The 163,629-nt window shown below is 69.5% G+C and carries 158 protein-coding genes, 1 tRNA gene and 3 pseudogenes (1 of these 162 cut by a window edge); 80 read left to right on the forward strand and 82 right to left on the reverse strand.

The genetic code is table 11. The annotated features are described in order from the left end of the window. Positions 1 to 82: the 5' end (the start) of an ABC transporter ATP-binding protein gene (locus tag ABGB18_RS12880; RefSeq protein ID WP_347695680.1), read on the reverse strand. Its footprint begins 707 nt before the window's first position; 82 of the gene's 789 nt are visible here — the first part of the coding sequence; its start codon is at positions 80 to 82; its stop codon lies beyond the left edge, outside the window. Positions 83 to 150: 68 nt separating this feature from the next. Between ABGB18_RS12880 and ABGB18_RS12885 the strand changes: the two genes are divergently transcribed. Further along, positions 151 to 870, forward strand: coding sequence for a hypothetical protein (locus ABGB18_RS12885; RefSeq protein WP_347695681.1), 720 nt, complete (start codon positions 151 to 153; stop codon positions 868 to 870). Between the two features lie 5 nt (positions 871 to 875). On the opposite strand, the gene ABGB18_RS12890 is transcribed toward ABGB18_RS12885, so the two are convergent. Next, positions 876 to 1,490, reverse strand: a complete 615-nt coding sequence (locus ABGB18_RS12890) for a response regulator transcription factor (RefSeq protein ID WP_347695682.1) — start codon at positions 1,488 to 1,490, stop codon at positions 876 to 878. Beyond that, a complete protein-coding gene (locus ABGB18_RS12895) occupies positions 1,487 to 2,602 on the reverse strand; it encodes a GAF domain-containing sensor histidine kinase (RefSeq protein ID WP_347695683.1) in 1,116 nt (371 codons plus the stop codon). The genes ABGB18_RS12890 and ABGB18_RS12895 overlap by 4 nt, the downstream gene beginning before the upstream one ends. A gap of 123 nt (positions 2,603 to 2,725) precedes the next feature. On the opposite strand from ABGB18_RS12895, the gene ABGB18_RS12900 reads away from it, so the two are divergent. The 3 genes from ABGB18_RS12900 to serB all read left to right on the forward strand — a co-directional run bounded on the left by ABGB18_RS12900 (position 2,726) and on the right by serB (position 5,758). Next, on the forward strand, positions 2,726 to 3,382 hold the full coding sequence (locus ABGB18_RS12900) for an SDR family NAD(P)-dependent oxidoreductase (RefSeq protein WP_347695684.1): 657 nt from the start codon (positions 2,726 to 2,728) through the stop codon (positions 3,380 to 3,382). Then, positions 3,379 to 4,389, forward strand: coding sequence for an S-adenosylmethionine:tRNA ribosyltransferase-isomerase (locus tag ABGB18_RS12905; protein WP_347695685.1), 1,011 nt, complete (start codon positions 3,379 to 3,381; stop codon positions 4,387 to 4,389). Before ABGB18_RS12900 ends, ABGB18_RS12905 begins: the two co-directional genes overlap by 4 nt. A gap of 148 nt (positions 4,390 to 4,537) precedes the next feature. Beyond that, positions 4,538 to 5,758, forward strand: coding sequence for a phosphoserine phosphatase SerB (gene serB, locus ABGB18_RS12910; protein ID WP_347695686.1), 1,221 nt, complete (start codon positions 4,538 to 4,540; stop codon positions 5,756 to 5,758). A 92-nt stretch (positions 5,759 to 5,850) separates the two neighbouring features. On the opposite strand, the gene ABGB18_RS12915 is transcribed toward serB, so the two are convergent. The 4 genes from ABGB18_RS12915 to ABGB18_RS12930 all read right to left on the reverse strand — a co-directional run bounded on the left by ABGB18_RS12915 (position 5,851) and on the right by ABGB18_RS12930 (position 10,858). After that, entirely contained in the window at positions 5,851 to 6,318 is a 468-nt protein-coding gene (locus tag ABGB18_RS12915) for a histidine phosphatase family protein (protein WP_347695687.1), read from the reverse strand. Between the two features lie 336 nt (positions 6,319 to 6,654). After that, entirely contained in the window at positions 6,655 to 8,976 is a 2,322-nt protein-coding gene (locus tag ABGB18_RS12920; RefSeq protein WP_347695688.1) for a sodium-translocating pyrophosphatase, read from the reverse strand. A gap of 1,110 nt (positions 8,977 to 10,086) precedes the next feature. Then, positions 10,087 to 10,506 (reverse strand): ATP-binding protein, encoded by a 420-nt coding sequence (locus ABGB18_RS12925; protein WP_347695689.1) that lies wholly within the window; start codon positions 10,504 to 10,506, stop codon positions 10,087 to 10,089. A 1-nt stretch (position 10,507) separates the two neighbouring features. Then, positions 10,508 to 10,858 (reverse strand): STAS domain-containing protein, encoded by a 351-nt coding sequence (locus ABGB18_RS12930; protein WP_020542579.1) that lies wholly within the window; start codon positions 10,856 to 10,858, stop codon positions 10,508 to 10,510. 409 nt (positions 10,859 to 11,267) lie between these two features. Between ABGB18_RS12930 and ABGB18_RS12935 the strand changes: the two genes are divergently transcribed. Further along, positions 11,268 to 13,703 carry a DEAD/DEAH box helicase gene (locus ABGB18_RS12935; RefSeq protein ID WP_347695690.1) on the forward strand — a complete coding sequence of 812 codons (2,436 nt, stop codon included), beginning with the start codon at positions 11,268 to 11,270 and terminating at the stop codon, positions 13,701 to 13,703. Between the two features lie 409 nt (positions 13,704 to 14,112). Here the strand turns inward: ABGB18_RS12935 and ABGB18_RS12940 are convergent, their stop codons facing one another. From ABGB18_RS12940 to ABGB18_RS12965, 6 genes and pseudogenes are all read right to left on the reverse strand, one after another. Continuing rightward, entirely contained in the window at positions 14,113 to 16,122 is a 2,010-nt protein-coding gene (locus tag ABGB18_RS12940; protein ID WP_347695691.1) for a hypothetical protein, read from the reverse strand. A gap of 367 nt (positions 16,123 to 16,489) precedes the next feature. Next, complete coding sequence (locus ABGB18_RS12945; RefSeq protein WP_347695838.1) at positions 16,490 to 16,936, reverse strand: Rv3654c family TadE-like protein; 447 nt, start codon at positions 16,934 to 16,936, stop codon at positions 16,490 to 16,492. Beyond that, complete coding sequence (locus tag ABGB18_RS12950; RefSeq protein WP_347695692.1) at positions 16,908 to 17,537, reverse strand: TadE family type IV pilus minor pilin; 630 nt, start codon at positions 17,535 to 17,537, stop codon at positions 16,908 to 16,910. Before ABGB18_RS12950 ends, ABGB18_RS12945 begins: the two co-directional genes overlap by 29 nt. Further along, positions 17,534 to 17,953 (reverse strand): DUF4244 domain-containing protein, encoded by a 420-nt coding sequence (locus ABGB18_RS12955; RefSeq protein ID WP_347695693.1) that lies wholly within the window; start codon positions 17,951 to 17,953, stop codon positions 17,534 to 17,536. Before ABGB18_RS12955 ends, ABGB18_RS12950 begins: the two co-directional genes overlap by 4 nt. 368 nt (positions 17,954 to 18,321) lie before the next feature. Continuing rightward, complete coding sequence (locus ABGB18_RS12960) at positions 18,322 to 18,762, reverse strand: helix-turn-helix domain-containing protein (RefSeq protein ID WP_347695694.1); 441 nt, start codon at positions 18,760 to 18,762, stop codon at positions 18,322 to 18,324. 97 nt (positions 18,763 to 18,859) lie between these two features. Continuing rightward, positions 18,860 to 19,294, reverse strand: a pseudogene (locus tag ABGB18_RS12965) (DJ-1/PfpI family protein); the annotation flags it as partial. Here ABGB18_RS12965 and ABGB18_RS12970 point away from each other — a divergent pair. Both ABGB18_RS12970 and ABGB18_RS12975 read left to right on the forward strand, forming a co-directional pair. Continuing rightward, positions 19,220 to 19,414 carry a hypothetical protein gene (locus ABGB18_RS12970; protein ID WP_347695695.1) on the forward strand — a complete coding sequence of 65 codons (195 nt, stop codon included), beginning with the start codon at positions 19,220 to 19,222 and terminating at the stop codon, positions 19,412 to 19,414. The pseudogene ABGB18_RS12965 and the gene ABGB18_RS12970 sit on opposite strands and share 75 nt — an antisense overlap. Next, positions 19,414 to 20,490, forward strand: a complete 1,077-nt coding sequence (locus ABGB18_RS12975; protein WP_347695696.1) for a saccharopine dehydrogenase NADP-binding domain-containing protein — start codon at positions 19,414 to 19,416, stop codon at positions 20,488 to 20,490. The genes ABGB18_RS12970 and ABGB18_RS12975 overlap by 1 nt, the downstream gene beginning before the upstream one ends. Before the next feature lie 199 nt (positions 20,491 to 20,689). Here ABGB18_RS12975 and ABGB18_RS12980 read toward each other — a convergent pair whose 3' ends face one another. The 5 genes and pseudogenes from ABGB18_RS12980 to ABGB18_RS13000 form a co-directional block, all read right to left on the reverse strand. Further along, positions 20,690 to 21,514 (reverse strand): type II secretion system F family protein, encoded by an 825-nt coding sequence (locus ABGB18_RS12980; protein ID WP_347695697.1) that lies wholly within the window; start codon positions 21,512 to 21,514, stop codon positions 20,690 to 20,692. Between the two features lie 165 nt (positions 21,515 to 21,679). Further along, positions 21,680 to 22,387, reverse strand: a complete 708-nt coding sequence (locus tag ABGB18_RS12985; protein ID WP_347695698.1) for a type II secretion system F family protein — start codon at positions 22,385 to 22,387, stop codon at positions 21,680 to 21,682. A 326-nt stretch (positions 22,388 to 22,713) separates the two neighbouring features. Further along, a pseudogene (locus tag ABGB18_RS12990) lies at positions 22,714 to 23,865 on the reverse strand (TadA family conjugal transfer-associated ATPase); the annotation flags it as partial. Next, positions 23,862 to 24,902 carry a septum site-determining protein Ssd gene (gene ssd, locus ABGB18_RS12995; RefSeq protein WP_347695699.1) on the reverse strand — a complete coding sequence of 347 codons (1,041 nt, stop codon included), beginning with the start codon at positions 24,900 to 24,902 and terminating at the stop codon, positions 23,862 to 23,864. The pseudogene ABGB18_RS12990 and the gene ssd, both read right to left, overlap by 4 nt. Positions 24,903 to 26,050: 1,148 nt before the next feature. Then, a complete protein-coding gene (locus ABGB18_RS13000) occupies positions 26,051 to 26,842 on the reverse strand; it encodes an oxidoreductase (RefSeq protein WP_347695700.1) in 792 nt (263 codons plus the stop codon). A 495-nt stretch (positions 26,843 to 27,337) separates the two neighbouring features. On the opposite strand from ABGB18_RS13000, the gene acs reads away from it, so the two are divergent. From acs to ABGB18_RS13020, 4 genes are all read left to right on the forward strand, one after another. Continuing rightward, entirely contained in the window at positions 27,338 to 29,311 is a 1,974-nt protein-coding gene (gene acs / locus ABGB18_RS13005; protein ID WP_347695701.1) for an acetate--CoA ligase, read from the forward strand. A 370-nt stretch (positions 29,312 to 29,681) separates the two neighbouring features. Continuing rightward, a complete protein-coding gene (locus tag ABGB18_RS13010; protein WP_347695702.1) occupies positions 29,682 to 30,122 on the forward strand; it encodes a phage holin family protein in 441 nt (146 codons plus the stop codon). Beyond that, positions 30,112 to 31,032, forward strand: a complete 921-nt coding sequence (locus tag ABGB18_RS13015) for an alpha/beta hydrolase (RefSeq protein ID WP_347695703.1) — start codon at positions 30,112 to 30,114, stop codon at positions 31,030 to 31,032. Before ABGB18_RS13010 ends, ABGB18_RS13015 begins: the two co-directional genes overlap by 11 nt. After that, positions 31,029 to 31,472 carry a DUF309 domain-containing protein gene (locus ABGB18_RS13020; RefSeq protein WP_347695704.1) on the forward strand — a complete coding sequence of 148 codons (444 nt, stop codon included), beginning with the start codon at positions 31,029 to 31,031 and terminating at the stop codon, positions 31,470 to 31,472. Before ABGB18_RS13015 ends, ABGB18_RS13020 begins: the two co-directional genes overlap by 4 nt. Here the strand turns inward: ABGB18_RS13020 and ABGB18_RS13025 are convergent. Then, positions 31,469 to 32,659 (reverse strand): MarP family serine protease, encoded by a 1,191-nt coding sequence (locus tag ABGB18_RS13025; protein WP_347695705.1) that lies wholly within the window; start codon positions 32,657 to 32,659, stop codon positions 31,469 to 31,471. The genes ABGB18_RS13020 and ABGB18_RS13025 overlap by 4 nt on opposite strands. Positions 32,660 to 32,741: 82 nt before the next feature. Here ABGB18_RS13025 and ABGB18_RS13030 point away from each other — a divergent pair, with 82 nt between their 5' ends. Then, positions 32,742 to 33,254, forward strand: a complete 513-nt coding sequence (locus tag ABGB18_RS13030; RefSeq protein WP_347695706.1) for a HEAT repeat domain-containing protein — start codon at positions 32,742 to 32,744, stop codon at positions 33,252 to 33,254. A 67-nt stretch (positions 33,255 to 33,321) separates the two neighbouring features. Here the strand turns inward: ABGB18_RS13030 and ABGB18_RS13035 are convergent, their stop codons facing one another. Continuing rightward, positions 33,322 to 33,969, reverse strand: coding sequence for a CoA pyrophosphatase (locus ABGB18_RS13035; protein WP_347695707.1), 648 nt, complete (start codon positions 33,967 to 33,969; stop codon positions 33,322 to 33,324). 57 nt (positions 33,970 to 34,026) lie between these two features. Further along, entirely contained in the window at positions 34,027 to 34,749 is a 723-nt protein-coding gene (nth, locus tag ABGB18_RS13040; RefSeq protein WP_347695708.1) for an endonuclease III, read from the reverse strand. 85 nt (positions 34,750 to 34,834) lie between these two features. Here nth and ABGB18_RS13045 point away from each other — a divergent pair, with 85 nt between their 5' ends. Both ABGB18_RS13045 and ABGB18_RS13050 read left to right on the forward strand, forming a co-directional pair. Then, the gene (locus tag ABGB18_RS13045; RefSeq protein ID WP_347695709.1) at positions 34,835 to 35,296 is read left to right on the forward strand and encodes a hypothetical protein; all 462 of its coding nucleotides are present in this window, start codon (positions 34,835 to 34,837) and stop codon (positions 35,294 to 35,296) included. 156 nt (positions 35,297 to 35,452) lie between these two features. Further along, positions 35,453 to 36,088: a Crp/Fnr family transcriptional regulator gene (locus ABGB18_RS13050; protein WP_347695839.1), complete on the forward strand. Its 636-nt coding sequence runs from the start codon at positions 35,453 to 35,455 to the stop codon at positions 36,086 to 36,088. Here ABGB18_RS13050 and ABGB18_RS13055 read toward each other — a convergent pair. The 4 genes from ABGB18_RS13055 to ABGB18_RS13070 are packed head-to-tail and all read right to left on the reverse strand — an operon-like array spanning position 36,070 to position 38,313. Further along, a complete protein-coding gene (locus ABGB18_RS13055; protein WP_347695710.1) occupies positions 36,070 to 36,858 on the reverse strand; it encodes an MBL fold metallo-hydrolase in 789 nt (262 codons plus the stop codon). The genes ABGB18_RS13050 and ABGB18_RS13055 overlap by 19 nt on opposite strands. Then, the gene (locus tag ABGB18_RS13060) at positions 36,855 to 37,676 is read right to left on the reverse strand and encodes an NUDIX hydrolase (RefSeq protein ID WP_347695711.1); all 822 of its coding nucleotides are present in this window, start codon (positions 37,674 to 37,676) and stop codon (positions 36,855 to 36,857) included. The genes ABGB18_RS13055 and ABGB18_RS13060 overlap by 4 nt, the downstream gene beginning before the upstream one ends. Before the next feature lie 26 nt (positions 37,677 to 37,702). Beyond that, the gene (locus ABGB18_RS13065) at positions 37,703 to 38,161 is read right to left on the reverse strand and encodes a RidA family protein (protein WP_347695712.1); all 459 of its coding nucleotides are present in this window, start codon (positions 38,159 to 38,161) and stop codon (positions 37,703 to 37,705) included. Further along, positions 38,158 to 38,313, reverse strand: a complete 156-nt coding sequence (locus tag ABGB18_RS13070; protein ID WP_091100512.1) for a DUF4177 domain-containing protein — start codon at positions 38,311 to 38,313, stop codon at positions 38,158 to 38,160. The genes ABGB18_RS13065 and ABGB18_RS13070 overlap by 4 nt, the downstream gene beginning before the upstream one ends. Before the next feature lie 155 nt (positions 38,314 to 38,468). Between ABGB18_RS13070 and ABGB18_RS13075 the strand changes: the two genes are divergently transcribed. Together ABGB18_RS13075 and ABGB18_RS13080 are read left to right on the forward strand one after the other, a co-directional pair. Beyond that, positions 38,469 to 39,440, forward strand: coding sequence for an ArsA-related P-loop ATPase (locus tag ABGB18_RS13075; RefSeq protein WP_347695713.1), 972 nt, complete (start codon positions 38,469 to 38,471; stop codon positions 39,438 to 39,440). Beyond that, positions 39,437 to 40,564, forward strand: coding sequence for an ArsA family ATPase (locus ABGB18_RS13080; RefSeq protein WP_347695714.1), 1,128 nt, complete (start codon positions 39,437 to 39,439; stop codon positions 40,562 to 40,564). Before ABGB18_RS13075 ends, ABGB18_RS13080 begins: the two co-directional genes overlap by 4 nt. Before the next feature lie 54 nt (positions 40,565 to 40,618). On the opposite strand, the gene ABGB18_RS13085 is transcribed toward ABGB18_RS13080, so the two are convergent. After that, complete coding sequence (locus ABGB18_RS13085) at positions 40,619 to 40,915, reverse strand: WhiB family transcriptional regulator (protein WP_347695715.1); 297 nt, start codon at positions 40,913 to 40,915, stop codon at positions 40,619 to 40,621. Between the two features lie 244 nt (positions 40,916 to 41,159). Between ABGB18_RS13085 and ABGB18_RS13090 the strand changes: the two genes are divergently transcribed. Beyond that, entirely contained in the window at positions 41,160 to 43,463 is a 2,304-nt protein-coding gene (locus tag ABGB18_RS13090; protein ID WP_347695716.1) for a transglycosylase domain-containing protein, read from the forward strand. 496 nt (positions 43,464 to 43,959) lie between these two features. Here ABGB18_RS13090 and ABGB18_RS13095 read toward each other — a convergent pair whose 3' ends face one another. Beyond that, the gene (locus ABGB18_RS13095) at positions 43,960 to 44,418 is read right to left on the reverse strand and encodes a GatB/YqeY domain-containing protein (RefSeq protein WP_347695717.1); all 459 of its coding nucleotides are present in this window, start codon (positions 44,416 to 44,418) and stop codon (positions 43,960 to 43,962) included. Between the two features lie 98 nt (positions 44,419 to 44,516). Here ABGB18_RS13095 and ABGB18_RS13100 point away from each other — a divergent pair, with 98 nt between their 5' ends. Continuing rightward, positions 44,517 to 45,380: a metallophosphoesterase gene (locus ABGB18_RS13100; RefSeq protein ID WP_347695840.1), complete on the forward strand. Its 864-nt coding sequence runs from the start codon at positions 44,517 to 44,519 to the stop codon at positions 45,378 to 45,380. 65 nt (positions 45,381 to 45,445) lie between these two features. After that, positions 45,446 to 45,519, forward strand: a tRNA-Pro gene (locus tag ABGB18_RS13105). Positions 45,520 to 45,597: 78 nt separating this feature from the next. Here ABGB18_RS13105 and ABGB18_RS13110 read toward each other — a convergent pair. Beyond that, on the reverse strand, positions 45,598 to 45,987 hold the full coding sequence (locus tag ABGB18_RS13110; protein ID WP_347695844.1) for a hypothetical protein: 390 nt from the start codon (positions 45,985 to 45,987) through the stop codon (positions 45,598 to 45,600). 458 nt (positions 45,988 to 46,445) lie between these two features. On the opposite strand from ABGB18_RS13110, the gene ABGB18_RS13115 reads away from it, so the two are divergent. Further along, positions 46,446 to 46,913 carry a hypothetical protein gene (locus ABGB18_RS13115; RefSeq protein ID WP_347695718.1) on the forward strand — a complete coding sequence of 156 codons (468 nt, stop codon included), beginning with the start codon at positions 46,446 to 46,448 and terminating at the stop codon, positions 46,911 to 46,913. 539 nt (positions 46,914 to 47,452) lie between these two features. Here the strand turns inward: ABGB18_RS13115 and ABGB18_RS13120 are convergent. The 6 genes from ABGB18_RS13120 to ABGB18_RS13145 all read right to left on the reverse strand — a co-directional run bounded on the left by ABGB18_RS13120 (position 47,453) and on the right by ABGB18_RS13145 (position 52,719). Continuing rightward, on the reverse strand, positions 47,453 to 47,821 hold the full coding sequence (locus ABGB18_RS13120; RefSeq protein WP_347695719.1) for a hypothetical protein: 369 nt from the start codon (positions 47,819 to 47,821) through the stop codon (positions 47,453 to 47,455). Between the two features lie 126 nt (positions 47,822 to 47,947). Beyond that, positions 47,948 to 48,376, reverse strand: coding sequence for a spore-associated protein A (locus ABGB18_RS13125; protein ID WP_347695720.1), 429 nt, complete (start codon positions 48,374 to 48,376; stop codon positions 47,948 to 47,950). A gap of 28 nt (positions 48,377 to 48,404) precedes the next feature. Continuing rightward, positions 48,405 to 48,821 carry a hypothetical protein gene (locus ABGB18_RS13130; RefSeq protein ID WP_347695721.1) on the reverse strand — a complete coding sequence of 139 codons (417 nt, stop codon included), beginning with the start codon at positions 48,819 to 48,821 and terminating at the stop codon, positions 48,405 to 48,407. Between the two features lie 639 nt (positions 48,822 to 49,460). Further along, on the reverse strand, positions 49,461 to 51,269 hold the full coding sequence (locus ABGB18_RS13135) for an alpha/beta fold hydrolase (RefSeq protein ID WP_347695722.1): 1,809 nt from the start codon (positions 51,267 to 51,269) through the stop codon (positions 49,461 to 49,463). Positions 51,270 to 51,362: 93 nt separating this feature from the next. After that, positions 51,363 to 51,935, reverse strand: coding sequence for a TetR/AcrR family transcriptional regulator (locus ABGB18_RS13140; protein WP_347695723.1), 573 nt, complete (start codon positions 51,933 to 51,935; stop codon positions 51,363 to 51,365). Positions 51,936 to 52,359: 424 nt separating this feature from the next. Next, on the reverse strand, positions 52,360 to 52,719 hold the full coding sequence (locus ABGB18_RS13145) for a metalloregulator ArsR/SmtB family transcription factor (RefSeq protein WP_347695724.1): 360 nt from the start codon (positions 52,717 to 52,719) through the stop codon (positions 52,360 to 52,362). 82 nt (positions 52,720 to 52,801) lie between these two features. Here ABGB18_RS13145 and ABGB18_RS13150 point away from each other — a divergent pair, with 82 nt between their 5' ends. The 4 genes from ABGB18_RS13150 to ABGB18_RS13165 all read left to right on the forward strand — a co-directional run bounded on the left by ABGB18_RS13150 (position 52,802) and on the right by ABGB18_RS13165 (position 57,213). Then, positions 52,802 to 53,881: an NAD(P)/FAD-dependent oxidoreductase gene (locus ABGB18_RS13150; RefSeq protein ID WP_347695725.1), complete on the forward strand. Its 1,080-nt coding sequence runs from the start codon at positions 52,802 to 52,804 to the stop codon at positions 53,879 to 53,881. Between the two features lie 201 nt (positions 53,882 to 54,082). Further along, positions 54,083 to 55,483, forward strand: coding sequence for an FAD-dependent oxidoreductase (locus ABGB18_RS13155; RefSeq protein ID WP_347695726.1), 1,401 nt, complete (start codon positions 54,083 to 54,085; stop codon positions 55,481 to 55,483). A gap of 96 nt (positions 55,484 to 55,579) precedes the next feature. Next, positions 55,580 to 56,839, forward strand: a complete 1,260-nt coding sequence (locus tag ABGB18_RS13160; RefSeq protein WP_347695727.1) for an MFS transporter — start codon at positions 55,580 to 55,582, stop codon at positions 56,837 to 56,839. Next, positions 56,836 to 57,213, forward strand: coding sequence for a metalloregulator ArsR/SmtB family transcription factor (locus ABGB18_RS13165; RefSeq protein ID WP_347695728.1), 378 nt, complete (start codon positions 56,836 to 56,838; stop codon positions 57,211 to 57,213). Before ABGB18_RS13160 ends, ABGB18_RS13165 begins: the two co-directional genes overlap by 4 nt. A gap of 230 nt (positions 57,214 to 57,443) precedes the next feature. Here ABGB18_RS13165 and ABGB18_RS13170 read toward each other — a convergent pair whose 3' ends face one another. The 4 genes from ABGB18_RS13170 to ABGB18_RS13185 form a co-directional block, all read right to left on the reverse strand. Then, a complete protein-coding gene (locus tag ABGB18_RS13170; RefSeq protein ID WP_347695729.1) occupies positions 57,444 to 57,854 on the reverse strand; it encodes an arsenate reductase ArsC in 411 nt (136 codons plus the stop codon). Continuing rightward, entirely contained in the window at positions 57,847 to 58,959 is a 1,113-nt protein-coding gene (gene arsB / locus ABGB18_RS13175) for an ACR3 family arsenite efflux transporter (RefSeq protein ID WP_347695730.1), read from the reverse strand. Before arsB ends, ABGB18_RS13170 begins: the two co-directional genes overlap by 8 nt. An 8-nt stretch (positions 58,960 to 58,967) precedes the next feature. Continuing rightward, positions 58,968 to 59,309, reverse strand: a complete 342-nt coding sequence (locus ABGB18_RS13180) for a metalloregulator ArsR/SmtB family transcription factor (RefSeq protein WP_347695731.1) — start codon at positions 59,307 to 59,309, stop codon at positions 58,968 to 58,970. Between the two features lie 86 nt (positions 59,310 to 59,395). Then, on the reverse strand, positions 59,396 to 60,049 hold the full coding sequence (locus ABGB18_RS13185; protein ID WP_347695732.1) for an arsenate reductase ArsC: 654 nt from the start codon (positions 60,047 to 60,049) through the stop codon (positions 59,396 to 59,398). A gap of 1,052 nt (positions 60,050 to 61,101) precedes the next feature. On the opposite strand from ABGB18_RS13185, the gene ABGB18_RS13190 reads away from it, so the two are divergent. Continuing rightward, positions 61,102 to 62,109, forward strand: coding sequence for a hypothetical protein (locus ABGB18_RS13190; protein ID WP_347695733.1), 1,008 nt, complete (start codon positions 61,102 to 61,104; stop codon positions 62,107 to 62,109). Positions 62,110 to 62,610: 501 nt separating this feature from the next. Here ABGB18_RS13190 and ABGB18_RS13195 read toward each other — a convergent pair. The 3 genes and pseudogenes from ABGB18_RS13195 to ABGB18_RS13205 form a co-directional block, all read right to left on the reverse strand. After that, positions 62,611 to 62,748: pseudogene (locus ABGB18_RS13195) on the reverse strand (GntR family transcriptional regulator); the annotation flags it as partial. Beyond that, entirely contained in the window at positions 62,732 to 65,008 is a 2,277-nt protein-coding gene (locus tag ABGB18_RS13200; protein ID WP_347695734.1) for a transglycosylase domain-containing protein, read from the reverse strand. The pseudogene ABGB18_RS13195 and the gene ABGB18_RS13200, both read right to left, overlap by 17 nt. Before the next feature lie 229 nt (positions 65,009 to 65,237). After that, positions 65,238 to 65,441 (reverse strand): hypothetical protein, encoded by a 204-nt coding sequence (locus tag ABGB18_RS13205; RefSeq protein WP_347695735.1) that lies wholly within the window; start codon positions 65,439 to 65,441, stop codon positions 65,238 to 65,240. Between the two features lie 230 nt (positions 65,442 to 65,671). On the opposite strand from ABGB18_RS13205, the gene ABGB18_RS13210 reads away from it, so the two are divergent. Together ABGB18_RS13210 and bla are read left to right on the forward strand one after the other, a co-directional pair. Further along, positions 65,672 to 66,502, forward strand: coding sequence for a maleylpyruvate isomerase family mycothiol-dependent enzyme (locus ABGB18_RS13210; RefSeq protein WP_347695736.1), 831 nt, complete (start codon positions 65,672 to 65,674; stop codon positions 66,500 to 66,502). A 250-nt stretch (positions 66,503 to 66,752) separates the two neighbouring features. Next, positions 66,753 to 67,709: a class A beta-lactamase gene (gene bla, locus ABGB18_RS13215; RefSeq protein ID WP_347695737.1), complete on the forward strand. Its 957-nt coding sequence runs from the start codon at positions 66,753 to 66,755 to the stop codon at positions 67,707 to 67,709. Positions 67,710 to 67,885: 176 nt separating this feature from the next. On the opposite strand, the gene ABGB18_RS13220 is transcribed toward bla, so the two are convergent. The 4 genes from ABGB18_RS13220 to ABGB18_RS13235 form a co-directional block, all read right to left on the reverse strand. Next, positions 67,886 to 68,212, reverse strand: coding sequence for a DUF1048 domain-containing protein (locus ABGB18_RS13220; protein ID WP_347695738.1), 327 nt, complete (start codon positions 68,210 to 68,212; stop codon positions 67,886 to 67,888). A gap of 1 nt (position 68,213) precedes the next feature. Then, a complete protein-coding gene (locus tag ABGB18_RS13225) occupies positions 68,214 to 68,570 on the reverse strand; it encodes a DUF1048 domain-containing protein (protein ID WP_347695739.1) in 357 nt (118 codons plus the stop codon). After that, positions 68,567 to 68,893 carry a PadR family transcriptional regulator gene (locus tag ABGB18_RS13230; RefSeq protein WP_347695740.1) on the reverse strand — a complete coding sequence of 109 codons (327 nt, stop codon included), beginning with the start codon at positions 68,891 to 68,893 and terminating at the stop codon, positions 68,567 to 68,569. Before ABGB18_RS13230 ends, ABGB18_RS13225 begins: the two co-directional genes overlap by 4 nt. Positions 68,894 to 69,067: 174 nt before the next feature. Continuing rightward, positions 69,068 to 69,796, reverse strand: coding sequence for an SDR family NAD(P)-dependent oxidoreductase (locus ABGB18_RS13235; protein WP_347695741.1), 729 nt, complete (start codon positions 69,794 to 69,796; stop codon positions 69,068 to 69,070). An 82-nt stretch (positions 69,797 to 69,878) separates the two neighbouring features. Between ABGB18_RS13235 and ABGB18_RS13240 the strand changes: the two genes are divergently transcribed. Further along, the gene (locus ABGB18_RS13240; RefSeq protein ID WP_347695742.1) at positions 69,879 to 70,808 is read left to right on the forward strand and encodes an AraC family transcriptional regulator; all 930 of its coding nucleotides are present in this window, start codon (positions 69,879 to 69,881) and stop codon (positions 70,806 to 70,808) included. A 52-nt stretch (positions 70,809 to 70,860) separates the two neighbouring features. Here the strand turns inward: ABGB18_RS13240 and ABGB18_RS13245 are convergent, their stop codons facing one another. Further along, positions 70,861 to 71,454, reverse strand: coding sequence for a TetR/AcrR family transcriptional regulator (locus tag ABGB18_RS13245; protein ID WP_347695743.1), 594 nt, complete (start codon positions 71,452 to 71,454; stop codon positions 70,861 to 70,863). Between the two features lie 75 nt (positions 71,455 to 71,529). Here ABGB18_RS13245 and ABGB18_RS13250 point away from each other — a divergent pair, with 75 nt between their 5' ends. After that, positions 71,530 to 72,504 carry a DsbA family protein gene (locus ABGB18_RS13250; RefSeq protein ID WP_347695744.1) on the forward strand — a complete coding sequence of 325 codons (975 nt, stop codon included), beginning with the start codon at positions 71,530 to 71,532 and terminating at the stop codon, positions 72,502 to 72,504. Positions 72,505 to 72,771: 267 nt separating this feature from the next. Here ABGB18_RS13250 and ABGB18_RS13255 read toward each other — a convergent pair whose 3' ends face one another. Both ABGB18_RS13255 and ABGB18_RS13260 read right to left on the reverse strand, forming a co-directional pair. Beyond that, positions 72,772 to 72,969: a hypothetical protein gene (locus ABGB18_RS13255; RefSeq protein ID WP_347695745.1), complete on the reverse strand. Its 198-nt coding sequence runs from the start codon at positions 72,967 to 72,969 to the stop codon at positions 72,772 to 72,774. 130 nt (positions 72,970 to 73,099) lie between these two features. Further along, entirely contained in the window at positions 73,100 to 73,876 is a 777-nt protein-coding gene (locus tag ABGB18_RS13260) for a GPR1/FUN34/YaaH family transporter (protein WP_347695746.1), read from the reverse strand. 261 nt (positions 73,877 to 74,137) lie between these two features. On the opposite strand from ABGB18_RS13260, the gene ABGB18_RS13265 reads away from it, so the two are divergent. Beyond that, positions 74,138 to 74,617, forward strand: coding sequence for a lamin tail domain-containing protein (locus ABGB18_RS13265; RefSeq protein WP_347695747.1), 480 nt, complete (start codon positions 74,138 to 74,140; stop codon positions 74,615 to 74,617). 171 nt (positions 74,618 to 74,788) lie between these two features. Then, positions 74,789 to 75,436, forward strand: coding sequence for a sensor domain-containing protein (locus ABGB18_RS13270; protein ID WP_347695748.1), 648 nt, complete (start codon positions 74,789 to 74,791; stop codon positions 75,434 to 75,436). A 57-nt stretch (positions 75,437 to 75,493) separates the two neighbouring features. Here ABGB18_RS13270 and ABGB18_RS13275 read toward each other — a convergent pair whose 3' ends face one another. Continuing rightward, complete coding sequence (locus tag ABGB18_RS13275) at positions 75,494 to 75,589, reverse strand: hypothetical protein (protein WP_347695749.1); 96 nt, start codon at positions 75,587 to 75,589, stop codon at positions 75,494 to 75,496. A 44-nt stretch (positions 75,590 to 75,633) separates the two neighbouring features. Between ABGB18_RS13275 and ABGB18_RS13280 the strand changes: the two genes are divergently transcribed. The 4 genes from ABGB18_RS13280 to ABGB18_RS13295 all read left to right on the forward strand — a co-directional run bounded on the left by ABGB18_RS13280 (position 75,634) and on the right by ABGB18_RS13295 (position 80,183). Beyond that, entirely contained in the window at positions 75,634 to 75,876 is a 243-nt protein-coding gene (locus ABGB18_RS13280) for a hypothetical protein (protein ID WP_347695750.1), read from the forward strand. Between the two features lie 217 nt (positions 75,877 to 76,093). Further along, positions 76,094 to 77,422, forward strand: coding sequence for a cytosine permease (locus ABGB18_RS13285; protein WP_347695751.1), 1,329 nt, complete (start codon positions 76,094 to 76,096; stop codon positions 77,420 to 77,422). A 62-nt stretch (positions 77,423 to 77,484) separates the two neighbouring features. Beyond that, a complete protein-coding gene (locus tag ABGB18_RS13290; RefSeq protein ID WP_347695841.1) occupies positions 77,485 to 79,065 on the forward strand; it encodes a hydantoinase/oxoprolinase family protein in 1,581 nt (526 codons plus the stop codon). Next, entirely contained in the window at positions 79,050 to 80,183 is a 1,134-nt protein-coding gene (locus ABGB18_RS13295; protein WP_347695752.1) for a DUF917 domain-containing protein, read from the forward strand. Before ABGB18_RS13290 ends, ABGB18_RS13295 begins: the two co-directional genes overlap by 16 nt. 68 nt (positions 80,184 to 80,251) lie before the next feature. Here ABGB18_RS13295 and ABGB18_RS13300 read toward each other — a convergent pair whose 3' ends face one another. Beyond that, entirely contained in the window at positions 80,252 to 81,175 is a 924-nt protein-coding gene (locus tag ABGB18_RS13300; protein WP_347695753.1) for a zinc metalloprotease, read from the reverse strand. Positions 81,176 to 81,280: 105 nt separating this feature from the next. Further along, entirely contained in the window at positions 81,281 to 82,372 is a 1,092-nt protein-coding gene (locus tag ABGB18_RS13305) for an ROK family transcriptional regulator (protein WP_347695754.1), read from the reverse strand. Positions 82,373 to 82,485: 113 nt separating this feature from the next. Here ABGB18_RS13305 and xylA (ABGB18_RS13310) point away from each other — a divergent pair, with 113 nt between their 5' ends. From xylA (ABGB18_RS13310) to ABGB18_RS13340, 7 genes are all read left to right on the forward strand, one after another. Continuing rightward, the gene (xylA, locus tag ABGB18_RS13310) at positions 82,486 to 83,637 is read left to right on the forward strand and encodes a xylose isomerase (RefSeq protein WP_347695755.1); all 1,152 of its coding nucleotides are present in this window, start codon (positions 82,486 to 82,488) and stop codon (positions 83,635 to 83,637) included. Beyond that, positions 83,634 to 84,377, forward strand: coding sequence for a sugar phosphate isomerase/epimerase (locus ABGB18_RS13315; protein ID WP_347695756.1), 744 nt, complete (start codon positions 83,634 to 83,636; stop codon positions 84,375 to 84,377). Before xylA (ABGB18_RS13310) ends, ABGB18_RS13315 begins: the two co-directional genes overlap by 4 nt. After that, complete coding sequence (locus ABGB18_RS13320) at positions 84,374 to 85,480, forward strand: Gfo/Idh/MocA family oxidoreductase (protein WP_347695757.1); 1,107 nt, start codon at positions 84,374 to 84,376, stop codon at positions 85,478 to 85,480. The genes ABGB18_RS13315 and ABGB18_RS13320 overlap by 4 nt, the downstream gene beginning before the upstream one ends. 177 nt (positions 85,481 to 85,657) lie before the next feature. After that, on the forward strand, positions 85,658 to 87,259 hold the full coding sequence (lysS, locus tag ABGB18_RS13325; RefSeq protein ID WP_347695758.1) for a lysine--tRNA ligase: 1,602 nt from the start codon (positions 85,658 to 85,660) through the stop codon (positions 87,257 to 87,259). After that, positions 87,256 to 87,774: a phosphotransferase gene (locus tag ABGB18_RS13330; RefSeq protein ID WP_347695759.1), complete on the forward strand. Its 519-nt coding sequence runs from the start codon at positions 87,256 to 87,258 to the stop codon at positions 87,772 to 87,774. Before lysS ends, ABGB18_RS13330 begins: the two co-directional genes overlap by 4 nt. Positions 87,775 to 87,873: 99 nt before the next feature. Then, the gene (locus tag ABGB18_RS13335; protein WP_347695760.1) at positions 87,874 to 88,602 is read left to right on the forward strand and encodes a glycosyltransferase family 2 protein; all 729 of its coding nucleotides are present in this window, start codon (positions 87,874 to 87,876) and stop codon (positions 88,600 to 88,602) included. A 12-nt stretch (positions 88,603 to 88,614) separates the two neighbouring features. Beyond that, positions 88,615 to 89,586, forward strand: a complete 972-nt coding sequence (locus ABGB18_RS13340) for a 2-dehydropantoate 2-reductase (RefSeq protein WP_347695761.1) — start codon at positions 88,615 to 88,617, stop codon at positions 89,584 to 89,586. Here the strand turns inward: ABGB18_RS13340 and ABGB18_RS13345 are convergent. Beyond that, positions 89,552 to 90,079 (reverse strand): DUF6886 family protein, encoded by a 528-nt coding sequence (locus tag ABGB18_RS13345; protein WP_347695762.1) that lies wholly within the window; start codon positions 90,077 to 90,079, stop codon positions 89,552 to 89,554. The genes ABGB18_RS13340 and ABGB18_RS13345 overlap by 35 nt on opposite strands. A 73-nt stretch (positions 90,080 to 90,152) precedes the next feature. Here ABGB18_RS13345 and ABGB18_RS13350 point away from each other — a divergent pair, with 73 nt between their 5' ends. Next, entirely contained in the window at positions 90,153 to 90,521 is a 369-nt protein-coding gene (locus ABGB18_RS13350; RefSeq protein ID WP_347695763.1) for a hypothetical protein, read from the forward strand. A 1-nt stretch (position 90,522) separates the two neighbouring features. Here ABGB18_RS13350 and ABGB18_RS13355 read toward each other — a convergent pair whose 3' ends face one another. Further along, positions 90,523 to 90,948 carry a hypothetical protein gene (locus ABGB18_RS13355; protein ID WP_347695764.1) on the reverse strand — a complete coding sequence of 142 codons (426 nt, stop codon included), beginning with the start codon at positions 90,946 to 90,948 and terminating at the stop codon, positions 90,523 to 90,525. A 62-nt stretch (positions 90,949 to 91,010) separates the two neighbouring features. Here ABGB18_RS13355 and ABGB18_RS13360 point away from each other — a divergent pair, with 62 nt between their 5' ends. Further along, positions 91,011 to 92,915, forward strand: a complete 1,905-nt coding sequence (locus tag ABGB18_RS13360; protein WP_347695765.1) for a nitrate- and nitrite sensing domain-containing protein — start codon at positions 91,011 to 91,013, stop codon at positions 92,913 to 92,915. 53 nt (positions 92,916 to 92,968) lie between these two features. Here ABGB18_RS13360 and ABGB18_RS13365 read toward each other — a convergent pair whose 3' ends face one another. Genes ABGB18_RS13365 through ABGB18_RS13375 form a run of 3 tightly spaced genes read right to left on the reverse strand, consistent with a single transcriptional unit; the run spans position 92,969 to position 94,755 of the window. After that, positions 92,969 to 93,838, reverse strand: coding sequence for a hypothetical protein (locus tag ABGB18_RS13365; protein WP_347695766.1), 870 nt, complete (start codon positions 93,836 to 93,838; stop codon positions 92,969 to 92,971). A gap of 23 nt (positions 93,839 to 93,861) precedes the next feature. After that, positions 93,862 to 94,602, reverse strand: coding sequence for an MBL fold metallo-hydrolase (locus ABGB18_RS13370; RefSeq protein ID WP_347695767.1), 741 nt, complete (start codon positions 94,600 to 94,602; stop codon positions 93,862 to 93,864). Positions 94,603 to 94,611: 9 nt separating this feature from the next. After that, positions 94,612 to 94,755: a hypothetical protein gene (locus ABGB18_RS13375; protein ID WP_171074111.1), complete on the reverse strand. Its 144-nt coding sequence runs from the start codon at positions 94,753 to 94,755 to the stop codon at positions 94,612 to 94,614. A gap of 397 nt (positions 94,756 to 95,152) precedes the next feature. Between ABGB18_RS13375 and rho the strand changes: the two genes are divergently transcribed. The 3 genes from rho (at position 95,153) to ABGB18_RS13390 (ending at position 99,307) form a co-directional block, all read left to right on the forward strand. Then, positions 95,153 to 96,259 carry a transcription termination factor Rho gene (gene rho, locus ABGB18_RS13380; protein WP_347695768.1) on the forward strand — a complete coding sequence of 369 codons (1,107 nt, stop codon included), beginning with the start codon at positions 95,153 to 95,155 and terminating at the stop codon, positions 96,257 to 96,259. Between the two features lie 98 nt (positions 96,260 to 96,357). Beyond that, complete coding sequence (locus ABGB18_RS13385; protein ID WP_347695769.1) at positions 96,358 to 97,398, forward strand: putative RNA methyltransferase; 1,041 nt, start codon at positions 96,358 to 96,360, stop codon at positions 97,396 to 97,398. A 142-nt stretch (positions 97,399 to 97,540) separates the two neighbouring features. Further along, the gene (locus ABGB18_RS13390; protein ID WP_347695770.1) at positions 97,541 to 99,307 is read left to right on the forward strand and encodes a prolyl oligopeptidase family serine peptidase; all 1,767 of its coding nucleotides are present in this window, start codon (positions 97,541 to 97,543) and stop codon (positions 99,305 to 99,307) included. Positions 99,308 to 99,429: 122 nt separating this feature from the next. Here the strand turns inward: ABGB18_RS13390 and ABGB18_RS13395 are convergent, their stop codons facing one another. Then, the gene (locus ABGB18_RS13395; RefSeq protein ID WP_347695771.1) at positions 99,430 to 100,905 is read right to left on the reverse strand and encodes a GAF domain-containing SpoIIE family protein phosphatase; all 1,476 of its coding nucleotides are present in this window, start codon (positions 100,903 to 100,905) and stop codon (positions 99,430 to 99,432) included. Positions 100,906 to 101,094: 189 nt separating this feature from the next. On the opposite strand from ABGB18_RS13395, the gene ABGB18_RS13400 reads away from it, so the two are divergent. Both ABGB18_RS13400 and ABGB18_RS13405 read left to right on the forward strand, forming a co-directional pair. Continuing rightward, complete coding sequence (locus ABGB18_RS13400) at positions 101,095 to 105,270, forward strand: HAMP domain-containing protein (protein ID WP_347695772.1); 4,176 nt, start codon at positions 101,095 to 101,097, stop codon at positions 105,268 to 105,270. A gap of 3 nt (positions 105,271 to 105,273) precedes the next feature. After that, positions 105,274 to 105,903, forward strand: a complete 630-nt coding sequence (locus tag ABGB18_RS13405) for a response regulator (RefSeq protein ID WP_347695773.1) — start codon at positions 105,274 to 105,276, stop codon at positions 105,901 to 105,903. A 143-nt stretch (positions 105,904 to 106,046) separates the two neighbouring features. On the opposite strand, the gene ABGB18_RS13410 is transcribed toward ABGB18_RS13405, so the two are convergent. Continuing rightward, the gene (locus ABGB18_RS13410; protein ID WP_347695774.1) at positions 106,047 to 107,279 is read right to left on the reverse strand and encodes an NYN domain-containing protein; all 1,233 of its coding nucleotides are present in this window, start codon (positions 107,277 to 107,279) and stop codon (positions 106,047 to 106,049) included. A gap of 187 nt (positions 107,280 to 107,466) precedes the next feature. After that, positions 107,467 to 109,800 carry a sigma-70 family RNA polymerase sigma factor gene (locus ABGB18_RS13415; RefSeq protein WP_347695775.1) on the reverse strand — a complete coding sequence of 778 codons (2,334 nt, stop codon included), beginning with the start codon at positions 109,798 to 109,800 and terminating at the stop codon, positions 107,467 to 107,469. A 219-nt stretch (positions 109,801 to 110,019) separates the two neighbouring features. On the opposite strand from ABGB18_RS13415, the gene pyrE reads away from it, so the two are divergent. Beyond that, positions 110,020 to 110,553: an orotate phosphoribosyltransferase gene (gene pyrE, locus ABGB18_RS13420; RefSeq protein ID WP_347695776.1), complete on the forward strand. Its 534-nt coding sequence runs from the start codon at positions 110,020 to 110,022 to the stop codon at positions 110,551 to 110,553. Positions 110,554 to 110,598: 45 nt separating this feature from the next. Here the strand turns inward: pyrE and ABGB18_RS13425 are convergent, their stop codons facing one another. Beyond that, a complete protein-coding gene (locus ABGB18_RS13425; protein WP_347695777.1) occupies positions 110,599 to 111,021 on the reverse strand; it encodes a RodZ domain-containing protein in 423 nt (140 codons plus the stop codon). A 208-nt stretch (positions 111,022 to 111,229) separates the two neighbouring features. Further along, positions 111,230 to 111,949, reverse strand: coding sequence for a DedA family protein (locus ABGB18_RS13430; RefSeq protein ID WP_347695778.1), 720 nt, complete (start codon positions 111,947 to 111,949; stop codon positions 111,230 to 111,232). 121 nt (positions 111,950 to 112,070) lie between these two features. Here ABGB18_RS13430 and fbaA point away from each other — a divergent pair, with 121 nt between their 5' ends. The 3 genes from fbaA (at position 112,071) to ABGB18_RS13445 (ending at position 114,928) form a co-directional block, all read left to right on the forward strand. Then, the gene (fbaA, locus tag ABGB18_RS13435; protein WP_347695779.1) at positions 112,071 to 113,099 is read left to right on the forward strand and encodes a class II fructose-bisphosphate aldolase; all 1,029 of its coding nucleotides are present in this window, start codon (positions 112,071 to 112,073) and stop codon (positions 113,097 to 113,099) included. A gap of 33 nt (positions 113,100 to 113,132) precedes the next feature. Then, positions 113,133 to 113,543 (forward strand): DUF3151 domain-containing protein, encoded by a 411-nt coding sequence (locus ABGB18_RS13440; protein WP_347695780.1) that lies wholly within the window; start codon positions 113,133 to 113,135, stop codon positions 113,541 to 113,543. Positions 113,544 to 113,644: 101 nt separating this feature from the next. Next, positions 113,645 to 114,928 (forward strand): adenylosuccinate synthase, encoded by a 1,284-nt coding sequence (locus ABGB18_RS13445; RefSeq protein ID WP_347695781.1) that lies wholly within the window; start codon positions 113,645 to 113,647, stop codon positions 114,926 to 114,928. A 4-nt stretch (positions 114,929 to 114,932) separates the two neighbouring features. Here ABGB18_RS13445 and ABGB18_RS13450 read toward each other — a convergent pair whose 3' ends face one another. After that, entirely contained in the window at positions 114,933 to 115,469 is a 537-nt protein-coding gene (locus tag ABGB18_RS13450; RefSeq protein WP_347695842.1) for a GNAT family N-acetyltransferase, read from the reverse strand. 267 nt (positions 115,470 to 115,736) lie between these two features. Between ABGB18_RS13450 and ABGB18_RS13455 the strand changes: the two genes are divergently transcribed. Then, positions 115,737 to 116,642 (forward strand): glycerophosphodiester phosphodiesterase family protein, encoded by a 906-nt coding sequence (locus ABGB18_RS13455; RefSeq protein WP_347695782.1) that lies wholly within the window; start codon positions 115,737 to 115,739, stop codon positions 116,640 to 116,642. Positions 116,643 to 116,645: 3 nt separating this feature from the next. Here the strand turns inward: ABGB18_RS13455 and corA are convergent, their stop codons facing one another. Further along, positions 116,646 to 117,653, reverse strand: a complete 1,008-nt coding sequence (gene corA, locus ABGB18_RS13460) for a magnesium/cobalt transporter CorA (protein ID WP_347695783.1) — start codon at positions 117,651 to 117,653, stop codon at positions 116,646 to 116,648. Positions 117,654 to 118,116: 463 nt separating this feature from the next. Between corA and purD the strand changes: the two genes are divergently transcribed. From purD to ABGB18_RS13480, 4 genes are all read left to right on the forward strand, one after another. Continuing rightward, positions 118,117 to 119,331 (forward strand): phosphoribosylamine--glycine ligase, encoded by a 1,215-nt coding sequence (gene purD / locus ABGB18_RS13465; protein WP_347695784.1) that lies wholly within the window; start codon positions 118,117 to 118,119, stop codon positions 119,329 to 119,331. After that, positions 119,328 to 120,164, forward strand: a complete 837-nt coding sequence (locus tag ABGB18_RS13470) for a phosphoribosylaminoimidazolesuccinocarboxamide synthase (protein WP_347695785.1) — start codon at positions 119,328 to 119,330, stop codon at positions 120,162 to 120,164. Before purD ends, ABGB18_RS13470 begins: the two co-directional genes overlap by 4 nt. A gap of 76 nt (positions 120,165 to 120,240) precedes the next feature. Next, a complete protein-coding gene (murA, locus tag ABGB18_RS13475) occupies positions 120,241 to 121,506 on the forward strand; it encodes a UDP-N-acetylglucosamine 1-carboxyvinyltransferase (protein ID WP_347695786.1) in 1,266 nt (421 codons plus the stop codon). A gap of 201 nt (positions 121,507 to 121,707) precedes the next feature. Beyond that, positions 121,708 to 122,997 carry a GTP cyclohydrolase IIa gene (locus ABGB18_RS13480; protein WP_347695787.1) on the forward strand — a complete coding sequence of 430 codons (1,290 nt, stop codon included), beginning with the start codon at positions 121,708 to 121,710 and terminating at the stop codon, positions 122,995 to 122,997. Between the two features lie 1,180 nt (positions 122,998 to 124,177). Here the strand turns inward: ABGB18_RS13480 and ABGB18_RS13485 are convergent. Then, on the reverse strand, positions 124,178 to 124,693 hold the full coding sequence (locus ABGB18_RS13485; RefSeq protein ID WP_347695788.1) for a rhodanese-like domain-containing protein: 516 nt from the start codon (positions 124,691 to 124,693) through the stop codon (positions 124,178 to 124,180). Positions 124,694 to 124,879: 186 nt separating this feature from the next. Here ABGB18_RS13485 and ABGB18_RS13490 point away from each other — a divergent pair, with 186 nt between their 5' ends. Next, on the forward strand, positions 124,880 to 125,818 hold the full coding sequence (locus tag ABGB18_RS13490; protein WP_347695789.1) for an EamA family transporter: 939 nt from the start codon (positions 124,880 to 124,882) through the stop codon (positions 125,816 to 125,818). Between the two features lie 47 nt (positions 125,819 to 125,865). On the opposite strand, the gene hisC is transcribed toward ABGB18_RS13490, so the two are convergent. From hisC to ABGB18_RS13520, 6 genes are all read right to left on the reverse strand, one after another. Continuing rightward, a complete protein-coding gene (gene hisC, locus ABGB18_RS13495; RefSeq protein WP_347695790.1) occupies positions 125,866 to 126,927 on the reverse strand; it encodes a histidinol-phosphate transaminase in 1,062 nt (353 codons plus the stop codon). A 291-nt stretch (positions 126,928 to 127,218) separates the two neighbouring features. Continuing rightward, on the reverse strand, positions 127,219 to 127,923 hold the full coding sequence (locus ABGB18_RS13500; protein ID WP_347695791.1) for an NUDIX domain-containing protein: 705 nt from the start codon (positions 127,921 to 127,923) through the stop codon (positions 127,219 to 127,221). A 47-nt stretch (positions 127,924 to 127,970) separates the two neighbouring features. Next, entirely contained in the window at positions 127,971 to 129,767 is a 1,797-nt protein-coding gene (locus ABGB18_RS13505; RefSeq protein WP_347695792.1) for a DUF4434 domain-containing protein, read from the reverse strand. 28 nt (positions 129,768 to 129,795) lie between these two features. After that, positions 129,796 to 130,884, reverse strand: a complete 1,089-nt coding sequence (locus ABGB18_RS13510) for a glycosyltransferase (protein WP_347695793.1) — start codon at positions 130,882 to 130,884, stop codon at positions 129,796 to 129,798. A gap of 19 nt (positions 130,885 to 130,903) precedes the next feature. Then, positions 130,904 to 132,166 (reverse strand): nucleotide sugar dehydrogenase, encoded by a 1,263-nt coding sequence (locus ABGB18_RS13515; protein ID WP_347695794.1) that lies wholly within the window; start codon positions 132,164 to 132,166, stop codon positions 130,904 to 130,906. Positions 132,167 to 132,287: 121 nt separating this feature from the next. Continuing rightward, entirely contained in the window at positions 132,288 to 133,967 is a 1,680-nt protein-coding gene (locus tag ABGB18_RS13520; RefSeq protein WP_347695795.1) for a glycosyltransferase family 4 protein, read from the reverse strand. 56 nt (positions 133,968 to 134,023) lie between these two features. Here ABGB18_RS13520 and wecB point away from each other — a divergent pair, with 56 nt between their 5' ends. Both wecB and ABGB18_RS13530 read left to right on the forward strand, forming a co-directional pair. Beyond that, positions 134,024 to 135,154, forward strand: a complete 1,131-nt coding sequence (wecB, locus tag ABGB18_RS13525; protein ID WP_347695796.1) for a UDP-N-acetylglucosamine 2-epimerase (non-hydrolyzing) — start codon at positions 134,024 to 134,026, stop codon at positions 135,152 to 135,154. A 136-nt stretch (positions 135,155 to 135,290) separates the two neighbouring features. Continuing rightward, positions 135,291 to 137,327, forward strand: coding sequence for a glycosyltransferase (locus ABGB18_RS13530; protein WP_347695797.1), 2,037 nt, complete (start codon positions 135,291 to 135,293; stop codon positions 137,325 to 137,327). Here ABGB18_RS13530 and ABGB18_RS13535 read toward each other — a convergent pair. From ABGB18_RS13535 to ABGB18_RS13545, 3 genes are all read right to left on the reverse strand, one after another. Next, positions 137,320 to 138,006, reverse strand: coding sequence for a hypothetical protein (locus ABGB18_RS13535; protein ID WP_347695798.1), 687 nt, complete (start codon positions 138,004 to 138,006; stop codon positions 137,320 to 137,322). The two genes, ABGB18_RS13530 and ABGB18_RS13535, sit on opposite strands and share 8 nt — an antisense overlap. Before the next feature lie 74 nt (positions 138,007 to 138,080). Next, positions 138,081 to 138,743 (reverse strand): flotillin domain-containing protein, encoded by a 663-nt coding sequence (locus ABGB18_RS13540; protein WP_347695799.1) that lies wholly within the window; start codon positions 138,741 to 138,743, stop codon positions 138,081 to 138,083. Positions 138,744 to 138,753: 10 nt separating this feature from the next. After that, positions 138,754 to 138,954, reverse strand: a complete 201-nt coding sequence (locus ABGB18_RS13545; protein ID WP_347695800.1) for a hypothetical protein — start codon at positions 138,952 to 138,954, stop codon at positions 138,754 to 138,756. A 131-nt stretch (positions 138,955 to 139,085) separates the two neighbouring features. On the opposite strand from ABGB18_RS13545, the gene ABGB18_RS13550 reads away from it, so the two are divergent. The 5 genes from ABGB18_RS13550 (at position 139,086) to ABGB18_RS13570 (ending at position 143,588) form a co-directional block, all read left to right on the forward strand. Next, a complete protein-coding gene (locus tag ABGB18_RS13550) occupies positions 139,086 to 139,943 on the forward strand; it encodes a PrsW family glutamic-type intramembrane protease (RefSeq protein ID WP_347695801.1) in 858 nt (285 codons plus the stop codon). Between the two features lie 224 nt (positions 139,944 to 140,167). Next, the gene (locus tag ABGB18_RS13555) at positions 140,168 to 142,252 is read left to right on the forward strand and encodes a nitrate- and nitrite sensing domain-containing protein (RefSeq protein WP_347695802.1); all 2,085 of its coding nucleotides are present in this window, start codon (positions 140,168 to 140,170) and stop codon (positions 142,250 to 142,252) included. A gap of 13 nt (positions 142,253 to 142,265) precedes the next feature. Beyond that, positions 142,266 to 142,673, forward strand: a complete 408-nt coding sequence (locus tag ABGB18_RS13560; protein ID WP_347695803.1) for a roadblock/LC7 domain-containing protein — start codon at positions 142,266 to 142,268, stop codon at positions 142,671 to 142,673. Then, positions 142,670 to 143,035 carry a DUF742 domain-containing protein gene (locus tag ABGB18_RS13565; RefSeq protein WP_347695804.1) on the forward strand — a complete coding sequence of 122 codons (366 nt, stop codon included), beginning with the start codon at positions 142,670 to 142,672 and terminating at the stop codon, positions 143,033 to 143,035. The genes ABGB18_RS13560 and ABGB18_RS13565 overlap by 4 nt, the downstream gene beginning before the upstream one ends. Then, positions 143,016 to 143,588, forward strand: a complete 573-nt coding sequence (locus ABGB18_RS13570) for an ATP/GTP-binding protein (RefSeq protein ID WP_347695805.1) — start codon at positions 143,016 to 143,018, stop codon at positions 143,586 to 143,588. Before ABGB18_RS13565 ends, ABGB18_RS13570 begins: the two co-directional genes overlap by 20 nt. 43 nt (positions 143,589 to 143,631) lie before the next feature. On the opposite strand, the gene ABGB18_RS13575 is transcribed toward ABGB18_RS13570, so the two are convergent. The 6 genes from ABGB18_RS13575 to ABGB18_RS13600 form a co-directional block, all read right to left on the reverse strand. Further along, positions 143,632 to 144,009: a DUF742 domain-containing protein gene (locus ABGB18_RS13575; RefSeq protein ID WP_347695806.1), complete on the reverse strand. Its 378-nt coding sequence runs from the start codon at positions 144,007 to 144,009 to the stop codon at positions 143,632 to 143,634. Further along, positions 144,006 to 146,279, reverse strand: coding sequence for a nitrate- and nitrite sensing domain-containing protein (locus tag ABGB18_RS13580; RefSeq protein ID WP_347695807.1), 2,274 nt, complete (start codon positions 146,277 to 146,279; stop codon positions 144,006 to 144,008). The genes ABGB18_RS13575 and ABGB18_RS13580 overlap by 4 nt, the downstream gene beginning before the upstream one ends. A 56-nt stretch (positions 146,280 to 146,335) precedes the next feature. Then, positions 146,336 to 146,992, reverse strand: coding sequence for a DUF998 domain-containing protein (locus tag ABGB18_RS13585; RefSeq protein ID WP_347695808.1), 657 nt, complete (start codon positions 146,990 to 146,992; stop codon positions 146,336 to 146,338). Positions 146,993 to 147,150: 158 nt separating this feature from the next. Further along, positions 147,151 to 148,620: an FGGY family carbohydrate kinase gene (locus ABGB18_RS13590; RefSeq protein WP_347695809.1), complete on the reverse strand. Its 1,470-nt coding sequence runs from the start codon at positions 148,618 to 148,620 to the stop codon at positions 147,151 to 147,153. Then, positions 148,617 to 149,762, reverse strand: a complete 1,146-nt coding sequence (xylA, locus tag ABGB18_RS13595) for a xylose isomerase (protein WP_347695810.1) — start codon at positions 149,760 to 149,762, stop codon at positions 148,617 to 148,619. The genes ABGB18_RS13590 and xylA (ABGB18_RS13595) overlap by 4 nt, the downstream gene beginning before the upstream one ends. Positions 149,763 to 149,791: 29 nt before the next feature. Beyond that, positions 149,792 to 149,980, reverse strand: a complete 189-nt coding sequence (locus ABGB18_RS13600; RefSeq protein ID WP_347695811.1) for a hypothetical protein — start codon at positions 149,978 to 149,980, stop codon at positions 149,792 to 149,794. 193 nt (positions 149,981 to 150,173) lie between these two features. Between ABGB18_RS13600 and ABGB18_RS13605 the strand changes: the two genes are divergently transcribed. Together ABGB18_RS13605 and ABGB18_RS13610 are read left to right on the forward strand one after the other, a co-directional pair. Beyond that, positions 150,174 to 150,683: a VOC family protein gene (locus ABGB18_RS13605; protein ID WP_347695812.1), complete on the forward strand. Its 510-nt coding sequence runs from the start codon at positions 150,174 to 150,176 to the stop codon at positions 150,681 to 150,683. Between the two features lie 112 nt (positions 150,684 to 150,795). Then, the gene (locus ABGB18_RS13610; protein ID WP_347695813.1) at positions 150,796 to 151,053 is read left to right on the forward strand and encodes a hypothetical protein; all 258 of its coding nucleotides are present in this window, start codon (positions 150,796 to 150,798) and stop codon (positions 151,051 to 151,053) included. A gap of 169 nt (positions 151,054 to 151,222) precedes the next feature. Here the strand turns inward: ABGB18_RS13610 and ABGB18_RS13615 are convergent, their stop codons facing one another. Next, on the reverse strand, positions 151,223 to 151,795 hold the full coding sequence (locus tag ABGB18_RS13615) for an NAD(P)H-dependent oxidoreductase (RefSeq protein WP_347695814.1): 573 nt from the start codon (positions 151,793 to 151,795) through the stop codon (positions 151,223 to 151,225). 85 nt (positions 151,796 to 151,880) lie between these two features. Between ABGB18_RS13615 and ABGB18_RS13620 the strand changes: the two genes are divergently transcribed. From ABGB18_RS13620 to ABGB18_RS13630, 3 genes are all read left to right on the forward strand, one after another. Continuing rightward, on the forward strand, positions 151,881 to 152,213 hold the full coding sequence (locus tag ABGB18_RS13620; protein ID WP_347695815.1) for a helix-turn-helix domain-containing protein: 333 nt from the start codon (positions 151,881 to 151,883) through the stop codon (positions 152,211 to 152,213). Positions 152,214 to 152,231: 18 nt separating this feature from the next. After that, complete coding sequence (locus ABGB18_RS13625) at positions 152,232 to 152,687, forward strand: MarR family winged helix-turn-helix transcriptional regulator (protein ID WP_347695816.1); 456 nt, start codon at positions 152,232 to 152,234, stop codon at positions 152,685 to 152,687. Positions 152,688 to 152,803: 116 nt separating this feature from the next. Then, positions 152,804 to 153,979 carry an MFS transporter gene (locus ABGB18_RS13630; protein ID WP_347695817.1) on the forward strand — a complete coding sequence of 392 codons (1,176 nt, stop codon included), beginning with the start codon at positions 152,804 to 152,806 and terminating at the stop codon, positions 153,977 to 153,979. Here the strand turns inward: ABGB18_RS13630 and ABGB18_RS13635 are convergent. Continuing rightward, entirely contained in the window at positions 153,973 to 154,392 is a 420-nt protein-coding gene (locus ABGB18_RS13635) for a hypothetical protein (RefSeq protein ID WP_347695818.1), read from the reverse strand. The two genes, ABGB18_RS13630 and ABGB18_RS13635, sit on opposite strands and share 7 nt — an antisense overlap. Positions 154,393 to 154,596: 204 nt before the next feature. Between ABGB18_RS13635 and ABGB18_RS13640 the strand changes: the two genes are divergently transcribed. The 8 genes from ABGB18_RS13640 to ABGB18_RS13675 all read left to right on the forward strand — a co-directional run bounded on the left by ABGB18_RS13640 (position 154,597) and on the right by ABGB18_RS13675 (position 160,159). Beyond that, positions 154,597 to 155,718 (forward strand): S1 family peptidase, encoded by a 1,122-nt coding sequence (locus ABGB18_RS13640; protein ID WP_347695819.1) that lies wholly within the window; start codon positions 154,597 to 154,599, stop codon positions 155,716 to 155,718. Between the two features lie 186 nt (positions 155,719 to 155,904). Then, the gene (locus ABGB18_RS13645) at positions 155,905 to 156,282 is read left to right on the forward strand and encodes a VOC family protein (protein WP_347695820.1); all 378 of its coding nucleotides are present in this window, start codon (positions 155,905 to 155,907) and stop codon (positions 156,280 to 156,282) included. 16 nt (positions 156,283 to 156,298) lie between these two features. Further along, complete coding sequence (locus ABGB18_RS13650; RefSeq protein WP_347695821.1) at positions 156,299 to 156,670, forward strand: VOC family protein; 372 nt, start codon at positions 156,299 to 156,301, stop codon at positions 156,668 to 156,670. Between the two features lie 234 nt (positions 156,671 to 156,904). Continuing rightward, positions 156,905 to 157,084, forward strand: coding sequence for a hypothetical protein (locus tag ABGB18_RS13655; protein WP_347695822.1), 180 nt, complete (start codon positions 156,905 to 156,907; stop codon positions 157,082 to 157,084). A gap of 172 nt (positions 157,085 to 157,256) precedes the next feature. Then, the gene (locus ABGB18_RS13660) at positions 157,257 to 157,724 is read left to right on the forward strand and encodes a hypothetical protein (RefSeq protein WP_347695823.1); all 468 of its coding nucleotides are present in this window, start codon (positions 157,257 to 157,259) and stop codon (positions 157,722 to 157,724) included. A gap of 516 nt (positions 157,725 to 158,240) precedes the next feature. Next, positions 158,241 to 158,756 (forward strand): hypothetical protein, encoded by a 516-nt coding sequence (locus tag ABGB18_RS13665; RefSeq protein ID WP_347695824.1) that lies wholly within the window; start codon positions 158,241 to 158,243, stop codon positions 158,754 to 158,756. A 13-nt stretch (positions 158,757 to 158,769) separates the two neighbouring features. Next, the gene (locus tag ABGB18_RS13670; RefSeq protein WP_347695825.1) at positions 158,770 to 159,213 is read left to right on the forward strand and encodes a peptidase inhibitor family I36 protein; all 444 of its coding nucleotides are present in this window, start codon (positions 158,770 to 158,772) and stop codon (positions 159,211 to 159,213) included. A gap of 58 nt (positions 159,214 to 159,271) precedes the next feature. Next, the gene (locus tag ABGB18_RS13675; protein ID WP_347695826.1) at positions 159,272 to 160,159 is read left to right on the forward strand and encodes a hypothetical protein; all 888 of its coding nucleotides are present in this window, start codon (positions 159,272 to 159,274) and stop codon (positions 160,157 to 160,159) included. A 362-nt stretch (positions 160,160 to 160,521) separates the two neighbouring features. On the opposite strand, the gene ABGB18_RS13680 is transcribed toward ABGB18_RS13675, so the two are convergent. Next, positions 160,522 to 160,986, reverse strand: a complete 465-nt coding sequence (locus ABGB18_RS13680; protein ID WP_347695827.1) for a hypothetical protein — start codon at positions 160,984 to 160,986, stop codon at positions 160,522 to 160,524. A gap of 269 nt (positions 160,987 to 161,255) precedes the next feature. Here ABGB18_RS13680 and ABGB18_RS13685 point away from each other — a divergent pair, with 269 nt between their 5' ends. Then, positions 161,256 to 162,266 carry a CehA/McbA family metallohydrolase gene (locus tag ABGB18_RS13685; RefSeq protein WP_347695828.1) on the forward strand — a complete coding sequence of 337 codons (1,011 nt, stop codon included), beginning with the start codon at positions 161,256 to 161,258 and terminating at the stop codon, positions 162,264 to 162,266. Positions 162,267 to 163,629: the final 1,363 nt, after the last annotated feature.

Genomic DNA, 163,629 nt, shown 5'->3' on the forward strand with positions numbered 1-163,629 from the left:
CCGTCCAGTCGATGCCGCGCAGCAGGGCCGCTCCGTCGCGCCTGACCGCAACGTCCTGGAGCCGCAGCACCTGACCACCCATCCCCGAACCTCCTTTAGGAGCCACCCTCGGGACAAACCTATTGCAGGGCGAGCGCTTATCGTGGATCGGTGCGCCCTGAATCGCCTGTCTGTCCGTCCCTGGTCGCCTGGGGCAACGCGTGGCTCGCCGGTCACATCGGTCTCGACGAGGCGGCTGACCACGTGGAAGCCGTCGGCGGGCCCGCCGTCGCGGGCGACGTTCCGTTGCGTAAATACCTGGCAAACCTGCGGTCCGACGGCTTGCACGAGTTCCGGCTCGCGCTCCCCGCGCCCGGCGACCCGCTGGGGTTGTCCGGGCCCGCGCCGTTCAACTCGGCGGCGGTCGACGTGGGCCAGGCCGCCATAGCCGTGCTCGCCGAGCGAAACCTCGGGCTGGTGCCCGCGCCGGACCTGCGCGGCTCGTCCTACGTCGGAGTGCGCCTGGAGGTGCACGACGCCGGGCCAGTACGCCAGGATCTGCCGTCGCTGTCCGAGGCCGAGCGCGAGCTGTCGGAAGCCATGCGCTCCGCCACCGAGGCGCTGGCCTCCGTGGACGGCCCCGCGCAGACCCGCCCCGATCGGCTGGGACATCAGGGCGGCGAGCTGGCGCCCGGCTATCCCGCCCGGGCGCATCGGGTCTCCACGCTGGCCGCCCGGCTGGTCACGGTGCTGCGCATGGCCGACGAGCGCGGGCTCACCTCGGGCCAGATCGCCGCCCGCGGGACCGCCCTGCGCGAGCTCGACCGAGCCGCACGCCGCGCGCTCGTCGCCGCCCACCACGCGATCTTCGAACCGCTCCGGAGCCCGTAGCCCGGTCAGCCCAGACCGTGCCGGACGGCGTAGAGGGCGGCCTGGGTGCGGTCCTGGACGCCGAGCTTCATCAGCACGTTGGAGACATGAGTCTTGACCGTCTTCTCCGCGACGGCCAGGCACCTGGCGATCTCCCTGTTGGACCGGCCGGCCGCGATCAGCGCGAGCACCTCCCGCTCCCGCTCGGTCAGCGGCACCGGGGCGGGCACGCCGGCCGCCCCGCCCAGCATCGCCTCCGCCGCCTCGGGAGCCAGCAGCACCTGCCCGCCGTGCACCGCCCGTACGGCCTGGACCAGCGCGGGCGGATCGACGTCCTTGTAGAGGAACCCCGACGCGCCCGCCCGCATCGCGGACCCCACGTCCGACCGGTCGCTCACCGACGTGAGCACGACCACCCTGGTCGCCGAGCCGGACAGCCGCTCCAGCGTACCCAGCCCGTCCAGCACCGGCATCTTCAGGTCCAGCAGCAGCACGTCGGGGTCCAGCTCCCCGACCAGCGCGACGGCCTGCTCACCGTCGCCCGCCTCGCCGACGACCGTGATGTCGTCCTGAAGGTCGAGGAACGTCCGCAGGCCCTGGCGTACCACTGGATGATCGTCGGCGATCAGGACCCGGATCAAACGCCCACCTCCATGCGTACGGTCGTGCCCCTGCCGCGGCCCGACTCGACGGTCATGACGCCGCCCACGGACTCGGCCCGGTCGCGCATCGACGCCAGGCCCAGACCACGCGACTCCTCCTGCTCGAACCCGGCGCCGTCGTCGCGGACGGTCAGGGCCAGCCGGTCGCCCTCCAGGGCCAGGCACACCGAGACCAGGCGGGCCTCCGAGTGCCGCAGCGCGTTGTGCAGAGCCTCCTGGGCCACCCGCAGCACCGCCACCTCGACCGCCGAGTCGAGCGGGGGCAGCTCGTCGCACTCGAACGTGACCGAGGACGCGTGCAGCCGGTCGAACATGCGCACCTGCTTGCGCAGCGTCTCGGCCAGGCCGTGCCGGTCGAGCTCGGCCGGGCGCAGCTCGACGATCACCGCGCGCAGCTCGGACAGGGCCTCGCCGGCCAGCCGCTGGACGCGCTCGAGCTCCGCGGCGGCCTGATCCGGCGCCTTCGCCAGCATGGCGGCCGCGGCCTGGGCGGTGAGCCGGAGCGAGAACAGCTTCTGCGTCACGGCGTCGTGCAGCTCCCTGGCCACCCGGTTGCGCTCCTCCAGCATGGCCAGCTCCCGGCCGCGCTCGTAGAGCCTGGCGTTGGCCAGCGCGATGGCGGCGTGCGCGGCGAACAGCGTGAGCAGGTCCTGGTCCCCCCGCGTGAAGCCGCCGGACGTGCGCTTGTTGGCCAGGAAGATGATGCCGAGGACCTGCTCGCCGTCGCGGATGGGCACGCCGAGGAAGTCCTTCATCACCGGGTGGGCCTTGGGCCACCACTCGAACCTCGGGTCCTTGCGCAGGTCGGGCAGTCTGGCGGGGGTGCCGTCGCGGAGCATCGCGCCGAGCATGCCATGCTGCCTGGGGAGCGGGCCGATCGCGTCCCACTGCTTGTCGGTCAGCCCCTCGGCGACGAACTCGCCGAACGACCCGTCGTCATCGGGCACGCCGAGCGCGGCGTAGCGGGCGTCGAGCAGGCGCTGCGCCGAGCGTACGATGACCTGCAGCACCTCGCGGACCGACAGGTGGCGGGTGACCGCGAGCACCGCGGAGCTCACCGCCTGCAGGACCTCGTCTCGGTCGGCCGTCACGGCACCCACTCTAAGGCGGGCCGCCTCCGGCGAACCGCGGCCTTGGTCCTAGGACGATGTGCCCAGGACGGGCGGGCCGTCGGCCCGATGTGCGGCCGGGTGCCGCGTTCCTACCGTCGAAGCATGACGAACACCGCACTCATCACCGGAGCTTCCCGCGGACTCGGCCTCGCACTGGCGCGGTCACTGGCCGGCGCGGACTGGAACCTCGTGCTCACCGCCCGCGGTGCGGGCGACCTGGAGCGGGTCGCGGCCGAGCTGGGCGCCACCGCCATCGCGGGGGACGTACGGGATCCCGCGCACGTCGAACGCCTCGCCCGTGCCGCACCCGAGCTGGACCTGCTGGTCAACAACGCCAGCGACCTGGGCGTCACCCCGCTGCCGCGCCTGGCGGACTATCCGCTGGGGGCCTTCGCGACCCTGCTGGAGACGAACGTGACGGCGCCGCTCGCTCTCATCCAGGCCACGCTGCCCGCCCTGCGAGCCGCCCGCGGCGCGGTCGTGAACGTCACCTCGGACGCCGCCACGGGCGCGTACGAGGGCTGGGGCGGCTACGGGGCCACCAAGGCGGCCCTGGAGCAGCTCTCCAACGTGCTGTCGGCGGAGGAGCCCGACCTGCGGGTCTGGTGGGTCGATCCGGGCGAGATGAACACCCGCATGCTGGCCGACGCCGTGGGCGCCGAGGAGGCCGCGGCCGCCGCCGACCCGGCCAAGGTGGCCGCCGCCCTGTACGACCTGATCGCCGCCCGGCCGGCCGGCGGCAGAGTGAGCCTGCAATGACCGCGACGCTGGACTTCCCCCTGCCGCCCGACCTGTCGGCCCACGAACCGCCCGAGGCCAGGGGGTTGTCCCGGGACTCCGTTCGGCTGATGGTCTCGCGGGGCGCGCTCGATCCCTCGCATCACCACTTCAGCGACCTGCCCGAGCTGCTCGCGCCCGGGGACCTGATCGTGGTGAACAACTCGGCCACGCTGCCCGCGGCCGTCCGGCTGGACCGGCTGGCCGTGCACTTCTCGACCTCGGGGCAGGACGGCACGTGGCTGGTCGAGCTGCGCCGCCGTACGCCGCGGGCGTCCGAGCCGTACGGCGGGGGCGAGCCGGGCGAGTGGCTGCCGCTGCCGGGCGGGGCGACGTTGCGGCTGGTCGGGCGGGAGACGCCCCGGTTGTGGCGGGCGACGCTCGACCGGGAGGTGGAGCCCTATCTGCGGGCGCACGGGGTGCCGATCCGGTACTCGTACGTGGAGCGGGACTGGCCGATCGAGACCTATCAGACCGTGTTCGCGACCGTGCCGGGCAGTGCGGAGATGCCGAGCGCGGCCCGGCCGTTCACCGCCGACCTGGTGACGGCGCTGGTGGCCCGCGGGATCGGGATCGCGCCGATCACCCTGCACACGGGGGTCGCCTCGCCGGAGAAGAACGAGCCGCCCTACGCGGAGCGGTACGAGGTGCCTGCTTCCACCGCGCGACTGGTCAATTCCGCCAAGGAGGGCGGAAATCGGGTGGTTGCGGCGGGCACGACCGTCGTACGGGCCCTGGAGACGGCTGTGGGCGCCAACGGGCGGGTGAGCGCGGCGGCGGGCTGGACCCGGCACGTCGTCACCCCGGAGCGCGACGTACGGGCCGTCACAGGGCTGATCACCGGCCTGCACGAGCCGCGCTCCAGCCACCTGCTGATGCTGACCGCCGTCGCGGGCCGGACGGCGCTGGCGAAGGCGTACGAGGCGGCGCTGCGGGAGGAGTATCTGTGGCATGAGTTCGGCGACACGCACCTGATCCTGCGGAACTAGGCTTTACCGAGATTTTGCGATGTGGGGCCGTCGGGGGCACACATCGCGCGTTCGGGGCCGCGACGCACCTCTGGACCCCACTGTGCCCGTGTCCGAATGCCGAACCTGCTTCGCGAGCACCGGACCGGGCGCAGTACCGTGGCTGGATGTGGACCAGCGCACCCTCCTGATCACACTGACCGGCCCTGACCGCCCCGGTGTTACTTCGCGGCTTTTTTCGATTTTGTCCCGTTTTCCGGTAACTGTCGCGGACATCGAACAGGTCGTCATCCGAGGCCGGCTCACGCTGGGCGTGCTCGTCGCCTACGCGGGCGGCCCCCCGAGCGGGACCGGCACCACCCTCGGAGCCATGTGGACCGCCGTCGAGCAGGTGGCCGAGGACCTCGGCATGGAGGTGGAGCTCTCCACCGGATCCCAGGCCAAGGAGCAGCGCCGTCGCGGCCGCCTGTCGGTCAGCGTGCTCGGCGCCACGCTGCAGCCCGCCGCCATCGCGGGCATCGCCGGGCGCATCGCCGCCGCCGGAGCCAACATCGACCGCATCGAGCGCCTCGCCCAGTGGCCGGTCACCTGCATCGAGCTGTCCGTCTCCGGTGCCGACCCGACCTACCTGCGCGTCGAGCTGGCCGCCGAGGCCGTCGCCCAAGAGGTGGACGTGGCCGTGCAGCGCACCGGCCTGTCGCGGCGGGCCAAGCGGCTGATCGTCATGGACGTCGACTCGACGCTCATCCAGGGCGAGGTCATCGAGCTGCTCGCCGGGCACGCGGACTGCCAGGAGGAGGTCACCAGGGTCACCGAGGAGGCCATGCGCGGCGAGCTGGACTTCGCCGAGTCGCTGCGGCGCCGGGTGGCGCTGCTGGAGGGGCTGCCCGCCGACGTCTTCGAGAAGGTGCGCAAGCAGGTCGTGCTCACGCCCGGCGCCCGTACGCTGGTGCGCACGCTCAAGCGCCTCGACTACCGCTTCGCGATCGTCAGCGGGGGGTTCACGCAGATCACTGACGGGCTGGTGGAGGAGCTCGGGATCGACTACTCCGCGGCCAACGTCCTGGAGGTCATCGACGGGCGGCTGACCGGGCGGGTGGTGGGCGAGATCGTCGACCGGCCGGGGAAGGCGCGGGCGCTGGAGAGGTTCGCCAAGGAGGCCCACCTGCCGATCTCGCAGACGGTGGCCATCGGAGACGGGGCCAACGACCTGGACATGATCGCGGCAGCCGGGCTGGGGATCGCGTTCAACGCCAAGCCGGTCGTACGGCAGGCGGCGGACACGGCGGTCAACACGCCTTACCTCGACTCCATCCTTTACCTGCTGGGGATCTCCAGGGACGAGGTGGAGGCGGCGGACGCGGAGGACGGCGTCCTCACCGCGGGCTGACCCGCCCCGCCCTGGGCTGCTTTCGTGGACGGACCTGGGCTGTCTCCGTGGACGGACCTGGGCTGTCTCCGCGGGCGGAACGAACCCGTGCCTCAGTGCTCCTTGGGGTCCCAGCGGCTCACCAGGCGGCCCCCGCCTGGTGAGAGCTCCTCCCAGCCGCACTCCACCTCGATCACCGCGAAGGTGCCCGGGCGGAACGAGTAGTCACCGCCGGTCAGGCCCAGGGCCAGCTCGTGCACGCCCGGATTGTGCCCGCACAGCACGACGGTGCCCAGCTCGGGGTCGGACCGGCGTACCAGCTCCAGCAGCTCATCCGGATAGGCCTGGTAGATGTCGCGCTCGTAGCTGATCTCCGCGTCCGGGAAGGCGATCTCGGCGGTGCGCTTGGTCCTGACCGCCGGCGAACAGAGCACCACGTCGGGGGCCAGCCCGGCCGCCCTGATCTCGTCGCCCGCCCGCCTGGCGTCCCGTTCGCCCCGCCCGGTCAGCGGCCGCTCCCGGTCTTCCAAACCGGGAACCTGGGCGGCTTTCGCATGCCGCAGCACAATCAAGGTCCGCACCGGATCATCCCGTCCCAGAGGCCCAGACGGCCAGCCCGACGATCGCGGCCAGGATGACCACCATGGCCAGCAGGATCAAGCCCAGGGTCTTGCCGCCGTTGGGCTGCTTGCTCTCGTTCACCCGCCCAGTTTCCCACCGAGGGGGGCCGGTTCCACGCCCACCCTCACGGCCGCCTCACGCGCATGCGTGACCCACCTCCGGGGAGCCTTCGCCCGCGCATCGAGCCCTGCGGCACGACTCTGACGCTGCGCCCTGCCCGAGCAAGGAGAGACGCCCGCCCCCACGTAGGGGAGCGGGCGTCTCAGAACCGCAGGGGAGTCACACCACACCTGGTGTTACGACGCCACCGGCTCGTGCTCACGATGGTTGTTGTTGTCGCTGGCCGGCTCACTGGTCGCCGACCGCCGCTTGGACACGACGATGGCCGCGACCACCACGCCTACCGCCACCACCGTGATGCCGATGCGGATGGCCGGGTTGCCCGCGTACAGCACCACCGCGGGAGCCACCAGCAGAGCCACCAGGTTCATCACCTTGATCAGCGGGTTGATGGCAGGGCCGGCCGTGTCCTTGAACGGGTCGCCGACCGTGTCGCCGATGACCGTGGCCGCGTGCGCGTCGGAGCCCTTGCCGCCGTGGTGCCCGTCCTCGACCAGCTTCTTGGCGTTGTCCCAGGCACCGCCGGAGTTCGCCAGGAACACCGCCATCAGGGTGCCGCAGGCGATGGCCCCGGCCAGGAAGGCGCCCAGCGGCGCGTAGCCCAGCGCGAAACCGACAGCGATCGGGGTCATGACCGCCAGCAGGCCGGGCGTGGCCAGCTCGCGGAGGGAGTCACGGGTGCAGATGTCCACGACCCGGCCGTACTCGGGCGTCTCCGAGCCGTCCATGATGCCGGGCTTGTTGCGGAACTGGTCACGTACCTCGAAGACCACCCGCATCGCGGCCCGCCCGACCGCCATGATCGCCAACCCCGAGAAGAGGAACACGACCGCGGCCCCGATCATCAGCCCCACCAGGACGTTCGGCTGGTCGATGCTGAGGCTGAAGGAGGAGAACGCGCCGAGCGCGTCCTTGACCGCCGTCGTCGCGGTGGCCAGCTCTCCCTCCACGGCAGTACGGAAGGCGCCGAACAACGCCGTGGCCGCCAGTACGGCCGTGGCGATGGCGATGCCCTTGGTGATGGCCTTCGTGGTGTTGCCGACGGCGTCGAGGCTGGTGAGCACCCGGGCGCCCTCGCCCTCGACGTCGCCCGACATCTCGGCGATGCCCTGGGCGTTGTCGGAGACCGGACCGAAGGTGTCCATCGACACGATGACGCCGACCGTGGTCAGCAGGCCGGTGCCCGCCAGGGCGACCGCGAACAGCGCGATCGTCACGTTCCCGAACCCGAGCAGGAACGCGCCGTAGACCGCGCCGCCGATGATCAGGGCGGAGTAGACGGCCGACTCCAGGCCGACGCTGATGCCGGCCAGGATGACGGTGGCCGGGCCGGTGGCCGAGCTCTCGCCGATCTCCCGTACGGGGCGCCGGTTCGTCTCGGTGAAGTAGCCGGTCAGCAGCTGGATGGCGCTGGCCAGCACCAGGCCGATGAGCACCGCGCCGATCGCGATGAGCCGCGGGTCCGCGTCGGACTGCACGGCCGCGTTGGTCAGGCCGCCGAAGCTGTCGGGCAGGTAGAGGTACGCGGCGCCCGCCACCAGCACCGCGGAGATCGCGGCCGAGATGAAGAAGCTGCGGTTGATGGCCGCCATACCGCTGCGGTCCCGGTCGCGCATCCCGGTGACGAAGATGCCGATGATCGCCGTGATCACGCCGATCATGGGCACGATCAGCGGGAAGACCAGGCCCTGCTCACCAAAGGCGACCTTGCCCAGGATGAGGCTGGCGACCAGCATGACCGCGTACGACTCGAACAGGTCGGCCGCCATGCCCGCGCAGTCACCGACGTTGTCGCCCACGTTGTCGGCGATGGTGGCGGCGTTGCGCGGGTCGTCCTCGGGAATGCCCTGCTCGACCTTGCCGACCAGGTCGGCGCCGACGTCGGCGGCCTTGGTGAAGATACCGCCGCCGACTCGCATGAACATCGCCAGCAGCGCCGCGCCGAACCCGAAGCCCTCCAGCACGCCGGGCGCGTTGCCCTGGTAGATGAAGACGACCACGGCCGCGCCGAGCAGGCCGAGGCCCACGGTGAACATCCCGGCCACGCCGCCGGTACGGAAGGCGATGCGCATGGCGCGCTTCTCGCCGGAGTCGTTGGCCGCGGCGGCGACGCGCACGTTACCGCGCACCGCCAGCCACATGCCCATGAAGCCGGTCAGCGCGGAGAACACCGCCCCGACCACGAAGAAGAGCGAACGCCCTATGCGTACGTCGGTTTCTCCAGGTAGCAACAGCAACAGGAAGGGAATCACGACGACGAAGATCGCCAACGTGCGGAACTGGCGCGTGAGATAGGCCGCCGCGCCTTCTTGTACGGCACGGGCGATGTTCTGCATGCGCTCCGTGCCTTGGCCGGCCGCCAGCACTTCACGCACCAGGCCGCCGGCGACGGCTAGCGCGATCAGTGCGACCGCGGCGACCACGATCACGATAGTGAGATTGTTTCCGCTCAGGGCCAGATTGGACGCTGGCTCCGCTGCCAGCAAGTGCCTGCTCATCGTTCTCCTCGGCAAGACCGGTCGTCCTGCCCGGGCGGTGCTGCAGTTTTCCTCGGCGGGTGTTGCGGCACCATCCGGGTTGTGGGTGCCGCTTCCGGTTGAATCCGCGTTCCGCCGGATCACCTTGGCCGGTGCCGGGAGTCTACGCAGGCACTCAACGGATATGAAGGCTCTGGAGGCGGCTAATTGTGCGTGCGTCTGGCAATCCCCTGCCAGCGACCCGGTTTGGGTTCTGACAAGTAGATTATCCCTTGGTTTAAGGTCATGACAGGAGTGTATAACGGTCGGTCCGAAACCCCGATTTCCGGGCAGAGGCGCGGTGACAGGGAAGGCGTAGCGCGAGGAACGGCCCAGACCGAAGCATCTTGCGCCCCAGGCCCGTTTCACGGGAAGCCACGGACCCGGCACGCCGACGATTATCCCGATCGACGATTGGCGATGCTTGTCCGTGGGTAGGGCTGTTCGGTCCGGAAAGTCTAAAGAGATGAACAAGGGATGGCCGGGTTTTCCGGCGATTGTTCAACTTTAGGCGAAGAAGGACTCGCGCCCGCCCCGGGCGTGTCGCCCAGGATCCACAGCCAAGGAATCAAACACGCAACCACAACCCAACCAGCACCAAACCCAAAGCCAACCTCCGCCCGCCCGAGGCCGAAAGTCACGTCCTGCCCCATCCGACGCCTGACGCCCTGCCCCACTTGGCGCCCGAGTCCCTGAGATCGCTGAAAGGGACGCGACAGGGGCGTGCGGAACCAAGCGCCCTCACCCCTCAGCCGATGCGGCACGCGTGCCCTGGAGCCAGCGCAACCAAGCCACGCGAGGCGAGCGACCCTCCCGCTGGATACGCGTCCACGCTCCCCCTGGATACGCCGTCCACGCGTTCGACCATGCGTCACCGCCGGCCAGCGGGAAACGGAAGCCATGGTGCCCGTGCGCCGTTACGGCGGCCCGCCCCGTGCGGGTCAGCGAGCGTCCTCCTGGAGGCCCCCGGCACGGGCGGCGGGTGGCGGCCCAGTTGGCTCCGCCGTACAGGATGTGGGTGTGGTTGAGGGGACCGACAAGGGCGGGCGGGCAACCACCACCGCGCCGACACGACGCCAGCGCGCCGCCGGCTCAGGCTCCGTTGGCGGCGGGCCAGGACATGCGGATGTTGGTCCCCTTGGGACTGGGGAAGACCTCGACATCATCGGCCAGTCCTTCGATGACCGCGATGCCGAAATTCGACATGAACGAGTCAGAGAGCATCCCGAGATCAAGCGGCTGCTCTTGCTTGATCTCGTCGCTTGGGGCCTGATCGCTGACTGTGACCTGAAAGCGTCCCGAATCGTCACGTAGCTCGATGCGGATGGGCTCACCCGGACAGTGCACGCGATGCGCCTCCACTGCCCGGGAACACGCCTCACCCACGGCGAGCCTGACCTCGTCCAGCAGCGACTCCTCGACGCCGATGCGACGGGCGATCGCCGTCGCCACCAGCCGGGCGGTCCGCACATGCGCGGGGAGAGCGCTGAACGTCAGCTCGACGGTAGCCATGCTACTTGTCTTTGCCGTGAGCTTCCTTGGCCTCGTCGACCGAAGCGTAGATCCCGAAGACCTTGGTCAGGCCGGTGATCCGGAAGATCTTGAGGATGCGCTCCTGCGTGCAGACCAGCTCCAGCGAGCCATCGTGCGCCCGAACCCGCTTGAGCCCTCCGACCAGGACGCCAAGGCCCGTGGAGTCGAGGAAGTCGACCTTCTCCATGTTGACCAGCAGGTGGAAATTGCCCTTGTTCACCAGGTCGATGAGGAGCTCACGCAATCTCGGCGCAGTGTAGACGTCGATCTCACCCTCAACCTCGACGATGGTGAGTCGGTCCTCGTTGTGGTGATCCAACTTCAGATCCACAGATCCTCCAGCGCCTCGCCTGCGAAAGTACTCTTGCGGGCCTGGCAATCTGGAGCGTGGCCCCAGATCGTCCGACCCTGACGCGCGGCATTCAACCACGCGCCTGGCTTGTGTCTATACGAAATCACGATTCCCGGCGACTTTGCCCACCGATGCAAGACTGGAAACAGTGACTTCCTACGCATCCTCCCCACATCAAGCAGCTCCACTCCTCCACCACCTGCTTGGAGTTCCCGCACGTCACGAGCGTGTCACTCATGTGGAGCATGTTCCAGCACGTCAGGCGGGTGAGGTCAGCTGGCCCAGATGGGCTCCAGAACTCCTTGTTACGCGCTTGGCGAACCGCGGGGTGACAGGACTCTGGCCTCACCAATACGAAGCCGCCGACCTGGCATTCCGTGGCCGAAACGTGATCATTTCCACAGGAACGGCGTCCGGGAAGTCTCTGGCGTACCTCGCCCCGGCGATCGCCTCCTGCCTCGACGGCGGCACGATCCTCTACCTAACGCCGACCAAGGCCCTGGCCGCCGACCAACTGCGCGGCCTGCGTGAGCTGCGCATCACGCAGGTGCGTGCCGCCACCTTCGACGGCGACACGCCGTTCGAGGAACGCGCCTGGGTCCGCCGGCACGCCAACTACGTCCTGACGAACCCGGACATGCTGCACCGCGGCATCCTTCCCCGCCACTCCCAGTGGTCGTCGTTCTTCCGCCGGTTGCGCATGATCGTCGTCGACGAATGCCACGGATACCGCGGCGTCTTCGGCTCCCACGTCGCCCAGATCCTGCGCCGCCTGCGCCGCGTCTGCTCCCGGTACGGCTCGCGCCCCACCTTCCTGCTCGCCTCCGCCACGGCCAGCGAGCCGGGTACGTTCGCCATGAGGCTGACGGGGCTTGAGATGGACGAGGTGACCGTGGACGAGTCACCCAAGGGTTCCACCACCATCGCGCTGTGGGAGCCGCCCCTGACGGAGCTCCGGGGCGAGGGCGGGGCTCCGGTACGGCGCACGGCCACGGCGGAGGCGGCGGACCTGCTCGCCGACCTCGTCCTGGCCGACGTCCGCACCCTCGCCTTCGTCCGCTCGCGCCGCGGAGCCGAAACGGTCGCCCTCACGGCCCGCGCCAAACTCGCCGACGTCGCCTTCTCCCTCTCCACCTCCCCCCGCATCCCGCCCCACCACCTCCCAGCAACACCCACCAGCACCGACACCAGCACTGCCGCAGACCCCCATTCCCGCCCCAGCACTGCGTCGCCCTCAGAATTCGCCCACGGCCCCGATACCCACCCCGACCCCGACCTCGACACCGGCCCCCACCCCGACACCGACACCGACACCGCGACGACGCTAGGCCCGCGTGCCGCAGCGCATGGCCCTGACCGCCCAAGCGCCGTGCGCGAATTCGCTGACTCGCCTGACGAACCGCACGACGAAGACACCCCCACCCCCGCCACGAGCAACCCCCTGACCTGGGCCATCCCAGACCCTTCTGACGGCTCCGCCCCCTCAGACTGGGCCGACCTCCCCAACAAGATCGCCGCGTACCGAGCCGGCTATCTCGCGGAAGACCGCAGGCTCCTGGAGAAGGCCCTCCGCGCAGGCACTCTCATGGGTCTGGCTAGTACAAACGCCCTCGAACTGGGCGTAGACGTCTCCGGCCTGGACGCCGTGCTGATCGCGGGCTGGCCGGGCACCCGCGCTTCCCTCTGGCAGCAGGCAGGCAGGGCAGGCCGCGACGGCCGGGACGCGCTCGCCGTACTGATCGCCAGGGACGACCCCCTGGACACATACCTCGTACACCACCCTCAGGCCCTGTTCGGCCAGCCCGTGGAGACCATCGTCCTGGACCCGGACAACCCGTACGTCCTGGGCCCCCACCTCTGCGCCGCGGCCGCCGAGATCCCGCTGACCGAGGACGACCTGCCCATTTTCGGCACCACCACCTCAAACCTGCTGGACGACCTGGTCACCCAGGGCATGCTCAGAAGGCGCTCCGCGGGCTGGTTCTGGACCAAGCGTGAGCGCGCCACCGACCTGGCCGACATCAGAGGCGGCGGAGGCTCCCCCATCCAGGTCGTGGAGTCGTCCACCGGCCGCCTCCTGGGCAGCGTGGACGAGCCCTCCGCCCACACCACGGTGCACACGGGCGCGGTCTACCTCCATCAGGGCGAGACCTTCCTCGTGGAGCTCCTGGATTTGGAGGCCGGGGTGGCACTCGTCACCGCCGCGAACCCGGACTACAGCACCTTCGCCCGGGACATCACGGACATCTCCATCCTCGGTACACAACGTTCCCACCCTCTGGGACCCGGCACCCTCCACTTCGGCGAGGTGGAGGTGACCCGGCAAGTGGTCTCCTACCTCATGAGACGCCTCCAATCAGGCGAAATGCTCGGCGACGAACCCCTCGACCTCCCCCCTCGCACCCTCCGCACCCGCGCGGTCTGGTGGACCCTGCCCGCTTCGGCCGTGGCACCCCTGGCCGAAGCGGGCATCGACCTCGGCGGAGCCGCCCACGCCGCCGAACACGCCTCCATCGGCCTTCTCCCCCTCTTCGCCACGTGCGACCGCTGGGACATCGGCGGCGTCTCCACCGAACTCCACGCCGACACGGGACTGCTCACGGTCTTCGTGTACGACGGCCATGAGGGCGGCGCCGGCTTCGCGGAACGCGGCTACGCCCGTGCGACGGACTGGCTGACGGCAACCCGCGAGGCCATCGCCTCCTGCGAATGCGAACGCGGCTGCCCTTCCTGCATCCAGTCCCCGAAATGCGGAAACGGCAACGAACCGCTGGACAAACGCGGCGCCATCCGCCTCCTGAACACTTTGCTGACGCCCCAATAAACGACGACCTCCGCCGCGATACGCCAAGGCACCAACAACAACCCACCGCGACACACCCAGACACCAACAACAACCCACCGCGATACGCCGGGGCATCGCAAATTCGCCCCGTCCCACACGTAGCTGACCCGAGCACACAAAGCAGCCACAGCCGCCCAAAGGGGGGCGTTCAACGCTCACACGCGGCCGAGTGCTTGCCCTCCTACGCGGACTGGCCGCGCGGGATGTCCGGCGATTCAGTTGATCGCCTCCGACGCCCACCGCGCGCTCTCCAAGGCATCGCGCACCACACCGGCAAACCGCAACCCAACCCTTGCTACCTACCGCAAGATCCCCCGAACACCGCCAAACCCGCAGACAATCAACCCAAGAATCTCCGGCCGCTCCGGCCGCACATAGCACCTGCCAACTAACTGTCACCGTTCAAGTGCCGCCGACCAGCAAACGCACGTTCGTTGCCGTCAGTGTCGTTACCGTCGTCTTCATCATCGACCGCCCAGAAATCAGCGGACCCCGGTTGCGGACGTTCCCAAAACCCACTGTCCTCCATTGACCTGGGCGACGGCGGGAGATAATCGTCCCAGCGATCCTCGATCGGCACGGCAGCGCGCGGGCTGACAGAAGGCGAAGACGCGGGAACATCGGTCACCGCCGAACTGGGCAAAGCTATGCGAACAGCCCCCTGCCGACCATCCCGCCCCACCCGCTCTAGTTCTTCCCCTTCGCCCCGCGGCTGCCCTTTCCCGTTGTTGTACGCCAGCCCTTCCCCTTCGCCACGCGCGTGCCCTTGCGAAAAGCCGTTCGTCCGCACGTGCGTACCCTCACGCGTGTCGGCCTCCAGGAAGGTGCGTACCTCGACCTCCCGAAGATCGCGCAGTCGGACCTCCGCCGCGGGACCCAGCTCGGACTCCCCTGCACCTGAAAGCCCAGCCTCGCGTCCAACCGCCTCCGGGTCTTCAACGCCGCCCTCCACGGCACGGACATCACCCGTGCCGAGATACAGCGCTTGCGCCGACGGCACCTCCTTGCGCGTGTCCTCGGGTGCGGACGACTGCGCTGGTTCGCGCGCAGCGGCCCGCTGATGATCGCCGGCTGACGAGGGTGCCTGTGCGCGGGCCTGGTCGGGGACGCGGGTCTTGGCGACCGCAAGGATCACAGCAGGCCGCCGAGACGTGGGCCTCGTGGGTGGTGTGCCTTCGTCCGCCCTCAGGGCCTGTGCGCCACCGGTGGAAGGTCCACCAGCACCAGCCGTGGTGGTAGCCGCGGACGTGGTGCCACCCGCGGCGGCCGCCAGCGCGCGCCTTCGGGCCCAGGCCCCTCCATGAGCGCCGAGAAGCAACAGCAGGAGCCCACCCGCGACGTAGAAGCCGTACTGGCTGATGTTCCCGATCGGTGACTCGTTTGACTGGGCCTTCACGTCACTCGTCTGAACGGGAGCGGAATCCGTGCCGTCCCCGGTGCCCGCCGGCGCCAGGCCATCCGTCCCACCCTGGTCATCGGTAGTCGGGATGGGCAGATTGCCGTTCTCGTCGGTGTTGGGCATGTCCGGCAGCTTGGAGGTCTGCTTGGGAGTGGCCGGTTGGCTCGTGGGCACGGTCCGGGGCCCAGAGGGGAGGGTGGGCAGCGGGTCGACGTTCTTGGCGTCGTTGGTCTTCGGCGTTCGCCGGCTGGTGGTCGTCTTCTTCGGCTGGGCCGTGGGCTTGGCGGGAAAGGAGACGTAGGCGGCGGGCGAATTGCCTGATTCGATCGAGCCTCCGTCACCATCCGCCCTGAATGCCCGGACGGTGAATCCCACCTTCTGTCCCGCCGCGTTCGCCGGGACCGCGAGCGCCGCCTCGCACGACGAGCCCCCGCACGCGCTGTCGGCGGACAGCCTTCCCACGACGCCGGAGCTGGTGCTGGAGATCTCGTACGACTGCAGGTCGGGCTCGGATCCCTTGCTCCAGGTCACGAGCACTTTGCTGGTGCTCTGCAGGCTCGCGTTCACACCGCCCGGCGCCTCTGGCGGCCGCCGCAGTTTGAAGGTGCTGGTCGCGTACGTGGACTGGGTGAGCTCGCCCTTGAGGGTCACGGTGAAGGTGCCGTTGGGGGCGTTTCCGGCATCGAACGTTCCGGAGATCGTCTGGTTCGCGCCCCCTCCGGCGACCTTCTGGCTGGACGTGGCGGGCCCCTCGACGTACAGGCCCATGTTCAACTGAATCATCCCGGTACGCGCCGCAACGGTGACCGACGAGTCGGAGATCACTTGACCGTCGGAGGGCGACGTGATCTGGTCGGCGGAATCGGACTGCCGCATCATCACGGCCGCTTGAGCAGAGTCGGACTGCCGCATCATCATGGCCGCTTGAGCGGACCCGCCGAAAACGATAAATCCGGCCACGATCATCCCTGCGGCCAGGACTCTGCCGACTACCGTCACGACGCTTCCCTCCATCGAGAGCCTCGCGCCGCCCGACCGCCCTGGGGGCGTTCACGCGACGACCGGAAGTGCAGTCCGTCCGGTCGATGCGGCCACCGACCGCCCCTGGACCCGCACATTAGCGACTTCGTCCCGGCTCTCCCAGGCTTTCCGTCGCAGACGGCATGGACCGAGGGTAACCGGAACCTTACGGGAGATATCCAACTCTTGGACACCATGTCTAAGTAGTCGTGACTCGATTGCGACATAGCCTCGCAAACCCCAATGACCACACGAGTCAAGCCATTGGAGCTGCTGGGATGGGAGTACTCGGCAGGAGTCGATGGGTCGGCGTCGCGCGCCGCCAAGGTTGCGAGCGCGCCGGGCTCTACCAGAGGTCTTCGTCGGCCGTCGTAGAGGACATCGCGTCGGCTGGGCCCGCGCGAGATCTGCCCGTGAGGGTCCGGGTGCCCACGATCGGGAGCGAAATCGGTAATTCGGTCCGAATATCGGCTATCTCGTCGGTGATTTCGCACTGGGTTAGCTGGACGCCATTCTGGGTGGCGAGGGTGGAGGCTTTCTGGCAAGCCCCCTCGGGGTCGATCAACGCGTACTTGGCCGCTGCCAAGGCGCTCAGGTCGGCGGCGCTGTTGACGCGGTGGCGAGCCACGCGCACAGATCCCGCAGTGGCGAACGCCGTGGCGAGTGCCATGAGCATTGCCATGAGGGCCAAGCCCCACAGAGTGGCTGAGCCTCGTTCTCTGGGGTTGATCGCTGCCTCCCCGACTTTGAACGGCTTGAGGTTTTCATGGCGGGTTGCTCTGGGAGCTGGAATTTATGTCGTCCGCCAAGTTCGGGTTCGTTGTGACTTCTGTGTATGGGTTGGTGATGTCTTCCGGGCTTGGGTCTGTAGCGCCTTCCGGGCTTGGGCTCGTGCCTACTTCTGGGTATGGGTCCGTGGCATCTTCTGGGCCTGAGTTCGGGCCGCCTTCGGGGCTCGGGTTCAGGTCGCCTTCGGGGCTCGGGTTCAGGTCGCCTTCGGGGCTTGAGGTCGTAGATGGCTCTGTGGCTGCGCTGGCTGTGGCGGAGACGCGGACGGCGGGCAACGACTGGCCCCAGGCTGGGCGTACTTCTACCGTGATCTGCACCTTTGTGGTTGCCGTGTTGCGGGTGACGTCTATCTGCGCGTCGGGTCGCGTGGCTGAGCGGGCGAGGTCGCGGACCTGGTCCAGGGGTTCGCCTCTGGCTGCGGCTCGTGCGGCTGCGCGGGCAGCGTCCACGCATTCGAGCTGGGCGCCGACGGCCTGGATGGCCCACAGGGCAGCCGCCAGCACGACCATGAGGGCGGGCAGCATCGCGGCGGTCTCGGCCGTCACCGAGCCCCGCGATGCCGACCCCTTCTTGCCCTGGGAAGTCCGCTCGCGGCGGAAGGTCATTCGCTGTTGGTCTTGAGTGCTCGGTCGATGAGGGCTGTCAACATTTCCTGCACCTCCGGGCTGCTGACCACCTTGAAGAGGAGCGCGGCGAAGGCGCAGGCCGCGATCGTTCCCACGGCGTATTCGGCGGTGGACATGCCACGCTCCCGGTTTACGGCTGCGCAGTGGAGCCACCTGCCGGTGTTGCGTCGGGCTCTGGCGATCAGTCGGCTGCCGATCGACGTCGGTGATGTTGCTTTCTGCGAGGCTTCGCTGCGGTTTGTGGCTATTGCCTCGAGAAGTGTCCGCGCACGGGATGTGATGAGGGTGGGGGTGGAGTCTGAGGCGATCTTGTGTGTTGTGTCGGTGGGTGGTTCGGTGTCGGTGAGGTTTGGGGCGGCTTTGATGTCGTCTGGCTTGGTGGCGGGACTCAGCATCGGGCCTCCAGGTTGTTGGAGCCGGGGTTGGCCCGGCGGGAGTCCTAGGTTCGTCGAAAGGGAGCGGGAGGCAGCGGACCGAGCGGCGTTCTGTGGATTGTGGAGCCGGCCTGAGGGGTTCCTGTGGATTGCGGAGGTCGCAGGTTCCTCAGGTCGCATGGGCAGACCGCCCGCTCGCGGCAGCAGGTTCTTCAGATCGCATGGGCAGGCCACCCGCTCGCGGCAGCCGGCTCGCGGCAGGTCGTCTGGTCGCCTGCGCTTGCTGGTGGCCGTCGGGGCGCTGGTGCTGTGGCCAGCAGATCACCAGGACCTACCGTGGTCGCCGGGTCGGCGGGACGCGATTGTGGTCGTGCGGGGCCGTTGTGGAGTTAGCTGGCGATTGATGCGGTGCCGGCTCGCTCGTGGAACGTTCGGCGGTAGATGGTGGGTGGTACGCCGACCATCCTGGCGAAATGGGCCCGGAGGCTGGCTGCTCCGCCGAATCCGCAGGTGGCGGCGATCCATTCGATCGGCCGGTCACTGGTCTCCAGGAACTGCTGGGCCAGGCGTACCCGCTGCTGCAGCAGCCAGCGGAGCGGCGACATCCCAAGGGCCTCGGCGAACCGGCGTTCGACGGTGCGTACGCTGACCTTGGCCTGGGCGGCCAGGTCGGCGTTGGACAGTGGCAGGTGCAGGTGCTCGCCGGCCCAGTCCAGCAGGGTAGCCAGCCAGTCGTCGCGGACCGCTGGTGAGGCCGGGCGGCGGTACTGGGCCTGCCCGCCGTCCCGATGCGGCGGGGTGACCAGGCGGCGGGCCAGCTCGGCGGCCACCGTGGCACCGTGGCACCGTGGCACCGTGGTCGATCCGTACCAGGTGCAGGCAGGCGTCGATGCCGGCCACCGTCCCCGCGGAGGTGATCACGTTCGCGTCCTCCACGTACAGCACGGACGGGTCCACCCGGACGGCGGGATAGCGGCGGCCGAGCTCCTCCGCGTGCAGCCAGTGGGTGGTGGCCCTGCGTCCGTCGAGCACCCCCGCGGCGGCCAGGACGAAGGCGCCGGAACAGATCGACAGGATCCTGATCCCGCGCCGGTACGCCTCCCGAACGACCTCCACCAAATCCCCCGGCGGGTCTTCGTGCACATTCGTGCAGGCCGGGACGACCAGGGTGTCGGTCGACTCCAGATCCCACCCATCGCGAACGGGGGCAAGGGTGAATCCCGGGCTCAGCCGTACCGGCGCGTTCCCGACCGGGACCGCCGAGAACTGGTACCACGGATCGGCCAGGTGCGGCCGGTCGACGCCGAAGACCTGACACGGGACGGCCGCTTCGAAGATCGGCATGTCGTCCGTAACGGCCATGACGACATGATGGGGACGCATGACGCGAATCTAGCGCAGGCTGACGCCGCGGACGGTGGCCGCCGGCAGCACCTCTCACCAGGATGGGACGAGTTCCCCAATGGTGTGGAGGAGACCTGATGACGGAGATCAACGACCGGCCCGACGCCGAACGCGCGAAGCCGGTGGTCGCGGTGTTCGGTGCTTACGGGCACACCGCTCGGTTCGTGACGGCGGAGCTGCTGGAGCGTGGTTGGACGCCGGTGCTGTCCGGGCGGGACCCGGAGAAGCTGGAGGCGGCCGCCGCCGCCCATCCCGGTGTGGAGTGGCGGGTCGCCTCGATCGACACTCCGGACTCGCTCGACCGTGCGATCGCCGGCACGGCCTTGGTGATCAACTGCGCTGGGCCGTTCGGTGACACCGCGCCGCCGCTGATCGAGGCCGCGCTGCGTGCCGGTATCCACTACCTGGACGTCACCGGCGAGACCCTGGTCGCCATCGATACCTTCGACGCTTATCGGGATGACCCGCGGGTGAAGGAGGCGGGCGTCGTGGTGGCGCCGGTGATGGCGTTCTATGGCGCGCTGGGTGATTTGCTGGCCACCGTCGCGATCGGTGACTGGCCGGAGGCCGACGAGATCTCGATCGCCGTGGCTCTGGACAGTTGGCACCCCACCCGGGGAACCCTGCTTGCCAGCGAGCGCCGGGCCGGGCAGCGCGTGATCTTCGCGGATCACCACCTGCAGGTCCTCTCGGGGGACGAGCCGCCGCCGACGGGGACCTGGGCCTTCTCCGCGCCGTTCGGCACGCAGGACGTCGTGGGGCAGTTCTCCACCACCGACGTGATCACCATCTCCAAGCACCTGGACACCCCGCGGATCAACGCCTTCCTGAACACAGCCCCGCTGAAGGATCTCAGCGACCCGGATCCCAAGGGCCCCCAGGCGGCTGACGCCAGCGGCCGGTCAGCGCAGGTCTTCCTGGTCGAGGTCGTCGTACACCGTGGGGACGAGCAGCGGCGGGCGGCGGCGCGCGGCCGCGACATCTACGCCTTCACCGCTCCGATCGTGGTGGAGGCCGCCGAGCGGATCTTGACGGGTCGCAGCCGGGCTGCCGGCGTCGTCACCGCCGGGGAGATGTTCGACGCCGAGGACTTCCTGCGCTCTCTTCCGCTGGACGAGCTGACGGCTGACCTCCCGTCGCCGGGTAACGGCTGACCTGACCTCCGGTCCCGGTCACCGAACCGGTCCTGGGTGTATCCGACAGCGTGCCGGGGTCGCGGCTCGCGGGATGATCGATCAGGGGGCTCGCGACCTTGGGATGGCGATCAGGAGTCGCGGCTCACGGGCGACGATCACGGCCCGCGGGTGACAATTGTGGGGCGGCGCACGGGGTGACGATTGTGGGGGTCGGCGGTCACGGGATGATGATCGTGGAGGCGAGGCCGGCGATCACCGGGATGATGCCGAGCAGCACGAACGCGGGTAGGAAACACAGGCCCAGCGGTGCCACCGCCTTCACGCCGACTCGCCTGGCCGCGGCTAACGAGGCGGTCCTGGCGGTCTCGCGGGCGTCGTCGGCCAGGCGGGTCAGGACGTCTGCCACCGGGGCGCCGCTTTGAGCCGCACGGCTCATGGCTCGGGAGAGCTGGCCCATTGCGGGGCTCCTGGCGAGGGCGGCCCACGTGGGCTCCGGGTCCGCACCCAGACGTAGTTGGTTGCTCACCCACGTCAACCGATGGCCCAGCGGGCCGCCGATGGCGGTGGCGGCTATCTCGGTGGCGGCGCTCACCGGGCGTCCGGCGAGCAGGCAGGCGGCCATCAGGTCGGCGGCGAACGGCAGGTCAGCGGTGATTCGGTGGAGATCGTGCCGGGACTGCTGAGGTTCCTTTCTGCCCAGGTACATGGCAATTGCCGGGGCTGTCAGGAGGCCGGCGACTATTCCGGGCGTGCCTCCGATCAGGAGCGTGATGAGCAGCGCCACGGCCGCCGCTGTGATGATCGTCTTGCGGGTGACCCGTGGTCGTGACTGCTTGTGGGTCGGGCTCGGCCAGGCCGGCTGGTGGAGCTCGCCGGCTTGGGCCTGATCGCGGTGATCCTGGGACCCTTGGTGGAGGGGATCGGCGGGAGAACGGGGCTCGTTCGGCGGGCACAGTCGGGCGAGGCGCTCCTTTGGCGTCTTGGGCGAGAACCACAGCCAGGCGGCCATGCCGGCGCACAACGTCGATAGCAAGTGGAACATCGGTCGGATCCGATCGGGTCTGCGGGGTCGGGCTGGCCGGGTGGCGGAATGCGGGTGGATGTGGCTCTGGGTTCGTTGGCGTCAGTGGGGGCGCAGGGCTCAAGTTCGTTGGCGTGGTAGGGGGTGAGGGGCTCTGTTCATTGGCGTGGAAGCGGGGTGAGGGGCTCAGGATTGGGCTTGGGTTGCCATGCGGTTGGTCCACATCAGGCCGCAGGCGTCGAGGGTGGCTCCTGCTAGCAGGCACATCAGGCCCGGGAGGCTGCCGAACAGGAAGTTCAGGGGGTGCATGTCGAGGGCTGCGGCCATGAGGAGGCCGAGGGCGGGGAGAATGGCGAGCATCTTCGCTGTGGTGCGGGGGCCTGCCAGTTGTGCGGCGACGTCCTGGCGGTGGGCTTGGGCCGTACGTAGTGTGGTCGCCACTCGTTCGACCAGGGCGGCCAGGCCGGCGCCTACGGTGACAGAGACCTCCCAGCAGGCGGCGAGTTGGCGTAGGCCCTCACCTCCCTGGGGTGGGGCCGCTGCGATCAGGGCCGCGGAGACGTCGCCGCCGTCTCTTGCCGCGGCCAGTATCGGGCGCAGGGACTCCGGGTTGGGGAAGTCCACTGCTGCCATGGCTCTGGTCAACGCCTCTCCGGGGGTGCGGCCGGCGGATAGTTCGGCTGACAGGGCCTGGCACAACTCGATGGAGGCCCTGCGCCAGGCGTCGGCGCGGCGGGTGGGGCTCGGGCGGGTGAGCAGCTTGCTCAGGGAGGGCCATTGTGGCTTTTCCTGGGCTGAGGTCAGTTTGTGCAGGCGGGTCGTGGCGCAATCTGGGCCTGTCCACAGCCATATGGCGAGGGCTGTGGACAGCGCTGCGATCAAGGCGTCGGTCATCGCATCGGGTCGGTTGTCGGCATGGCGTGGTGGCGACCGTGAGTCGGATGCTCTTGTCGTGGGTCGGCTGCTGTCCGGTGGGTGGGACTCGCTGCTGTTCGACCTGCTGTTGGACCTGCTGTTGGACCTGCTGTCCGGCTTGCTGATCGGTCTGGTGTTCGGTCTGCTGTTGGGTGGGTGGGGGCGGTTGCTGCCCGGCGGGTGGAGCCGCCTGGTGTCCTGTCGGTGGTGCCTGCCGGCCTGTGCATGAGGGCGGCTGGTGCTCGGTGGGCGGGGGTGCCTGTTCTGTGGGTGAGGGTGCTGTAGCCGGGGCCGGTTCGGGTGTGGCCTGTCGCGTCGAAGGTCAAGGCTGGGAGGGACTCCACCAGGCCGGTTGAGGTCCTGGAGAGGAGGCAGATCTCGGCTATGCGTCGTCGGCCGTCCGGGCGGTCTCGGGTGAGGTGGATGACCGCGTCCAGCGCTGCGGCGAGTTGGCTGTGTACGGCCTCCCTGCTCAGACCGGCTGCGCAGCCGAGGGCCTCAAGGCGGGGTGGTACGTCGGCCGCCGTGTTGGCGTGCAGTGTGCCGCACCCGCCCTCATGGCCGGTGTTCAGGGCGGCCAGCAGGTCAACCACCTCCGAACCCCTGACCTCCCCCACCACCAGGCGGTCCGGGCGCATGCGGAGCGCCTGGCGTACGAGGTCACGCAGGCCCACGCCACCCGCCCCCTCCAGGTTTGCCGGGCGGGTCTCCAGGCGCACGACGTGGGGGTGGAGGGGGCGGAGCTCGGCTGAGTCCTCGACCAGGAGGAGGCGCTCGCCTGGATCCGCCAGGGAGAGGAGGGCCGACAGCAGGGTGGTTTTGCCGGTGCCCGTGCCGCCTGTCACCAGGAACGCCAGCCTGGCGGACACCATGGCGGTCAGGACCGGGATCGCGGACGGCGCGATCGTGCCTGCTGACACCAGGTCTGCCAAGGCGAACGTACGGCGTGGGGGCAGGCGTAGTGAGATGCAGGTGCCGCCGGAGGCCACCGGTGGGAGCACGGCGTGCAGGCGCACTCCACCCGCGAGCCTGGCGTCGACGTACGGGGACGCGTCGTCCAGGCGTCTGCCCGCGGCGGCTGCGAGGCGTTGGGCCAGCCTGCGGACGGCTCCGTCGTCGGTGAAGGTGACCTGGGTGCGGTGTAGGCCGCCGCCGTCGTCTATCCACACCTCGCGGGGGCCGTTGACCAGGACGTCTGTTACGTCGGGCCTGGTCAGGAGGGGCTCCAGTGGGCCGGCGCCTATCAGGTCGGCACAGAGGGCTCTGGCCACGGCGAGGATCTCGGCATCGCCGTATACGGATTTTTCGGCTCTCAGGGCCACTGCCACCTGGGCGGCACTGGGTTCGACGCCTGCTCGGGCCAGGCGTACGCGGACGGCTTCCACCAGCTCCGGGGACACGCCTGGGGCGGTGTCGCCGGTGCTCTGCGGGGTCGGGTGCGGGGGCCTGGGTGTCATGCCGGCAGGAGGTCTCTCAGGAGGGATGCGCACAGCGAGCCGAGGACGGTGCGGGGGCCGAGCTTCGGGAGCTCGCCTCGGTTGAGGGTGGCGGTGAGCCGGGGCTGGTCGGGGAGATGGCCGGCCGACGGGATGCCCAGGGAGGCGGCGGCCATGTCGTCCTCCACAATGCCTGGGCGGAGGACCGCGCGGATGTCGGCTGTATGTTTGCGTGCTTCGCCGAGGACCTGGGAGGTGGACAGGACGCCGCGTACGTCTGCCGTGGTCACCAGCAGAGTGGTCTTCGCCCTGGTGAGGGCCTCTGTCGCGGCCGGGTCCAGGTGGCGGGGGAGGTCTACGACCACCAGGTCGAAGCCTCGCTGACCGGCTTCCAGGACCGAGCGCATGGCCTGGGCCGGGATCGGCGCCACTTCGCCTCTGTGGAAGGACAGGACCGACAGGTCACCGAATGACGGGAGCGCGGCTTGGAGGGCGCTGGAGTTGATCCGGCCCTCCCTGGCCACCAGGTCTCCCCAGCGGGCGCCTGCCGCCTCCTCGTGGCCCAGGAGCGCGTCTATGCCTCCGCCCAGCGGGTCGGCGTCGATCAGGAGTGTACGGAGCTGATCGCCAGAGGCTCGTAGGGCCAGGCAGGCTGACAGCACGCTCGCCCCGGCTCCGCCTCGGCCGCCGATCACGCAGATCACCGGACCTGAGCGGGGATCGGGCTCCATGGCGTCCGCGAGTCGCTCCACGAGGTCGCGTTCGCCGCTGGGGAGGCCGACCACCGCCTGGGCGCCTACTGCGACGCATTTTCGCCAGGTGTCAGGGTCTTCTGGGTCTCGGGTCACCAGGAGGACCTGGTCTCGGGCCGGGGGTGAGGCCGCGGCCACGGCGTCTGCCTGGTCGGTGCCTACGGCTATCAAGGGGGCGAGGTTCCAGTACGGGCGGGCGTGGGCGGGGACGTGGGCGACGTCCAGCTGGGCTCCGGCCGCGGCCGCTATCCGGACCAGGTCGTCCAGCAGGGCGTGGTCCTCGGTGATGACCAGGGGGCGGTGCATCCTTGTGGCCTTCCTGTGGGGGTTGGGAGCTCAACCCTGGCGTAGGGGGCGAGGAGGGCAGGGCACCGAACGGGGTTCTGGGGATTGTGGGTGCTGGTTGAGTGACGGCTGTGGACAACGCCGGCTGATGACGTCTATCGCGTGAATGGCCGTGGCTCGGGCGGAGCGACTCGGGTGGAGCGGCCCTGGAAGATGCGGGGAGGGGCGAGGACGCTGGTCGGCGGCGGTGAGGGAAGCGACGCCGGTGGACGACGCGGGAGAGTGCCGGAGAGGGGGGCGACGCCATCTGGGCGGACATCCGGGGGTGCCGCTGCTTCGCCAGGGCACGGGTGGGCCGGTGGGGGCGATCAAGGCTCGGGGTGCGATGCGGAGGTGGTGGCCTTGGCCGGACCTGGTGGTGTGCGGGGTGCCCAGGGGACGGTGACACCGTGGCGGAGCCGGACACGGTGTTGCGTGCTGGCGCCGGCTCGACCGAGGTCATCGCTCGTGGTGGTGGTGCAAGCGGACCCGGCGGCGGGGAAGGCGGTCCGGCCCAAGGCCGACGGCCGGCTGGGCGGGAAAAGGGGCGACCCCCGCCGGGGGGGAGAGCGGGGGTCGCCTGTTCGGTCCGGCTCCGGGGGGGTAGAGCCGGTCCCGTTTCAGAAGAAAGCTTTCATCACTTGACCGGAGCCTGGCAAGGGACTTGCAAACCTATCCCCCACACAGTCGGCTCCAGTTTCGGGCGATACCACCGTATGCTGCCCGATCGACTCGAGTTTCGTCGAGGAGCAATCTCGCATTTTCGCCAAGTTTTTTCGCAAGCCCATAACGATCACATAAAGGAGATCACAGAGAGTGATCGTCACGGGTTGGTAACCGGGCTCGCGGGAGGCGATGCCGGCAAGCGTCGGACGAGTGGGTCCACGTGTGGGTAAAGGTCTTGGTCCGAGGGGTTCCCATCAGGGTGGATCCGTCGTAGAAAGGTGTCACGGACCACTTGTCCGGGTGCATCAGCCGGGCACCCACGCGCGACCAGCCGCGGGAGGCGCGTCGTGACGGGCTTGACCCGCTCCGACGAATTGAGGTGCACGCTTGGTAACCCGGTGTGATGCACCGGCAGACGGCGTCTCTTGACTGAGACGCCGTCAGCTATGTCAGTCGCGGCTCCCTCAGCCCCTTTGCATGGCCTCACAGACCGCAGTCGCCTCGCGTACGCCGAGGGTAACCGCCGAGGCACATTGTTGTACCCAGCGGCCCACGCCCTCCGATGTTCCCGCCAGGTAAGCCCGCAGACCCTCGACGTACGGCTGGTCCAGGTGCCCCACCTCGACGGCCACCAGGGACTTGGGGTCCAGGCCGTACTCCACCAGGGTCAGGCGCTCGGCCGCGCGGGCCACGATGCCGTCCGCCGTACCGAACGGGCGCAGCACCACCAACTCCGCATGAACGACGGCGGCCAGCACCAGCGCGGGTGCCTTCGTGGGCCGTTCCAGCAGGTCGAGCAGGCTTTCGAGGCGAGCCGAGGCCTCCGCGGCACGCGGCGCGGGGCCCAGGCCGAGGAGGTCGGGGGCCTCGTCGGACGTGCGGGGGCGACCGAGGACAGCCGCCTGAGCCGTCTCATCCGTGAGTCCGGCGGCCGCCACGGAGTGCAGCCGGGCGAGGACCTGCCTGGGTGACTTCCGCCAGGTCGGGCCGAGGCGGCCGAGCTCCGCCGACGCCCGCAACGCCCCCTGGACCAGCGGGTCGTCCACCTCGTCCCGGCGCAGGGCGTCCAGCGGGACGTCCACGCCCTCGATGGCGGCCGAGGCGCGGGCACCGCGCAACGACGACTCCGCGGACACCGCTGGGCCGGCCCGGCGCAGGACGCGATGGCGGTACAGCTTGTCCACGGCCTGACGGGCCTGGTCCACGGCCTCGGCCACACCGGGGAAGCCGGCGATCACGGCCAACGGGTCACTCACGCACCCGACCCTAGCGGCCCGACTCCAATGGCCTGCCCCTGGCGGAGCGGTCACGACCCACCCAGGGTGCCCTCCTGGACGGCGCCCCCACGGTGAGTGTCGACGTATCGGTGGAGTGGTGCCGCCCCAATGGTCGGATGTCGACCGACCTGTCACGGACCTCAAGGGCGAGGAGGTCGATCGTTTGAACGCGGCGAACGACCACGTACAGCAGAAGGACACGGTTTGAGTCGAGGTGATGACAGTGAGTCGAAAGGCACCTCACCACCCATCCGGCCTTATCTCGCCGCCTGACAAGCGCAATTGAAATGTTGTAATCCTGACATCAGGCGAATATAAGCCCGGCCGATTCCCGCTACGCACTCACTTTATGGGCCCCCTGCCCACAGTGGCGCGTACCACGGTACAGACCTGTCTAGACCTCTTGTGTGTGGAGGCCGTGAGCTGGTGAAGTGGGACACGACCTATCCAACCTGGCCATAGAAGGAGTACGCGGTGGCCCCGGAAACCCCTGGTAACGAGACTCAGGCGCTGTCAAACCTGCTACAGGAAAACCGTCGGTTCGCACCTCCGGCCAACCTGGCGGCTGCCGCGAACGTGACCGAAGCCGCGTATGGCGAGGCCGCCGCCGACCGTCTTGCGTTCTGGGAGCGGGCCGCCGAGCGACTGACCTGGGCCAAGCGGTGGGACAAGACGCTCGAGTGGAACGCCCCCTTCGCCAAGTGGTTCGTGGGAGGCGAGCTCAACGTCGCCTACAACTGCGTCGACCGCCACGTCGAGGAGGGCCGCGGCGACAAGGTCGCCTACCACTGGGAGGGCGAGCCCGAGGGCGACACCCGCACCCTCACCTACAACGACCTGAAGGCCGAGGTCGGCAAGGCCGCCAACGCCCTGCGGGAGCTCGGCGTGGGCAAGGGTGACCGGGTGGCGATCTACATGCCGATGATCCCCGAGCTGCCGATCGCCATGCTGGCGTGTGCCCGCATCGGGGCGGTGCACTCGGTGGTGTTCGGCGGGTTCTCGGCGGCGGCGCTGAAGAGCCGGATCGACGACGCCGACGCCAAACTCGTGATCACCGCCGACGGCGGCTACCGCAGGGGCAACCCATCGGCTCTCAAACCGACCGTGGACGAGGCCGTCGCCGAGTGCCCGCAGGTCGAGCACGTCCTCGTCGTACGGCGCACCGGGCAGGACGTCGCCGTCGGCGACAAGGACGTCTGGTGGCACGACCTGGTCGACCGTCAGAGCGACCAGCACACCGCCGAACCCCACGACGCCGAGCACCCCCTGTACATCCTCTACACCAGCGGCACCACCGGCAGGCCCAAGGGCATCCTGCACACCACCGGCGGCTACCTGACCCAGACCGCCTGGACGCACCACTCGGTGTTCGACCTCAAGCCCGAGACCGACATCTACTGGTGCACGGCCGACATCGGCTGGGTGACCGGGCACTCCTACATCGTGTACGGCCCCCTCGCCAACGGCGCCACCAGCGTGATCTACGAGGGCACCCCCGACACCCCGCACCGCGGCCGGTTCTGGGAGATCGTGCAGAAGTACAAGATCACGATCCTCTACACCGCCCCCACCGCGATCAGGACGTTCATGAAGTGGGGAGACGAGATCCCCGCCAAGTTCGACATGTCCAGCCTGCGCGTCCTGGGCTCCGTCGGCGAGCCGATCAACCCCGAGGCGTACGTCTGGTACCGCGAGCACATCGGCGGCGAACGCTGCCCCGTCGTCGACACCTGGTGGCAGACGGAGACCGGCGCCATCATGATCAGCCCGCTGCCCGGCGTGACCGCGGGCAAGCCGGGCGCCGCGATGCGCCCGCTGCCGGGCATCGTCGCCGACGTGGTCGACGACCAGGGCAACAGCGTCCCGGACGGTGGCGGCGGCTTCCTCGTGGTCCGCGAGCCGTGGCCGTCCATGCTGCGCACGATCTGGGGCGACGACCAGCGCTACATCGACACGTACTGGAGCAGGTTCGAGGGGATGTACTTCCCCGGCGACGGCGCCAAGAAGGACGAGGACGGCGACCTGTGGCTGCTCGGCCGGGTGGATGACGTCATGCTCGTCTCCGGCCACAACATCTCCACCACGGAGGTGGAGAGCGCACTGGTCAGCCACCCGAAGGTGGCCGAGGCGGCCGTGGTCGGCGCGACCGACCCGGTGACGGGCCAGGCCATCGTGTCGTTCGTGATCCTGCGCGGCACGGCGGAGGAGAGCGACGACATCGCCGCCGAGCTGCGCAACCACGTGGCCAAGACGCTGGGCCCGATCGCCAAGCCGCGCCAGATCCTGGTGGTGCCCGAGCTGCCCAAGACCCGTTCCGGCAAGATCATGCGCCGCCTCCTGCGCGACGTGGCGGAGAACCGCAGCATCGGCGACGTCACGACCCTGGCCGACAGCACGGTGATGAACCTCATCTCGGAGAAGCTCCCGAGCGCCAAGTCCGAGGACTAGAGGACCAAGGATCCACCTATCCAGCCGCATGTCCCCATAGATCGGGGCATGCGGCTGGGGCATGGTGCGAACGCCGCTGACGTCTCCCCCCGCCGGCCCGCACCGCGACCGCCCACCACCGCCCCCTCCGCGTTGCGCCGAGGCCAGGCGCTATCTTGTCCGATCGGGTAGTTCTGGGAGTGATGGGCGGGACTCGCACCCGGTAAGTTCCTCGGCGTGCTCGGCGCCGCGTGGCCGTAGCCGTCGGCCGGCCCGGCAAGATTGTCCGAGGGCTCCACCGGGTGACGACCGCGTTCACCGGGGTACGCGAGCCGCATCATTGCGCTGGATGATGTTTGACACGGCCACCAGGCCTCGATAGGAGACGTTCATGCCGCAGACTCCCGAGGAAGAATCCCTGGGCTCACTGGTCGCCCAGGCCAGCACCCACATCTCGTCGCTGGTGCGCTCGGAGATCGAGCTGGCCAAGGCCGAGTTCAGGTTCGACGCCAAGCGGGTCGGCATGGCCGGCGGCCTGTTCGCCGCCGCGGCCTTCATGGCACACCTGTGCCTGATCCTGGCCTCGTTCACGATCGCGTACGCCCTGGCCCAGTGGCTGCCCAACTGGCTGGCCTTCCTCATCGTGACCGTGTTCTACCTGCTGGTCGCGGGTCTGCTCGTGTTCATCGGGATCCGCCGGCTCAAGGGCCTGGCCGGCATGAAGCGCACCGCGAGGTCGATCAAGGGTCTCAAGGAGATCGCCACGCCCGACGGCGAGGCGCTCCCGGCGGTGAGCCCGGACCGCGAGCCGGTGACCCGCGATGGCACCTGACGAGTCCGCCGTCGAGATCGAGGGACCGTGGACACACCGCACGGTCCACGCGGGTGGCACCCGTTTCCACGTCGTCGAGGCGGGCGACGGCCCGCTGGTCCTGCTCCTGCACGGGTTCCCGCAGTTCTGGTGGACGTGGCGCCACCAGCTGAGCTCGCTGCCCGCGGCCGGATACCGGGTGGTCGCGGCCGATCTGCGCGGCTACGGCGGCAGTGACAAGCCGCCGCGCGGCTACGACCTGCCCACGCTGGCCGCCGACGCGAGCGGGCTGATCAGGGCGCTGGGCGAGACCGGGGCGATCGTGGTCGGCCACAACTGGGGCGGGCTGCTGGCCTGGACGATGGCCGTGCTCGACCCCAAGTGCGTACGCCGGCTGGTGGCCGTCTCGGCTCCGCATCCCCTCCGGATGCGCAAGGCGGTGCTGACCGACCCGTTCGGCCAGCTCAAGGCCAGCCGCCGGACGGTGGGTTACCAGCTTCCGCTGCTGCCGGAGCACCGGCTGACCCGCCACGACGCCTCCCTGGTGGGCCGGCTGCTCAACGAGTGGTCGCGGCCGGGCTGGCCGTCGGCCGAGGAGGCGCGGACCTATCGCCAGGCGTTCAGGATCCCGGCGGTGGCGCACTGCGCGCTGGAATATCACCGGTGGTTCGGCCGTTCCCAACTACGTCCCGACGGCCGGCGATACGCCCGGGTCATGCGTACCGAGGTCGAGGCGCCCACACTGCACCTGCACGGTGCACTGGACCCGTGCGTCCTGCCGCGCACCGCGCAGGGCTCAGGCCGTTTCGTGGCGGCGCCCTACAGGTGGCGGCTCCTCGAAGGAGCAGGCCACTTCCCCCACGAGGAGATTCCCGACGTGTTCGACACCGAACTGCTCGACTGGCTGGCCGATCCGGAACCCGACCGATGAGAGACCGCGACCCCGAGGGCAGGCCGCGCAACGCCAGGCCGCGCGACGCGTACGGCAGGCCGCTCCCCTACGGCTCCCCCGGTGTGCCCCGGGTCCCCGACGACTACGCGCCCACCACCGAGCAGGCCCTGGCCGACGGCCGCCGCTTCCTGGGCGAGGGCATGCCGTTCAACGCGCACGAGGTGTTCGAGGGCCGCTGGAAGTGCGCGCCCGAGGACGAGCGCGAGCTGTGGCAGGGGCTCGCGCAGATCTGCGTCGGGCTGACGCATCTCCAGCGCGGCAACGGCCGCGGCGCGGTGACCCTCTTCAGCCGCGGCGCCGCCAAGGCGCAGGCGTACGGCGGCGCGTACGACGCGGTCGGCAAGGCGGCCTCAGAGCTGGACGGCGACGGCGACCCCGAGGCGGCCATCGCCCTGATCATGGAAAAGCTGCCCGGTTAGTCGCACTCCTGCGTGCTGGCCGGCGTGGTGTCGTCTCTGCCCTGGGCGGCGTCGGGGGCGACCTCCTCGGCCGTCAGGACGTAGCCGGTCTCCTTCTCGTTGATCGCGGCGGCGAAGATCACACCATAGACGGCGCCGCTCTCCGTGAGCAGGGGACCGCCGGAGTTGCCGGGCAGCACCTCGCCGCGGATCGCGTAGACCTGGCGCCTGACGGTGTTGGCGCGGTAGATGTCGGGTCCCTCGGCGTCGAGCTGGCCGCCGATCCTGGCGGGCACGGCGGTGAACCCCCGGCCCTTGGGGAACCCGGCGATGATCGCGTTGTCGTTACGCTCACCCTCGCCGTCGAAGGCGAGCTGCGGCAGGCCGAGCCCGGGCACGTACAGGATGGCGATGTCGCGCCGCGGGTTGTAGCGCACGACCGTGGCCTCGTGGCGCGTGTTGGTGGAATCGATGATCTGCAGGTCACGGGTGACGCCCGCGACCACGTGGGCGTTGGTCATGATCCGGTCGGGCGCGTAGACGAAGCCGGTGCCCTCGATGTGCTTGTTGCAGCTCTCGGCATTGCCCTGGACCTTGACGATGGCCTCCCGCGCCCGCTTGAGCCTGGGGCCCTGCAGCACGCTCTGGTCGGGCGGCGGCACGTCGATGAACGCCCCCGCGCCGATGTCGTCGAAGACGGGCGGGAAGTCGGAGCGGTCGATGAACTTCTTGAACGGCTGCTGCCAGTTGCGCGCGCCCTGCGGGATGGCGTCGTCGACCGTGGTCAGCAGCGCGGAGTTCTTCACCTGGTCGACGAGCGGGGTGAACGCCGTGGAGACGATCAGCGATCCGATCAGCCAGGCGATGACCAGCACCGACAACGCGCTGGCGAACGTGCCGCCGACCGCGTCGGCCAGCCTGGCCGGCTCCCAGGTGACGTGGCTGCGCACGACGGCGCCGAGCGTCGAGGAGGCGAACTGGCCGAGGGTGGCCGACAGGAAGACGATCACGATGGCGAGCAGCGCCTGGGGCGTGTCGCCGTCCACGACGGCCTTGGAGATGGGCGGTGCGATGAAGACGCCGAGCACGGCCCCCCCGACGAACCCCACGAAGCTCATCGCTCCGATGATGAAGCCCTGCCGGTAACCCGAGACGCCGAAGGCGATCACGAGGCCGATCAATATGAGGTCAAGCAGATCACCGCGCACGCTTCAAAGGTAACCAGCGATACGGTCAAGTGTGCACGTCTTCCGCCAGGACGGCGTCACTCACCTGGCTATCTTGAGCGGTATGCCGCCGGCCGAGGGAACAGTGCGCGATCTCATCGAGGCCGCTCTGGGCGACACCGATCCTGACGGGCCGCTGCGCTGGCACGTGATCTGCCTGCTGCGCCAGCGGGGGGACCTGGAGTCGTTCATCGAGGCGCGGCGGTTGTGCGCCGCCGGCACCGTCGCCGAGCGGCTGCTCGGGGTGGACATCATGGGCATGCTGCGGGCGTTCGTGGACCGTACGCTGCCGGTGCTGCGCTATCTGGCGGCCAGCGAGGACGACGCCATGGTGCTCTACTCGGTGCTGATCGCCTTCGGCCACCTCGCCGACCCGCGCTCGCTCCCGTCGGTGATCGAGCTGGCCGGGCACGAGGACGCCCGGGTCAGGTATGGAGCCGCGTACGCGCTGCAGCACGTGCTCGGCGAGCCGCCGGACCGGGCGGGCCTGGACACGCTGCGGAGGCTGGCGGCCGACAGCGACGCCGACGTGGCCGGCTGGGCCTCACTGGGCGTCGCCCTCCGAGCGGCGCAATAGCCTCAAGCGGCGCCGGCGCGGCCGGCCGGGCCTCGCTGGGCGTCGCCCTCCGAGCGGCGCAGCGGCCTCAGCGGCCGGACGCCAGGTTGATCACCGCGGGCGGCATGTCCTCCACCCGCGAGTCGTCCCACGGCCGCTCGAACTCACCTTCGCGCAGGACCGAGTCCAGCACCATCGCGGTGAACCCCCACACCAGCATCCCGCGCACCTTGAACGCCGGCCCCGCCATCCCGCTGGGGTGCCGCAGCATGATCCGGTTGCCCGGGTCGACCAGCTCGGCGATCGGCACCCGCTCCACGGAGTCGACCTCGTCCGGCGAGGCCGCGTGCACCGCCGAGGGCTCGCGCCACCAGGCGATCACGGGCGTGACCCGGTTGTCGCTGTGGTTGAGGTAGAGCTCCGGCAGCGTGCACAGCACGTGCACCCCCGCCGGGTCGACCCCGGTCTCCTCCTCGGCCTCCCGCAGCGCCGCCTCGACCGGCCCGGCGTCGTCGGGATCCACGCCGCCGCCGGGGAAGGCGGGCTGCCCGGCGTGCCGGCGACCTCGGGTGCTGCGCTGGATCAGCAGCACGTCAGGCCCTAACGCCCCCTCGCCGAACAGCATCAGCACCGCCGCGTCGCGGCCACCGCGGGCGGGTGGCCGCATGTATCGGGGAATCCGGGCCCGCTGGGCCTGCACCGCCAGTCTGTCGAGCCAGTCGGGCACTTGGGTCACGCATGCTGCAACACGCGCCGGCTCCGATCACTTCCCCGGATCAGGCACTTCCCCGGATCAGGAGAACGGGCCGGGCTTGACGAGCTTTTCCGCCTCGGCCTCCGAGGTGGGGCCGGTGCCGTACGAGGGACACAGCGCGGCCAGCGGGCATACGCCGCAGGCCGGGCGGCGGGCATGGCAGATGCGGCGGCCGTGCCAGATCACCCGGTGGGAGAAGATCGACCATTCGCGTTTGGGCAGCAACTCGCCCACGAAGTGCTCGATCTTGACCGGATCGGTCTCGTCGGTCCAGCCGAAGCGGCGCACCAGCCGCTGGAAGTGGGTGTCGACGGTGAGCCCCGGCACGTCGAACGCGTTGCCGAGCACGACGTTGGCCGTCTTGCGGCCCACCCCGGGCAGCGTCACCAGGTCCTTGAGCTTGCCGGGGACCTCGCCGCCGTAGCGCTCGCACACCGCCTGGGCCATGCCGATGATGCTGTTGCTCTTCGCGCGGAAGAAGCCGGTCGAGCGGATGATCTCCTCCAGCTCGGACCCATCCGCGGCGGCGTAGTCGGCCACCGTCGGATATTTCGCGAACAGCGTAGGGGTCACCATGTTGACCCGCTTGTCCGTGCACTGCGCGGAGAGGATGGTCGCGACCAGCAGTTCTAACGGGTTGGCGAAGTCGAGCTCGCAGTGGGCGTCCGGATAGGTCTCCGCGAGGACGCGGTTCATCTTGCGTGCCCGGCGTACCAGTGCGAGCCGGGTCTCCGGCTTGCGCCCCGCCGCGTTCGTGGCCATGCGGCCAAGAGTAGAAGCTTCTCGGAACGGTTGAACCCCGGACCGCCCCGATCGCGTACAACCTGGCGCGGGAAGGGGGCAGGGCATGGGTGATCAGAGTGCGTCGCTGGCGTACTTCGTGCGTCACGAGGGGCCGCTGCGCGGCCGGGCACTGCACCATTTCGCCGTGAGCTGCATGGCGGCGCTGGCCAAGCTGCACGCGCGCGGCACCGCGGGGCTGCGGCTCGGCCGGGACAGCGTGGCGCTCGGCCGCCGGGGCCAGGTGCTCATCGGCTGGCAGACCTCACAGACCGCGTACGAGGACGCGGCGGACGACGTACGGGCCTGGGCCGACCTGGTGGTCTTCGCGGCCACCGGGACGGAGGAGGGCGACCCGCGGATTCTCCCGCCCGCGCTGCGGCTCGCGGTCGAGCAGTGCCGGCGCCCGGATCCCGGCGCCCGCCCGCGTTCCGTGGACGTGCTGCGTGTCCTGCTGGGACAGTCCGTGGCGGCGGCGATGGCCTCAGTCGACGGCCTGCTGTCAGGAGCTCATAGGCGGGTCGGGTAGCTTTCCCCTGGACGTGACTCAGGGGGCAAGCACGGAACACTCGGGCATTTCCCCTAACCTGTGTGTGCCGCCCAGAGTGGGGTGAGTCACAATGGCAGCAGAGGAGGCAGAGTGAACACCGACGATGTGCTGGGCAAGGCCCCCCTGTTCGCCGCGCTGGACCGCGAGAGCGCCGCCGCGCTGCGTACGAGCATCACGGAGGTCCAGCTGTCCAAGGGACAGACGCTCTTCCACGAGAACGAGACCGGCGACCGGCTCTACGTCGTGCTCGAAGGCAAGATCAAGCTCTCCCGGACCTCACCGGACGGACGGGAAAACCTGCTCAGCGTGCTGGGGCCGAGCGAGATGTTCGGCGAGTTGTCGCTGTTCGATCCGCGCCCGCGCACGGCCACGGCGACCGCGCTGACCGACGTGCGGCTGGCCGGGCTGGGCCACGACGACCTGCGGCCCTGGCTGACCGGCCGCCCCGAGGTGGCCCTGCACCTGCTGCGTGCGCTCGCGCAGCGGCTGCGGCGCACCAACGACGTGCTGGCCGACCTGGTCTTCACGGACGTGCCGGGGCGGGTGGCCAAGCAGTTGCTCGACCTGGCCGAGCGGTTCGGCACCAAGACCGACGACGGCCTGCGCGTGCACCACGACCTGACCCAGGAGGAGCTGGCCCAGCTCGTCGGCGCCTCGCGCGAGACCGTCAACAAGGCGCTGGCCGACTTCGCCCAGCGCGGCTGGCTGCGCATCGAGGCCAAGGCCGTGGTCATCCTCGACGTGGACCGCCTTTACAACCGGTCCAGATAGTCGAGCTGGGCGGCCACCGAGATCTCCGCGGCTGCCCAGAGGGAGCGGTCGACGTCGGCGTAGACGACGCGGACGATCTCGCGTGGCGTGCGCGCCCCCTGCTCGCGGGCCGCCCTGATCTGGTCGAGCCGCTCGCGGCGGTGCGCGATATAGCCGTCGAGCGCCCCGATCGGGTCGGGCAGCACCGGCCCGTGGCCGGGCAGCAGCGCCCGCGCCGCCAGGCTCTCCGCCGCCGCCCTGAGCCGGTCGAGGCTGCGGAGATAGTCGGCCAGCCCGCCGTCGCGGGCGATGATCGTGGTGCCCCTGCCGAGCACCGTGTCGCCGGTCAGCATCGCCCCGTCCTGCGGCAGCCAGAAGCAGAGCGAGTCGAACGAGTGGCCGGGCGTGCCGTAGACATGGAGCTCCACGTCGCCCGCGGTCACCACGTCCCCGTCGGCGAGGCCCTCCCCGCCGAGCCGGTGGCGCGGGTCGAGGGCGCGCACGGGGGCGCCGACCATCTCGGCGAACCGCTTGGCGCCGCCGCTGTGGTCGAGGTGCCCGTGGGTGAGCAGGATCTCGGTGACGTGGCGCTCGCCCAGGTGGTCGCGTACGCGCTGGAGATGCGACTCGTCGTCCGGCCCCGGATCCACCACCACGACGTCCTCGCCGCCGATGACCCAGGTGTTGGTGCCGTCGAGCGTCATGAGCGAGGGGTTGGGCGCGAGCAGGTTCTCGGCGTGGTCGGTACGGGAGCCGTCGGGGCCGCCGATCGGGATGTACAACCCGCTCATGTGGTCACCAACCGCATCTCGCCCTCGATCTCCACGGCCTTGGGCATGATGGGCACGATCTTGCGGTGCTCGGCCAGGATGGAGCCGACGTCGTCGTGGACCGCCAGCTCGTCCAGCGTGTGATGGGTGGGCGGCATCAGGAAGATCTCACCCTGGTCCGCCAGTTGGAGGGCCTCGGCGGGACGCTTCCAGGCGACCTGGTCGGCCTCGCCGCCCACATCGCGGGTGCGCTGCCCCTCGGGGAGCACGGCGGCGAAGAACCGCGTGTCGAAGCGCCTGCTCTCGATCTCCGGCGTGATCCAGTGTGCCCAGGGCTTGAGCAGGTCGGAGCGGAGCACCAGGCCGCGCCGGGCGAGGAAGTCGGCGAACGACAGGCTCCGGTCGATCAGCGCCAGCCTGTCGGCCTCCCAGTCGTCGCCTGTCGTGTCGCCGACCACGGTGCCGGGGTCGGGACCGGCCAGCAGCACGCCGGACTCCTCGAACGTCTCGCGCACGGCCGCGCACACCAGCGCACGGGCGACTCCCTCACTGGCGTGGAAGGTCTCCCCCCACTCCGCGGGGGACGGCCCGGCCCAGGCGACCGCCTGGTCGGCGTCGCGGGCGTCCACGGAGCCGCCGGGGAAGACGTACGCACCCGCCGCGAAGGCCATCGTGGACTTCCGCCGGAGCAGGTAGACCTCCGGGCCCTCCCGCAGGATGACCACGGTGGCGGCGTCCCGCGTGGGCACCGGCTCGATCCGTCCGGCGATGATGTCCCGGGCCCGCGCGGCGAGCTCGGCTGGAAGCGGGAATCCGACCCCGGTCACATAGAACACCATTCGGTCATGGTGACATATCCCAGCAATTAGGAAACTTCTGCTATCACTTCCACCTCCACCGGCGAGTCGAGCGGCAGCACGGCGACGCCCACGGCGCTCCGCGCGTGCCGGCCCAGATCACCGAACACCTCGGCGAGCAGATCGCTCGCGCCGTTGCCCACCTTGGGCTGCTCGGTGAACGACACGTCGCTGGCCACGAACACCGTGACCTTCACGATGCGGACGATCCTCGACAGGTCGCCGACCTCGGACTTGAGCGCGGCCAGCGCGTTGAGCGCGCAGATGCGGGCCAGCGCGGCGCCCTCCTCCAGGGTCACTCCCGCGCCCACCTTGCCGGTCTGCGCCAGCTTGCCGTCCACGACCGGCACCTGGCCGGAGGTGTAGACGTAGTCGCCCGAACGTACGGCGGGCAGGTAGGCCCCGGCCGGCGCGGCCACGGCCGGCAGGGTCAGGCCCAGCTCGACGATCTTCTGCTCGGGGGTCACTGCTTCTCCCTCTTGAAGTAGGCGACGAGCTGCTCGGGGGTGGCGCCCTGCACGATCTGGACCAGCTCCCAGCCGTCGGAGCCGAAGTTGTCCAGAATCATCTTGGTGTTGTGGATGAGCACGGGGGCCGTCAGGTACTCCCATTTCTTCATGGCGCCAGCGTAGGGGCTGCGGCAGCGGCCTGTAATGTCCCGCTGAGCGCGGCGCACCACAGTGTGAGCAATCTCAATCGAGACTCATCGGCTTGCCGCAAATGACCGTTCGGTAGCCTCGAATGGTGGAGTCTCCGGACACGGATTGGGCCGACGTGCGACTGCACGTGGTCACCGGCAAGGGCGGCACGGGCAAGACCACGGTCGCCGCCGCCCTGGCCCTCGCCCTGGCCGCCGGCGGCCGCAAGGTGCTGCTGGTCGAGGTGGAGGGCAGGCAGGGCATCGCGCAGATCTTCGATCTGCCGCCGCTGCCGTACGAAGAGCGCAAGATCGCCGTGGCGCCGTCAGGCGGCGACGTCTACGCGCTGGCCGTCGATCCCGAAGAGGCGATGCTCGAGTACATCGAGATGTTCTACGGGATGCGCCGCGCCGGCCGGGCGCTGACGAAGATGGGCATCGTCGACTTCGCCACCACCGTCGCCCCTGGGTTCCGCGACGTGCTGGTCACGGGCAAGACGACCGAGGCCGTACGCAGGCGGGGCAAGAACGGCCGCCGCATCTACGACGCGGTCGTGCTCGACGCGCCGCCCACGGGCCGCATCGCGCGCTTCCTGAACGTCACCCAGGAGGTGGCGGGCCTGGCCAAGGTCGGGCCGATCAAAAACCACTCCGAGCTGGTCAGCGGGGTCGTGAAGTCGCGGGAGACGGCGGTGCATCTCGTCACCCTGCTGGAGGAGATGCCGGTCCAGGAGACGCTCGACGGCATCGCCGAATTGCGCTCGGCCGGCCTGCCAACTGGTTGCATTTTCATCAATATGGTCCGCGAATCTCTGCTCCCGCAGGCCGCTCTTGACACGGCTGTCAAGGGCCGCTTCGACGCCGGGGAGCTCGTACTCGGGCTCAAAGCGGCGGGAGTGGCCGACGGCGCCCAGGCCGTCGCGATGGCCGAGGCGCTCGCCGAGGAGGTCGCCGAGCACGCCCACCGCACGGAGCTGGAGCAGGCCGAACGCGAGTCACTGGCCGGCGCGGGACTCAGGGGCTACGACCTGCCGCTGCTGGCCGACGGCGTCGACCTGGCCGGCCTGTACGAGCTGGCAGAGAGCATCCGCACCCAGGGAGCAGCGTGAAAAAGCCCGCCGGCCTCGACATCGACGCCATCCTCGACGACAGCGGCACCAGGATCGTCGTCTGCTGCGGCGCGGGCGGCGTGGGCAAGACCACGACCGCCGCCGCCCTCGGGCTGAGGGCCGCCGAGCGCGGCCGGTGCGTGGTCGTGCTCACCGTGGACCCGGCCCGCCGCCTGGCCCAGTCGATGGGTCTCACCGAGCTGGACAACACGCCGCGCCTGGTCAGCTCGCCCGAGGGCGGCGGCCAGCTCTTCGCGATGATGCTCGACATGAAGCGCACGTTCGATGAGATCATCGAGGCGCACGCCGATCCCGCGCGGGCCCGCCAGATCCTGTCCAACCCCTTCTACCAGTCGCTCTCCTCCAGCTTCTCGGGCACGCAGGAGTACATGGCCATGGAGAAGCTGGGCCAGCTCCGCCGCTCGGACGAGTGGGACCTGATCATCGTGGACACGCCGCCCTCGCGGTCGGCGCTCGACTTCCTCGACTCCCCCGAGCGCCTCGGGCGCTTTCTCGACGGGCGGGTCATCCGGCTGCTGACGGCCCCGGCCAAGGCCGGAGGGCGCAATGCGTTCCGGCTGCTCAACGCCGGGTTCGGGCTGGTGGCGGGGGCCATGACCAAGCTGCTCGGCGCACAGGTGATCAAGGACCTGCAGACGTTCGTGTCCGCACTCGACGCCGTCTTCGGCGGGTTCAGGCAGCGCGCGGAGATGACGTACAAGCTGCTGCAGGCCCCCGGCACGGCCTTCCTCGTGGTGGCCGCGCCGGAGCGCGACGCGATGCGCGAGGCGTCCTACTTCGTCGAGCGGCTCGCTGAGGAGCGCATGCCGCTCGCCGGACTGGTGGTCAACCGCGTGCACGAATCGCCCGTTCCGAAGCTCTCAGCGGCCCGCAGCGCCGCCGCCGCGGAGGACCTGGAGTCCAGGGGCGAGCATGAGCTGACCGCCGCCGTGCTGCGGCTGCACGCCGGTCGGATGCAGCTCATGACCCGCGAGGGCCGTGAGCAGGAACACTTCGCCTCGGCCCACCCCACGGTGCCCGTGGTGCGGGTTCGCGCCATGTCCGAGGACGTTCACGATCTCACTGGTCTGCGGCAGATCGGTGACTTGCTGGCGAGCGCCTGATGAAAAAAGTACGGCCGGCGGACGGCGCCGGCCGTACTCGCTCGCGGGCTTGGATCAGCCCGCGACCAGCTCATTTGTTCGTTCGTACTCTTCCTTGGCCGACTCGAGCAGGTCGCGCCACGAGTCCACGTCGGGTCGCCGCCGCAGCAGCGCACGCCGTTCGCGTTCGGTCATTCCGCCCCACACCCCGAACTCGATGCGGTTGTCCAGCGCATCGGCGAGGCATTCGGTGCGGACCGGGCATCCCCGGCAGATGAGCTTTGCCCTGTTCTGCGCGGCGCCCTGCACGAACAGGGCATCCGGATCCGCACCCTTACAGGCGGCACGGGAGGTCCAATCCGTGATCCACATTTGTTCGACCCCACTCCCCTTAGGTGGTCAGTCGTCATTTGGGGCCGACGGGCGCGGGCGCCGAGCCTCCGTATTCAGTTGCCGCAGAGGAGAACGTACGCAACTACCCGTTCGGGCCGACAGACCCCAGAGGACCAATTTCTCGGCCGACTCTTGACCGGGAATGACTAGTCACCCCCGCCAGTCAAGGCGAAATGGTGTCGGGCTACCGATAACGTCAGGCTTTCGACGTACTCTTGGTAGCGTGCAAGCGCGTGGCAAAGATCGCTCCAACCCCGTCCTGGGCACCCTGCGTCTGATCATCGCGGGGACCGCCGCCGGGGTGCTCACGGCCGCCGTGGCCCTGCCCGCGGTCGGCGGCGCTGGGATCTCCGCCAGGAGCGCCGTGGAAGGGCTCAACCTCAAGCCGGAAGAGCTCGACGAACCTCCCCTGCCCGAGCGGACGGAGCTCTTCGACGCCAACGGCAAGAGGATCGCCCAGTTCTACTTCGAGAACCGGCAGTCCGTGCGTCTCGACCAGGTCGCTCCGATCATGCAGACGGCCCTGATCGCGATCGAAGACTACCGTTACAAGGAGCACGGGGCGATCGATATCGAGGGAACCGTCCGGGCGCTCGTCAAAAACCTGAGCAACGGCGGCGTGATGCAGGGCGGCTCGTCCATCACCCAGCAGTACGTCAAGCAGGTCCTGGTCAACAAGGCCGAGACGCCGGAGGAGCAGCAGGCCGCGATCGCGCCCACCGTCTCGCGCAAGCTGGCCGAACTGCGCTACGCGCTGGCGATCGAGGAGAAATACACCAAGGACCAGATCCTCGAGAAATATCTCAACATCGCCTACTTCGGCGCCGGCGCCCACGGCATCCAGGCCGCCGCCCGGCGCTTCTTCGACAAGTCCGCCGCCGACCTCAACCTCGTCGAGTCCGCCACCCTGGCCGGCGCCGTGCAAAACCCCGCCAGGACCGACCCCAACGTCGGCCCCGAGTCCCGGGCGCGGCTGCTGGAGCGGCGCAACCTCGTACTCGACCGGATGGCCGAGATCGGCAAGATCACACCGCAACAGGCGGCCCAGGCCAAGGCGGAGAAGCTCGGGTGGAAGGACACGAAGGTCGCCGGTGGCTGCGAGGCCAGCAACTATCCGTACTTCTGCCTCTACGTCCAGTACGAGATCCTCAACAACGAGGAGTTCGGCAAGAACGCGGAGGAGCGCAGGAAGCTGCTCCAGCGGGGTGGTCTGCGGATCAAGACCACGATCGACCCCAAGATGCAGAAGGCCTCAGAAAAGGCGATCAAGGAGTACGTCAGCGCCAAGGACAAGCCCGTGGCCGCACAGGCCATCGTCGTCCCCGGCACCGGCGAGATCAAGGCGATGGCCGCCTCCCGCAAGTTCGGCCGCAGCAAGAAGAACAACGAGATGAGCTACAACATCGTGGCCGACGCGGCGCACGGTGGCGGGCGCGGGTTCCAGCAGGGCTCGACGGCCAAGGTCTACACGCTGGCCGCGGCGCTGGAGGAGGGTCTCAAATACAGCGACGGCTTCCCGAGCCCGGCGGGCTACCAGGCGAGCGGCTACAGCTCGTTCAAGAACTGCAAGGGCGAGAACGTCGGCGACCCGAGCCACACCGTGCGTAACTCCAGCGAGGGCGGGGGCGGTTTCAAGACCCTGGAGACCGGCACGTGGGGGTCGGTGAACACGTTCTTCGTCAAGCTGGAGGAGAAGGTCGGGCTCTGCGACGTCGTCAAGATGGCCAAGAAGCTCGGGGTCAAGCGGGCCGACGGCAACAAGCTGTCGGAGGTCGAGACGTTCACGCTCGGGGTCAACGAGGTCGACCCGGTGACGATCGCCAGCTCGTACGCGGCACTCGCCGCGCGCGGGGAATACTGCAAGCCGCTGGCGATCACCGAGATCGTCGACCGCAACGGCAAGGCCAAGCAGTACAAACCCAAGTGCTCGCAGGTGATCGAGGAGGAGGTCGCCGACGCGGTCAGCGGCATCCTGTCCGGCGTGTTCACCAAGGGCACGATGACCGAGGTGGGCGGCATCGGCCGGGACGCGGCCGGCAAGACGGGCACGACGGACAACTACATGTCGGCCTGGTTCGCCGGTTACACGCCCAACCTGGCCTCGGCGGTCAGCCTGGGCGACCCGCGCGGCGCCGCCGACCACGAGCTGATCGGGGTCACGATCGGGGGGCAGTACTACTCGTACGTGTACGGGGCCTCCATTTCCGGGCGGATCTGGAAAGACTCCATGATGAGCGCCCTGAAGGGGATCGAGCCCGCGAACTTCACGCCCGTTGACCACTCGCGATTCGGCGGGTGCACCGACAACTGCGCGCCCAAGCCTCCCAAGGAGAAGGAGGAGGAGGGCGGGCCCGACGACCCGTTCGACATCTTCAACCCGGACGACGGGGGCGACGGACGCGGTCCCGGCGGGGATGGACGCGGTCCCGGTGGTGACGAACGTGGGCCGGGCGGCTTCGGCAACGGCAACGGGCGCGGCGGCAACGGCATCGCCGGCCCTCCTGGCCCCATCACTCCCGGCCGCTGAGCCCGCCCGCTGACGAACGGGCCCCTGAGAGGGCGGACGACAGGCCCCCTGCGGGCGCTGAGGGCCCCTGTGGAGGGGCTGAGGCCTCCTCCACCGGCTCGGAGAAGCCTGGGGCGAGGGACGGGGGCTGCCGAGCCCGTAGAGGGGCCAGGAGGCCTTCTACCGAGCTCGGCAGAAGGCGGCGAGGAGAGACCGGCTTGGCAGGGGCGGGAGGGGCGGGAGGGGTGCCTGCATCGGCCAGGAGGGGCACCTCCCGAGCAGCCCGCTGGGGGAGCTGGGCCGGCTGAAGCAGCGGATCAGGCCCCCAAGGCCGCTGGGCCGCCGTAAACGCTGCTTGCTCAGCCCAGCCTGCCACCAGGGCGTCGCTCACCCTTCCACCAGGGTGATCGCGCAGCCCGCCACCCGCTCACCTGACCAGCCCGCCACCCCCTGGACGTACCTCCCGCAGGGCCGGCCCGTACCCCCATCTGCCGAGCCCGGCCACCCGCTCGTCTCCTCAGCCCGCCGCCAGCTTGGCGCGGACGGCGGCGGCCACCCGGCCCCCCTCGGCCCTCCCGGCCACCCTCGGGTTGACCACCTTCATGACCTGCCCCATGGCCTGCGGCCCAGAGGCACCGGTCTCGGCCACGGCAGCCTCGACGATCAGCGCCAGCTCCTCATCGGAGAGCTGCGCAGGCAGGTATTCCTCCAGCACCGCCTGCTCGTCCAGCTCGGCCTGCGCCTGCTCGGCCCGCCCCGCGTTGGCGAACGCCTCCGCCGCATCCCGGCGCTTCTTGACCTCCGAAGTGAGAACCTTGATGATCTCGTCGTCGGTCAGCTCCCTGGCCGCCTTCCCGGCCACCTCCGCGACGTTCACCGCGGCCAGTGCCATGCGAACCGTCCGGAGACGTACCTCGTCCCGGCTCTTCAGCGAGGCCGTCAGATCGGCCTTCAGCTTGTCCTTCAATGCGCTCATGCGCTCCATCTTGCCGTCTGCGCGGACCGCCCGGTCGTCACGCGCCGGATCTCGGGCATCATGAAGAGGTGAGGAAAGCCGTCGCAGTGCCACTGTCCATGCTCGGTCTCGGCCTGGCGGGGGTGGGTTACGCCTCCGTGGTGGAGCGCAACTGGTTCCGGCTGCGCCGCTTCGACGTGCCGGTGCTGGCGCGCGGCCAACGTCCCGTACGCGTCCTGCACCTGTCGGACCTGCACCTGACCCCGCGCCGCACGATGCTGATCAACTGGGTCCGCTCCCTGGGAGCCCTCAAGCCCGACCTGGTGGTCAACACCGGCGACTCCATCGCGCACCCGGAGGCCGTCCCCTCCCTCCTGCACGCCCTGGAGCCCCTGCTGTCCCGCCCGGGCCTGTTCGTCTACGGCTCCAACGACCTCTACGCCCCGCAGCCCAAAAACCCGGCCCGCTACCTGTGGCGTACGTCCAGAAACGAGCGCCGCCAGCACATCCCCAACCTGCCGTGGGAGGAGCTGGGCGCGGGCATGGCGGCCGAGGGCTGGCTCGACATGAACAACACCACGGCCCGCATCAAGGTGGCCGACCTGGACGTGGCGGTGGCGGGCATCCACGACTCCCACATCTCCCGCGACCGCTACGACCTCGTGGCCGGCCCCGCCCCGGCCGACGCCGACCTCCGCCTGGGGGTCATGCACTCACCCGAGCCCCGCAACATGACCCGCTTCGCCGCCGACGGCTACCAACTCCTGCTCGCCGGCCACACGCACGGCGGCCAGCTCTGCATCCCGTTCTACGGCGCCCTGGTCACCAACTGCGGCATCGACCGCGCCCGCGTGAAGGGCCTGAGCCGCCACGACTCCGCCTGGCTCCACGTCTCCGCCGGCCTCGGCACCTCCCCGTACGCCCCGGCCCGCTTCGCCTGCTTCCCAGAGGCCACACTTCTCACTCTGGTCCCGCAACGATAAAGGCGGTCACAAGCACCTTGGGAGTCCGCTAGACTTTTTCAAGCACGCGCAGGACCGGCGTGCACCGGGGTGTAGCGCAGCTTGGCAGCGCGCTTCGTTCGGGACGAAGAGGTCGTGGGTTCAAATCCCGCCACCCCGACAGTATTGCCGCAGGTAGAAGGCCGCTTCCGAAGATCGGAAGCGGCCTCTCTTGTCCTCTGAGTGACTAACTGCGTGACTACGCCTTCCGCCTGGCCGTTGATGGCTCGGTCGCATCCATGGCATGGTCCCTCTGTACATGCTCCAAGGCCCTCGGCGGAGTGCCTAGATCGTCTCTGATGTTGTCCAGCAAGGTGTGGTACGCCTGCCCGTACAAGTCCTTCGCCCAATCCTCGGCGGAAAGCGCGGGCTCTCCTAAGAGCATCCCCTTGTAGTCGCTCTCGTAGAAAGACCACACGTCATTGCAGCGAGCCTGTATGAATACTGAGCCGACCAACGGAGAGGCAGCAGTGATCACTGCTGCCTCTCCGTTCAGCTCTCTGATCCTTGCCGACAGGCTGGAAGCCGGCTCGTGATCCACCCGCAGGAGTGTCTCCATCTCGTGGAGGAGTTCCTTCCATTCGCCCATCACCTTGGCGAAGTGCGTGTAGGCGTCCAGCCCCTCTTTCTCCCAGTGCGTCCGGGCCTCATGATCGCGGCCGAGAATCGATAACAGCCAAGTACGAGCTGATCGACGCGGAGAAGGCTGACTACAAGATTATCGACATGTGTCGCTGGTTACAGGTGTCGCGGTCGGGGTTTATGCGGCCGGCTGACCGACCGCGCCGCCCGCGACAACGTTCTCCCGGGTCTCCGGCCGGGTGTTCACCGGGTCCGGCAAACGGATCCAGGTCTCCGGGATCCGCCGGCTCGCCTCCGGGCATTCCCCCGTGCCTGCCGCAGCCACGCCGTCCGGCCGCGCTCATCGACAAGATTGCGCGCTCGGCGCAAACAGCTTTCAGTGGCATTTCATCGTCGTTTCAACGGTCGTTTCTATGCTGACGTGCACAGATTTCTTTCGCGCGCCATCGAGAAAGACGGAACGACATGCGATTCACGAGAAATGGCGTCCTGACAGGTTCCGCAGCGATAGTGATCACCGCCGGCTTCTCGGTCGGACTCGAATCCGCGGCGACCGCCGCGGCTCTCTACGCGAAGACCGGCACACACGTCAGTCACAGCTACGTGTTCTCCAGCGGCAACAGCGGCAACATGCGTTGTTGGGGCCAGACCACCGACATACCCGACGCCGAGATGTGCTACCGAGCCGACCGGAACGCCACCTACGTGCAGAGCACGAAGGCAAACGGTTATTTCAAGCTCGGACAGCACGGATCGGGCGGCAACACCTGGCGTTGCCGGAACAACTACACGAGCAGCGCGGGCACCGGCACCTGGGTGGAATGCAAGTGGAGCACGAAACCAGGGAGCGCGGACTGCTCCACCATCAGGGTCGGACACGGGCAGAGTGATTGGTACGTGCTGAGTAGGGCCTCCAGCCTCATGTGCTTCTAGCCTCATGAGACCGGGCGGAAAGCCGAACTGAGACGCGTCCGCTCGATTGGCTCTGTCAGCGGCCGAGTGCGTTTGCACGGCCACGGACAGGCGCCAGGCGCAGGCGGGCAGGGTGGCCCGCTGACCGGCGGGCCCGAAGCAGTGGTGGAGGGCCAGCTCGCCGGTCGTGCGGTGCTTGCGGATCAGCAGGAAGTGAGCGGGGCCGGCGGTGGCGATCCAGGCCCAGGCGTGGAGGCGTTGGCCTTTGGAGCCGCGACCTTGAGCATGCGCACCGCGGTTCGCGCGGCGGCACTTCGTTCGGCGGCGATCCGAAACTCCGTGCCGCCCGAATCGGCCTCGCTCAACAACGCGCTCCATCCCCTTCGCCCGCGCGGAGGCATCGAGCATCTGGATGCCCGATGCCTCCACTCAGCCCATGTGATCACCTTGCCCCAACCGACATCAGCAACGGCTGCGTCAAGATGCTCGACTCCGTCACGGCCGCTCGTCACTCAGTGGCGGTCGGTGGCAGGTCATGCGGCGCCTTGGGAGATGGCGGTTCAGCAGCCGTTGGTGATCTTGGTGAGTGAGCTGGTAGCCCCGATGTGAAACTTCTTCCTGCCCTTGGTCCCGCCGTTGGTGACCAGGCACTCCGTGTAGTTGCCGGTGGCGGGGTTCCTGATGTGCAGCTTCGCGCCTACCCGATGTGAGCAATGGTTGTTGAAGTAGACCGTGACGGTCAGCTTACCGTCGCCCCACGAATAGTTGGTCTTGGCCTTCTTCGGCTCGAAGCATGCGATGCTGGCCCGTCGGACGGACTGTGCCGAAGTCTCGCTGGCGGTCACCGCCTGGGCGGGACCGCTCGAGAGGGTCGCGAGCGCAGCAGCCGTCACTGCGGCTGCCACCAGCCCGCGCGGATTCCTCATCATCCCGGTCTCATCTCCCCCTGAAAACGTTGGCGGTCACGGGCGCCGTCGGCGCCCCGATCAACACGCTGGGCTGCGTGTCCGGGTCTCCCTGGATGCATGTTCGCCGATCGGTTGCCGCGGCGGTGGTCAGTCGCAGTGGGCTCCGTTCAGTCTCACGTCGCCGTATCCGCCGCTGCCCTTGACGGTCGCCAGCACGGTGATGCACTTGTTCCGGGCTGAGACGTAGACGGGGCCGGCGTAGTACTTGAACTCGCCGTGGTCGGAGTCGGCCCATGAGGAGGCGCCAGTGGTCTTGATCCGCACCGACTTGTAGGCCTTGGCGCCGTAAGTGCTGCCGCGGCCATAGGCCACCGCGCAGTTTCGCCCCTTGCTGGAGTTCCAGCTGATCTCAAGCGTTCCGTACTCCGCTCCTTGGAGCTTGATGTCGTACGTACCCACGAGCTTGTAGCCGTTGCCGCACTTACCCGCCGCGCTCGCTGGAGCAGCGGACCCCACCAGCCAGGCGGAGGCCACAATGACGCCCGCCACGGCCGCGAGCCCCTTACGAAAACCCATCTGCTGTCCTCTCTTCTTGCCCCGGCGGTCAGCCGCAGTGGACGTTCGTCGCGTACCTCACGGCGGTGCCGACTGCGCCCACCAGGTCGATGCACTTGCCCTTGGCGGTGACGTAGACAGGCCCCGCGTAGTACTTGAAGTCGTCCGCCTCGTAGTCGGCCCAGCCATCGCTCGTGGGCAGCGCGATGCCCACGGCCTTATAGGTCGTGGTGCCGTAATTGGCGCCTGAGCCGTAGGCGAGGGCGCAGTTCTTTCCGGAGCCGGAGTTGTAGTAGACCTCCAGAGTGCCCTTCTTCGTCCCGGTCGCCGGGATGTTGTAAACGCCGATCCGGGTGTAGCCGCTCCCACAGGGACCGGCCGCACTCGCCGGGACCGCGGAGGCGACGAGCCAGGTCGAGCCCACCATCACGCCCACCACGGCGGCCAGCTTGCTACGAATACGCATGCGGTTCTTTCTTCGTCATTCAGTCGAATTCGGGGTGAGGCCGTGCCCTCCCCGATCTGGCCCGAGACATGATCACGGTAGCCGCTGAAAATGTGCTGAAACGGCGATGAATCATCCCGGTGGTGCGTGCGTTGCGGGCTTGGACACAAGGGCAGAAGAGATCTTCGCGATGCCCGGACCGGCCCCTGATTCTCGGTGAACGGCCCTGCACTGCGGTTCCGGTTCACGTCGGACACCGCGCCCCGGCGACAAGAGCGCCCTGCGGAGTGCCGCGTACGGCGCCGTGGCGTTGATGGCCGCGGCCGGTGCCGCCGGCAAGCCTCACCAGATCGCCACCTCCGGCAGCCTCGCGCTGGGCTCGGCCACCGGCCTGATCGGGCACCTGCTCGCCGACTACCCTGAGGGCAAGGACCTGACCGGCAAGTCCGTGGCCGAGATCGCCGACCGCGTGCTGCCGGCCCTGGCCCGTGCGCCGGCACAGAGATCCCCTCTGTCGATCTCACGACTCATGTCCGCGCCGGCGTCAGGGCAGAAGTCAGCGTTATCGGCGTATTTCACGATGTCCAGCGCAGAGAGTCGCCGAGATCTCAGCGCAGCATCCACGATCTCGATCGCGATGTTCTCCCCGGTTTTCGGGGATCACCCGGTCGGGACGTTTGTTTTTGCGACGGCGGCCACGTGGGCCGGATGGGTGAGCTGTGGATGGTGGCCGGTTCCGGGGATGACGGTCACCCGGGCGTCGAGGGTGGCGTCGATCAGCGGATCGAATTCGCCGGTGACGAGGTGAACCGGCACTGGGCAAGTGGCGGCCAGTGTCCGTAGCTCGGCGCGTTCGCTGCGCTGTTGTGCTCGGTCGAGCCACAGCGCGGTGCGCCGCGCGACGCCCGGCCGCCGCAACTGCGCGACCGCGTCGTCGAGAGCGCGCTGCGCGGGGGCGTCGGCCGGGTGAGAGCCGAGCAGCGTCCTGCCAAGCCGCTGGGGCGAAGCGGTCCGCAGCAGTGGTCCGGTCAGTGCGGGAGTGCGCAGGTGCCACCGTGGCCGCCGCTGAAGGAAGTAAGGCGAGATTAGGACCAGGCCGGCGATCCGTTCCGGGTGGGCGTGCGCGTAGCGCAGGGCAGGTGCGGTGCTTGCCGAGTGCCCGATAAGGACCGGCCGGGTCCGGAGCCGGGCAAGCAGGTCGGCGAGCCAGTCGGCGGGGTCGGCGGCGGACCGGGCCGATCGCCCGAGTCCTGGCAGGTCGGCCACCAGCGCGGTGTCGTCCAGCTCGGGCAGGACGCCCTGCCATGTTTCGGCGGTAAGGGGCAGGCCATGGAGCAGGACGTAACCCGGGAAGAGGCGATCACCCGCCACGTAGGTCCGGGTTCCGGCGACGCCGTGGAACCCACCGTTCAGCGGCGGCCGGGCGTGGCCGAACCGCTCCGCGACCAGCCGGTCCGCCCAGCGGCGCAGGGCGTCCTTCACCGGCGGGTGACTCAACCCGGCGACCTCGGTCAGCGCATTGGCCGAGGAGGTGTCGTAGCGGTCCTCGGACAGGAAGCTCAGGGTTTCGGGCTCGGTTCTGGTGAGCACGCGGGGCAGCCGTCGTACGAGGCCGGTCGGCAGGACCATGCGCGGCGCGCGCAGGCCGAGGTGCCGCGCGAGGAACGCGATCAGCTCGGGCAGCTCGGGAGTCGCGTCGTCGAGGAGGCAGTGAGCGCTGTAGGAGCCGTGGTCGTGCTCGGGCACGGCCGCCAGGAAACGGGCCAGGTGATCGACGGTGACCACGGGGACGAACGTGTGCCGCGTCCCGGCCAGCGCCGGGAGCCGTCCCGCCCACAGGTTCTCCACCATCTCGGCCAGGCCGATGTACTGCTCGGCCTCGCCGGTGAGCGAGTGCCCGATCACGATGGCCGGATTGACCACGGTCAGCGGGATCCCCTGCGCCGCGGCGAAAGCCCGGATGGCCGCGTCACCCTCGCGTTTGGAGGCCTCATAGGCGCCGTAGCGTCGATAGAGCCTGCTCAGGTGGCCCTCAGAGAGCGAACTGGAGGCCTCCACTCCCCCGACGCGATATCCGGAGATCTGAACCAGGCGCCGCAGGTGCTGTCGTGTACCGGCCCAGCGCGCGACGTTCAGGGCGCCGTCGACATTGGTCCGCCGGGCTTCGTCGCGTCCCAGGCCGAAGCGGTACAGGCCGGCGGTGTTGAAGACGTCTCGTACGGAGCTCAGCTGGGCCTGGTCCTCCGGGGAGAGCCCGAGTCCCGGTTGGGTGATGTCGGCTGAGACGACGGTGAGTGCCTGGTCGCCGACGTCGTGTTCGCGGAGCCACATGCGCAGCGTGTCCCCGCGAGCAGGCCCGCCACGGACGGCCGCGGCGACCGGGCGTCCCTGTGCGAGCAACTCCGCCACCAGCCACCGCCCCTGCAGGCCGGCCGCACCCGTGACCAGGGTGTCAGGGTCTTTGGTCATGAGCATCCCATCATTAATAGACCGATCTACATATTCTCCGCACACGCATATGTGAGGCTTCACCGTCCCGGGCCGGACGGCGCGGGGCGCCTCTCAGGCTTTGAGGAGCAATCCCGCGGACACTCGCACCCGGTCGATGGGGGTCCGGCTCCGCTGGGCGCGGGCCAGCACCAGCGCCCCCTCGATCAGAGCCAACAGGGAGCCGGCCAGACCCTCGGCCTGGTCGGGGGCGTGGCCATCGGCGACGAGGCGGTCGGCCAGCGCCCGCTGCCAGTCGGCGTAGACGTCGGCGCAGATTCGTTGCAGTGGGTCATTGGTGGCCGCGACCTCCAGGGCGACCGTGGCGATCGGGCAGCCCTTGGCGTAGCCGGCCTGCTCCATCCGGTCTGCCAGCGCGTCCAGCACGGCCTCGATCAGCGCTCTGGCATCGGGGGCCTCCTCGGAGAGAGTGCGGATGAGTGTGGCGACCTCCCGACCGGAGGCGGCGAGGGCCGCCGCGATCAGTTCGTCCTTGCCGCGGGGGAAATGGTGGTAAAGCGAGCCCCGGGGGGCCTTGCCGACATCGATCATCTCGTTGAGCCCAGCGCCGAAGTAGCCTCGCTCCTCGATCAGCGTGCGCGCGGCGTTGATCAATCTTGCCCGCGTCTGCTCTCCCTTGACCGCCATGAGGGCAGAGTAGACCGATCTACATATTTTGTCCAAGGGTGGTATGTCACCGGAGGAGATTGGGGGTGGCGGGCGATGAACCGCTGCGCGATCTCGTCCAGTTTCTTGGCGCGCTGGGCGACGTCGATGGCCGAGGCCGCTCTCCAGCGGAGTTTGCGGTGCTCGTAGCCGATTTTGTGGATGATCTCGTCAGCCATGCGGTCGCCGAGTATCGGGCGCGGCAGGCGGCTGTCGAGTGCCCGGCCGCACAGCGTCACCCACAGGGGTTTCCTGCAGCGGGCTCTGGCCCTGGACACACCGCCCACGCTGTTGATCGCGGCAGTTGCCTATGTCCCGAGACACTGCCTGGGGTGCGGCTCAGCGGCCGCGATGATCTCTCCGCTTGGGTGCAGCCGAGGCTCAGCGGGGCGGGCTCGCCCGGTGGTCAGCAGCAGTAGCGCAGGTACTCCTGCAGGTCGGCGAGCGTTTGGACGACGCGCTGCTTGTCGGCCCGATACAGCATGACCTTGCCCTGTTTGCGCGAGGTCAGAATGCCGCCGCGTTTGAGCTCGGCGAGCTGCTCTGAGGCTCGCGGCTGGCTGATCTCGGCCAGCTCGGCGACCTGATTGACCGACAGCTCGGCACCGCGGGTGAACAGCAGCATGATGCGCTGACGCGCTGGGCTGCCCAGAGCCTTGAGGAAGGCGTGAACGGCCGGGCTGAGCTCGACGATCTCCGGCTCCGGACCGGCCGGACAGCACCGCTCGGTCTCGACCGCTGTGCTGGGCGCTACCTGCTGGGTCATCACCCTCCACCTCCTCCTGCCTGATTCCATCATCACATCCTTGCTTTGACATATCTGAAAATAGAGATATATGGTCCGGCCCATGACCAGATCCCCTGATCCCGTCGTCATCGTGGGCGCCGGCCAGTCCGGCCTGGCCGCCGCCCGCGCGGTTCGCAACGCGGGCCTGACACCCCTCGTGCTGGAAGCCGGCCGGCAACCGACCGGCTCCTGGCCCGGCTACTACGACAGCCTCGCCCTGTTCTCCCCGGCTCGCTTCAGCGCCATGCCCGGCCTGGACTTCCCCGGCGACCCCGACCACTACCCGCACCGCGACGAGGTCGCCGACTACCTGCAGCGTTACGCCGCCGGCCTGGACGTGGAGATCCGCACCGGCACCCAGGTGCAGGCTGTGGAGCGAGACGGCCGGGCGTTCGTGGCGCGCACCGCCGACGGGCAGGAGGTGACGGCCGCGGCAGTGGTAGCCGCCAGCGGCTCGTTCTCGCGCCCCGTCCGACCTGAACTGCCGGGCCAAGAGAGCTTCACCGGCAAGGTCGTACACGTGGCCGACTATCGCGACTCCAAGGAACTGGCCGGGCTGCGCGTCGTGGTGGCGGGCGGTGGCAACTCGGCCGTCCAGGTGGCCTACGAACTGACCGAGGTCGCGCAAGTGGACATCGCCTCGCGCAGACCGTTGGCGTTCCTGCCTCAGCGACGTGACGGCCACGACGTGCACCACTGGCTGACCAGCAGCGGCTTTGACAACCTGCCGGCCGAATGGCTGATCCACAGTGTCCACCAGACCCTGGTGATGGACACCGGCGACTACCGCGCCGCGACCGAGTCCGGCCGGCTGCGCCGCAGGGAGATGTTCACCGGCTTCGACGGCGAGACCGTCATCTGGCCCGATGGGGAGCGTGAGCGCGTCGACGTCGTCCTGCTGGCCACCGGCTACCTGCCGAATCTGGAATACCTGCGCCCGCTCGGCGCCCTCACCCCCGACGGGCTGCCGCTGCATCAAGGCGGCATCTCCAGCGTGCTGCCCGGGCTGGTCTATCTCGGGCTGGAGTTCCAGCGATCGTTCGCCTCCAACACGTTGCGCGGCGTCAGCAGGGACGCCGCGTACGTCGTCGGCCCGCTGGCCGCGCACGTGCGGGACGCGCCTGCGCTGGCCGGCCTCTGACCGGAGCTGCTTCGACGCCGCACTAATTTGACAACTCTCTAATCAGTCGCGCATGATGGCCACTGATTAGATGAACTTCAATTTAAGGATGTGCGTGATGTGTGCCCGGCTCACCGGCCGCGCCGCCAGCACCGTCGCGCGCCCGCACCTTCTCCTTGGTCCTTCGGCCAACCACACCCTTCGCGTACCTGGAGAGCAGTCATGAGTGACAGTTGCTGCGGCACCACCGCGATCGAGATCGAGCAGTTCACCACCCCCCGGCACAGTTCCGATCAGAGGCTGCCCGTCGTCGTGATAGGCGCGGGGCCGGTCGGCCTGGCCGCCGCCGCCCACCTGACCGAGCGGGGCATCGACTTCCTCATCCTGGAAGCCGGTGACCGGGTCGCCACATCAGTGGCCCAGTGGGGGCACGTGCGCGTGTTCAGCCCGTGGAAGTACAACATCGATGCCGCCGCCCGCCGCCTCCTGGAAGCCGACGGCTGGAGCGGCCCCGACGGCGACTGGCTGCCCACCGGCGCCGAGCTCATCGACGACTATCTGGCGCCGCTGGCCAAGCTGTTCGGTGAGCGCGTGCGGCCGAGCGCGCACGTGAGCGCGATCAGCCGGCTCGGCTACGACCGCGTCCGCACGCTCGGCCGTGACGGCGCCCCCTTCCTCATCCGCCTGAAGGGCGGCGAGGAACTGCGGGCCCGCGCGGTGATCGACGCCTCCGGCACCTACACCAGTCCCAACGTGCTGGGCGCCAGTGGCCTCCCCGCCCACGGTGAGAGCGAGGTGTTCGTCGACCACGCCCTGCCCGACGTGCTCGGCGCCGACCGCGACCGGTATCAGGGCAAGCACACCCTGGTGGTCGGGGCAGGCCACTCGGCCGCCACCACCCTGCTCGCCCTGGCCGAGCTGGAGGACACACCGATCACCTGGGCGATCCGCAGCGGCAATCCCAGCCGCACCTACGGCGGTGGAGAGGCCGACGCGCTGCCCGCCCGAGGTGCGCTCGGCACCCGTCTGCGCGCCCACGTCGCCTCCGGCCGCATCACCTTGCTGACCGGCTTCTTCACCCACCGCGTACGCGAGACCGAGGCAGGTCTCGAGGTCGTCAGCCGCGACCCGTCCGGCGCCGAGCAGTCGGTCACCGTGGACAAGATCGTCAGCGCCACCGGTTACCGCCCGAACCACTCCATCGCCTCCGAGCTGCGCTTGGACCTTGACCCGATCCTCGGCTCCACCCGACAGCTCGCCCCGCTGATCGACCCCAACCAGCACTCCTGCGGCACCGTCCCGCCGCACGGCGTTGACGAGCTCGCCCACCCCGAGGCCGGCTACTACGCGGTCGGCGTCAAGAGCTACGGCCGGGCCCCCACCTTCCTCATGGCCACCGGCTACGAGCAGGTCCGCTCGGTCGTCGCCGCCCTGGCCGGGGACTGGGAGGCCGCCCGCGACGTGCAGTTGGACCTGCCGGAGACCGGCGTGTGCTCGTCCAGTTTGGCCGAGGCCCAGGAGCAGCGGGTCGGCCTGGCCACCGGGATCAGCGGCGGCCTGCTGGCCACCCCGCTACCGCTGGCCACCGTCGGTGTCTCCGAGGGCGGCGGCTGCTGCGGTTGAGCCGTACCCACCCGAGAAAGGAACGCTTGAGATGTCCGGGGGACACTCCACCGCAGCCCAGCAAGACGGCCGCGCGCTGATCGGCTGCCCACCCGCATGAGCTCCACCACCACCGACAGCGCCGCCCCGGACACCCGGGGCGGCGCTCTGGCGCACGGCTGGCGGATCGTCGCGGCCTTGGCCATCACCCAGACCATCGGTTACGGCGTGCTTTATTACGCCTTCTCCGTCTTCCTCACCCCGATGACCGGCACTCTGAACGCCAGCAGTACCCAGGTCGCCGCCGCGCTCACCCTCGCCGTGCTGACCACCGCTCTCTGCGCGCCCCTGGCAGGCCGCTGGCTGGACGCCCACGGCGGCCGCGCGCTGATGGCGGCGGGCTCGGGGCTCGGCATGCTCGCCGTCCTGGCATGGTCGCGCGTCGAAAGTCTCTCCCAGCTGTACGGGGTGTTCGTCGCGGTCGGCGTCGCCTCGGCGATGGCGTTGTACGAGCCCGCCTTCGCCGTCATCATCAGCTGGTTCGGCGGACACGAGCAGCGGCGGGCCAACGCGCTGCTGGCGCTCACCATCGTGGCCGGGTTCGCCTCCACCATCTTCCTGCCGCTGACCGGCCTGCTGGTCGAGCGGTACGGCTGGCGCCAGGCCCTGGTCGTGCTGGGCATCGGCTACGGGGTGCTGGCGATCCCGCTGCACGCGCTGGTGATCCGCCGCCCCATGATGAGCACGGCGACGGCCCCGCCCGCCCAGCGGGCCGACCTGGTCAAGCGGGCCGTGCGGGCGCGGCCGTTCTGGCTACTTGCCGCCGCCTTCACCGCACAGGGCGGCGCAGTGGCCACGATCTCCGTGCTGCTCATCACCTACCTGATCCACCTGGGGCACACGCCGGTCTTCGCCGCCGCCATCGCGGGACTGCTCGGCATACTCTCGGTGACCGGCCGCCTGGTCACCACAGGTCTACGCCGCCGCTGGGCAGCCGCTCCCGTCGCAGCAGCGATCTTCGCCCTGCAGGGTGCGGGCTCGCTGCTGCTCCCGCTGATCGGCGGCACCGTGCCCGGCGCGATCTCGTGCGTGCTGCTGTTCGGGATCGGCTTCGGCGTGGCCACCATCACCCTGCCCCATCTGCTGGCCGAACGCTACGGCACTACCGTGTACGCCAGCCTGTCCGGCCGGATCGCACTGTTCTCCGTCGCCGACAAGGCCGTGGCTCCGCTCGGCGCGGTCGCGCTGGCCCAGGCCGCCGGGTACGGCTGGGTCATGGCGGCTGTCACGGCGGCGTGCCTGATCGCGGCGTTGGCGTTGGCCGCCTACCATCGCCTATCATTTAGACAAGCGTCGAATCAGGAGGTGCCGTCATGACCACCGCTCCGCAGTGCTGCGCGCCGATCGCCCGCGAGCCGCTGTCGGAGAGCGACGCCGCCGAGCTGGCGAGCCTGCTCAAGGCCGTCGCCGACCCGGTGCGGTTGCGCCTGCTGTCGATGATCGCATCCCACCCGGGCGGCGAGGCGTGCGTGTGCGACCTGACCGGCACCTTCGACCTGACCGCGCCGACGATCTCCCACCACCTGAAGGTGCTGCGCACCGCCGGATTGATCGACGGCGAGCGGCGCGGCACCTGGGTCTATTACCGGATCATTCCCGAGGTGGTGGCCAAGCTGGGCGCGCTGTTCACCCCGCTGGCCGCCCCCACCCCCTCCGGCAGCCCGGTGGACATCGAACTCCTCACCGTATGACCACACCCCCCGCACCTGGCCGATGTCGTCGCCAGCCGCACAAGACGTCCGATCAACAGGCCGGTGAACAACCCGATGACCTCCTGAGCCATCTCCTCTGTCCATCTGGCGGCTTCTAGCCCGGGAGAGGGCGGATCCGGCGCTGTCATGGCGCATCCCTTCGGCGCAGCGGCGCACAGGCTGCGATGCGCCAGGCTTGACACAACTCACCTGACTGCCCGCTCCCATGCTCAGTCCACGGGCAGGATCTCGCTGAGCAGCTTGTCTATCCGGACGCGGATCTCGTCGCGGATCACGCGCACGGCCTCGATGCCCTGGCCGGCCGGGTCGTCAAGCTTCCAGTCCTCGTACCGCTTGCCCGGGAAGATCGGGCAAGCGTCCCCGCAGCCCATGGTGACCACCACGTCAGAAGCCTCGACCGCATCAACGGTGAGAACCTTGGGCTGCTCTGCGGTGATGTCGATGCCGACCTCGCGCATCGCCTCGACCGCGATCGGGTTGACCTGGTCGGCAGGCGCCGAGCCCGCGGAACGTACCTCGACGCGATCCCCCGCCAGGTGGGCCAGCCAACCGGCGGCCATCTGAGAGCGGCCGGCGTTGTGCACGCAGACGAACAGGACACTGGGCTTGCTCTCAGACACGCGAGTACTCCTTGGTTCTGAACAGACGGCGACCGGCCAGGCTGAGATAGACCAGCGCGACCAGGACGGGAACTTCGATGAGCGGGCCGACCACCCCGGCCAGCGCCTGGCCGGAGGTGACGCCGAAGACGCCGACCGCCACGGCGATGGCCAGCTCGAAGTTGTTGCCCGCGGCGGTGAAGGCCAGTGTGGTGGTGCGTTCATACGACAGGCCGATGGCGCGTCCGGCCAGGAACGAGCCGCCCCACATCAGGGCGAAGTAGGCCAGTAGTGGCAGCGCGATGCGGGCCACGTCGCCGGGCTGGGAGGTGATCGTGCCGCCTTGCAGGGCGAAAAGGATCACGATGGTGAACAGCAGCCCGTACAGCGCCAGCGGGCCGACCTTCGGCAGGAACCGGTCCTCGTACCAGGCGCGGCCCTTCGCCTGCTCGCCGAGCCTGCGGGACAGGTAGCCGGCCAGCAGCGGGATGCCGAGGAAGATGAGCACGTACTGGGCGATGTCCCAGGCCGACACCTGCAGCGCGGCCTGGGTCAGGCCGAGCCAGCCGGGCAGGACCTGCAGGTAGAACCAGCCGAGCGCGCCGAACGCGATGACCTGGAAGATCGAGTTGAGCGCGACGAGAACGGCGGCGGCCTCTCGGTCGCCGCAGGCCAGGTCGTTCCAGATGAGCACCATGGCGATGCAGCGGGCCAGCCCGACGATGATCAGCCCGGTGCGGTATTCGGGCAGGTCCGGAAGCAAAATCCAGGCCAGGGCGAACATGATGGCCGGGCCGAGGATCCAGTTCAGCAGCAGCGAGGAGATGAGCAGGCGGCGGTCGCCGGTGACGGTGCCGAGGCGGTCGTAGCGGACCTTGGCCAGCACCGGATACATCATCAGCAACAGGCCGAGCGCGATCGGCAGTGAGATCTCACCGATCTTTACCGCCTCCAAGGCGGTGTTCAGGCCGGGCACGAGCCGGCCGAGCAGCAGGCCGGCCGCCATCGCCGCGATAATCCACACCGGCAGGAAGCGATCAAGAGTGGACAGCGCGGCGATCACGCCAGGGGCGTTGCCGGTCGCCGGCACAGCATCGGCCTGACCGGGCCGAGAGGTGGACGACATCGATCTTCCTAGGCGGTCGCGGGGACGTTCAACAGGGCCGACAGTTCGCCGAGCGCCTCGGGTACCAGCCGGTAGTACACCCAGGACGCCCGCCGTTCGGAGGTGAGCAGGCCGACTTCCTTGAGCACCTTCAGGTGGTGGCTGATGGTCGGCTGGGACAGCTCGAAGGCACCCGTGATGTCGCACACGCACACCTCCCCGCCGGCATGGCTGGCCACGATCGAGACGATCCGCAACCGGACCGGATCGCCCAGCGCCTTGAACACCTGCGACAGCGCGGCGGCCCGCTCTGCGTCCAGGGGTTCCCTCGCCAGCGGCGGACTGCACTCCAAGATCTCCAGCAGCTCCAAAGCCCCTCCTCATATAGACAACTATCGAACTCGACCACTATCTATATTGACATCCCTCTATAAATTCTCGGTACGTGACCTGCGTCTCAGTCGACGGCAACGCCGAGTTCGGCCAGCAGCGCCCGCACCCGGCGCTCGATCTCGTCGCGGATCGGGCGGATCTGCTCCACCGTCTTGCCGTCCGGATCGTCCAGGTCCCAGTCCAGGTACCGCTTGCCCGGGTAGATCGGGCAGGCATCCCCGCAGCCCATGGTGACCACCACGTCAGCAGCCTGGACGATCTCAGCGGTCCACGGCTTGGGGAACTCCCCGGCGATGTCGATGCCACGCTCGCGCATCACTTCGATCGCGGCCGCGTTGATCTGCTCGCCCGGCTCCGAGCCGCCCGACCAGCCGAGAGCGCGTTCGCCGGCCAGGCGGGTGAAAAAGCCGAGCGCCATCTGCGAGCGGCCCGCGTTGTGCACGCACAAGAACAACACGATCGGGGTTCCGGTGGGGTCTTTGCCCTCGATGCGGGCCAGGGCGCGCAACTGCTGGCGGGCGAACCGTTCGGCCAGCAGCGGCAAGTAGTTGATCACCGTGGCGCGGCCGGCGAACTCCTCATAGCTGGAGTGCAGGAAACGCTCGATGGTTTCTGTGCCGAACGTGCCGGCGAACTCCGCGGCCAGCGTGCGGGCGGCGGTCAGCAACGCGTGCCGCTGATCGACGGTCAGGTCGGCGTGGCGATAGATGCGGTCCATGAGGGCTCCGGCGGCTACTGTCGTATCGACAGCCATATTGATGATTGTCGATTTAGATACTAGTCGATATTGACAGTTATCGATAGCGCGGCGATGAACGAGAGACGAACACCCGGCGCGACCAGAGCCGTCAGAGACCGGTCACGGTGCTGCGGCGCTCGATCAGCAGCACGTCGCGCCAGGTTCCGTGGTGGCGGCCGAGTGCTGGCTACCCGGCTGGCCGCCCGGATTGCGTGTCTCATACGGGTTGCATGCAGTCACGAATCGGATGGGCGCTGCGGCGGGCTCACGCCATCTCAGCCGCCCGGCTGGACAAGCCGGCGCGCCCGCGTCGTCTCCGAGGACGGCCTACTGGAGTACGTGCATCCGGCAGGTGGACAAAAGCTGATGTTCCGTGATTCAGTTTCGGCGCCCCATCAGGGCTCGTTATCTTCGGCGTCCATCCGCGGCGGTGAAGGCGTGCCTGCGCAGCGTCGGCAGCACCGGCCTCCCCCGGCCACGAACACCGAGCACGCACCGACCAGCTCGATAAGGTCATGGCTGCGCTCGATCCGGGGCAGCGCCGGCGTGCCCTTCCCTCAACAACCCGATACAGGGCTCCATCTCCGGCTCCACCCCAGGGTGGAGATCCGCACACTCAACCCATGGGCTGATCCGGTACAGCACCTCTTCTCCCTACGGTCAGACGCGTGAAACCGCTTCGGCTATCTCGCCTCGTCCTTCATTCGCAATCGTGTCAGCCGTCTACCCAGCAGATTCAGAACTGCCCGCCGCCCCCCTGATGGTTCCCGGCATCCGGGCATCTGCCTCATGGAGAAGGTCGCCTTGGCAGGTCGCCGTGGTGCTCGGTGTCTGATGCCTGAGCACCGTAGGTGTGTGCATCGACGGCCCGTTCGTCCGCATCGAGAAGCCGCCCGTATAGCGCTGATCTTGCCTGGCCGCTGCGGGTGTCCTCGAACCGCGGCTCTGCCCGTGTCCTGTCAGTCGCTGACACTGCTCACCCCCGTTTCGCATCTGGTGCCGGCCATTCGGTGCCGCTTCAAAGGAGACCAATGGGTCGATTCGTTCCCGCGGTCGGGTTGTTCTTCCTCGCGCCGCTCGTTGCCGAGTTCCTGCTCGGTGATGTTCCGATCACAGCGCTGTACGCGTTGGTCGGGCTTGCCCCGCTGTATGGCGCCGGCGCGCTGCTGATCCGGGAAGTGTGCCGGCGGGCGGGCTGGGGGTGGCCCGGCATCGTCACCCTGGCCCTGGCGTTCGGCGTACTCGAAGAGGGCATCTGCCTGCAGTCGCTGTTCAACCCCGATTTCGGCGGAGCGCACCTGCACCTGCTTGACCCCGGCTATATCCCCGCACTCGGCATTGGAGTGCCGTACACGTTGTTCGTGCTCACCCTGCACATGGTGTGGAGCATCAGCGTGCCGATCGCGCTCACCGAGGCGGCCGCCAAGCAGCGCCGTACTTCACCGTGGCTCGGCCGTCCTGGCCTGGTCGTGACGGGCGGGATCTACGCCCTGGGTGTGCTGCTGAACGCCCGCCAGGGCCGCGCGCAGAGCGACTTCGCCGCGTCCACGCCACAACTGATCGGCTCCGGGGTGGTCGTCGTCTTGCTGGTCGCGCTCGCGGTGTTCCTCGGTCGCCGGCGACGGCCGGCCCGGCAGTCCAGTGGGCGCACTCCGACGGCGTGGCTGCTCGGTCTGGCGTCTCTGGTCATCACCTCCGCCTTCATCATCGCGTGGTTCGTCGGCAGAAACGTGTTGCCTGCCTGGGGGTTCACCACAGCCGTGCTCGCCGTTCACGTCGGAGGAACGCTGCTCATCAGCCGCTGGTCTCGCCGGCCTGGGTGGACCCAGCTGCATCAGTTGGCGCTGGCGGCGGGCGCGCTGTTCACCTATGCCTGGCACGGATTCCAGACCCCGACGTTCATGCCGGCCACCCCGGCGGTGAAGCTCGCCGGCAACATCGTCTTCGCCGTCGCCGCGTTGGTGCTGGTCGCCGTGACCGCGGTGCGGAACCGCGGCGACAAACCGCAAGCAACACTGCCTCCGACACTGGCGCACTAGACATGCCCAGGTGAGCCTCCGATGGTGAGGCTTCGGCACGGGGGATGCGCGGGTTACTGCCGCGCAGGCGATGGGCCAATCGTGTTGGCAGGCGCTGGATTTGCCGCTGTCCACGCTGGTTGAGAAGGGGCTTGTCCAAGCCGGAGGTCGGCAGCGGACCGACTCCACGCATCGCGCTCGCCCTCGCCGCCGGCTCGACTGGGCGGAGGCCCCTCGGTCAGGCTTCCGCCCTTCCGAGGTAGGCTGCGCCGTTGCCCCAGTTCTGTACGAGTAGGCGCGACGCCTCAGCGAGGTCGGACTCCTGGATGGCGGCCAGGATGCGGCGGTGCTCCTCGACGCTGCGCCGGGCTCGGTCCGGACCGCCGAAATGGACCACCGTAGGGCGAGCGCCTCCAGTTCCCCCGCCAACGGATAGAGCTTGCGGGCCTCGTCGAGGTCGAGGGGCGGAACACGAAATCCGCGCCGCGGCTCGGCGACGAGCAGCCCCCGGTTGGCCAGTTCCACCAGCGCCTCCCGCAGCGGGGTGCGGCTGACGCCCAGCTCAGCCGAGAGGCGGACCTCGTTGACGCGGCCACGGCTGCGCCCGCGAGACTCGGTGGCGGCCACCTCGGCGGTCTGCCGGTCAGTGAGGTTGTCCACCGTCGGTGCCCTCGTCGCCCGGGAGGCCCGCCTCGTCGGGCCGCGTATCGTCGGGCCGCGTATCGTCGGGCCCTGTGTTGTCAGACCTCGTGTCGTCAAGCCCCGTGTCGTTGGACTCCGTGTCGTCCTGGCAGCCCGGGTCGAGCGGATCGCACTCGGTATCGTCGATGGCGGGGTCGTCCACGTCCGGCGCATCCGTGGACGGCTCGGAGGTCGGCGTGCCGGTTGGGACCGGCGTCGCAGATGGGGTTGGCGTGGCCGACGGGGTGGGTTTGGGAGCCAAGTCCTGTGTGTTGCCGATGTCCGCGCGGGGCGGGAACTGCTCCACCGGCTGGTTCTTCGTCGCCTCGGTCATGAAGGTACGCCAGATGGCGGCCGGGTAGGTGGCCCCCTCGAAGGCAGCGCCCAGCGGCACCTCATAGGGCAGCGTGTACGGCTTGTCCGGCGTGTACGTCTTCTCCTTGGCCGGGTCCTTGCCCCGGTACCAGGGGCAGTTCTCGTACCGTGGCCGCACCACCTTGCCGCTCTTGGTCCGGCACTCCTGGCGGAACATCCCCACGGCAGTCGACACCTGCGGGGTGAAGCCGACGAACCAGGCTTCCTTGTTCTCGTTGTTGGTGCCGGTCTTGCCGGCCACCGGCCGGCCGGGCAGCGCGGCGTTGCGGCCGGTCCCCTGCGTGACAACGGCTTGTAGCGCGTAGGTCGCGTCGGCGGCCACCTCGGGCGTGACCGCATGGACGAATGTGGTCTTCTCGGCATAGAACCTCCGCCGGTCCTTCGAGGTCACGTCGATGATGACGTGGTTGTCATAGTGCTTGCCCGCGTTGGCGAAGATCGAGTAGCCGCCTGCCTGTTCGACGGTGGTCACCTGACCGCTGCCGATGGTTATCAGGTAGCGGTGGCGGTCCCGGGCGGACTCGAGGTTGCCTCTGTTGAGCCCGGCCCGTGCGGCGATGTCAATGACGTGATCGAGCCCGACCTTCTCTCCCATCTTGGCGAAGGCGGTGTTGACCGAGTGGGCGGTGGCGCTGATGACGTCAACGGACGTGGCCTTCGACGGATGGTCGTTCGCGATGGGTGTCGTGCCTTCGAGCTTCAGCGGACTGCTCGCGGGCAGGAAACTCCGCAGGCTGTAGCCCTGTGTCAGCCAGGCGGCCAGCACGTACGGCTTGAACGCGGAGGCCGCCTGCTTCTGCGACATGAACGCGTCGTTCCACTGGTCCGTGGTGTAGTCGTCGCCTCCGTAGAACGCGCTGACCCGGCCGTTTCGCGGATCCACGGAGGCGAGAGTAGCGGTGATCTCGTCCGGGACCGTCCGCGTGTGCTGGTTGACCGCGGCCTTGGCGGCCTCCATCAGCCGCTTGTCGAAGGTGGACCTGATGCGGTAGCCGCCCTTCTCGACGTCCTCGAGGTCCAGGCCGGTCTTGGCCTTGAGCTCGTTGAGCACCGCGGTGATCATGTAACCGTTGATGCCCTTGTAATAGTCCTTGCGCCACTTCTTGATGCGCTTGGGCGAGGTGGGCGACTTGCTGGGCAGGCTGCCGTACGCGGCCGGGTCCAGCTTGGCCATCTGCCCGATAACGTAGGCGTAGCGCTCCTCCGTGGCGGTCATCCGGCCGGCCGCCTCCGCCTCGTCGAAGGCGCTCGGGTTCTGGATGCGACCGGCCAGGTAAGCGCCCTGCTCGGGGGTGAGCTTCGAGACGTCCCGCACGTTGAAGAAGACCTCGGCCGCGGCGCCGATACCGTACGCGCCCCGGCCGAAGTAGATCGTGTTGAGGTACTGCTCGAGGATGACGTCCTTGCTCAGGCTCTTGTTCACCTTGATGGCGACGAAGATCTCCTTCAGCTTCCGCTCGACCGAACGCTCCTGCGACAGGCCGTCATAGTAGTTCCGCGCCATCTGCTGGGTGATGGTCGAGCCGCCCTGCACCTGCTGGCCGGAGAGGGTGCTCCACAACGAGCGGGCCAGGCCGGAGAAGGAGATGCCCGAGTCTTCGCGGAAGGAGCTGTTCTCGGCCGCGATCACCGCGTCCTGCACCGGACGCGGGATCTGCGCGTACGTCACCGGCTTGCGCCTGACGCCCAGGACTGCCAGCGTCTTGCCGTTGGCGTAGGTGATGACGCTGGCCCGGTCGTCGACGCCGTCCTGGCTCTGGGCCTGCGCGGGCAGCGGCGTGACGGCGTACCCGACAGTGATCATGCCGAAGACGCCCGCCACCAGAACGGTGGCGCCGAAGATCACGATCTTCCAGTTGGGCACGAAGCGGCGCCCGGCGCTCTCACGGGCGTGAGCGCCTTCACGGGCGTGAGCGCCTTCACGGGCGTGAGCGCCTTCACGGGCGTGAGCGCCTTCACGGGTACGGGTGCCTTCGCGGGCACGGGTACGTGAGCGCCGAGGCGGTCGCATTAGTCCTCCGGTTCGGAAGAGGGTTCGGGGAAGAGAAGGGCGCGCTCCCGGATGTGGCGGCACTGGCCGGGCGGGTTCACGTTCAGGTCCTGGCCCGCCTCGTCCAGGGCAGGTTCCGTGACCGCGTCGTCCGGGTCCTGCCGGTCCAGATGGGACCGGGCGGCGAGGCGCCCTGAACCGAGCCGTCGCAGTGCCCGCCGATGGCGACGCCAGTGAGCCGGTAGCGCTGCGAGCCGCGCGGGTCGCCGATGCCGACCGCCCCGGCCAAGCGGGCGATGCCGGACACGGGCGTAGGAGGACGCGAGCTGGACATGGCGCTCAGGACAACACAACCATCAGCAATATGTCCAAGATTGATATGAGTTTCACATCTATCTGAATGCTGATATCAGGCCAGTTCAACGCCGCCAGCGGCAGCCTGAAGATGCCCGTATCCGGGGAAACCTGATCACGTCGAGCAGGCGATTTGGCCGCCGACCGTGCCGCCGATTTCGCCGGGGCCGATACCGTCGGAGTATGACGATCTTCGGCCCGGTCCTCGACATCCGTCCCCTGTTCCCGCGCGAACGGGAAGCCATGCTCGACCTGCTCGGCGCGCTGGGACCAGCCGACTGGTCGAAACCGACGGTCTGCCCCGGCTGGGACGTCCACGACATCGTGGGCCACGTGCTCAACGACCACCTGCGGCGGCTTTCGGGCAGCCGCGACGGGTACGGCGGCGCCGTGTTCGCCGACGACGAGACGCTGCCCGTCTATCTGGCGCGCGTCAACGAGGAGTTCGTCCGGGCGACACGCCAGCTCAGCCCGCAGGTCATGATCGACCTGCTGGACCACCTGGGCCGTCAGCTCGACGCCGTGTGGGCCGCCCGCGATCTGGAGGCGCCCGCCGACCTCAACGTGTCCTGGGCCGCGACCGACGTCGGCAGCCCGGCGTGGCTGGACATCGCTCGCGAGTACACCGAGTTCTGGGTGCACCAGCAGCAGGTGCGCGACGCCGTCTCCGTCCCGGGAGCCGACGGGCCCGAGCTGATGGGGCCCGTCCTGGACGTCTTCGCCCGGGCGCTGCCGTACGCGCTCAGAGAGCAGGAGCGCCCGGAGGGCACGGCGGTCACGCTGGAGGTGACCGGCCCTGCGGGTGCGCGGTGGTCCGCGGCCAGGCGTGCGGGCCGCTGGGCGATGTCGCCGGCCGACGCGGACCCCGCCGCGCTGGTCACGATGGACCAGGACGCCTTCTGGCGGCTCGCCACCAGGGGCATCACCGTCGAGGAAGCCCGCGATCGCGCGAACGTGGACGGCGACCCTGCGCTCGCCGCGGCGGCGACCACGTTGCTGGCGGTCGTCGCCTAGGTTTCGCCGCAGGCGGGCACGGCGGACGGGTCGCCGCGCTCGCCGAGTAATACCGCCAGGCCGGTCGCGCGGACCGTACCTCCATGCTGCCGACCTGGCGGCGCTTTCGCCCGCCAGTCATCTTCCGGGGAGTTCTACCTGCTCCGATATCCGAATTTAAATGCATAAATGAGCGATATCTATATTTGACACTCGAAGGACGGCCCTGCTTTGCTCGCCTCTCCGACACCGGTCAAGAGCGAGGATATTGATGCGGCACTTTTGTCATTCCCGTCCCGGCACGGCGTTGCGGGTCACCGGGCTGTCCCTGGCCGTCCTGGTGGCCGGCACCGGCAACGCGTCGGCGTCGGTCAGCGTGTCGGCCACCACGTCCGTTGCTGGAGCGCCGGCGCACTCCGCGACCGCTGCCCAGCGCGAGCTGCGCCGCCTGGAGGCCGGTTACCAGGGCCGGATCGGCGTGTACGCCTACGACACGGGCACCGGCCGGACGTTCGCGTACCGATCAAATGAGCGGTTCCCCCTGCTGTCCACGTTCAAGGCCCTGGCCGCCTCGGCGGTGCTGCGCAAGGCCCGCCAGTCCGACCCGAAGCTGCTCACCCGGGTGGTCCACTGGAAAGCGAGCGAGGTCGTGGACGGCTCGCCGATCACCGGCAAGCACCTCAAGGACGGTTTGACGGTCGCCGAGCTGTGCGACGCGGCGCTCAGGTACAGCGACAACACCGCCGGCAACATGCTGCTCAAGCAGATCGGCGGGCCTGCCGGGGTGACCAGGTTCGCCCGGTCGCTCGGCGACCGGGTCACCCGCCTGGACCGCACTGAGACCGACCTCAACTACTGGAACCCCGACGAGAAGCGGGACATCACCACCCCCGCCGATGTGGGCCGCGACCTGACCAAGCTGGCCGTCGGCACGGCCCTGCACGCCAAGGACCGGGCCCGGCTCAACGACTGGCTGCGCCGCAACACCACCGGCGACGACCGAATCCGCGCCGGCCTGCCGAAGACCTGGACCGTCGGCGACAGGACCGGCAGCGGCTTCAATTACGGCACGGCCGACGACATCGCGGTCGCCTGGCCGACGCCGCACGCCAAGCCGCTGGTCATCGCCGTCTACACGAACCGCAAGACGGCCGACGCGACATACGACAACAAGGTCATCGCCGACGCGGCCACGATCGCCGTCAAGGGCCTGGGCAAGCTGTCCTGACCACCTGAAGCGGGCCGGACACAGGGGCCTGAGCGGATGCTGGTCCGCGGAGAGTGCCCCTCCTCGGAGGCGGCCCGGCGCTCGCCGAGAACGGGCAGGAGAAGCCGTACGACTCCCCGGCCGCGAAGGCGGATCCACGGGCGCGGGGGCGTGCCGCCGGCACCGGTCGATGGGTGTTACTTCTCGGCCGTGCCGGGTGTCCCGCTGACGGACTCCTGATAGACGTCCGCGAAGGTACGCGAGTCCTTGATCAGCTCGTCGCAGAAGGCGGCGACATCGTTGCCGATGAGTTCCAGGACTCCCTTGCCGGCCGCGACGCCCTCCTCGAAGAAATCGACGATCCCGGAGAGCAGGGACCCGTCCAACAAGTCGATCGGTCCGACCTTGAAGATGTACCTCTGCATCTCCTTGTAGACGATCTGATAGTCCGGCGGGAGGGCCTTGACCCGCGCCATGTGCGCCCGCCACTGCTTCTTGCCCTCGATGATGTCCTGGATGCCCACATCAGCCTCCCAGCCGGCCCAGTTTCCTTGCGACGTTCCTGTTCAACTGCTCGCGCCACCGGTCTCGATAGCTCCGAGCCCCTTCTCCGCCGGCCAGCGCCGCGCAGAAACCCCCGATGTCGTCACCCAGCACCTCGTGAATGCTCTGCCCATCGGACGCCGTCTCTTCGAGCAGCCCCAGAGCATTGTCGAGAATCGGCATCAGGTTGCGGCCTGTGAAGTCCCCGTAGGGAAAAAGATGGCCCTTGATCTCTTCCCACGCCGCCCGGTAGTCGGCCGGCAATGCCTCGGCCCGGGCTTCGAACGCCTTCCAGTCCCTGGTGAGATCGCTGCCTGTGATGGTCTCCCAGAAGTTCATTCCCCGCCCTCCTTGAGCTTGTCGATCCGTGATGAGACGTACTCCCATTTCGCCCAGAACGTCGCGAGTTCTTCGCGTCCCGCGTCATTGAGCGCATAGAACTTGCGCGGCGGGCCCAGCCCGGACGGTCGTTTCGTGACCTGGACGAGCCCGTTCTTCTCCAGTCGCAGCAGGATGGTGTAAACGGTCCCCTCGACGACGTCAGTGAAGCCGAGTTCGTTCAGCCGACGCGTGATGGCGTACCCGTAGGTCTCCTCGCTGCCGATGATTTCCAGCACGCAGCCCTCAAGCGTGCCCTTCAGCATCTCCGTCAGGTCGTCCATCGTGGGTCCTCTTCGATCTCCCAGTACTCCGTAGCACCGAGTACCACTATACGGTACCACGGAGTAGTGGAGGGCGGACGTCCTTGTCCCGTCTGAGTGGATTGGCGGCCGCGTGGGGCGTGCCGGGCTCCAGCGCTCAGGAGCTCAGGGCGCAGGCGGCGTATCGGTCCGGTGTCATCCGTCCAGGAGGCCGGCGGGGACGACGGTTTCGTGCCGGCTCCGGTCGGCGTGCATGTGCCAGAGGAGGTCGGCGAGTTCGGCGGGGTCGGCGGCGGGCAGGTCGGGCACGGGTTCGCCCTGGGCCAGGCGTCGCTGGTAGTCCGCCTCGAAGGGGGTGCCCAGGATGCGGGCGCCGATGAAGAGCATGCCGACGTAGACGCCCTTGCCGGTGACCTCGGCCGCGAGCGACTGAAGGTAGTTGCGCTGTGCGGCCACGAGCGTGGGCCAGCCGCTCATGTACGGCCTGCCCTGGACGACGGCGGCCCCCTGGGCGCTGAGGATGGCGCCGTCGCCCCGCTCGACCATGGCGGGCAGGAACTCCCGGATCAGGGCCAGGGGCGTGAGCAGCGTGACCGGCAGGTGGTGTTCAAGCACGTCCGGTGTGAGGTCGACGGCGGGAACGAACAGCAGGTCGCCGGCTGCCGGGCCGTAGTACACGGCCGTGGGGTCTCCGACCCGCTCGCGGATCCGCTCGGCGAGCGCCGGGACGGCGGCGGTCTGGCGGAGGTCGGCGGTGATCACATGGGCGGTGACGCCCTCGGTGGACAGATCCCGGGCGAGCAGGTCCAGGGGTTCCCGGCGGCGGGCGACCAGAACGACGTCGTACCCTTCCTTCCCGTACCGGCGGGCGATGGCCTGGCCGACACCTGGGCCGGTGCCGAACACTGCGATGGATTTCGTCATGCCGTCCAGCCAATCCCACCGGCACCGAGATGATCCATGGGCATCCATCTGCGATGCCTTTGCGATCGTCTACGGTGAACGTGTGGACGTGCTGACAGACCTGCTGCACCGAGCCCGTGCGCAGAACGCCCTGGCCCTCCGGCTGATCCAGCGGCCGCCATGGGCGGTGACGCACGCCGACCCGTCACCGCTCACGGTCGCGGCCACGCTGGAGGGCCATGCCTGGATACGGCTCGCCGATTCCCCTCCCACGCGCCTTGCCGCGGGTGACGTCGCCCTCATCACCGCCCCCGGCGGGCACACGATCGCGGACGACCCGGCGACCGCACCCCGGTTCGTGATTCGCGACGGGCACAAATACCTCCCCACCGGTGCCCCGGCGGCTCCCCACCCGATGCGGGTCCCCCGCACATACGGCGACGACCTGTCCGGGGCCACCGTCATGCTCCGCGGCATGTACGACCTGCGCGGCGACGTGGCCTCCCGCCTGCTGGACCTGCTTCCCCCGCTGGCCGTCGTGCCCGCGGGACCACCCACTCGGGCGGCCCTCGACCTGCTCTGGGCCGAGGCCGCCCGCGACGAGCCTGGCCAGGACGCGATCCTCGCCCGGCTCCTGGATCTGGTCCTCGTGATCGCGTTGCGGGCCTGGTGCACCAGGCGGGAGGCGACGCCGCCCGCCTGGTATCGGGCACTGAGCGACCCGGCGATCGGGGACGCGCTGCGCCTCCTGCACGAGGATCCGGCCCACCGGTGGACGGTCGCCTCGCTGGCCGCCAAGGTCGGCATGTCCCGCGCGGCCTTCGCCCAGCGCTTCACCGCCCTGGTCGGCCGGCCGCCGCTCGGCTATCTCACCGACTGGCGCATGACCCTCGCCGCCGACCTGCTTCGCGACACCCGGCAGACCGTCGCCACCGTGGCCCATCAGGTCGGCTACCAGGACGCGTTCGCGTTCAGCGTGGCGTTCAAGCGCGCCCGCGGCCGCACACCCTCAGCCTGGCGCGCCTCCCCCTGACCGCTCAGGCTGGCGCGGCTTCCTCTGCCCGGCCGCACCTGGGCGGCTCGGCTCAGTCCTCCGGGAGGCCCTGGCAGCCGGTGCGGAAGAGGCGCCAGAATGCCAGCGCCGCCTCCTGCCGCGTACGGGCGTGCCCAGGCCCCTCCCGCGCCGACACCCAGTGGGCGACGACGCCGACCAGGGCGCCGGCCAGGTAGGCGGCGTGTATCTCCACCGGTACGTCGTCCCAGCCCCGGGGTCGCTGGCCGGTGGCGAAGCGGTGGGTCAGTTCGGCGGTGAGGCGGTCGCGCATGCGGGTGGCGAAGCGGGCGCTGCCGTGCGGGCCGAGCATGCGCGCGTACATGGTGACGTTGGCGGCCACATGCTCGAACAGGTCCTCCAGCGGGTCGGGGGCGCGGTCCCGGGGAGCGTCGAGGGGGCACAGGGCGGCGGCCCTGGCGACCGCGGCGACGGCGTCCTCCATGGCGTCGGTGACCAGCGAGTCCACGTCCGGATAGTGCAGGTAGACGGTCGCCCGGTTCACCTCGGCGCGCTTGGCCAGCGCGGACACGGTGATGGTGGTGAGCTCCTGCTGCGCTGCCAGGTCGAGCACTGCTGCCTTCAGGCGGGCCCGGGTTCGTTGCGCGCGCGGATCATCCGAGTTCACGAGGCCCACTATACGACAACCATCGACTATGCGACATATGTTGATTAATCGACAGGTGTCGCATATGTTGGTGGCATGCGAATGGAGATCTGGGCGGATGTCGTCTGCGGTTGGGCCCACATCGGCAAGCGGCGACTGGAGAAGGCGCTGGCCTCCTGGGAGGGAGAGCCGGTGGAGGTGGTCTGGCGGCCGTACCAGATCGATCCGTCCGCGCCCGCGCAGGCGGTGCCGATGGCCGAGATGCTGCGCGACCCGATGGCCGACGAGGCGCTGCGTGCCTGCTCGCCCGGCCTGTCCCCGGTGGACAACCGGGCGCGGGTGGCCGAGGTGGCCGCCGCCGAAGGGCTGGGGGCGCAGTGGGGCTCCGGCTGGCGGGTCTCCACGCTGGAGGCGCACCGGCTGATCGCGCTGGCGTACGCGAAGGGCGGCGCCGAGTCGCAGCAGCGGGTGGTGGAGCGGGTGCTGCGGGCCCACTTCGTCGAGGTACGGGACATCAGCGATCCCGCCTTCCTGACAGACCTCGCCACGGAGATGGGCCTGGCCGGGGAGTTCGGCGACGCCGATTCCGGTGCGGAGCTGACCCGGGAGTCGCTGCTCATCGGGAAGGCCAAGGGCGTGCGCACCTCGCCGACGATCGTCGTGGGTGACCTCGCGCTGGAGGGCGCGCAGTCACCGGAGACGATCAGAGAGTTCCTGGAGGACGCGAGCCGGCGCCCGCCCCGCCGGCTGCCCGACGAGGTGCGGCGGCTGCGCTGGGCCGAGTCCCTGCTCGACCAGCGCGACCCCCTCGGGGCCCTGACACTGCTGCGGCCCTTGATGGCGGAGCACGGCGGCGACCGGGGTGTCCGGATGCTGGCGGCGCGGGCGTATTTCACCTCCGCGCAGCTCAACCGGGCCCGTACGGCGCTGGAGTCCCTGGTGGCCGAGTCCCCGGACGACTCCTACGCCCGCCATCTCCTCGGCCGCACGCTCCAGCGCCAGGGCAGGCAGGACGAGGCCGCCTCCCACCTCACTCTGGCGGCCGTCATGACCCCCGACTACGCGGTTTAGGTCTTACTTCGAGTCATGATCCACCAGGCACTCCGCGGTGACCATGCCTGGCCCGCTGCCCGCGGCAAGGGCCTGCGTGCTCGAGTCGGCCTGGACCAGCGAGGTCCACCAGCAACCCGATGAAGGCACCGCGGACGAGATCTTTCTTCATGGGCCCCGACGCCACAAGTCTTTACCCAAGCTTGAACATGCGAGCCGTTATGCCGCGCCAAGGCCCGTGTCCCTCTATGACGCCGCGTACTGGGACGGTCATCCGGCGCGTCCGGGTCAGGTGGCGTGCTCAAGCCGGAGATGCTCACGTAGCGCGGCCATCTCCAGCAGCACCCGATGGCACTGCTGGCACATCCAGACCCCGCTGGGCACGGCGATTCCGTGCGTGGAGGTGTCGTCGCGTGCGCAGGCGAGATGGTAGGCGCGCACCACGCGCGCCCGGATCTGACGAAAGCGATCCGCCGCGAAAGACATCCGGTTCCTTCCATGTACGGGTTCCCATGGCCGGACCAGGCTACGCCGAGGTGGATGTGGCCGATACCGGGGGCGAACGGGTCGCCGGACATGGAAGAGGACCCCCGCGAGGGGGCCCTCCCCGGATTCGTCACTGTCCGATCTTCACCCCAGGCTGGCCGTAGGTGTACTCCAGCGCCCGGCTCGGCCGGCCGGCGATGTTCCGCCCGTGACGTGACCTGCCCATCGGGAGGATCGTCCGGCCGAAGGTGCCCTCGAACATCATCGCCGCGGCGATGTACATGGCCATCAGGGCCGACACCACGAACAGCCACCCGCTGACGCGCACGGGCCACACCGTCCCGGAGAAGAACCCGGCCGCGGTGAAGGCGGCGCCCAGGGCCAGCACGCCCAGTTGGGCGGCCAGCGCCAGGTTCTCGCCGAGCGCGGCGATCGTTCCCAGCGCCGTGATCAGGAACAGGACCACGAACCAGAACGCGAACCCCGGGTTCGCCGCGCCGATCGTCGGCGTGAGTGCGGCGGGGAAGGCGTTCACCGCGGTCAGCAGGAACAGCAGGCCGAACGCGAGCCAGAACGCACCCCAGATCCCGTGCATCCCGGTCGCGAGACCGTCACGCGCTCGGTAGGACCACATGGCGGCCGCGAACTGGGCGAAGCCACCGGCCATGACCGCGAACGGGAAGAGGACCAGCGGCGTGCTGCCGCCGCCGTACCAGCCGGCCAGCCAGGCGCCGACCATCAGAGTCGCGGCGGCGAACCCGAACAGCCCGAGAATGGACGGCGCCGCGATCGGCTGCAGGAACACGCGTGTCCTGCCCTGCCATGCGGCGTGATCCTCCGCGTCCGTCGCAGGGGCGGGAGAACCGACGGGCCCCATGTACGGGTCAGGACCTCTGGGCTCCGTCATGACATCCTCCTCTCTGGGTCGGAATCTTCAAAATTCCCCTAACCGCTATGGATGTGACCACGCTCAGCGATACGTAAGGGTGAGGTCATTTATGGGTTGATCGAAACGGACGAATGCCAGGGCCGGTCAAAGGCCCGCCTCACGAACCGGCCGTGGCGCGGGCCGGATACCAAACCGATATGGGAACGGTCCATCCATCGGTACCGAACACCAGCAAGATGGTCGACTCAGGTCATATTGCCGATCCCCAGGAGCGTCTCTGTGCGTATCCGATCTCGGTTAACGGCCGCCGTGCTGGCCGCCGGTATGGTCGCCGTCGTCATCTCCCAGCCCGCCCAGGCGGCCGCCCCGGCCGTACAGATCACCAAGATCTACTATGACTCGCCGGGCTCGCCGGACTCCGGCGCGAACAGCAGCCTGAACGGCGAGTACGCGCAGCTCAAGAACACCACCAAGAAGGCCGTCAGCCTCAGGGGCTGGACCATGCGCGACAAGACGTCCGCGCCTGACCACGTCTACACGTTCGGCGCGTTCACCCTCAAGGCCGGGAAGACGGTCACGCTGCGGACCGGCCGGGGCAAGGACACCACCACCACCCGCTACTGGAACAGGAGCGGGGGGACCACGTTCGCCTACATCTGGAACCAGAGCGCGGACACCGCCTACCTGCGGAACGCCTCCGGCAAGCTGATCGACTCCTGCTCCTACAACTCGTCCCGGGCCGACTACAAGCTCTGCTGACCTCCACCAGGCGGCCGGACATCTTCCGCGGCGATCGGGGGCGCGCGGATCCAGGGCAGGACCGTCCGCGGCGATCAGGGGCACGCGGATTCAGGGTAGGGCTGTCCCTACCCCCCATTGGACCGTGAGCAGGGTCGTCCGAGGCGGGGGCGGTCCGTAGCGTTCTTTGCCATGACGAACCTCCGGCGCCGCCTCGCCACCGACACCCGCTACACGCTGCTCGGCCTCCCCAATGCCATCGCCCACCTGTCCGTCTCCGCCGCCGGCATCTCGGCCGGGCTGGGCAGCGCGGTCGCGTTCGTCGGCCTGCCCATCCTGTCCGGCACCGCCACCGTGACCAGGAACCTGAGCGACTTCGAGCGCGTCGCCCTCCCCGGCGTGCTCGGCCGCTCCGTCGCCCGCCCCCACTACACTCCCGTCCCCGCGGGGGCGAGCTGGTTCCGCCGCATGATGAACCCGCTGGCCAGCGGCCAGGCGTGGCTGGACATGCTGTACGGCATCGTCGCCTTCCCGATCTCCCTGGCCGCCGCCACCGTGGCCGCCGTGTGGTGGGTCGGCACGATCGCCGGCCTGACCTTCCCCCTCTACGGCTGGATCCTCACCCGCATCCCGGAGTTCTACGGCGGCCTGCCGGCGCTGCTCGGCCTCGGGGACGGCGACCTGATGCTCGTGGGCCTCAACACCGCGATCGGCGTGCTGTTCGCGCTGACCCTGGTGCCGGTCGTCCGCGGCGCCGCCCTGGTCAAGGCGAGCCTCGCCCAGGCCATGCTCACCCGCGCCTCCTTCGCCCCCGCGGAGGTCCCGGCGACGATCATGTAGCCGCGGCCGATCCCGCGGCCCCTCGGCAAGCGGCGCCGCAGCACCACAAACCGTTGGTTACCGCTGCGGCAGCGCGCGTTCGATGCCGTCGAGCACCCAGTTGAGGCCACGCTCGAAGTTGTCGTCCGCGCCGCGCACCCCCTCCTGGATCATCGGCGCGACCCGCGGGAACTCCCCGCTCTCGACCAGCTCCCCTGATGTACGGCTCCCGCCACGAGGACGGCAGCGGCTCGTCGATGAGCACCTCCGCGCCCTTCGGCGTCGCGGTGCTCGCCGTGCTCCTCCAGGTGCTCACCAGAACCGGCGTGCAGCAGCCCTTCCTGTACGACTTCGGCGCCGCCGTCGCCCTGGCGGCCGTCTCGCTGGCGCCGATCGCGCTCATCGGACGGAGCGGATCCCCGGCGGCGCCGGCGCCGCCCGGATCGTGTCCGGCTTCGTGAGGTCTCCCCCCCGGTGAGGAAACTTGAGCGAAAGGCTACGGATCAACGCGGAAGATCTGATTCCGCGATGACGAGCTCGTCCCTCTCCAGGCTCGGGCCTCGTCCCTCTCCAGGCTCGGGCCTCGTCCTTCTCCACAGGACGTTCGCGGAAATTGCCTCTTTTCAGGGTTCTTGTCGGCACTTAACGTCTCCCACAGCACCAGAAGAAGGGATGCCCATGGCCCCGACGGCGTCGCCGCCCAGCGCGGCCGACGAAGGATTAGCCCGCGACGACTACGCCCTGGACCGCGTTCCGACCTCCGCCCGCTACGGCTGGACCACCATCGCCGTACAACGTTTCGGTCTCCTCTCCGCCCTGTCGCAGTTCCTGCTCGGCGCCACCCTCGGCATGGGCATGACCTTCTGGCAGGCCGTCCTCGCCATCACGCTCGGTGCGGCCATCCTGGAGCTGGTCGCCATCGCGCTCGGCATCGCGGGCATGCGCGAAGGCCTGTCCACGTCGTTGCTGGCGCGCTGGGCGGGTTTCGGCCGCCACGGCTCCGGCCTGGTCGGCCTCGTCATCGCGGTGTCGCTGCTGGGCTGGTTCGGCGTCCAGTCCGCCGTGCTCGCCCAGGGCGTCTCCGCTCTGCTGGGCGGCTCGCCCGTGTGGATCTGGGCCGTCGTCGGTGGCCTGGCGATCACCGCGATCGTGGTGCACGGCTTCGCCGGCATGGCGTGGACCGCGTGGATCACCGTCCCGGCGTTCCTCGTTCTGGCCGGCTGGGCCATCGCGGTCGAGCTCACCCAGCGCCCGCTCGGGGAGCTGGTCGCCTCCGCCCCGGCCGGCCCGCCGATGAGCCTGGCCCAGGGCGCGACGCTGGTGGCGGGCGGGTTCATCGTCGGCGCGGTCATCTCCCCCGACATGTGCCGCTTCAACCGCAACGCCGCCGACGTGGTCAAGCAGACCGTACTTGGGATCAGCCTCGGCGAGTACGTGCTCGCCCTGGTCGGCGTGCTGCTCGCGCACGCGTTGCGCACGGGCGACGTGGTCTCGATCGTCACCACCACCTCCGGCGCCGTCGGCGTGCTCGTGCTCGTCTCGGCCACGTTCAAGACCAACGACTGGAATCTCTACGCGGCCTCGCTGGGCGTCACCAACGCCCTGCACACCGCCTTCGGCGCCAGGACCGGCCGTGCCGCCGTCACCGTCGTGCTGGGCGTCGTGGGCACCGCGCTCGCCGCCCTCGGGATCGCCGACCATCTCGTGGACTTCCTGGTGCTGCTCGGCGTCGCCATCCCGCCGATCGCCGGGATCATGGTCGCCGAATACTACGTCGTGCGCACGTGGAGCCCGCTGCTGGCGGAGTCGCGCGCGTCCGGGACGCTGCCCGCCACCGCCCCCGGCTGGGTGCCGGCCGCGCTGGTGATCTGGCTGGCATCCGCCGCGATCGGCAACTATCTCACCTGGGGCATCCCCGCGTTGAACGCGCTGGTGGCCGCCTTCGTCCTGTACGTGGTGGCCGGGAAGCTCGGCTGGACCGGCAAACGTACCTCCCCTCCCGCCTGACGTCCGCCGCCGCGGCGGCCTGCCCACTCACCTTCCGCACAGAACGGAGCCCTCCCTTGCGCGTGGGGATCGACGTCGGCGGCACCCACACCGACGCTGTCCTGATGGCCGGGACCACCGTCCTCGCCTCCGTCAAGACCGCCACCACCCTCGACGTCACCGGCGGCATCGTCACCGCCCTGCGGCGGCTGCTGGCCGCGCCCGGCCTGGATCACCCGGCCGTGGACGGCGTCATGATCGGGACCACCCACTTCACGAACGCGCTGGTCACCGGCCGCCACCTGGCGCCCACGGCGGTCATCCGGCTGGCGCTGCCGGCCACGGCCGCGCTGCCGCCGATGGTGGACTGGCCCGCCCGGCTGGTGACGGCCCTGCGGCCGAGCATCCACCTGTGCCACGGCGGCCACGAGTTCGACGGGCGGCCCATCGCGCCGCTGGATCCCGGCGAGCTCAGGCGCGTCGCCGCGGAGATCGGCCGGCGCGGCATCGGCAGCGTGGCCATCTCCTCGGTGTTCTCCCCCGTCAACGCCGAGATGGAGGAGGCCGCGGCCGAGGTCCTGCTGGACGAGCTGCCTGACCTGCACATCAGCCTGTCGCACCAGATCGGCCGGGTCGGTCTGCTGGAGCGCGAGAACGCCACCATCGTCAACGCCTGCCTGCGCGACCTCGCCGGCGACATCGTCGAGTCCTTCACGGCCGCGTTGCGCGCGGTCGGGGTGACGGCTCCGCTGTACCTCTCGCAGAACGACGGCACGCTGATGGACGCCGAGTTCACCCGCCGCTATCCGGTGCGCACGTTCGCCTCCGGGCCGACCAACAGCATGCGAGGGGCCGCGTTCCTGGCCGACCTGCCCGACTGCGCCGTCGTGGACATCGGCGGCACGACCACGGACGTCGGCGTGCTGGCCGGCGGCTACCCCCGCCAGGCGACCGGCGAGGTGGACATCGGCGGGGTGCGGGTGAACTTCCGCATGCCCGACGTGCTGTCGGTGGGGCTCGGCGGCGGCAGCCGCGTCACCCGCACCCCCGAGCTCGAGGTCGGCCCTGACTCGGTCGGTTATCAGCTCACGCGCGAGGCGCTGGTCTTCGGCGGCCAGGTGCTGACCGCGACCGATCTGGCCGTGGCCGCGGGCCTGGCCGGCATCGGTGACCCGGCCCAGGTGGGCCGCCTGGACCGTGACCTCGTCGAACGCGGCATCGAGTGGATGACGCGGCGGGTCGCCGACCTGGTCGACCGGATGCGGGTGTCGGCCACCCCGCTGCCGGTGGTCCTGGTCGGCGGGGGCAGCGTGCTCATCCCCGCCGAGCTGCCCGGCGTGCCGTCCGTGCACCGTCCGGAACACCACGCCGTGGCCAACGCCATCGGTGCCGCCATCGGCCAGATCGGCGGCGACGTGGACGGGCTGTACACGATCACCTCCTCCCGCACGCGGGCCGACGTGCTGGAGGAGGCCCGCGCCGAGGCGATCGACCGGGCCGTCGCCGCCGGCGCCGCGCCGGGCACCGTGGAGGTCAAGGAAGTCGACGAGGTCCATGTCGCCTACCTGCCGGGGAACGCCGTCCGCGTCCGGGTGAAGGCGGTCGGCGAGCTCGCTCTCGTACCGGGCCGGACCAGGGAGGACAGCCGGTGGGCGACGAACTGACCATGGCGGCGTTGCGTGACCTCGCCGAGGGCGCGGCGGTGCTGGGCACCGGCGGCGGCGGTGACCCGTACGTGGGCCGGCTGCTGGTCGAGCAGCAACTCCGCGCGGGCCGCTCGATCCGCATCGTGCAGGTGGACGAGCTGCCCGACGACGCGCTGGTGCTGCCGTGCGCGTTGATGGGCGCCCCGACCGTCTTCTGGGAGAAGCTGCCGGGCCCGCGGGGCATCGTGAGCGCCATGCGCGCGCTGGAGGCGCATCTGGGCCGCCGGGCCGCGGCCACGATGCCCATCGAGTGCGGCGGGTTCAACTCCATGATCCCGCTGCTGCTCGGCGCGGAGACCGGCCTGCCCGTGGTGGACGCGGACGGGATGGGCCGCGCGTTCCCCGAGCTGCAGATGGAGACGTTCGCGGTGCTGGGCGTGCCGGGGTCGCCCATGTCCATCGCCTCCGATCACGGCGACACGGGCATCATCGACGCGGTGGACAACCGGCGGATGGAGTGGCTGGCGCGGGCGATGACCGTCCAGATGGGCGGCTCGGCCTACATCTGCGACTATCCGATGGACGCCGCGACCGTCCGCCGTACCGCGGTGCCGAACACGCTGACGCTCGCGACCCGGATCGGCGCCACCCTCCGCGTGGCGCGCGAGGAGCATCGCGACCCCTTCGAGGCTCTGACGGAGATGCTCACCGGCACCATCTACAGCCATGGGGTCGTGCTGTTCCGCGGCAAGGTCGCCGACATCGACCGGCGGACCGTCGACGGCTTCGCCCGGGGCGGGGTACGCCTGACCGCGATGGACGACGTCGAGGACACGATGGAGATCGTGTTCCAGAACGAGCACCTCGTCGCCCGCCGCAACGGCGAGCCGGTGGCCATCGTTCCCGACCTGATCTGCACGCTGAACAGCGAGACGGGCGCCCCGGTCACCACGGAGGCGCTCACCTACGGCCAGCGGCTGACCGTCTACGCGATCTCCACGCCCGAGATCATGCGCAGCCCGGAGGCGCTCGCGTGCTTCGGCCCGCCCGGCTTCGGGCTGGACGAGCCGTACGTCCCGGTGGAACGTCTCGCCGCCGGGCCTGACGGCCTTGGAGAACTCTTCCGGCGGAAGTAGCCGCGCGCGCCGTGCCCTCCCCCGCCGCCTGCCCTCGCTGTCCGCCCCCACGTCGTCGCGTCCGCCGGTCAGGCTCGCAGCCGCTCCCTGAGCTGCTGGGGCAGGAAGGTCGAGCGTGGCCCGGCCAGGGCGGCGTCCATGCGCTCCACCTGGCCGAGCGTGAACATGATCAGAGAGGCGTCGTCGCAGTAGTCCATGTAGTTCATGAACATGTCGCCGTCCGGGCCGTTGCCGCAGCTCAACCGGGGGTAGGAGGGGGTGCCGCGGTTGTGGCCGGCCTGGTTGGGGGTGTCGTCGACGAAGTCGGTGCCGGAGCACCCGTCGCCGTCGTCACCCCAGATGTGGCGCAGGTTGAGCCAGTGGCCGATCTCGTGGGTGAGGGTCCGGCCCCCGTCGTATGGAGCCTCCACCGTGCCCGTCGTGCCGAAGGCGTCGTACTTGATCACGACACCGTCGATCTCGGCCGGGCTGCCAGGGAAGGTGGCGTATCCGAGGGCCTGGCGCATCTGGCAGACCCACACGTTCAGGTAGCGGTCGGCGGGCCAGGCGTCCGAGCCGCCCTGGTCGGCATATTTGACCTCGTGGTCGGTGCCGAACTCCGTGACGCCGGTCCGCCGCCGGACGACGCCGGAGGTGGGGTTTCCCCGGGGGTCGGCGTCGGCCAGTTTGAACTCCAGCCGCGCGTCCGCGACGCGGTCCCGCCACACCTGCGGGACCTTGACCACGTCGGGGTTGGCCTTGCGGAAGTCCTGGTTGACGACCGTGATCTGGCTGTCGATCTGGTCCTGGCCGATGTCCTGCTCGGGGGTGTTGTGCACGACGTGCACCACGATCGGGATGGTGACCACCTCGTCCCGCCTGGCGGCTCGGGCGGTTTTTCTGGCGAATGTGGCGTTTTCGAGGGCGGACAGCGCGAGCACGTATTCGGGGCGGGCGAGCAGTTGCCGGTGGATCGACATGGTGAGGCAGCGCTCGATGGGGGAGTTGGGCACGGGAGTCCTCCTTCACGCACGTCTGAAGTGCGAGGTGGTGGATGGGGTTTCAAACGCCCCTTTACCCTGATCGTAATCGCTCAATCACATAGAGTGAACGGCACGTTAGAGGCCGAGGACCCCGGCCGGCTCGGCGATGAGGCGCTGGATGACCAGGCCCGCCGCGCCCAGCACGGCCGCGTCCGGGCCGATCTCGGAGACCAAGAGGGTGGGCGGCGTGCCGCGCATCTGCCCCAGCCTGTCCCCCAGCCCGGCGGCGACCGGCTCTTCGAGCCACCGGTAGAGCGGCGCGTAGATCCCGCCGAGCACGATCCTGCCCGGGTCCAGCAGGTGCACGGCCGAGGTGAGCGCCACGCCGAGCGCGTGCCCGGCCCGCCGGCACGCCGCGAGCGCCCGCCGGTCCCCTGACTCCAGCAGGCTGACGAGCGAGGCCACCGTGGGCAGGGTCCCGAGCAGGGCGTCCTGGCCCGCGTACACCTCCAGGCAGCCCCGCCCGCCGCACCTGCACCCGGGTCCGTCGGGCCGTACGACGACGTGGCCGAGCTCGCCCGCCAGCCCGAGCGTGCCCCGGAACACCGTCCCGCCCACCACCAGGCCGGCGCCGATGCCGATCTCGCCGGACACGTACAGGAAGTCGACGGCCGCCCGCGAGCCGAACCACAACTCGCCGAGCGCGGCCAGGTTGGCCTCGTTGTCGATGGCGAACGGCAGGTCGGTCGGGCCCTCGACGCGCACGTCCCGCCAGCCGAGGTGCGGGGCGCTGCGCAACAGGTCGCCCTCGACGGTCCCGGGCACGGCCAGGGCCGCACCGGTGATCCGCAGCCCCGTACGCTCCGCCTCCGCCGTGATCTCTTTCACCAGGCCGCGCAGTTCCTCCAGGGTGGCGGCCGGGTCGGAGTTGCGGTTGTCGGCCGGCCTGGTGCGGCGCATCCGCACCGTACGGCTGAGATCGACGACGCACGCGGCCAGGTAGTCGATGTTGATCTCCAGCCCCAGCGTGGCCACCCGCCGCCCGCTCAGGCTCACCGCCTTGCCCGGCCGCCCGCGCTCCCCGGCCCGCACGGCGTCGCTCTCGGCCACCACGCCCGCCTCCAGCAGGTCGCCGACGAGGCTGGACACGGTGGTCTTGGTGAGCCCGGTCAGCTCGGCGAGCGCGGCCCTGGTGTGAGGTCCTGATCGGTGGATGGTCCCAAGCACTACGGCCAGATTTCGGGCGCGCATGGAATCATGCCTGACCCCCCTTGACGCCGCCATGCCCACCTCCTCAGGATTATGTACAGATTATGGACTAAAGAGAGGGCTCGACGCAGATGTCCGCATATACGCCCACCCCTGCTGACCGTTTCACCTTCGGTCTGTGGACGGTCGGCTGGCAGGCCCGCGACCCCTTCGGCGACGCCTCCCGGCCGCCGCTCGACCCGGTGGAGAGCGTCCACCGGCTGGCCGAGCTGGGCGCGCACGGCGTCACGTTCCACGACGACGACCTGCTGGCCGTCGAGCCCGACCGGGACAAGGCCGTCGCCGCCTTCCGCAAGGCCCTGGACGAGACCGGCATGAAGGTGCCGATGGCCACCACCAACCTGTTCACCCACCCGGTGTTCAAGGACGGCGCCTTCACCAGCAACGACCGCGACGTCCGCCGGTACGCCCTGCGTAAGGTGATCCGCAACCTCGACCTGGCCGCCTCGCTCGGCGCCAGGACCTACGTCTGCTGGGGCGGCCGCGAGGGCGCGGAGTCGGACGCGGCCAAGGACGTCAAGGCCGCGCTCGAACGCTACAAGGAGGGCCTGGACCTGCTCTGCGACTACGTACGCGAGCGCGGCTACGACATCCGCTTCGCCATCGAGCCCAAGCCCAACGAGCCCCGCGGCGACATCCTGCTGCCCACCATCGGCCACGCCCTGGCGCTGATCGGCGAGCTGGAGCACCCCGAGATGGTGGGCCTCAACCCCGAGGTCGGCCACGAGCAGATGGCCGGCCTCAACTTCGTGCACGGCATCGCCCAGGCCCTCTGGCACGGCAAGCTGTTCCACATCGACCTCAACGGTCAGCACGGCCCGAAGTACGACCAGGACCTGGTCTTCGGCCACGGCGACCTCAAGAGCGCCTTCTTCCTGGTGGACCTGCTGGAGAACGGCGGCTACGACGGCCCCAGACACTTCGACTACAAGCCGCTGCGCACCGAGGACCCGAAGGACGTGTGGGCCTCGGCCGCCGCCAACATGCGGACCTACCTGATCCTCCGCGAGAAGTCCCGCAAGTTCCGGCAGGACCCCGAGGTCCAGGAGGCCCTGCGCGCCTCCCGGGTGGACGAGCTCGCCCAGCCCACCCTCGCTCCCGGCGAGACCTGGGCCGACCTGGCCAAGGACGACTTCGACGTCGAGGCGGCGGCCGCCCGCGGCTTCCACTTCACCCAGCTCAACCAGCTCGCCCTGGAGCACCTCATGGGGGTACGCGGATGACAAAACCGATCAGCGTCCAGCTCTACACCGTCAGAAAGGCCATGGCCTCCGACCGCGACGGCACGCTGAGCCGGCTCGCGGAGATCGGCTACCGGTGCGTGGAGCCCTACGACCCCGTCTCCGACCCCAAGGGTTTCCGGCGGGTCGCCGACGAACTGGGGTTGAGCCTGTCGGGGACGCACGCGTACGCGCTGCTCAGCATGGAGCCCGCGGCGGTCTTCGACGCGATCGCCACGATCGGGAGCGAACTGGTGATCGTCCCCGGCGGAATCGCGCACGAGGAGTTCACCACCCGCGACGGCCTGGCCCGCACCGCCGACCTGCTCAACGGCCTGGCCGAGCAGGCGAGCGGGCTCGGCATGCAGCTCGGCTACCATAACCACTGGTGGGAGATCGAGCCGCGGATCGACGGCCGGCACGCGATCGAGGTGCTGGCCGACCTGCTCGCCCCCGGGGTGTTCCTGGAGCTCGACACCTACTGGGCGGCGGTGGGCGGCGCGGACGTGCCCGCCCTGCTCGGCCGCCTCGGTGACCGGGTGCGCGCGCTGCACGTGAAGGACGGTCCGGTGGTCAAGGGCGAGCCGCACACCGCCGTGGGCCGGGGCGCCATGCCCGTCCCCGAGGTCCTCGCCGCAGCCCCGGACGCCTGGCGCGTCGTCGAACTCGACGAATGCGCGACCGACATCTTCGACGCCCTGGCCGACAGTCACGCCTACCTCACCTCCTTGGAGCGCTCTTGAGCAACGGCCCCGTCGGCGTCGCCCTGGTCGGCGCCGGAGTGATCAGCGGCCAGTACCTCCGTAACCTCACTGCCTTCCCCGACGTACGGGTGCTCGGCGTCGCCGACCTCGACACCGAGCGGGCCACCGCCGTCGCCCGGGAGTACGACGTGCCCGTGTCCGGCACGCTGGAGACGGTGCTCGCGGTGCCGGAGGTCGAGATCGTCGTCAACCTCACCGTCCCCTCCGCGCACGCGGCCGTCGCGCTGGAGTCCCTGCGCGCGGGCAAGCACGTGTACGGCGAGAAGCCGCTGGCCCTCGACATGGACGAGGCGACCAAGGTCATGGACGAGGCCGCGGGCCTGGGCCTGCGCGTCGGCGGCGCCCCCGACACCTTCCTGGGTGCCGGGCTCCAGTCGGCGTTGCACGCCCTGCGTTCCGGTCTCATCGGCGAGCCGGTGGCCGTCACGGCGGCCACCCAGAACCTCGGCCCCGAGTCCTGGCATCCCAACCCCGAGTTCTTCTACCAGCCCGGCGCGGGCCCCCTGTTCGACCTCGGCCCCTACTACCTGACCGCCCTGGCGTCCCTGTTCGGCCCCGTCACGCGAGTGGCGGCCGACACGCGCACGGCCCACGCCCAGCGGGTGGTCGGCTCGGGGGACAAGCAGGGCAAGGTCTTCCCGGTGGACGTGCCCACCCACGTCAACGCCCTGCTGGACTTCCCCGGCACGGCCACGGCGGCGGCCACGTTCAGCTTCGACTCGCCGGTCAACCGCCGGATGATCGAGATCATCGGCACCGAGGGCGCGCTGTCGCTGCCCGACCCCAACACGTTCGAGGGCCCGCTGCTGGCCCGCGGCCTGCGTGACACGGACTGGCGCGAGCTGCCGCTGTCCGGCACGACGGCGGGGCGCGGCATCGGGGTGCTGGACCTGGCCAGGTCGATCCGCGCGGGCACGCCGCACCGGGCCTCGGGCACGCTGGCGTATCACGTGCTGGAGCTCATGGTCGCCATCTCCGAGTCGGGCGAGAGCTCGGAGTTCCGCCGCATCACCTCCACCATGACCTCGCCGGACCCGCTTCCGGCCGGCTGGGACCCGTACGCGGCCACCCTGCCGCTGTGACCATACTACGCACAACGAAGTATGGTCGGTGGCCAGGCTCAGAAGATCTCTCCTGACCAGGGCCGCGCCGGCCGTGCTCACCGGCTGTGGCGGCGGCACCGCCGCCCAGCCCCCGGCCTCGCTGGTCCGCCGGGTAACGCGGTCGCCAGAACCCGGCGGACCCGCGAGAATGGCGCGATGGCTGAAAGTGGCGAGACCGACTGGGTCTCCAGGTTCGCGGACGAGGTGATCTCCGAGGCGCGGCGGCGCGCCCCGGGCAAGCCGATCGTCTGCGCCTCAGGACTGAGCCCGTCGGGCCCGATCCACCTGGGCAACCTGCGCGAAGTCATGACCCCCCACCTGGTCGCCGACGAGATCCGGCGGCGCGGCATCGACTGCGTGCACCTGCTGTCCTGGGACGACTACGACCGTTTCCGTCGGGTGCCGGCGGGCGTCGACCCGTCCTGGGCCGAGCACATCGGCAAACCGCTGACCTCGGTGCCCGCGCCGGCGGGGAGCAAGCACTCCAACTGGGCCGAGCACTTCAAGGCTCCGATGATCGCCGCCCTGAAGGAGCTGGGGGTCGAATACCACGGCATCAGCCAGACCGCGCAATACACCATGGGCGTCTACCGGGAGCAGATCCTGCTGGCCGTGCGCCGGCGGGCCGACATCGACGCCGTGCTGTCGCCGCACCGGTCGCAGCAGGTGGCCGGCTTCTTCCCGTACAAGCCTTACTGCGATCTGTGCGAGCGCGACCTGACCAGGGTCACCGCCTATGACGACGAGTCCACCGAGTTGGCCTACGTCTGCGAGTGCGGCTTCGGCGAGACCGTCCGGCTGGCCGGGCACGACCACGGCAAGCTGGTGTGGAAGGTGGACTGGCCGATGCGCTGGGCCCACGAGGGCGTGATCTTCGAGCCGGCCGGGGTCGATCACCACTCACCGGGCTCGGCGTGGCTCGCGGGCGGCCGGATCGTGAGCGAGGTGTTCGGCGGCAGACAGCCGATCGGCCCCATGTACGCCTTCGTCGGCATCACCGGCATGGCCAAGATGAGCAGCTCCAAGGGCGACGTGCCGACCCCGGCCGACGCGCTGGAGATCATGGAGGCGCCGGTGCTGCGCTGGCTGTTCGCCCGCCGCAAGCCCGCCCAGTCCTTCAAGATCTCCTTCGACCAGGAGATCCAGCGGCTCTACGACGAGTGGGACGCGCTGGGCCGCAAGGTCACCGAGGGGCAGGCCCAGCCCGCCGAGCTGGCCGCGTACAACCGGGCGGTGGGCACGGCGGCGGGGCCGCTGCCGGTCACGCCGCACCCGATCCCCTACCGCACGCTGGCCTCCGTCGTGGACATCACGACCGGGCACGCCGAGCAGACCCTGCGCATCCTGCACGACCTCGACGGGCTCACCGACCTCGACGCGGCCCGGCCCCGGCTGGACCGGGCGCAGCGCTGGGTGGACGAGCACGTGCCGGCCGGCCAGCGCACGCGGGTGCGCGAGCGGCCGGACACGGAGCTGCTCGACTCGCTGGGCCCCGGTGAGCGCGACGCGCTGCGGCTGCTGGCCGACGGGCTCGACGACTGGTCGCTCGACAACCTCACCGCGCTGGTCTACGGCGTGCCGAAGGCCCAGGCGGGGCTGGCCCCCGACGCCCAGCCGACGCCCGAGCTGAAGGTGGCCCAGCGGGCCTTCTTCGCCCTGCTCTACCGGCTGCTGGTGGGCCGCGACACCGGTCCCCGGCTGCCCACGCTGCTGATGGCGGTCGGCGCCGACCGGGTCAGGAAGCTGGTCGGCGCGTGACCGGCACCGGCCCGGCCGGCGAGCCGCACGGTGTCGTCCCGATCACCGGCGTCTCGGCCGCGGGCAAGTCCTCCGTGGCCCAGGCACCGGCCGAGCGGCTGCCGCGAGCGGCGCACGTGCGGGGCGACGCCTTCCGGCGCATGGTGGTCAGCGGCCGCGCCGAGATGACGCCGGACCCGTCCGACGAGGCCGTGCGCCGGCTCCGGCTGCGTTACCTAATTGCGGCGAACACAGCCGATCTATATTACGATGCCGGATTCGCTCCAATAGTTCAGGACATCATTTTCGGTCCAGATTTGGAACGGTTTACGAAATTAATTGTAAGCCGACCACCGCATGTGGCCGGACTGGCCCCGGGCCCGGCGACTGTAGCCCGTCGCGAGCGGGCCAGAAACAAGGTCGAATATTCGGAAATGGACGATTGCCCAGCTAGATGCCACCCTTCGGAAGGAGGCGCCGAGACTCGGACCGTGACCCGACACCTCGCGGCGGACTTTGCGAGAAACGGTGAATGAGATCACTTCCAGGGCCGCCGAAGCGGCGGTTCGATAAAAGGCCGATCAATGCAAGGTGCCTTCAAGTGAATTGCATGTGTGGCGGCGCAACTTGAATCCATGAACAACCAGCCTTTCGCCGCCAGCGTCAGTGTCATCGTTCCTGCGATGAACGAGGCCGAGAACCTCCCCCACGTCTTCGCGACGCTGCCCAAGTGGATCGACGAGGTGATCCTGGTCGACGGCAACTCGACCGACGACACCGTCGCCGTCGCGCGCAGGCTCCGCCCCGACCTCAAGGTCGTCGTGCAGACGCGGCGCGGTAAAGGCAACGCGCTCATCGAGGGCTTCCAGGCCGCCCGCGGCGACATCCTCGTCATGATCGACGCCGATGGCTCCACCGACGGCCGGGAGATCCGCTCCTTCGTCACCACCCTCATCAACGGCGCCGACTTCGCCAAGGGCTCCCGCTACGCCCCCGGCGGCGGCTCGGACGACCTCAGCCCGATCCGCTCGCTCGGCAACAGGTTCCTCACCGCGATGACGAACCTCCTCTACGGCACCCGCTACACCGACCTCTGCTACGGCTACAACGCCTTCTGGGCCCGCCACCTCGATGCCCTCGACCTCGACTGCGACGGCTTCGAGATCGAGACCCTGATGAACGTCCGCGCCGCCCAGGCCGGCCTCGTCATCCGCGAGGTCCCCAGCCACGAGCGCTGCCGGATCCACGGCGAGAGCAACCTGCACGCCCTGCGCGACGGCTGGCGCGTGCTCAGGACGATCCTGCGGGAGAGGGCCCGCGGCACCGCCGTGACCACAGGGGCCCAGGTAGCACTCGCAGAGTGACATCCTTGGACAATGCGCTACATAGTGATCGGAGCAGGGGCAGTCGGGGGGACCATCGGAGCCCGCCTTCACCAGGGCGGGCACGATGTCCTCCTCATCGCGAGGGGCGCCCACTACGAGGTCCTAAGGCGGGACGGCCTGCGCCTGGTCACCCCCGACTCCGACGAAACCCTGCGGATCCCCGCCGCCGACGGCCCCGTCCCGACGCGCGACGACGACGTGCTCATCCTGGCCACCAAGTCGCAGGACACGATCGCCGCGCTGGCCCCCTGGACGTCCGACCTGCCGGTGGTCTGCGCGCAGAACGGCGTCGACAACGAGCGCATGGTCCTGCGGCGGTTCGAGCGCGTCTACGGCATGTGCGTGTGGTTGCCCGCCCAGCACATGGAGCCCGGCCTCGTGGAGGCGTACGGACACCCCAACTCCGGCATGCTGCACGTCGGCCGCTATCCACAGGGTGTGGACGAGCTGACCACCCGAATCGTCGACGACCTCGGCAAGCACGGCCTGGTGGCCCGGGCCACACCCGACGTCATGCGCTGGAAATACGGCAAGCTGCTCGGCAACCTGGGCAACGCCGTGGAGGCCCTGCTCGGCCACGTACCCGGCCGGGAGGACGTGCTCCGGCGCGCCAGGGAAGAGGCCGTGACCGTCCTGCGCGTGGCCGGCATCGAGCACGCCACGCCCGAGGAGGAGGCGGAGTCGCGCGGCGACCAGGTGAACGTCCGGCCCATCGAGGGCTCCAAGCGCGGCGGCGGGTCGTCGTGGCAGAGCCTGGCCAGGGGCAGCGGCTCGATCGAGGCCGACTATCTCAACGGCGAGATCGTCCTGCTCGGCCGCCTGCACGGCGTGCCCACCCCGGTCAACGAGGTGCTGCGGCGTGAGGCCGACCGGTTCGCCCGGGAGAGACTTCAGCCCGGCGCGATGCCGATGGACCGGCTGCTCGCCCTCATCGACGAGCGTTCCGCAGCCGGATCCCACTGAACTCCAGGGTGCTGGCCGTCACCTCGTTCCAGAACGGCCACAGGCTGTTCAGCACCCTGAGCTGGATGCCCGCCTCCTCGTGCAGGCCGAACAGATCGGGGACGGGCTCGGGCGGGCCCAGCGGCGTCACGGGCACCCGTGAGACCACGGCGTGGGGCGGGTCGCCGATCGGCTCGAACTCGTCGGCGGGCAGGCGGTAGGCGTAGAGCCGCACGTCCATGAGCGCCTTGAGCCAGCCGTACTCGATGGCGTGCACCCGCTCGCCGCAGCCGGAGCCGATGATCCGGGCCGCGTCCTCATCGGTGGTGTCCGGCCCGGCCCAGGCCATCGCCCGCGGGCAGTCACGCGGGAACCAGTAGTCGGGGCAGCGCTCGGGGCCGACCGCCCAGACGTACGGCTCGCGCTGCGCGGCCGTCACCGCGACGTGCGGAACGAAACATTCGATGGTCGGGTCCTCGGAGAAGTGCAGGACCTCCCCCCGCTCGGGTCTCATGAACGCCATCATGGCGCATACCCCGTCGATCTCCGGGCAGTTGGTATTCGCCTGACGACAAGGGGTGAGTTGGATGACTTTACTGGGACTGATCCTGGTCCTGCTCGCCGGCGGCGCGGTCGCCTTGGTCCTCACTGAGGAGAGCTCCAGGTATCTCCTGTTCGGGTACACCTTCGAGCTCAACCACGTGGAGATGTTCCTCACCGGAGCAGCGGCGGCGGTCTGCCTGCTGCTCGGTATCTGGCTGCTGGCCTCGGGCTCCCGCCGGACGGCCAGACGCCACCGCAGACTGCGCAGTGCCAGGGCCGAGGCCTCCAGCCGGGTGGCCCAGCTGGAGGAAGAGAAGCGCGACCTCGAACGGCAACTGGAACACGAGCACGACCGCGAGCACGACACCGTCGCCGGTGACCGGCTCGTGGCGCGTGGCACCGAGAAGAAGTGACTCACGCGGCGGCACTTCGGCGGGAGGGCAGCAGGTTGCCCTCCCGCCAGAGCGCGAACCCGGTGATCACGGCGCCCAGCCCCTCCCAGAGCCCGACGCCGAAGAACTCGGCCGGCGCCGCCCCGGTCACCACCAGCGTGGTGAACACCGTGAACGTGACGAGCCTGAACGGTACCGTCCAGCGGAAGAACGGCGTGTAGTTCGCCGACGCGGCGAACATGTAATAAACGCCCATGTTCACCGCCGCCATTGACGAGGCGGCCATATAGACCAGCGTGTAGTCGCCGCTGGGCCGTACGTCGAGCACCTCGAAACCGAGCATGACCAGTAGCGTTCCGGGAGAGATCAGCCCGAGCAGGCCGAGTGCGAAGGCGAGGATTCCGAAGATCGCGATGGTCCAGCCGGCGAAAGAACGCGGAAGACGCACAGAAATCCTTCCAAAGGGGGGTGTACTCTGCGAGGCGATCTCATCATGCACTCGGAGGTCGCATGCCCCCCACGCGTGGCCGTCCTATCGCACTGAAGCTACTCATCCTCCTGCTGGTCCCACTACTGTCCCTGGTCGGGCTGTGGGCGTTCGCGGCGGGCCTGACCGGCGGCGACGGCCTGCGCCTGCTCGCCATCAACGACCTGGCGAACAACCTGGCCACTCCGTCGGGCGTGGTGACCACCGAGTTGCAGTACGAGCGGCTGGCCTCCGTCGAGTTCCTGGTCAGCGGCGGCCAGGGGGCGGACAAGCTGACCAGGCAGCGGGGCGAGACCGACCGGGCGGCCGGCACGTTCCGCCGGCTGTCCGGGAGCATGCGCAACCTCTCACCCGAGATGACCGAGCAGCTCATCACGGTGAACCACCGGATCGACCAGCTCGCTGAGGTCCGCCGCGACGTGGACGGCATGTCCGTCTCGCCGCTCGACGTCATCGACAGCTACAGCCAGGTCGTGGACGCCTCCTTCCGCATGTACGACGCCATGGTGCTGGTGCCCGACATGGCCCTCTACCAGCAGGCCAGGGCGGTGACCATGCTGGGCGAGGCCATGGACATGCTGTCCAGGGAGCGGGCGATGATCGCCGTGGTGCGGGCCGCGGGCAGGGTGGAGCCCAGGGAGCGGGAGACGTTCACGGGCATGGTCGCCACCCGGCGGCTGCTCTTCTCGCAGGCGGTGTCGTACCTGGACCAGGAGCTGCGCGGGCCGTTCGACCGGCTGGCCGGCTCCCCCGTCTACCAGGAGTTCCTGAAGGCCGAGGAGGCCATCAGGGGCCAGGCGGCCACGAACGGCCTGCCCGCCGCGGCCGCCACCTGGCCGGTGGACGGCCAGAACCTGTGGGCGGCGGTCGAGCGCGAGCAGGCGGTGGCCACGGACAACATCGTGCGGCGGGTCACCCCGGCGGCCGTCGGCCTGCTCATCAAGATCGGCGTGGCGGGCGGCCTGGGCCTCCTCGTCGTCGTCTCCTCGATCATGCTCTCGCTCCGCTTCCGCAAGCGCCTGGTACGCGAGCTGGCCGGGCTCCGCGACGCCGCCACCGAGCTGGCCGAGGTGCGGCTGGCCGGGCTGGTCGAGCGGCTGCGCACGAACGTGGACCCGCCCACGGCCTCCGAGACGGCTCCGGTGCGGGTCAAGGCCCGTACCGCCGAGGTCCAGGACATCGTGCGGGCCTTCAACGACGTGCAGTCCACGGCCATCGAGGCCGCACTGGGCCAGGCCAGGCTGCGGCACGGCGTCAGCCAGGTCTTCGTCAACCTGGCCCGGCGCAACCAGTCGCTGCTGCACCGCCAGCTCCTCCAGCTCGACAACATGGAGCGGGCCACCGAGGAGCCCGAGACGCTGGCGGACCTGTTCAAGCTCGACCACCTCACCACCCGCATGCGCAGGCACGCCGAGAGCCTCATCATCCTGTCGGACCAGGTTCCCGGGCGCTCGTGGCGGAACCCGGTGCCGATCCTCGACGTGATGCGCGCGGCCGTCGCCGAGGTGGAGGAGTACGAGCGGGTCGAGGTGCTACAGCCGCCACCGCTCGCGCTCCTCGGCGCGGCGGTCACCGACGTGGCCCACCTGCTGGCCGAACTGGTCGAGAACGCCACCCTGTTCTCCCCGCCGCAGACCAGAGTGGACCTGCGCAGCTCGACCACGCCGCACGGTCTCATGATCGAGATCGAGGACCGCGGGCTCGGCCTGCCGCGCGCCGAGCTCGACGCGCTCAACGACCGGCTGACGCTGACGCCGGAGTTCGACCTGGCGCAGAGTGACCGGCTCGGCCTGTTCGTGGTGAGCAGGCTGGCGGCCAGGCACGGCATCAAGGTCACTCTGGCGCCCTCCCCGTACGGCGGCCTGACGGCGATGGTCGCGCTGCCCACGTCCCTGCTCGCCGACCAGCCCGCGCTGAGCGGCCGGTAGTCCTCCTGCCCTCTCACGGCCTGCCCGCCGACCGGACTCTTACGACAGGACTCTTACGACAGGACCTGGAGCAGCGCCTGCTTTCTGGCCTTGGACGGCTCGGCGATGCGCTGGACCTCCTGGCCCGCCTCGTCGAGCACGACCAGCGTGTTGTTCTCCTGACCGGCCACCCGCACCACCAGGCGCCCGTCGGCCAGGTAGGAGGCCCCCAGCAGGCGGCCCTTGACCTGCGGGGTGTACCGCTTGCCGGTCACCATGTCCACGACGACCGGCTTGAACCAGGCGGGCCAGCCGCCGTCGCCGAGCGCGTCGGGGTTTCGCGGGAACTCCACGACCGCCTTGCGCCCGTCCGGGGACACGCTCTGCACGTGCGTGACGAGATCGACGCCCTTGACCCTGACGGCCTTGCCCGTCGTCGTGTCGAGCCGGTAGAGGCCGTCGGCCTCGCCGGTGTAGCCGGCCAGGTAGCGGCCGTTAGCCGCCCAGGCGAGGTGGCAGATGCCCTCCGTGGTGCCCAGCTTGTGCGGGGCGCCGGTGCCGTCGGCCCGGACGGACATGACCGTGTTGCCGCCGCCCCCGTACGCGACCCGCTCCGAGTTGGGCGACCAGACCGGGGTGAGGCACGGCGTGCCCCCCTGGATCCCGCTGACGAGCGTGAGGGTCTTGCCCTCCTGCCTGACCTGCAGCCAGCCGTCCGACGTGACCCAGGCCGCCTTCCTGCCGTCGGGCGAGGCGGCGAACTGCGGCAGGTTGCCGGTCCTGGCCAGCGTGGCCCACTCGCCTGCGGTGTACCGGCTGAGCTGGTTGGCCGCGCTCGCGTAGACGGCGGCGCCCGAGAGCTGAGCCGGTACGGTGGCCGTCGCGCCCGGCGCGGCCACCAGCACGGCGCCGAGCGCGGCGCCTGCGACAACACGAATCCTCATGAGGCTCATGTTGCCCGAGCGGCTCACAAACGCAGGAAAGGCTCGCTGAAGTGCGACGTCGCGAGAATCGCCCGCTCGTCCCTGAGCGTGCCGAGCACCTCCGCCCGGACTCGGGCGGCGGTCTCGCCGTCGTCGTCGTAGAGGTAGCGGATCTCCGGGTCAGCCAGCTGGACGGGGTGGTGCACGAGGTCGCCGGTCATGGCGACGTCACCGACCCGGGCGATCTGGTGGCCCGGGGTGTGCCCCGGCGCCAGGTGCACGCGTATGCCCGGCACGATCTCGGCGTCGCCCTCGACGACGTGCAACCGGTCCTTGATGACCGTGACGACCTGGTCCAGCACCTGGCCGCGAGCCGCGTCGAGCTCGGCCTGCTGGAGCACGTAACGGGCGTTCGCGAACGCCGGCTCGCCACCGGCGACCGCGCCCGAGGCGTGGTCGCTGTGCAGGTGAGTGAGGATGACCGTGCCGATCTCGGCGGGTGTGACGCCCGCGGCGGCGAGTTCGCCGGTCAGCGCGCCGGGGACCGGCGCCCAACTGGACGCCGGTGACTGCTCGCCACCGATGCCGGTGTCGACGAGGGTCAGCCGGCCTTCCGCGTCACGCAGCAGGTAGCAGTGGAAGTGCAGGACCCACGGCTCGTCCGGGAGGTCTGAACCGGCGAACAGCTCGGCGAGCGGGCGGCTGATCGCCGCCCCCATGGGACCCACGGCGTCGCAGAGCGGGGTCACCTCGACGCCGGACACGTTGATCGATCGGTGTGGCACCCGGCCAGGCTACGCGGCGACGGGCTCGCGCGGAACGTACTCGTTCTCGAGGTCGGCGGCGTAGACGGCGCGGCAACAGTGCGCGCACCTGTACATGATCGGGCCTTCGTCGAGCTCGTGGTGGCACCGCGGGCAGCGGTTGACGGTCTTCATGGTGCTCCCCCAAGGAGTTTCGTTGGTCTATGGAACCCTCACCGAGTTGCAGGGATCCTGCATGCCACTTGACACGATGACGCTGCGCCGATGGGGGTTCTGTGCCCTTCGGAACACCGGCCACGGTAATTTTCCACGCAGTACGGTGCCGTGAAGAACATTGTCACGTGCCTGTCCCGCGTTCGCGGGCGAAAGCCGGAGAACCGCCCGGGAATAGTCCAAGCGGGCTAGGCGTTGACTGAGTCGGATCGTGTGGTACCTTGCCAGTGAGCGTTGAGCTTTTTCAGCTCCGCCGATCTTCATTTCCCAGCCCGCTCTCGGGTGTCGTTCCGAGGCCGGCCGGTTTTCATCACTTCACGCGCCGTCGCCTTCGGCGCACACCCCCAAGAGGTTCATCATGTCTGTGCACACCATTCCTGAGCAGCGTGCGGACGTGGCCATCCGGCAGGTGAGCGGTCTCCTGGACGTACGCGAGAAATCCGCGTTCATCCGGGCCGGGCACCTCCCGGGGCCCGACGACCTACGCCTGCCGCCGGACCGCGTCCGGCAGTACGACCTGCGCCCCGGCGACCACGTCGTGGCCTCCTACGCCGGCGGCAAGTTCGTCGGCGTCGAATCCGTCAACGGCGCCGCGCGGTGGCGTGGCCGCCCCCGCTTCGCCGACCTGACACCCGTCCATCCGGACCAGCGGCTCAACATCGAGACGGAGTCGCTCAGCACCCGAGTCATCGACCTGGTCGCCCCCATCGGCAAGGGGCAGCGCGGGCTCATCGTGGCACCGCCCAAGGCCGGCAAGACCATGGTCCTGCAGGCGCTGGCCGCCGGGATCACCCGCAACCACCCCGAGGTGCACCTCATGGTCCTGCTCGTGGGCGAGCGGCCCGAGGAGGTCACCGAGATGCGCGCCAGTATCGAGGGCGAGATCTTCAGCTCGACCTTCGACCATCCCGACCGCGACCACACCGCCATCGCCGAACTGGCCATCGAGCGGGCCAAGCGGCTCGTGGAGGCCGGCCGGGACGTGGTGCTGCTGCTGGACTCGCTGACACGGCTGGGAAGGGCCTACAACAACGTGACGCCGCCCGGCTCGGGGCGCGTGCTCACCGGCGGGATCGACGCCCGGGCCCTGTATCCGGTCAAGCGCTTCTTCGGCGCCGCCCGCAACGTCGAGGGCGGCGGCTCCCTCACCATCCTCGCCAGCGCCCTGGTGGACACGGGGTCGCGGATGGACAACAACCTGTACGAGGAGTTCAAGGGCACCGGGAACATGGAGCTGCACCTGGCCAGGGAGCTGGCGGAGCGGCGGCTGTTCCCGGCCGTGGACCTGGACGCCTCCGGCACCCGGCGCGAGGAGATCCTGCTGTCCGCCCAGGAGCGGCAGGTGGTCTGGCGGCTGCGGCGGATGCTCGGCGGGCTGGAGCGGCAGCAGGGGCTCGAGCTCCTGATCGGCAAGCTGCGCGAAACCCCGTCCAACGCCGCCTTCCTCCTTGAGGCCGCCGCCTGAGCCCCCCGGAGACGCCGTCTGAGCTCCCGGGGACGCCGGCCCGCCTTCCGGGCACCACCGCCTGATCTCCCGTGGCGGCGGTCCACGAGAATGGGCGCATGCTGGCCGACATCGTCGAATACCTGATCTGCCCCGTCTGCCGCACCGACCTGCGGCTGGGCGAGACCGCGCTCCGCTGCGCCCGCGGGCACGCCTTCGACGTGGCCAGGCAGGGATACGTCAGCCTGCTCGTCGGGTCCAGGCCGCCGGGGACCGCCGACAGCGCGGCCATGGTGGACGCGCGGGCCCGGTTCCTGACGGCCGGGCACTACGCCCCGCTGGCCAGGGCCGTGGCGGAGGCGGTGCGGGAGCACACGGCCGCCGAGAACGTTCCAACAGAACATGAGCCTTCTACCGAAACGAATGACGGCGGGAAGCTGAGGGCGTACCGTGGGGCGGGAGTGCAGGCCGGTGACGGCGCGGGACCGCGAGGTCCCGGCCGGGAGCCGGAGTTCGTCGAGGGTCGTCGCGCGGAGGGCTGGACCGCGCCGGTGATCGTCGACGCCGGCGCGGGCACCGGACACTATCTGGTGGCCGCGCTCGACGCGGTGAACGGCGGCATCGGGATGGCGTTCGATGTGTCCAAGCACGCTGTACGCCGGGCGGCGCGGGCGCATCCGAGGGTGGGGGCGTTCGTGGCGGACGTCTGGCGGCCGCTACCCATCCGGGATGGGGTGGCGGATGTGGTGATCGACGTGTTCGCGCCCCGCAACGGGCCCGAGTTCCGCAGGATCCTGCGGCCGGACGGGGTCGTGGTGGTGGTCACGCCTGACAGGACGCACCTGAGCCCGCTGGTCGAGGAGCTGGGCCTGCTCTCCGTGGACGAGGAGAAGGATCTGAGGGTGGCGCGCAGCATGGAGGGTTTCGTCGAGACGGGACGGCGCTCGATCGAGTTCGGGATGGAGCTGGGGCGTGACGATATCGCCCAGGTGATCGGCATGGGCCCGAGCGCGTGGCATACGGACGAGGCCGAGCTTAATGATCGAATCGCGGGATACCTGTACAGGAACGGCGGAAAAGGCAGCGAAAAAGCAGTAACGCGCGCGGCCTTTCACCTGTCTACGTTCCAACCCGTATCCCGATCAAGGTCAGTTTCTTGACGGGCATGTGCGACTGGTGTTACTGATGGGGCATTTAGTCCGAAATTCCCCCACATTCCCTAAGTATTTCCCCGCCGCAGGCGCAATACTGGACGGCATCCCTCGCCCCGAGGCGCGGGACATCAAAGGGAGGGGGCACCGGATGAAGGCGGAGGAACGCTGGCAGGCCAGGTTCCGGGCCTCAGGCATGACGCTGCCGTCCTGGGCGCGCCAGGCCCCGAACCGCTCCATCTACCGCTCCAACGCGACCGGCACGTGGGAGGTCTATGCCTGGGACCGCGTGACCGGCGCCACCCGCCAGGTCACCGACCGGCCCAAGGGCACGGCGCACGCCGCCATCGACCCCACCGGCCAGTGGATCTACTGGTTCGCCGACACCGACGGCGACGAGTTCGGCGTGTGGTGGCGCCAGCCGTTCACCGGCGGCCCCGACGAGCTGGTCGCGCCCGATCTGCCGCCGGGCCAGCCCGGTGGCATCGCGATGTCCACGACCGGCATGGCGGCGATCAGCATGGCCAGTGAGGGCACGTTCCGCATCCACCTCGTGAGCGCGGGCGAGCCCGCCAGGCTGCTGTACGAGCACGCCGAGGCGGCCTGGGTGGCCGACATGTCCCTCGACGGCTCGCTCATCGCGATCAACCACGGCGAGTACGGCGACTTCCGCCACCCGGCGCTCCGCGTCGTACGCCAGTCCGGCGACCAGGTCGGCGAGCTCTACGACGGCCCCACCAAGGGCGTGGTCGGCCTCAGCTTCGCCCCGGTGGCAGGCGACCGCCGGCTGCTCGCCCTGCACGAGCGCCGCCACCGCCACGAGCCCCTGGTCTGGGACCCGGCGACCGGCGAGCAGCGCGAGATCTGGCTGCGCGACTCCGGCGACCTGGACGCCGAGTGGTACGACGACGGCCGCGGCCTGCTGATCATGCGCGACAGCCGGGGCCGCAGCTACCTGCACCGCTACGACCTCGCGGGCGGCGGCCTGACCCTCATCGAGACCCCGCACGGCGTGATCGAGCAGGCGCTGCCCCGGCCCGGCGGCCACGTCGAATACTCCTGGTCGAGCGCGTCCAGGCCACCGGTCATCCGGTCGAGCAACGGCCAGGTCGTGATCAACCCCAGCGGCCCGCCCGCCCCGCCGAGCGTCCCCGTCGAGGACATCGACGTCGAGGGCGAGGGCGGCCTCATCCACGCGTTGGTCTCCAAGCCGGAAACGGGCGCCGCCCCCTACCCCACCGTCTTCCTGCTGCACGGCGGCCCCACGGCGCACGACCGCGACGCGTTCTCGCCCGAGGTCGCGGCCTGGGTGGACGCGGGGTTCGCGGTGGTGCGGGTCAACTACCGCGGCTCGACCGGCTACGGCCCGGCCTGGCGCGACGCGCTGCACGGCGACGTGGGGCACATCGAGCTCGCCGACGTGGCCGCCGTGCACCAGTGCGTGGTCGCCCGCGGCATCTCCGACCCGGCCAGGATGGTGCTGGCGGGCTCGGCCTGGGGCGGCTACCTCACCCTCCTCGGCCTCGGCACCCAGCCCGGCCTGTGGGCGGCCGGCATCGCGGCGGTGCCCATCGCCTGCCACCAGACCTCGTACGAGGACGAGGCGGAGAGCCTGCGCGCCTTCCACCGCGTCCTGCTCGGCGGCTCCCCCGACGAGCAGCCGGAGCGCTATGCGGCCAGCTCCCCGATCACCTACGCGGACCAGGTGAAGAGCCCGCTGCTGATCCTCGCCGGCGAGAACGACACGCGTTGCCCGCTGCGCCAGATCGAGAAATACGTGGCCAAGCTCGCCGAACACGGACGGGAACACGAGGTCTACACCTACGACGCGATCCACGGCTCCCTGGTGGTGTCCGAACGGATCACGCAGACGGCCCTCCAGCTCGACTTCGCGCGAAAACACGTCAACCCCCACTGACCAACCCCGTGCCCCCCGGCGGCGTGACCGACGAACTCGACGACCCCACGGCAGCGACCACCGAACGCGCGCGAGCGGACGCATGCGGGGCGGACCAGCGGTGCGGGCGTATGGAAGGCGGATCAGCGGGCGCGCAGGACCAGGATCGCCAGGTCGTCCGCGCTGGGCTCCGAGGCGAACTCGGCCGCGCCCCTGCGGATGCGCTCGGCCACCGCCCTGGCCGACAGCCCGGCGCACTCGGCCAGCAGCTTGGCCAGGCCGCCGTCGTCGTCGAGCAGCCGCCCGCCGGAGCGCCGCTCGGTCACCCCGTCCGTGACGGCCAGTAGCACATCGCCGTGCGCCAGATGGACGGTGTCGGCCTCGAACATGACCTCGTGGAACACCCCGAGCAACGACTGCGGCGTGGTCACCGCCTCCACCTGGCCGCTCGGCTTGAGCCGCAGCGCCTCGGGATGGCCGGCCGACACCAGGCGCACCTCCAGCCCGCTCTCCACGGGGGTGATGTCGCCGTGCAGCAGCGTGAGGAACCTCGCCCGTTCCCCCTCCTCCAGGATCGCCTGGTTGAGCCGCCCCAGCACGGCAGCGACGCCGTAGCCCTCCCGGGCGAGCAACCGGAGCGTGTGGCGGGCCAGCCCGGTCACGGCGGCGGCCTCCGGGCCGGTCCCGCAGACGTCGCCGATCGCGAACCGCCAGCAGTCGTCACCCGCCTTGAACAGGTCGTAGAAGTCGCCGCCGACCTCGTTGGCCTCGCCGGCGGGCTCATAGATGACGCCGTAGTCGAGCCCCGGCACCTCGGGCTCGTTGGGCGGCAGCAGGCTGCGCTGGAGCGCGCGGTTGGCGGCGGCCTGCTGGGCGTAGAGGCGGGCGTTGTCCATGGCCAGGGCGGCGCGCCTGCCGATGTCCTCGGCGAACTGGATGACGTCGTCGGGGAAACGGTCGGACCTGCCCAGGCACATCAGGCCGAGGCTGCGGCCGCGGGCGGTCAGCGGGACCGCGAGCACCTGCGCGTCGGGCAGGTGGAGCGCCGAGGTGACCCGGGTGTCGGCGGCGGTGACGTCCATCTCGGCGAGCTGCTCGCGCAGGCCGTCGATCCTGGCCTCGTCGGCGTGCCAGAGATAGACCAGCCGCGGCGGCCCCACGGGGTCGTCGGAGGTGTAGACGGCGCACCAGCCCGCCAGCCGCGGCACCACGACCTGGGCGATGATGGCGGGCACCATGTCGGGGTCGAGGGTGCCCGCGAGCAGGTCGCTCGCGTCAGCCAGGAACCCCAGCCAATGTGGCCCCCTGGCGCTCTCCTCCAGCCATTCGGCCGCCACTCGGTCCGCGGAGCCAGGTAGCGTGAGCCTAGCCCAGTGGACACGGGACTCGCCCGCAAAGGTGACTCCCCACTCCTCGACAACGACGGAAGGGGCTTTTGGATCGCTCTGCGAGAGACTGCGCTGCCGCAACTCGACCTGTACCGCATCCCCGAAATGCTTCCAGATAACCTCAAACGGCTCGTCAGCGACCTGCTCCGCCAGTTCTCCCACGACCTGCTCGGCGGTGTGGAGCATGCCACCGGTGGCCCACGCGGTCATCACCTCGCGCGTGAACCTCATCGCAGCAGTCACCGCGGTCTCGCCTGGCGCGAACGTCGCAGCGAGCACCGCATGGGGAGAAGCAGTCATCCCCACGTGCCTACCACACTTCCCGCTGACTTGGGGTAAATCCAAGGACAGGACTACGAGCTACTCATCGTGACAGACTTGAATCACTCGCCGGAGCCCGCAGCGAGTGAAGGAGGCCCCATGACCACGGCCAAGGCCGCACCGACCCCGGAGGAGAGGACCTACACCGAATCGGATCTCGTGCCCATCCTCGAGACCCTCTTCTCCTGGCGTGACGGTGACTTCCGGCGCCGGGTTCCTCATGCTCCCCCCGGCATCCTCAGCGAGGTCCGGCTGCTGCTCAACGAAGTGGCCGACCGCCGCGAACACCTCGCGAACGAGCTCGTACGCGTACGCAAGGAAGTCGTCAAGGAGGGCCGGTTCAGCGAACGGCTGACCCCCGGACCAGGTGTCGGTGCCTGGGCCGAGAGCGTCGAGTCGGTCAACATGCTGATCGACGCCCTGGTGAGCCCCGTGAGCGGCGCGGCCGACGTGATCGACGCGGTCGCCAAGGGCGACCTGTCACGGCGCATCGACCTCGACCGGTCGGCCCGCGGCGAGGTGCGCCGGCTGGGCAAGGCCATCAACGGCATGGTGGACCAGCTCGCCCTGTTCAACTCCGAGGTGACCAGGGTGGCGCGTGAAGCGGGCACGGAGGGCAGGCTGGGCGGCAGCGCCAACCTGCGCGGCATGTCGGGGAGCTGGCGCGACCTCACCGAGGCGGTCAACACGATGTCCTCGCGCGTGGCCGCTCAGGTGCGCGACATCGCGGTCGTGACCACCGCGGTGGCCAAGGGCGACCTGAGCCGTAAGGTGACGGTCGACGCCGTGGGCGAGATGTTCGAGCTGAAGAACACCGTCAACACGATGGTCGACCAGTTGTCCGGCTTCGCCGAAGAGGTGACCCGGGTCGCCCGCGAGGTGGGCACGGAAGGCCAGCTCGGCGGCCAGGCGCAGGTGACGGGTGTGTCCGGGGTCTGGAAGGACCTGACGGACAACGTCAACTTCATGGCCAACAACCTCACCTCCCAGGTGCGCAGCATCGCGACCGTGGCGACCGCGGTGGCCCAGGGCAACCTGTCGAAGAAGATCAACGTCGATGCCCAGGGCGAGATCCTGCAGCTCAAGGACACCCTCAACACGATGGTCGACCAGCTCTCGTCCTTCGCCGACGAGGTCACCCGGGTCGCCCGCGAGGTCGGCACCGAGGGCAAGCTGGGCGGTCGCGCCGAGGTGAAGGGCGTGTCGGGCGTCTGGAAGGACCTCACCGACAACGTCAACTCGATGGCCAACAACCTGACCTACCAGGTGCGCAACATCGCCCAGGTGACCACGGCCGTGGCCAACGGCGACCTCACCCGCAAGATCGACGTGGACGCCCAGGGCGAGATCCTGGAGCTCAAGTCCACCATGAACACGATGGTCGAGCAGCTCTCGTCGTTCGCCTCCGAGGTGACGCGAGTCGCCCGTGAGGTCGGCACCGAGGGCCAGCTCGGCGGCCAGGCCCAGGTGCGGGGTGTGTCCGGGGTCTGGAAGGACCTCACGGAAAACGTCAACTCGATGGCCAACAACCTGACCTCCCAGGTACGCCAGATCGCGGCGGTGTCGTCGGCGGTGGCCCAGGGCAACCTGTCGAAGAAGATCACGGTTGACGCGCAGGGCGAGATCCTGCAGCTCAAGGACACCCTCAACACGATGGTCGACCAGCTCTCGTCCTTCGCCGACGAGGTCACCCGGGTGGCCCGCGAGGTGGGCACGCAGGGGCAGCTCGGCGGCCAGGCGCGGGTGCAGGGCGTGTCGGGTGTGTGGAAGGACCTCACCGACAACGTCAACTTCATGGCGAACAACCTGACCTATCAGGTGCGCAACATCGCCGAGGTGACCACGGCCGTGGCCAACGGCGACCTCACCCGCAAGATCGACGTGGACGCCCAGGGCGAGATCCTGGCGCTCAAGACCACCATCAACCGCATGGTGGACCAGCTCTCGTCGTTCGCCTCCGAGGTCACCCGAGTCGCCCGCGAGGTGGGCTCGGAAGGGCAGCTCGGCGGCCAGGCGCGGGTCGAGGGCGTCGAGGGCACGTGGAAGCGGCTCACCGAGAGCGTCAACGAGCTGGCCGGCAACCTCACCACGCAGGTCCGCGCCATCGCCACCGTGACCAGCGCCGTGGCGCGCGGCGACCTGACCCGGTCGATCGCGGTCGAGGCGCAGGGCGAGCTGGCGGAGCTGAAGGACAACGTCAACCTGATGGTGGCCAACCTCCGCGAGACCACCCAGGCCAACCAGGAGCAGGACTGGCTCAAGTCCAACCTGGCCCGCATCTCCCGGCTCATGCAGGGCCACCGCGACCTGCTGGAGGTGGCCAAGCTCACGATGAGCGAGCTGACACCGCTGGTGTCGGCCCGCTACGGCGCCTTCTACGGCATCGAGCCCGGGGGCGACCACGAGCTGATCCTCATCGGCGGCTACGGCGTGCGCCCCGAACGGGGACCGCGCCAGCGGTTCGGGATCGGCGAGGGCATCGTCGGCCAGGCGGCGGCCGAGGGCCGGCACATCATCCTCGACGACGTGCCGCCGAAGTTCATCACCATCGACAGCGGGCTCAGCCAGTCCACGCCGGCGCAGATCGTGGTGCTGCCCATCCTGTTCGAGAACCGGGTGCTGGGCGTGCTGGAGCTGGCCTCGTTCACGCCGTTCGGGGAGGTGCACCTCGACTTCCTGACGCAGCTCGTCGAGACCATCGGCGTCACGATGAACACGATCATCGCCAACTCCCGCACCGAGGATCTGCTGACCGAGTCGCAGCGGCTGACCCGCGAGCTGCAGGAGCGCTCCGACGAGCTGCAGCGCCAGCAGGAGGAGCTGCGCAGGTCCAACGCCGAGCTGGAGGACAAGGCGGCGCTGCTGGCCAAGCAGAACCGCGCGATCGAGATCCAGAACTTCCAGATCGAGCAGGCCCGCCGCACCCTGGAGGAGCGCGCTGAGCAGCTCGCGGTGTCCTCGCGCTACAAGTCCGAGTTCCTCGCGAACATGTCGCACGAGCTGCGCACGCCACTCAACAGCCTGCTGGTGCTGGCCAAGCTGCTCACCGAGAACGCCGAGGGCAACCTGACCTCGCAGCAGGTCGAGTTCGCCCGGACGATCCACAGCGCCGGCTCCGCGCTGCTCCAGCTGATCAACGACATGCTCGACCTGTCGAAGGTCGAGGCGGGCCGGATGGACATCCACCCGATCCAGGTGTCGCTGCCGAAGATGGTGGACCTGCTGGAGGCCGCGTTCGCGCCGCTGGCGCAGGACAAGGGGCTGTCGTTCACCGTGGACGTCGAGACCGACGTGCCGCACGAGCTGCGCGCCGACGAGCAGCGCCTGCAGCAGGTGCTGCGCAACCTGCTGTCCAACGCGGTGAAGTTCACGCCGCGGGGCGAGGTGAAGCTGCGGGTCTCGACGGCGCCCGCGGGCATCGAATATGACGACGACACCCTGCACAACGCCACCGACCTGCTGGCCTTCCAGGTGATCGACACCGGCATCGGCATCGCGCCCGACAAGCGGGACGTCATCTTCGAGGCGTTCCGGCAGGCCGACGGCACGACCAGCCGCAAATACGGCGGCACCGGGCTGGGCCTGGCGATCTGCCGGGACATCGCCCGGCTGCTGGGCGGCGAGATCCACGTGGACAGCGAGCTGGGCAAGGGCAGCACGTTCACGCTCTACCTGCCCGCCTCCTACACCGGGCCGCTGGCCGCGACCGACGGAGGCGTCGCCCGCCGGCAGCTCATGGCGCCGCCGATCGAGGAGAGCACGGCCGCGGTCCCCGAGCCGCCGCTGCCGCTCGACCTGCCGATGCCCGAGCTGGTCGAGACGCCGGTCGAGACGCCCGCCCAGTGGCAGGGCGACGACCCGCTCAACGGTGCCAAGATCCTCATCGTGGACGACGACATCCGCAACGTGTTCGCGCTGACCAGCGTCCTGGAACGGCACGGCTCCACCGTCGTCTACGCTGAAAACGGTCGGGAGGGGATCGAGCAGCTCGAACGGAACGAGGACGTCGCGCTCGTGCTGATGGACATCATGATGCCGGAGATGGACGGCTGGGCCACGACCTCGGCGATCCGCCGCATGCCCCAGTTCGCGGATCTCCCGATCATCGCGCTGACCGCCAAGGTCATGCGGGGTGATCGCGAGAAGAGCATCGCCTCGGGTGCCTCCGACTACGTGCCCAAGCCCGTCGACGTGGACCGTCTGCTTGAGCGCCTGCGCGGCTGGCTCAGCCGAGGGCGGGGTTCCGCGTCCGACTCATCCGTCGAAGGGTCGTGATCGATGCCGGACCGTGCCAAGATCCTCCTGGTCGATGACCGTGAGGAGAATCTGATCGCGCTCGAGGCCATCCTCAGCTCCCTGGACCTGGTGCCCGTGCGGGCCAGGTCCGGTGAGGAGGCGCTGAAGGCGCTGCTCAACACCGAGTTCGCGCTCATCCTGCTCGACGTGCGGATGCCGGGCATGGACGGGTTCGAGACGGCCGCGCACATCAAGCGCCGCGAACGGACCAGGAACATCCCCATCATCTTCCTGACCGTGGTCGACAGCGCTCCCGACTACGCCTTCCGCGGTTACGCGGCGGGCGCGGTCGACTACCTGACCAAGCCGTTCGACCCGTGGGTGCTGCGGGCGAAGGTGTCGGTGTTCACAGAGCTGTACAACATGAACAAACGCCTGGCCGAGCAGGCGTCGATGCTGCGGGATCGCCTCAGCGGCGAGTTGGCTCCGGGGGCGGGCGATCATGCGCTGGTGCTGCCGGAGCTGTCGCGCCGGCTGACCGCGGTCGAGGACGAGCTGGCCCGGGTCAGGGAGCTGGCCCGCAAGGCGCCGGATCCGGCGCTGGCCGTGCCGCTGGCCGACCTCACGGACCGGCTGACCCACCTCCGCGCGGGCCTCGACGCGCTCTCCTAGCACGATCGGCGCCGGTGCCCGGCGTGCTCCCCAGCACGATCGGGACCGGTGCCCTTTCGCCGGCGGACCCCGGCCTGGCGGTGAGCACTCGCCCGGTCTAGCGGCGGGCACTCGCCCGGCCAGCGGCGGGCACCCCTCCCGGTCTAGTGGCGGGCGCGTTCCAGGGCGTCCCAGAAGCCGCGGCGCAGCGCGTGGCGGACCTCGTCGTGCAGCAGGAAGTCGATCGGCAGCGACGACCCCTGCAGCAGGCGCGCCTCCAGGTCGGAGGGCATGCGCGGCTTGCGGGCCAGCACCGCCTCCAGCCACAGCGCGGGCGCGTCGCGGGCGACCGACTCGCCGAAGTCGTGGCCCTCCCGGTGGGCTGCCTTGACGGCGTCGGCCAGCGTGGTGGCGCCCGCCGTCGCGGCGGGCGGCGGGTTGACCGGCGCGGGCTGCGGCCCGGTGTACGGCCCGAGCTGCGAAGGCTGGAACGCCGCGCTCGTCGGCGAGGCGAACTGCCCGGTCGAGGGCGAGGCCGACTGGGCCTGGACGGAACCGGTGGCCGGAACCGCGGGTGGCGGCGCGGGCGGCTCGGGCTGGTAGTTGCTGTAGGCCGGCAGCGCGGGCGGCGTGGCCGGCTGGCCGCGCCCCGCCGACGGCGCCGGCCCGTTGGCCGTGGGCTCGACGGGCGCGGGCGTCGCGGGCCGTGCGGCGTGGCTGCCGGTGGACGACGGCGCCTGCGGGAGCGAGGGCGGCGACGAGGCGGGCGGGGCGGGCTGCGACGGCTGCGCGGGCGGCAGCGAGTGGGCGGTCTGGCCGTTGCTGAGCGGCTGGTGGTGCCCGTTGGACGCCTCGGTGACGCCGGTCACCAGGTTGACGTAGGGACGCAGGTGGACCGCGCCCAGCTCCACCAGATCGTCGCACTCCTGCCGGAGCGAGCGCGAGACCGCCCAGCCGCCGTCGGTCGCGATGTGGATGACGCTCACCCGGATCCCGAGGTCCTGCGCGTCGCACACGACCTGTGCCAGGTCCTCGTCGCCGCTGACCACCACGGCGTCGCAGATGGCGTTGTTGCGGGCGAGGGTCATCAGGTCGCGGTGCACCTGGGCGTCGACGCCCTCGCGCCGGCCCGGCCGGATGCGCGACAGCCTGAGCTTGAGTCCGGGTATGTCGGCCAGCGCGTCGTGCTCCGGCGTGCGACGCGCCTCGACGGTGGCTTCGTACCAGTAGCACCGCAGCAGCGGCAGGCCGGTGCGCTCGCGCGACAGCCCCGTCAAGAGCTGGAGCAGTCCCGGATAGTCCCAGGAAACCGCTTCGCGATGACGCGTGCCGTGCGCGGCCATCGCTCCATCAGAGAGGAGATAGCCAGCGTCGACGAACAGCGCACAGCGATCCACTGACACCGCCCCTTTCCTGGTGGTCCGACCTTGCTCGGCGTTGCACCGTCAGGAGACCGGACTCGGCGGCCCTCTCTCAGAGTAATGAAAGCAGGTGATCGTGCGAGGTGAATCCCGACGATTCGGCCGCTGGTCACCGCAACGTCAGACCGTACAGGCAGACCGTACCAGTTTGTCCTGTTTCTGGTCACGATCTTGCGCGTACGCTCAGCGCCGCGACCCCGAACAGGACGACGTCCTTGTCCGTGGCGATCGTCAGCCCGGGGTCAGCGCCGAGCTCGGCGCTGACCGTGTCCACGTCCGAGCCGAACGTCATCTCCGCCGCCCCGGTCGAGGAGCCGTCGAAGACGTTGCCTGCGTCGCGGTCGCCCCCCGCGGGGGTGAGCAGGCCCGAGCCGAGCGAGACCCGGTCGCCCCTGAGGTCGGCGTCCCCCTCCCACGTCACCAGCTCCAGCCGGGCGGGAGCGGCGGCGGGTCTCAGCCCGCCGAGCGGCATCCGTACCCGCCGGGAGGCGCCGCCGACCACCGTGGCGGTGTCGAGCACCACGGCCTGGCTGTACGGCTCCGACGGATCGGTGACGATCAGCACCAGGCTCCACCCGGCATGTCGCGAGACCCCCTCGCGCAGCGGCGCGTCGGCCGCCCACCAGAAGCCGTCCCTGCGGGCGTTGGCGACCAGCCCGCTGACGTCGGCGTAGGCCTGGTAGACCGGCCCGAGAGGCAGCTCGCGCGTGGTCACCTCGGTGGGCCGCACGGTCAGGTAGGCGCGCCGGCCGGGCGGCCGGATCCTGATGGGCCCGGCCTCGCCACCGGCGGACCAGTAGAGCCCGGCCCACACGACCTGGCTGCCCTTCGGCAACGTCAGCCTGGCCGCGCTGGAGGCGGTGGTGCCGGGGTCGGCGTCCCGGTCGAGCGCGGTCATGGGCCACAGGTCGTTGTCGCGCCGGTCGCCCTGGCGCCGCCGGGCCTCCCAGCAGGCCGGGTCACCCTCGGAGCAGCTCACCAGCGAGTTGCCGATCGCCCTGACGGCCACCTTCCCGTCAGTGGCGAACCTGGCCGGCGCCCCCGTCGTCCGCACGCCCTCCTCGGCCCGCGCCTGGGCCCTCACCGGGCCCGCCTGGACGCGCACGGCCGGTCCCGCGCCCTCCGGCGCCTCCTCCGCCACCCGCACCCGCAGGAACACCGCCGTGCTCCGGCCCGCCGCCAGCGGCTCCCTGACGCACCGGGCGCCGCTGCCCGACGGGCGGCACGCCCAGCCGTCCACGGTGCCGACGGGGTCGAGCGTGCCACTGCTGTGATGCCGCCGCGCGGGCGGGATGAGGGTCACGCCCGCCGGCAGGTCCACGTACGCCACCAGCTCCTCGCTCGGTGCCCGGCCGTGGTTGCGCAGGCGGAGGCCGACGATGCCGGGCTGGGCGCGTACCAGGGAGCCGAGGGGGTCGATCGTGGCGAGCAGCCGGGCTCGTCCCGGCTGTCTCGTCTCCGTGGGCGCGGGCACCGGCGTGGGCTGCTCACTCGGCGTGGGCACCGGCTGCAGCGGCGAGGCGGGGAGCGGGGCGACCGGCACGGCCGGGGGCCTGCCGACCCTGACCGGCTCCGTGCCGGACATCAGGGCGAGCGCGACCGCCACCGCCGCCGTGACGGCCGCCCCGCCCGCCACCGCGGCCTGCTGCTGCTTCGGCACGCGCCGCACCCAGCCGAGGACCCGCAGCAGCCCGTCCGCGCCTGTGCCGGCCAGGACGGGCTTGGCCAGCGCCGCCGCGTAGCCGCCGAAGAGCGGCCCGGCGATCAGTGGCCCTACCATGACGCGCAGCCCGCGGTTGACGTCGGTCAGCTCCAGCAGCACCCCATGGCACTCCTCGCAGCCGCTCACATGCTCGTCGACCACCTTGGCGTCGCGCCTGGCCAGCCCGCCCCGCACGTAGGCGCCCATCTTGCCGAGCACCGGCCGGCACGCGTGCCGCGGCACCCCGTTGAGATGCATCTGCAGATAAGCCTGCCGCAGCCCCTCGCGCGCCCGGTATGCCAGCGCGGCCACTCCGTTGGCCGACAGCCCGAGCAGCGGCGCCACGTCGGCGGGTTTGCTCCGCTCCACCTCGGTGTGCCAGAGCACCGCCCGCCACCGCTCGGGCAGCGCCAGGAACGCCCTGGCGACCAGCGACTTCTCCAGCCCGACGAGCGCGGGGTCGACGAAGGGCACCCCCGGGTCGAAGAGCTCGATCTCGCCCGTGGTCATCTGGCGGCTCTCGATCCGGGAGCGGTCGTGGACCGTGCGCCGCACCACGGTCAGCAGGTAGGTACGGAAGCCCGAGTCGGGACCGCCGCCCCTGCCGACGAGGTCGAGGATCTTCGTGAACGACTCGGCGACCACGTCCTCGACCTCGGCGCCGCGGACGAGTTGCCGGGCGAGCGCGCGAGCCGCGGCGACATGGCGGTCGTAGAGCCGGCCGTAGCCGGTGGCGTTGCCCTCCCTGACCGCCTGCAGCAGCTCGGCATCGCTTTGCGGCGATTCGACACCCATAGTGACCTCACGATTACCCGGGGTTGCCCGCGCAATCATTCCGCATTCACCGTCATGACTAAACCGCGTGTGCGTCTTTACCTCAGGGCCGGTTTCATCGATCGCGCGACTGGGGGGACACGCGGGAGGACCCGGCGGCCGCCCCCGCGTCCGGGTGCGCCCGCCGCCCAGGGCATACGCGCAGGCCCTCGCTCTGATCAGGACCCTAAGCTTGGACGCATGACGGATCGCGACAACCTCCTGGCCGAGATCAAGAACAAGGCCGTCGTGCACGGCAGGGTCACGCTCTCCTCCGGTCTGGAGGCGGACTTCTATCTCGACCTGCGCCGGATCACGCTCGACGGCGTGGCCGCGCCCCTGGTCGGCAGGGTGATGCTCGACATGACCGAGGACCTCGACTACGACGCGGTCGGCGGGCTCACGCTGGGGGCCGACCCCGTGGCGGGCGCGATGCTGCACGCGGCGGCGGCGCGGGGACGCACGCTGGACGCGTTCGTGGTGCGGAAGACGCAGAAGGCGCACGGCATGCAGCGCCGGATCGAGGGGCCCGAGGTCAAGGGGCGGCGGGTGCTCGCGGTGGAGGACACGTCCACGACGGGCGGCTCGCCGCTGACGGCGGTCGAGGCGTTGCGGGAGGCGGGGGCCGAGGTCGTGGCCGTGGCCACGATCGTCGACCGGGGCGCCAGGCAGCGGATCACCGGCGAGGGCCTCGAATACCGCTCCGCCTTCACCCTCGACGACCTCGGCCTCTAACCGCCGCCGAGCGAGTTCGGGACGATCGGGCGGCCGGGGGTGGTGTCAGCCCGCGTTGTCGGCCTGCACCGTGAAGGAGTCCTTGGTGCCCCGTCCGGCCGACTCGCGGAGCTTGCCGTTCACGGTGACGCGGACCGCGCCCGCGTCGCTGATCACCACGTCGAGTTCGGGGTCGAAGTAGCTGACCTCCTCGCCCCCGCTCATCTCGCGGTGCTGCAGCACGTCACCGCCCGGCACGCGCACCGTGACGATGGGGCAGGTGTCGGCCACGCACTCGATGCGTACGGTCGGCACCTGGGCGGTGGCCTCCGCCGAGGCGGCGCTGGGAGGGGTGGGACTGGCGGCTCTGGCGCGCTCGGACTCCTGCGCGGCGCCGAACGAGCCGAGCAGCGCGCGACCGCCGACGAACAGGAGTGTTACAGCCGCCCCGGCCGCCAGGACGGCGAGGGCCAAGCGGGCGAGACCCATCGGATCTGACCTGTGGCGTCCCACAGTCGGCAGCGTACTCGTTGGTGTGACTCCTCCGCTCCCTGAAGGGAGCAGCTTCTCGCTTCCCCGTTGAGGTAGGCGACGGACAAGCCCTGCCCGTTTCGAACAAGAGAACCATATCAGGGAAGCGATTCCCCTGCCGGGTAAACTCGGCAGTCTCTCGCTAGAACCGATGTCGCCGTTCCGGTCAACGCCACTGCTGGGTGTCTGTATGGGATGAGGTGCGGTGGTGCTTACCGTTGGGCGGGGGAAGGTTCTTGCCCTTTCCCTTGCCCTTGACGACCTCGACGATGATCGGGATCAGCGAGATGACGACGATGAGGAACACCCCGGGCAGGATGTACTTGTCGATCTGCTTGGGATCGACCTCGCCGCCGAGGAAGTGGCCGAGCAGGAGGAGACTCTCGACCCAGACGAGGCCCCCGATGGCATTCCACAGGAAGAAACGTTTGGCGGGCATCTCCAGCACACCCGCGACGGGATTCATGAACGTACGGACAATCGGCACAAACCTGGCCAGAATGACCGCACGCGCCGGGCCGAACTTCTCGAAGAACTCCTCCGCCCGGAGCACGTGCTCCCGCTTGAACAACCGTGAATCCGGTTTGTCGAAGAGTTTGCGACCGAATCGCGCTCCCAGGAAATGCCCGAGCTGGGCACCGGCAATCGCGCACAACGGCGTGCCGATCAGCAGGACCGGCAGTGAGAGCGGCGCGATGCCTATTCCCTGGGCCACCGACGCCGAGCTGAAAATCCCCGCGGCCACCAGCAACGAGTCGCCGGGCAGGAAGAACCCGAGCAGCAAACCCGTTTCCGCGAAGATGATAGCGAGAACGCCGATCGTGGCGAATGCCCCCAGCAGGGTCAACCACCACGTCGGGTCCAGAAGATTCCAGAGCCAGTCCACGCCGAGAGCCTACCCGTAGCGGGGACTCTCGACATGACCATCAGGCGCGCGTTGTCTCTACCGCATCGGGTAGGGAGCCCGGGATACTGGGCTCGGCGCGAAGCCGAAACTTCTCAGGGAGATGAACATGCCTATTGCGACTCCAGAGGTCTACGCTGAGATGCTCGACCGGGCCAAGGCCGGCGGCTTCGCCTATCCGGCGATCAACGTGACCTCATCGCAGACGTTGAACGCGGCCCTGCGCGGCTTCGCCGAGGCCGAGAGCGACGGCATCGTGCAGGTCTCGACGGGCGGCGCCGAGTTCCTGGCGGGCGCCACGGTCAAGGACATGGTCACGGGGGCCACGGCCCTGGCCGAGTACGCGCGGGTGGTCGCCGCGAAATACCCGGTGACAGTGGCCCTGCACACCGACCACTGCCCGAAGGACAAGCTCGACGGCTACATGCGGCCGCTCGTCGACATCTCCCTGGAGCGGGTCTCCAAGGGCCTCGACCCGCTGTTCCAGTCGCACATGTGGGACGGCTCGGCCGTGCCGCTCGACGAGAACCTGGAGATCGCCAAGGAGCTCCTCGACAAGTGCTCCAGGGCGCGGATCATCATGGAGATGGAGATCGGCGTCGTCGGCGGCGAGGAGGACGGCGTCGTCGGCGAGATCAACGAGAAGCTCTACACGACGCCCGAGGACGCGCTGGCCACCGCCGAGGCGCTGGGCATCGGCGAGCGGGGCCGCTACCTGCTGGCCGCCACGTTCGGCAACGTGCACGGCGTCTACAAGCCGGGGCACGTCAAGCTGCGGCCGAGCGTGCTGAAGGAGATCCAGGACGCGGTCGGGGCCAAGCACGGCAAGGACAAGCCGTTCGACCTGGTCTTCCACGGCGGCTCCGGCTCGGCGCTGGAGGAGATCCACGAGGCGATCTCGTACGGCGTGGTGAAGATGAACGTCGACACCGACACCCAGTACGCCTTCACCAGGCCGATCGCGGACCACATGTTCCGCAACTACGACGGCGTGCTGAAGGTGGACGGCGACGTGGGCAGCAAGAAGACCTACGACCCACGGTCGTACGGCAAGGCCGCGGAGGCCGGGATGGCGGCGCGTGTGGCGGAAGCGTGCCAGAGCCTCAAGAGTGCTGGGACGAAGATCTCATAGCACACGAGCGGCTCGGCGGGTATGACTTGTCCTATGGATAACCTTCTCGCCGGGCCGCCCCCGACTCACCTGCCGGACCTGCCCGAGGCCAGGGAGGCCCTCGAATCCGGTGCCAAGGCCTCCGACGTGGCCGCCCGCTTCCCCGCCCATCCGGAGGCGTGGGCCTCACTCGCGGAGGAATACTTCGCGCAGGGGCACGCGGTCACCTCCTACGCCTTCGCCCGTACGGGCTACCACCGCGGGCTCGACGCGCTTCGCCGCAACGGCTGGAAGGGGCACGGGCCCATTCCATGGGAGCATGAGCCGAACCGCGGCTTCCTGCGCTGCCTCTACGCGCTGTCCCGGGCCGCCCAGGCGATCGGCGAGAAGGACGAGGCCGAGCGCTGCCTGCAGTTCCTCAAGGACAGCACTCAGACGGGTTACGACGCGCTGACCAAGAGCTAGCCCTTGGGGCGTTTGGGTACGTTCGGGTAGTCTCTCAACGCAAGAGCCCCTGTCGCGCTTGCGCCAGGGGTTTTCGTTTTGTGCACGGGAGAGACAGAACCATGCCGGCTGCTGTTCTCGTTGGGGCCCAATGGGGCGATGAGGGCAAGGGCAAGGCCACCGACCTGCTCGGTGGCGACGTCGACTACGTGGTCCGCTACCAGGGTGGCAACAACGCGGGTCACACCGTGGTCATCGGGGACCAGAAATACGCGCTGCACCTGCTACCCACGGGGATCCTGTCGCCGGACGTGGTCCCGGTGATCGGCAACGGTGTGGTCATCGACCCGGGTGTGTTGCTGAGCGAGATCGACGGACTGGCCGCGCGGGGCATCTCCGCCGAGCGGCTGCTGATCTCCTCGAACGCGCACCTGATCATGCCGCACCACAAGGCGCTGGACAAGGTGACCGAGCGCTACCTGGGCAAGTCCAGGATCGGCACCACCGGGCGCGGCATCGGGCCCGCGTACGGCGACAAGATCGCCCGGATGGGCGTGCGCGTGCAGGACCTGCTGGATCCCGGCATCCTGGCCAAGAAGATCGAGGTCGCGCTGACCGAGAAGAACCAGGTGCTGACCAAGGTCTACAACCGGCGCGGCATCGACCCCGCCGCCGTGCTGGAGGAATACCTCGCCTACGCCGAGCGGCTCAAGCCGCACATCGCCGACACCTCCCTGGTGCTGGCCAAGGCGCTGGACGAGGACAAGTTCGTGCTGCTGGAGGGCGGGCAGGGCACGCTGCTGGACATCGACCACGGCACGTACCCGTTCGTCACGTCGTCGTCGCCGACCGCCGGGGGCGCGTGCGCCGGCGCCGGCATCCCGCCGAACCGCCTGACCAAGGTGATCGGCATCCTGAAGGCGTACACCACCCGGGTGGGCTCGGGGCCGTTCCCGACGGAGCTCACGGACGAGGTGGGCGAGTGGCTGCGGCAGACGGGCGGCGAGTTCGGCGTCACCACGGGCCGCAACCGGCGTACCGGCTGGTTCGACGCGGTGATCGCGCGGTACGCGACCCGGATCAACGGGATCACCGACTACTTCCTCACCAAGCTGGACATCCTTTCCGGCTTGGAGAAGATCCCGGTCTGCGTGGCGTACGACGTGGACGGAGTGCGGCACGACGAGATCCCGATGACCCAGACGGACTTCCACCACGCGAAGCCGATCTACGAGGAGTTCCCCGGGTGGCAGGAGGACATCTCGGGCGCCAAGGTCCTCGATGACCTGCCCCCGAACGCCCGCTCGTACATCAGGACCCTGGAGGAGATGAGCGGCGCACCGATCTCGGCCATCGGCGTCGGCCCCGGCCGCGACCAGACCGTGGTGGTGCGGCCCCTGGTGTGAGAGGTCAGAGCGTCAGAACGGCGGCGGTCATGGGGGTGTAGAGGGTCCAGCCGAGGGTTTCGTAGAGGGCGCGGCCGGCGGCCGTGGCCACCAGGATGCCTTCACTGGCGCCCATCGAGGCGGCCGTGGTCGCCAGGGTCTGCATGATGACCGTGCCGAGGCCGCGGCGGCGGTGGTCGGGGGCCGTTTCGACGTGGTCGACCACGGCCGTCGTGCCCGAGGGGGCGAACTGGCCGCGGGCCGCCACCTCACCTGCCGCCGTCAGGAGGCGGACCGCCGTGACGTTCGCACGCGTGGTGATGGCCAGGGTGTAGCCAGCCGGGACGCGCGGGGTGGCGCGGGTCAGGGTCGTGGTCATCATGTATTCCGGGTCCTGGATGGACCACTTCGAGGACAGGCCCGGGGCCACGGCCTCCGCCGGGGCGCAGAGTTTGAGCCAGGTGCCCGGAACGGTGACTGCCCTGGTCAGGTGGGTCAGGACCGCCGGGGTGGGGTGCGGGACGATGTGCCGGGCCACGTGGTCCGGCAGGCCCACGTCCACTCTCAAGCCCCAGGGTTCGGGTACGGGGTCGGGTGCGTGCCGGGAGACGACCCACCCTTCGACCCATGCCCGAACTGTTGCGGGACGGATATTTTTGCCCCCATCCGTCATGTTGTGAAGTTTATTGCAAGATAGTTGCATTATTTGTCAATAAAGCCCGGTTTGAGATGACAAGCGGGAGTCCAACAAGCGAACGGGCGTAGCAGGATAAAAAGGACACGGCGTGGCACTGCCTAGTCGTGGCCCCCGCCAGGTAGGGTCCGGGTTGTGCGTGTTGAGATTCATGGTCACCGGGGGGCGCGAGGCCTCTGGCCGGAGAACACCCTTCCGGGGATGAGCCACACGATGCAGCTCGGCGTGCATGCGCTCGAGTTCGACGTGGCACTCACCGCCGATCGACGCCTCGTGCTCACGCACGATCTCACGGTCTCGGCGGTGACCAGTGCCGACAGACGGCCGCTGCATGCCGGCGATCCGCTCTTCCCCTATGTCGGCAAGGCGATCAACTCGCTCACGCTCGCGCAGTTGCGCATGCTCGACGTCGGCGTACGGCTGCCGCGGCATCTCGACGACCCGTTCGCGCTGACGCAGGCCGCCATGCCCGACACCAGGATGCCGACGCTGGGCGCGGTGCTCGGGCTGGTGAACGCCTATGAGGCGGAGGGCGTGCGGCTGCATGTCGAGCTCAAGTCCGACCCCACCCGGCCGGCGCTGACGGCTGACCCCGAGGCGTTCACCGAGATGGTCCTGGAGGAGCTCGAACGGCACGGCCGGCTCGACAACGCCGCCATCCTGAGCTTCGACTGGCGGATCATCGCCCACGCCGCCCGGATGGCCCCGGGCATCCGGCGGTTCGCGCTGATCGAGCTCGACACCCTGCACTGGAACGAGGGCGTGGGCACCGACGTCCCCGCCGCCGCCAGGGACGCGGGGGCCACCACGCTCTCGCCCGAGCACATCATGGTGGACGAGGCGCTCATGGCGCAGGCCGCCGCCGCCGGGCTGGACGTGGCCGTATGGACGGTCAACGACACCGCGCTGGCGAGCCGGATGCTGGATCTGGGGGTGGCCGGGGTCGTCACCGACTATCCCGACCGGATGCGGGAGCTCTGGCGCGAGCGTGGGCTGGAGCTGCCCGCGCCCGTCGGCCCGCTCAGGCCCGTGGGGGTTTAGCGGCTAGAGCCAGCCGTTCCGGCGGAAGCCGCGGTGCAGCAGCACGCAGGCGGTGACCATGAGGGCCAGCACCGCCGGATAGCCCCATACCTGCTTGGTCTCCGGCATGAAGTCGAAGTTCATGCCGTAGATGCCGGCGATCATCGTGGGCACCGCGAGGATGGCCACCCAGGAGGAGATCTTGCGCATGTCCTCGTTGGCCAGCGCGTTCGAGCGGGCGAGCGCGGCCTGCAGGATCGAGCTGCACAGCTCGTTGGAGGACTCCACCTGCTCACACACCCGGGACAGGTGGTCGCCGACGTCGCGGAAGTATTCGCGCATCTCCGACGGGATGACGCGGCGCTGCGGCAGCGCGGCCAGGGGCGCCAGCAGCGGGGTGACGGCGCGCTTCATCTCCAGCATCTCGCGCTTGAGCTGGTAGATCCGGTTGATGTCGCGGGAGCTGACGTCGGCGAACACCGTCGCCTCGACCTCCTCCAGCTCCAACTGCATGAGGTCGGCCACCTGCAGGTACTGGTCGACCACATGGTCGGAGATGGCGTGCAGGACGCCGGCCGGGCCGCGGTTCATCAGCGCGGGCTTGTCCTCCAGGCGCTCGCGGACCAGCGTGAGCGGGCAGTGGCGGCCGTGCCGCACGGTGACCACGAAATCCTGGCCCAGGAACACCATGATCTCGCCGGTGGCGATGATCTCGCTGGTGGCGGTCAGCTCGTCGTGGTCGAGGTAGGCGATGGTCTTGAGCACCATGAACAGCGACTCGCCGTACCGCTCCACCTTGGGGCGCTGGTGTGCCTTGACGGCGTCCTCGACGGCCAGCGGGTGCAGGCCGAAGACCTGGGAGAGCCACTCCACCTCGGGGGCCTCGGGCTCGTGCAGTCCCACCCAGACGAACGCGTTGGCGCCGTCGGCGGTCTTGTTGTGCTCGCGTACGAGGTCGAGGGCCTCGACGATGCCCGCGGAGGCCACCTTCGCGCCCTGGACGTAGGCGCCGAACTCTACGACGGAGTCCACCGGGGGAACACGCACCTCATGCACGACCGGCTTGGGGAGCTGGCGTGCGAGACGCGGCTGAACGGGGTGACGGTTGTTACGACGGAAAAGCGTGGACGAGCGCATGGCAGTCCCTTTCCGCCCGACCTGGCACGCTCCACGCGCGATGAAAAAGTCACCTCAATCGACACAGGTACGTGGAGGCACGATCAGGCTGCCGGATTGGAGTGGTCGGGGGTATGCAGGATGTACGTGTCGAGGCACGTACTGCTGGGATCACCAGGATTCATCCCGGACCACCTCCAATCACACGGAACGCCGCAAAGCCGCCCTAACTTACCACAGGCGGGTGAACTTCTCTGACAATACTCGCCGAGGAGTCCCCGGCTCAGGTAGAACTCCACAAAGCTTGCTCCCTATTCCGGCATTTGGTGTGCACCGGGCCTGAGGGGGTGGCAGGCGGCGGGCCTGCGACAATGGACGCGTGCGCGTTCTAGTCATTGGTTCCGGAGGGCGTGAGCACGCCCTGTGCCGTTCACTCAAGCTCGACCCCCAGGTCAGCGAGCTCCACTGCGCCCCAGGCAACGCGGGCATCGAGGCGGTGGCGACCACGCATCCCGTCGACCCCCTCGACCCCGCCGCGGTGGCCGAGCTGGCCGGGCGCCTGCGGGTCGATCTCGTCGTGGTGGGGCCGGAGGCGCCGCTCGTCGCGGGGGTGTCCGACGCGGTGCGTGAGGCGGGCATCGCGTGCTTCGGGCCGTCCCGCGAGGCGGCCATGATCGAGGGGTCCAAGGCGTTCGCCAAGGAGATCATGGCGGCGGCCGGCGTGCCGACCGCGCGGTCCCGGACGTGTGTCACCGAGCAGGAGGCCGCGGCGGCGCTCGACGAGTTCGGTGCCCCCTACGTGGTCAAGGACGACGGGCTGGCCGCGGGCAAGGGCGTGGTCGTCACCCATGACCGGGACGAGGCGCTCGCCCACGCGCTCTCCTGCGAGCGGGTGGTGATCGAGGAGTTCCTCGACGGGCCCGAGGTGTCGCTGTTCGCGCTCTGCGACGGGAGCACCGCCGTGCCACTGCAGCCGGCGCAGGACTTCAAGCGGGCCTATGACGGGGACGAGGGGCCCAACACCGGGGGCATGGGGGCCTACACGCCGCTGCCGTGGGCCCCCGACAAGCTCACCGACCAGGTCATGCGGGAGATCGTGCATCCGGCGATCGGGGAGCTGGCGCGGCGCGGGCTGCCGTACCAGGGGGTGCTCTACGTCGGGCTGGCGCTGACGGCGGCGGGGCCCAGGGTCGTGGAGTTCAACGCGCGCTTCGGCGACCCCGAGACGCAGGTGCTGCTCGACCGGCTGGAGACGCCGCTCGGCGGGCTGCTGATGGCGTGCGCGACCGGGGAGCTGGGGCTGGACCCGGTGTTCAAGGACGGCGCGGCCGTGGCCGTGGTGATCGCCGCGGAAAACTACCCCGCGGCGCCCGTCAAGGGCGACGTCCTCACGGGGCTGGCGCCGACCGAGCACGCCTACGTGCTCCACTCCGGGACCAGGCGGGTCGGCGACCAGATCGTCTCCGACGGCGGGCGGGTGCTGGCCGTGGTGGGCAGCGGGCCCGACCAGGAGAGCGCGCGCCGGCACGCCTACGACCTGGTGGACAGGATCAAGCTGCGCGGCTCCCACTACCGGACGGACATCGCCTCATGAAGCTTCTGCACTCCGGCAAAGTACGCGACCTCTATGAGCGGCCGGACGGGCTGCTGCTGATGGTGGCCTCCGACCGGCTGTCGGCCTTCGACTACGTGATGGAGCCCGACATCCCCGACAAGGGCGCCATTCTCACGCAGATGTCGTTGTGGTGGTTCGAGCAGCTCAAGGACATCGTTCCGCACCATTTCGTGGCGCGGGGCAACGACGCGCGCAGTGTGGTGTGCCGGCCGCTGAAGATGGTCCAGGTCGAATGCGTGGCGCGGGGTTACCTGGCCGGCGGTGGGCTGAACGAATACCGGAGCGACGGCATGGTTTCCGGGGTGCGCCTGCCCGAGGGGCTCCAGGACGGCTCGCGACTCCCCGAGCCGATCTTCACGCCGTCCACCAAGGCGCCCATGGGGCAGCACGACGAGCCGATCCCCTACGAGCGGGTCGTCGCGGAGGTCGGCGCGGAGACGGCCGCGGAGCTGCGGCGGATCACGCTGGCCGTCTACGCGCGCGGCGCCGAGATCACGCGCGAGCGGGGCATCATCCTGGCCGACACCAAGATCGAGCTGGGCTGGGATTCCGAGGGCGTGCTGACACTGGGCGACGAGGTTCTGACGCCCGACTCGTCGCGTTTCTGGCCCGCTGACGAGTGGACCCCCGGCCATGCCCAGACTTCTTTTGACAAGCAATTTGTGCGTGATTGGCTGCTATCGCCCGAATCGGGATGGGACAAATCCACCGGAAACCCCCCACCTCGCCTTCCTGACCACATCGTCGAGCGCACCCGGCAGCGATACCTAGAAGCGTATGAGCGTGTCACGGGGACTCCCTTTAGCGGATGATTCGGCAGGGTCATCGGGTGTTACCGACTACTGTTGGCCCGATCGAGCCGTACCGTGAATTCAAGGAGCCGCACGAATGGTCCGTTACCGCGTACGCGGTGGCAACGCACTGCGTGGAACCGCGTTCATCCAGGGCGCGAAGAACGCCGTGCTTCCCATGATCGGTGCGGCTCTGCTGGCCGCGAAGGGCCGCACAGTCCTGCGCAATGTGCCGATCATCGAGGACGTCCGGCGCGCGGTCGAACTGGCCGAGACGATCGGCGCCCACGTCGAGTTCCACGAGTCGGAGCGCACGCTGGTCATCGACGCCTCCAGGCTGACGAGCCCGGTGCTGCCCGCCGAGATCGCCCGGCGCTTCAGGGGCTCGGTGCTGTTCACCCCCGCGCTGCTGCACCGGCTGGACGAGGCCATCGTGGAAGGGGTCGGCGGCTGCAACCTCGGCAGCCGCAACCTCGACTTCCACTACCTGGGCTACAAGCGGCTGGGCGCCGTCGTGGAGGAGGGCGAGACCGTCATCCACGTCAAGGCGTCCGGGCTGACCGGCGCCACCCTCTACCTCGACACCCCCTCCCACACCGGCACCGAAAACCTCATCATGGCCGCCTCCCTGGCCAGGGGCACGACGGTGATCGAGAACGCGGCGCTCGAGCCCGAGGTGCTCGACGTCATCGACTTCCTCACCAAGATGGGCGCGCGGATCAGCGGCGGCGGCACGGGGTTCATCACCGTCGAGGGCGTGGACGAACTGCACGCCGTCGAGCACACCGTGATGCCCGACCGGCTCGACGCGGGCGTGTTCGCGATGGCGGCGGCGATGACCGGGGGCGAGCTCAGCCTCGTCGGCACCGGGCTCGACCTCGGCGTCGTCCGCTACAAGCTGGAACAGATGGGCGTCGAGTTCTCCCGGCAGGGCGCGGTCCAGCACGTGCGGTGCGAGGGGCCGCTGCGGCCGATCAACATCATCACCGACACCTACCCCGGCTTCGCCACCGACCTGCAGTCGCCGATGATGACCGTCGCGACGCTCGCCGACGGCACCAGCTACATTCACGAGCGCATCTTCGACGGCCGCTTCGCCCTGGCCGGAGAGCTGAACAAGATGGGCGCCAACGTCGAAGTCGACGGCAGCCGGGCCATCGTACGCGGCCGCACACCGCTGACCGGAACGCAGGTGACGGCACACGACCTGCGCTCGGGGATAGCGCTGGTTCTGGCCGGACTCGCGGCCGGGGGAGAGACCGTGATCGAGTCCGGATACCTGATCGATCGCGGACACGCACATCTCGCCGCGCGAATGCGTGCGCTCGGGGCGGACATTACACAAGAGATTTCCGAACGCTAAAAAGCGTGCGAAAAACCGCTTTGAGCTGCTAGGACATCTTGTCGGGCGGTCAACCAGAACGGCTTTCCGGAAAAGTCGGGCGTGACATTACGGCCCCCGCGAGCGATCGTTCCAAAAGAGAACACTGCAACGGACGGCAGGATGGGACGAACATTGGTCGAGAGGGCCGAAGAAACTCCCCGAGTGTCACGCCCGGGCGCTATGACACCGGACCTCACCATCGGCGTGGTCGGACCACACGACCTGGTCGAGCGAGTCATGCTGATGGGTCATGCCGCGGCTCCGCTGCCGTGTCGCCTGGTGGCGGCCGCCTACCGCGACGAGCAGGAGGCACCGGACAAGGTGACGCGGCTCGGTCCCGGCGTCGACGCGTGCCTGTTCGCCAGCCCGGTCCCTTACGACCTGGCCAGGCGTTCGGGCGTGCTGACGATGCCCGCGACGTACGTGCAACTCGGCGGAGCAGCACTGGTGGCGGCGCTGGCCAAGGCCGCGCTGGACACCCGCATGGACCCGCAACGGGTCAGCATCGACGTGGTCAGCAGGGCCGATGTCGAGGAGGCGTACACCGATCTCGGCATCCCCGCCACGGACGTGCACAGCCGTGACGAGCCGGGCGCCACCGGCACGATCGCGGCCTACCATGAACGCCTCGCCCGGCAGGGCGCGACCACCGGGGCGCTGACGTGCCTGCCCGCGGTGGCCGAACGCCTGCACGCGGCGGGCGTACCGGCCATCAGGATCCGGCCGACCTCCGCCGCGGTCCGGACGGCGCTGCACACCGCGGCGCTGCTCGGGGCGCATCATCGGCTGGAGGAGTCGCAACTCACCGTGGTGCTGGTGGAGGTGCCGACGCTACGCGAGCCCGTGCGGCGCGCGGCACCCCGCTACTGGCGCGACGAGTTGCGGCTGTCGCTGCACCGGCTGCTGGTCCAGGAGGCCAACCGGATCAACGCCACCGTCTGGCCGATCGACGATCACAGCTACCTGGTGACCGCCACCAGGGGCTCGATCGCGGCGGCCACCGACGGGTTCAGGGTGTTGCCGTTCGCCGCCCGGATCAGGGACGAGTTGGGGCTGGCGGTCGAGGTCGGTGTGGGGATGGGGCGGACGACGCACGACGCGGAGTCGCACGCGCGGGCTGCCCTGGCCCGGACCCAGGCCGGAAAACAGGCGCAGGGGTTCGCGGTGGACCGGGAGGGGCGGGCACTCATCCCCGCACCCCGGATGCCACCGACCGGGGCCACCGCGCTCAAACCCAAGGGAGTGGAGGTGCTGGCCCGGCTCGCCGCCAAGCTGGAGGGCGGCGACACCGTGGTGGACGCGGAGGGCGCTGGGAAAATGCTCGGGGTTACGCCTCGTACGGCTCGACGGTTGCTGCGCACGTTGGTTGACGAGGGACTCGCGTGGCCGCTGCCGCCGAACCGCACACCGCAGCCTGGCCGGCCGCGGCAGTTGTATCGGCTGATCGTGGAAAAACTCGGCCCCCGATAGCGTCGTCATCTGATCGGGAGCGCCGATGGGACGTTTCGCTTGGGGCGGGCGTGCTGATCGGGCGTTTCGCTTGGGGCGGGCGTGCTTGCGCGTCCGCCCCGGTACGGCTCCTGACCGGGTGTGGGGCCTGGTCGGGGACCGGGCACGATGTGCTGGCTTCGGTCGTGCTGGGTGTGAGTTGGCGCTTGGCGCGGGTCGCACCTAACGTGGATCATGTCCGGAGTGGGCAGGCTTCGCGTGGCCGTTTCGGTGTGGGGCTGTTTCGCGTAGGTCTGCTCGGGTGGGGCTGTTTCGCGTGGGTCTGCTCGCGTGGGCTGTTTGGGCTTGGGTCCGCCCCCATGTACGGGTCCGTCGTCCCCTTCCCCTTCCAAGGACGGCGGGCCCTCTTTTATCCGTTACGGCAAGCCAACTTGGCGCCACCCGCCGCACGGGGTTCAGGGCCTCCAGGGGACGGCCGCTGACCCGCACGTGGTCGGGCGCCGTTACGGCGCTCTGTGGGCCGGTTACCGGGTGACTTGTGGGTCGCGTCGCCGGCGTCGCTGTTAGCCACCTGGGTGGGGCGATCGGGGTTTGTGGGGTGGATCGGGGTTTTGGTGACTGCTGGAGGGCCGTTATGTTGACTTCGGATGTCAACTTTGCTAACCAGCACATTGACTCTTATGAAGCTATTGGTTGACCCGTGTAGATGGGGGTATGTTCTTCGACGCCCCCGATCGACGAGATTCGGACGGGGGCGCCAAATTTTCTGGGTGGGCGTTCCGCCTGACCGCGTTGAGCCGCCTCACCCCTGAATGTCTCCAGGCGACTGGTCTCAGGTGTTCGTTTCTGGCTGGCTTGGCTTGGTTCCGGCCGACGCCGTGTGCGCATCCGTTGATAGCTGCTCGGTTGTGGGCGGTGCAATGCGGATGAACGATGGTTCATCGTCTGTAATGGGTGGGTTTTGGGCTGATCCACTTCCTCGTTACGGGCTTGATGTTTCGACGGTGATCGGGGCGGGGGCGGGCTTGATCGGCTACCCCTGGGCAGGCACGTCGCTCGCTGTCACCGCATCCATGCGGGCCGATTTCTCCTTGGTGGGGGAGTTGATGGCTTACGTCCTGGAGTGGCTGGGTTTCAGGACAGGGCTGCGCGGGGCTGTAGGGGCCCTGGGGGCGCTTTTCGGTGCGGGATGGGCTCAGGGTCAGCAGGCGCACGAGACGCCCGACGTGGGGGCTGTCAGCGCGTCCACCGGATGGCGGATGATCCCCGAGCGGGTTTCTACCGGAAAGCCCTCTCTGGCCCAGTACTCGAAGCCGCCGAGCATCTCCTTGACCCGGTAGCCGAGTCTCGCGAACTCCAGCGCCGCCCGGGTGGCTCCGTTACAGCCGGGGCCCCAGCAGTACGTCACGACCATGGCGTCCCTCGGAACCAGTTCGGACGCCCTGACGCCGATCTCGGCCGTGGGGAGGTGGACGGCGCCCTCGATGTGGCCCTGGTCCCAGCTCTCCCGGCTGCGCGAGTCGACCACGACGAGGCCGGGGACCGCGGCGGCCAGGTCGGCGGCCACGTCCGAAACATCGGTCTCGAAGCCGAGGCGGGCGGAGAAATGGGCAATCGCCTCGGCATTGGCGGGAGAGAGGGTGGGAGAGGCCGCGAGAGTGGCAGTGGGAGTAGGTCTGGCGGGCGGGCTTGGGGGCGGGGTGCTGGCGGTGGGCATGGGCTCTCCTCGGCATGGTCTGGCAGGGGGGCGGCTTGGTGGCCGCTTGGGTATGGGGGGAGCTTGGCAGGGTGGGGTGAGGTGGGGATAGTGGCGGGAAAGCCGTCTATCGTTAATATCCCGCCACTGTCCGAAGTCTGATACTCGCGGGCGCTTTGTCACATCTGACCGCTACAGTCATGAGCCATGAGTGCAAACGCCCCTGACAGTCGTGCTCCACTCCTCGTGTGGAGCGCGTTGGCCATCGTCTACGTGGTGTGGGGCTCGACATACCTCGGCATCAGGATCAGCATCGAGACCATGCCGCCGCTGCTCAGCGGCGCGTTGCGGTTCGTGACGGCCGCGTTGCTGCTGGGCGGTTTCCTGATGATCAGGAAGGGATGGGCGCCCTTCAGGATGTCGTGGCGCCAGTTCGGCGGCGCGGGGCTGGTCGGGTTGCTGCTGCTCACCGGCGGGAACGGCATGGTCGCCGTGGCCGAGCAGCACATCTCCACCGGCCTGGCGGCGCTGCTCGTGGCGGCGGTGCCGCTGTGGCTCGTGGTGTTCAGGATCGTGGTCAGGGACCGGCCGGCGGTGCTGACGGTGGCCGGGGTGCTGGTCGGGCTCGTCGGGGTGGCGGCCCTGTCGCTGAACGGGGGCGGTGAGTCGGCCAGCACGACAGGGGTCGTGGTGATCATGCTGGCCTCGCTGTCGTGGTCGATCGGGTCGTTCCTGGCGGCGCGCATCCCCATGCCCGACAACGTGTGGGCGGCCAGCACGGTCCAGATGCTGGTCGGCGGTCTGGGATTGCTCGTGGTCGGCCCGTCGATCGGCGAGCGGCTCGACCTGGCGGCGATCTCCGGACGCTCGTGGATGGCGCTGGTGTACCTGGTGCTCGTGGGATCGCTGGTGGGCTTCACCGCCTACACGTGGCTGCTGGGCAACGCGCCGATCTCGCTGGTGTCCACGTACGCGTACGTCAACCCGGCCGTCGCCGTCCTGCTGGGCATGCTGGTGCTGAACGAGCAGGTGACGACGCAGATGATCCTGGGCGGGCTGGTGATCCTCGCGGGCGTCGCCCTGGTGGTGTCCACCGAGCGACGCGCCAAATCCAAGCTCCCGGTCCCGGAGGAAGTCGCCGTCTGAGGCGGCGGGGCACCCGGCACTCGCCGGTGCCCCGCCGGATGGAGCGGCTAGCGGTGCGGGAACTTCTTGGTGACGGCGAGGAGCGCGTCGTTCGCCTCCGGGTCGCCGATGGACACGCGCGCGCCCTCCCCCGCGAACGGCCGCACCGCCACCCCCTCGGCGGCACACGCCGCGGCGAAGTCGAGGGTGCGCTCGCCGAGCCTGAGCCAGACGAAGTTCGCCTCGGAGTGCGGGACCGTCCAGCCCTGGGCGAGCAGCGACTCGTGCACCCGGGTGCGCTCCTTCACCACCCGCTCGACCCGCTCCAGCAGCTCGTCCTCGGCCTTCAGCGACGCGATGGCGGCGACCTGCGCGATGTGGTTGACGGCGAACGGAATGATCGTCTTGCGGACGGCCGACGCCACCGGCTCCTGCGCGACCATGAAGCCCACCCGCAGCCCCGCCAGCCCGTACGCCTTGGAGAACGTGCGCAGCACGCAGACGTTCGGCCGGTCGCGGTAGAGGGTGAGGCCGTCGGGGACGTCCTCGTCGCGGACGTATTCGCGGTAGGCCTCGTCCAGCACCACCAGCACGTGCTCGGGCACCCGGTCCAGGAACGTCTCCAGAGCGGCGCGCCGGATCGCGGTGCCGGTCGGGTTGTTGGGGTTGCACACGAACACCATGCGCGTCCGGTCGGTGATCGCCTCCGCCATCGCGTCCAGGTCGTGGTCCTCGCCCGCCAGCGGCACCCGGACCGAGGTCACCCCGGCCAGGTCGGCCAGCAGCGGGTATGCCTCGAACGACCGCCACGCGTACACGACCTCGACCCCGGGCTCCGCCACCGTCTCGAAGAGCTGCTGCGCCACCGTGACGGACCCGGCGCCGAGCGCGATGTGCTCGACCGGCACCCCGAACCGCTCCGCGATCGCCTCGGTCAGCTTGATCGCGCCCGGGTCGGGATACCGGTTGACCTGCCGCGCCCCCTCGGCGATCGCGCCGATCACGGACGGCAGCGGGTCGTACGGGGACTCGTTCGAGGAGAGCTTGTACGACCGCCCGTCGGAGGTCGCGACGGCCTTGCCCGGCTTGTAGGCGGCCATTGTGTCCAGGATGCGGCGGAAACGAGGCATGGCCCAACGATAGAAGGCGCGACGGTGTGAGGCATCAACCAGGGGGTGCGGGTCCCACCCACTCCCCGCCCCCGCCGGTCACGAACCCCTTGTCCGGGCCCCTGGGGTCACATGATCAAGGGTGCCACCCGGGACGCCCGCTGGGAAGGTCCTCCACCGGTCGGTCAGCGGTGGAGGGCCCAGATCAGCACGCCCACCACTACGGCGATGACGGCCAGCACACCGAGGATGATCAACAGGGAGAGGATTCCCATCACGTGCACAACCTCCAGAAACGACTGAGGTTGGGGATCATCTCACGGGAAGGCCGGCGGGCCGGTCGAAGGCCGGCTGTTCCTTGAGGCTGCGGAGCATCGGGGGATGGAGAAGCTCGGCGGGGCCGCGGCGGAAGAGCTTGGCCGGGCGCCCGCCGTCCCTGGTGGTCGTGGCGCCCGTCTCCAGCAGGAAGCCTTCCGCCTTCGTCACCTTCCGGTGGAAGTTCCGGGGGTCCAGCGGGCGGCCCCAGACGATCTCGTAGACGCGGCGCAGGTCCGCCACCGTGAACTCCGGCGGGCAGAAGGCCGCCCCCAGCGACGTGTATTCCAGCTTGGCGCGCGCCCGCTCCACCCCGTCCAGCATGATGCGGCGGTGGTCGAAGGCCATGACCTGCAGCGAGTCCACGGGCTGCCAGCTCATGTGGGCCTTCTCCGAGGCGGGCAGGTCGGGGGCCAGGCCCAGGTAGGCGACGCTCAGCACGCGCTGCCTCGGGTCACGGTCGGGGTAGCCGTAGGTCTGGAGTTGCTCCAGGTGCACCGGCGCGCCGGGGAGGCCGGCCCGCTCCGAGAGGATGCGGTGGGCGGCCGCCGGGAGGTCCTCGTCGAGCTGGATGAAGCCACCGGACAGCGACCAGCGGCGCAGGAAAGGGGGATTGTCTCGGCGCCACACCAGGGCGCTGAGCGCCTGGTTGCGCACGGTGAGCACGACCAGGTCGACGCTGACCGGGATGCTCGGGACCATGGACCGCACGTTACACGCAGTCGTGTGCGGGGAGCGAACAGTGCGCGCTACGTCAGGATGCGCACGTGTAACGCTTCCGTCGTCGAAAGGCCCGAGGGCACCTTGACGGTGATCCTGACCCACTCCCCGGTCGGCACCTGGCTCCAGTCGAACGGCACCCAGGCCGTGGCCATGCCCTCCGGCATCTCCTCCAGCGGATCCTCATCCAGCCACCCCACCGCGGACACCACCAGGTCCTTGGTGCCCCCGGACCACTGGATGCCGACCGTGGAGCCCCGGAAGTTGTAGCCGCGCACCTCCACCCCGTCCTGGACGTCCCGCGGCCGCCTGATGGCGTCCACCGCGATCGGACGCCGCCAGTCCCCGGTTATCTCCTTTTCGAGCGAGGGATTGCCACAAGTCATGAAATCGCTCCACATGTAGGAGACGATCTTCTGCACGTAACGCCCGGCCATCGTGACGGCCTGGTCCAGGCGTTGCTTGTCGGTCTTGCCGCGCGTCCCCGTCGGCGCGCACGGCACGTCGCCCGACGGCTCGAAGGCCTCCACGTTCGCCCAGAGCTGCACCTTGTGGCCGGCCCGGAGCATCTGGTCCCGGGCCTCCGCCATCGAGCGGTAGTAGTCGCGGGTCGAGCCGTGGTAGGCCGTCTTGTACGTCGCCTCCCCCACCACCGGCCGAAGCCGCTCGTCCACCTCGGTGTCGCTCTCGTCCGGCCAGAACAGGCCCACCTTGCCGGTCCCCCGGCTGTCCTGCGGCGCGATGATGCCGACCCCGGTCTTGGCCAGGGCCGTGAAGGCTTCGGCCACCTGGGCGGGCGTCTGGCCGAAGGCGACCCTCTTACGCGCGTCCAGGTAGGGGCTGATCAGGATGGGTTTGCCGGGCAGCTCCTGTTCCACGATCGTGTGCTGGTCGGCGTACACCTCCAAGGTCGGGTTGGAGCTCAGGCTGGCGGCCATCTGGACCTCGAACGGCTGGTAGACCCCGCCCAGCGAGTCCCGGTCGGCGAAGCGCACGCCGTAGTCCTGCAGAATTCGCCGCGTCAGCGTGGTGAGGGTGCCGATGTGCTTCTTGTTGGCCCTGGTCGGGACGTCCGGGTCGCGGGGGGCCAGCGGCAGCGCCGGGAAGATCCGCATGCCGAACTGGTCGCCCAGGTTGAGCAGCTCGGTCAGACTGTCGGTGTTCGAGCCGGCCACCAGGATCATGTCGTAGGACTCGGCCTTGCTCGTGAAGTCGCAGGTGGGGTCGTCCGAGCCGTCCACCTGGGTGATGAGGCGGTAGTAGGTTCGCTTGCCCACCGTGATGCCGTGCTCCATCTCGGGACAGCGGAACAGGTTGGGACCGAAGGACTCGTCGGTGCGGTAGACGTAGGTGCGGCCGATCCGGTTGCCCGGATTGGCCTCCTGCAGGGCCTGCTCGGCGGCGTCGTGACAGGTCAGGCCGTCCTCGTGACACGGCTCGTAGAGCGAGTCGACGTGGCCTTCCTTGGTCAGCACCTCGCCGCTGTCGGACGTGCTGCGGAACTGCAGGCCGTACCCGATCCTGATGATCGTGTCCCCGCCGACCTTGTGGATCTGCTGCAGTTGCGAGCGCCACGTGCAGGGGTTCGACTTGGGGGTGATCCAGTAGCCGGTGACGGCGTACGGGGCCGGCTCGCCGGTGTCGAACGTTCCACAGCCGTCGGTGAACTCCTTGACCTTGGGCGTCGGCTCGTCCGTGGGATGCCGGGGCGCCGCCGACCGGCCGGCGTTCGTGTTCGGCTCCTGCGAGGACGTGGGCAGGATGATGATCACGGTTGCCACCACGGCCACGATGGCTGCGCCCACGACCAGGAAAAGCCAGCGCACGTTCAGGAACCTACCCGCCCTCGAATGTTTACGGCTTGACCCCGGCCCACGACTCCAGTTGGGCGACGAAACGCTTGGCCGAGTTGGGCCAGTGGTGGTTCGCCCTGGCCGCCGCGTAGCCGCGCGCGCCCTGCGCCCGCCGCTCGCGTACGTCGTCCCGCAGCGTCAGCACGGCCTGCGCCACCGCCTTGGGATCCTCCCAGGGCACCACGACACCGCTGTCGTAACGCTCGACCAGCTCCACCGCGCGCGGCGACGGGGTGGTGATGACGGGGATGCCGTGGGCCATGTACTCCACGATCTTCGTGGGCATCGAGTGCCGGTAGTTCGGCTCGTCGTGCAGCAGCGACAGCCCGGCCAGCGCCCCGTCGAGCCGCTTGAGCGCCTCGTCGTTGGGCATGAAGTCGCGCCACTCCAGCAGGCCCTCGGTGACCGCCTGGTTGAGCACGGGACGGCTCTGCGGGTCCGCGTAGCCGATCAGCTCCACGGCCACCCGGTACGGCTGCAGCAGCTTGGCCACCTCGACGGCCTCGGTCACCCCCCGGGCCCGCGACAACCAGCCGAGGTAGACCACCCGGTCGTCGCCGGGCGGCGTCACGGAGTCGGGCACCCAGGTCTCGTTCGGCACGATCAGGTGGGCGTGCTTGAACCGGCCCGCGTACGCCGTCTCGGCCAGTAACAAGTGCAGGTGGCGCTCGGCGGTGCCTTCGAGCAGGCGGGCGAGGAAGCGTACGGGCGGGCGCAGCAGCGAGGGCAGCCACGGCTTGAGCGAGAGCGTGGCCGGGGTGTCCTCGTGCACGTCCCACACCACGGGCGGCCGATTGCGCACCCCCCACACCGCGAACAGCAATTCGGGGTCGTGGATGAGGACGAGGTCCACCTTGTCCCGCATGCGCCTGAACACCCGGCGTGCGGCCCACACCGCGGCCATCCGCTTACGCTGGGAAGCCCTGGGAAGATCGACTCCGTTGACCCACGGTCTGGGGACGACGCCGTGCCCTGTGAACGACGCGGCGTACGTGACCTCATGACCGGCATCCACAAGGGCACGAATCTGCCTGTGCAGGATCCGGGCATCCTCGGGGTTATGCACCACCGTCATGACGAGCACGTGCACTGCGCGCAGCCCTCCGTCGCTACAGCCGCTCGACGCGTTCACCCTCGGCGAGCACGCCGCGGGTGTCGAGCACGAGCCTGGCCTTCGCCTCGACCATGTCAAGGTCGAACGCGGCGTGCTGTTGCAGCAGCACCGTCACGTCCGCGTTGATCACGGCCTCGGCCAGGTCCTCCTCACGCGGCACGGGTGTGCCGTCTACTGCCCACTCCTTGACGTACGGGTCGACGAAGGTGAGGTCGGCCCCCAGCTCCAGCAGCGCCCGCGCGACTGGAAGGGCCGGGGTCTCGCGCTCGTCGGCGATATCCGGTTTGTAGGTGACGCCGAGCATAACGACTCTGGCGCCGTTCACGGGCTTCTTGTGTCTGTTCAGCAGGCGCTGCACGCGGGCCACCACGTAGGAGGGCATCCGCTCGTTGATCTCCTGCGCCAGCTCGACGAACCTGAAGGGGTAGCCGAGCTTGCGGACCGTGTACGACAGGTACGACGGGTCGACCGGAATGCAGTGCCCGCCCACACCGGGCCCCGGCAGGAACTTCTGGAACCCGAACGGCTTGGTGGAGGCGGCCTCGATCGACTCCCACAGGTCGATCCCGAGCTCGTCGCAGAAGATCGCCATCTCGTTGACGAGGGCGATGTTGACGTGCCGGTAGGTGTTCTCCAGCAGCTTGGCCATCTCGGCCTCGCGGGTGCCGCTGACCGGCACCACCTGCTCGATGAACTGCCCGTAGAACGCCGTCGCCCGGTCCCGGCAGGTCGGCGTGTAGCCGCCCACGACCTTGGGTGTGTTGCGCAGGCCGAACTTGGGGTTACCCGGGTCGATGCGCTCGGGTGAGAAGGCCAGGTGGAAGTCCTCGCCCGCGACCAGCCCCGAGGTCTCCAGCAGCGGCCTGGCCACCTCGTCGGTGGTGCCGGGCCAGGTGGTGGATTCGAGCACGACGAGCGTGCCCTTGCTGAGGTTGCGGGCGACGGCCTTGGTCGCGCCCTCCACCGCGGACAGGTCCGGGCGGTGATCCTCGTCCAGCGGGGTGGGCACACATATGACGATCGTGTTGCTCCTGGCCAGCACGGACGCGTCGAGCGTGGCACTGAACCCGTTGGTCAGCATGTGTTCGAGGTCGGCGTCGGTCAGGTCATCGATGTAGGACCGACCGGCGTTGAGCGCATCGACCTTGCCGGGATCCACGTCGAGGCCGACGACCCGGAGGCCGGCACCCACCGCCTCCTTGGCGAGTGGCATGCCGACGTAGCCCAGGCCGATGACAGCCAAGTCGATTTCTGTCACAGCTGTGCCTTAGGGAGCCGGAAACAACACTTCATGGTCGCAAAGGTTATCTCAAGTCCACCTAGCTCACGCCTAATGCGACCGAACCCGTCACAAGAGACAGCCAACATGAAGGTCATCATTACGCCAGAGTCCGGTATAGAGCTTGATAAGTCTCGGCAACGCGGCTCCAAGTCCGCTTCGCGGCGACTTCGGCACGACCCGCCTCGCCCATCTCCGCGCGCCGGTCCGGATCCTCCCTGAGCCCCCCGATGGCCTTGGCCAACGCGGCCGGATCGCCCGCCGGCACGAGCAGCCCGGCCCCGTCGGAGCCGAGCAGCTCCGACAGCGCGGGCAGGTCGCTCAGCACCACGGGTTTGCCCAGCGCCATCGCCTCGACGGGTTTCAGCGGCGTGACGAGCCGAGTGACCCGCAGGTCCTCGCGCGGGCAGACGAACACGTCGATGGCGTCCTGCGCCTGCAGCGCCTCATCGGGACCGACCCGGCCCGGCAGGACGGCGTCCTTCAGGCCCAGCTCGGCGACCAGCGCGAGCAGGTTCTCGCGCTCGGTGCCGTCGCCCACGATGAGCACCCGCACGGGGGCGCCATCGTCGCGCAGCAGCGCGGCGGCCCGCAACAATGTGGCGAACCCCTCATAGGCCACGATGCTCGACACGGACCCGACCACGACCTCGTGGGGCTGGATGCCGTACGCGGTGCGGAACGACGCCCCGTCGTAGTGGGCGGTCAGCAGCGAGTCGTCCACCGCGTTCGGCGCCAGATGGATCTTCTCGCGCGGCACCCCACGCTCGACGATCTCCGTGGCCATGGTCTCGGCCAGCGTGACCACGGCGTCGGCCGCACGCATCAGGAACGCCTCGCGCTCGCGCTGCAGCACGTGCCGCTGACTGCCGACCCGGATCGGGTCGCGGGAGGCCCAGGTCTCCTCCAGGAAACCGCGTACCTCATAGACGAACGGCGTGCCCGTCCGGTCGCGCACGGCGTGCGCCACGGAGCCGTTGCGGTGGTCGGTGGCGGCGTGCAGGACCTGCGGCCTCAGCTCGGCGACGAGCTTGGTGACCGCCTCGGCGCCCTTGACCATGCGGCCGCGCATCTCGAACGGCACCTCGCCGTGGCCGTCGGGCAGCAGCCGGTAGTAGGGGATGCCGTCGATCTCCTCGAACGGCGGTGCGTCCGCGTGTCCCTGCATCATCGGCCAGCCCCAGCTCGTGACCACGTGCGGGTCAAGCCCCGCGGCCTTCTGGGAGGTGACGATGCGGTGGGTGCGGACGGTGTAGCCGGCCTGCGTGTACGGCAGCGCGTTCGTGACCAGGTGCATCACCCGGCCCTCGACGCGATCGGTGACGGCCACCTTGGGCGCGGGCGGGATCGGGTCGGGGCTGATCGCGGCCAGCTCACCCCGGTAGTAGGCGGCCCTGCGCTTGACGAAGGGGTATTTGGTGTGGGCGTCGAGCACCTCGGCGGCCTGGCTGACCCGGCCCGCGTCCCAGTGACCCTTGGCCTCGTTCCACGGCGCCTTGATCACGCGCATGCCGAGCTTGCGCACCACGCGCCGGGCCCTGCGGGCGGCCGGCCAGGCGACGCTGCCCACGATCGGGCGCAGCCGGGGCGGGAGCGCGTCGGCCGCGGCCTGCGCCACGCGGACGGGGTCGGACTTGACCTTCGTCACGACGACCCGGGTGACGATGATCGGGTGCTGGACGAAGCCCTTCAGAAGTCCCCCGACGCCGGCACGGGCGGACTTCGCGGAAACCCTGTCGGTTGAACGGGAGGAGTCTTGACGACTGGCGTCGGATGCCACGCGGTGACCGTACCATAGGCAGCGTTTTTTCCCTTCCGCTATGAAAGGCGAGGTCAATGAGGGAAAACCCCCTGGTCCTGCACGTCTTGGGTGCTCGTCCCAATTTCGTGAAAGCGGCCCCGGTGGTGCGGGCACTCGACGAACTCGGCGTGCGGCAGGGCATCATCCACACTGGTCAGCACTACGACGCCCTCATGTCGGACGTCTTCTTCGCCGATCTCGGACTGCCCGATCCGGTGGCGAATCTGGGGGTCGGCTCCGGCACCCACGCCAAGCAGACCGCGGCCCTGCTGGTCGGCCTGGAGGACGTGGTCATCGAGCACGAGCCCGACCTGGTCGTGGTCTACGGCGACGTCAACTCGACGCTGGCCGCCATCCTGGTCTGCGCCAAGCTGGGCGTGAGGACCGCGCACGTGGAGGCGGGCCTGCGCTCGTTCGACCGCGGCATGCCGGAGGAGGTCAACCGGGTCGTCACGGACGCGCTGGCCGATCTGCTGTTCGCCACCTCGCCGGAGGCCCTGTCCTACCTGGCGAACGAGGGCGTGCCCGCGGCCAAGGTGCACCTGGCCGGCAACCCCATGATCGACAGCCTGCACGCGGCCCTGCCGTCGCTGGACCCGGCCCCGGTGGTCGAGCGGCTGGGCATACCGGCTCGTTATGCCGTGGCCACCCTGCACCGCCCCGCGAACGTGGACACCCCGCAGGCCGCCAAGGAGCTGGTCGACGCGGTGCTGGAGGTCTCGCGCCAGATCCCGCTCGTGGTGCCGATCCACCCCCGCGGCAAGGTACGGCTGGCCGAGGCGGGTCTGGTGGACGGGGAGTCGGTCAGGGTCGTCGACCCGCTGGGCTATGTGGACTTCCTCTCACTCGTACGCGGTGCCGCCCTGGTCGTCACCGACTCCGGTGGTGTGCAGGAGGAGACCACCGTGCTGGGCGTCCCCTGCCTGACCGTCCGGCCCAACACCGAGCGGCCGATCACGATCACGCACGGCACGAACCGGCTGGTCACGCCCGCCCTGCTGGCCGCCGCCGCGGAGAAGGCGCTGGCCGACGGCGCGTCCACGCCGGCCGGCGAGCTGCCGGTGCTGTGGGACGGCGCGGCCGGGCCGCGGATCGCGAAGGTGATCTCCGCCTGGCTCAAGGGGGACAACCTGGCACCTGCCTCTCAGGGCAAACGCCCCGAATAGCGGCCATGTGCGCCGTACTATGACTTCCGATTAGAAACCGGCTATGTGGGCTGCCGCACGGCGGCACGACTGCGGGGTGGCAGTCCGACGAGCGGGTTTCCTATCGGCCCCTCCCAAGCAGTAAGGCGTATTCACCATGGCCGAAACCCCCGAAGAGCCCACCTACCAGCGACTCGGCCCCATCAACTGGCTGCCGGAGGATCGCAAAGTGATCGAGCGATTCGAGGCGGAGGTCAGGGAGCTGCGACGGCGGCTGGAGATCGCCGAGGCCAAGGCCGCGTACGCGACCTGGAAGCTGGAGGCCACGCAGGCCAAGCGGACGTTCAAGCTGGGCGAGGCGCTGGGCTCCAAGAGTCCGGGGAAGATCGTCGAGGCGGTCCGGTCGAAGCAGAAGGCCCCGAAGCCGCCCATGCCGGTCACCGAGGCGATCGAGATCGCCAACCACCGGCCGCCGCTGGTCGAGGTGCCGCCGGCGAAGTGGCCCGGCGGGCCGGTGAACCGGCCGGACCTGAAGGTCGCGGTGATCCTGGACGACTTCTCCAGGATGGCCTTCCGCTACGAGTGGGACCAGATCGAGTTCGGGCTCAAGGACTGGCCCGAGATCTTCCAGGAGAAGCGGCCCGACCTGCTGTTCTGCGAGTCGGCGTGGCACGGGAACCAGGGCCGCTGGCGCTACCAGATGACCGGCACCAACGCTCCCAAGGAGCCGCTGCGCGACCTGCTCGCCTGGTGCCGCGGGGAGGGCATCCCGACGGTCTTCTGGAACAAGGAGGACCCGCCGAATTTCGACTTCTTCATCGACACGGCCAAGCTGTTCGATTACGTGTTCACCTGCGACGGTGACATGCTGCCGAAATATCGTGAAATTTTGGGACACGATCGGGTGGACGTGCTGCAGTTCGCCGCCCAGCCCCGGGTGCACAATCCCATCCAGCAGAAGCAGGGCCGCCTGCACGACGTGGTCTTCGCCGGCATGTACTTCCGCGACAAGCATCCCGAGCGCCGCGAGCAGATGGAGACCGTGCTCGACCCGATCAGGGAGCTCGGCCTGCACATCTTCGCGCGCAACGGCGAGGTGGACGAGAAGTACGCCTGGCCGGAGAAGTACCGGCCGCACATCGTGGGCGAGCTGCCCTACGACCAGATGCTGGCCGCGTACCGGATGTACAAGGTCTTCCTCAACGTCAACTCGGTGCTGGACTCGCCGACCATGTGCGCCCGGCGCGTCTTCGAGCTGTCCGCCTGCGCCACGCCCGTCGTGTCGGGGTGGTCGCGGGCGATCGAGGAGACGTTCGGGGAGCTGGTGCCCATCGCCCGCGAGCCGATCGAGTCCTACAACCAGGTTCTGCACCTGATCAACAGCCCCGAGCTGCGGGCCAGGATGGGGCACCTGGCGATGCGCGAGGTGTTCGACAAGCACCTGTTCTCGCACCGGGTGGACCAGATCCTGCAGGACCTCGGCCGGCCGGTCGAGTCCAGGTCCCGCTCGATCTCGGTGGTGCTGCCCACCAACCGGGCCGCCCAGATCGAGCACGCGATCTCCTCGGTGGCCCGCCAGATCCACCGCCCGCTGCAGCTCGTCATGGTGCTGCACGGGCTGGACATCGACCCCGTGGTGGTCGCCGACAAGGCCCGCATGGCGGGCGTCACGGACGTCGTGGTGCTGGCCGCCGACGCCTCGCTGTCCCTCGGCGCCTGCATGAACCTGGGCATCGCCGCCGCCGAGGGCGACCTGATCGCCAAGATGGACGACGACAACCTGTACGGCGATCACTACCTGTCGGACCTGGTGCGCGCGTTCGACTACTCCGACGCGGAACTGGTCGGCAAGGGCGCGCACTACGCCTACTTCGAGGGCGGCAACACCACCATGCTGCGCCTGCCCGGCCTGGAGCACCGCTACTCGTGGCTGGTCCAGGGAGGCACGTTCCTCGGCAAGGCGGACATGTTCCGCTCGTACGGCTTCCCCGACCTCACCCGGGGCGAGGACACCCACCTCGTACGGCGGCTGAAGGAGGACTCCGTCAAGATCTACTCGGCGGACCGGTTCAACTTCGTCTACTGGCGCAGTGCCGACGCCTCGATGCACACGTGGCAGGCCAACCACATCAAGCTGACCCGTAACGCCCAGTTCTCCTTCGTCGGCCGCCCCGACGACCACGTACTCATCTGACCTGTTTGGCGGCCTGTGCGAGGTTCTGGTCGGCCAGGTGGGCCAGCTCGTACAGGCCCTGCGGCTGCACCTGCTTGCCGACCACGAGCATGCTCATGATCATGGTCCCCCGCCTGATCATGACCGAGCCGATCTCGGCGTTCTCCTCGCCGCCCTTCGCGGTGGTGAGGTAGGCCCGCGACTGGTCGCCCTTGGGCGGCATGGAGAGCATCTTCGTCCGGTAGGCGACCGGGGTGCCGGCGACGTCGGCGGTGTAGTTGGCGCACTCCCGCGGCAGCGGGTCGGGGAAGACGGGCGCCGGCATGGACACCACCGCCTGGGTGATCGAGCCGCGGTCCGCGGCGAACGCGATCACCGCGGCGGGCGCCTTGGCGACGTCCGGCCGGTCGGCGTCGAGCTGCGCCGAGCCCGCGCACTCGGGCCGGCGCAGCTTGGCCTGGCGGACCGCCGCCAGGCCCTCCTGGGTGGACTTGAGCGAGCCGAACGCGCCCAGCTCCGGCCCGTACGCGACGCGCATGCCCTTGGGCACCGGCAGCAGCGCGGAGCGGAGCTTGGCCGACTCGGCCGCCGACGGCGAGGGCGGGACCGAGGCCGCGGGGTCCGCGGCGGGCTTCTCCTCCGCCGAGCATCCGGCCATCGCCATCATGCCCAGACATATGCCAGAAATGGCCTTACGCATGGATTCTCCAATTCCTCGGGCGGCATTGTTGAAAACGCTAGAGGAAGTGGAGAGTAAGGAGCCGAGTAACGTCGCTATTCGCGGGATTCAGCGGGTTTACGAGTAATTTCGGCTTCGCCGTTGTTCGGATTGGCGCCATTGAGCAGTGCCCTGGCCAGGCCCAATCCGGTGCCGCCCAGCGTGAGCGCCTTGGCCAGCAATTCCTCGACGCCCTGCGCGCCGTTCAGCACCACCATGTGGTCGACGTTCGCGAACGCCTCGGCGCCCGCCTTCACGACCTCCGGCCAGCGCTCGGCGAGCTGCTGGGCGATGACCGCCTCCTGGTTCTCCTTCAGCGCCTGGGCCCGGGCGCTGATGGCCTGCGCCTCCGCCAGGCCCTTGGCCTGCGCCGCCTCGGCCTGGGCCAGGCCCAGCGCCTTGGCCGCCGCCGCCGCGGCCCGCCCGCGGGCCTGGGCGGCCTGGGCCTCGGCCTCACCGGCGATCTTCGTGGCCGTTCCCGCGGCCTCGCCGCGCAGCCGTACGGACTCGGCGTCCGCGGCGGCGGCCACCTTGACCTGGTTGGCCTGCGCGATGGCGCGCAGCTCGGTCTCCCTGGCCTCGGCCTCCGCGTGGGCGATGCGCGCGTCGCGCTCGGCCTGGGAGAGCGTGACGGTCTCGTACGCCTTGGCGTCGGCCGGCTTGCGCACCTGCGACTGGAGCCGCTGCTCGGCAAGCTGGGCCTCCAGCTCGGCGGACATCCGGCCCCTCCTAAGCGAGTGCTCTGGCCACGTAAACGGTGCGTGGCGGGAAATACTCCACAACGATCCCCAGGGTGCCGATGGGGAACTCCTCGTCCGGCACGCTGGGGTGGGCGTAGAAGGCCTCGACACCGCCTCTGATGGGGATCATCACCTCGCCGACGAGCCCCGGGCCGATCCTCCCTGTGACCCTGCCCTGCTTGCCGACCACCGGACTCCCCCGTCGTGATACGCCGGACGCTACTCCAAACGGGCATTCGCGGTAATAGGGCGCGCAAAAAGTTTCTCGAAGCGCCGCGCGCCCCGGCCCGGCTTCGACGGCGGCCTGCCGATGATCATGCCATGAGGCAGTGGGCGCGGGTCTTCCTGATCGGATTCACGCTGTGGCTCGCCACCGTGATCGTCACCGGCCTGACCGGAAACTCCAACCTGGTGCCCACCGTGGTGCTGCTCGGCAGCTTCCTGGTGCCCGTGACGTTCGTGGTCTGGGCCTACGGGCGGGGCCGCTCGGCGCGGGTCACGGTCGAGCTGCTGTTCATGGCGTTCGTGGTGGGCGGCGTGCTGGGCGTGCTGGGCGCCTCGCTGCTGGAGAGCTGGCTGATCCGGCCCTCGATCGTGATGTACGTCCTGGTCGGCCTGATCGAGGAGGGCGTCAAGCTGGCCGCGCTCATGTTCGTGACCAGGCGCATGACGCTGCGTACGGCCCGGGACGGCGTGGTGCTCGGCGGGACCGTCGGCTTCGGCTTCTCCTCCTTCGAGAGCGCGGGATACGCCTTCAACTCCCTGTTCACCACCGAAGGCCTGTCGCTGCCCGAGCTCGTCGAAACCGAGGTGCTGCGGGGCGTCCTGGCGCCCGTGGGGCACGGCCTGTGGACGGCGATCCTCGGCGGCGTGCTGTTCGCCGCGGGCGGGCGGATCACGTTCCCCGTGGTGCTGAGCTTCCTCGGCGTCTCGCTGCTGCACGCCCTGTGGGACTCGATGACCGCCATCGCCATCGCGGTGACCCTGGTGCTGTTCGGCCAGCGGTGGCAGTTCCAGCTCCTGCGGATCGGCCGGGTCCCCAACGTCACCGACTGGCAGGTGCACGTGTACACGCTGTTGCACTGGGCCGGACTCATCGTGATATCGCTGGTAGGGGTGCTGTGGCTGACGACAGTGCTCGGCCGGGGCCGCCGGGACCGGGAGATCAGGCATCAATAATCACGGTAATGAACGTGTTCCTCCCACTGCACCGGAGCCATAAACGGTGCTAGTCTCCTATGCGATCTTCCGGAGGTGTATTTACACAAGGTGTGGAAATGCCCCCGACTCGAGGTTGGGACATGGGCTCGCGAAACCGGTCAATTCGGTTCAAGATCTTCTTATTGCTGCTGCTACCCCTTCTGTCTCTGAGTGCGCTCTGGGGTTTCGTCCTCAATCTCACGATGGGCGACGCGCAGTCACTGCTCCGCGCGAACACGCTGTACCAGACTCTCGGCGTCACCTCCCTCGACCTGGGACTTCAGTTGCAGGCCGAACGCGTGCGCTCCTCGGAGGCGCTCACAACGCGTGAGCTCCCCGAGGTGCTCCACGGGCAGCGCGCCCGCACCGACAAGTCGGTGAACGACTTCCGGCAGGCCGTCACCAAGGCCGGCGACGCCGTCAGCGACGACCTGCGCGTCCCGCTCGGCGTCCTGAACGACGAGCTCGACCGGCTCGGCCCGATCAGGGCCGACATCGACGGCGGTCTCGGCTCCCGCCTGGACGGGCTCAACGAGTACAACCGCGTCCTCGACTCGATCTTCCTGCTCTACGACCACCTGGTCACCGTCTCCGACCTGGACATCTACCAGCAGGCGTCCTCGCTGCAGGCCGCGGGCATGGCCAGGGAGTACATCGCCAGGGAGCACGCCCTCATCATCGGCGCGCTGTCCGACAAACGCCTCACCGAGCCGGAGAAGGCGGCCTTCACCGAGTACGCGGCCTCCAGGAAGTTCCTGCACGCGCGCGGGCTCGCCGGGCTCGACGTAGCGCTGCGCCGGCCGTACGAGCAGGTCTTCGCCACCGAGCCGTTCCTGACCTTCGCCATCATGGAGGCGCGGATCGTCAGGACCGGGACGCCGCCGCCGGACGCCGCCGGCTGGCACGAGACGATCGACCGGCTCACCGCCCGCCTCGACGAGCTCGGCGTCACCTCGTCCGACACCCTGGCCGCGCGCGCGTCCGAGGCCGCCACGGGAAGCATCGTGCGGATCTCCGTCGCGGGCGTCCTCGGTTTGATCACGGTGCTCGCGTCGATCATCATCTCAGTACGCTTCGGTCGTCGCCTGGGCGGCGAGCTCGCCGGGCTGCGCTCCGCCGCGGTCGAGCTGTCGCAGCAGCGGCTGCCCGACATCGTGACGCGGCTGCGCAGGGGCGAGGACGTGGATGTGGACGTGCGGAAGGAGGTCAGGGAGATCAACGTGAGCGGTTCCGCCGAGATCATCGACGTGGCCCGGGCCTTCCATTCCGTGCAGCGCACCGCCGTGACGGCCGCCGTCGGGCAGGCCGCGCTGCGGCGCGGGGTCGGGCAGGTCTTCCTCAACCTCGCCCGGCGCAAGCAGGGTCTGCTGCACCGCCAGCTCGCGCTGCTGGACGGCATGCAGCGCCGTACGCACGACCCCGACCGGCTGGAGGAGCTCTTCCGCCTGGACCACCTGACCACCCGCATGCGGCGGCACGCCGAGAGCCTGATGATCCTCTCCGGCGCCGCGCCCGGACGGGCCTGGCGCAGGCCGGTGCCGGTGATCGACATCGTGCGGGCCGCGGTGGCCGAGGTCGAGGACTACACCAGGGTCACCGTGGAGACGATGCCGGACGGCGCGGTCGACGGGACCGCCGCGGCCGACCTCACCCACCTCGTGGCCGAACTGATCGAGAACGCCACCATCTACTCGCCGCCGGCCACCATGGTCCAGGTGCGCGGCGACGTGGTGAGCAACGGCTACGCCATCGAGGTGGAGGACAGAGGGCTCGGGCTGACGGAGGCCGAGTACGCCGCGTTCAACGCGCTGCTGGCCGACCCGCCCGAGTTCGACCTGGCCGACAGCGACCGGCTGGGCCTGTTCGTGGTGGCCCGGCTGGCCGAGCGATACGGGATCAAGGTGCTGCTGCGGCGCTCCCCCTTCGGCGGCACGACGGCCATCGTGCTCGTGCCGCGTACGCTGCTGGCCGACCCGGCGACACCGGCCCCGCACGGCCGGCTCGCGGGCGCCGGCGACGATCGGGCCGCGCTGCCCAGCCGCACGAGGAAGAAGGCGCTCGCGGTGGTCACCTCGGGCACCCACGCCGGGCTCCCCAGGCGAGTGCGCCAGGCCAATCTGGCGCCCGAGCTCCAGGATGCGTCGTCCGAGCCGGAACGGCCGGGGACCGCGGCGCCGGAGCAGGAGGAGCCGGCCGAACGCTCTCCCGAGGAGGTACGCGACCTGTTCTCCGCCTTCCAGCGGGGAACCCAACGCGCCAGAGAAGAAGCCTCTGAGGAGGGGCCATGACTAAGGGGGATGCATGAGTGTGCCGACCACCAACACCGGTGAGCTGAACTGGTTGCTGGACGACCTTGCCACCAGGGTCGCCGCGGTGCGCCAGGCGGTCATCTTGTCGACCGACGGCCTCGCCATCGGTTATTCCAAGGGATTGTCCCGTGAGGACGCCGAGCACTTGTCGGCGGTGGCGGCCGGTTTCCAGAGCCTGGCCCGCGGCACCGGGCGCCATTTCGGCGGCGGCGACGTGCGCCAGACGATCGTGGAGATGGAGTCGGCGTTCCTGTTCGTCACCGCGGCGGGACAGGGCACCTGCCTGGCCGTGATCGCCGATGCGAACGTGGACGTCGGCCACATCGCCTACGAGATGGCGATGCTGGTCAAGCGGGTGGGCCAGCACATCACCACCAACCCGCGCGCTGGAGCGTCATGAGCGATAGCCCGCAGTGGTTCGATGAGGAGGCGGGACCGATCGTCCGGCCTTATGCTCTCATACGCGGCCGTACGCACTCCTCCGGAGACGCGTTCGACCTCGTGGCGACCGTGCGTGCCGTCGGCGATCCGCCGCCCGGCGAGCTCGGCCCAGAACAGCAACTCATCCTGCGGGCGGCTCGTGGTCCGATCTCGGTGGCCGACCTGGCCGTCGAGCTCGACCTGCCCGTCGGTGTCGTCCGGGTGCTGCTCGGCGACCTGCGTGACCAAGGCCTCATCTCGGTGACGTCGTCCTCGGCAGGAGGGGCGCGGTCGAATGAGCGCATTCTCAAGGAAGTGATCAATGGACTCCGTGCTCTCTGAGGACCCCGTCGCGCTGAAGATTCTTGTCGCAGGGGGGTTCGGCGTCGGCAAGACCACACTGGTCGGGGCGGTCAGCGAGATCAAGCCGCTACGCACGGAGGAGGTGCTCTCCGACCGCGGGATCGGCATCGACGACCTCGACGGGGTGGAGGGCAAGAACACCACGACCGTGGCGATGGACTTCGGCCGCATCACCATCCGCGATGGGCTGGTCGTCTACCTGTTCGGCACACCCGGGCAGGAGCGGTTCTGGTTCATGTGGGACGAGCTGTCCTACGGCGCGCTGGGCGCGGTCGTGATCGCCGACACCCGGCGGCTGACCGACTGCTTCCCGTCCGTGGACTACTTCGAGCAGCGCGGCACGCCGTTCGTGGTGGCGGTCAACTGCTTCGACGGCGCGGACCGGCACAGCGTGGACGACGTGCGCATCGCGCTCGACCTGGACGATGACGTGCCGGTGCTGCTGTGCGACGTGCGCCGCCGCGCCTCGGCCAAGGAGGTCATGATCGCGCTGGTCGAGCACTCCTTGAGGACGCTGGCCTCGGCGAACTAGCCCTGCCCCGGCGGAAAATCGGCCCCGGTCACCCCGGGGCTGCTCAGAGCGCTCTGAGGCCGTTGATCACTTCTTGGAGCAGGCTCTCCGTCGCCGCGGTGGCCTTGTCGCGCGGCTGGCGCACCGTGACCAGCCCGTGTTCGAGCAGGTCCCCTAACAGCACCCTGACCACGCCGACCGGCAGGCCCAGCTCCGAGGCGACCTCGGCGACGGGCCTGTTCTGCGCCGCCACGCAGCCCAGCAGCCGCCGGTGCTGCACGCCCAGGTCGGCGTTGGCGGGGGCCGGCGATCGCGTCGAGGCGACGATCGCCAGCAGGTCGAGGGAGGACGAGGACGTGGGCCTGGTGCGCCCGCGGGTGACCGCGTACGGCCGCACGACGGGGCCCGCCTCCTCGTCTATCCACTCGTGCTCGCCGCTCACGATTCAGTTCCCCCATCCTGGTCACTGTCCTGCCGCCCGCGCTGCCAGCCGGCCTGGAGCGAGGAGAGCAGCGCCCTGGCCTCCTCGGGTGAGCGCTCCTCGGCCGGCGGCGCGGCGGACGGCGCCTCCTTGAGCCGCTGCGGCAGGCCCGTCTCCCGATCCCGCCGCGGCAGCCCCTTCCGGCGGTCACGCTGCGGCAGCCCCGTCTGCCGGTCACGCTGCGGCAGGTCCGCCTGCCGGTCGCGCTGGGGCAGCCCCGTCGGGTCCTGCTGCGGCAGCGCGACGGTGGTGCCACGCTTACTGGTACGGATCCGGCGTGGCAGCTCGCCCGGCCCCGTGGGCTCCGACCTGATGACGGACACGGAGACCGACTCGAACTCCAGCGGCTGCACCGGGGTCGCCAGCGCCTCGACCAGCGTGGCGGGCACGAGCACGATGGCGGTCGTGCCCCCGTACGGAGAGGGTTTGACCGTCACCTGGATGCCGTGCCGGGAGGCGAGCATGCCGACCACCGCGAACCCCAGCCGCTCGGTCTGCGCGGGGTCGAAGTCCGGCGGGCTGGCCAGGCGGTCGTTGATGGCCCGCCGGGTGGGCTCGTCCATGCCCAGGCCGCGGTCCTCGATCTCGACGGCGAAGCCCCTGCCGACCATCTCGCCGCGCACGGAGACCTCGTTGCCGGGCGAGGAGAAGGAGGCCGCGTTCTCGATCAGCTCGGCGAACAGGTGCATGAGGTCGGCCACGGCGGCGCCCGACACGCCGACCTCGGGCATCGGGTAGACGCGTACCCGGGTGTACTCCTCGACCTGCGCCGCCGCGCCGCTGAGCACGTCCTCCATCGGGATGACGCCGCGCCACCTGCGGCCCGCGCTGCCGCCGGAGAGCAGCACCAGGCCCTCGGCGTGGCGGCGCATGCGGGTGGTCAGGTGGTCGAGCTTGAACAGCCGCTCCAGGGCCTCCGGATCCTCGGTCTGGCTCTGCATCTCGTCCAGCATCTTGAGCTGGCGCTGCAGCAGCGACTGGCTGCGCCGGGCCAGGTTGCGCAGCGCCTCGGACACGCCCTCACGCAGCCTGGCCTGCTCGACGGCGGCGTCCACGGCCGTGCTCTGAACGCTGTCGAACGCCGAGGCCAGGTCGCTGACCTCGCTGGTGGCGTGCTCGGCGACGCGGATGGAAGGCACCTCGGCCCCGATGTCCACCGGCTCGCCCTTGCGCAGCTTCGTCACGACGTCGGGCAGCCTGATCTCGGCCAGATCCAGCGTGGTACGGCGCAGCGCCGCCAGCTCACGGGTGATCCGGCGACCGACCCGGACGGAGATGAAGACGGAGAAGACGACCGCGATCAGCCCGAGCGCGCCCGCGACGCCGGCCCGGACCAGGACGCCCATGCCGGCGGGCTCCATCCGGGCCCGCAGGCTCTCGCCGGTGTTCCTGACGGCCTGGGTGAACTCCCGCCCGATCGGGTCGGCGATGCCCCGCCAGAGCTCGACGTCCACCGGCTGGCCGGAGACGTAGCCCTCCAGGAGGTTCTCCATCGTGACGTACCGGCTGGAGTAGTAGAGCTTCTCGAAGGGGGCCCGCAGCTCGGTGTCGAGGCTGGCCAGCGCTTTGGGGAAGAGGTACGTCCGGGTGCCGTCGATGCCCGCCAGCAGGTGCACGTCGCGCATGGCGGCCTTGCCGTTCGAGGCGACGAGCAGGGCGTGCTCGCGGTTGAGCAGCTCGCGTACCTCGTCGGCGGAGATCAGGCCCTGCGCCTGGAGTGCCAGCTCCAGGTCGGTGCTGATCGTCAGCCGGGAGTAGAGCAGGTGCACCTCGTCGGAGACCTTCGCGTACTCGGTGACGAGGCCGTTGGGCACGAGCTGGCGCGCGTCCACCCTGCGCCGGATGTCCGGCAGCCGGTCGATCGCCCCGAACAGGGTCTGGAGCTGCGTCTTCATGTCCGGCGTGAGCACCGACTGGGTGTCATCCGCCAGAGCCTGCCGGCGCAGCCTCGTGATGCCGGCGTCCACACCGGCCCGCGCCTTGGTGAGCGTGTCCGCGTCGCGCGCGGTGCCCGCGAGCCGCTCGGCCGAGGCCAGGCGCTCGACCTGGAGGTTGGAGACCAGGTTGTCGGCGGGAGCGATGATGTTCTCCCAGATGGTCCCGACCTTGAGCAGGTTGAGAGCCTCTCCCGACGTGGTGCTGGCGGCGAAACCCCAGAGCGCGACCAGGGAGATCAGCGGGATGACGAGCAGCGTCGAGATCTTGAATCTGATGGATCTGCCCGATGCCATGACACCTGCTCCCGGATAGAAGATCGCGGGAGAGAATAGCACCGAAACGGATGGTTTTAAGATCGACTAGCGATAAATCTGTGATATGTCGGGAAATTGACGCCCTTCGCTGCGGTCGGTAGCCAGGCCAGCCGGACCAGCCAGCCCCCCAGAACGACCAGCAGGGCCACCTCGGCGCCCAGCAGGAGCCGCTCGACCAGACCGATCATCACCCGGTCGCCCGGCAGCGCCACGTATGTGATCGCCAGCAGCCCGAACCCGCCCGCCAGCGCCACCCACTCCACGACCCGCGCCACGGGCTTCCAGCGGGCGTCAGAGGTCAGCCTGGGGACCAGGAGCGCGCCGGCGGCCGGCAGGCTCACGAAGGCCGCCATGGACGCGTACCGGTGGATCTGAGCCGCCAGGTCGGGGTCCGCGCCGAGGGGCGTGGCCGGAACGAGCGCCGCCACCACCAGCGCCCCCGACCAGACCACCAGCAGCCTCTCGGGCAACCCCCTGACGGGAGCACCCGCCGCCCGCAACCCCACCACCAGGACCAGTGATCCAACCCCGAGCACCGCCATCGCGGCCGCGACGACCCCACCACCCTCGGACATGGCGAATTCACTCACGGTGACGTTGACGAGATCCACGCGGGAACCCAGGCCGATCTGGCTGATCACGGTGACGATCAGCGAGCACACGATCGACCCGAACGCGACTGACGAGGCCATGCGGGGCAGCATGCCCCCCACTCTTCCGCCCCCACCGGGGTGCCCGACATCCGGCACCACCCCTGACCCAACCCTGATTTCTGTCTGTCTTTCTTTACGGCAGAGCACGGTGGGCGGTGGGTGGAGCCCACCGTGCTCTGCCGTAAAAGATGGGTTTCTTAGGCGTCGAGGATGTGCGCGGTGGCGCGCGCGTAGCGGGTGCGGATGTCTGGGACGGGGGCGGCCGCATACGTCTGGGTGTTCTCGGCTTCCCAGGATGGGGTGGTGAGGAGGGTGGCGGCCTGGTGGGCGGCGCCGTTGGCGACGTATTCGGCCGGTGGCGGGACCGTGATCGGGACCCCGAAGATCGTGGGGGCGATACGGCGGACCGCCTCCGAGCGGGCCGCGCCGCCGATCAGCAGCACCCGCTCCGGCCGCATGCTCATCGCGTCCAGGGCGTCGGCCAGGCCGCACAGCATGCCCTCGATGGCCGCCCTGGCCAGGTGGGCCGGGGTCGCGGTGGCCAGGCTGAGCCCGTGGATCGAGCCGGTCGCGGTCGGGCGGTTGGGGGTGCGCTCGCCCTCCAGGTAGGGCACCAGCGTCAGCCCGCCCGCCCCCGGCGGGGCCTGCAGCGCGAGGTCGCTCAGCTCGTCCAGCGACACCCCGGCGATGCGGGCGGCGGCATCCATGACGCGGGCGGCGTTGAGCGTGGCCACCAGCGGCAGGAAGCGCCCGGTCGCGTCGGCGAACCCGGCGACCGTGCCCGTGGGGTCGGCGCTGGGCGACTCGGTGACCGCGAACACGGTGCCGGACGTGCCCAGCGACACCACGACGTCGCCCGGCCGGGCGCCCACCCCGAGCGCGGCGGCCATGTTGTCGCCCGTGCCAGGCGCGATCAGCACCCGTCCGGCGCCCCCGGTGGCGGCGCCCACCTCGTCCGCCGGGCCCAGCACCCGGGGCAGCAGCGGGACCGACCCGAAGGCGGCCTTGAGCAGGTCGGTACGGTAGGCGCCGGTCGCCGGGGACCAGTAGCCGGTGCCGGAGGCGTCGCCGCGGTCGGTGGTGAGGTGGTCGAGGGGCGGCGGCGGCGCGTCCGCCCAGGACGAGATGTCGAAGCCGCCCGACGGGAGGTCGAAGCCGCCCGCCGCGTCGAGGCCCCCGGCGCGCAGCGCGCCCGCCAGGCGCCAGGTGAGCCAGTCGTGAGGCAGGCACACGGCCGCCGTGCGCCGGGCGTTGTCCGGCTCGTGCTCAGCCAGCCAGCGCAGCTTGGTCACGGTGAACGACGCCACGGGCACCAGGCCCACCGCGTCGGCCCACGCCTGCGCCCCGCCCAGCTCGGTCACCAGGTCGAGGGCGGCGGGGGCGGAGCGCGTGTCGTTCCAGAGCAGGGCCTCGCGCACGACGGCGCCGGACTCGTCCAGGCAGACCATGCCGTGCTGCTGGCCGGCCACGCTGATGGCCGCCACGTCGTCCAGCCCGCCGGCCTCCTCCAGCGCCCGCAGAAGCGCGGTCCACCAGTGCGACGGGTGGACCTCGGTGCCGTCGGGGTGGGCGGCACGACCCTGGCGCACCAGCGCGCCCGTCTCCGCGTCCCGAATGACGACCTTGCAACTCTGGGTCGACGAATCGACCCCAGCGACCAGCGTCACCCACGAACTCCTAACACGTGTTCCAGCGCAAGCTGGTTGAGATGGGTGAAATGGTAACCGCGCGCGGCGGCCGCCTCGACGTCGAATTCGTCACTCGCCAGGTCGGCCAGGGTCTCGCCGCGGTTGAGGGTGGGGAGCCCGAGTTCGTCCACGCGGGCGGCCCGCGATGCCTCCCGCACTTCCGGATCAGCTCTAAAATTTCGGGCTTTGTCGCGAAGTATCAGGTATGTCCGCATGTTGGCCGCGGCCGATACCCACACGTCGTCGCGGTCCTCCGTACGCGAAGGCTTGTAGTCGAAGTGCCGCGGCCCGTCGTAGCCGCCGTGCTCCAGCAGGTCCACCAGGAAGAAGGCGCTCATCACGTCGCCGTGGCCGAACACCAGGTCCTGGTCGAAGCGGGGCCCGTGCTGCCCGTTCAGATCGATGTGGAACAGCTTGCCGTGCCAGAGGGCCTGGGCGATGCCGTGCACGAAGTTGAGGCCGGCCATCTGCTCGTGGCCGACCTCGGGGTTGAGGCCCACCATCTCGGGGTGCTCCAGCTCGCCGATGAACGCCAGCGCGTGCCCGATCGTGGGCAGCAGGATGTCGCCGCGGGGCTCGTTGGGCTTGGGCTCGATGGCGAAGCGGATGTCGTAGCCGCGCTCGCGTACGTAGTCGCAGAGCAGGTCGATGGCTTCCTTGTAGCGGGCGAGCGCCGAGCGCACGTCCTTGGCCGCGTCGGACTCCGCCCCTTCCCGGCCGCCCCAGCAGACGTAGGTGGAGGCCCCCAGCGAGGCGGCCAGGTCGAGGTTACGCGTGACCTTGCGCAGCGCGTGCCGCCGCACGTCACGGTCGTTGCTGGTGAAGGCCCCGTCGCGGAAGACGGGATGGGTGAAGAGGTTGGTGGTGGCCATGGGCACTTTCAGCCCGGTCTCCGCAAGCGCTTTCCTGAACGCCGCGATCGCCCGGTCGCGGTCGGGCTCGACCGCCAGCAGGTCGTCGTCGTGAAAAGTCACACCGTAAGCCCCCAGCTCGGCCAGCCGGTGCACGCTCTCCACCGGATCCAGCGGCGCCCGGGAGGCGTCGCCGAAGGGGTCGCGCGCCTGCCAGCCGACCGTCCACAGACCGAAGGTGAATCGATCGTCAGGGGTTGGCTCGTACATGGTTCGATGCTCCCCCGGCGATCAGTTGTTCACAAGCCCGAGGGATCACGCCCGACGCTGATCTCCTCCGCGATCTTGCGGATCTCCGCCACCTCGAGTCCGGGAGCCTTGGGCAGGTGGCGCAGCAGCGCGTCCATGACCACGGGCACGGGTTGTCCCGCGAACCGGCCGGCGATCCCGTGAACCGTCCTGAACAGTGCCTCTTCGGTGTCGTGCATCGGCCTCTCCTCGTCCGGGTACCCGCAGAACGCTACGGCCTCCGCATGACAGTTCGCGCCACCCCCGGCCCGCGTGTTCGTGACGGTGACACGAATCCCTCGTGGCCGCCGTCCCCATCCAACCGACCGGCCCCCTCTCGATTTAGTTGAAGGCTCATATACTCGAACCGGACTTCGTCAAAGGGGGTACCCCATGCCCGTCCAACGGCTCAACCACGCGGTCCTTTACGTCCGCGACGTGGAACGCAGCGTCGCCTTCTACCGTGAGGCCCTCGGCTTCGAGGTCGTGATGGGCATGCGGGGCGCCGCCTTCCTGCAGGCTCCCGGCTCGACGAACGACCACGACCTCGGCCTGTTCCAGATCGGCGCGGACGCGACCGCCTCCCCCGCCGGGCGCACCTCCGTCGGCCTCTACCACCTGGCGTGGGAGGTCGACACCCTGGAGGAGCTGGAGCGCGTCGCGGCCAAGCTGGCCGAACTGGACGCCCTGGTTGGCTCCTCCGACCACGGCACCACCAAGGCGCTTTACGCGCGGGATCCGGACGGGCTGGAGTTCGAGGTGTCGTGGCTGGTTCCGGCCTCGCTGCTGACCGACGAGACCCTGGCCGCGCGGTCCAGCATCCGCCCGCTCGACCTGTCCGCCGACAAGGAGCGGTACGGCGCCCAGACCCGCGGCGGCGTCGGCGTGTCGATCCCCGCCTGAAGCGCGTCGGCGTGTCGATCCCGTCCTGAAGTACCGTGGGAGTGTCCGGCTCCTCCCGCCACGGAGACGTCAACGGAACACCCTCCACGGAAACCCTTCATGGAGAGCGGTCATGCCAAGCGATCCAGATCACGTGCTCGACGCCATCGACGGTGTCGTCGACGAGTGGGAGACTCTAAGCGCCGACGCCATGCGCTGGGCGCCTCCCGAGAACAAGAGTCCCGACCTCGTGTCCGAGGTGACCGAGATCTTCAGTCCGCTCGTCAACGCGTTCTCGCAGGCGCTGCGACCGGTGAGCGACGCGTTCGAACGTGCCCTGCACGCGCTGGACGATGACGACGATGACGACGGCCCCGCCCGCCCCGCCTGACACGACGACGGCTCCGCCCGCCCCGGGTGATCTCGATCAGCCCCTTCCGGTCCCCGAAGGACGGGAAGGCGTCGAGCGGCAGTTGTGGTGCCGGCCTGGTGCGCAGCGCGACGCCGTCGGCGTCCTCGACCGCCACACTTACTGCCAGCGCCACGTCCCGCGGCGTGACTCAGCCGAGCCGCATCGGGCGCAACGCCCCGGTGAGCTTGGCCAGCTCGGCGAGCATGGCGTCGGCGCCGGAGTTCATGAGGTCGTTGGGGCGCAGGTTACCCTCCTCGTCCCTGAACTGCGGCAGGAACGGGATGATGACCCCCTCCAGCACCGGGACCATCTTCAGGGAGGCGGTGACCTGGCGCAGGCCGTTCACGGCCCGGGTGCCGCCGGAGACGCCGCCGTAGCTGACGAACCCGACCGGCTTGTGGTGCCACTCGTGGTGCAGGTAGTCCAGGGCGTTCTTCAGCACGGCGTTGAAGCTGTGGTTGTACTCGGGGGTCACGAACACGAAGGCGTCGCCGCGCTCGATGGTGGCGCTCCATTCCTTGGTGTGCGCATTGACGTACTGCTTGAGCCTGGGGTGGTGCGGCTCGTCCATGAACGGCAGCCCGACCTCGGCCAGGTCGACCAACTCGACCTCGAAGGCCCCTGACTCCACCGCCCTGTCGTGGAACCAATCGGCGACGCCGCGCCCCGCGCGACCTGGACGGGTGCTGGCGACGATGATCTGCAAGACGGGCTTGTCCATGACTTCTCCAGGAAACTCGCGATGTAGTAGTAGCTCAACATTATTGAGCTACTTGACATTCTTTAGCAAATGCTAGGATCGGGCCGTGAGCCTCACCTCCGTCTGCGTGCGCTTCCACACCGCCCTCGAGCTCATCGGCGCCCGATGGTCAGGGGCACTGATCCACATGATCTTCAAGGGCGCCCACCGCTACGCCGACCTCAAGGCGGCCATCCCCGGCATCAACGACACGATGCTGGCCCGGCGCCTGCGCGAGCTGGAGGCCGCCGGCCTCATCGAGCGGCGCGTGCTGGCCACCTCGCCGGTGCGGGTGGAATACCACCTGACCGAGATGGGCCAGGAGCTGCGCCCGGTGCTGGACGAGCTGGTGACGTGGGCGCACAAGTGGATCCCGCTGCCCGAGACGAGGTCCGCCTAGGTTCCGGGGCGTGATCCCATGACCGGCCTGGGCACGTTGCTGCGTCACGTCCACGAGCTGATGGACGGCGCCATCACCGACCTCTACACCGACCTCGGGCTGCCCGAATACCGCCCCCGCTTCTCCCCCGTCGTCCGCACGCTCGTGTCGCGGGGCCCGATGGCCATCCGCGACCTGGCCACGGCGATCGGCGTGACACACTCGGCGGCCAGCCAGACGGTGCTGCAGATGCGGCGCTGCGACCTGGTCACCCTGGAGAAGGGCGCGGACGCCCGGCAGCGCATCGTCCACCTCACCGCCAGGGCCCACGCCATGCTGCCCGCGATCGAGGCCGAGTGGGCGGCGACCGAGCGGGCGGTGCGCGAGCTGGACGCGGAGTTGCCCGTGCCGCTGGCCGAGGTGCTCAGGGCCACCGTGGAGGCCCTGGAACGCCGTCCGTTCCGCGAGCGCCTCGATGCCCCGCGGGCGGGTTAGACTGCTGGACATGACCTGGCGACATTGATGACTGACCAGGGGCCGGCGCGAGGCGCGCGGGCCTCCGAGAGCGGCAAGCACTCGGAGTCCCCGTTCGTCCTCTCGGAAGGCCTCACATGCTTGTCGCGAAGCTGTACGCTTACGCGCTCCTAAGCGAATTCATCCTTATCTATCCGGTTTATGCCCTGCTGTTCGACGACGCGGGGTTATCGGTCGCCGAGACCTCCTCCCTGTTCGTCATCTGGTCGGTGACGGGCATGGTGCTGGAGATCCCGTCGGGCGCCTGGGCCGACGCGGTGTCCCGGCGCCTGCTCCTCTGCCTGGGCCCGCTGCTGGCCGGCCTCGGCTACGCGCTGTGGATCCTCTACCCGTCCTACTGGGTGTTCGCGCTGGGCTTCGTGCTCTGGGGAGCCCAGGGAGCGCTGGTCTCGGGCGCGTACGAAGCCCTGTCCTACGAAGAGCTGGAGCGGCTCGGCCGGCAGGACCGCTACGTCACCGTCATGGGCCGGGCCACCTCGATCGGCCTCGTCGGCGCCGCGTCGGCGATGGGCCTCGCGGTGCCGGTGTTCGCGGCCGGGAGCTACCTCGCCGTCGGTGCGGCCAGCGTTCTGGCCTGCGTGTTGTGCGCGGTCATGGCGCTGGCTCTGCCCGAACACAGGACGCGCGGCGGCGGCGCGGACGGTGGCCGTTACTGGGCGATCCTGCGGGCCGGGGTCGAGCAGGCCCGCACGGACCGCGGCGTGCTGCACGCGGTCCTGCTGCTCGCCTTCGTGACGGCGATCTGGGGGGCGCTGGAGGAATATGTCCCTTTCCTCGCGGCGGAGGCGGGCGCGGCCAAAGCGGCCATACCGCTGCTGGTCCTGCTGGTGTGGCTCGGCGCCACGGCGGGCGGCCTGCTGTCCGGGGTCGCGGCGCGCTTCGGCTTCCGCCGGTTCGCCCTGACGATCGCGCTGGCGGCGCTGGCCATGGCCGCGGGGGCGATCAGCGGGCACGTGGCCGGGTTCGCGCTGATCGCCGTGGCCTTCGGCGCGTTCCAGCTCGCCGGTGTGGTGGCCGACGCCCGGCTCCAGGAGCGCATCACCGGCGAGTCCAGGGCCACCGTCACGTCCGTCGCCGGGCTGGGCGACGGCCTGCTCACGGTCGCCGTGTACACGAGCTACGGGGCGATGTCTCCGTACGTGTCGCACGGCACGACGTTCGCGCTGCTGATCCTGCCGTACGCGCTCATCGCCCTGTTCGCGGCCCGGCGGAGCCCGGCTGACACCTCGACGCCACCGCGGCCGGGTCAGTAGCGGGACGGGATCCGCTTGGGCAGCGGCGGCGGCGCAGGGGCCTCCTCCTCGAACGGAGGGGGAGGCCCCGGCCTGGCGCCCCGCCAGCGCGAGGGGAAGACCGAGGCGGCCAGCAGCAGGCAGCCGATGACCAGCGACCAGGTGTGGAGCAGGGCCGAATAGCCGGCCAGATATTCGCTCGGCACCAGGTCGTACCACAGCCACTCGCCGCCGCCCAGCGCCGGGCGCGCCAGCTCCGCGACCCCCAGCGCGGTGAAGGCCAGGCCCGGCAGCAGCGAGGCGAACGGCGACATCCGGGACCCCGCCAGCACGCCGATGAGCAGCGCCGTACCGGCGACCGCGGCGATGGAGTTGTACAGAAATCCGGCCGTGATCAACAACGTGGCCAGCACGCCGAAACCGGCGCCGATCACATGACGAACACCATTACCCACGGCGAACACCTCCAGTTACGCGACTGTACTCACCCGGCCGCGACTTCGCCTTTAAGGCAGAAATTTCCCATTCGGACCTTAGCCCGGAATATGGCCATATCACCGAAATAGGGTCTCTTTGGTATCTAAGCAAGATTCGTAGCAGCCGTTAACTTGACAGCACCCCCCACCCGAGGAGTGCGCATGTTGAGTAAAAGCTGTGCGCTGGTAGGCGGCGTCATCCTCGCCGTCTCCCTGGCCACCCCCCTCAGCCCAGCACTGGCTGACCCGGCACCTCAAGCAGCCACCCCCGCAGCTCCACCGGCCATGATCGACGCGCTCGAGCGCGATCTCGGCCTCTCCGAGGCGCAGGTCGTCACCCGGCTCGCCAACGAGGAACGCGCCATGTCCGTCGAGGCCAGCCTCACCAGCAAGTTAGGCTCCTCGTTCGGCGGCGCCTGGCTGAACGCCGACGCCTCCAAGCTCATGGTCGCCACCACGGACGCGGCCGCCGTGGCCGACATCCAGGCGCAGGGCGCACAGCCCGTGGTCGTCGCGCGTTCGATGGCCCAGCTCAACACGACCATGCAGCAGCTCGACGCGGTCTCCAAGGGCGCCAAGGCGTCCCTGTGGTACGTCGACGTCGCGGCCAACACCGTCTCCGTCCAGGCGCCCACGATCGAGGCCGCCGAGGCCCTCGTCGCGGCCGCGGGTGTGGACAAGAGCGCGGTGACGGTGGCGGTGACCGCCGAGCAGCCGACGACGTTCATCAACATCATCGGCGGTGCCGCGTACTACATCGGCAGCAGCCGGTGCAGCGTCGGCTTCTCCGTGACCAGGGGCAGCACCCCCGGCTTCGTCACCGCGGGCCACTGCGGCCGGGCCGGCTCCACGACCACCCAGCCGACGGGCACCTTCCAGGGCTCGTCCTTCCCGGGCAACGACTACGCGTGGGTCGCCGCTCCCGGCAACACCGTCACGCCGTACGTACGCGGCTCCGGTGGCGCGAACGTGACCGTGCGCGGCTCCACCCAGGCCGCCGTCGGCTCGTCCATCTGCCGCTCCGGCTCGACCACCGGCTGGCGCTGCGGCACCATCCAGCAGCACAACGCCAGCGTCAGGTACTCGCAGGGCACGGTCAGCGGCCTGACCCGCACCAGCGCGTGCGCGGAGCCCGGTGACTCGGGCGGCTCGTTCATCTCCGGCTCGCAGGCCCAGGGCATGACGTCCGGCGGCTCCGGCAACTGCTCCGTCGGTGGTACGACGTACCACCAGCCGGTCAATGAGGCGCTGGGCGCCTACGGCCTCACACTCCGAACCGGCTGACCGAAACCCGCGCAGCGCGCCCACCGGCCGGGCGCGCTGCGCGGGGATCCCACCATCGCGCAGGCGGAGCGACAGCCCGCCGGCCGGCCGGCGACCCCTCCCCGGGCGATGAGTTTTCGTCGCCCGGGGAGTCTGTCGTTCTGAACGGCCTCTCGAAGGCACTTCCGAACGACAGAGGAGCTCGCGATGCAGCGACCCGTCCTGGGCAGCCTGCTGCTGTCCAGCACCGACCCCGAGCGACTGCGCACCTGGTACGCCACCGCCCTCGACCCCGCGGAGAACACCGAGGTCAACGGGTACCGGGTGCTCAAGTTCGGCGACTTCCACCTGTTCATCGACACGCGGACGGACGTGGCCGACAAGAACCCCGAGCCCGGCAGGGTGATCCTGAACTTCGACGTGGCCGACGCCCGGGCCGTCGTGGCCCGCATGGAGAGCGCGGGCGTCTCGTGGCTGGCCGAGCTGGAGGACCGCGACGGTAGCCTGTTCGCGACCGCGATCGACCCGGACGGCAACTTCGTACAGATCATCCAGCTCAGCGAAGCCCATCGCGCGGCTATGTGAGCGGGGGGAGACAACCATGTTCGGTCAGACGAAGGCGTTCAGCGGCTTCTCGGTGGACGACATCGCGGCCGCGAAACGGTTCTACGGCGAGACACTGGGCCTGCGGGTCTCCGAGGAACACGGGCTGCTGACGCTGCACGTGGCGGGCGGGACCGACATCCTGGTCTACCCGAAGGACGATCACACGCCGGCCACGTACACGACGCTCAACTTCCCCGTGGACGACATCGAGAAGGCGGTGGACGAACTGGTGGCGCGCGGGGTGCAGTTCGAGCGCTACGACGGCCTCGGGGCGGACGAGCGGGGCATCTTCCGCGGTGGCGGCCCGCTGATCGCCTGGTTCAAGGACCCGGCGGGCAACACCCTGTCCGTCCTGCAGGACCAGTAGCCCGCCCAGGGAGGGCTCCCCCTCCGGAGGGGGAGCTCCCTTGTCGATCTCGCTCGGAAATCCCGTCGAACCGCCGTGCCGCGCACGACACACTTTTCGGAGGTCGACCAGCGGAAGGGAAAAGATCTTGATCCACCGTGCCGGCGCATAAGCAACCCAGACCGTCCAGCACGCGCCAGGCCGGAGACCGCCTCAAGCTCCACCGGCACCACCTCAGGGCCGACGGCCGCCACGATGGGTGATTTCACGTACGAAGGCATGTCCTACACCGAGCTGGACGGCCCCCGCTGGGAGCCCTGCCGCAGCGACGGCGAGGTGCAGACGTTCCTGGACTATCACCAGCGCGTGGCCGTCGCGAGAAGCTGCTCTCCATCGAGGGCACCCCCACCGACCCCGCCCGGCTCCGGCCCTTGATCTGGGACCGCAACGCCACCGTCCGCGTCCGCCGCTCGGCCGGAACGAGTCGGAGCTAAACGGTTTCGATAGGGGCACCTGCCTGCGCCCAGGGAATCCCATACCGCAGTCGTATGTCCCGATCTGGTCACTCCCAGCGACAGGCTGACCTCAGCGCCTTAGTCTCTGCGCCGTGGCGTTCGAAGGCTTGGAGCTACTGACCACTGTCATTGGCGGCTCAGCAGTAGCCGGAGTGCTAAGTGCCCTGGCGTCGGCCCTCCGCGATCGGCTCGATCGGCGCAAGAAAGCAGACGAAGTCCTTCCGACCGGCGCGTCGACGATCGAGAGCCGCGCGGATGAACTGGCGGAGATCCTCAAGCGATCGACAACATTGTTGGACGAGTTGACGGCCGAGATCGCGGCACGGACCGCTACAGCGAAGGAGATGGCGGCAAAGGCGAAAGACGCCGAGAACCTGGCCGCGATGCACGAAGAGCAGCGGCAGGCAGTGGAGAAGCTCCTGGATGCGAGGCTGGAGGCCCGGCTGAAGGAGAGCGGCAAGAAATCCTTTCTGCAGGGCATGTGGCTGAACATCATCAGCGGAGCGTTCTTTTTTGCGGCCGGTGTCGTCGTGACCGTCTTGCTGGACATCGGCAAATAGCCCAGGCGCCGCCATCGGTGGCATCTCAGGCCCACCACCGCCAGCGTCCTGGCCGAAGCTGGCCACAACGTGCACGTCATCGCCCCTGAATCTCCGGGTGGCACGTCTCCGGCCGCCGGCGCCATGTGGGCACCGCCCGCCGCCCGCCGGCGGCGAGCTGCCGTACCACCATCGTGACGACGCGCGGCCCACGCCGGGTGAGGTCCGCAGCGCCTACGGCTTCCGCAATCCCGGAACCAGCGGCTACGGACCCACTGCGCCTCCCCCCGGCGCGGCCGCGGACACCCCAACCCCGCCTGAATTCGAATACCCACATGCGCTGACGGCCCCCGCCACCTGCCATTTACATCCACGCAGCGACCGGGAACCAGCCGCCGACACGGGACTTCACCCCTTGTTACAACGCCGGGCAGAAATCAACAGAGGGTTTTACGCAATATCACGAAGACGCCTCCGGGCGCAGTCGATCACCATACGGAATGCAACGTGATCCCCATTCCCCCGGGAGGCGCAGAAATGACTGTATCTCTTCGCACGCTGTTCTTATCCATCGCGCTCGTGTTATCCGTCGTCCTGATGGGCAGCCCGGCCTCCGCCGCTCCTGAAAGGCCGTCCGTCCCTCTCAAAGGCGGCGCCACCACCCAGTCGTTCACCATGACCCTCACCAGGAAGGCGGACACCCCGAAAGGCGTCAACGCGCCGGCGGACGTCATTACCTGCGGCGGTTACCTCAGCATCCCGTACGTCAACAGCCTGTACAACGCCGTACGTACCGAGATCGAGGTGCAGTGCAGCGCCGTCGTCGACTCGATCGACCTGTACATCATTCTCTACCGGGACGGATACTCCATCAATCCCGGCCCTCAGCGCTACAACCCGGCCAATTACGGAATCCACTACTCCAGTGCGCCGTGCCAGGGCACCACGAACACCTACTTCGCCGGCGGAACCGCCGTGTTCACCAAGGCCGGCTACGTCGGCTCTCCACTGGTCATGAACGGCACCACTCCCCAGGTCACCCTCGCCTGCTAAGGAAAGGACGACAATGCGCCGCGCCATCATCGGTGTGCTCCTGGCATTCTTCGCCGTCACCCTGCTGTCCACCCCGGCGAAAGCGGAGCCGGAGCCGTCCTACTTCGACAAGTCAAAGCTCTCCACCGCGCTACAGAAGCCGCCCATCTCCACAATCATGGAGGACGGCGTCTGCAACTGGTACGACCTGTGCGTATTCGAGAGTCCGAACCTGACCGGCCGCATGGCGGACTTCACCTACATGGACACTACCGGGCACCCTTCGTGGGCCACCCACACGTACAACGCATTCATCGCCAACAATGACGAATCCGCCATCAACGCGCATCTGTTCCTGAGCGCGTACATCTGCACCAACACATTCCAGTCAGGCCAGTGCGGACGGCTCGTACCGGGCGGTTACGGAAACACCGCTCCCACGTTCGCGAACAACTCCGAATCCCACTACTGGAACTGACGCCCTTTCCCGGCGGCCGCGGGCTCGGGCCCGCGGCCGCCCCCTCTGGGAGACCACCATGCGCCGCCACCTCGCCGCCCTGCTGACAGCCGCCACGGCCCTCACCGCATCGTGCGCCCAGGCCCTCCCGAGAAGCACCGCCACCCCTGACCGCACCGCTCTTCGCCTCCCGCTGGACGACTATCAGCATTCCCCCATCCAGGGCCTCGCGGTGACGAACGCCTACCGCGTCCTCCTCATCCGCTGCGCGCAGCGCCACGGCCGCATCCTTCCCATCACGTCCTCCCCCCGCCCCCTGGTCGGCCCGCGAACGTGGACGGAACGCCGCTACGGCCTCACCGACGCAGCAGACGCCGCCTCCTACGGCTATGGCCTCGGCCCCCGCGACCCCGCCCGGCACCCGCCCGAGTCCGCGCCTCTGGACCCCGCCACCATCGCCGTCATCACCGGCAGCGGCGCCGGCCACGACGTCCCGCCGGGCGGCTGCCAGGAGGAGGCCCGCAAGGCCCTCGCCATGGCCCCTGCGGGAGCCGACCCCTCGCTTCCGGAGCACCTGTCCATGCTCAGCTTCCAGCGCTCCCGCATCGACTCCCGGGTACGAGCCGCCGTCGAGGGCTGGTCGGCCTGCATGCGCGCCGCCGGCCACTCCTACGCCACGCCCTTCGACCCCATAGCCGACCCGGCCTTCCGCGACGGAACATCCGAGAAGGAGCTGGCGACCGCCCGTACCGACCTCGCCTGCAAGAAGAGGACCAACCTGGTGGGCATCTGGCTGTCCGTCGAAAGCGCATTCCAGCGAACGATGATCGCCCAGAACGCCACCGCTCTCCGGGCAGCCAAGCAGGCGAACGAGATCACCCTCCGCCTCGCCCAGGAGACCCTTGCAGCCGTCGAGCCAGCATCCGCACCTTCGTCGTACAGGAAGTCCCCGGCCGCACCCGAGTGACGACCACAGATTGCAGAACCACCCTCCAGATGGAGGACGCCGGCAACCGCATGGACCAGCACCCCGGGACCCGCCCTGACGGACAACTGCAACCCTGAGGCCCGCAGAAATCAACAAGGCCCTCTCCCCAAAACCGGGGAAGGGACCTTTCACGTGCGGAGGATCGGGGATTTGAACCCCGGATGGACGGTAAACCCCAACCGCATGAGCAGTTCGGATCCTGGCCATTCTGATCAGTTCAACCTGGACCGCACGCCCTCGCCGGTCAAGGTAGGACGCCTTTGTACGGCGCGGCATTGCGACTAGAACCGCCACCAGACGTGGCGACCCAGCCAGGCGTACAGGCGGAACGGCGGCTCCGGCTACACGCTCGGTTCCTTGAGGATCTGGGAGATGCGCTGGTGGGACAGGCGCATCGCGCTGCCCACGTCGCGGGTGGTCCACCCTTGGGCGGTGAGGAGACGAGCGGCATTGCGGACGACGTCGCGCTCGGCCTGCTCGGCGAGGACGCGCTTCTGGCGTGCCTCGAAGACAGCCGCGAGAGCGGCCTTGGCCTCAGAGTCGGCGGGGCCGACGTGGACGCCGATCACTTCGGGCTCGTCCTGGAGAGCGTCGAAGACGAGCTGGGCGACGTTGCCTTTGACATCTGCCCAGCTCGCGCCCTGGGCCTGGACGATGCGCCCGCCGGGGAGTTCGGCGGTGGCGGTCCACTGCTTTCCGACGCGTGTGGCGGTGGCGAAGCATGTGACGGCTTCGACGACGTCGCCGTCGCTTGGAGAGATGAGGTCGGGCTGGTCGAAGATCAAATCGTGGTTCATCAGCTTCATGACCTTCAACTTAGGGACCACGGCACCTCCCGTCTAGGCTGATAGCCAACATTTGTCTAGCCGACTTGCCAGCATTGAACAGCAAGATCGTTCAATGCGGGTCAATGCGTATGGATGGCCCGTCCTGAACGGCTCTGTACGGCCTTGTATTGCGACCCGAACTGCAACCCTGGCGGCTTCGAAGGGATGTGACCATGTTCGCTCTGGGCGGCCGTTGAACTCCACTTGGATCTGGTGGCTCCCTCCTCTGGGGTGGGTACCCTGCCGGGATGGTCACGGACAATGGGATGACGGAGTCGCAGTTCCCGCCGCGGCGGGTAGCTGGTCAGGGGCGTGGCTGGTATCGAGGTGACTGCCATGTGCATTCGGTTCTCTCGAATGGTGGAGAGCTGACACCGGAGCAGCTTGCGGCCGGTGCCCGTACGGCGGGGCTGGACTTCATCGCGACCACTGAGCACAACACCGCAGATGCGCATGGCGCCTGGGGTTCGCTCGTCGGCGACGATCTGCTGGTGATCATTGGCCAGGAAGCCACCAGCCGGACCGGGCACTGGCTGGCGCTCGGCATCGATCCGGGGCAGGTGGTCGACTGGCGGTACGGCGTCACCGACCACGTGATCGGCAAGCACCTGGATCGGGTACATGAGGCCGCTGGGCTATGCGTGGCGGCCCACCCGCACGCGCCGTACCCCTCTGGTGTCTTCATGTACCCGTTCGAGGGATTTGATGTGGTGGAGGTGTGGAACGGGCTGTGGATCTCCGATGAGCCTTGGCAGGCGAACAATGAGGCGGCACTGGCCGAATGGGGTCGTGGCCTGGCCGCGGACATCCGCAGTGGACGGTGGCGGCCGGCGATGGGCAACAGCGATACCCATCTGGAGGGCCAGATCGGGAGACCGCACACTGTCGTGCTGGCCGAGGAACTGAGTACTGACGCAGTCCTCGCCGGCATCCGTGCCGGCCGGAGCTGGATCGCCGAATCGGCCTCGGTCGAGTTGTCCCTCCACGTCTCTGCTGGTGAAGGCAGTGCCGACATCGGGGGGTGGCTGGATACCCGCGGTGGACCGGCTAGGGTGCGGGTGGATGTCCGTGGCGTGCTGTCCGGCACCGTCAGCTTTCACACCGATCGAGGGACGGTGCACCGCGCATCGTTGCCTGGCAATGGATCAGGTGTCTTGGAGTGGCGTACCAGCGCGGAGGAATCGGCGTTCGTCCGCATCGAGGTGCGTCATCCCAACGGGCACATGGCGGCGCTCACCAACCCCATCATCCTGAGCTGAAAGGCCGAAATGTCAGCGCGCCATTGGAGCGGGCGGCGGGAATCAGACCTGCGTTGTCGGCTTGGGGAGTGCAACGATTATCCGACGTCGCGGCTCTGAGCTGGGCGCGAGACCGGTCCCGGGTTCTGGCAAGGGTCTGGAACGGGGGGCACTCCCATCGAGCGCACCGAGGACTGGAAGATCTGGAAGGCCATCCTCAAGCAGGCCGTCGTCAGGGAAGTCCGCGTACACGACGCCCGGCACACGGCCGCTACGCTCCTCATCGGCAGGGTGTGAGCATACGCGTCGTACAGCAGGTCCTCGGCCACACCCGAGTGACGACCACCGAGCGATACACCCACGTATCCACACCCCTGATGGGCGACGCGGGGGCACGGCTCGCCTCCGCTCTCTGGGGAAATCCGTAGGCGTTGCAACTAGCGCTGCAACTATGACGCCCTTGGAGATCAAAAAGGCCCTTCCCTCAAACCCAGGGAAGGGCCCTCTCACGTGCGGAGGATCGGGGATTTGAACCCCGGATGGGCGGTAAACCCAAACCGCATTAGCAGCTAGGAGGCCTGTCGTTCCATGACGTTCAACATGGACCGATGTGGTTTGACGATCACCCTAGAACGAGCTGGTACGGCGTGGAACTGCAACCCAAACTGCAACCCATGACGATCTTGGTCCGGACAGCGAGAAATCGCCTCCTGATCATCCGTCTGCCATTGACCGGCCCTGGTCTGCTCACCTCGTCCCCCAGCCGATGGCGAGCGGGATGAACAGGCGCCGCCTCAACCACTGACGCCATGTTCAAGTGGGCACCTTTGCCCGCATCGGAGTCGGAGTGCCTCCCTAGTGTTCTGCTGCTTATGGCGACGTGGCGGATGTGTGTCGCCAGACGTATCGGACACTTCGCCTCGGCCGCTGACCACTAAACGGGGTCTTCGTGATCATCCCGGAGTTGAGTCCCCGATGGGGGCTGTCGTCGGGCGCGTTGCTCAACAATGGCCATCGCGACGGCGGCAATCATGAACCCCACGCCGGCAATTGCGAAGATCTGCATTACCTCACGGATCGGCTGTGTTGGGGACCCGCCCTCTATCGCGCCGCATGATCTGAAAGCCGCCAGCAGGAGGAAGACAGTTCCTAGCACCAGGAAGGTCCGACGGCCGGTCATCATGAGAGCCGATGGTACTGGAAAGACAGGGCCGACCTGGGCCTTTTGGTGGGCGGAGCCTAAGAGAGATTCGGACGCCTGACTTCCTGCTTGCAAATCGGTCTGATCTTCGAGTACCACGGCCTCGACCTGGGCGACCGGCAGTCCGCCAGTGACCGTGACTGACCCCTGTTGACCGCCCTTAATGGCACGCTAATGGCACGG

The sequence above is a fragment of the Nonomuraea sp. B12E4 genome (assembly GCF_039871825.1).
Taxonomy (GTDB): Bacteria; Actinomycetota; Actinomycetes; order Streptosporangiales; family Streptosporangiaceae; genus Nonomuraea.

Coding starts and splice junctions, on each gene's coding strand:
- ABGB18_RS12900 (WP_347695684.1), top strand. CDS start 2,726: ATGACGAACACCGCACTCATCACCGGAGCTTCCCGCGGACTCGGCCTC.
- ABGB18_RS12905 (WP_347695685.1), top strand. CDS start 3,379: ATGACCGCGACGCTGGACTTCCCCCTGCCGCCCGACCTGTCGGCCCAC.
- ABGB18_RS12920 (WP_347695688.1), bottom strand. CDS start 8,976: ATGAGCAGGCACTTGCTGGCAGCGGAGCCAGCGTCCAATCTGGCCCTG.
- ABGB18_RS12925 (WP_347695689.1), bottom strand. CDS start 10,506: ATGGCTACCGTCGAGCTGACGTTCAGCGCTCTCCCCGCGCATGTGCGG.
- ABGB18_RS12950 (WP_347695692.1), bottom strand. CDS start 17,537: ATGACCTTCCGCCGCGAGCGGACTTCCCAGGGCAAGAAGGGGTCGGCA.
- ABGB18_RS12955 (WP_347695693.1), bottom strand. CDS start 17,953: ATGCTGAGTCCCGCCACCAAGCCAGACGACATCAAAGCCGCCCCAAAC.
- ABGB18_RS12975 (WP_347695696.1), top strand. CDS start 19,414: ATGACGGAGATCAACGACCGGCCCGACGCCGAACGCGCGAAGCCGGTG.
- ABGB18_RS12980 (WP_347695697.1), bottom strand. CDS start 21,514: ATGTTCCACTTGCTATCGACGTTGTGCGCCGGCATGGCCGCCTGGCTG.
- ABGB18_RS12985 (WP_347695698.1), bottom strand. CDS start 22,387: ATGACCGACGCCTTGATCGCAGCGCTGTCCACAGCCCTCGCCATATGG.
- ssd (WP_347695699.1), bottom strand. CDS start 24,902: ATGCACCGCCCCCTGGTCATCACCGAGGACCACGCCCTGCTGGACGAC.
- ABGB18_RS13010 (WP_347695702.1), top strand. CDS start 29,682: ATGCCGCAGACTCCCGAGGAAGAATCCCTGGGCTCACTGGTCGCCCAG.
- ABGB18_RS13015 (WP_347695703.1), top strand. CDS start 30,112: ATGGCACCTGACGAGTCCGCCGTCGAGATCGAGGGACCGTGGACACAC.
- ABGB18_RS13020 (WP_347695704.1), top strand. CDS start 31,029: ATGAGAGACCGCGACCCCGAGGGCAGGCCGCGCAACGCCAGGCCGCGC.
- ABGB18_RS13030 (WP_347695706.1), top strand. CDS start 32,742: ATGCCGCCGGCCGAGGGAACAGTGCGCGATCTCATCGAGGCCGCTCTG.
- nth (WP_347695708.1), bottom strand. CDS start 34,749: ATGGCCACGAACGCGGCGGGGCGCAAGCCGGAGACCCGGCTCGCACTG.
- ABGB18_RS13045 (WP_347695709.1), top strand. CDS start 34,835: ATGGGTGATCAGAGTGCGTCGCTGGCGTACTTCGTGCGTCACGAGGGG.
- ABGB18_RS13055 (WP_347695710.1), bottom strand. CDS start 36,858: ATGAGCGGGTTGTACATCCCGATCGGCGGCCCCGACGGCTCCCGTACC.
- ABGB18_RS13060 (WP_347695711.1), bottom strand. CDS start 37,676: ATGGTGTTCTATGTGACCGGGGTCGGATTCCCGCTTCCAGCCGAGCTC.
- ABGB18_RS13070 (WP_091100512.1), bottom strand. CDS start 38,313: ATGAAGAAATGGGAGTACCTGACGGCCCCCGTGCTCATCCACAACACC.
- ABGB18_RS13085 (WP_347695715.1), bottom strand. CDS start 40,915: ATGTGGATCACGGATTGGACCTCCCGTGCCGCCTGTAAGGGTGCGGAT.
- ABGB18_RS13095 (WP_347695717.1), bottom strand. CDS start 44,418: ATGAGCGCATTGAAGGACAAGCTGAAGGCCGATCTGACGGCCTCGCTG.
- ABGB18_RS13100 (WP_347695840.1), top strand. CDS start 44,517: ATGCTCGGTCTCGGCCTGGCGGGGGTGGGTTACGCCTCCGTGGTGGAG.
- ABGB18_RS13110 (WP_347695844.1), bottom strand. CDS start 45,987: ATGGGCGAATGGAAGGAACTCCTCCACGAGATGGAGACACTCCTGCGG.
- ABGB18_RS13115 (WP_347695718.1), top strand. CDS start 46,446: ATGCGATTCACGAGAAATGGCGTCCTGACAGGTTCCGCAGCGATAGTG.
- ABGB18_RS13120 (WP_347695719.1), bottom strand. CDS start 47,821: ATGATGAGGAATCCGCGCGGGCTGGTGGCAGCCGCAGTGACGGCTGCT.
- ABGB18_RS13125 (WP_347695720.1), bottom strand. CDS start 48,376: ATGGGTTTTCGTAAGGGGCTCGCGGCCGTGGCGGGCGTCATTGTGGCC.
- ABGB18_RS13130 (WP_347695721.1), bottom strand. CDS start 48,821: ATGCGTATTCGTAGCAAGCTGGCCGCCGTGGTGGGCGTGATGGTGGGC.
- ABGB18_RS13135 (WP_347695722.1), bottom strand. CDS start 51,269: ATGACCAAAGACCCTGACACCCTGGTCACGGGTGCGGCCGGCCTGCAG.
- ABGB18_RS13140 (WP_347695723.1), bottom strand. CDS start 51,935: ATGGCGGTCAAGGGAGAGCAGACGCGGGCAAGATTGATCAACGCCGCG.
- ABGB18_RS13145 (WP_347695724.1), bottom strand. CDS start 52,719: ATGACCCAGCAGGTAGCGCCCAGCACAGCGGTCGAGACCGAGCGGTGC.
- ABGB18_RS13150 (WP_347695725.1), top strand. CDS start 52,802: ATGACCAGATCCCCTGATCCCGTCGTCATCGTGGGCGCCGGCCAGTCC.
- ABGB18_RS13155 (WP_347695726.1), top strand. CDS start 54,083: ATGAGTGACAGTTGCTGCGGCACCACCGCGATCGAGATCGAGCAGTTC.
- ABGB18_RS13160 (WP_347695727.1), top strand. CDS start 55,580: ATGAGCTCCACCACCACCGACAGCGCCGCCCCGGACACCCGGGGCGGC.
- ABGB18_RS13165 (WP_347695728.1), top strand. CDS start 56,836: ATGACCACCGCTCCGCAGTGCTGCGCGCCGATCGCCCGCGAGCCGCTG.
- arsB (WP_347695730.1), bottom strand. CDS start 58,959: ATGTCGTCCACCTCTCGGCCCGGTCAGGCCGATGCTGTGCCGGCGACC.
- ABGB18_RS13185 (WP_347695732.1), bottom strand. CDS start 60,049: ATGGACCGCATCTATCGCCACGCCGACCTGACCGTCGATCAGCGGCAC.
- ABGB18_RS13190 (WP_347695733.1), top strand. CDS start 61,102: ATGGGTCGATTCGTTCCCGCGGTCGGGTTGTTCTTCCTCGCGCCGCTC.
- ABGB18_RS13210 (WP_347695736.1), top strand. CDS start 65,672: ATGACGATCTTCGGCCCGGTCCTCGACATCCGTCCCCTGTTCCCGCGC.
- bla (WP_347695737.1), top strand. CDS start 66,753: ATGCGGCACTTTTGTCATTCCCGTCCCGGCACGGCGTTGCGGGTCACC.
- ABGB18_RS13225 (WP_347695739.1), bottom strand. CDS start 68,570: ATGAACTTCTGGGAGACCATCACAGGCAGCGATCTCACCAGGGACTGG.
- ABGB18_RS13230 (WP_347695740.1), bottom strand. CDS start 68,893: ATGGACGACCTGACGGAGATGCTGAAGGGCACGCTTGAGGGCTGCGTG.
- ABGB18_RS13235 (WP_347695741.1), bottom strand. CDS start 69,796: ATGACGAAATCCATCGCAGTGTTCGGCACCGGCCCAGGTGTCGGCCAG.
- ABGB18_RS13250 (WP_347695744.1), top strand. CDS start 71,530: ATGCGAATGGAGATCTGGGCGGATGTCGTCTGCGGTTGGGCCCACATC.
- ABGB18_RS13255 (WP_347695745.1), bottom strand. CDS start 72,969: ATGTCTTTCGCGGCGGATCGCTTTCGTCAGATCCGGGCGCGCGTGGTG.
- ABGB18_RS13260 (WP_347695746.1), bottom strand. CDS start 73,876: ATGACGGAGCCCAGAGGTCCTGACCCGTACATGGGGCCCGTCGGTTCT.
- ABGB18_RS13270 (WP_347695748.1), top strand. CDS start 74,789: ATGACGAACCTCCGGCGCCGCCTCGCCACCGACACCCGCTACACGCTG.
- ABGB18_RS13275 (WP_347695749.1), bottom strand. CDS start 75,589: ATGATCCAGGAGGGGGTGCGCGGCGCGGACGACAACTTCGAGCGTGGC.
- ABGB18_RS13280 (WP_347695750.1), top strand. CDS start 75,634: ATGTACGGCTCCCGCCACGAGGACGGCAGCGGCTCGTCGATGAGCACC.
- ABGB18_RS13285 (WP_347695751.1), top strand. CDS start 76,094: ATGGCCCCGACGGCGTCGCCGCCCAGCGCGGCCGACGAAGGATTAGCC.
- xylA (WP_347695755.1), top strand. CDS start 82,486: ATGTCCGCATATACGCCCACCCCTGCTGACCGTTTCACCTTCGGTCTG.
- ABGB18_RS13315 (WP_347695756.1), top strand. CDS start 83,634: ATGACAAAACCGATCAGCGTCCAGCTCTACACCGTCAGAAAGGCCATG.
- lysS (WP_347695758.1), top strand. CDS start 85,658: ATGGCTGAAAGTGGCGAGACCGACTGGGTCTCCAGGTTCGCGGACGAG.
- ABGB18_RS13335 (WP_347695760.1), top strand. CDS start 87,874: ATGAACAACCAGCCTTTCGCCGCCAGCGTCAGTGTCATCGTTCCTGCG.
- ABGB18_RS13340 (WP_347695761.1), top strand. CDS start 88,615: ATGCGCTACATAGTGATCGGAGCAGGGGCAGTCGGGGGGACCATCGGA.
- ABGB18_RS13345 (WP_347695762.1), bottom strand. CDS start 90,079: ATGAGACCCGAGCGGGGGGAGGTCCTGCACTTCTCCGAGGACCCGACC.
- ABGB18_RS13350 (WP_347695763.1), top strand. CDS start 90,153: ATGACTTTACTGGGACTGATCCTGGTCCTGCTCGCCGGCGGCGCGGTC.
- ABGB18_RS13360 (WP_347695765.1), top strand. CDS start 91,011: ATGCCCCCCACGCGTGGCCGTCCTATCGCACTGAAGCTACTCATCCTC.
- ABGB18_RS13365 (WP_347695766.1), bottom strand. CDS start 93,838: ATGAGGATTCGTGTTGTCGCAGGCGCCGCGCTCGGCGCCGTGCTGGTG.
- ABGB18_RS13375 (WP_171074111.1), bottom strand. CDS start 94,755: ATGAAGACCGTCAACCGCTGCCCGCGGTGCCACCACGAGCTCGACGAA.
- rho (WP_347695768.1), top strand. CDS start 95,153: ATGTCTGTGCACACCATTCCTGAGCAGCGTGCGGACGTGGCCATCCGG.
- ABGB18_RS13385 (WP_347695769.1), top strand. CDS start 96,358: ATGCTGGCCGACATCGTCGAATACCTGATCTGCCCCGTCTGCCGCACC.
- ABGB18_RS13390 (WP_347695770.1), top strand. CDS start 97,541: ATGAAGGCGGAGGAACGCTGGCAGGCCAGGTTCCGGGCCTCAGGCATG.
- ABGB18_RS13395 (WP_347695771.1), bottom strand. CDS start 100,905: ATGAGGTTCACGCGCGAGGTGATGACCGCGTGGGCCACCGGTGGCATG.
- ABGB18_RS13400 (WP_347695772.1), top strand. CDS start 101,095: ATGACCACGGCCAAGGCCGCACCGACCCCGGAGGAGAGGACCTACACC.
- ABGB18_RS13405 (WP_347695773.1), top strand. CDS start 105,274: ATGCCGGACCGTGCCAAGATCCTCCTGGTCGATGACCGTGAGGAGAAT.
- ABGB18_RS13415 (WP_347695775.1), bottom strand. CDS start 109,800: ATGGGTGTCGAATCGCCGCAAAGCGATGCCGAGCTGCTGCAGGCGGTC.
- pyrE (WP_347695776.1), top strand. CDS start 110,020: ATGACGGATCGCGACAACCTCCTGGCCGAGATCAAGAACAAGGCCGTC.
- ABGB18_RS13425 (WP_347695777.1), bottom strand. CDS start 111,021: ATGGGTCTCGCCCGCTTGGCCCTCGCCGTCCTGGCGGCCGGGGCGGCT.
- fbaA (WP_347695779.1), top strand. CDS start 112,071: ATGAACATGCCTATTGCGACTCCAGAGGTCTACGCTGAGATGCTCGAC.
- ABGB18_RS13440 (WP_347695780.1), top strand. CDS start 113,133: ATGGATAACCTTCTCGCCGGGCCGCCCCCGACTCACCTGCCGGACCTG.
- ABGB18_RS13445 (WP_347695781.1), top strand. CDS start 113,645: ATGCCGGCTGCTGTTCTCGTTGGGGCCCAATGGGGCGATGAGGGCAAG.
- ABGB18_RS13470 (WP_347695785.1), top strand. CDS start 119,328: ATGAAGCTTCTGCACTCCGGCAAAGTACGCGACCTCTATGAGCGGCCG.
- murA (WP_347695786.1), top strand. CDS start 120,241: ATGGTCCGTTACCGCGTACGCGGTGGCAACGCACTGCGTGGAACCGCG.
- ABGB18_RS13480 (WP_347695787.1), top strand. CDS start 121,708: ATGACACCGGACCTCACCATCGGCGTGGTCGGACCACACGACCTGGTC.
- ABGB18_RS13485 (WP_347695788.1), bottom strand. CDS start 124,693: ATGCCCACCGCCAGCACCCCGCCCCCAAGCCCGCCCGCCAGACCTACT.
- ABGB18_RS13490 (WP_347695789.1), top strand. CDS start 124,880: ATGAGTGCAAACGCCCCTGACAGTCGTGCTCCACTCCTCGTGTGGAGC.
- hisC (WP_347695790.1), bottom strand. CDS start 126,927: ATGCCTCGTTTCCGCCGCATCCTGGACACAATGGCCGCCTACAAGCCG.
- ABGB18_RS13500 (WP_347695791.1), bottom strand. CDS start 127,923: ATGGTCCCGAGCATCCCGGTCAGCGTCGACCTGGTCGTGCTCACCGTG.
- wecB (WP_347695796.1), top strand. CDS start 134,024: ATGAGGGAAAACCCCCTGGTCCTGCACGTCTTGGGTGCTCGTCCCAAT.
- ABGB18_RS13530 (WP_347695797.1), top strand. CDS start 135,291: ATGGCCGAAACCCCCGAAGAGCCCACCTACCAGCGACTCGGCCCCATC.
- ABGB18_RS13535 (WP_347695798.1), bottom strand. CDS start 138,006: ATGCGTAAGGCCATTTCTGGCATATGTCTGGGCATGATGGCGATGGCC.
- ABGB18_RS13540 (WP_347695799.1), bottom strand. CDS start 138,743: ATGTCCGCCGAGCTGGAGGCCCAGCTTGCCGAGCAGCGGCTCCAGTCG.
- ABGB18_RS13550 (WP_347695801.1), top strand. CDS start 139,086: ATGAGGCAGTGGGCGCGGGTCTTCCTGATCGGATTCACGCTGTGGCTC.
- ABGB18_RS13555 (WP_347695802.1), top strand. CDS start 140,168: ATGGGCGACGCGCAGTCACTGCTCCGCGCGAACACGCTGTACCAGACT.
- ABGB18_RS13560 (WP_347695803.1), top strand. CDS start 142,266: ATGAGTGTGCCGACCACCAACACCGGTGAGCTGAACTGGTTGCTGGAC.
- ABGB18_RS13565 (WP_347695804.1), top strand. CDS start 142,670: ATGAGCGATAGCCCGCAGTGGTTCGATGAGGAGGCGGGACCGATCGTC.
- ABGB18_RS13570 (WP_347695805.1), top strand. CDS start 143,016: ATGGACTCCGTGCTCTCTGAGGACCCCGTCGCGCTGAAGATTCTTGTC.
- ABGB18_RS13580 (WP_347695807.1), bottom strand. CDS start 146,279: ATGGCATCGGGCAGATCCATCAGATTCAAGATCTCGACGCTGCTCGTC.
- ABGB18_RS13585 (WP_347695808.1), bottom strand. CDS start 146,992: ATGGCCTCGTCAGTCGCGTTCGGGTCGATCGTGTGCTCGCTGATCGTC.
- xylA (WP_347695810.1), bottom strand. CDS start 149,762: ATGTACGAGCCAACCCCTGACGATCGATTCACCTTCGGTCTGTGGACG.
- ABGB18_RS13600 (WP_347695811.1), bottom strand. CDS start 149,980: ATGCACGACACCGAAGAGGCACTGTTCAGGACGGTTCACGGGATCGCC.
- ABGB18_RS13605 (WP_347695812.1), top strand. CDS start 150,174: ATGCCCGTCCAACGGCTCAACCACGCGGTCCTTTACGTCCGCGACGTG.
- ABGB18_RS13610 (WP_347695813.1), top strand. CDS start 150,796: ATGCCAAGCGATCCAGATCACGTGCTCGACGCCATCGACGGTGTCGTC.
- ABGB18_RS13615 (WP_347695814.1), bottom strand. CDS start 151,795: ATGGACAAGCCCGTCTTGCAGATCATCGTCGCCAGCACCCGTCCAGGT.
- ABGB18_RS13625 (WP_347695816.1), top strand. CDS start 152,232: ATGACCGGCCTGGGCACGTTGCTGCGTCACGTCCACGAGCTGATGGAC.
- ABGB18_RS13630 (WP_347695817.1), top strand. CDS start 152,804: ATGCTTGTCGCGAAGCTGTACGCTTACGCGCTCCTAAGCGAATTCATC.
- ABGB18_RS13640 (WP_347695819.1), top strand. CDS start 154,597: ATGTTGAGTAAAAGCTGTGCGCTGGTAGGCGGCGTCATCCTCGCCGTC.
- ABGB18_RS13645 (WP_347695820.1), top strand. CDS start 155,905: ATGCAGCGACCCGTCCTGGGCAGCCTGCTGCTGTCCAGCACCGACCCC.
- ABGB18_RS13650 (WP_347695821.1), top strand. CDS start 156,299: ATGTTCGGTCAGACGAAGGCGTTCAGCGGCTTCTCGGTGGACGACATC.
- ABGB18_RS13655 (WP_347695822.1), top strand. CDS start 156,905: ATGGGTGATTTCACGTACGAAGGCATGTCCTACACCGAGCTGGACGGC.
- ABGB18_RS13665 (WP_347695824.1), top strand. CDS start 158,241: ATGACTGTATCTCTTCGCACGCTGTTCTTATCCATCGCGCTCGTGTTA.
- ABGB18_RS13670 (WP_347695825.1), top strand. CDS start 158,770: ATGCGCCGCGCCATCATCGGTGTGCTCCTGGCATTCTTCGCCGTCACC.
- ABGB18_RS13675 (WP_347695826.1), top strand. CDS start 159,272: ATGCGCCGCCACCTCGCCGCCCTGCTGACAGCCGCCACGGCCCTCACC.
- ABGB18_RS13680 (WP_347695827.1), bottom strand. CDS start 160,986: ATGAAGCTGATGAACCACGATTTGATCTTCGACCAGCCCGACCTCATC.
- ABGB18_RS13685 (WP_347695828.1), top strand. CDS start 161,256: ATGGTCACGGACAATGGGATGACGGAGTCGCAGTTCCCGCCGCGGCGG.